We start from the raw sequence: 216,299 nt of genomic DNA, 5'->3' as shown, positions 1-216,299 counted from the left end.
ATCACGAGCGTCATGGGCGCGACGATCACGGCAGGTACGGTAGCGATCTCGGGGGGAACCGTGAGCGTCGGCACGATCGCCAATTTGCTGGATGGCACGCTGACCAGTGTGCTTGGCGCGACAATCACGGCGGGCACGCTGACGAACCTGCTGAACGGTACGATCACCAGCGTGCTTGGCGCGACGATCACGGCGGGCACGTTGACGAACCTGCTGAACGGTACGATCACCAGCGTGCTTGGCGCAACGATTACGGCGGGCACGCTGACGAACCTGTTGAACGGCACGATCACGAGCGTAATGGGCGCCACGATTACAGGAGGTACGCTCAGCAGCCTGACGTCGATCTCGCAGAAAAACTTCGTGGAGCAAGCCAATACCGCGCTCGTGACGGCCAATGCGTTTACGGCGCTCAATCCGGTGACGACGAGCGTGCTCGGCACGTATTCCTTCTTCGTCTACAACCGGGGACCGGGCGTGAACAAAGCGGACGCGCGCGTTGAAATCAGCGCGGACGGCACCAACTGGTACGCGGACGTGGATACGTCGACGGGTATTTCTTCCGGAAGCGTGGATGTCCTCGTACCGCAGCGGTTCCTGAAATACACCCGGTTGGCCTATAGATCGTCGGCCGCGGGAAACTCGACGACCGTCGATGTGTACTTTAACGCGCAAGGCACTTAATTTGGGAGCGTGATTCCATGCTGCTCGGCATACATGTCCTGGCCTGCAACGAGGAGGATGTCCTTGATCGCTGCCTGCAAAGCGTACGGGGGCTTGCGGATGAAGTCATCGTGACGGACACCGGTTCCGGCGACGGGACCGTGGACATTGCAAAAGCGTACGGGGCTCGGATCGTCCGGGCGGCGTGGGAGGATGATTTTGCCGCTGCACGCAATGCGGGATTGGAAGCGGCGCGTACGATATGGGTGCTCGTGCTGGACGCGGACGAATGGCTGGAGGCGGGCTATGACCGGACCAGCCTTCGGCGCATGCTGCGCGAGGCGCAGGAGGACGGTTTCTTCGTCCGGATGGAGAGCCGGTACGGCCATGAAGCGAACGAGACGCTATCGCATGAAGCGATGCGTCTTTTCCGCGCGGATTGCGGACTGCGCTACGCGGGCGTGATCCATGAACAGCTCGTCCGCCCGGGCGCGAGGACGATCGCGGTCGATGGACCGCTGTGCGCGCTGCGGCTGCGGCATGACGGTTATTTGCCGGAGACGATGGCGCGAAAGGCAAAGGCCGAGCGCAACCTTCGCCTGATCGGCAAGGCGCTGCGCCAGGAGCCGGACAATCCGTTTCACCTCTACAATAAGGGCGTTACGCTCTGCCAGTTGAACAAGCCAAAGGATGCCTGCGCGGCGTTTGCTTTGGCTTCTTTGTTGGCGCCGGCGGATGCGCCGTACCGGGCGTCGCTCGTCCGCGACCGGGCAAAGGCGATGCTGGCGATCGGCGATGCGGACGGCGCCGCTGCCATGCTGCACCGCGAAGTCGACCGCTATGCGGACTATCCGGACGTGCAGCTGGCCTACGGCGACAGCTTGCTGGCGCAGCGCCGCGCTTTGGAAGCGCGCGGCGCGTACGAAGCCGCGCTGACGGCAGGCGCGGCCGCCGGCGGCTCCGTGCGCGAAGCGGGCGCAGGCGGATTCCGCGCCCGCTGCGGGATCGCGGCGGCGGAGGCCGCCCTCGGCCGCGCCGAGCACGCGCTGCGCGCCTATGCGGCGGCGGCCGCGGAGGCGCCGCGCTACGGGCCGGCCCTGACCGGCTGGGCGGAGCAGCTGCAGGCCGCAGGAGAGAGCGACGAAGCCATCCGGCGCGCGCTGGCTTCGAGCTTGGGCGAAGCGGAGCCGGGGGATGCGGCGCTGCTCGCCCGGGTGTTGGGCGGCATCGGCGCCTATGCCGCCGCGCTGCCGCTGTGGCGCGAGGCGAAGCCGCTCGCGCCGGCGGACGTCCGCGCCTATGCGGGGGCGTTCGCCGGCGCGGGGGATGCGGGCGCCGCCCGGGCGCTGCTGCTGGCGTCGCTTGAAGCGCCGCGGGCAGCGGCGGCAGCAAACCGGGGGCAAACGGAAGCAGGTTTCGAACTTGCCCGCGAAGGGGCAGCGGCGGACATCGCGCTGCATCCGGCCGCCGAAGCTCTGGAAGGGAAGACTTCGCTAACGCAAATGCTGGCGCCGCCTGCGGCTGCACCCCGGGAACAGCCGCTGTTCGCAGAACGATGCACGGACGCCGTGCTTTGCGGCTGGGAGGCCGGCATGCCGCTCGGCGGAACGCTGCGCGGCATGCTGGCGGACGCGCATGGCGAGTTGGCGGAGCGGTTGTTCGCGGTGGAGCGGCATGCCGCGCCTTACGTGGCGGTTCGTTCGGCGCGGGCGCCCCGCGCGGATGCGGCGCTGCCTGATTGGCTGCCGTTCGTCGGCCTGTTGATGGAACGGGCGTTGGAGCTCGGGCTGCTGCGGCTCGCGGGCAGGCTCGCGCAAGCGGCTCCCGCGCTGAACGAGCGTTACGGGGTAGCGCTGTATCGGCACGGCTACGCGCAGGCCGCTGCCGGACGGCTGCTTGGCGTCATGGAGCAGCGGGCGCCGAGGGCGGAGGAAAGCTTTGCGTTCGGCGAGATTTTGCTGCTGAAAGGGTTGTACGGCGAAGCGCTGGCGATGTTCGAGGCCGCGATCCCGGATGAGGAAGCGGGCGCGCGCGCCAAGCTGGGGGCGGCCTTTTGCTCGCTCGCCCTTGCCCGGGAGGCGCTGCTGCCGTGGGCGGAGCACGCGACGGCCGAATTCGGCGGCGGCTGGCCGTTCGCGGACTTGGAACAACTGCAACTGGCGATCATCCGCACGGAAGCGACGGGCTGGCGGACGCCGTGGACGGCCGTGCAAAGGAGGCGCATGAATGTTGGCGAACGCGAAGCTGATCACGCTCTGCATGATCGTTAAGAACGAAATCCGCGACCTGCCACGATGCCTGGAGAGCGTTAAGGGCGTCGTGGACCAGATCGTCGTCGTGGATACCGGCTCGACCGACGGCACCGTGGAGGCCGCGCGCAGCTTCGGGGCGGCGGTCCTGCGCAGCGAGTGGAGCGGGGATTTTGCGGCCGCCCGGAACAAAGGGCTCGTCCATGCGGAAGGCGAGTGGGTCTTGTTCCTCGATGCCGACGAGGAGCTGGATGCCGGCACGCGGGACCAGCTCCGGACGATGGCGCTCCACCGGGAGATCACGGGCTTTTTCCTGAACGTGTGGAATTACTCCGGGGACGACGGCGAAGGGGCGACGATCAATCCCGTGCTGCGGATGTTCCGCAACGACCGGCGTTACCGGTTCGAGGGGCGGATTCACGAGCAGATCGCGGCGCCGATCATGCGCCATACGCCGGAGGCGCGGTTTCATCTCAGCGACGTCGTTATCCATCATTACGGCTACCGGCGCGAGGTCGTGGCCGCCAAGGACAAGGTGAACCGCAACCGGACGCTGCTCGAGCAAGCCATCCGCGAGGAGCCCGAGAATCGGTTCAACTATTATAACTTGGGGGTCGAGCATTTTCGGGCGGGCGAAGTGGAGGAGGCGCTTGCGGCCTTCCGAAAGGCGCGGGAGGGCATCGACTATGCGGCGGTCAGCTACGCGCATCTGTTGGTGAAGCATGAAACGAGCTGCCTGCAGGCGCTCCGCCGCTGGCCGGAAGCGCTGGAAAGCGCCGAGGGGGGGCTTGCGTGGTATGCGGAATATCCGGATCTGTGGCATGCCAAAGGCGTCAGCATGGCCGCGCTCGGGCGAAGAAGGCAGGCGGCCGAGGCGTTTGCCTCCGCGATCGCGATCGGGCGGGCGCCCGCGCTGTATCATACGGAGGACGGCATGGGGACCTACCAGTCGGCGTATTGGCTCGGCATGATGCACGAAGCGGAGATGGACGCGGACACGGCGGCGCATTGGTACGCGGAAGCGGTGCGATACCGGGGGAGTCTGCTCGCGCCGCTGTACCGGCTTTGCCGCATGATGAACGTCGCCGCGCGGCCGAAAGCCTTGGCCGGCTTCATCGGGTCGCGCTTCGCGCTGGAGTCGCCGGAGGCGGCGGAAAAGCTGGCCGGCATCCTGCTCGACTGCGGCTGTTACGAGGCATTGAGTCTCTGGCTGGAGCAGCGGCTGCGGCAGGCGGGAGACGGGGAACGCGCGAAGCTGCGGCCTTGGCTGGAGCTTGCGGGTGCTTGCGCCCGTCTGGCCGGGTCTGGTGAAAAGACGGAGTTGCCGGAAGCCGGTAGGGGGATCGCAGGCTTGGCGCAGGATGCGGCGTCGTCCGGGATTGCAGGGATGGGCGTTACGGCGGGCGAGGACGCTTTAGAGGCGGCGGATAGCCGCAGGCACATGAAGGACACGGCATCGTCCGGAGAGGATGGAGCGGGCCTCGCCGTGAGCGAAGCCGGTTTCGTCGGTCGACTGGAGACGGCAAATGGGGAAAGCGCGGATCATCCGGGCGCGATGCGGCTTGCGGCATTACGGCAGACCGAGCAATGGCTGGACGGGTACGGGGACGAAGCGCTGCCGCCTGCGTCGCGGGAGTGGCTGCCGCTGATGCTGTCCGGACGTAGTTCGGACGCGGCGGCTGCCGCGCAGCGGGTCAGAGCGGTCGTCGGGACCCTGCTCGACGGCCGCCCGTCGGAGGATGCGGCCGCGCATCGATCGGCCCGCGAGGGAACCCTCGTCGGCGTAAAGGCGCTGTACGCGCTGGCAGATCGCCATTTGGCGAGTGTTCAAAGCGCGACCGGACTTACGCTGGCTGTCCAAGGCATTCGACTGTCGCTGCCTTTCTCCGGCAGGGGGTGAGCGCGGATGGCGGCAACTGGGCGCAGTGAAAGCGAAAGCGGATCTAACGGTCTCGGCGGTTCTCCGCTGCCGGTGTCGCTCTGCATGATCGTGCGGAACGAAAGCCGGTTCCTCGCGGATTGTTTGCGGTCCGCGGCTCCATTTGTCGCGGAGATGGTCGTCGTCGACACGGGATCGACGGACGGTACGGCCGCGATCGGCGGAGCTTGCGGGGCGAAGGTGATCCATGCGGCCTGGGCGGACGATTTTGCCGCGGCCCGGAACCTATCGCTTGCCGCGGCCGTTCAGCCTTGGATCCTGGTGCTCGACGCCGACGAACGGCTGATTGTCGCGAGCATGGAGGCGTGGTCCGATCTGCTCGGAGACGGTGCGAAATGGGGCTATTTCGTCAAAGTGAACAGCCGGGTCGGAAGCGGCGGGGAAACGGTGTCGGACGCGGTATGCCGCCTGTTCCGCAACGACGCGCGGGTGCGGTTTCGCGGACTGGTGCACGAGGAGGCGGCATCGGCCATCTACGAATCTTTCGGGGACGGGGCGGTCGGCTACGCGAAAGGGATGGAAATCGCGCATGAAGGCTATCGGGACGAAATCATCGCCGAACGGGATAAGTTCGCGCGGAACCGGCGTTTGCTGGAGCGGGCGCTGGCGGTCGCCCCGGAGGATCCGTCGCTGCGGTACGCCGCGGGAGCGGAGCTGTTCGCGTCCGGCGAATACGCGGCGGCGTTGACCTGGTTGGAGCCGCTTGCCGCGATGGAACGCGATCCCGGCTACGGTTCGGATGCCGTGCTCAAGATCGTCCATGCCTGCCGGGCGGTAGGGCGGCTGACGGATGCGATTCGTTACGCGGCCGGAGGCATCAAGCGATACGGGGATTTCGCGGATCTGCACGAGGCGCGCGGCGAAGCGCTGCTGGCGCTTGACGAGCCTTTGTCCGCGCTGCGGAGCGCATCCGACGCGCTGACGGCCGGTCCGGCACCGGCCTGTTATTCCACCGCCGATGGAGCGGGAACGTACCGGTCTTTCGGATTGGCCGGTTCCGCATTAGAGCGGATGTACCGATTCGACGAAGCGGCGGCGGCGTACGGTTCGGCGATCGGGCACCGGCCGGATTACGCGCCGGCTTGGCAGCGGCTGCTGCTGCTGGGGCGTCTGGATGCGTCGCTTCGTCCATTGTGGCGGGAAGCGGCGGAGACGCTTGGTCGTTTCTGGCGCGGCGCGGGATTCGCGACCGCTGCGAGGCCGTCGTTTCTGGCGCGCGAGCTGGCGGATTGGCTGAGCGATTTGCGGCTGCCGGCGGAAGCCGAGGCGGTCTGGGCGCTGACGGGCGGCGCTGCGGGCGGAAGCTCGCCGGGGTCGCTGGCGTCGGGGTTATGGCTTGTCCAGCGTGGCGAAACGGAGACGGGTCGGCGGCTCTGGGAAGCCGCTTGCGAAGCCGGCGATGCCGATAAGGAGCGGCTGGCGGTGTATGCTTTTGCCTTGGCGCTGCGGGACGGGGAAACGGATCGCGCGCGCTTCTTGGCTGCGCGGCTGGCGGGCGCCCCGGCGGCGGCCGCCCGGGCGGCGCTTGCGGCAGGCGACGACGCTGAGCCGGCCGTGCCGATGGACGCGGCCGGCAGCGCCCTTGCGGCGGCGCTGCTTCGCCTCGGGGCCGTTCCCGCATGGCTGCGCCTCCATGCGGGAACGGCCCGGGCTTCGGCGCGGCCGATCCTCCGCGCCGTGCCGCCGCTGCGGCTCGCGGCGCTGCTGCTGGGCGCGCCGGCTTCGCAGCGGCCGGCGCTGCGCGCCGCGCTGGCCGCGGGCGGGGCCGGCCTGCCCCCGGCCGCGGCTGCGCCGCATCGCCTCGCGGCCGGCTGGGCCTCGGCCGCCGGCGGCGAATGGGCGGCTGCGGCGGCCGACTTCGCCGCAGCCGCGGCGGAGGGCGCGCGCCCATGGCAGCGGCGCGCCGCCTCCGCCGGGCTTGCCGCCGCGGGCGCGGCTGCGGCGCGCGGCGCGGAAGGTCTTCGCGCGGGCGGGCAGCTGCCCGCGCTTTACAGCGAAGCGGCGCTGCCGCTCATCCTCGGCACGGCGGTGCTGCCGTCCGGATAAGCGCGGCAGCGCCGCACGGATGTTTGCTAGGTCGAGCGGGAGCGAGGGCGCCATGCCCCGCATTTCGCATTGCCTCCAAACTTCACGTCCCGCTCACGCCTGATCACATCCCGTTCATGCCCGATCACGGTCCGATCCGCGCGAACTGGTCCTCCAGCAACGCCGTCCACCGCCGCTGCCAACGCTTCAGGTCGAACGCGATGGCGGTCTTTCGGGCATACCCGCCATACCGCGCGCGAAGCGGAGCATCCTCGAGCAGTTCCTTGACGGCGCCATGCAGCGCTTGCACGGTCGGCGCGACGAGCCTGCCGTTGAACCCGTCCGTCAGGAGATCGTTCAAGCCGCCGACGTTCGTGGCCACGACGGCGCTGCCGCAGCTCATCGCCTCCAGGCAGGACAGCGAGGTGCCTTCCGAGTAAACCGTCGGAATCACGACGACGTCGGCGGCCCGGTAGGCTTCGCGGACCGCTTGGAACGCATAGGTGTTATGCAGGATGCGCGATGACCGGGGATGGGATTGCCGCCAGGCATGAAAGGCGACCGCTACCGGCGTCTGCTCCACGAGCTCGCCCGCGAACTCGACCGTGAGCGTCGGAAATTCCTCCAGCAGCAGATCCGTCACCAGCATCATCGGCACGATGCCGCGCTCATAGCTGAGGCGTCTGGGAAACAGCAGGCGCAGCGGGCTGCCGTCCGGCGGCTCCGCGTCGTCATTCGCTTTCGTAAACCACTCCGTATCCACCGCGTTCGGCAGCAGCACGAGCTTCTCGGAATCGTCGAACTGGCACACCGCGCGGCAGTACGTCTGGAAATGCGAATCCACCGACACCAATCGGTCAAGCCCGTCGACGGCGAGCTGGATCATGTAGGCGACGCCGCTTTTGACCTTATCGCCGAAGTCGGGCCAATCCCAGTTGATGCCGTGGCAGATGCCGATGCTGCCGGGTTTGTAGGCGATCGGATGCCAGATGCAGCTGGCGTAGACGATCAGCCCCTCGGCATCCTCCGCCATGCGGTCGAAAGCGCCCGCGATGTCGCTCAGCTCGTATGGAAAGCCGCGCACGCGGGTGCCCTCGTAGACCGTATCGAAGGCTCTGTAATAGGAGAGCTGATGCACGACCGATTGCCAGCCCATCGCCTGAACGACCGCGCAGAGCTCGTGCATGTACCGCTCCAGGCCGCCGCCGAAGGGCCGCGTGAATTGTTCGCCCTCCGAATAGCCGTTCAAATAGCTGTGCGTCAATATCGTCACGGTTCTCATGTCGTCCCCGCCTCCTCGTCCTCCTGCCAGCGGACGAGCGCGGGGCTCGGATCCAGGATGGACGCATACTGCGCCAAGCTGCCCCATTTGCCGTCCGGATCCAGCTTCATGTAGCGGTCGTATTTGGCCCGCCGCGCGGCTTCGTCGCCTGCCCAGCCGTAATGCTTCACCCGCAGCTCGGACTGAAATCCCTGCAGGGCGGCGCAGGTCAAGGGCAGCCGCGGCACGTGATGATTCCAATCCGGGTAAATGTAGGAATAGAGCGGCAGGTAGCGGACGAGCATCATCGTATGCCGCCTGTGCAGCTGCCATAATTCGTCATCGCGATAATACGCGAGCGAGCCCCAGAAATCGTACATGCGAAAAGAAACCCAATCGTACCGGTCCTGGTCGATGAGCGTCCGAATCCGCGTCTTCGCCTTGCGTTCGAAAAACTCGTCCGCGTCGACGGACAGCAGCCAATCCGGCTCCGTCCGCAGCGCTTCCTGCCAAAGCAGCTGCCGCAGCCGTCCCTCCTGGCCGAACAGCGGCTCCGGCACCTGCACGAGCCGGATCACCTTCGGAAAAGACCGGCAGATGTCCGGCGTCTCGTCCTCGCTGGCATCGTCCACGATGACGATCTCGTCGACGAAGCCGGACAAGTCCGCCAGCGCCGCCTCGAGATACCGGCCGGCTTCGTTGCGGACCTGCATCATGGCGGTCAGCTTGTTGCCGCTTGCCTTGCGCAGCACGCTCAAGAGAAATCCCCCTCTGCCATTCGCTTCGCCTTCGCGTCGAGGGCCGCGATCTCGGCGATGACATGCAGCGGCTCGAGGCCGGTCATGGCTGCTTGAAGCAGCGCCCGGACGGCGTCATGCCGCCGTCCCTCGATGGCCCAAGCGCGCCCCTCCAGCAAGTTTCGCCGCAGCCGTTCCTTCACGGTGCGCGGCGGCCCCAGCAGCGCGAGCGCCGCTCCCGGCCGGCCGCTGCGTTCATGCGACTCGATCAGCAGGGCGGTCGCGCGCTCTTTTACCGCCGGGGAGCCGGCTTGCTCGCCTGCAAGCTCCAGAAGCAGCTTCAGCTTCCCGGCGGCATGGCGGTAATCGTCGTTCATGCGATGGACAAGCGCCGCGGCAAGGCGCTCCTCGCCCGCCTCCAGCAGCGCGCGCATTTCTTCGAACGCGGCCCGTTCTTCCTCGGTCGCGATGCTGATTCCATAGGTCGCGACGGCATGATCCAGCTTTCCTTGCAGCAGCCGAATGGCCGACAAGAAGCGAAAATACGTCTGCACGGCACCTTCCTCGGCCCCTAAAACCGCGATATGGAACGCGTCCAGCGCCCATCGCTCCGCTTCGTCTCCTTTACCGAGCAGGTAGGCGTACACTGCCTGAAAAAAATACTGCATCGCGCTAGGGCGCACCGTCTGCAGCCGTTCCGCGCGAAAATCCATGCGCCGCTGGAGCTGCAGCTTCGCGAGCGCATCCACGGATTTACCCGCGGCCGCGTCGCTGACGGCGGCATCGGCCAGCAGATCGGCCGCCGTGTCGAGTCCGTCCTGCAAGAAGACGTTGCCGCGCCGGAACCATTGCTCGAAGTAAAACGGCTCCGTGCCGGCGACCACGAGCGTGGCTGCCGCGCATAAAGCGTCGCGGCAGCGCAAATACGCCTCGTCCCCGTCCTCGGGCGCGGCGGGGAGAAGCGCGATCAGCGCAGCCGGCGCGTGACCGGCAGCCTCGTATAACCATTGGGGCTGCGTCACGACGGCCGTCGTGCGTTCCCATGGCAGACTGCCGAGCTCCTCCCGCGTCAACGCTTCGAATGGCCGCGGCGCCCCGGCCGTCTCTTCCTTGCCCGCGACGAAATAAACGGTGCGGCCTCGTCCGAGCCGCTCCGTCAAGGCGCCAAAAGGAAAGTCTCCCCACGCGCAGTGAGGGAATACCACGATCGTGTCCGTCATGCCCCGCATCCCGCCGTTCCGCATCCGCCGTGTCGGCCGGTGCCGTTATCCCCTCTATTTTATGGGAGCAGGGCGTCCAACATGCCTGAAACCGCCCCGGTCGGCTCTACGCCCGCCGCAAAGTCAGCACGGTCAATTCCGGCCGGCAAAAGAAACGAACGGGATAGCTGGACATTCCGATGCCGCGGTTGGTATACAGACGGAGTTTGCCATCGCCTAATTCATAGAGGCCTTGGGGGTACTTTCGCGCCATTTCCGGCAAAATGACGGGACCGATCAGGGGGAGGCGGACTTGCCCGCCGTGGCTGTGGCCGGACAATTGCAGATCGACCGGATAGCGGAGCGTCTGATCGGCGAAATCCGGCTCGTGGGCGAGCAGCACCGTGAACGCGTCCAAATCGGCTTGCTCGAATGCGGTCTTGTAATTGGGCGTTCCGAAGAATATATCGTCGATGCCGGCGATTTGCATGGTGTGCCCCTTGCGCGCGACGGCTGCCATCCGGTTGGTGACGGGGGTGAATCCGCCTTGACGGAGCACGGCCTCGACCTCGTCCGCGCCGGCTACGTAATCGTGGTTGCCGAGCACGGCCCATTTGCCAAGCGGAGCCTCGAGTTCCTTCAATAATCGGATGCAGGCGGAAGCCGTCGGCCGAACGTCCTCGTGGTAGAGGTCGCCGGTAAAGCATATCATGTCCGGTTGCTGTCGGCGGATCAGCGCGGAGAGCGCCGCCATGCGTTCGATCCCGTAGTGGAAATCCAAATGGATATCGCTGAAATGGACGATGCGCATGCCATCAAAAGCGGCCGGGAGCCGCCGGAAGGATAGGGTCCTGCGCGTGATCTGGGTTCGGTACGGCTCGATGAAGCGCGAATCGGCGACACCGGCCAAGGTTGCGCCGAGGAGGGCGGCAAGCCACCAGTTGCCTCGTCTGAGAAAGGCTCTTCTCGTCATTTTTTTCATCGTTCATGCCTCTTAACTGGACGTCGTTTTGCTCCAGTATACCATACTGTTTGCTTGACATGTTCTATATAAAGAACTAAAATCAAGTGGAAATGTTCGTTAGAACAAACAAATGCAAAGCGGGGAATGTACGCAATGAAGGAAACGGCAACTGGAAATCCGCAGCTGACCCGTGATCATCCCGTCAGAGAAATTAACTTGAAGGAAGTTTTTGCGGTCGTGCGCAGGCGCTTCTGGCTGATCCCATTGACAACCTTGTGCTTTCTTATCCTAGGATTTCTGTACAGCTTCAGCTCCAGTCCGGAAGCGCCGCTGTATTCGGCTTCGACGCGCATGCTCATCAAGGCGGACAACTCGGATATCCTGAGCTCCCTCCGCGTGTTCGCCAAGGAGCCGATCGTCCTGAACGAGGTCATCGACGAATTGAAGCTGAACCGCTCCGCGCAAGGACTCCGCGGACAGCTGAGCATGAGCAACGTGGACGGGTCCTTGATATTCGTGATGACGGCAATCGATTACAGCCCGGGGAGCGCGGCCGAGCTCGTGAACAAAGTAACGGACGTGTTCGCGAAGCAGGCCGGCAAAACGTTCGATTTCGGCGGTATCGACATTTTGACGAAGGCCGAAGAAGACCCGGGCGCGGCGCCGATCAATCCGCCGAGCCGCCGGGCGATCGCCGTGGGTTTTTTTGCGGGCATCGCCATCGGAATCGGACTTACGTTCTTGCTGGATACGCTGGACGATTCCTTGAAAACCGCGCGCGACGTGGAACGCTCGCTCGGCGTGCCGATGCTGGGCAAGGTATCCAAGGTTCGCAAGCGGGATTTGGCCGATAAACATAAACGGAAACGCAAAACGTACGTGCGGGGTGAGACGATTGGCTCGTAATCCAGGCAAAATGAACGAGTTTTCCATAAACGCGAGCTTGATCGCGGAGCATAATCCGCAGTCCGAAATCGCGGAACAGTATCGGATTATCCGCAACAACCTGACCTACGCCGGCAACGGCAAGAAGCTGCGGACGCTGGCGATTACGTCTCCGCGGGGCGGAGAGGGCAAGTCCACGACCGCCGTCAATTTGGCGATCAGCATCGCTCAAAGGGGAGACCGCGTGCTTCTGGTCGACGCCGACGTGAAGACGCCTGCGCTGCACCACGTATTCAATGCGAGCTTGACGCCGGGATTGACGGACGTGCTCGGCGGCGAGTCGGATCTCGGGAAGGCTACCGTCAAGACCGAGGTGGAGGGATTGACGATGCTGACCTGCGGCTCCGCTTTTCACGACGCATCCGAATTGCTGAATTCCCCTGCGATGTCGGCGCTCCTCGCAACGGCCGGCGAAGAATTCGACGTCATCGTCATCGACTGCCCTTCCGTGACGGGCACGGTGGATGCCGCCGCGCTGGCAAGCAAGTGCGAGGGCACGCTCCTGGTGGTGAACAAAGGGAAGACGATGCAGCAGCAGGCCGTGGAGGCTAAACTAGCACTGGAATTCAGTCGCGCGGCCATTGTCGGCGCGGTGCTCAATCACGCGAAGCTGAAGGGCTAAAACGAGGAAGCGTCATTTTTTTTGTTTATCCGTTCTTTATAAAGCACAAAGACGGCTTTAAAACGAATCGCGGAAAGGGTGAAAGGCATTGGCCTATAGACAAAGGCTGGCATTGCTGATATCGATGGACTCGCTCATTGTGCTTTCGGCCATTTATTTCAGTTACTTCCTGGTGAACGCAACGATGAAACTCAACTCGCCCACGTTGATCTGCACCTCGGTGACGCTGCTGCTTGCCCACCACCTCTTGGCGTTCATGTACGCGCTGTACAAGAAGGCCCTGGAATACGCAAGCGTCGGGGAGCTCGTCATCATTGCGAAGACGGTCAGTTTTTCGATTATCGCGGGCGGCGTCGTGCAGCTCGTCCTGATTCATGACGTGCAATTCCGGCTCCTTCTCGTGACCTGGATGCTGCATTTGCTGCTGATCGGCGGTTCGCGTTTCTGCTGGCGCATTATTCGCGGCATGCTCTTCACGAAGCAGGAAGGCAACCAGAAGCGCACGCTCATCGTCGGGGCCGGCGCGGCGGGCACGATGGTCGTTAGACAGCTGTTGTCGAATGCGGAAAGGGAACTGCTGCCCGTCGCCTTCGTGGACGATAATCCGAGCAAGCATCATCTGGACATCATGGGGATTCCGGTCGTAGGGGGCGCGGGCTCCATCGAATTCACCGTCCGCAGCTTCATGATCGAGCACATCGTGATCGCCATTCCGTCGCTCAGCAAACAACAGCTGAAGACGATTTTCGACGAATGCGCCAAGACGCCCGCCAAAACGCAAATCATTCCCATGCTGGAAGACATCGCGACGGGCAAGCTTTCGGTCAGCCAGTTCAGGGACGTGCAGGTCGAGGATCTGCTGGGCCGCGAGCCGGTCGAGCTGGATCTGGAAAGCATCTCCGAGTACGTGACGGGGAAGGTCGTGCTCGTCACGGGCGCGGGCGGCTCCATCGGCTCGGAGGTTTGCCGGCAAATCTCCAAGTTCAAACCGAAAAAGCTGGTCCTGCTGGGACATGGCGAGAACAGCATTTATACGATCGAGATCGAACTGAAATCGACCTTCGGCGAGATGGGCATTCAATTCTATACCGAGATCGCGGATCTGCAGGACGGGCAGAAAATCATCAGCATCATGAACGAGCACCGGCCGAACGTCGTGTACCACGCCGCGGCGCACAAACACGTGCCGCTGATGCAGCGCAATCCCGAGGAAGCGGTCAAGAACAACGTCATCGGCACGCTCAATGCCGTCAATGCCGCCGATCTGGCCAAGGTGGAAACCTTCGTCATGGTCTCCACGGACAAAGCCGTCAACCCGACCAGCGTCATGGGGGCGTCCAAGCGCATCGCCGAGATGATCGTCCAGCATAAGGATCGGTCCAGCCAGACGAGATTCGTGGCCGTTCGTTTCGGCAACGTGCTCGGCAGCCGGGGCAGCGTCATCCCGCTGTTTCGCAAGCAAATCGAGCGGGGAGGGCCCGTCACGGTCACGCATCCCGATATGGTGCGGTATTTCATGACCATCCCGGAAGCCTCGCGACTGGTTATCCAAGCGGGGGCGCTCGCCCGCGGCGGCGAGGTATTCGTCCTGGACATGGGCGAGCCGGTCAAGATCGTCGACTTGGCCAAGAACGTCATCCGCATGTCCGGCTATACCGTGGAAGAGATCGGCATCGAGTTCACGGGCATGCGTCCCGGCGAGAAGCTGTACGAAGAACTGCTGAAGGACGGAGAAGTCAACGAGAAGCAGGTCTATCCGAAGATCTACATCGGCAAATCGATCGAGGTCGACTTTTCGGCCATCGAGCGGCTGCTTGACATCTACCAGGATTTGAATATTTTCGAGCTCCGGCAGCTGCTGCTGGATATATCCAATAACAACCATTCGGCCGTGCCGCCTCTGGCAACGGTTACCGGATAGGAACGGACGGGGGCATAGCATGATATCGAAAGTGAAAAAGGCGATCATCCCGGCGGCGGGACTCGGAACCCGGTTTTTGCCGGCCACGAAAGCGATGCCCAAAGAGATGCTGCCGGTCGTGGACAAGCCGACCATCCAGTATATCGTCGAAGAAGCGATCGAATCCGGCATCGAGGATATCATCATCGTGACGGGCAAGGGAAAGCGGGCGATCGAGGATCATTTCGACAGCTCGATGGAGCTGGAGACGCTGCTGCAGGAGAAACGCAAATTCGAGCTGCTGAGCGAGGTGCAGAAGTCGTCCAACATGGTCGACATTCACTATATTCGCCAGAAGGAACCGAAAGGTCTCGGCCATGCGATCTGGTGCGCGCGCAAGTTTATCGGCAACGAGCCCTTCGCCGTGCTGCTCGGCGACGACATCATCGCGGCGGAGAAGCCCTGCCTGCGGCAAATGATCGAGAAATACGACCGGTACAATTCTTCCATCATCGGCGTCAAGGGCGTGCCGGACGAGCAAGTATCCCGTTACGGGATTATCGACGGCTTTCGGATGGAGGATGCGCTGTATCGCGTCAATCACCTGGTGGAGAAGCCGAAGCGCGAAGAGTCGCCTTCCAATATGGCGATCATGGGCAGATATATTTTAAGTCCGACGATTTTCGATATTTTGGGCGAACAAGTGCCCGGGGCCGGCGGCGAGATTCAACTGACCGATGCCATCGCCAGACTGAACCTCATGGAGGCCGTTTACGCCTACGAGTTCGAAGGCACGCGCTACGACGTAGGCGAGAAGATGGGCTTTATCCAGACGACGATCGAATTCGCCCTGCAGCGCAAAGAGCTTCGCGACGAGTTGTTGGCGTATTTTTCCCTCGTGCTCGAGCGGGAATCGGTTCATGCCGAATAAGATCCTGTTTTGCGCCACCGTCGATTATCATTTCCGCGCGTTTCACCTGCCCGTCATGGAATGGTTCAAGCAGCGGGGATGGGAAGTTCATGTAGCCGCGAAGGGAGAATTGGACCTTCCTTTCGTCGATCGAAAATTCAATCTGCCGCTTGAACGTTCGCCTATCCGCGGCAATAACTGGAAGGCTTTCCGGCAGCTGCGAAGCTTGGTTAAACAAGAGGGGTACGACATCGTGCACAGCCACACTCCGATGGGCGGCGTTCTCGCGAGGCTGGCGGCCAGCGGATCGAGGAAATCCGGCACGAAGTCGATCTATACGGCGCACGGGTTTCATTTTTGCAAAGGCGCGCCGTTGCCGAACTGGCTGTTATACTATCCCATCGAGAAGATGCTCGCGCGGATGACGGATTGCCTCATTGCCATTAACGACGAGGATTACGCGCTTGCGACGAGCCGCAAATTCAAGGCCGGCCGGATCGCCCGCGTCCATGGCGTCGGCGTCGACATGTCCCGGTTCCGGCCGGTCGCGCCGGAGCGGAAGCTTCGCTTGCGGGAAGCGTTCGGATACGCGAAGGACGAGGTGCTGTTCTTTTATGCCGCGGAATTCAACCGCAATAAGAACCACAAGGTGCTGATCCAAGCGGCCGCCTTGATCAAGGAGCGGCATCCGGAAGCCAGGCTGCTCTTCGCCGGGGAAGGGGCGCTGATCGGGGAAGCGAGGCAGGTCGCCGCGGAACTGGGCATCCGGGACCGCGTGCATTTCCTGGGGTACCGCAAGGACATCGACAGCCTGCTGCCCATGTGCGACGCGGCCGTGTCCGGCAGCTTCCGCGAGGGGCTGCCCGTGAACATCATGGAGGCCATGGCCTGCGGGCTCCCTGTCATCGGGGCGCGCAACCGGGGCCATCTGGAGCTGGTCGCCGACGGACGGAACGGCTTCGTCCCGGAGCCGGACGACGCAAACGGATTCGCGGACGCCATGGGAGCCCTATGCCGGTCCTCCGACGTGCGGGCGAGCATGGGGCAAGAAAGCCTGGCGCGGGTCAAGGCGTACGAATTGAACCGCGTCGTCGGGGAATTGGGGGCGGTATACGCCGCCTATATGATGGGAGAAGGAAATGAAGCCGACAATCAGCATCATCGTGCCCGTTTATAACATGGAGCGCTACGTCGCGCGATGTTTGGACAGTCTATTGGCCCAAACGTTCGCCGATCTGGAGATCATCGCGGTGGACGACGGATCGACCGATTCCACGTGGCGGATCCTTCAGGCGTACGCGCTCGCGGACAAGCGGATCGTTCCGGTTCATCAGGAAAACCGCGGCGTGTCGGCGGCGCGGAATACCGGCCTTCTGGCGGCCGCCGGCGAATACATCGGCTTCGCGGATCCCGATGACTGGGCGGATCCCGAGATGTACGAGATCTTGCACGAGGCCGCGCTGCGGCACCGGTCGGATATCGTCATGTGCACGTACGTCCGCGAATTCGGCACGCATGCGAGCGAGAAGGTATTCGCCTTGCCGGATCGGACGGAATATCGCGGCGGCGAGGTTCGCTCCGTCATGCTGCGGCGGCTTATCGGTCCCGTCGGGCAGGAAGTGGCCCAGCCCGATTATTTGGATGCCTGGGGGACCGTATGGTCCAAGCTGTACCGCGCTTCGCTGATCAAGGAGAACCGGCTGGCGTTCGTCGACCTGAGCGTGATCGGCAGCAACGAGGATTCCTTGTTCAATATTCACGCGTTCTACCATGCGGATTCGTTCCTGTTCGTCAATCGGCCGTTGTACCATTACTGGCGGGCCAATGCCGATTCGATCACGTCATCGTACAATCCCGAGCTGGAACGCAGGTTCGAACAATTGTACGCCCACATGGAAAAGTTTCTTCGCGAGAAGAAGCTTCCCGTGACGTTCCATCGGGCGCTGAACAACCGGATCTGCCTGAACGTCCTCGGCTTAGGGCTTAATATCGTCGGCAACCGCCAGGCTTCGGCATTCGGCCATATGCTTGCTTTGCAAAGGCTCGTCTCCGGCAAAAGGATCGCGCAATCGTTCCGGCAGTTCGAGTTTCGCCATTGTCCGCCCGCATGGAGAGCGTTCTTCTTATGCGCCAAATATCGGTTCGCCGCGGGACTGTATCCGATGCTTCGCACGATCAATTGGATTAGATTCAGGAATACGAGGAGTGTGCGTCTTGGAACCAGTTCGAGTACTGCAGGTCGTCACCGCCATGAACCGCGGAGGCCTGGAAACGATGATCATGAACTACTACCGGCGGATGGATCGGACCAAACTGCAGTTTGACTTCATGGTTCACCGGACGGAACGGGGGCATTACGACGATGAAATCGAACGTCTGGGCGGCACGATCCACCGCATGCCCAACATCCGTCCCGGCCATTACGGACGCTACTTCCGCTTGTTGGATCAATTTTTCGCGGAGCATCCCGAATATGCCGTCGTGCATGCCCATATCAACGAGAACAGCAGCTTCGTCCTGAGAGCCGCCAAACGGGCGGGCGTCGGCTGCCGCATCGCGCACAGCCATCTCAGCGACCTGGGGCTGGATAAGAAGCTGCCTTTCCGCCTGTATGCCCGCATGTTCATGCAGGATAACCCGAACCATTATTTTGCCTGCTCCCGCAAAGCCGGGCAATGGCTGTTCGGGAAGGGCGTCGAGCGCGAAGGCAAGCTGGTCGTGCTCAATAATGCCGTCAACGTGCAGGATTTCGCCTATGACGAAGAGGCGCGGCATGCGGTCAGACGCGAGATCAGGGCGGGAGACAAGCTCGTGATCGGGCATATCGGCCGGTTCAACGAACAGAAGAACCATGAGCAGCTCCTTGAGTTGTTCGATGCCGTTCACCGGCGGAAGCCGAATACATTGCTCGTCATGGCCGGTGAAGGGCATCTGCGTCCCGCGATCGAGCGGAAGGCGGAGCGGCTTGGCTTGACCCCGCATGTGCGGTTCCTGGGCGTGCGTACCGATATTCCGCGGTTGCTGCAAGGCATGGACCTGTTCTTGTTCCCCTCCTTGTTCGAAGGACTGCCGGTGGTGCTCGTCGAAGCGCAGGCCGCCGGACTCCGGTGCGTGGTCTCCGACGCGATCACGAAGGAAACCGACGTGACGGGCAACGTATCGTTCTTGAGCCTGAAGGCGCCGCCGGACGAGTGGGCGAACCGGATTCTTCAGCCCGGGTACGAGCATCGGGATACCTCGCGGCAGCTGCGCGAGAACGGATACGATACGGCGACCATGGCCGATTGGCTGGCGGAGTTTTATTGGCGCCAGATGCCGGGTCGGCAGAAAGCCGGGGGATAACGGATGCGGCCTTTGCTAACGGTATTCACGCCGACCTACAATCGCGCCTATACCCTTCATCTGTGTTACGAGAGCCTAAAACGGCAAACATGCGGAGATTTCGTCTGGCTGATCATCGATGACGGTTCCTCGGACGATACGGAGCGGCTGGTCGCCGGATGGATCGAAGAGGCGCCTTTCGAGATCCGCTATCATTACCAAGCGAACCAAGGCATGCACGGCGCCCATAACGCCGCGTATGAACGGATCGACACGGAGCTGAACGTATGCATCGACTCCGACGACTACTTGGCGGACGACGCGGTGGCGAACATCGTCGGGTTTTGGAAACGGCACGGGGACGACCGGTTTGCCGGCATCGTCGGACTGGATGCGGCGCCGGACGGGACGCTGATCGGCACGCGCATGCCGGAGGGGCTGCCGGCCTCCCCGTTGACCGATCTGTATGCCAAGCACGGCGTATCCGGGGACAAGAAACTGGTCTACCGTTCGGCGCTGACGCGAAGCACGCCGCCGTATCCGATCTATGCCGGCGAGCGCTACGTGCCGCTGTCGTACAAATACATGCTGATCGACCAGGAATGCCCGCTGCTGATCCTGAACGAAGTGTTGTGCATCGTGGAATATCGGCAGGACGGTTCCAGCCTCAACATGATCAAGCAATATAAAACCAATCCGCGGGGCTTCGCCTTCTTCCGCAAAACGGCCATGCAGCTTGCGCCCACGTTCAAGCAACGGCTTCGCGAGGCGGTGCACTACGTATCCAGCAGCCTGATCGCCGGGAATACGCGGTTTCTGCGGGAATCCCCGAGAAAATGGCTTACGCTGCTTGCCGTGCCGCCCGGATCGCTGCTCTATCTCTACATTCGGCGAACGAACCGGTCGACGGTCAAACGATAACAGGATGAATCGAAACGGGTGGAAGCGCGCGGTTACGCGGCCGCCGGCAGAAAGGAACGACGCTACGACCTATGACTATGCTATGGCTTACCTTGGCGGCCGTCTTCATGCTCGGCTTGACGGCCCGTTACTTTTCCGCGGCGTCGCGAAGCATTCCGTCTTCCGTCGCGCCGAACAAACTGATGGCCGTTCTGGCGGCGGGCTGCCTCGTCGCGGTAGCGGGCTTGCGAAACAATATCGGCGATACGTATTTCTACATGCATAGCTACGAAACGACCGATTTCCTGCTTGCGATCTACAAAGACCAGAAGGATATCGGCTTCAACGTGTTCCAGTACCTGCTCAAGCTGATCTCGAACGATCCGCAGCTGCTGATTTTCGTGACGGCGCTGCTGACGAACGCGTTGATCGTGATCGGCTTGTACAAGTATTCGCGCCTATTCGAGCTTAGCTTGTTCGTCTATATCGCATCGGGCGCGTTCGTCGTGTCCATGAACGGGATCCGGCAGTATTTGGCCGCCGCGATCGTGTTCGCCGCGACGACGTACATCTTCAAAGGCAGCTGGAAGAAATACATGGCGCTCGTGCTGTTCGCTTCGTTCTTCCACCAGAGCGCGCTCGTGATGATCCCGATGTATTTTATCGTCCGCCGCAAGGCGTGGACCGCCGTCACCTATGGGTTGCTGCTGCTCGCGATTCTGATCGTGCTCGGTTTCAACCAGTTCTCGAGCGTGTTGTTCTCCGCGCTCAAGGATACCCAGTACGGGGAATACCAGAATTTCTCCGAGGGCGGGGCCAACATCATCCGGGTCATCGTCAGCGCCGCGCCGCTCGTGCTCGCCTACTTGGGACGGGATAAGCTGCGGTCCGAGTTTCCCGCGATCGACGTCCTCGTCAATTTGTCCATCATCGGGGTCGTCATCATGATCATCTCGACGCAAAACTGGATTTTCGCGCGTATCGCGATTTATTTCTCGCTTTATCAGATCGTCTTGATCGCATGGATCATCAAAGTATTCCGTCAGAAGGACCAAAAGCTGGTTTACGGTCTGGTGCTGGTCTTCTATCTGCTGTTCTTCTTCTACGAGAACGTCCTGACTTTAGGCCTCCAATACGGAAGCGACTATTTGAATTGGTTTAGTTAAAGGAGAATTATCATGGCCGCTGGCGCAAAAATTCCCCGCATCGTCCACTACTGCTGGTTCGGGCGGGGGGAGAAGCCCAAGAAAATCCGAACCTGCATGAAGAGCTGGCCGAAACACCTGGACGGCTACGAGATCATGGAATGGAACGAAGACAATTTCGATATCGCGGCCAACCGGTACGTCAAGGAAGCGTACGACGCCAAGAAATACGCCTTCGTGAGCGATTACGTGCGGCTGCACGCGCTCGATCGATTCGGCGGCATTTATTTGGATACGGACGTCGAGGTCGTCCAATCGCTTGACCGGTTTCTGAATCACGAGGCCTTCTCGGGCTTCGAGGACGAGACCTTCCTGCAGTCCGGCACGATGGGGGCGGTGCCGGGGCATCCGTGGATCAAGGAACTCTTGGCCCATTACGCCGATCGGCGTTTCCTGCTTTCGGACGGCAGCCTCGATACGACGACCAATACCGCCGTGATCAGTCAGATCTGCAAGCGGCACGGACTGCGCCTGAACGGCGAATACCAGGAGCTCGGCAACGGCGTGACCTTCTACCCGCGCGTCTTCTTCAGTCCTTACGATTACATCAACGGCGGCATCTACCGCACGGCCGACAGCTATACGATCCATCACTTCGCGCAGTCTTGGCTGCCGGCGAAGGTCCGGTTTCGCGGGCATGTCAAACGGACGGCAAGCCGCTTGATCGGGCCGGCGAATATCGCCAGGCTGCGAAAAATTTTCTCCTAGGGGGGCAAGGGATGAAACGATTATTCGATCTGGCGGTCGCGATTCCCCTGCTGATCGCGGTGTCGCCTATTATGCTGGTCACGGCAATCCTGGTGCGCGCCAAGCTCGGATCGCCCGTCGTATTCACGCAGCGGCGTCCCGGACTGCACGGGAAGCCTTTCCACGTGTATAAATTCAGGTCGATGACGGACGAACGGGACGCGGAGGGCCGCTTGCTGCCGGATCACGTCCGATTGACGGCTTTCGGCTCCGCGCTGCGCAAGTTCAGCCTGGACGAGCTGCCGCAGCTGTGGAACGTGGTCAGAGGCGACATCAGCTTGGTCGGACCGCGGCCGCTGCTGATGGATTACTTGCCGTTGTACAGCCCGGAACAGGCGAGGCGGCATGAAGTCCGTCCGGGCATCACGGGCTGGGCGCAGGTCAACGGGCGGAACGCGATATCGTGGGAAGAGAAATTTCGATTGGATACGTGGTACGTCGATAACAGAAGCTTCGCGCTCGATATGCGCATCTTGGCCATGACGTTCATGCGGGTCGTCAAGCCGCAGGGTATCAGCAACGGAGAACATATGACGATGCCGGTCTTCCGGGGGACGGCCGGCGGCGATCATGAAAGCAGAGGATGATTCCAGTGACAGCAGCTCAAGAACGCATTTATTTATCGGCGCCGCATATGAGCGGACGCGAACAGCAGTACGTGCAGGAGGCTTTCGCGAGCAATTGGATTGCCCCGCTCGGACCGAACGTGGACGCGTTCGAGGCCGAGGTCGCGGCGTATGCGGGCGTCAAGGGCGCGGTCGCGCTCAGCTCCGGCACCGCGGCGATCCACTTGGCGCTGCGTCTGCTCGGAGTCGGCAAGGGCGACCGCGTCTTTTGCTCGAGTTTAACGTTCGTGGCCAGCGCCAATCCGATCCTGTACGAAGGGGCCGAGCCGGTCTTCATCGATTCGGAGCCGGACAGCTGGAATATGTCCCCGTACGCGCTGCGGCGGGCGCTGGAGGAAGCGGAGAAGGCGGGAAAAATGCCGAAAGCGCTGATCGTCGTCCATTTGTACGGGCAAAGCGCCAAAATGGCCGAGATCGCCTCGCTCTGCAGCCAATGCGGCGTGCCGGTAATCGAGGACGCCGCGGAATCGCTGGGCTCCACGTACGGCGGCATTTCCAGCGGTTCGTTCGGAAAATTCGGCATTTACTCGTTCAACGGCAATAAAATCATTACGACTTCCGGCGGCGGCATGTTGATCTCCAACGACGAGGAAGCGTTGAAGCAGGCGAGATTCCTGGCAACGCAGGCGCGCGATGCGGCACCGCATTATCAGCACAGCCACCTGGGATACAATTATCGCATGAGCAATCTGCTGGCGGGCGTCGGGCGGGCGCAGCTTCAGGTGTTGAATGAACGGGTGGCGGCCAGGAGAGCGATCTTCGAGCGCTACAAGCAGGCCTTCAAGGATATCGAGGGGTTTTCCTTTATGCCGGAGCTTGCGAACACGACATCGAATCGGTGGTTGACGGCGCTGACGGTGGATGAACGGAAGGCGGGCATCCGTGCATCGGAGCTGCTCTCCTCCTTGGCGGAAGCGAATATCGAAGCGCGTCCCGTATGGAAGCCGCTGCATCGTCAGCCGTTGTTCGACGGCGCGCTGTATTATCCGCATCAGGAGGACGAAAGCGTGTCGGATGCGCTGTTCGCTTCCGGCCTCTGCCTGCCCTCGGGTTCCGGCATGACGCCCGCGGACCAGGAGCGGGTGGTCGACTGCATGCGGCAGGCGATGGCGATCGCGGCAGGGTAACGAAGCGAAGACGAACAATCGGCGGACGCTATAAATAGCGTTCGCCGATTTCGCGTTTGCGGACGGTTCTCGCGGGGGAGCCGTAGGCGATGCTGCAGTCGGCGATATCCGACAACACGACGGCGCCGGCGCCGACGACGACATGCTCGCCGATCGTCACGGAGTGGATGACGCTGGCGCCTAAGGATACGGTGCTGTAGCTGCCGATCCGGACTTGGCCGCCGGCAGCCGAGTTCGGCGCGAAATTCACGAAATCGCCGACGCGGCTGTCATGATCGACGGAAGCGTTGGTATAGAGGATGACGTGCTCGCCGATATGCGCATCGCTGTTGACGACGGCTCCCGCCATCAGCACGGTACCGGCGCCGATCTCGGCCCCTCGCGCGACGGCGGCTTGCGGATGAACGGCGGTGACGAACGAGAAGGACGGGCGGATAGCCAGAATCGATCGGACGACCTTCGCGCGCGTCCAATTGTCGCCGATGGCCGCGAAGCCTCCGAGGATGTCCGCGCCGTTCGCTGAGAGATAGGATTCGTCGCCGAGCACCTCGTAGCCGTAGAAGCCCGTTCCGGGCGCTTTATGATTATCCAGTATGCCGGCAATGCGGTACCGGCCCTCTTTTTCAATGACGTCGATGACCGTTTTGGCATGTCCGCCGGCACCGAAAATCACGATGTTTTCCATAGTTCGCGGCTCTCCTGTTCATGGGCTGGCGGTTTTGCGGAAACGGGCGATTCGGCCCGCGGCCGTTCCAGCATTCTTAATTGACAATGCTCCGTTCGGGGTGTTACGCTGTACGTAACCGTTCGTTAAATAGAACAATATTTTGAAATTTGTTCGTTGGGCTTGATGAAGGAGAAACCTATGCGCGATCGATCGACTCTCAATACGGCAGCATTCCCGCAGGAGATGCAGCTGCTTCTCGCTTTGCTGAAAACCGAAAACAAGGACGGATTTGCGGCGAACGGCCGTCATCTGCTTCGCGATACGGATTGGCGTTCGTTTATCGCGCTCGCCAGGCATCACCGCGTGGATCCTTACCTGCATGCGATCATTCAAGCCCGTCCGATCGAGGAGATGCCGGCTGGCGTCGTTCGCGCGCTTCAGCGCGATTACCGTCAGAACGCCCTCCGCATGCTGCAATTGAGCGGCGAGATCGATCATCTCGGCCGCCGGTTCGCCGAGGCGGACATCCGCATCCTTAATTTGAAGGGACCGGTCATCGCGAAGGAGCTGTACGGCGACATCTCGCTTCGTACCTGCGGCGACCTGGACTTCCTGATCCCCTTACCGGAATTATATCGGGCCGAATCGCTGCTTGTCACGCTCGGTTATGTCAAGGACGACTATATTCACAGCGTGCTGGGCGATTGGAAATGGCGCCATCATCATATCACCTTCTCGCATCCGCAGAAGGGCATCAAGGTCGAGCTTCATTGGCGGCTGAATCCGGCGCCGTCGAGCGATCCCGATTTCGAAACGCTGTGGACTCGCAGAAGAGTCAGCCTGTTGACAGGGCAGCCCGCTTATTATTTGGGCAGCGAGGATTTATTCCTGTTCTTGGCGTCGCATGGAGCGAGGCACGGCTGGTCGAGGCTGCGCTGGCTGCTCGACATCAAGATGCTGATGAAACAGCATCCCGATGCGATCGGTCTGCTCAACAGGCTGCGGGAGCACCGCCAATCGCATACGGGCGGTCAAGCGCTCGTGCTGGCAGCCGAGCTGCTGGGGGCGGAGACCGCGCGGGAGCTCGAAGCGTTGACGGCCGCGCCGAGGCCGCGGGAACTCGCCGAAGCCGCGCTTTTTTACGTCGGTCGCATGCTTAATCTTCATGATCCGCCGCTTCCCGCGGACGTCGAACGCTACCACAAGCGGCATCTGTACGCGCTGCTGACGCGCAGGCAGCGGCTGCTGTTCCGGCTGAGCTTCCTATTCCCGTACCCCGAGGATGCGGAGACGCTTCCGCTGCCGAAGCCGCTGCATTTTCTATACGTTCCGCTTCGCCCGTTTTTATGGAGCTGGAGAAAGATGGCAGGTGCATGGAAATGAAAACGATCCTGATCGCTTCTTACGATATGGAGATCGGCGGCGTCGAACGCAGCTTGGCCGGCATGCTCGACCAATTCGATTACGGCCGCCACGAGGTCGATCTGATGCTCTACCGGCACCAGGGCGAGTTCATGGGACTGCTGAACCGCCAGGCCAGGCTGCTGCCCGAGCAACCGGCATACGCCACGATGCGCGAATCCATCTCGCGGATTGTGAGGAGCGGGCAGCTCATGATCGGTGCCGGCCGGGTACTGGCGAAGCTGCATGCGGCCTTCATCGGGTACCGCAAGCGCAGCAAGGAGCCGGGCTATTACCAGATGCAATTGATATGGCGCTATGCGCTGCCGTTCCTGCCCCGGATGGAACGCGAGTACGACGCCGCGATCAGCTACCTCTGGCCGCATGATTACGTAGCCGAGAAGGTACGGGCGAAGACGAAGATCGCCTGGATCCATACGGATTATTCCACGGTGGAAACGGACCCGGCGCTCGATGCGGCGATTTGGGACAAGTACGACCGGATCGTTGCCGTGTCGGAGGCCTGCAAGGAATCGTTCCTGGTCAAGTACGGTTCGCTCCGCGGCAAGGTTACGGTGATCGAGAATCTCATTTCGCCGGACTTCATCTCCCGCATGGCGGCCGAGGAAGCCCCGAATCCGATGCTGCGGGACAGTCGTTTCAAGCTGATTACGGTGGCCCGGTTCTCGAGCGCCAAAGGAATCGACAATGCCGTTCGGGCCATGAAGCTGCTGCGGGACGGCGGACATCGGGATATCGCCTGGTACGTAGTCGGCTACGGCGGGGACGAGGCGATGATTCGCGGCTTGATCGCGGAATACGGACTGCAGGACAGTTTTATTTTGCTGGGCAAGCAGACCAACCCCTACCCTTACATGGCGGCCGGCGATCTCTACGTGCAGCCGTCGCGTTACGAGGGCAAAGCCGTCACGGTCGTCGAAGCGCAGATCCTGGGCAAGCCGGTGCTGATCACGAATTATCCGACAGCGGCGAGCCAGGTGCAGGACGGCGTGGACGGGCATATCGCCGAGCTGTCCGCGGCAGGCATCGCGGCGGGCATCGAACGCTTGTACCTCGACGATGCGTACCGGACGCGGCTGGCCGCGAAATGCGCACTGACGGATTATCGGAACGGCGGCGAGCTGGAGAAGCTGTACGCCTGCTTCGAACGGAAGAAGGAAGGAGCCGCCCATGCCAAATAAAGTCAGCATCGTCATCCCGGTCTACAATGCCGAGCGCTTCCTCGTGCCGTGCGTGGAGTCGCTGCTGGCCCAGACGCTGGACGCGTGCGAGTTCATCTTCGTCAACGACGGTTCGGTCGACCGGAGCGAGCTGATCCTCCAAGGATTCGCTGCGCGGGACGACAGAGTCGCGTTGATCAATCAGGCCAATCAAGGCGTGAGCGCGGCCAGAAACGCGGGACTGGCCGCCGCGACGGGCGACTATATCGGATTCGTCGATGCCGACGACACCGTGGCGCCCGACATGTTCGCCACGCTTTACGAAGCGGCCGTGCGCGATCGGTGCGACGTGGTGTTCTCGAATTACGAGAGCGAGATCGGCGTCCATCGCAGGGTGACGCGGTTCCCCTTTCCGGCGGGCAAGCTTCTGGGCGAAGCGTGCATTCGCGACGAACTGCTCCCTTACCTCATCCAGGCGGACGACCTGCATTCCGTTTGGAACAAGCTGTACAAGCGTTCGATGATCGTCTCGCGCGGGATCGCGTTTCCCGAGAAGGTCGCGCTCGGCGAAGACGGGCATTTCAATCTTCTGTTTTTCGGCGCGGCCGAGGCGATCAAGTACGTGGATTATACCGGTTACTACTATAAGGAAACCGCGGGCAGCGCCACGCGGAATATCGTGGATCAGGATTATTTCAAGCGGGCCGTCGAGGTGTTCGAGACGCGGTTGCCGGAGCAATTTGCCGACAGGGTGGCGGGCGAGCGGATCGTCGAATGGAAATCGGTGCGGCTGATCCATACCGTGATGTCGATCGTGCATCTTTATTTTGCGCCGTCCGCGAATGTCGGACTGGGCAAGCGGTACGCCTACCTGAGAGGCGTCGTTCGCAGCAAGCAGGTCCGGGAAGCATTGCAAGTGTACGAGCAGGCTCGTCCCGCGCCGAACCGGTATCAGAAATGGCTTGTCGTCCTGCTGCGGCGGCGGTTCACGGCAGGGTTGTTTCTAGCGACCCTGTACAGCAGATACAGAAATAAGCAAGCGGAGGGATAGGATTATGAAAATCATGATGTTCGCCCACGGAGGAAGCTTGAACCGGGGCTGCGAAGCGATCGTTCGCGCTTCGACCGATCTCATCAAGGGGCAGATCAAAGGCGCGCAGGTGCATCTGGCATCCGACAGGCCGGAGACGGATCAAGTCATTCGGACGCTCGACGGCATTCACGACGGCGCCGCGGTTCCTCTGGCGAAGTATTCCTACGACTGGCTCGTGTCCGCCGTGAAAGTAAAGCTTTTCAAGGACGAATCGTACGCGCTTCGCAGGATTCACCGCAACGTCATCAAGCATATCGACGATATGGACGTGTACCTCTCGATCGGCGGCGACAATTACTGCTACGGCGAACAGCCGGGCTGGTACGAGATCGACCGCAGCGTGAAGAGCAAGGGCAAGAAGCTCGTGCTCTGGGGCTGCTCGATCGGCGAGGAGGACATGTCTGCGCGGAAGCTCGAGGATTTGAAGCTGTTCGACCTCATCTTGGCGCGCGAGACGCTCACCTACGACATGCTGCGCGGCAAGGGACTGACGAACGTGAAGCTATGCGCGGACTCCGCGTTCACCATGGAGAAGGAAGAGCTTCCGCTGCCGGAGGGCTGGCAGGAAGGCAACACGGTCGGACTTAACTTCAGTCCGCTGGTGTGGGAACGCAATAAGGAATCCCAAGCCGCGGTCAAGGATTTGATCGCGCATATCCTGGCGGAGACCGACATGACGATCGCCTTGACCCCGCACGTGATCCAGAACGGGAACAACGACTTCGAGCTGTTGGAGAAGTTCTACGAAGCTTACAAGCATACGGGACGCGTCCTGCTGATTCCGGGCGATCTGACGGCGATTCAATACAAGGGCTATATCGCGCGGATGCGGTTTTTCATCGGGGCGCGGACGCACGCGACCATCGCCGCGTACTCCAATTTCGTGCCGACCATGGTGCTCGGCTACAGCGTGAAATCCAAAGGGATCGCGCTCGATCTGTTCGGCGAGCAGAAGCTCGTGCTCGGCATTCACGAGATCGGCGACGGACCGAAGCTGATCGGCAAGTTCAAAGAGATGCTCGCGGAAGAGCAAGCTTTGGCGGCGGCGCTGCGCCAGGCGGTCCCGAGAATCCAGAAGCTGTCCCGGCAGGCCGCCGAATACTTGCAGGAGTTGGCGTGAGGCGGGCATGAAAAAGAAGCTACTGTTCGTGATTCCGAGTCTGACTTCGGGCGGCGGGGAGCGCAGCCTCGTCAATTTGCTCGCGCAAATCGATTATGCCGCTTATGACGTCGACCTGTTCATGTTTCACCCGGAAGGCCTGTTCAAGGCCTTCGTGCCGCCGCAGGTCCGCATCGTGCCGGTGCCCGCCGCATACCGCGTGTTCACGATGACGATGGTGCGTTCCGTGGCCAAATTGCTAGCGGGCGGCAAGCTGTCGCTGGCCTTCCACCGCGCCATGTACAGCCTGCGCAATCGGTACGCCGACAACGTCTCGGTCCGGGAGCAGCGCAACTGGGTGCATCTCTCCAAAGCCTTCGAGCGATTGCCCGGCCGCTATGACGCGGCGATCGGCTTTCTGGAGAAGTCCTCGACTTACTTTTGCATCGATAAAGTCCAAGCGGACAAGAAGGTCGGCTGGGTCCATGTGGATTACGAGGAGATGGGCATGGATTCGGGTATCGACGACGCCTATTTCCGCCGGTTGGACTCGATCGTGACGGTGTCGGAGGAATGCGGCCATATCCTTCGCAAGGTATTCCCCCAGCACGGGAATAAGCTGCACGTCATCCACAACATCATCTCGCCCGCGGTTATCCGCCGTATGGCCGGGGAAAGCGAGCCGGACGTATTCGCCCGAAGGGGAGAAGAACTTGTCGTGCTGTCCATCGGCCGGCTCCACTACCAGAAAAATTTCGCGCTGGCGATCGATGCGTGCAAGGAGTTGGTGGCGCGCGGCTATCACGTCCAATGGAACATTATCGGCGAAGGCGAGGAACGCGCCGGCCTGGAGGCGGCCATCGCGGAAAGCGGGCTGCAGGCGCATTTCCGGCTGCTCGGCTTGCGTTCCAATCCGTATCCTTACCTGCAGCAGGCGGATATCTACGTGCAGCCATCGCGGTTCGAGGGGAAATCCATCGCGATCGACGAAGCGAAAATCCTGAGCAAGCCCATCGTCGTCACCAATTTCCCGACGGCCAAGGATCAGATCACGGACGGCGTGGACGGCCTGATCGTGCCGATGGAGGCGAGGGCCGTCGCGAACGGCATCGAGAAGCTGATGCTGGACCGGGAGTTGACGGCGAAGCTGTGCGGGCATCTGGCACGGCATATGACCGGCACGGAAGATGAAATCGAGAAGCTGTACAAGCTTCTGGCATAGGGTGGTACGGAAGTGAAGAAAAAATTGCTGTTCGTCATGAACGATCTGTACTGCGGCGGGGCGGAGAAATCGCTGTTGTCGCTGCTGCAAACGATGGACTACGCCCGATACGAGGTAGACGTGCTCCTGTTCAAGCAGGAAGGCGATCTGTTGGATCAACTGCCGCCGCAGGTGCGCCTGCTGGACGGAATACCGGAGTTCGACTGCTTCCGGCAGCCGATCAAGCAGGCGGTCTTCTCGAGCGTAAGAGCCGGGAGGCTGGATCTTGCGCGCGCCCGGATCGGGGCCGGCATCGTGTTCAAGACCGAAAAGAACGGCGCCAGAAGCGAGCAGAAAGCTTGGAAGCACATCGCATCGACCCTGCCTCGTCTGCAAGGGACCTACGATGCGGCGATCGGCTACCTCGAGAAGGCCCCGGTTTATTACGTGATCGACAAGGTGAACGCCAAGAAGAAGCTCGGCTTTATCCATACGGATTACGACAGGATGGACATGGACGCGGCTATCGACCGCCGGTATTTCGGACGGCTCGATTATCTGGTCTCCGTATCCGAGGCGAGCGTCGATACGCTGAAGCGGAGGTTCCCGGAGTACAGGAATAGAACGGTTCTGATGCAAAATATCGTATCCCCGCCGATTATCCGCGACATGGCCGGTCCCCGGCCGGGCGTGCTGACGGACGAAGCGGTGACGATCGTATCCGTAGGCCGGCTGGAGCGGGCGAAAGGCTTCGAACTGTCCGTTCGGGCTTGCGCCTTGCTTGTCCGGGCCGGGTATAACGTGAAATGGCACATCGTCGGCGAAGGGTCGGAAAGGTCGCGTCTGGAGCAGCTGATCGCGCAGCATAACCTGCAGCATCATGTTTTTCTGCCCGGCGTCATGGATAATCCCTATCCGTATATCCGTCACTGCGATATTTACGTGCAGAGCTCCTTATACGAAGGGCGCTGCCTAACGCTTACGGAAGCCAAAATCCTGCATAAGCCCATCGTGTCGACGGATTTCGAGGCTGCGTACGATCAGTTGGTCCAGGAACGGAACGGCTTGATCGTCGCCAAGGATCCGGCCGCGATCTGCGAAGGCGTGAAGCGGCTGATCGACAGTCCCGCCCTGCGCGAGGCGTTCGTACGCCATTTGCAAGACGAAGAGCTCGGAACGGAGCAGGAGATCGAACGGTTGTATCAATGGATCGGTTAGGAGGTAGCGAAATGGTTGCTTACATACTGGGCGGATTGCTCCTGGCGATAATCCTCGTCGTCGCGCTGATCGACGCCGTGCCGAGCCTGGCGGAGTGGCAAAGCCGGATACGCATCGGCCGGTATTCGGATACGAAGACCTGGAGCGAGCGAATCACGCGCGTCGGGATCGGCTGGTTGAACCATGCGCCCAAAACGAAAGTCACGGATAACACAAGGCTGGTCGCGCTCGACATGCTGAAGGGCAATTATACGAAAAGCGCCATCCAGCACTGGCAGGAAGCTTCGCTGCTGCTTGGATTGAACGACTATGCGGCCGCTAGCGGAGATGCTTCGGCGAGGCAGGCGATCGAGACGTACGTGGATGCCCGCATCGACGCCGCGGGCCGTTGGAAGCTTGCCCCGCAATACGTGGAAAGCGTCATGTTGGCTTATGCCGTGTTGAAGTCCGCGGCGGCCGAGGAATCGGAACGGTTCAAGCCGGCCATGGACGATATGTGGGCGCTGATCCAATCGTTGATCGGCGAGGACGGCACCGTCCTGTACCGCCGCGCCGTGAAGGATTACCGGTACGTGGATACCGTCGGGTTCATATGCCCGTTCCTGGTGGCGTACGGCTTGAAGTACGACAAACCGGAATGCGTCTCGCTGGCCGTCCGACAAATTCAAGCCTATGCGAAAGCGGGCATGCTGGAAGGGCATTTTATCCCCAGTCATGCCTATCATGCCGGAAGCGGCGTTCCGCTCGGGCTCTACGGCTGGGGACGCGGCCTGGGCTGGTTCGCGTTAGGGCTGATGGGGGCATGGCAGGAGCTGCCTGCCGGTCACGCGGCCAAGTCCGAACTGACGCCGACGGTGGTCAAGTTCGCGCGGGCGGCGCTTGCCTTTCAGGGCGAGCAAGGCAATTGGAACTGGACGGTCACGCGGAAGGAAGCGCGCGCCGATGCTTCGGCAACGGCTGCGCTCGGCTGGTTCCTATGGGAAGCCTCGGCGATCGGCGAGATCGCGGAAGAATGCCGGCAGGGCGCGGAGAAGGCGATCCGGTATCTCATGAGCGTCACGAGAAGAGACGGCACCGTCGATTTCTCGCAAGGCGATACGAAGGACATCGGGGTGTACGCGATGCTGTTCACGCGGCTGCCCTTCACGCAGGGCCTATGCATCCGATTAATGAACGCCTATAGCAGCGCAAAGGCGATGTAGGTACGGCAGATAGGGGATAACCATGAGGGTCAAGAGCTCGCTCATCAACATTGCGGCAGGAGTCGGCAATCAGCTCGTCATTACGATATTGAGCTTTGTTTCCAGAACCGTATTCATCAACAGCCTCGGCATGGAATATCTCGGGGTCAACGGGTTGTTCACCAATATATTATCGATGCTGACGCTTGCCGAGGCGGGCATCGGCTCGAGCATCGTGTACAGCCTGTACAAGCCGGTAGCGGACAACGATATCGACCGCATCAATAAACTGATGAAGCTTTATCGCCGGGCGTACCAGATCATCGCGCTGATCGTGACGCTGCTCGGCTTGTCGCTCCTGCCGTTTCTGGACGATGTCGTAAAGGGTGCCGACGTGCCGCATCTGACGATCATCTACCTCGTGTTTCTGCTGAATACCGTGACGCCGTACTTGTTTTCGTACAAGAACTCCTTCCTGAACGTCAGCCAGAAAGGGTACATCGTCACGCTGGCTTTCTCGGTCTCGTCGATCGTCTCGACATGCATCAAAATCGCCATCCTGTACATGACCAAAAACTACATCCTGTTCCTGATTATCGACAGCGCGATCACGCTGACGACCTCCTACATCCTTACGGTCGTTGCCAATAAGATGTATCCGTTCTTGAAGCGGAAGGTGAAGGGGCTGCTGGATCCCGAGACCAAGCAGGGGATCATCAAGAACGTCAAAGCGATCGTATTGCAAAATATCGGCGGCTACCTGGTGCTCGGAACGGAAAATATTTTGATTTCGGCGTTCGTCAGCGTCATCGCGGTGGGCTTGTATTCCAACTACAAGATGCTCATCGAGATCGGCAGGACGTTCATCAATCAGGTGTTCAACAATCTCTATCACAGCGTGGGCAATCTGGTGTCGAAAGAAAGCGGGGACAAGATCTATCAGGTCTACAAGGTCATGCTCCTGCTCAGCTTCTGGCTGTACTCGCTCTTCACGATCCTGCTGTATATCCTGATCGAGCCTTTTATCCGGCTCTGGATCGGCGCCCAGTACTTGATGTCCGGCGGCGTGCTCGCGCTGCTGATGCTGCTGTTCATCGAACGGGGCATGCGCAATTCCATCTCCACGGTGAAAACGACCGCCGGGATTTTTCATGAAGACCGCTTCGTTCCGCTGGGACAAGCGGCCGTCAACTTGGCGATCTCGATCATCCTGGTCCGCGAGATCGGCATCGCCGGCGTCTTCGTCGGTTCGCTGGCCAGCGCGCTCGTGCTGCCGTTCTGGACAACGCCGTACCTGGTTTACAAAAAAGTGTTCAAGCTGTCGGTCATCGATCATTATCGCAAATACGCCTATTACGGATTGGTTGCCTTAGGCGCTTTTTTTGCGGCGGATTCCATCAGCGGCTTGCTCCCGGCACCCGACTTCATGCATTTGATCGCAAAAGGGGCGATTGCTTTTGCCGTCGTCAATTTGCTCTACATCATCGTGTTTCACCGTTCCGCGGAGTTTGCTTACCTGCTGGGCATTATGAAGAGCTTCGCGGGAAAGCTTGCCGCCCGCGCGAAAACGAGTCGGAAAGTGGAGGTGTAGGAAACATGGCCATTCTAGTCACCGGGGGAGCCGGGTATATCGGCAGCCATACGTGCATCGAGCTGATCGAGGCGGGATACGAGATCGTCGTCGTCGATAATTTCTCGAACAGCAAGCCGGAGGCGGTGGACCGCGTCGCCCGGATTACGGGAAAATCGTTTCCGTTCTATGAATTGGACCTGTTGAACCGCAAGGGTCTGGACGAGGTGTTCGCCAACCATGCCATCGAGGCGGTCATCCATTTCGCCGGGCTGAAGGCAGTCGGGGAGTCGGTGCAGCTGCCGCTGTGGTATTACTACAGCAATGTGACCAGCACGCTGGTGCTATGCGAGGCGATGCAAAAGCACGGCGTGCGCAAGCTGGTATTCAGTTCCTCGGCCACGGTCTACGGCGCCCCGAAGGAAGTGCCGATCGCCGAAGACGCGGCCATCGGCGCGACGAATCCATACGGTCGCACGAAACAGATGATCGAACAAATCTTGCAGGACTTGGCGGGAGCGGATGCAGCCTGGGGCATTACGATATTGCGCTACTTCAATCCCATCGGCGCGCATAAGAGCGGCATGATCGGAGAGAGCCCGACGGGGACGCCGAACAATCTCATGCCGTATATTTCGCAAGTGGCGGTCGGGAAGCTGAAGCAGCTGCAGGTATACGGCAGCGATTATCCGACGGCGGACGGGACGGGCGTGCGGGATTACATTCACGTCGTCGATTTGGCGTTGGGGCATGTGAAGGCGCTGGACAAGCTGTTGGCGCGGCAGGGCGTCGGCATTTACAATCTGGGTACCGGACGGGGCTACAGCGTACTGGAGATGATCCAGGCATTCGAGCGCATATCCGGCAGGCGGATCGCCTATGCATTCGCCGATCGAAGGCCTGGCGATATAGACATCTGTTACGCGGATACGACCAAGGCGAGCGAGGAACTCGATTGGAGAGCGATCAGAAGCCTGGAGGAAATGTGCGAGGACACCTGGAGATGGCAGTCGAGCAATCCGGACGGCTACAAGAAAGAAAGCGCCGAACCGATAATGAATATACCGAGCGCAGGTTGAGACGGGAGCGAAAGCTTCCGTTTTTCTAGGTCTAATTACCTAGTTACGATGAATGAATATCGAGAAGAGGCAGAAGAAAGCAGAGGAAGAATATCAAAGGCGGCTATTTTGGCGTTTGACGAATGAAAAAATTGGCGAGTACCGGGGGATTTTGCGGATACCTGTAAGGGGAAGAAGGGGAGAATCGAGGGAAATAAGGCGAAAAAGGGATTAATAACGGAATTCGACAAATATATGCAAAAAAAGTCAATTCGCTTCGACAATTTTCGATGGAATGGTACCATAGTCTTATGTATAATGGGTAATAAAGGTAACGATAATCTACAATTGGAGACAATGAAGTGCGTTTTTATCTGGGCACCTTAAACGCATGGAGTCAGTGGTGCAACCGGCCGATGACAATCGGAGGAAACAACGTGAACAAGACAATCGTAGAAAACAAAGAATTGTTGGATGTTGAATGGGTGGCCTTGATTATGTATGCGCGCGAGATGGGACTTAGCATCGAAGACGTGCGCAGCACGTTGGACAAGCTGCAGAATGCCGACGTGCAAAATAAAGCAGAAGCGGGCTAACCGCGATTCTGCTTACGCGGATTAGTCGCGGTTGATCTTCCATTTGTTGAATTCCAGGAACTCTTTAAATTGTTCTTTGCTTACGCCGGACAGCATAGCCTCTTTGACCAGCGCTGCCCATTCCGTATCCAATTGCTCATTCGCGCCTTCTTTGGCCTCGGATTGAAGAAATTCCTCGACGGTAATCCCCAGAACGACTCCGATTTTCTCCAGAAATTGAATGGACGGGTTTTGTTGAATGCCGCGCTCGATCGAGCTAAGATAGGACTTGGCAACGCCCGCTTTCTCCGAAAGCTCAGTAAGGGAAAGATTCTTTTTTTTACGCAACATTTGAATTCGTTCTCCAATCATTGACGAATGCCTCCTTTTCCAGTGTATGATCCATTAACCGTTCTCTCTATAAAGAATAAGGCTTCTGATTAATGGATTGCAACTCTTGCAAGGAAGTTGAAACGTTTTCAGGGAAATATCCTTCGAGATTTCGCTAATTATTTCAATCCAGGACCGATTGATCGAACAGCGCTTCCCGATAATCAGGAAGCGATGACTTCTTGGTTGCGAAGCAGTTGGTTGAACATTCCGTCGTTTGCGGCGGCCAGTTCGTTGTAAGTTCCCCGTTCCACCATCCTGCCGTTATCGATCACGATGATCTGGTCGGCATGCCGAATCGTAGACAAGCGATGCGCGACGACGATGATCGTCATGGTTCCTTTCAATCGCTCGATCGCTTCTTGAATCTTGCGCTCGTTCTCGGTGTCCAGCGAGCTGGTGGCTTCGTCCAGCACCAATATGGACGGCTTCCGGATAACGGCTCTTGCCAGTACGATTCGCTGACGCTCGCCCCCGGACAAACGCACCCCGCGGTCGCCGATCACGGTATCCAAGCCCAAAGGCAGCTTGCTCACGAATTCGGCCGACGACGCGAACTCCAGCGCTGCCCATAGCTCGCTTTCCGTCGCGTCGGGCTTGACCATGCACAAGTTGTCCCTGATGCTGGCGTTGTATAGGAATGGATCCTGCGCGACATACCCGATGGATCTTCGCAGCGCGAGCAGATTATCGGACGTCACGGCTTGACCGTCTACGAGCAGTCGGCCGGACTCGGGTTGAATAAGACCCATCAGCAGGTCGATGAGCGTGCTCTTGCCTGCGCCCGATAGGCCGGCGATGGCCGTCATCCGGTTTGCGGGAATGGTGAAATTGATCTTGTCCAGCGCGTAAGCATGTTCGGACGAATCATATCTGAACGAGACGTCGCGGCATTCCAATCCCTCGCGGATCGGCAATGGCCGGATGGAGCTGCCGTCTTGAAGGATGCCGGCAAGACTGCGTTCTTCGGCTTCCCGGCTGTCCTCGTGGAGCTGGCGCAGCGATTGGAAGGCGGGAATGGTGGAAGCGATATTTTCGAGATTGGATTGCAGGCTCGTGAATCTAGGCCAGAGCCGCGTGAAGATCAGGATAATCAGCAGCAGGCTTTGTCCTTCGGAATGAAAGAACTTGAAAGAAGCGAAGACGAACACGGCGACCAGCATGGCGGATGATAGTTTATATAGAAGCTGGGAGTTCATGCGGAGCCGGATATAGTCCAGCTGCTCCCGTTTCATGCCGGCGGTAAGCGCATGCAGCCACTCCATGCGGGATTGTTCCAAGTTATTGCTCTTGATATCCTTCATTCCGCTCAATTGGTCGCTGATGCCGGCCAGATAATCCTGCGCATAGCGGGAGGTTTGTCCGCCCAGCCGTTTGGCTTTGCGGATGAACCGATGCGAGAACAGCGCCAGGATGCCGCCGCCGAAGAGCACGAACAAGGTCATGAGCGGAGACAGCCAGAATGCCAGCACGATTTGAACGATCGTAAACAAGATCGAAGTAATAAACGTCAAGAAGAGATTGATGCCGTTGATCACGCGGGCGAATTCGATCGTGAGCAGATTCATGAGATCGGACGAGCGGCGGTTCAGGAAAAACGTCCATTTGGCTTTCAGCAGGGATTCGTAAAGATCGTGCCGCAGCCGGCGGCTGTATTCCTGTTGGATCTCGATGTTGCGGATGGTGATGACGCGCTGAATCAGGTTTTGCGCGACAACGATGACGACATAACCGGCAAGAATCAAGCCGATGGCGGCCGTTTGGTTCATCCGCTCGAAGAACGAGAACCAGTGGCTGTTCAAATTCAGGCCTTGCCCGATGGCCAAGATGCCGCTCAGGCTCAGCATCGGGACGAGCAGCAGGAGACCGACGCTCTCGAGCAAGCTGCTGACCACCATGCAGACGATATTGATATACAGCTTGGGGCCCGAGAAGACATGCAGTTGTTTGAAATAATAAAAGATCGGTTTCATTTCTTGCTCCTCTGATCGGCTTCGGCGGTCTGGGCGAACATGTCCACGACGGCGAATTTCTTCATTTCTTCCGCGCCGGTAATATACAACGGGCCGCTGCGCAACCAGGCATGGGCAATCATTTTGCCGTGCTTGTCCTTGCCCGTGCCGAGGTAAAGCGTGCTTGCGATGCCGCGTTTTTGCAGCATTTTCATGCCGGCGATCGCCCGTACGAAGCATTGGCTGTCCCAGAGCGTATAGCGGCTCACGATGTTGATCGCGCTGGACACCTGCTTGATGACCGGGGCTTCGCCTTCCCGGAGAGGGCGAAGCGTCTCGGTTGATCTCAAGCCCAGCGAAGGCGCGACCGTCGAAAATTTTCGGAAAAGCAGCAGCCTCGCCCACCCAAGGTAGAGCAGCGCTTCCGCGAAGTACAGCAGCGTCGTGCGGTTGAAGGTAAAGAGGAGGCGGACTTTTCGCAATCCGTTCATGGTGACGGCAGGATTTGGATGAGCGCCTCGCCATGCAATTGTTCAAGGAAGGACATGACCTGCGCTTCGCAGACCGAAGGCTCCACGCCGTATTCCGCGAGGAGCGCGTCGATGATTTCGGCAACGGTTACGGGCTGCTGCAGCATATCCCAGATCTGCCCGCCCATCTCGCCGAGATTGTAGTACTTGCCGTTATTCACGCTGAGCATGACTTTCTCTTCGCCCATATTGCTGACGATATTGCCTTCGCGGAAGGATACGACCGTTTGTCGCGTCAGTCGGTTAGCCGTAGGCATGGATGGAATCCCCCTTGTGAATGGTATCGATGATTGCGGAAGCTAGATCGGGCGCGCTGAAGCCGGAGGATCGACGGCTGAGCCGATAACAACCCACGGCGCCTAGCAGCTTGGCGAGCGTACCGAAATGCCATTCCATCATGCCGAGCTCTTTGACGAGGAATTGGCGGTACGTGTGCTTCAGAAGCATGTGAAACCGTTCCATGCCTTGGATCGGCTGGAAGGCAGGGTCGGTATCCGACTTCACGAGCTCGAACACGCCGGCAAGCGGCAGCGGTTCGGGCTGGAAATGAGCGCGTACGGGAATGACGAATTTGGTCTCCCGGTTGAAGATGGGCGCATAGCCCGAGGAAGCCATCCCGAGCTCGTTCAGGCTTTCCTGCCAGAGCTTCTGCTGCGGGTACGCGGGGTACGCAAGCGGCACCGTTCCGGCCGTGACGACCGGAATGACGTCGTCGCTGAGCAGCTTGCAGCTAAGTCCCGCCAGCGTGGAAGCCAACGTCGACTTGCCTGCTCCGGAGTGGCCGACGACGGCGTAGGCTTTTCCGTCGATGGCGACAGCGCTGCCATGGAGCGGCAGGATGCCGCGCTGAAGGAGCAGGATGCCGATGGCGGTTCCGAGCAGATACAAGCGCAGCCTGCTGTCCTCCGCGCCGGGGAAAGGCATGAGTTCTATGGTATCGCCGTTGGAAATCCGAAAGAGCCCGACATCGTCGGCTTTGAACATGAGCCGCTGCCGGCCGAGCACCCAGTACTCGTCCGGCTTGGCAAGGGCCGCCCAATCGGCCGACAAGTCGCCGAGCGCGACGCGAATGATGCCCAGCGCCGGTTGACCGTCCGCGGCGGACAATTCAGGAAGCGCAATGGCGCTTTCAATGGCGAATCCAAAGGCGTAATAAGTATAGGGTTCGTTAGTCAACGGGCTTCACTCCAAATCGCAAGGCAAAATAAAAAGGGTCCCTTATACACGGATGTATAAGGGAGTTGTGCTTTAGCTGTGGCCGGGAGGAGTAGTAGGCGTGTAGTGATCGATCTCGTCCGGATCATTTTGAACGGAGTCCGGGACGGCGATACCAGGGCCAGCCATTGTCATGTTGACGTCCAATACTTCCAAAACCGGTTGCTTCCATGTTTTGTTAGACATTTATTTTCACCTCCCTTCAATAAGCGGTTTTCATGAACCGGTAGAAGATCAATCCGCGCATCAGCAAACGGAAGTCGTGATCGAAGACGATCTGCGGCTTCGGGTCTCGCCGGATGGCGGAGAGCGATGCGCATAGCTGGGCCGTATTCAAGTACCGGGCGGCTTGGGGATCCTCGAGCATCGTTCGCAATTCGTCCGTAAAGCGCTCCCAGTGCGGCAGAAGCCGATGCACGTTGTCGGCGCCTTGGACGCCGCGCGATCTGCGGTTCATGCGGATCTTGAATGGCAGGTACCCATCCGTCGCCCGGCGGATCAAGGAGCGGTCCATGCCGTATTGCACGTATTGGTCGTCCGGTACGGACAGGCAGAACCGGATGACGCGCAGGTCGTTCGTCGGGTCGCGGTCCCAAATGCCGTATTCCAGGGAAAATTTCGTGCCGATCGTACCGTTGTTGTTCCAGAAGAACAGCTGCCGGAAGAAATCGTCGCGCACGTCGAAGGTATTGTTCAGGACCGACCCCCAGGACAGCAGTCCCTTTTCCTCGAGCATGTCCAGCACCTTGGTGCGGGCCGCGAATTCCGGATGGATAAGCATGGCCGCGTTGGCGGCGCGCGGCATCATCAGCTTGGCGATGGACGGGAATGCTTTTTTGCCGACGGTCCGGAGCACCTTGCCCCGAAAGGTCCCCTTCGAGTAATGCCAAAACTCGCGCGCAAACCGGATCAAGCGCAATTGACGGATCATGCGCGCTTGGAAATCCACTGCCGGTCCGAACGAGACGGACCAGTTGCCCCGCTGCCCGGTCAGCAGCACGCCGACGCCGAGATCGCGCGCCTGTTCGAAAATGCCGCGAAGCCAGTAGGAATTCTCGTAATATTTGTAAGGCACTTCGAGCGAGCGGAGCATGTCGTCCATTACGCTCAATGGATTGGAATCCGGGAAGTTATGATAGTGGTCCTTGATATTGCCGACGTGGTCGACGGTCGTCCGAATGTAGGGCCGTTCATCGGCGAAACGGCTGTTCCCCGTGAAATCCGTGAAGTCGTCCAGCGGATAAGAGCTGAACGTATGCAGCCGTTTATCCTGCAGGCGAAGCGACCGTGCGGCGAAACCGACGACCGTGCCCGAATCCAAACCGCCGCTGAGATGGGCGCCGACTTGCCGGTGCGTGCGCAAACGGGAGGACACGGACGCTTGGAAAACGTGCCGGAAGGCTTCTTCGTAGTCCCCGTCGGCGCGCAGGCGAAGCTTCTCGCCCGGTTCGAGGGTTAAGTAGCGGGCGAATGCGACCTGTCCGTCCGCGGCCCAGAAGGAATGGGCGGGAGCGAGCTGCTCCACCGACGCGTAAGGCGTTGCGAAAGAATCGACGGCGTCGGCCATGATCGGAAGCGCGAGATACTCGCTGATCCATTGTTCGTTCGGTTCGTTCGCTGCTCCGGTCAAGGACAAGAGCGGCCGGATTGTCGTGCAGAACGCGATCCGCTCGTTCGAGCGGTGGAAATAAAGCGTGCGGCTGCCGGAGAAATCTCTGGCTCCGAAGAGCGCCCGCTTATTGCCATCCCATAGGATGAAGGCGAAATCGCCGACAAGGTGCGCGGGGGAGGCCCGTCCCCATTTTTCATAGGCGAGCAGGATAAGCAAGCTGTCCGGTATATGGGAGCGATCGGCGCGATCGACTTGGAGACGGTCGCACAGCTCCTCCCGGTTATCGATAATCGCGTCAGCCGTGATGGCCAGTCGACGCTCCGGATCGTAGTAGGGCAGCCGTTCGTTGACCGATTGCGGCGTGATCCATTGGGCATGGCAGCCGAGAAACACGCCGCGCTCGGACCAGGTATGTATGCGATCCGCGGGAAATCTCCGGAGTTCGTCCATGATCGAGGGTCCGTTCGCGGGATCAAGAATCCCGTGCTTCAGCTGATAGATTCCGGCGATGGCACTCATCTTGTCCTCCTGTCGAGCCTCTCGATAGCGAAAAGGTCCTTTGTAAAAGATTCGTAATGCCGTTCTTCTTAAAGAACGAAGTGGCGGAATTCTAGGAAGAAACTCCTCTTTTTTTGTTCTTTATAAAGAACTTAAGCCTAGGTTAACATCCCTGTAAACCATTGTCAATGTTGAGTTTCCGGTTCCTGGCACCGCTATGCCGCGAACGAACGGATTTCTTGCCTCTTACTAGTCGCAAAGGACTAATTTTTTCGAAAGGTTCAGCCGATATTTACCTATAAACGGAAGTTATATATGAAATAAGGATAAGAGATTAAATCGATTTCTCCCATTTGAACGAAAACGAAGTTTAGCAATTAATAGAGGTTCTACTATCGTCGTATTAGGGGGAGTCAAGCATGAATCGTAGATCCGTACTATCGGGTGTGGCCAGGAAAGGTTTTTTAAAGCATGCGGCTTTATTTGCTTGTCTTGCCTCTGTCGTGTATCTCGGCTCGAATCGCGATGCGATTCCAGCTGCCTGGGCTGCGGGCGCGGACTTGAAAATGCCTGTGCAGCGCGTTGCCGGCGGCAATGCCGGCGACCCGACTGCCGCCGGCGCGCAGCGGTCGCCGATCGACGCGGCGGGGCAAGAGCAGCCGCTGTTCCAGCGATCTCCTCTATATGACGGCGGGGATTTGCGGACCAGCCTGGACATGTCGACGCCGGACCCCCTGCTCGTTCTCCTCGTGCAATTCAAAGACAAAACGCTCGCCTACGGCGAAACCTCCTGGCAATCCCGCATCTTCGGTTCCGCGGGCAAATCCTTGAACGATTTTTATAAAGAGAATTCAAATAACCGCTTCTATTTTGTGCCTGCCCGCGAATCGGCCAGTACGGCCAACGACGGGGTAATCACGGTCACCTTGGACAAAAACCACCCCAATACGGGCCAAATCATCACGCAGGCCAATGCCGATCTGGTAGCCGACGCGCTTAAGGCCGCGGATGCCAACGTGGACTTCAAATCTTACGATACGAACAACGACGGGATCATTCAGGCGGAAGAACTGCATATCATGACCATCGTTGCCGGTCACGAAGCTTCGTTTACGGGCTCGGTCGCGCCGTCCGTCTGGGGGCATAGAGGCGGTACGGACAAAGCGCACGCGCCGGTGGCCGACGGGGTACGCCTCATCGACACCTCGGTCGGCGGGAGCTACACGCAATTCGGGGAAATCCAGAATGCCAGCCAGGCCTCGATCGGCATCATGGCTCATGAGTTGGGGCATGATTTCGATCTGCCCGATCTATACGATACGAATACGTTTACGACCGATACGAAGGGCGTCGGCGGCTACAGCTTGATGGGCCTCGGCTCATGGGGGAAGGCGTCGAACGAGCAAGCGGGCGCGTCCCCGGTGGATTTGGACGCATGGTCCAAGTACTTTCTCGGATTTGCCACGCCGACGGTCATCCCCTACGGATCGAATGCCTTGATCACCGTCAATGCGTATGACAGCGCGGTGCCGGGCAGTTATACGCTCTACAAGGTCGAGACGGGCAAGCCCAATGAATATTTTCTTATCGAGAATCGGCAAAAGGGCGCAAACAGCGGTTCCGACAAGGGGCTAAGCCGATACGAAACGGCCGGAAGCGGAGGCATCGCGATCTGGCATGTGGATACGGCGATCATGAACAGCAAGTATGCGAATTTGAACGACGCGTTTCCGAAAGGGCTCGACCTCGAGCGCGTCAACCTTTCCGAAACGGCGCCTTTCTACACGAACGGCATGAGATTCGATAAGTCCTCGAGCCCCAGCAGCGCATACAACGATGGCTCCGCATCGGGAGTGTCGATATCCGTGCTCTCGGCCTCGGCGTACAGCATGAAAGTAAGAATCGGCTCGCCGCCGGCGATCGCGCTCGGCAGCGCATCGTTGCACGAAGCCTCGGCCAATGACGGCAGCATCGCGGATACGTTGGCGGTCAATGTGACGAACGGCGCTTTCAATGCCGGCATCGGCAAAGCGGACGTGGCGATTGCGGGACTGCCCGCGGGACTGGACTATACCGTAACGCGGACGAGCGCGACGCAATTGACGTTGGCTTTTAGCGGAAAAGCCGTGGCTAACAGCGTGGTCGACGACGTACGCGGGTTATCCGTGACCATCGCGGCGGCAAAGATTGACGGAGCCTCCGAGGACGCGGTCTCGAGCGGCTTCGCGATCGATTTTCAAGATCCGCCGCCGGCGGTGCCAGTGTTGACGCTGGACAGCGGAGTTGTTCATGAAGCGGCGGCCAATGATGGCAGCGTCGCAGAGACGTTGGCGGTGGATGTGACGGATGGAACGTTCAGCGCATCGATCACGAAGACCGACGTGACAATAGCAAACTTGCCTGTGGGACTGGACTATACCCTGACGCGGACAAGCGCGACGCGATTGACCCTCGCGTTCACGGGCAAGGCGAACAATCATGCGAATGCCGATGATGTAGGCGGCATGAAGGTGACAGTCGCGGCTGCCGGCATCAATGGTGCGAAGGCGGCGTTGACCTCGGACGGATTCGCGATTGATTTTCAGGATCCGCCGCCGGCCGTGCCCGTGCTGACGCTGGATAACGGAGTTGTTCATGAAGCTACGGCAAATGACGGTAGCATTGCAGAGACGTTGGCGGTGGATGTGACGGATGGAACATTCAGCGCATCGATCACGAAGGCCGACGTGTCGATCGCAGGCCTGCCTGCGGGGCTGGATTACAGTATAACGCGGACAAGCGCGACACAATTGATGCTCACATTCACGGGCAAGGCGACCAGCCATGCGAATGCCGATGACGTAAGCGGCTTGAAGGTAACTGTCGCGGCTGCCGGCATCAATGGTGCGACGGCGGCGTTGACCTCGGACGGATTTGCGATCGATTTTCAGGATCCGCCAACGGCCGTGCCAGTGTTGACGCTGGACAGCGGAGTTGTTCATGAAGCCGCGGCCAATGATGGCAGCGTCGCAGAGACGTTGGCGGTGGATGTGACGGATGGAACGTTTAGCGCATCGATCACGAAGGCCGACGTGACAATAGCAAACTTGCCTGTGGGACTGGACTATACCCTGACGCGGACAAGCGCGACGCGATTGACCCTCGCGTTCACGGGCAAGGCGAACAATCATGCGAATGCCGATGATGTAGGCGGCATGAAGGTGACAGTCGCGGCTGCCGGCATCAATGGTGCGAAGGCGGCGTTGACCTCGGACGGATTCGCGATTGATTTTCAGGATCCGCCGCCGGCCGTGCCCGTGCTGACGCTGGATAACGGAGTTGTTCATGAAGCTACGGCAAATGACGGTAGCATTGCAGAGACGTTGGCGGTGGATGTGACGGATGGAACATTCAGCGCATCGATCACGAAGGCCGACGTGTCGATCGCAGGCCTGCCTGCGGGGCTGGATTACAGTATAACGCGGACAAGCGCGACACAATTGATGCTCACATTCACGGGCAAGGCGACCAGCCATGCGAATGCCGATGACGTAAGCGGCTTGAAGGTGACGGTAGCGGCTGCGGGCATCAATGGTGCGACGGAGGCGTTGACCTCGGACGGATTTGCGATTGATTTTCAGGATCCGCGACCGGCCGTGCCGGTGCTCACGCTGAATAGCGAAGTTGTACATGAAGCGGCGGCCAATGACGGTAGCATCGCAGAGAGGTTGGAGGTGGATGTGAGGGATGGAACGTTCAGCGCATTGATCACGAAGGCCCACGTATCGATCACAGGTCTGCCTGCAGGGCTGGATTACACTATAACGCGGACAAGCGCGACGCGATTGACCATCACGTTCACGGGCAAGGCGACTAGCCATACAAATGCCGATGACGTAAGCGGCATGAAGGTGACGGTAGCGGCTGCCGGCATGGACGAAGCGACCCAAGTAGTGGCTGCAAGCGGCTTTGCCATCGATTTTGCCGACCCGGTAGTCGTAACGGATCCTCCGGATCCAACGCCAACCCCCGTCCTGACGCTGGTCAGCGAAATCATTCACGAAGCTGCGGCCAATGACGGCAGCATCTCCGAAATATTAGCGGTCAACGTGACGGACGGCGGATTCAGCACCACCATCGCAAAGGCAGATGTAGCAATAGCAAACCTCCCCAAGGGCTTGGATTACACGGTAACGCGGACAAGCGCGACGCGATTGACCCTCGCGTTCTCGGGCAAGGCGACCAGCCATGCGAATGCCGATGACATAAGCGGCTTGAAGGTAACGGTCGCGGCAGTCGGGATCGACGGAGCGGCGGGGGCATTGACGACGGATGAATTTGCGATCGATTTTCTCGATCCTGCCGCGGAAGCGCCTGACACGGATCCGGGCTTACCGACACTTCCGGTATCCCCGCCATCGGAACCGCAAGCTCCGCCTCAAGACGTGCCAGCGCCGGATACGGCCGCTGTGGAGGACGACGGTGAAACGGGCATCAGGATCGTCGGACTTCAGCCGACGGACGACGCCGGCGGCAAGTGGATCGTAAGCGAGAAGCTGCTGGACGAGGCAGCGAAGGCGTTGGATAGCAAAGGCAGCAAACTGAAAATCGAGCTTCCGGTAAGGATCGCCGCGAACGGCACCGTAACCGTCGATTTCCCGGCGAGCTCGCTTGCGCAGCTATTGAAGGCCGACCCGGATGCGGTCATTGCCGTCGCCTCGGACGACCTTGCGTTCGAGATGCCGGTAAAAGCTTTGAATTTCAACGCGCTTGTCAGCCAAATGGAAACCGGGATTGCCGACCTCCGGATCGAGCTTATCCTCTCGGCGGCAAGCAGCCAAAATGCAAGCAGGGCGGCTCGGGCAGCCGAAGCTTCGGGCATGCAGCAGATCGGAGAGCCCGTCGCGTTCCGGATTGTCGCGATGGGGGACGGCAACGCGATGGAACTGACCGATTTCGGACGCTATTACCTCATGCATACGATCGTCATCGATCGCCGGATCGACGACGGCATCGCGTCCGTCGTGAAAATAAATCCGATAACCGGCCAACAGACCTTTGTTCCGGCGACATTCGCGGCCGAAGGCGACAAAACGATCGCGACCGTTTATAACAACGGCAACGGCATGTACGCGGTCATCGAGGACTCGCGGACATTCGCCGACATTCAATGGCATTGGGCGCAACGCGATATCGAGCTGCTGGCATCGAAGCATTTGATCCGAGGCATGAACGACCGCAGCTTCGCGCCCGACAGCGAGATTACAAGAGCCGAATTTGCCTCGCTTCTGGCGCAGGCGCTCGGACTGGGCGGTTCGGACAACGCCGACGGCGCGTCGTTTACGGATGTTGCGGCAAGCGAATGGTATGCGGCCGATGTCGGCGCCGTTCGTCAAGCGGGACTCATTGCCGGATTCGAGGACGGTACCTTCAAGCCGGAACGGCGAATCACCAGGGGGCAAATGGCCGTCATGATCGCGCATGCGCTCGGTTACGTCGACCGGGATAATGCGGCTTCCGTGAGTCGGTCGATCACGTTCAAGGATGTCGGCTTGGCGGGGAGCGAGGTAGGAAAAGCTGTCTCGCAAGTGGCGGGAGCGAAGATCATGACGGGCGTTCGGGCCGGGGAATTTGATCCGAATGGCTTAGCTACGCGGGCCCAAGCCGCAGCGTCTATCGTTCGAATGCTCTACGCGGTAGGGTTTATGAATTAACCTATTCAGCAAAAATATGATAATATTTACAATTTTGAGATTCTGAGATACGATAGCTCATGCTGGTAGTTCTTTTATCCTAAAGAAAGGAGGGGTTTCATATGCCTAAGTACCTCAAAGTCATTACCCTGGCCATGCTTTTGACCGCCATACTAGCACCTGCCTCAGCGTATGCTTCGACTGGAAAAGAGACAGCCAAGTCTTCGTCATCCACGTCTTTATTTTCGTCATTAACGAACTTTGTCGGTTCGCTGTTCGGCTCGGATAAGGGCAACGACAAAGATAACAGCAAGAACAACGACAAGAACGACGATAAGAACAACGGCAAGAACGACGACAAGAACAATGGCAAGAATGACGACAAGAACAATGGCAAGAACGACGACAAGAACGATGGCAAGAACACGGGCAAGAATGACGACAAGAATAACGGCAAGAACGACGACAAGAACAATGACGGGAAACATGGCAGCAAAGATGACGACAAGGACTACCACGGTTGTTCCAGCAATGGTTGGCTGAGCTGGCTCGGAGGCCATAAGGATTGTTCCGGCGACGGTAAACCATGGGACGAGGACTGTGATTCCATCGATTTATGGAGAAGATTATTCTGCTATTAATTAATCGATGCTTGGAAGCCGCCGGCGATTGCTGACGGCTTTTTAGCATTCGTTCGCGGTGCTCGAAGAGCGGCTATTACGGAAACGTAGGATAGGGACGGTCTTTCCTATCTTTCCGTGAACCTTATAGAACGAGCATTAATATGATGCTAGAGAAATGACAAGAGGAGGAGGGAAACCATTGCTTAAAAAATTATCTTTATTCGCGGCAGGACTGGCTTTGCTATTGCTTTTGCAATCGACGGCTTCGGCGGCTCCCGCAAGCGCGGCGGCGGACGATCAGGCGCAGCAAAGCATTCGCTTCGACATCAATTTGGCCAAATGGAACATATATAAGGACGGGACGCATCCCGTGGAAACGACAAAAGGCATAAACAATGCGTTGAAGTGGGCCTCGGAAAACGACGTTACCGCCGTGTCGCTGCCATCGGGCACGTACCTGATCGATAAAAACAGCAGGATCAACATGGTGTCCAACATGAGGTTCGAACTGCCCCCGGATGCGGTATTGCAGAAGGAGGCAAACGGCAGCGAGAGCTACCAGGTCATGTACATCGGTTACGGGGTTCATGACGTGCAACTCGTGGGGGGCGTTTACCGCGGGGACAAGGACAAGCACGATTATTCGAAAAAGGCCAATGCCTACAGCGCGGGCACGCATGAAAGCGGACACGGAATCCTGATCGAAGGCGCCTCGTCGGTCACGGTGGACGGCGTAAAGTCGGAGATGTTCACGGGCGACGGCCTCGTAATCGGAGGCATCGGTCAAATGATCAAGGATTTGTACGAAAACGATTTCGTCACCGGTTCGATCGACGACCAGGGCAAGCTGATCGCCGACGCGTCGAAGATCCGCACGAAAACGGCGCTGAATTTCAGCAATCCGATATTCAAGACGGAGAACGCGATCGAAATCTCCAACTCCAAAAACTTGCCGGTCGGCTCGGCGTTGTATTTCTATTCGGCCAATGGCGGTTTTCTGAAAAAGGTGTGGGCCAATAAACGGGATCGCATCGAAATTCCCGCCGGCGCCGATCATTACTACATCGTGTTCAGCGTCGCCAAATCGGCCGCGGCCGGCGTTTACACGGAGATCTGGAATCGGGTCGTCACGAAGAACGCCGTCGTCCGGAATTCGGAATTCGATTTTAACCGGCGTCAGGGCATTACCGTGGGCGGAGCCAATCAAGTGTTGATTGCGGACAGCAAGTTCCATGACATGAAAGGGATCGCGCCGCAGTCGGGCATCGATGTCGAAGGCGGCTACGATTACAACGGGTTTCTGAATTCAAACGTTACCATACGGAATAATGAGTTCTACAATAACGCGGCATATGATCTCGTGCTGTTCGACGGCCGCAAGGCAGTGGTAGAGAACAATCGCTTCGGGTCGAAGGGGTTAATCGGCTTGGCCGTATCGGATCCGTTTTCGGATGCGCTCGTAACCGGCAATCATTTCGACGGGAGCCGGATCGTCGCGGAGAACGATGCGACATTCAAGGGCAACGCGATGAACGACTCGTACGCGTATTTCGCGGGACCGAATATTGCGGTGGACGGCATGACGTTCACGGACGCGATGCTGTCCGTCAGCGCCACGGTGGCGTTCGGGGTGGAGCTGTCGAATATCACGATCACGTCGACGGGGAAGATGGACAACGCGCTCTCGCTCTGGGGCAAGCCGATTCGGATCACGAATATGACGATCACGGGGAAAACGAGGCTCGGCGCCATATCGAGCGGCGCGGCGGAAGGCGGCATATTCAACAACGTGCAGATCTTGGGCTTCAATAGCGAAAGCGGACTTAGCCTTCCGCCGGGAACGTATACGGGATGCCGGTTCGAAGCCGCGGACGGCGGACGTTTCGGAGCGATCAATGCGACGCTGCCGGGCAAATACAGCTTTGACGGGTGTGCGTTCAAATCGAATGCGACGATGACGAATACGTTGTACGGAGATAATTCCAAGCTGGACCTGACGATCGTGAATTCGGCGTTCGAGCTGAAAGGAAACTCGCCGGCGATCAGCGTGCAATCCGCCGCTAACGTGCGCGTCGAGAACAACAACATAACGGCGAACAATCTCACGTCCGTCTCGACGGAGCTGATTCGGCTCGGCGATTACTGGACGCGGAATGATCGGTTCGATATCGGAAGCGCCCAGATCCGGGGGAATGCCATCGTCGCCAACGTGGCCGCGATCGGAATTTCCACGCAGTATGCAGGCACGGGGGCGCCGGCGTATACCGTGGAGAACAACACGCTGACCAAAGCGAAACTCGCGCTCAAAGCCAGCGATAACGCGACGAACAATAGGTTGCAATAATGCAAAAAACCAGTACCCGCCGGTACTGGTTTTTTAATGCGATGCTGCTATTCGCGCTTCAGCGGAATCAGTTCGCTTTCACGGCTTCAAGCTCGATCGTGAACTTCACGTCGTCGCCGATAAGTACGCCGCCCGTCTCGAGGACGGCATTGTACGTCAGGCCGTAGCTGCTGCGGCTGATGGCGCCTTTGGCGCTGAAGCCGACCTTCTCGTTACCCCAAGGGTCCTTGCCGCTGCCCTCGTACGCGACATGGAACGTTTCCGGACGCGTCAGGCCGTGTAGATGCAGATCGCCGTTCACGTCGTATTCGCCGTCGCCCGTCCGGCGGATCGAGGTCGATTGGAACGAAAGCGTCGGATAGTGCGCGATATCGAAGAAATCGCCGGTGCGAAGGTGATTGTCCCGGTCCGCGTTGCGCGTGTCGATGCTGTTCAGCACCACGTTGAACTGGATGTTTGCCGTCGTCAGGTCGTTTGGATCCGCTTCGATATCCGCGCTGAATTCATGGAACGCGCCTTTGACTTTCGCAATCATCATGTGTTTGATCGTAAAATCTACGCTGCTGTGCGCGACATCGACTTGCCATTTGGACGTGGACATGGACAAAACCTCCGATAATTAATTACATAAAGTAATGTACTTTACTATTTAAAGTAAGTATAGAGGCAAAAAGTGCCTGCTGTCAATCCTTTTTCTTCCTGCTTGTCCTGCTTGGTTGACAACTTTTCCCTGCGGGGGTATAGTCTTGTCAGGAAATCCACTAGGGGCGCCCGCACGGGCTGAGATAAGGCGAATGCCTTGGTCCCTTTGAACCTGATCTGGGTTATGCCAGCGTAGGAAAGTGGGAATGTACGTGCGACCTCGAGTATCGCGCGTCAGAGCCGTCGGCGCAAACGCCGCGCTCCGACTGCCGCGGACTCCGCCCGCCGCCAGGAACCTCAAGCGTTCCGGAGGCCGCGGGCAGCCGACCGCGACATTTTGCCGCTCCTTCGCCGGAGCGGTTTTTTTGTTTTGCGGAAGAGGACGGAGCCGTCGGTCGGCTGCCGTATCTCCGCGAATTCCAAGCAGGGCACGTGCGCCGCCGTTACTCGGGCGGCAGCCGTCGACAGCTTGGCGCTCCGGCAAGCAGCGGATGGGAAGGGCATAAGCGGCCTCGTCGGCGATGACGGGTCCGTTCGGCTCCCCGCACTTTGCAGGCCTCCTAGTGTTTTTCCGGCTCCGACTTCGTTTCCGTTCGTCTGCCTGACAGCGGGAGGAAGCGGCGAAGGCGCCAACCAGACGAGGAGGTTTTGCGAGATGGCGATTATGACGACCCCGCTGCCGGGGAGCCGCAAAGTGTACGCGGAAGGAAGCCGCCCGGATATTCGGGTGCCGATGAGGGAGATCGGGCTGACGCCCACGACGGGAAGGAACGGCGAGACGGAGAATGCGCCGCTGGCGGTGTACGATGCCAGCGGACCGTATACGGATGCCGGCCATGCGACCGACGTCACGAAAGGACTGCCCGCGCTGCGCGGGCCATGGATTGCGGAACGCGGCGATACGGAAGCGTACGAGGGACGGACGATCGTGCCGCTGGATAACGGATATCGCAGCGAGGCAGCAGTGTCGCAACGGGGCGCTGACGTGTTTCCGGGACTTGCGCGGAGACCGCTGCGGGCGCGAAACGGCCGCAACGTGACGCAGCTGCACTACGCGAGGCAGGGCATCGTCACGCCGGAGATGGAATTCATCGCGATCCGCGAGGGCATGGCGCCGGAGTTCGTGCGCGCGGAGGTGGCCGCCGGACGGGCGATCATTCCCGCGAATATCAACCATCCCGAGAGCGAGCCGATGATCATCGGCAGGCATTTTCACGTGAAGATCAACGCGAACATCGGCAATTCCGCCGTCGCTTCCTCGATCGAGGAGGAGGTCGAGAAGATGACGTGGGCGACGCGCTGGGGCGCGGACACGATCATGGACCTGTCCACCGGCAAAAACATTCATACGACGCGCGAATGGATCGTCCGCAATTCGCCCGTCCCCGTCGGGACGGTGCCGATTTACCAGGCGCTCGAGAAGGTCGACGGCAAGGCGGAGGACCTGACGTGGGAAGTGTACCGCGATACGCTGATCGAGCAGGCGGAGCAGGGGGTGGATTATTTCACGATCCATGCGGGCGTGCTGCTCCGCTATATCCCGCTCACGGCGAAGCGCGTCACGGGCATCGTGTCCCGCGGCGGCTCGATCATGGCGGCATGGTGCCTGGCGCATCACAAGGAGAACTTCCTGTATACGCATTTCGAGGACATCTGCGAGATCATGAAGCGGTATGACGTAGCCTTCTCCTTGGGCGACGGCCTGCGTCCGGGTTCGATCGCCGATGCCAACGACGAGGCGCAGTTCGGGGAGCTGGACACGCTCGGCGAGCTGACTCATATCGCGTGGAAGCATGACGTGCAGGTCATGATCGAGGGGCCGGGCCACGTGCCGATGCATCTGATCAAGGAGAACATGGACCGTCAGCTGGAGGTCTGCAAGGAGGCGCCGTTCTATACGCTGGGTCCGCTGACGACGGATATCGCCCCGGGCTACGACCATATCACGTCGGCGATCGGAGCCGCGATGATCGGCTGGTTCGGGACGGCGATGCTCTGCTACGTGACGCCGAAGGAGCATCTTGGCCTGCCGAACAAGGAGGACGTGAAGGAAGGCGTGATCGCGTACAAAATCGCCGCCCACGCCGCCGACCTGGCCAAGGGGCATCCGCGCGCGAGGCTGCGCGACGACGCGCTGTCGAAGGCGCGGTTCGAGTTCCGTTGGCAGGACCAGTTTCACCTGTCGCTCGATCCCGAGCGTGCGATGGCGTACCACGACGAGACGCTGCCGGCGGAGGCGGCCAAATCGGCGCATTTCTGCTCCATGTGCGGGCCGAAATTCTGCAGCATGCGCATCACGCAGGACATCCGCGACTACGCGGAGGCAAACGGGCTTCAGACGCAGGAAGCGGTCGAAGCCGGTATGAAAGAGCAGGCGAGCGCGTTTCGCTCGGGCGGGAGCTCGATCTACTCGTAAACCGTGCTCCTTGCGCGGGGGAGAGCGGAGACGTAGGGGAGCGCATCGCATCGCATTGGGAAGGGAGAGCGAGCATGGGGAAGAGGAACTGGCGGGATTTCAAGCTTTACGCCATCACGGCGGCGAATTATCATCCCGGGCGCGGCATGTTGGAGGTCATGGAGCAGGCGATCATCGGCGGCGCGGATATCGTGCAGCTGCGGGCGAAGGCTGCGCCGATGGAGGACGTTCTCGCCGATGCCAAGGCGCTTCGCGAGCTGACGGCGAAGTACGGCGTGCCGCTTATCGTCAATGATCATATCGGCGTTGCGCTCGCGGTAGGCGCGGACGGGGCGCATTTCGGCCAGGACGACCTGCCGCTTGCGGAAGCGCGGCGGATTCTCGGTCCGGACGCCATCATCGGCATCTCGACGCATAACCTGGAGCAGGCGCTGGCGGCCGAGCGGGGAGGCGCCGACTATATCGGGGTCGGCCCGGTGTATCCGACGGGCACGAAGCCGGGCAGGGCAGCGGTCACGACGGCGTACGTACGGGAGGCGGCCGCGAACGTATCGATGCCGTGGGTCGCCATCGGCGGCATCACGCTCGCCAATGTCGGCGAGGTGCTGGCGGCCGGCGCGACGCGGATCTGCGCGGTGTCCGCGATCGTGGGCAGCGAACGTCCCGCGGAAGTTTGCCGGGCATTTCGGGCAAAGCTTGAGGGCGCCCGAGCCGTCGGTCAGCCGAGGGCTTTTACCGTCACCGTCAACGGCCGCAGCGAACAAACTGATGCGCGAACGGTCGGAGAGCTCGTGGAGTCGCTTGGCCTGGCCGGCAAAAGCCTGGTCGTCGAGCTGAACGGCGAGATCGTCGCCCGCGAAGCATGGGCAACCGTCGCGATTGCGGACGGCGCGTCGCTGGAGCTGGTTCATTTTGTGGGGGGAGGCTGACAAGATGGCGATTATGGAAGGCCTGGCGTACGGCGGTATCGGGGACGAACTGATCATCGGCGGGAAGAGCTTGCGATCCCGGTTCTTCCTCGGCACGGGGCGGTTTCCGAGCCCTGCGGTGTTCAAGCTGGCGCTTGAAGCGTCGGCGGCGGAGGTCGTGACGTTCGCGGTGCGCCGCGTCAATCTGAATTATGCCGAGGATGACGCCATCCTGCAGCATATGGACGGCATCGGCTATACGTATCTGCCGAACACGTCGGGCGCGGGCAATGCCGACGAAGCCGTGCGGATCGCCAAGCTGGCGCGGGCGGCGGGCTTGAGCGATTGGATCAAAGTCGAGATCAGCGCCCATCCGCGCACGCTGCTGCCGGATCCGATCGAGACGCTGCGGGCGACGGAACGGCTGGTGCGGGAAGGCTTCGTCGTGCTGCCGTATACGTCGGACGATCCGATCCTCTGCCGGAGGCTCGAGGAAGCCGGCGCGGCGGCCGTCATGCCCGGCGGCGCGCCGATCGGCACGGGGCTCGGCCTGCTGAATCCGTACAATCTCGGCCTCATCGCCGAGGCGGCCGGGGTGCCGGTCATCGTGGACGCGGGCATCGGCTCCGCGGCCGATATCGTGCAGGCGATGGAGCTCGGCGCCTCGGGCATTCTGGTCAATACGCCCGTGGCCAAGGCGCTGGATCCGGTCGGCATGGCGCGGGCGATGCGGCTCGCCGTGGAAGCGGGCCGGCTGTCGTACTTATCCGGCCGCATTCCCAAGCGTCGCTACGCGTCGGCCAGCAGCGAGACGGAGGGCATATCGGTGCTGCCGGACGGGCCGGAGGCCGGGTTCTACGCGGCGGCCGGCGGCGGTGGCGGCGCATCGGCCGCAACGGCTTCCGGCCGGCTAGCGGCAGGTCCGACCGGTTCGCCGGCGGAAGCGGGCAGCGGTTTGGCCGGTCCGGAGAGCGGTACGCGGTGAGCCGGTCGATCATCGTGCTTGGCGGCGGCATCATCGGCTTGTCCTGCGCGTTCGAGGCCGCGCTCGCCGGCGATGCCGTCACCGTCGTGGAGCCGGGCCGCGTCGGCGGCCAGGCTTCGGGCGCGGCGGCCGGCATGCTCGCGCCGTTCACGGAGAACGGCGAGCAGCCGGATGCGTTCTTCCGGCTGTGCCTGGAGAGCTTGCACCGCTACGCCGAGTGGGTGGGCCGGATCGAAGAAGTCTCCGGCTTATGCGCGGAGCTGACCGCCGCCGGCAGTTTGACGGTCGCGCTGCACGAAGCGGATCTGCAGCCGCTGCAAGCCCGATTGGCCTGGCAGCGGCGATTCGGAGCGAACGCGGAGCTGGTCGGCCCGGAACGGCTGCGCGAGATGGAGCCGATGCTGCATCCGGATGCGGTGGCCGCGCTCTATTGTCCCGGCGAGTCGCATGTGCATGCGCCGAAGCTGGTGGCCGCGCTGGAAGCGGCCTGCCGCAGGCTCGGCGTGCGCATGCTCGAGCACGCGGGCGGCATTGCGCCGCCTCGCGCCTCGGGCGGCTGCGCGACTCCTGCCGTCGAGACGGTAGCATACGGACGGGTCGGCGGAGACGCGCTGATCGTTTGCGCCGGCGCCTGGGCGGGCGCATACGCGGAGCTGTGCGGTTTTCCGATCCCGGTGCATCCGATACGGGGGCAGATTTGCGCGTTCGACCTGACGGGCGTTTCGGAGACCGGCGCCATCGTCAGTCGGGCGGACGGGGAATCCGTGCGGCATATGGTGTTTTCCAGCCAGGCCTATTGGGTGCAGAAGCGGGACGGCCGCCTCGTCTGCGGCGCCTCCGAGGACGCGGCCGGCTTCGACGCCTCCGTCACGGAGCGAGGGATCGGCCGGCTGACCCGCTGGACGCCGCGGGTATTCCCGTTTCTGGACGGGCGCGCGCCCGCGATGACGTGGGCGGGGCTGCGTCCGGCGACGATCGACGGCCGGCCGCTCATCGGCGCCGTTCCCGGCCGGCCGGAGGTGCTGCTTGCGGCCGGCCACTACCGCAACGGCATCCTGCTCAGCCCGGCGACGGCGGCGATGGTCGGCGGCCTGCTGCGCTGCGAGCCCCTGCAGCCGGAAGCGGCGGCGAGCTTCGCGCCGGACCGGTTCGCGCGGCTCGGGACGGTCGCGGGTCGCTAGCCGCCCGCCAACCGACAGCCGCTGGCCAATAACGCCGACAGGACGCCCCGAAGTTCCCGAACTGCCGCCGGAATGACCGCACGCCAAAGCATACAAAAAAGGGCGTTTCCGCCACCACCCAAACCGAGTGGCCGGAAACGCCCCTTTCGCGTTCACGCACGTCGTTACCCTTTGATTCCCGTCATCGTGATCCCCTCGATGAAATACTTCTGCGCGAAGAAGAACACGATCAGCACCGGCGCGCTGACGAGCGTCGCGGCGGCCATCATGGCCCCCCAGTCGGCGGTGCCGTACTGGGTCTGGAAGGAGCTCAGGCCGATCTGGACGGTGCGCAGCTCCTCGCTGTTCGTCACGACGAGCGGCCAGAAGAAGTTGTTCCACGTGCCCATGAACGTGAAGATGCCAAGCGTCGCGAGCGCCGGGTAGAGCAAGGGCGACACGATGGATTTCAGTATTTTCAGATGCCCGGCCCCGTCGATCAAGCCGGACTCGATGATTTCGCTCGGGATCGTGGCGATGAACTGCCGCAAGAGAAAGCAGCCGAACGCGCCCGTAAGGCCAGGCACGATCAGTCCGGCGTACGTATCGACCCAGTGGAGCTTCGACAAAATGACGAATACCGGTATGATCGTCACCTGCGCGGGGATCATCATCGTGCCGACGTAAGCCATGAAGAGCGAATCGCGCCCTTTGAAATTCAGCTTGGCGAACGCGTAGCCGCTCATGACGGACGTCGCGAGCACGCCGAGCACCGTGCAGACGGTATAAAGCGCCGTATTCAGGAAATAACGGCCCCAGGGCGCCATTTCCCACGCTTTCGAATAATTATCCCACTGCAGCGCGGACGGCAGCAGCTTCGGGGGATAAGCGAACACTTCCGAGGCGGATTTGAGCGACGTCGAGATCATCCAGAACAAGGGCAGCACGGTAATCAGCACCGTGCAGAAGAGCACCAGATAGACGACGGACATACCGACCCGTTTGGCGGTCAAGCTCACAGCCGATTCCTCCCTCCGTGGATCAAACTTCTTTTCTCTGATAGGATCGCCATTGCCAGATCGTCAGGGCGAACAACAGGACGAACAGCACGACGCTGACCGCCGCGCCGCGGCCGATCTTGAAGAACTGGAAGGCGTACTGGTAGATATAGAACGCGATCATGTTGGTCGCGTTCATCGGCCCGCCGTTCGTGAGCGCGTACACTTCGCCGAACGTCTGGAAGGCGCCGCTGACGGACGTGATCAGGATGAAGAACGTCGCCGGCCGGAGCCCGGGCACCGTGATGCTCAGGAATTTCTGCACCGGGCTGGCGCCGTCGATCTCCGCGGCCTCGTAGAGGGAACGGGAAATGCCCTGCAGGGCGGCGAGGTAGATGACCATGTTGTACCCGAAGCCCTTCCAGATCGCGAAGACGATGACGGCGAGCATGGCGGTATCCGGCGACACGAGCCATTTGACCGGATTGTCGGGATGCGTGATGCCGAGATGCTCCAGGGCGAAGTTCAGCAGGCCGTAGCTCGGCTCGTAGATCCAGATCCACACCTGCGCGATCGCGATGATCGGCAGGATCGAGGGCAGGAAGAAGGCGCCGCGCATGATCGTGCGCCCCTTGATGCGGCTGTTGAGCAGCACCGCGACGACGACCGCGATCGCCATGGAGAGCGGCACGGTCACGAGCGTGAACAGCGTCGTATGCCACAGCGAGGAGCCGAATATCGGATCCGCGAACGATTGCTTGTAATTGTCCAGCCCGACGAACCGGTTGTTGCCCGTGAATACGTCGACCTCTTGGAAGCTCAGATAGATGGAGTAATAGAGCGCAAACAGCGTAAATACCAAAGTCCAAAGCATGTTCGGGGCCAGCAGCACCCAAGCGACGGGCGCATCCTTGCCGAACAGCCTGCGAAATGATTTCATCCGGACGCTTCACCTCTTTCCGGGGTCCTGCCTGCTGGCGCGGGCGAATACAGAAAAGGGAGGAGCGGCTCCCCCCCCTACGTTCCGCGCCTAAGGCGTCACCCATGTTTTGACGAGCGGCTTGCTCTCGTCATAGGCTTTCTTCATGGCCGTTTCCGGCGTTTCTTTGTTCTGCAGCGCGGCTTCGACATGCGCGGACACGATGTCCGAGATCTCGGCGTAGGTCGTCAGGTTGTACGGCCGGATTTTGCCGAAGGCGTACGAGTCCTGGTGGACCTTGATTTCCGGCGTCGCGGCGGCGAAATCGGTCCAGACCTTCTGCTCCGAGGCCGATTTGCGAACCGGGATGGAGCCGTAGCCCGCCGCGAACTTCGCGGAAATCTCGGGCGACGCGAGCCAGGTGAGGAACTTCCAAGCCGCTTGCTGCTTCTCCGGCGTCGATTTGAAAATGAAATTGTTCGTGCCGCCGAGGCTCGTCGCTTTGCCGGCAGGTCCCGCGGGCAGCGGAACGACGCCGAAGTCGAGCTTGGCCGCCTTGTAGCCCGGAATCGACCAAGGGCCGGTGAGCGTCATGGCGATGAGTCCGGTTTGGAAGCCGTTTTGCGGCGGCGCGATGCTGGCGGCCTTGTATTTGTTCACGAGATCCACCCACAGCTGGGTCGCTTGCTTGCCGGCCTCGCTGTTGAACAGGATGTCCGTGCCTTCCGGGTTGGCGTACTCGCCGCCGGCTTGCCAGAGGAACGTATCCCACAGGAAGTCGAGCGTGCCGCCTTTGGTCGTCGGCAGTTCGATGCCCCATTGCTTCTTGGACGGATTGGTCAGTTTCTGAGCAGCGGCGATCAATTCGTCCCAAGTGGCCGGAGGCTGGACGTTCGCATCGGCGAACAGCTTCTTGTTGTAGTACAGCGCGAGATTGTTCGTTTCCATCGGGAAGCCGTACGTGACGCCGCCGAAGCGGACGTTGCCGTCGAGCAGGTTATCCAGGTAGTCCGATTCGAGCCATTTGTCCGGCTCGGCCGCGATCATGTCGTCGAGCGGCAGGATGACGTCCTTGAGCGGTCCCGCCCACTGCGGCCACATGAGCATTCCCGCATCCGGGAGCGCCTTGCCCGCGGCGGCGGCGGTCAGCTTCTGCACCATCGTGTTCGGGTCGACGAACACCATCTTCACCTGAACCTCCGATTGGCTGTCGTTGTACTCCTTGACGAGGCCGTCCAGGAACTTGCCGCCCTCGCCGCCGGCGCCGTGCCAGACGGTGATGGTCTGCTTCTTGCCCGGGTCCGCCCCGGTATTTCCGTTTCCGTTCGATGCGTTTCCTGATGAATCGCCACCGCTCGAACAGGCGGAGAGCACGAGCAAGATCGCGAGCATCGACAGCAGAACCGGTAACGTTTTTCGATAGATTTTCAATCCGAACCCCTCCAGCTTCTAATATTCCCATGAGGACCGCCGCCTGCAGAACGGCCGCCCGCCATGCGCTTGATAAAGCGTGCTGCTTGTATTACGATGGTACTGTTTTTGGCGCCCCTACGGTTGTAAGGGTTTTCAAACCGGCTTGATCCTAATCATAATGGCTGGAAACGCGTTCTTAAACCGACGCATCTTAGATGTCGGGTGTAAAAATCTTAGTTCTTGTAAGCGCTATTCCAACGGAAGGTGGTGCCCGCGTCCGTCATGTCCGCGCCGCGAAGAAAACAGCCTTTGTTCAGACACCTGTACAATCGGACGCTGCTCTATATCCTGTGCTCCACGCTCGCCGTCACGGTTCCGATGCTGATCATGCTCTCCAATTATTCCAACCACGAGGCGGAGAAATACAACACCGAGGTCATGACGCTGATGAACAACAAGCTCGATTCCTTCTTCCATTCCGTGGAGACGACCGAGTTCACGTTCGCGACCGACAGTAATTTCATCATCCCGCTTACGCTCTATTACAAGCTGCCTCATTATGACGATGCCAAGTCGAGCTCCGCGTTCCGCGACGCCTCGGAGGCGCTTCTGAACATGACGCTGTTCCAGACGGGGCTGGAATTCATCGTCCTCGGGAAAGACGGGCCGCTGAGCGTCTCTTCCACGCCGGAGGTCGTGAACGGCGGGTTCTTGCCCCGTAACGCCGCATGGTACGATACGGTGACGGCCGATATGGGCCATTCGCATATTCTGTTCGACAACAAGCGCGATTACTACGTGTCCGCCGACAACGCAGTTTCCGTGATCAAGCCGATGGCGGACATGCAGTCGGGCAGTCCGCTCGCCTTTATCGTCATCGACATCGCCTACGCCCGGTTGAACGACATGATCGACGAGACGTCGCCCTCCATTCCGATGACGATCAAGGATCCCGCCGGCAGGGTCATCTTCTCCAACATGAGCGCGAAGGAGGCTTCGACGCCGCAGGGCAAATCCGTGATCAGCCGGAGCTCGGACTACACGGGCATTACCGTGACGAGCTTCGTGGTCAAGCCGCTGTTCATCGCGCAGATCAGCCGCATCGTGACCGTCTGCCTCGTCATTATGGCGCTCTACCTGCTCGCGGTGTTCGTGATCCTCTCGTTCTCGACGAAGCGTTTCGCGAACCCGATCTATTTGTTGATGAAGGACATGAAGCAGGTGGTGAAGGGCAATTTCGAGGTAACGGCGGAATACCGGGGCCGAATCGCGGAGCTGCACGATTTGTATACGTCGTTCAACCTTCTCGTCTCGGGCATGAAGGAGCTGATCCAGAAAAATTATGAAACGAACCTGCTCAAAACGCAAGCCGAGCTGGAGGCGCTGCAGCAAACCATCAACCCGCACTTTCTGTACAACGCGCTGGAAACGATCTCGAGCCAGGCGATCGTCGACGGCTCCCCTTCGGCCAGCGTCATGTGCCAGAAGCTCGGCGCGCTGTTTACCTACAGCCTCCAGGAGAACGATCTCGTGACGCTGGAGCGGGAGCTCGGCCAGCTCAAGGACTATCTGTATATCGCCGAGAACAGCTTCTACTACCGGGACACGGAGGTGCGCTACGAAATCGATCCGAGGACGCACGGCCAGCTCATCCCCAAGATGACGCTGCAGCCGATCGTGGAGAATTGCTTCAAGCACGGGTTCGCCGAACGGGGCGGCGGGCAGGCGCGCATCGTGATCTCGTCCGTGCTCGAAGGCGGGCGCGTCGTGATCGGCATCGCGGACAACGGCCGCGGCCTATCGCCGGAGCAGCTGGCCCGGCTGCGGGAGGGATTGACCAAGCCGAGAAGCCATGCCGGCTCCGGCGTGCGGATCGGACTGCGCCATGTCAGCGAGCGGTACCGGCTGTATTACGGCGACCGGTTGACGCCGCTCTCGATCCATTCCTCGCCCGGGGCGGGAACGACGGTGACGCTGACCCTGCAGGACAACCGAAGAGAGAGGAGCCTGGACCTTGCTTAAAGTCATGATCGCGGACGACAATCCGATTATCTGCAAAGCCTTGGCCAGCCGGATTCCCTGGGAGGCGCTGGAGCTGGAGCTGGCGGGCATCTGCCTGGACGGCAGCGAGCTGCTCGCGCTTGCGCTGCAGGAGGCGCCGGATATTATCCTGACCGATATCCGGATGCCGGTGACCGACGGGCTGTCGCTGATCGAGCAGCTCCGGATGAGGGGCGTGCCCGTGCAGGTCATCATCATCTCCGGCTACGGCGATTTTCAATACATGAAGAAGGCGATCGATTTCGACGTCGTGGCGTACCTGAAGAAGCCGGTTCAGGACGGGGAGCTCGGGGATGCGCTGCGCAAGGCGTCGCGGCTCGTCCGGGAACGGGAGGAGATGTCGCAGATCAGCCGATCCGTTCAGGCGCTGGAAGAACGGGAGCGCCTGCGCCGGATCAACATGGCGCTGCTTGCCTGCCTGCGGGACGCCGGACGCGCCGCGGACGGAGGGGCGGACGTGCCGCGATTGCTCGGCGAAGCGGATTGCGCGCAATGGTTGCTGTTTCACCAGCCCATGGGGGCGGATTACAAATTCCGCGACGCGGACATCGACCGGCTGCTGGCCTACGGGCAGTCGTTGACGCAGGCCGCGGGGGCGGCCGTCCGCGTCTTCCGGCCGGCGGCGGCGCTGCTGGCCGTGCTGGCGCCCCCGGGTTCGCGCGACAGGATGGCGGCGGTTCTCCGCCGCATGGGAGAGCTGCTCGAGCAGGACGGCTTGCCTGACCTGCATGCCGCGGGCAAGCCCTTCGCGGGGCGGGAGCGGGCGGCCGGCGCATTCCTGGAGACGGTGGCGGCGCTGTACGAAGGGCTGTACGGCGCGGCTTTCCGGTACGACGGGGGGAAGGACGAGTTCCCTGCGGCCGATCAGCATACCCTGCGCATGCATCTGTCGATGAACGACTACGTCGGGGCGTACCGGCTGCTGGCCGATTGGCTGGACCGGTACCTCGCCGGCGAGCCGTCCTGCAGCGGGCTCGACGGCTTCGTGAAAGCGGCGATCGGGATCTATGCCGAATACGTGCCGATGTTCCGGGGGCTCCGCGAGGAGTTGGCGGCCGCGGCGCTGCCCGCGCTCGCTTTGCCCGGCAAGGCATCGTTTCTCGGGCTGCTGCGGCAATCGCATGCGTGGCAGGAAAGCGACGGCGGGAAGACCGAGGCCATCATCGCGCATATCGAGCAACACTTCGACCAGCCGATCACGCTGGAGGAAGTGGCGAAGCTCTATCATTACAACGTGATTTACTTGGGCCAGCTGATCAAGCGCGAGACCGGCATGCCGTTCAACCATTTCGTCGGCAAGCTCCGGATCGACCGGGCGGTGGAGATGCTCGGGCGCAACAAGGACATCAAGCTGTCCGACCTGTCCCGGCAGCTGGGCTTCTCGGACAGCAAGTATTTCTCCAAGGTGTTCAAGAAGTTCACCGGGCGGTCGCCGAGCCAGTTCTAGGCGCGGCCGCTCCGAACGTTAAGTCTCATGACGACGCTTTGCGAGCCGGGAGAAATCGTCCTTGCGCGAAACGCTTATAAAATCAAAAAGCCCTCCGATTCCGGAGGGCTTTTTCGACTTTATGCGGATGTAGGAGCACCTTTGCATTAGGCAGACGGTTACCGCGCGCTTTCGCTGCCCGGCGCGCATGCCGCGCCGGACATTGAACAAATGCGGGTCGCCGAAGGCACTCTGCCAACGACAATCCTTGGCGCCTCCGCGGCCGGAAGGCTAGCTCACGTCCTGCGTCCGCTTCTGCGTGCTGAACTGGCTTTCGTACAGGTCGGCGTAAAAGCCGCCCGCGGCGAGCAGGCCTTCGTGCGTGCCCTGCTCGATGACGGTGCCGTGGTTCATGACGAGGATCAGGTCCGCGTCGCGAATGGTGGACAGCCGGTGCGCGATGACGAAGCTCGTGCGGCCTTCCATCAGCTCGCTCATGGCGCGCTGGATATGGATCTCGGTCCGCGTGTCGACGCTGCTCGTCGCCTCGTCGAGGATCAGGATCGCCGGATCCGCCAGGATGGCGCGGGCGATGGTCAGCAGCTGCTTCTGTCCCTGCGAGATGTTGGACGCTTCCTCGTTCAGGATCGTATCGTAGCCGTCCGGCAGCGTGCGGATGAAATGGTCCGCGTAGGCCGCGCGGGCGGCGGCCACGACCTCGTCCTCCGTCGCGCCGTCCCGGCCGTAGGCGATGTTGTCGCGGATCGTGCCGTTGAACAGCCACGTATCCTGCAGCACCATGCCGAACAGGCTGCGCAGGTCGCGGCGCTTCAGGTCCGTCAGCGCCGCGCCGTCGATCGTGATGCTGCCTCCGCTGAGTTCATAGAAGCGCATGAGCAGGTTGATGAGCGTCGTTTTGCCGGCGCCCGTCGGTCCGACGATGGCGATCATCTGGCCGGACTGCACGTGAATGTCCATGTCCTCGATGAGCGGCGCGTCGTCCTTGTAGCGGAACTTCACGTGATTGAAGCTCACGTTGCCGCGTATCTTTGCGATTTTGCCCGGCACGGGTTCCTTCCCGGGGGCGGCAAGCGCGGTCGGATTCGCCGCTTCCGGCACTTCCTCTTCCTCGTCCAGCAATTCGAAGATCCGCTCCGCGGAGGCGATCGTCGACTGAATGATGTTGGCGATTTGCGCCGTCTGCGTGATCGGCATCGCGAATTGGCGGGAGTAGGAGATGAACGCCTGCACGTCGCCGATCGTAATCGATTTGTGCAGCACGAGCAGGCCGCCGGCGACGCTGACGAGCACGTAGCCGATATTGCCGATGAAGCCCATGATCGGCATGATCATCCCGGAGACGAACTGCGCGCGCCAGCCGGATTCGTACAGCCGCTCGTTCGCTTCGTTGAACTTGGCGACGGATTTTTTCTCGTGGCCGAACGCTTTGACGATGTTATGGCCGGTGTACATTTCCTCGACGTGGCCGTTCAGCTCGCCGAGCGCCTTCTGTTGGCCTTTGAAATACAGCTGCGAACGCTTCGCGATCATCTTGATCGCGACGAAGCTGAGCGGCAGCGTCACGACCGTGATGAGCGTCATGAGCGGGCTGATCGTCAGCATCATGACGATGACGCCGATGAGTGTGACGAACGACGTGATGAACTGCGTCAAGCTTTGCTGCAGCGTGCCGCTGATGTTGTCGACGTCGTTGACGGCGCGGCTCAGGATTTCCCCGTGCGTGCGGGAATCGAAGAACTTGAGCGGCAGCCGCTCCAGCTTCTCGTTCACGTCCTTGCGCAGGTCGTAGACGGTCTTTTGCGCCACGCTCGCCATTACGTATTGCTGAATGTAGCTGAACAAGGCGCTGATGATGTAGAGCACGCCGAGCACGGCGAGAATTTGCCAGATGTAGCCGAAATCGATGGCCGCGCCCGGCGTTCCCTGCACCTTCCCGACGATGCCGTTGAACAGCTCCGTCGTCGCCTTGCCCATGATTTTCGGCCCGAGGATCGAGAACACCGTGCTGAGCACGGCCGTCAGCACCACGATCAGGAGCGCGAAGCGGTGCGGGCGCAGGTAGCCGGTCAAGCGGCGGAGCGTGCCTTTGAAATCCTTCGCTTTCTGCACCGGCATGCCCATGGCGCCGGGGCCGCCGCGTCCGGGGCCGAAGCCGAAATTGCCCGGCGCGGGACCGCCCGGACGCTGGCCCGGACCGCCCGGACCGCCGCCTGCGGGAGCTTTCTGTTGTTCGCTCATGCGATCTCCTCCTCTGACAGCTGTGACGTCACGATTTCGCGGTAGACGGTGGACGATTGCAGCAGCTCGCGGTGCGTGCCGATCGCGGATATCCGGCCGTCATCGAGCACGATGATGCGGTCGGCGTCCATGACGGTACTGACCCGCTGCGCGACGATGAGCACGGTCGCTTCCGTCGTCTCGGAACGAAGCGCGGCGCGGAGCTTGGCGTCGGTCTTGAAGTCGAGCGCCGAGAAGCTGTCGTCGAACAGATAGATCGACGGCCTGCGAACGAGCGCCCGGGCGATGGATAGCCGCTGCTTCTGGCCGCCGGACACGTTCGTGCCGCCCTGCGCGATCGGGGAATCGAAGCCGTCCTTCATCTCGGAGACGAAATCGTACGCCTGCGCCACGACGGCCGCATGGCGAACCTCCTCGTCCGTCGCGTCCGATTTGCCGAAGCGGATATTCTCCGCGATCGTGCCCGTGAAGAGCACGGCCTTCTGCGGCACGAGTCCGATACGGGCGCGCAGCTCTTCTTGCGTCATCTCCCGTATGTCCGCGCCGCCGATCGTAATGCTTCCGCCCGAGACGTCGTAGAAGCGCGGAATCAGGTTGATCAGCGTCGATTTGCCGGAGCCCGTGCCGCCGATGATGGCCGTGACTTCGCCGGCGCCCGCCGTGAACGAAATCCCGGAAAGCGCGGGCATCTCGGCGCCCGGGTAATGGAAGGAGACGTCGTTGAAGGCCAGCTCGGCCTTCGCGGACGCGCGCCCGGCGGACGTGCGCGCAGGGTCGTAGATGTCCGGCACCGTGTTCAGCACGTCGTTGATCCGGGTAGCGGACGCCGAGGCGCGCGGGATCATGACGAACATCATGGACGCGAAGATCAGCGCGAACATGATCTGCCACGCGTATTGGATGAAGGCCATCAGGTCGCCGACCTCCATGTTGCCGCCGTCGATGCGCAGCCCGCCGTACCAGACGATGAACAAGCTGGCGAAGTTCAGCACGAGCATCATGATCGGCATCAGCGAAGCCATGATGCGGTTGACCTTGATCGCCGTGTCCGTCAAATCGAGATTGGCGTCGTTGAAGCGGCCCTGTTCATGCTTCGTGCGGTTGAAGGAGCGAATGACGCGGATGCCGGTCAGGTTCTCGCGGAGCACGAGGTTCAGCTTGTCGATCTTGACCTGCATGACCTTGAACAGCGGCACGCCGCGGCTCACGATGAGGAAGATGATCAGCGCGAGCACCGGCACGATCGCGATGATGACGAGCGAGAGATGAGCGTCCTTGTAGAGCGCCATGACGATGCCGCCGAAGCACATCATCGGGGCCATGACCATGACCCGCATCATCATCATGAGCACCTGCTGGACCTGCGTGATGTCGTTGGTCGTACGCGTAATAAGCGAGGCGGTGCCGATTTGGTCGAATTCGTGCAGCGAGTATTTCTCGACATGCGCGAACACGCGGCTGCGCAGGTCGCGACCGAAGCCGCCGGCCGATTTGGCGGAGAGGAAGCTGGCGCCGATGGAGCAGATCCCGCCGGCGAGCGCGATGAGCAGCATCAAGCCGCCGATGCGCCAGATGTAAGGATTGTCGCCCGCGACGACGCCTTTGTCGACGATGTCCGCAAGCAGGGTAGGGAGGTACAGATCCGATAAGGATTGCAGCAGCACGAACAACAGGACGAATGAAACGAGCATCTGGTAGGGCTTCAACATACCCAACAATTTAATCATGACGACTTATTCACCTTCTTTGGTCGTAGTAGAGGGATTTGCCCCCGGCCCGCAGCCGGGGACGCCTCCGGATTCGGAATTCCCGTCCAGGGTTTGGTAAAACGCGTTCACTTCGTCCAGCAGTTTGACCAGCTGATGCGCCCGGTCTCCGCCGAGATGCGCGACGAGCGCGGACATGCGCTCCTGCATCGCCGCATGCGCCTGCCCGGTGAGCCGCTCGCCTTCGTCCGTAAGCGTAATGAGGGAGGCCCGGCGGTCGCTGGGATCCGCGTTCCGCCGGAGCAGCCCTTTGGCGACGAGCATGTTGACGCTCTGGGTGACGGTCGGGGACGCGACGTTCAGCATGCCGCTGAGCTCCGAGGCTTTGACGCCGGCGGGATTCTCGGCCGTCGCCCTGCGGATGCTGAATAGGGTCATCGTCTCGGCGGGCGTGCAGTTCTCGATGGGGCTGCGGCTGTTCCATGGCAGCTGCCGCAGCTGCCGCAGCGAGCGAATGAGCTCGTGCGCGGCCGGAGGGGGGTGATTGTGGTCGTCGTGCATGGGCGTCTTGCTCCTTTATGCGTTTAATTTGATTAGCTAACCTAAGTATATATTGCGAGCGGCGGATGTCAAGACGGCGATTTATTCTAGCGGGCGCAAGATTGCTATTTATAAAGGCGTCCGAAATTGTGTACAATAGTAGGATAAAAGCGGATCGGTTTCCGTTCGAAGCCAGCGCTTCGAACGAGCATTCCGCTAGAGTCGAGAAAGGTTGGTCGTTATGGAGAATAAGGCATCATCCTCTAACTTTATCAAGAACATCGTGAGCGACGACCTGCAGTCGGGCAAGGTCGCCGAGATCGTCACCCGCTTTCCGCCGGAGCCGAACGGCTACCTGCACATCGGCCACGCGAAGTCGATCACGCTTAATTTCGAGCTGGCCGACGAGTTCAAGGGCAAAACCAATTTGCGCTTCGACGACACGAATCCCGTCAAAGAAGATACCGAATACGTGGAAGCGATCCAGGAGGATGTCCGTTGGCTCGGGTTCGAGTGGGACGATCTGCGTTTCGCCTCCGATTATTTCGAAGAAATGTATCAGCGCGCCGTGCTGCTCATCAAGAAAGGCAAGGCTTACGTCGACGACCTGTCCGCCGAGCAAATGCGCGAAATGCGCGGCACCCTGACGCAGCCCGGCCAGAACAGCCCTCACCGCGACCGCGGGATCGAGGAGAACCTGGACCTGTTCGCCCGCATGCGCGCCGGCGAATTCAAGGACGGCGAGCGCGTGCTTCGCGCCAAGATCGACATGGCTTCGCCGAACATCAACCTGCGCGACCCGGCCCTGTACCGCATCGCCCATGCCCATCATCACCGGACCGGAAATGCATGGTGCATCTATCCGATGTACGACTACGCGCACCCGATCGGCGACGCCATCGAAGGCGTGACGCATTCCATCTGCACGCTGGAATTCGAAGACCACCGGCCGCTCTACGATTGGGTCATCGAAGAATGCGAGATGGCGGACAAACCGCATCAATACGAGTTTGCCCGTCTGAACGTGACGAATACGATCATGAGCAAGCGATACCTGAAAATGCTGGTCGATAAGGGTGTAGTCGAGAGCTGGGACGATCCGCGCATGCCGACGATCAGCGGCCTGCGCCGCAAAGGCTTCACGCCCGAATCGCTCCGCGCCTTCTGCCGCGAGATCGGCGTGTCCCGCGCGTACAGCGTGGTGGACGAGCGCATGCTGGAATTCTTCATCCGCGAGGACCTGAAGCTGAAGGCGCCGCGGACGATGGCCGTGCTGCAGCCGCTGAAGGTCGTCATCACCAATTACCCGGAAGGGCAATCGGAGCTGCTGGATGCCGAAAACAATGCCGAGAACGAAGCGATGGGCATCCGCCAAATCCCGTTCTCGCGCGAGATCTACATCGAGCAGGACGACTTCATGGAGAACCCGCCGAGCAAGTATTTCCGCCTGTTCCCGGGCAACGAGGTGCGCTTGAAGAACGCGTACTTCATCAAATGCGAAGAGGTCGTCAAGGACGCGAACGGCAATGTCGTCGAGCTGCGCTGCACCTACGATCCCGAGACGAAGAGCGGTTCCGGCTTCACCGGCCGCAAAGTCAAGGGCACGATCCACTGGGTGGACGCTTCGCAGGCCGTTCCGGCCGAATTCCGCCTGTTCGAGCCGCTGCTGCTGGACGAGGAAGGCGATTCCGACAAGGAGTTCCTCGACCGCATCAACCCGGAATCGCTGACGACGCTGCAAGGCTTCGTCGAGCCGAACATGAAGGAAGCGAAGGGACAGGACAAATTCCAGTTCTTCCGCCACGGCTACTTCAACGTCGATCCGAAGCATACAAGCCCGGAACGCGTCGTGTTCAACCGCGTCGTCTCGCTTAAGAGCTCGTTCGATCCGAAGGCTTGATTTTACGGAGGCCGTCCCTTGCCGGGACGGCCTTTTTCCTTTAAATCGCCGCACATCCGAAGGCTAATGTCTGAGGGTCGGTCAAAAGGCGCCCGGCCGTGCAGCCTTCCTTCACAATCCTTCTACCGCCCTCTATACTGGAAGAAATAGCTTGGACGGGCGAAGCGGACGGAAGGAGGGCAAACGGATGGAAGAGGAACGGACGGTGGCTGCCGGACGGTCCGGTATCATTCTGGCCGGCGGACATAGCACGCGCATGGGGCGTAACAAAGCGCTGCTGCCGGTGCGCGGCAAGCCGCTCCTGCTGCGCTTGGCGGAGCGGATGCTGGCGCTGGGGATGACGCGCGTCATCGTCGCTTGCGGCACGGACGGGCGAGGGGCGGAGTATCGCGCGCTGCTTCGGGAGCTGCCGGGCGACGTCGCGTTTGCGGTCGACCGCTTCCCCGGCAGCGGTCCGCTTGCGGGCCTTCATGCCGCGCTCGGCGCGATGCCGGAGCCCGGCTACGCGTTCGCGATGGCCTGCGATATGCCGGCGATCTCGGCGTCGTTGTACGCGCGGATGCTTCAGGCGGCCGGGGAGGCGGGGAGATTCGGCGAGAACAAGGGACGGGCGGATAATGGCGGCGGCCATGATGGAGATGGCGGCGAATCCGCGCCTGCCTCCCGTGATTCGGCGCTTTTGCCGCAGCTAATCCGCACGGCGGGCCAGCCCTTCCATGCGCTCTACCATACGAGCGCGCTCGGTGAGCTGGAGCGGCGCTTGCGGCAGAACGATCTGCGCGTCATGCCGCTAGTCGGCGCGCTGCGTTCGATCGAGCTTGCCGCGGCCCCGGATGAAGAAGAAGCATTCGTCAACCTGAACACGCCGGAGCTCTATGAACAATATTTGCGTTTGCGCGGGAAGGAATGACGGCTTCCGGCAGGCAGACCGACCTTACCGGTCTCCAAGGCAACCAAACCAAATCAACCAAACCAAGCAAAAAAGCCCCCTGCCGGAAGCGGATCGCTTTCCGGATCAAGGGGCTTTTGACGGTTGTATCGGGGACGAGTCGACCGTCCGGGCGATCTGAACCGTATGGCCGGGAGCCGCTTATAACGCTTATGAAGCGATAGTTCCCTGCACGGGAGCGTCGACGCGGGCCTTGCCGCCGCTGCCGATCCAGGACCGTTTCCACGAGCCTTGGATCAGGAAGATCAGCGCGACGCAGACCGCCGCCACGCCGCTGATGATCAGGAAGCCGGGCATGTACGAGCCGGTCGACTGTTTCAGGTTGCCGAGAACCTTCGGCAGGAAGTAACCGCCGAGTCCGCCCGCGGCGCCGACGATGCCCGTTACGATGCCGATCTCGTTCCGGAAGCGGAGCGGGACGAGCTGGAATACGGAGCCGTTGCCCATGCCGAGCGCCATCATGCCGACGAACAGGAGGACGAGCATGACCGGCAGCGCGGGGAGCGACGAGATGCACGCCATCATGACCGCGACGACGCCGTACAGCAGCATCAGCATGCGGATGCCGCCGATCCGGTCGGCCAGCCAGCCGCCCACGGGACGGAAGAAGCTGCCGGCGATGACGCAAAGGGTGGTGAAGTCGGCCGCCCGTACGGGGCTAAGGCCGTATTGGGTATTGAAGAAGATGGTGAGGTAGTTGGACATGCCGACGAAGCCGCCGAACGTGACGCCGTAGAAGATGCAGAACATCCACGTGTCGCGCTGCTTCAGCACGGAGCCGTAATCGGAGAGCTTGCGCGGCGCGGGTTGGTTCGGGCTGTCCTTCGCGAGGATGGTGAAGGCGACGAATACGAGCGCGATCGGGATGAGTGCCAAGCCGAATACGACATGCCAGGTGCCGAAGTGCTGGGCGATCCGGTTCGCGAACAGCGTCGAGAACACGGTGCCGCTGTTGCCGGCTCCCGCGATGCCCATGGCGAGGCCTTGGTATTTCGGCGGATACCAGCGGCTGGCGAGCGGCAGGGCGGCGGCGAAGGAAGCGCCCGCGATGCCGAGCATCAGCGCGACGACGTACAGCTCGCTTAGCGAGTCGACGAATTTCCAGCCCCAGATGAGGGGCACCATCGTCAGGATCAGCCCGATCTGTCCGGTGCGCTTCGGACCGATGACGTCCGTCAGATAGCCGAGCACGAGCCGCAGCACGGAGCCGCCCAGGACGGGCAGGGCGACCAAATTGGCTTTCTGCGCGGCATCCATCGGGTAATCGGCCATGATGACCACGGCCAGCGGGCCGAGCAGGGACCATACCATGAAGCTCAGATCGAAATACAGGAACGCGCTCAGCAGCGAGGGGCCGTGCCCGCTCTTCAGAAAACTTTTACGGTCCATCATAATGAAAAACTCCTCTCCACGGTTGGGGTCGCTCTTCTCTCTTTTTCTGCTTCTCTCTCTGTTTCTTGCTGGCGGCCGGCCGGGATCCACGGGCGAGCGAATAGGGATAGTGCGAGCCCGCATGCCCGGCCGGCCGCTGCCGCCTAGGCTTGATACGCAATAAAAGGCCGCATCGCAGTCCTCGGACTGCAATACGGCCTCATCGCCATCGGCTGCACGTCGGTGTGCGGGCCGGGTCATCGTTCGATACACGACTTTGTGATCTTAGTTTGCATTATAGGGGGAAGGGAAATCGCATGTCAATATTCCTGACACAAGCAATCGAAGAAAATTTTTTGGCCATTTGAATCGCGTTCAACCGTGAATGAGCTGGTAGACTTTCACGATAGAGGCCGAAACATCCCCGATCCGCTTGCGTTCGTTCATTGCCTGTTTGCGCAGGAATTCATAGGCTTCCGCTTCGGTAATCCCTTTGATCTCGCACAGCACGGCCTTCGCCTGATCGATCCATTTGCGCTCTTCGAGCCGCTGCATCAGCTGCTCGCGCTCTTCCGCCCAGCGTTTGCGCTGTTGGAACGCGCGCTGCCCCCACTTCAGCGCCACGTCCATTTCCAGGCTGTTCATGGAACCGAAGAGGACGCCGTCCGGCATGAAGCCCCATTCGATGTCCTTCGGTACCGCGGCGTCCGAGCAGAGCCACAGCGTAGGAAGCCGACGCATGCGGGCTATAGCGGACTGCCACTCGTGCATCGTTGCGGCCGGCACGTGCAGCACGACCGCGTCGACGGTGCCGATGAGACGCTTGGCTTCTTCCGCGCGTTCGGCCCGGTGCAGCGATTCGCAGCATTGCCGCAGGCTGCGCACGGCATCGGAAGACGTTCCTTGTTCAAGCAAAAGTATGGCTTTCAACGATCATCACCTCGCTTGGCTGGGCTTGGGCGTTCATTTCACGGTTGCAGAGGCAATGATGTAATGGAATGTGACGTGTAACGCCTTCATTATGGCGCGCAATACCGAACCTTCTCGCTGTATTATGGAACAACTCCGCAACTCATGTCAAGATAGTTGACATATATCTTGGAACGATCTATAATCGAGTCATAATATTCGATCCTGCGGCACAACGGCGTGCCCTTTCGATCCGGCAATGGTGCCTATCTCCGCGTCTTCTTCACGTTGACGCGCGGATGGGCTTTTTATGGTTTCCGGGACGCGTCATCACTTTTTCCAAGAGGAGAGATCGCCATGAAAAAGAAGCTCGTCATGATTGGCAACGGCATGGCCGGCGTGTCGTTCGTCGAACAACTGTTGAAGCTTAACCCGAGCCGGTACGACGTGTCCATTATCGGAGCCGAGCCGCATCCGAACTATAACCGCATCATGCTCTCGTCCGTTCTCGCGGGCGACGCCGGCATGAACGATATCATTTTGAACGATTGGGACTGGTACCGCGACAACGGCATTGCGCTGCTGGCCGGGCAAGAAGCGGTGGCGGTGGACGCGGCGGAGCGGACCGTCACGACGAGCGTGGGAGAGACGCTGCCTTACGACGAGCTGGTGTTCGCGACGGGCTCGCTGCCGTTCATGCTGCCGCTGCCCGGCGCCGACAAGGAAGGCGTCATCGCGTTCCGCGATATCAAGGATTGCGAGACGATGATCGAGACGGCCAAACGGTACCGGAAAGCCGTCGTCATCGGCGGCGGCCTGCTCGGCCTCGAAGCCGCCCGCGGCCTGATCAACCTCGGCATGGAGGTCGGCGTCGTCCACAACAGCCCGTATCTGATGAACCGGCAGCTGGACGAGACGGCCTCGCGCATGCTGCAGGCGGAGCTGGAGAGCCAAGGAATGAAGTTTCTGCTGGGCAAACAGTCCGACTTCATTGCGGGCGGAGACCGCGTCACGGGACTGACGTTCAAGGACGGCTCCCACGAGGCGGCGGATCTGATCGTCATGGCGGTCGGCATTCGGCCGAACGCGCAGCTGGCGAAGCAAAGCGGCCTCGTCGTGAACGATGGCATCGCGGTGGACGATTATATGGCCGCAAGCCTCCCGAACATCCATGCCGTCGGGGAATGCGCGGAGCATCGCGGCGTCTCCTACGGCCTCGTGGCGCCGCTTTACGAGCAAGGCGCGGTGCTGGCCAGGAAGCTGGCGGGCGTGGACGGCGACGGCTACCAGGGCTCGGTCGTGTCGACGAAGCTCAAAGTCTCCGGCGTCCATGTCTTCTCGGCCGGACGTTTCGCGGACGAACCCGGCACCAAGGCGCTCCGCGTCCAGGACGATCTGGACGGCATCTATAAGAAGGTCGTGTTCGAGAACGGCAAAGTCGTCGGCGCTGTGCTCTTCGGGGATACGGGCGACAGCTCGAAGCTGTTCTCGGCCATCCGCGGCGGGAAGGATTACGCGGGCATCGAGAAAGAGGTCTTGTTCGGACCGTCCGGCGCGGGGGGCAAGTCGGAGAGCGCGACCGATCTGGTCGCGGCGATGAGCGGCGACGAAATCATCTGCGGCTGCAACGGCGTGACCAAGGATGCGCTGGTCGGAGCCATAACGGAGAAAGGCTGCGTCAGCGTACCCGAGCTGAAGGCCTGCACGAAGGCCTCCGCCGGCTGCGGCGGGTGCAAGCCGCTCGTGGAAGCGGTTCTGTCGGCGACGCTCGGCGCCGATCGGGTGGCGACGGTAAAGGAAGGCATCTGCGGCTGCACGACGCTGTCCCGGGACGAGATCGTGGGCGCCATACGGGAGATGCATCTGACGACGACGAAAGAAGCCATGCACGTGCTGGAATGGCGCAATTCGGAGGGCTGTTCCAAATGCCGCCCGGCGCTCAACTATTACCTCGGCATGGCGTTCCCGGAGGAGCACGAGGACGAACGGGAATCGCGCTTCGTCAACGAGCGCAACCACGCCAACATTCAGAAGGACGGCACGTACTCCGTCGTTCCGCGCATCTATGGCGGCGTGACGACGCCGGAGGATCTGATGAAGATCGCGACGGTCGCGGAGAAGTACAGGGTGCCGCTCGTCAAATTCACCGGCGGTCAGCGGATCGATTTGCTCGGCGTCAAGAAAGAAGATCTGCCGGGTATGTGGAAGGACCTCGACATGCCGTCCGGGTACGCCTACGGCAAGTCGCTGCGGACGGTCAAGACCTGCGTCGGCAACACGTTTTGCCGCTTCGGCACCCAGGATGCCATCAAGATGGGCGTGGATCTGGAGAAGAAATTCGAACGGCTGAACACGCCGCACAAGGTGAAACTCGCCGTATCCGGCTGCCCGCGCAACTGCGCGGAGGCGACGATCAAGGACCTCGGCGTCGTCGCGATCGACGGCGGGTGGGAGCTCTACGCGGCCGGCAACGGCGGCACCCGCGTCCGCGCGGCGGATCTGCTGACGAAGGTCAAGACCGAGGAGGAAGTGCTCGCGTGGACCGGCGCTTATCTGCAATATTACCGCGAGACGGCAAATTATATGGAGCGCACGAGCGAGTGGTCGTTGCGCGTCGGGCTGGATACGATCAAGCGGGCGCTCGAGAAGCCGGAAGACCGCGACGCGCTTAACGCCCGCATCGACAAGGCGCTGGAGCTGACGCAGGATCCGTGGAAGCAGATCATCGAGAACCACGGGTTGCGCAGCGCGTTCGACGTCAAGACGGCGGCGGTCGGCGGCCAGGCTGCCGACGGGAAGTAAACGGAAGCCGCGAAGCAGGCGGAGAACGGTATGGGCAAGCCGCGAAGCGGACGGAAGATGGCATGGGCAAGCGGCGACGCGCGAGGAAGATCGTGCGGCGTCCGATCATAGAAAGCCGTCGCCGGTCGGCGGCTGGGCGAAGGAGCGGAAGCGCGATGAACCAAGTGGTGGTAGGGCATATTTCCGAATTTCCGGCGCGTTCGGGACGGGTGTTCCGGGCAGGGACGCTGGAGCTGGCGATGTTCAGGCTGTCGGACGGCACGGTCAAGGCGGTCGAGAACCGCTGCCCGCACAAACAGGGCAGGCTTTCCGAAGGAATCGTATGCGATCATCATGTCTATTGTCCCCTGCATGATTGGAAGATCGACCTGCACGACGGACGCGTGCAAGCGCCGGACGAAGGCTGCGTGGACGCGTATCCGGTCGAAGTGGACGACGCCGGCAACGTGGTCCTGTTCCTGAAGGACGGTGTCGAAGCGAAGGTATCCTAAGATTAGCGCCGCAATCGGGCTGAGAGGGAATTCGGGTATTGTGCCGGGCAACGGCGATTACGAGGCGGGAGGCGACCGGGATGGCGCGATTGGAAGGGAAAACGATAGCGGTGACGGGAGCGCGCAAGGCGGACGACTTCGATAGAATGGTGGCCAAATTCGGCGGGACGACGCTGCTTCGGCCGGCGCAGGGCGAAGTTTTCCTCGACGAAGGCCGGATCGAGGAGCAGCTGCGCGGCTTGATCGCCGACCCGGCGGATTGGCTCGTCCTGACGACCGGCACGGGGACGGAGGCCTTGCTGGACGCGGCGGATCGGCTGGCGCTGCTGATGCCGTTTCTCGCCGCGCTCGGCCGGATGCGGATCGCGGCCCGCGGCTACAAGACCGTGAACGCGCTGCGCCGGTTCGGACTGGCGCCGGATGCGCGCGACGACGACGGCACGACGGCCGGCCTTCTTCGGGTCATGGGACAGAACGACTTGACCGGCATGCGGGTCGCGCTGCAGCTCTACGGCGATCCCGCGCCGCGGATTACCGCCGAGCTATCCGCCCGCGGAGCCGTCTGCGAGGAGCTGCTGCCGTACCGCCACCTTCCGCCGGAGGGCGATGTCGTCGATCGGTTGATCGACGAGATTATCGGCGGCCGAGTGGATGCCGTGGCTTTCACGAGCACGGCGCAGGTCCGCTGCGTGATGGGCTGCGCGATGGAGCGCGGCAAGCTGGAGGCGCTGCGGGCGGCTTTCGCGGGCGGCGTGCTGGCGGCGGCCGTCGGCAAGGTGTCGGCGGAGGCGCTGCGCGAAGAGGGCGTGGCGCAGGTGTTATTCCCGGAGGAGGAACGGATGGGCAGCATGGTGGTGGCGCTGAGCAAGTTTTTCGGCGCCGCGGACGATAATTACGTGGCTTGAGCGAGTGAGCGGATCGCGTCTGCGCGAGGCGATTCAACTGGATTGGATGTAATCGCGATAGCGGGTCCCTTCGAGCGGAAGGGGCTTTTTTGTTATTGCGTCGGCGAGCGGACAGGGAGCGGGAAGGCCTTGGCGAAGCATCCCGATTTTCGTAGCGTCGCGTTTTGGTTGGAGCCGCGTTATCTTGTATAATCAGGCTAAGAGGGGGCGAACCGGATGACGGCCATACATACGGGGAACGGAATTGCTTACGCGGGCGGACTCGAGGAATTGCTGCGGAGCCATGCGAACGCGGAGCGGGCGGCTTCGATGGAAGCTTACATGCGGAATCAGTTCTTGTTTCTCGGCATTCGCAATCCGGAGCGCACGGCGCTCGCGAAGCAGTACATGAAGGAGCGCGGCGTGCCGGCCGGGGCGGAGCTCGAAACCGCGGTACGGCGATTATGGCTGCTGCCGGAACGCGAGTTTCCGTATACGGCGTTGATGCTGTTGGAGAAACGCAAAAAGGATCTGCGTCCGGAGCAAACGGAGCTGCTGGAATTTCTCATCACGACGCAGGCGTGGTGGGACACCGTCGACATGATCGCGAGCCATCTCGCGGGAACGCTCTTCGCGAAGCATCCGGAGCTCGTGCCCGCGTTCTCGGAGAAATGGATCGCGTCGGACAACCTGTGGCTGCGGCGCAGCGCGATCCTGTTTCAGCTCGGCTACAAGGAACGCACGGATGCGGGGTTATTGTTCGCGCTCATTCGGCGGACGGCGCACGAGGGCGATTTCTTCATGCGCAAGGCGATCGGCTGGGCGCTGCGGGAATACGGCAAAACCGATCCGGAAGCCGTGCGGGCCTTCGTCCGCGAGCACGAGCTTTCGTCCCTTAGCGTGCGCGAGGCGCTGAAGCATATCGGGGATTAGGGCGAAGCATGTCGCCGGGTAACCGGCGTGCGACCGTCGAGATCGCGTTTTGCACGCCGTACCGTTGGCTGATTCCTGGGGGAAAAGGCGATTGACGGGCGGGATTATCCATGGTATTGTTAATCCCAACAAAGTAGGTAGGAATTATAGGAATAAGGTGGTGCCGATTATGAATCATCCCATAACGATTAAGAGCGGCGATATAGAATTGGCCGGCGTGCTGCAGTACCCGGTCGTGCAGGAAGGCGCAAGGTACGGGAGCAAGTACCCGATCGTGATTATTTGCCATGGTTTTATCGGCAACCGGATGGGAACGGATCGCCTGTTCGTGGAAGCGGCCGACCAGCTGACGCGCAGCGGACATCTCGTGCTTCGGTTCGATTACGGCGGCTGCGGCGAAAGCACCGGCGACTACGGCAGCGGCGGTTTGGATGAGCTCATCGCTCAGACCCGGACGGTCATCGACTATGCCTCCGGCCTCGACTTGGTGGATTCGGAGCGGCTCGTGCTCTTGGGGCACAGCCTGGGCGGCGCGGTCGCGGTCCTCACGGCGGCGCGGGATGCGCGCGTCAAATCCCTCGTGCTGTGGGCGCCGGTCGCGCATCCGTTCATGGATATCCGCAACATCGTCGGCATGAAGGCGATCGAGGAGATCGACACCGTGGGCAAGACCGACTATATGCATTATCTGTTCACGAAGCGGTTCACCGATTCGCTGGCGCAGTTCCAGCCGCTCACCGAGCTGGGCGGCTACGCCGGCGACGTGCTGATCGTGCACGGCACGGCCGACACGGTGATCCCGGTCGATTACTGCTTCCTGTACCAGAAAATGTTTTGGCTGCGCAAGGAAGGCAATTGCGATAAAGAAGTCATTTTGCAGGGAGATCATACCTTCTCCAGCAAAGCCTCCCGCGACGAGCTGTTCGATGTCTCGCTGCGCTGGATCGATTCGATCGGCAAGCGCCGCAGCGACTGGAGCCTGTGGACGATCTGATCGGGGCGCGCAATCGGCCGTCATCACCCGGAAACGGGCGGGCGGCTTTTCGGCGTTTCGCCTGCCGCGGAACGTCTTCTAACCGCATACGCATCCTCGTGAAGCCGGTCGACTGCAACAATCGCGGGGTCTTCTTTCGTCGGAAAGGGTAAGACTAAGAAGACATCGACGAAACGAGTGTGGTTGACATGAGGAAATTATGGCTTGCCCTGCTGGTGCTTTCGGTCGGCCTTGCCGGCGGATGCGGCTCTTCCGGAAACGGCGAAAATACGGGCACGACGGCACCGCCGCCGGTCAAGACCCCCGATGCCGGGAATCCTTCCGGGGAGACGCCCAGCCAGCCAAGCAACGGCGGCAATGCGGGCAATAACGGGTCGTCGCCGCCCGCGAAGCCGGGCGATACCGGCAACGAACCGTCATCGCCGCAGGAGCCGGCGGTGCCTCCCGCGCCGACGACGGCGGAACTTGTCGCGCAGAAGCTGCAGAAGATGACGCTGGACGAGAAGCTGGGCGAGATGGTCATCGCCGGCCTCGACGGCACGACCGCGAGCGCGCAGGCGAAGCTGATGATTCAGCAGCAGCATATCGGCGGCTTTATCTTCTATAAAGAGAACGTCACGACCCCGGCCGGCGTCGCCGCTTACGTCAATCAGCTCAAGGCCTGGAACGCGGACAACCACGCGCCGCTGCTGATCTCGGTCGATCAGGAAGGCGGCCGCGTCAGCAGGCTGCCCGGTCTGCTGAAGATTCCCGCGGGCAGGGTCATCGGGGACACGGGCGATGTCTCCTACGCCAGTCAGATCGGGACGGCCCTCGGAGCGGCGAGCAAGCTGATGGGCTTCAACGTGGACTTCGCGCCCGTGCTCGATATCAACAGCAATCCCAAGAACCCGGTCATCGGCGACCGCTCCTACGGCACGACCCCGAAACGGGTGACCGACATGGGTTTGGCCGTGATGGAGAGCATTCGCGATCAGGGCGTGGTCCCGGTCGTGAAGCATTTTCCGGGCCACGGGGATACGTCGGTGGACTCCCATTTGGAGCTGCCGGTCGTGAACAAGAGCTTGGCGCAGCTGAAGGCGTTCGAGTGGGTGCCTTTCAAGGCGGCGGTCAAGGACGGCATCGACATGGTCATGGTTGCGCATATCCTGTTCCCCAAGATCGACAAAAACGTGCCGGCATCATTATCGAAAACGATCATCACGGACGAGCTGCGCGGCGAGCTGGGCTTCAAGGGCGTCGTCATCACCGACGACATGACGATGGGCGCGATCTCCGAGAACTTCGGGTTGGCGCAGGCGGCCATGACCTCGGTCAAAGCCGGCAGCGATATCGTCCTGCTCGCGCACGGGTACGAAGATGCCAAGACCGTGCTCGGGGCGTTGAAGCAAAGCGTGCAGAAGGGCGATATTTCGGAGAAACGGATCGACGAGAGCGTGACGCGGATCCTGACGCTGAAGCTGAACTACAAGCTGAGCGACGCGGCTATTCCGTCCCATCCCGACGTCAGCGGCGTGAACGCGATGATCAAGAAAGCGATGGCGGCGCACTGATCCGCCCGCCGCAAACGGCTGTCCCGAAGGCTATCGCCCGCGAGGCGGCTTATTTTCGGTTTCCGGGGGAAACCTAGCGTAAACGGCACCAAGCTGGAGAAACGGAGAGTCAAGGAGGCGCCATGATGCCAGTCATTGATGAAAACATCGTGTCGATGCTCGATCAGAACATCGACACGATCAAGGGGAAGTCGGGCACGATCATTTTGGTGGGACCGATCAAGCTGCCGGTCAATTTGGACGGCGAGACGATCGAGTTTCAATGGTACTGCTGGCTGCCCTGCAAGGATCTCGTCCATAAGGAAGGCAGCTGCAAGGAGAAAGAACGAACGGAGTTTCTGATCGAGCAGCTGTCGGCTTCCAATCTCGCGGAGAAGCAGCAGTCGAGCGTGCTCGTCCACGGCGATTTCGCGAACGCGGAGGACGCGCTCATCCGGATGCACAGCATCTGCCATACCGGCGACATATTCGGAAGCAAGCGATGCGATTGCGGCTATCAGCTGCATCAGTCGATGAAGATGATCGCGGCGCATGGCGCCGGGGCGCTGTTTTATCTCGCGAATCACGAGGGGCGCGGCATCGGGTTGTTCAGCAAAGCGATGGCTTACCTGCTTCAGGAGAAGGGCTACGACACGGTCGAAGCGAACCTGGAGCTCGGCTTCAAGGACGACGCGCGCAGTTATGACGACACGCTGACCGTGCTCAAACATCTGCGCGGCAAACCGGTCACGCTGATCACGAACAACCCGCGGAAGATGGAGGCGCTTAAGGCATCCGGGATGAACGTCGGCGCGCGCGTGCCGCTGTGGGGCGACGTCTCGGAGTTCAACCGCAAATACTTGCAGACGAAGGTGAATCGATCGGGGCATTTCGACGAGGAACAGACGATTCCTTGAAGAGGAGCGGTTTGAGGAGCGGTTTATTGAAAAGAAGCCGGGGCTGGTGCCCCGGCTTCTTGGTCTAATTCGCGTGCGCGTGCGTGCGTTCGAGCAAAGCAAGCTCTCGGCGACCAGGGAAGTCGATGAATCGATGCCGGTCTGCTGCGCTTTGGAGTAGGCGATCATGGTATCCCGCGGATTGCGCCTGCTCGCAAGCTTCGCGCCGCAAAGGCTATGCCGGACGGGGCGCCCACAGCATGATGGATACGCCGACGATGCAAACGGCGGCGCCGATCCAATCGTACACGTCCGGCGTTTTTCGGTCGACCAGCCAGCCCCAGAGCACCGCGAGCACGACGAACGCCCCGCCGTAGGCGGCATAGACGCGCCCGAACGACGGAAAGCTTTGCAAGGTCGGGATGACGCCGTAAGCGACGAGTATGAGGCTGCCGACAATCCCGAACCAGAGCGGCTTCGCGTCCTTGAGCCACAGCCATACGAGATAGCCGCCGCCGATCTCGGCCAGTCCGGCCAGCAGGAATAGCGCCAATGCGAGAATCATGAATAAATCTCCTTTCGGCCGGTTCGTCGTCCCTCCGAAATCTCGGTCTTCGTTCATTCCCGTTCAACCCGCAATAAAATAATTGCATGTTATTACCGAATTACGTACTTACATAACAACATAATAAGGACTCGATTTCCAGCCGCTGAATAAAATTCAGGCTGCTTTGCGGCGAATTTCGCGAGCCGGACCTGGGTAGCCGCCGCAAACACTTGACGCGCGGAGCGAGAACCGTTACTCTAGTAATGGTTAACTAACGATCGTTAGGTAAATTTGAACGACTTGAAAGGGTGTCACCGCATGACCGCAACCCGTCTTAAACAAACCGCCCTCGCGCTGTTCGCGGAAGCGGGCTACGAAGGCGTCTCCTTGTCGGAGATCGCCAAAGCCGTCGGCATCAAGACGCCGTCGATTTATGCGCATTTCGAGTCCAAGGAGCAGCTCTTTCTCGCGCTGCTGGAGGACGCCGTGCACGAAGAACACGAGAAATTCACGCTGTTGCTCCGAAGCATGGAGGATCAGCCGCCCATAGCGCGTTTTTATGCGGTTTTCCGTTTCTTCACCGATTTGGACGGCCTCACCAAAGGACAGTCGTTCCTGAAGCGGACGATGCTCATGCCGCCGCGGAATTTGGAGGAGCGGCTTCGCCGGGATTTCATCGCGTACGAGGATGTCTTTACCGTGCCCATGATCAAGCTGCTCCATGAATGCCTCGGCACGGATTCGCTCGATAACGAGCAGGCGGAACGGCTGATCGCGCTGTTCTTCGCGCTGACCGACGGACTGCTGGTGGAATATAAGCTGTACGATACGGAACTTTATCGCCGGCGGCAGGCGCTGCTGTGGCGTTGGCTGCAGGACGCGTTGGCGCTCGAGCAGGCCGGAAGGAAAGGATGAGGACGACATGGCATGGCTCTATTTGCTGATCGCTGGCGTACTGGAAGTGGTCTGGGCGTACGGCCTTCAGGAATCGGAGGGATTTACCAAGTGGCTGCCGAGCCTGATCACGGTCGCGATCCTGGCGGCGAGCTTCTTCTGCTTCGCCAAGGCGATGAAGCGCATCGAGATCGGGACGGCGTACGCCGTGTTCACGGGAATCGGCACGGTGGGGACCGTCGTCGTGGGCATTGCGGTGCTGGATGAGCCGGTGAACGTTCTGAAGCTGTTGTTCATCGCGCTGCTCGTCGGCGGCATCGTCGGATTGAAGGTGATTTCCGGCAGGACGGAGGCGGAGAATGCGGCCGAAGCGGCCAAAACGAAAATCACCGCGGACTAAGCTTGCACGGACATGAGAGGGGGTTGCGCCGTGGCCTGGCTGTTTTTGCTGCTTTCCGGACTCGGGGAGGTCGGAGGCGTTACGGGAATGAAGCTGTCGAACGGCTTCAAGAATTGGAAGGGCACGCTGCTCGCCCTGGCATCGGGGTTCGTCAGCTTTTATTGTTTATCGCGCGCGCTGCAGGATATTCCCATCAGCACGGCTTACGCCATCTGGACGGGGATCGGCTCGGTCGGCAGCGTCATTCTCGGGATGCTGCTGTTCGGCGAATCCAGAGACAAGCGCAAGCTGGTGTTCATCGGGATGATCTTCGTCGGCGTGGCAGGGCTCAAATTCATCGGCGGCGCGCACTGAGCGGGCCGTCTTTTTGTTCGTCCAGCCCTTCGTGCGCGTTGCGAGGCAGCGGAAATCGTTACTTTGTTGTTACTTTCTCGTTACTCTTTTGTAACGAAATGCGTCTGCGCGGCGGGTAATATGAACGTGTAAGGCAACGACGTCCCGGGTCGCAAATCCAACGAAGAGGTGAGTTATAGCATGAACGCAAAAATGAATCCAGCAATGAAGACATGGAGCAAACTGGCCTTGGCCGGACTGATTACGGCGGGTTCCGTCGCACTCGCGGCACAACCTCAAGCACACGCGGCGAGCGCGGCCAGCGCGCAAGCTCCGGTACCGGCAAGCCTAAGCGCCCAAACGGGCAGCACCTATATAAAGACCATTTACTCGCTCGCCAAGCAGGGTAAAATCCCCGGCTTGAACGCGATCGCGGGCAAAACGCCGATCTCCGCGGTCCATTACAAATGGGGCCAGCCGGATACGGGCGGCGATTCGAAGGGCAACCATTACGAGGGCTATAATTTCGGCATGGGACAAGGCGCGTTCGCCTTCGGCGTCAACAAATCCGGCATCATCTACGACCTTCGCAATTTCGGCGAATCGGTCGATCAGTCGGTAGGCATCAAATCGCTGACCTTCACGTCCGTCATCAAGACGCTCGGCATGCCGAAGGAAGTCCGCTTCAGCGGAACGGACAAGATCTATGTCTATCCCGTTTCCTCGTACGAACTGAAATTCGTCGGTCCGAGCACGGTCGCCAAAGGCAAAACGGCGCATATCGACCACATCAACGTCTATTCCGCCAAAGCGGCCAAATAATAAACGCGTTATAAAGGGTTCGCGGTCATCTCGCGAACCGCGACAAAAAACCGTCCGAATTCGGCCCATTCGCCGAATCGGACGGTTTTTTGCGCGGCACAGCCGCCGCCAATTGCGCAACGCCGCCGTTGTTTGGGCGTCCCGACGCTTGCAGCATTCGGCGCCATAATGCGCGCCGGGAGAACCGGCCGTCCATGGACCGGTCCGTTCGTTCCTTACACCCGGGCGCCGCCCATCAGACCGAACAGCTCTTCGGCGGGATAGGCGCCGGACAGCGCGTAGCGGTTGTTGAACACGAAGAACGGCACGCCGGTGACGCCGATCTGGCGCGCCCGCTTCAGGTCGGCCTCGACCTCCTCGGCGCCTTCGCCCCGTTCCAGGCGTTCGCGCAGGCCGGGCAGGTTCGCGCCGAGCCCTTCGGCGATCGCGAGGATGGCCTTCAATTCCGTGATGTCGGCACCGTCTTCGAAATACGCCTTGAACAGCGCTTCGATCGCGGATTCCTTCATCTCCTCGGGCAGCAGCGAGACGAAGCGGTGCGCCAGCCGGGTATTCGGCATCTTGGATACGCGGTCGAACCGAAACGTCACGCCGACGGCGGCGCCGGCGCTCGTGACATGATCCGCGACGCGTTTCAGGTGGTCCGTTCCGCCCATTTTGCGCATCATGGCTTCATCGTACACGCGGCCCTCCTCCGGCAGGTTGGGGTCCAATTGGTACGCGTGATAGGCGATGGTTACCGGTTCGCCGCATTGTTCTTCCCACAACTGCAAAGCGCGGGTCAGGTTTTGCTTCCCGATACGGCACCATGGACAAGCGACATCGGAATAGAGGTCAATATGCATTTGATCGCGACAACCTTTCCCTCATGTATTTTGGAACTGCCTCGCAGGGCGGTTAATGGGCGAGCGCAAGAACGGCAAGCTTGAATTCTTATATAACCATGCTAATGCAGAACGGCGAATCAATCAAGCGCGGGAAAACGATCGTTCCCGAATCTCGGATGCGGACGAGCCCGCGGCGGGCGACAACGGAGAGCGATCCCGTCACGTAAAAACACCCCATGGCATGGCCGTCGGCTGCCCGGAGGCTCCGCCGATGACGATACGAAGGGGTGCGTTCTAAGTAGAGGACGACGCTTGCATCCATCGTTTTCAATAAATGGTTTTGTTCACGGCGGCCGCCTTGGGGTTCGAATCGGTCTTGCACCAGTAGCTGAGCCGCTTGTGCACGTCGAACAAGGTCAGGCGATGTCCATGCTTCGCGCCGGTATCGATGCCGATCTTTCCTTCCCCGAACCACAGCTTCCCGGGCGCGCCCAGCTTGAATGTAGGCGTATGCCCAAATACGACTGTGTATTCCGTGTCGGTCGGCTTATTCAGGAAGTCATCCCGGATTTCGGTCAAATCCGCAAGCGTCTGGCCGAGCAGCCCGACGCCCGGGCGGATACCGGCATGGACGAACAGGTAACCGTCCTCCATCCGGTAGCGGGGCAAGCTTCGGATCCAGCCGCTCCATTCCGCCGTCTCTTCTTCGGACAAATGCGAATAGTCGAATTGCCGCAGCAGCTTCAGCTCGTGGTTGCCGAGCAGCGCGCATGCGCCTTGCTGCACGAGCGAACGGATATACCGCAGCGTCCCGTAGGTGCCGGGATGGGCGGCGTCGATATAATCGCCGAGCAGGATGAGCCGATCTAGCGACGGATTGTATTCGGCGGCCGCAAGAAGCCGTTTCAGGCTTTCCTCGCAGCCGTGAATGTCGGAGATGGCAAGCAATCGTGAGGGAGATATCGAATTAGAGGGCACTACCGTCTTCTTCCTTTCTATTCCGCCTCGGCGTACATATGGGCGGAGACTTCCGGCACGGCCAGCCACTTCCGGCTGCCCGGTTCGATTGGGCCTTCATGCAGCAGGTACATCTTCTGCCCGCAATCCGATTGGATTCTGCAGCGCCAGTGCTTGCCTTCGAAAATGCTGTTCGAAACGGTGACGGGCAGACCGTTCGGGCGGGACTTGATTGCGTCCGTCCCATCCAAGTCCATCAGCGAGGCGTCTTCCGGCCGGAACATCAGCTCCGCGCGCGGCTCTTCCGGCAGCCCCGCTCCGCGCGGGAACAAGCCGCGGATCGGCTGATCGCTTTCCGGGAGCAGCAAGCCGGTCGCGCCGTCCGGCAGGACGACCGGTTTGCCTTTCAGGCTGTTGATGCCGCCCAGCAGGGAACAGACCCAGCGGCTGGCGGGCCGGTTATAACATTCCTCCGGCGTTCCGATCTGATCGATCTGCCCGGCGCGCATGATCAGCAGGCGGTCCGCCATCGAGAACGCTTCTTCCGGGTCGTGCGTCACGTGGAAGACGCTTGTGCCGAGCTTGCGGAACAGCTCGGCCATCTCGGTCCGCATCTCGACGCGCAGGCGCATGTCGAGATTGGACAGCGGCTCGTCGAGCAGCAGCAGCTGCGGGCGCGTGGCGAGCGCGCGGGCGATGGCGACGCGCTGCTGCTGTCCGCCGGACAGCTCGGGCGGCAGCCGTTTCTCCAGGCCGCCGAGACGGAGCAGCTCGAGCAGCTCGCCGACCGTGCGGTCGATGTCGCCCCGGGCCATCCGTTGGCGGCGCAGTCCGTAAGCGATATTGTCGTAGACGGACAGATGCGGCCACAAGGCGTAATCCTGGAAGACCATGTTCACGTTGCGCTTCTCCGGCGCCAGCATCGTGCGGGAAGAGCCGATGAGCGTGCCGTTCAGCAGCAGCTCCCCGCCGTCGGGCTGGAGCAAGCCGGCGACGAGCTGCAGCAGCGTCGACTTTCCGCAGCCGGACGGTCCGAGGACGCTGATGATTTCCCCGGGACGCATGTCGAACGAGATGCCTTTCAGGGCTTGGAACGCCCCGTAGCTCCGGCTCAGGAATCGGGCCGAGAGCAGCGGCGTCTCGGACGGCTGCGCGTTCGGGGTTTTCGATAAGGATGGCGCCGCGGCATTGCTTGATGCTTCGGCCCTCGCGGTAGACGGACTCATGCTTTAACCTCCTTGCGGCGGAGCAGGAGCTCCAATCCGAGAATGATCAGGATGACGATAACGGAACCGAATACGGTCGCGGCCGAGGCGTACCCGAATTTCAGGTCCTCGAACGCTTTGTTGATCGATACCGGCAGGGTCAGAAAATTCGGCGGGAACAGGATCGAATTGACCGCCAGGTCGAACACGCCAGAACCGAACGCGGCCAGCGCGGCCGACAGCAGCGCCCCCCGGATGAGCGGCACGAGAATGACGCGGATCCGTTCGAAGAAGGAACCGCCGTACAACTGGGCGGCGGTCAGCAGCTGAGCGGGCACTTTCGCCATCGCGCCGACGAGCATCCGCGTGACGATCGGAATCGCGCCGGCGACGGAGGCGAGCACGAGAATCCACGGCGTGCCGTACAGCAGCAGCCCGACCTTCTCCAGCCAAGGCTGGTTCCAGACGAAGATGTAGCCGATGCCGAGCACGACGCCGGGCACCGCGAGCGTCAGGATGGAGATCGTCTCGACGAACCGTTTGAAACGGAAGGCCGAATACGTCAGGACGTAAGCGACGCCAAGGCCGATGAGCAGCGCGAGCACCGCCGCGGCGGCGGCGATCAGCAGGGAGTGTTCCAATCCCTTCAGCAGCAGCTGGCCGTCTTTGAACAAGGCCGAATAGTTGGCGAATGTCCAGTTGGCGGGCTTCATGCCGCCGCCGGCGGTCTTCGCGAAGGACATCCAGACGTTCGTGCCGATCGGAATGCCGATGATGACGGCGAGCAGAATCAAGTTGCCTGCAGCAAGCGGGAACTTAAGCCGGCCGGATGGCTGCGGCACGAGCCGCTCGGCGCGTCCGTTCAGGAAGTCGTACCGCGAACGGCGCATGGCGTAGAACTGCAGAACCATCGCGGCCCCGATCAGGATAACCAGATAGAACGACAACACGCCGGCCATATCGAATCGGATCGGCGACGTATAGATCGCCGAGTAGATGGAGTAAGGCAATGTCGGAAACCGGTACACCGCGGAGATCGAAGCCGGCAGGCCGAAGTCGCCGATCGTATCCATGAACACGAGCGCGGCCCCCGCCAGAAAAGCCGGCAGCAGCAGCGGCGCTTGAATCGTCCGCCATGCGGTGAAGGGCGAAGCGCCGTTCAGCCTCGCGGCCTGCGACAGCGAATCGACCTTCCATTCCATGGCCGAATGGACGCTGAGATAAGCGAGCGGAAACTTGCTGAGCGTCATGACCGCGATCAAGCCGGCCGGACTGAAGATAAAACTGTTTATCCAATGCACGCCGAGAACGGAAGCGGCCAGGCCGTTCGGCGAAGCGAACATGACCCAGCCCTGCGATAATATAAACGATGGCGTGATGAGCAGCACCCAAACGGCCGCGTCGAGCAGCTTCGCCGTCGGGAAAGCGCGGGAGGCGCGAACCATGGCCAGCACCCCGCCGAGCACCGTTGCGAAGAGCGTCGTGCCCGTTGCGAGAATGAGCGAGTTCTCCAGCGATTTCTGCCAGAGCGGCCGCTGCGCGATCTCGAACAGGATCCGCCAATCGCCGAGTTCCAGGTTACCGAAAAAAATGCCCGGGAGCATCACCTGAACGATGACGGCTCCCAGCGGGCAAAGCACGAGTATGAACAGCAGCAGCGTTATCGGCCATCCGAGACGGCCGTCCGAAGAACGGGCGAACATTACTTCACCGATTGGTCGGAGAACCACTGCTTGATTTCGGCTTCGTTATCGGCTGCCCAATCCGCTTTGGCTACGACCAGCTTCGCGTTCGGCATGCGATCGGCTTTCGGTGTTACTCCGGTGATGGACGGTTCGAAGTAGCTCTCGTCGCCTTTGTCGATCAGCGCTTGCTGCGTCTTCGGATCAAGCAGGAAGTCGACGAATGCTTTGGCGCCGTCCGCGTTCTTCGTATCCTTCTGAATGGCGGCTACGCGGACGGATCCGGGAGCGCCGTCTTCCGGCCAGACGATTTCGATCGGATCGCCGTTCGTTTTCATGACGTACGCGTTGCTCTCTTGCAGCGCGGCAACCGAGATTTCGCCGCCGGTCAACGCTTCGACGACGTTCGGGTTCTTCGGATAGACGTGCAGGCCGTTCTTCATCAGCGAGCTGAAATACGTTTTGGCGGCGTCCATCCCTTGGTCTTGGAAGAACCACGAGACGAACGGATAAGCGGGAGCGGCGACGGCCGGATCAGCCATGCCGATTTGACCTTTGTATTTTGCATTCGTGAAGTCGGCCCAAGTTTTCGGCGCGTCTTCGGCTTTGATTTTGTCCTTATTGTAAACGATGACGCCTGCGGCATGCGTGCCTGTCGGGTAGAACGAACCGTCGGCCGGCACGAACGATTTGGAGAAATCCGTCAAGCCGGAAGCATTCGCCGGCGTCCAGCCGGTAAGCAGCTCGCCCTGCTTGTCCAATCCGTTGATCGAAGGCATGGAGTCCATCCATACGACGTCCCAGTGCGGATTGCCTTTTTCCGCTTCGATGCGGGACATGATCTCGGCGCCGTTGCCGCTGACGACTTCCAGCTTGTAGCCGGTTTGTTCCTCGAACATCGGTTTGACGATATCGTCGAAATCGTTCAGGTAAACGGTTACCGTGCCTTTGTCGGCGGGCGGCGCATCGGTCGTTTCGGTTTGGGTCGCATCCGATGCCGCGGCAGCGTTCGTCGCCGCGTTCGTTGCGCCGGCAGCGTTCGTGCCGTTACCCGCATTGGTTGCATTCGTTGCATTTGCGTTCGCGGCGTTGGCCGCATTGTTTCCGCCGTTCTCGTTGTTGCCCGATCCGCAAGCGGTCGTGACGATCGTAAGCAGAAGCAGCGTTCCTACCATACCTAGTTTGCCGTTAGTCATCGTTTTCATTTAGTTCTTCTCTCCTCCGCCTAATGGTCTATTACCAATTTAGCCGAGAAGTATCAGGCGAACGTTAACGAGACGTCTAGGTTTTGTTAAATATCATCTATACGTATTGATATAAACATAGATCGCATCTATATTCAGAATTAGAGAAGTTCGAAGGAGGATGGTCAGCAGGTGAACGTGCAACAGTTGCGGGTATTCGTGGAGGTATGCAGCGGAGGGACATTGCAGGAGGCGGCGGAGAAGTTGGGATTAAAGCAGCCGACGGTCAGCTTTCATCTCCGAAAGCTCGAGGAGGAGCTCGGCGTGAAGCTGTTCCATAAGCCGGCGCGGAGCTTGTTCCCGACGGAGAACGCCGCGGACCTGATGCCCTATGCCAGGCGGATCGTCGCGCTCATGGAGGAAGTGGAGTCGATGATGGAGGAGCGGCGGGACCGGGGGGAGGGCAAGCTGAAGCTCGGCGCCAGCTATACGCCGGCTACCTACTTCCTGCCGCCGTACATGGCGGAATTCGGGAGCCTTCATCCGCGCGTGCGCATCCAGCTGAGCGTGAAGAAAGCCGACAGTTTGCTGGACATGCTCCGCAAATACGAGATCGACGCGGCCGTCGTATCGCTTCCGTCGGACCGCCTCGAAGGCCTGGTCATGGAGAAGCTAATGGAGGACGAGCTGAAGCTGATGCTGTCGCCGTCCCATCCGCTCGCGCGGCGCGCCGAGCTGACCGCTGCGGATCTGCAGCCGCAGACGTTCCTGCTGCATGAGGCCGGGTCGACGTCGCGCAAGCTGACGGACGAGTGGGCGGCGGGTCTTGGTCTGACTTGGAGCTCTTTCATGGAGCTGGGGGCGATCGAGACGATCAAGGAAGCCGTCAAATGCAACATCGGCGTCGGCGTGCTGCCGAAACGGAGCGTGCTGCGGGAGGCGGAGTCCGGCGAATTGGTCATGCGCGATCTGCCGCAGCATGTGAATCGCCGCCATATCTGTCTCGTGTACCGCCGGGAAGAGCAGATTTCCAGGCAGGTGCGCGCCTTCATCCAATTCCTGCTTCATGAGCGCGGAAAGGAATCCTTCGCTGCGCCGCCCGTCGGCATTCAAGCTGGGCGTTAGGCTTCGCGGACCAAAGCCGTTGATTCGGGAAAATAATGCACGGTAGACTGGATAAGCGTTGAAATAATCCGTATCGAGGCAGAATGGTAATGGAGATGCGAGGCGGGCGGCCGCCGAAGGAGGCGTGAGGCATGATCGATATCGGGTTATGCGGCTGGGGCGACCATTCCGAGCTGTACCGGGAAGCGGGCGCTTCGCGCGGCAAGCTGCCGATTTACGCGCAATGGTTTCGGGTAGTAGAGGTAGACAGCAGTTTCTACGCGATCCAAGCGCCGCATATTATGGAGAAGTGGGCAAGCGAGACGCCGCCGGGGTTCCGGTTCGTGGTTAAGGCGTATCAGGGCATGACCGGCCATGACCGCGGAGGACGCGAGCGCCGGCCGTTCGAGAGCGACGATGCGATGTTCGCGGCGTTCCTGGAAGCCGTCGCGCCGATCCGGGCGGCGGGCAAGCTGCTTGCCGTCTTGTTCCAGTATCCGCCGTGGTTCAATTGCGTTCGCCGCAACGTCGAGACGCTTAAAGCCGCGAAGGCGCGGATGGGCGACGTGCCGTGCGCGCTGGAATTCCGCCACCGGAGCTGGTACTCGGACGACATGCGCGCGAAGACGCTCGCGTTTGCGCGCAGGGAAGGCTGGATTCATACCGTCTGCGACGAACCGCAGGCGGGGGACGGGTCGATTCCCATCGTGGAGGCGGCGACGGACGACGGCTTGACGCTCGTGCGGCTGCACGGCCGCAACGCGGAGGGCTGGGTGTCGGCGGGCCAGCCCAATTGGCGGGACGTGCGGTACTTGTACCGGTACAACGAGACGGAGCTTGCGGATTGGGCGGCGCGCCTGCGGCGGCTGGAGCGGTTATCGGACGAGCTTTGCGTGCTGTTCAACAACAATTCCGGCGGGGACGCGGCCGACAACGCCCTGCAGCTGATGGCCATGCTCGGCCAGCTGCCGCCGCGGGGATCCTTCGCGCTTGCGCCGCCGCCGGACGAACCGGAGCAGCTCAAGCTGTTCGAGCTTGAATAGCCTTTCCGTTTTTTTCGCAAAATAAAAGGGTGACCGCCGTTGACAGTATCAACTGTAACTGATATGATTACAGTACAAAGCGGGGTGCCGTTAACCATGAACAGCGAATTCACGATTGCCGTCCACAGTTTAGTTTACTTGGCTTATTTGCCGGAGCGCATGGCGCCCAGTGAGGCCATCGCCGAGAATGTTTCCACCAATCCGGCCCGTATCCGCAAAGTAATGAGCTGTCTGAGACGCGGCGGTTACGTCGATACGCGCGAAGGCGCAGGCGGCGGATACCGGCTGACGCTCGATCCGGCGGTCGTCAATTTGGCCGATATCTATCGGCTCATGGCGCAGGGCTCCGTTATTCCGAGCTGGTGCTCGGGCGATCCGGACATGGATTGCGTCGTCGGTTCCAACATGCGGGAAGTCATGGATGGGATTTTCTGCAGGGCGGAGAAGCAGTTGGAGGCTTATTTCGGCGGAATCACGATTTCCGACGTTCTGGGCCAGATCAAGGAGTGCAGCGATTGTTAGCTGCCGTCGTCAAGTCCCTTTTTGGTGAGACGGGTGTCCCCCTTCCCATAGCATCGAACTTATTGTAGAGAGGATGATTGACCATGACACAAGTATTGACGAAAGATAACTTTAACCAAAGCATCGAGAGCGGCGTAACGCTCGTGGATTTCTGGGCTCCGTGGTGCGGACCTTGCAAAATGCAGCTTCCGATCGTAGACGAGCTTTCGACCGAACTTTCCGGCACGGCGACGATCGGCAAAATCAACGTCGACGAAGAGCCTGAACTGGCTTCCCAATTCGGCGTGATGTCCATCCCTACGCTGATCGTGTTCAAAGACGGACAGCCCGTCGACAAAATGGTCGGCTTGCAGTCGAAGGACGCTTTGAAAAACAAAATCCAAAACCAAATCTAATGCTCCGGTTTTGCGATGGGCTCTCCCGTGGTGCTCCGCACCAAAGTCGTTCCCATTCGCAAAACCTTCGCGGCAGAATACGTGTGGGGCGTTGCCCCCTCCCCCTCTGGGTAGAGCGGCTTGCCGGCCCGGGATTCGGGGCGAGACGAATGAGCGCTTCCGTGGTGTTTCACACCAAGGTCGCTCTCCTTCGTCTCGCCCCGTTTTTGTTTTGGGCCGTCTTCGCTTGCTTCGCTGAAGTGATTGCGCTTCGCGCATGCGCTCGCGTCGTCTCGGATCCCTCGTCTGCTTCGCGGAAGTGATTGCGCTTCGCGCTTGTGCTCGCGCCGTCTCGGATCCCTCGTCTGCTTCGCGGAGTGATTGCGCTTCGCGCTGGCGCTCGCACCGCCTCGTTTCCCTCGTCTGCTTCGCGGACTGATGCGCTTCGCGCTTGTGCTCGCGCCGTCTCGGATCCCTTGTTTGCTTCGCGAATTGACGCGCTAAGCGGTATACTGAAGATAAATGAGCTGGATATCGAACCGAATAGGTGGTTCCCGACGTTACACTAAGTAGGGAAGTCATGCCGAAAAGCTGGGAAAGTCATGCGGAAGCGAATGCGCGGAAAAGGAGGCCGATCCGGTGGCGGAGTGGCTGCAGAAGGTGAGGAAAGGCTACGGCAAGAAATTGGCGAGCCTGCATGCGTGGAACGGTTGGATTGTCGTCGTGCTGGCGTTTACGGGGCTGATTTTGTTCCAAGGGTTGTGGCGGGGCATTCTTGGCGAGGGCCGCGTGGTTATCCGGTACATACATATCGTCGTCGGCATCGCATCGCTCGTCCCGGTCGTCTATTATTTGCTGCTGGCCGGCAAGCACTGGAAGCAGCTGCGGGGGAAGACGGCGCAGCGGGTCAACGTGATCATCGTGCTGGCGCTGCTCGTCGGCTGGCTGCTCTCGGGCCTGCTGCTATGGCAGTTCAGGGCCGTCGGGCCGCGCTGGTCGAACAACGCGCTGGTCGTGCATGATCTGCTGACTTGGGTCGGTCTGCCGTATATCATCTACCATTCCGTCACGCGGCTCAAATGGCTGAAAGAACCGCATCGCCGTACCGTGAAGACCGGCCGGGAGGGCGAGGGCGCCGGCGTGCATCCCGCGTCGAATCCCGCGGCCGTCATGTCGCGCAGCAGCTTCATCAAGACGGCCATAGGCGCCGGGATCGCCATTACGGTGGGGCCGTCCTTTCTGCAATGGCTCGGCAATCAGCTGAGCGCCGGCACGGACTATGACGCGGCGGTCGCGACGGACGCCAACAAGCTGTTCCCGGCGCCCGCGCCGCTGCCGGCCTCCATGCCGCCGATCGGGGGCGGCAGCAAAGGGTCGTTCCGGATCTACACGGTCACGCCGATTCCGAAGTTCGACAACAGCACGTTCTCGTTCAAAATCGACGGTTTGGTGAATAAGAAGCTGCAGTGGAACTGGGAACAGTTCGTGGCGCTGAAGCGCGAGGTGCAGGTGAGCGATTTTCACTGCGTGACGGGCTGGTCGGTGTACAACAACACCTGGGAAGGCATCAAGCTCAAGGATTTCCTCGCGATGGCGGGCGTGCAGCCGGGCGCGAAGACGGTCAAATTCTACTCCGGCGACGGCGTGTATACGGACGCGCTTACGCTGGAGCAGGCGAACATGGACGACATCCTCGTCGCCGTCATGCACGACGGCAAGCCGATTCCGAGCGACCTCGGCGGACCCGTGCGGCTCGTCGTGCCGAAGATGTACACGTACAAGTCCGTGAAGTGGCTGAACCGCATCGAGCTGATCGACGGCGACCATATCGGGTATTGGGAACAGCGCGGCTACTCGAACGACGCGTGGGTGTAGGAAGTTAGGCGACGGATACGGCCCGGTGCAGGGATGCGCCGGGTTTTTGGCTGTCCTTTACTGCCGCGGATGGCTGGTCGCGAGCAGCCTTAGGCCAGGTTAATTTTCCGCGCAAGATCGATTTGACATTCACGTAACGTAAAGGTGTAGAGTGAAGTTGTCGGGAGGCGAGGAACATGGAATACACCGTGCAAAAGCTGGGCCGCCTCGCGGGAATCAGTACGCGGACGCTGCGGTTCTACGACGAGATCGGCATCCTGAAGCCGGCCAGGACCAATTCGTCCGGTTACCGGATCTACGGTCAGGCGGAGGTCGACAAGCTGCAGCAGATCCTGTTCTACCGGGAGCTGGGCGTCAGCTTGGACAACATCAAAGCGATCGTGACCGATCCGTCCTTCGACGGCGCGGCGGCCTTGCGCCGGCACCGGGAACAGCTTCTCGATAAACGAAAACAGCTCGATGCGCTTATCGCGAACGTGGAGACGACGATCGCATCGGCCGAAGGGAGAACGGAAATGAGCGATCAGGAAAAATTCGAGGGGTTCAAGCAGCGCATGATCGACGAGAACGAGCAGCGGTACGGCAAGGAAGCGCGGGAGAAGTACGGCGACGAAGCCGTGAACAAATCCAATGCGAAGCTGAAAGGCATGACGCAGGAGGAGCACGAGCGGCTGAACCGGTTGACGCAAGAAGTGACGGATACGCTCGCGGAAGCGTTCAAGACCGGCGATCCGGCCGGCGAGCTCGCGCAGAAGACGGCTGACCTGCATCGGCAATGGCTGACTTTCCACTGGGATGCCTACAGCAAGGAAGCGCACGCGAATTTGGCGCAGATGTACATGGACGACGAGCGGTTCAAGGCTTATTACGACGCGAAGCAGCCGGGAACGGCCGAGTTTCTAAGAGATGCGGTGCATATTTACACAGGCGCGGCGGGGACAGGGCAGTAGCGCTGCGATCAAGAGGAGCGAGGCAGCGAGAAAGGGTGTCCCGGGTCGCGAAGACCTGACACCTTTTTTGGCTTGTCGCGCCGGCAGTGGCAGGTTCATGAGACATGATCGGGCCGATCAAGATTGGCGAGCCGATCGAGGCGGAGTCCTTTCACGGACGCAGCGAAAAAGGCGAATCCAATCCCTGTCGCAATAGGGAGCGATTCGCCTTTTTCGCGGATAGCCCGCCGACGCTGGCCTGATTACTTATCCGTCTTCTTCTTCGCGTTGCTGTAATTGGTGACGGACTTGGCATCCTCGAGGACGTCGTTGACGAACGCCATATCCTGGTTTTTAGCCTTCATGCGGGTCGTGCCTTTATAGTTGCCTTCGTGGGTTTGGTTTTCCATGACGACGATCACCTCCGGGAGTAGTATGCGCGCCTTGCGCGGGGCGCATGCGGAGGCGCGGAGAGGCTGGTAATGTCCGCCGGCCGCGGCAGCGATTGTAAAATGTACGTATAGCTCCACGATACGACATACTTCGACATTTCCGATTCGTTATAATGGGTTTCAATGTCTAATCATGGCAATTTTTACTAAGACATAACGACTATGAACGGATCGGGAGGCTTATTAACCATGAATTATTGCATGCAATGCGGCCAGAAAATGATCGAAGGCGAGGTGCACGCCTGCCAAGAGGCGGCCGCATCGGCCGGGTTCGGTTCGGCGCGCGGACGCGGCAATTCGCAATTCGGGACTGCCGGGACTGCCGGGAGCCGCCGCGTTCAAGCAGGTGGATGTCCATCGAATGCTGGCCCTGCTCAAAAATCCGCAGCATGCCGAAAATCTGCAGCCGGGCAAGGATTGGATCTACGGGGCGATCGGACTTGTCGCGTCAATTCTTGGCTTCATGATCTGGGTCTGGATGATCGGCAAGAAGATCGAGTCGATGTTGGGCGGCCTGTTCGGCGGCTTCGGCGGCTTGACGGATTTCGGGAATGCGTCCGGGACGATCGGCTCCATGCTGACCGGCAGGCTGTTCGTGCTCGCGGTGATATCGCTCGCGTCGCTGCTGGGAACGCTGTGGCTGGTCGGCAGCTGGCAGGGCGGCCGGAAGCTATCGGTCCGGGAGCTGGCGACTTACGTCGGCGGCGCGCAATATACGTTCGCGGCCGGCTTCGTCGTCGCCGGCATGCTGGCTTTCGTCAATATGGGCCTTTCCTTCGCGGCGTTATCCATCGTGCTGCTGTCGGCGCTGGCCATGAACCTGATTGCGGGCTTGGAGATCGCCCAAGTGTCCAGGGAGCGCCGGTTCTCTTTCATCGCGAGCAGCATCGCCGTTTACGTGATTATCGTGGCGCTGCTCTCCAAGCTGTTCATGTAAACCGGGCAGGAGAAAAACAGGCCCCGTAGATCCGAAAGTTCCGGCCCGAATCCCCGTTCTCCCAGGCAAACCTTCTTTCCATCCGGCCATGCTTCGGGTATAATGGCGTGAGATTGTTTAATACGGAACAGGGGTGTACGGCATGGCTTTGAAGGCTGGAATCGTAGGTTTGCCGAACGTGGGCAAGTCGACGCTGTTTAACGCAATTACGCAAGCGGGCGCGGAGTCCGCGAACTATCCGTTCTGCACGATCGACCCGAACGTCGGGGTCGTGGAGGTGCCGGATGAGCGTTTGGATAAATTGACGGAGCTGGTGGTGCCGAACAAAACGGTGCCGACGGCGTTCGAATTCATCGATATCGCGGGCATCGTGAAGGGCGCGAGCAAAGGCGAGGGTCTTGGCAACAAGTTCCTGGCGCATATCCGCGAAGTCGACGCGATCGTCCACGTGGTACGCTGCTTCCAGGACGACAACATCACGCATGTCTCGGGCAAAGTGGATCCGATCGGCGACATCAACACGATCAACCTCGAGCTGATCCTGGCGGACATCGATTCCGTCGACCGCAAAATCGAGCGTTCCCGCAAAAACCTCAAGGGCGGCGACAAGAAAGTCGCGCAAGAGGTGGAAACGCTGGAGCGCGTCAAGGAAGCGTTGTACAACGACATGCCGGCGCGCAGCCTGGACCTCTCCGACGAAGAGCAAGCGCTCATCCGCGATCTTCACCTGCTCACGATGAAGCCGGTGCTGTACGCGGCGAACGTCAGCGAAAGCGAAGCGGCCAACTCCGACGGCAACGGCTTCGTGGACCTCGTCCGCGAATTCGCGAAAGCGGAAGGCGCGGAAGTCGTGCCGATCAGCGCGAAGGTGGAATCCGAGATCGCCGAGCTGGAGGGCGAAGACAAGGAAATGTTCCTCGAAGAGCTCGGTCTGACGGAATCCGGCTTGAACCGCCTGATCCGCGCGGCTTACAAGCTCCTCGGACTGTACACGTATTTCACGGCCGGCGTACAGGAAGTGCGCGCTTGGACGATCCGCCAGGGCATGAAGGCGCCGCAGGCGGCCGGCGTCATCCATACGGACTTCGAACGCGGCTTTATCCGCGCGGAAGTGGTGTCTTACGACGATCTCATGGCGGCGGGCTCGATGAACGCGGCCAAGGAGCGCGGCCAGCTCCGCCTCGAAGGCAAGGAATACATCGTGCAGGACGGCGACGTCATGCATTTCCGTTTCAACGTGTAAGGGTTAGCTTGAATAAAACGTTATCTGCGGGACCCGGGCAACCGGGTCTTTTGTTCGTATTCGACCGCGCGTACCGGCGGAGCCGGCCGAGCGTCCGCCCGCTTCCCGCCGTACCGGACTTACTGGAGGAAACTTGCACGCGGTGCATGAAAGCGGGAAATTACCTCTTGCTGGCGGCTCGCGTATCCGGTACAATGCAAGCACGCCAAGCTTGAAGGAGGGATTCAAAATGAACATGGAGAAATGCGCGGGGTCGGGGTCCAATCATCCGAAATGGTTCGGGCTTGCGCTGCAGGCACTTGTCATTTTGTCCCGCGATCAGGTCCAGACCTGCCCGAGCGCGGAGCTCGCGCAGCAGCTGCAGTCCGAGCCGACCTTGCTTCGCCGCATCCTCGCCATCCTCGCGAGAGAAGGCATCCTGGAGACGCGCGAAGGCCGCGACGGCGGTTACCGGCTGCGCAAAGACCCGCACGCGATATCGCTGGCCGATATCTTCGACGCGCTGCAGGTCGCGGATCCGCTTCGCTGCGGCATCAAGGACACCACGGGCTCGAACCCGTTCGGCCTGGAGATGAATGCGATTTTCTCCGAGCTTGCCGCCGAGATGGACAAATCGCTCAAAGCGCTGCTCGGAACCTATACGCTCGGGGACTTGGCCGACCGCGCCAATCGCTGCTAAGGCACGGGGGAAGCCGCCGATTGACAACAAAACGATTCGGCATTATACTGTGCAATAAATACAACAGTTAGCTGTATGGGGTTGAATTGCGAAGAACGAGTTTTTTAGTGCCATATACTGTGCATTTTTTTACACAGACAACATTTCGAGGAGGAACTCATAATGACTAATCCGCAAGTGCAAGAACAAGCTTTTTCCGCGGTGATCCGCGAGCGCCGTTCCGTTCGATCCTACGATCCAAGCTTCAAAATTTCCCGCGAAGACATCAAAGCCTTGCTTGGAGACGCCATCTTGGCTCCGTCGTCTTCGAACCTTCAGCCGTGGCGTTTCCTGGTGATCGATTCCGAGGAGCAGAAGCAGAAGCTGCTGCCGATCGCCTTCAACCAACAGCAAGTGGCGGATGCTTCCGCGGTCATCGCGGTGCTGGGCGACCTGGAGTCTTATACGCTTGCCGAGGACATCTACGGCCGCACGGTCGATGCGGGCTTCATGCCTGCCGACGCGGCGCAAGCGTACGTGGAGCGCATGGTCGGCATGTATTCCGCGCTTCCGTCCGAAGTGAAAACGAGGATCGCCGCGACGGACGGGGGACTCGTCTCCATGCAGCTGATGCTTGCGGCGCGGGCGCGCGGCTGGGACACGGTGCCGATGGGCGGCTACGATGCCGCGAAGTTCAAAGAAGCCTTCGGCGTCGGCGAGCGCTACCTTCCGATCATGCTGATCGCGGTCGGCAAAGCGTTGAATCCGGGCCGTCCTACCGTGCGCCTGGCCGTGGACGAAGTGACGAGCTTTAACGAAATGACCAATTAATTCGGCTTTCATGCGATGCGAATAAGGGTCTTCCGCGGGACGCGAATGCGTCTGCGCGACCGATCGGGACTTTCGTCAGTTCCGTGCCGGTCACGCGCAAGCGGAAGATCTTTTTTTGACGGTTCGCATTCGATGCGTCCGGCTTCCATTTCTCCATAATTGTAACGTTTATGGATTGCCGCGCGTTATGTTATACTAAGAAGACGAAGAATGGATTCATTCTAATAACCAAGAGGTGAATGACAGTGTTGGACCGTTTGCAAGCACTCGCCGACCGCTACGATAAGCTGAGCGAATTATTATGCGACCCGGCCGTGGCCAGCGATCCGAAGCGCCTGCGCGAATTTTCCAAGGAACAATCGGATTTGCATCCCGCTTACGCGGCATATACGGATTACAAGCAAGTGTCCGAGCAGCTTGACGATGCGAAAGTCATGCAGAACGAGAAGCTCGACGACGAAATGCGCGAAATGGTGAAGATGGAAATCGACGAACTGAGCGCGCGCAAAGAGGAGCTGGAGGAAGAGATTCACTTCCTGCTGCTGCCGAAGGACCCGAACGACGACAAGAACGTCATCGTCGAGATTCGCGGCGCCGCGGGCGGCGACGAGGCGGCGCTGTTCGCTTCGGACCTGTACCGCATGTACATGAAATTCGCGGATGCCCAAGGCTGGCGCATCGAGCTCATGGAGTCCAACGAGAGCGATCTCGGCGGCTTCAAAGAGGTAATCTTCATGGTGACGGGCAAGGGCGCGTACAGCAAGCTGAAGTACGAGAGCGGCGCGCACCGCGTGCAGCGCATCCCGGTTACGGAATCCGGCGGGCGGATTCATACGTCGACCTCGACGGTCGCCGTCATGCCGGAAGTCGAGGAAGTCGAAGTCGAGATTCTGGATAAAGACATCCGCGTCGATACGTACTGCTCGAGCGGCGCGGGCGGCCAGTCCGTCAACACGACCAAATCCGCCGTGCGCGTGCTGCACGTGCCGACGGGCATCATGGCGCAATGCCAGGACGGCAAGTCCCAGAACGAGAACAAGGCGAAGGCGCTTCAAGTGCTTCGCGCGCGTATCTCGGATTTGCACCGTCAAGAGGAAGAAGCGAAGTACGCCGGCGAACGCAAGAGCAAAGTCGGCACGGGCGACCGCAGCGAGCGGATCCGCACGTACAACTACCCGCAAAGCCGGGTAACGGATCACCGCATCGGCCTGACGCTGCACAAGCTGGATTCCGTGCTGAACGGCGACATGGAAGAAATCATCAACGCGCTGACGCTGACGGCGCAGACGGAATTGATGGAGCGCGAGAACCTCGCGTAAGCAGGAACGGCATAAGCGAACGCAACGGGAGCAGCCTATGGGAACAATGCTGAACATGAACTTCAGCGTTCTCCCCGGGTATGCTCCCGTTTTTGCCGCATGGCGGCTGGGACTCATGAACATGAGGATGGTGCGAGAATGACGGAGCAATGGAAAGACGGCGCGGCCGGACGGCATGGCCTGCAAGGCCATGACGCGGCGGAGGAAGCCGCGATGCGGCATCGTCTCGGCGGGGAATCAAGCGCGGCATCGTCCGACGGCACCGGGGAGCCGGAGGCGGCGGATGCTTCGCGCGAAGCGGGTGCGGCAAGCGGCGATGCGCAGGCGAGCGTAGCCGGCGAGACGGCGGGTGAGCCGGAGCGGACTCGGCCGGAGTCGATCGGGGAAACCTGCCTGCGGGCGGCATCCATGCTGAAGGAACGGGACATCATGGAGCCGCGGAATAATGCCGAGCTGCTGCTCATGCATGTGCTGGAGCTGGATCGCGCGGCGCTGCTGCGGGATTGGCGGGATCCTTTTCCCGCGGAGCGCCGCGCGATGTGGGAAGCGCTCTTGGCGCGCAAGGCGGCGGGCGAGCCGGTCCAGTACTTGATCGGAGAGCAGTGGTTCTACGGCCTGCCGTTCGCGGTGACGCCGGCGGTGCTGATCCCGCGGCCGGAGACGGAGCTGCTCGTGGAGGCCGTGCTGGAAGCGGCCGATCGGCTGTGGCCGGAGGCCGCGGGTGCCGCGGCGCCTGGCCAAGCTGGCGTCGCTGATGGCGCAGGCGGCATGGCGCTCGGCGAGCGGGCCGTGCCTGGCGGCGGCGCCGCCGATGATCGCGTGCCGACGGTGGTCGACGTCGGCACGGGCAGCGGTGCCATCGGCGTGACGCTGGCGGCGCTGCGTCCGGGATGGCGGGTATGCGCGTCCGACCTGTCGCCGGACGCGCTCGCGGTCGCCCGCGCGAACGCGGCGCGCCACGGGGCGGCGGCGCGCATGACGTTCGTGCAGGGCGACCTGCTCGGGCCGTTCGCGCGGCCGCGGCCCGAGGCGCGCGATGACGCGAACGGGGACGGCGTGGCCGGCCTGCGTATCGACGTGCTGGTCTCCAACCCGCCGTATATCCCGGCGGGCGACATTGCCGGCCTGCAGCCGGAGGTGCGCGATCATGAGCCGCGCCTCGCGCTGGACGGCGGCGACGACGGCCTGACGCCTTATCGGCGCATGGCCGAACAGCTCGCGCGGCTCTCCGCGATGCCGCGCATCGTCGGCTTCGAGCTCGGCATCGGCCAAGCGGAGGCCGTCGCCGATCTGCTCCGCGGCATCGGCGCTTGGCGCGAGGTGCGCATCATCCCCGACTACGCGGGCATCGACCGGCACGTGCTTGCGATCGCATAGAATCGCAAGATTCATAGAGATTCCGATAGGCGCGGCTGCATGCGAATCTCATGCGGGAACCGCGTGTTTACGCCGCTGGAGGCGTCCTGGACGGGACGTCTTTTTCGCGTTTTCCCCTCTCGGCGTTTTCATTTCGTTTTCACGGGATTGCGAGGTTTAGAGAGCCGCATCGCCGGACATAATGGGAGTATTATCGTTCCGGAACGCAAGCCGCCGCACCGACGGGTGCCACAAAGGAGCTTGTGTCAAATGATCCGCACTTATTCCCGCTTTCCTTATCGTCCGGTGTACGGCTACGTGCTACTGATTGCAGCAATCCTTCTGATGAGCTGGGAAAGCCAGCGCGCCGATGCGGCGATCGCCGGCGGCAGCATCCCCTCGGAATCCATCCGCCTGCGCATTCTGGCCAATTCGGACGGCGCGTCCGATCAATTGGTCAAGCGCGAGGTGCGCGACGCCGTCGTCGAAGAAATGAAAACCTGGGTCGCGGGCCCGCAAACGATCGAAGAAGCCCGCGGCACGATCCGCGCGCATATGGGCGACATCGAAGCGATTATTGCCGCGAAGCTGGCAGCGCGCGGTTTCCATTACGGCTACAAGGCGGAGCTCGGCACCGTGCCGTTCCCCACCAAAATATACGGCACGGAAGTGTACCCTGCAGGCGACTATGAAGCACTCCGGATCACCCTTGGCGCAGGGGCGGGTCAGAACTGGTGGTGCGTCCTGTTCCCGCCGCTCTGCTTCGTGGACGCCGTAAGCGGCGAAGCTTCGACGCCGGCGGCGACGGCAACGACGGCCGCGGCGGCGCAAGCCGGCGGCAAGCAGCAAGACGGCGCGGTAAAAGCCGGCAGCGCACAGACTAAGGATTACGCCGTGAAAACGAACGCCGGCCAAAGCCAGCAAGCGCAGCATGCCGACCAGGACGGAACGCCGAAACAACCGGAAGTGAAATTCTTCCTCTGGGAGTTCCTCAAGTCCATTTTCAGTTTCTTCAAGCACCTGTTCTAAAATAAAAAAAGGCTCGCTCGCGCGTCGCGCGAGCGAGCCTTTTTTATTTTGCAGCGTGCTTTTATTGCGTATTTTCACTGCGTTTCCTGCTTTGAACCTGAGCGCGACTTCGTGTCTTGCCGACGGAACCTGTCATGATCGCGGGTTAGCCAGCACAGCAAGCCGAATTTAAGCCGCTTGCTCTACCGTTTCTTCGGTCTTGCGCTTCAGCTTCGGAATGAACAGCGCGACCGGCAGCGCGACGAGCGCGATGATGGAGGCGATGAAGTAGACGTCGCCGACGCTCATCGTGACCGACATGAGCGTGATATGCTTTTGGTCCGTTACGCCGGATTGCACGAAATCCTTCGCGTGGCTCGCGGTCCGCGAGGTCAGCAGGGACGTGAACACGGCGATCGCGAACGAGCCGAGCACGTTGCGGACCCAGTTGGTCAGCGAGGACGCGTGGCCGCTGTACTGCTTCGGCACGGCTTCCATGCCCGCGTTGCTCGCAGGCATCATCGCGAACGAAATGCCGATGTTCCGGACGATCATGCAGAAGATGATGTACTTGTGAGAAATGTCGATGCTCAGCCAACTGAGCGGCACCGTGCCGATGAACATCAGGATGATGCCGATTGCCAGCGGCACGCGCGGGCCGGTCTTGGTGTACAGCTTGCCGACGAACGGCATCATGATCGCCATCGCCAAGGAAGCCGGCAGCAGGATAAGCCCCGTATCGAGCGGCGTGACGTTCTGAATGTTCTGGAGGAACACCGGCGTCAGGAACGTGCCGGAGTACAGGCTGATCGTAATGATGCTCGTGATCAGCAGCGCGACGCTGTACCGGCTGATTTTCAAGACCCGCAGGTTGAGCAGCGGGGTTTCCGCCGCCAGCTCGCGCCAGATGAACAGCCCGAGGAAGACGACTCCGGTGATGAACAGCGAGAGCGTCTGCCAGGAGCCCCAGCCCCATTCGCTGCCATGCGACAGGGCGACGAGCAGCGTGGAGCTGCTGATGATGACCGTCACGAAGCCGATCAGGTCGAATTTCTTCGGCACGTTCAGCCGATAGTAAGGAATGTAGATGCTGATCAGGATGATGCCGACGACGGCGATCGGCACGTTCAGCCAGAACAGCCAGTGCCAGGTTACGTTGTCGAGCAGCCAGCCGCTGTACGTCGGCCCGATAGCCGGCGCGAGCATGGACGAGGCCGCCCAGAAGGAGATGGCCATGGCGACCTTTTCCCGGGGGATGATCTGATACACGATCGCCATCGTGATCGGCGAGATCATGCCGGTGAACGCGCCTTGCAGGATACGGAATGCGATCAGCGATTCCACGTTCCAGGCCAGCGCGCAGCAGATGCTGGCGAGCGTGAAGCCGGTCATGGCGAACAGGAAGAGGCGCTTGTAGCTGAACCGCTCGCCGAAATAGCCGGTGATCGGCGCGAACGTGCCCATCGCGAGCATGAAGCCGGTCAACGTCCACTGCGTGGTGCTGAGCGACGTGTGAAATTGATCCGTAAGCACCGGAATCGCGATATTGATCGTGCTGACGTTAAGCACCGAGACGAAACTGCCGAAGAAGATGGCGATCATGATCGGCACGATGCGGATAGGCTTGGTTGACGTTGCAGCTGGATCTTGCATGAATAATGGCCTCCTCGATCGATATATGTCTCCAATGACATATATAGCTTAAGTAGCATAACGCCGCGAACGCGACAAGTCAAAGACGGCGCAAGGCGATTCCGGGCGAAAGCGGGCAATTGAAACGCATACATGGGTTCGGCAGCACCGTTTTTCTCTCGAATGCTTCCGATGGGAGAAAAGGACAGGGACAACCGAGGAGCTGTACGCGTGTCGCGTGTGCCGCGTTGTTTCGCGCTGGGCCGCGTATGGTATAATAGAAATAAAACGAAGCTATTTTGCAGAAGCCGGGGAATCGAAAGTGAACATACCTTTAAGAAACACAACCTTATGGCGCGTGGAAGGCCGGGCGCCGGATGCCGAGCGGCTGCGGGCGGCCGCGGAACTGCTGAGGACGGGCGGAACCGTCGCGTTTCCGACGGAAACCGTATACGGGCTCGGCGCCGACGCGAGGAGCACGGCCGCGGTCGAGCGTATCTTCGAGGCCAAAGGCCGGCCGTCGGATAATCCGCTCATCGTGCATATCGCGGATCGCGCGGAGCTTGCGTCGTTGACGCTGCCGCTTGCACCGGCGGGCGCCGGCGCGTTGGCGGAGCGGCTGATGGACCGGTTTTGGCCGGGACCGCTCACGTTCGTGCTTCCGGCGAAGACCGGCGCGGTGTCGCCGCGCGTAACCGCCGGCCTCGAGACCGTGGCCGTGCGGATGCCCGCCCATCCCGTCGCGCTCGCGCTCATCGCGCAGTCGGGTTGCCCGCTCGCGGCGCCGAGCGCGAATCGGTCGGGCCGCCCAAGCCCGACGTTGGCGTCGCATGTGCAAGGCGACCTCGGCGGCCGCATCGACGGGATCGTCGACGGCGGCGCGTCGGGCGTCGGGCTGGAGTCCACCGTCATCGAGCTGGTGGACGGCGGCACGGTGCGAATCCTGCGCCCCGGCGGCGTGACTGCCGAGGCTTTGCGCGAAGCCGGGGCTGCGGTCGTCTATGATGCCGTCGCCGCGCCCGAGCGCGCAGCGGACGCGGGCGGCGAGCAGGCGCCGCGCTCGCCCGGCATGAAGTACGCGCATTACGCGCCGCAAGGACAGATGCAGCTGGTCCAAGGCGATCAGGCAGCGGTTACCGCTTGGATCGGCTCTTCCGTTCGCGATGCGCGCGCGGCCGGAGAGCGCACCGGCGTGCTCGCTTTCGCCGAGCATGCCGCCGGGTACGACGCCGACTGCGTGCTCGTCATGGGCAGCCTGGCCCGGCTCGACACGGCCGCCCACGGCTTATACGCCGCGCTGCGCGAATTCGACGCGCGGGGCGTGCAGCGTATCTGGGCGGAGACATGCCCCGAGCAGGGCATCGGGCATGCGCTCATGAACCGCCTGTCCAAGGCCGCCGACCACGCGGTCGTCCGCGTCTAAGGCGGCTCGACACGCACGTCAAGGCGCGGGAGACGTATCCCGAGGACGGATCGGGCACGCTCATGAACGGCAAGGCCAAGGCCGCCAGCCACGCGATCGTCCACGTCAATGGCGGCGGAGATTCGGCCGGCGAGGCGCAGAAATCGCACCAAGCAGCCGATCGGAAGCGACGGCATCATAGCATTAAACAACCATCGACTAGCATCGAGCGGGAGACGTCATCCGCCCGACTCGCTGACAGCGGCGCCGGTTCCTGAAATGCGCAGTCGCCGGCCTTCCTCTCCGGCTCGCCCCCGCGAAGCGTTCCGCGCTTGCTTTGCCGCTTGTCCCGGCGTTCCGTCATCTTTCCTGTCTTGTCCGCATATGCTTGGATGAGATGATGGACAGGGAGTGGATGGCATGGTTGAGGCGGGCCTGCAGGCCGGACAGCTGCTGACGCTGATCGTAATCGCGTTGGCGCTCGGGATGGACGCTTTTTCTTTGGGCGTGGGCATCGGGCTCAAAGGCATTCGGCTGCTTGATGTCCTCAAGCTGAGCGCGATTATCGCGCTATTTCACATCATGATGCCGCTGATGGGCATTTTTACGGGGAAATACGTCGGCACGCTGCTCGGCGGCGTGGCGACTTCGGCCGGCGGGGCGCTGCTGCTGCTGCTCGGCGGCCATATGATCTACAGCTCGCTGCGCGGAGACGCGGTGCCGTCGATCAATCATCGCAGCGCCTGGGGGATGCTGCTGTTCGCGCTCAGCGTCAGCATCGATTCCTTCTCCGTCGGCCTGTCGCTCGGCATGTTTGCCGTGGATATGCTGCTGGCGGTGCTGCTATTCGGCCTCGCAGGCGGCGTCATGTCCATCTCGGGCCTGCTGATCGGCCGCCGGGTCAGCTCGAGCCTGGGCGGTTACGGCGAGGCGGTCGGCGGCGTGATTTTATTGACGTTCGGGCTGCTCATCTTGTTCTGAATTCCGAAGCCCACCTAAAGGAGGTTCTCGCATGAAACGGATCTTGTTCGTATGTACCGGCAACACGTGCCGTTCGCCGATGGCGGAGGCGATGCTTCGGGATTTGGCGCAGAAGCGCGGGATGTCGCTGGAGGTCCGCTCCGCGGGCGTTTCGACCGTGGACGGCCTTCCCGTATCGACGCACGCGCAATCGGTGCTGCGGCGCCGGGACATCCGCCATAACAACGGCTCCACCGCGCTCGAAAGCGGCTCCGTGACGTGGGCCGATCTTATATTGACGATGACCGCCAGCCATAAACGCCACCTGCTGCAGCGATTTCCGAGCGCCGTGGACAAGACGTACACGCTGCTGGAGTTCGTCCATCGCGACGAAGAGGGGCTGGGACGCATCGCGGAGCTGGAGAGCCTCTATACGGATTTCCAAATGAAGCAAGCCCTCGGCGGGCAATTGACGGACGCGGAGCGCCGGCGGCTGCTGGAGCTGGAAGCTTCCATTCCGAGCTTCGACATTGCCGATCCGTTCGGCGGCCCGCTGCACGTCTACGAGGACAGCGCGGCCGAGATCGAAGCGGCGCTGCGCAAGCTGCTGGAACGCCTGCAGCAGCGCAAATAACGGGCGCTGGCGATTGCGGCGAAGGATTGATTTTGCCGGCCCGATCCGGTATGATAAAGCTAATTAAAGACGGTTTCCGATGTAACTGGCGACGAAAGTGGGTCCAACCACGGTGGAGCATCGGATCATACGGCCGGTCGCCTGGGCAAAGAGCAGCGTGCGTGAGCATGCTTGCTCTTTTTTCGTCTTTTCCGGCGAAATCAGGTATACTAGAACCATTGCGAATCGACAATTTCCGCCATTGCGCGGTCTCATTGGGAGGTATATCAAGGATGAAAATCGCCATCGGAGCAGACCATGGGGGCTACCGCCTCAAAGAAATCGTCGTGCCTTATATACAGTCGCTGGGTCATGAAATCGAGGACGTCGGATGTACCTGCGAGCAATCGGTCGATTACCCGGACTACGCGCTGCCGGTTTGCGAGCGCGTCGCGCAGGGCAAGGCCGACCGCGGCATTCTGATCTGCGGCACGGGCATCGGCATGTCCATCGCCGCGAACAAGGTGGCCGGCATTCGCTGCGCCCTCGTGCACGACATGTTCTCGGCGCAGGCGACGCGCGACCATAACGACACGAACGTGCTGGCCATGGGCGAGCGCGTGATCGGACCGGGCGTGGCTCAAGAAATCATCCGCATCTGGCTGGAAACGCCGTTCTCGAACGGCGAGCGCCATGTCGGCCGCTTGAACAAGGTGAAGCGGATCGAAGAACAAAACGCGCAGCCGGCGCACGCGGAATAAGGAGCGGATCCGACATGAACGATACGGCAGCGGGCGGAAGTGCGGCTCGGTTGACCAAAGATGTCGAGACCGTCGTGCGCGAGCTTGCCGAAGCCGCCAACCTTCGCAAGGGGCAATTGCTCGTGATCGGCGTGTCCACGAGCGAGGTGCTCGGCCAGCGAATCGGCACGTCCGGTACGCTGGAGACGGCGCAGGCGATCTACGGCGGCATCGAGGCCGTGCGGGGCGAGTTGGATTTCTATCCGGTGTTCCAATGCTGCGAGCATCTGAACCGGGCGCTCGTCATGGAACGCGAAGCGGCGGAGCGCTACGGGCTTGAGCTGGTCTCGGCGGTGCCGGTGCGCAAGGCGGGCGGCTCCATGGCGGCGTATGCGTTCGGCGCGCTGCGGGACGCGGTGCTGACGGAAACGGTGCAGGCGCATGCGGGCATCGACATCGGCGACACGTTCATCGGCATGCATTTGAAGCGCGTGGCGGTGCCGGTGCGGCCGTCGATCCGGTCCATCGGTTCGGCGCACGTGACGATGGCCTTCACCCGTCCGAAGCTGATCGGCGGGGAACGGGCGGTTTATTCGCGCCCATCGGAGTCGGATGCCGCGAGCGACAATTGCGACTGAGCAATTAAAAACGCGTATGCTTTCGAAGTTGTTTTATTCTCCGAACCGGCCCACGCCGGTTCGTGCTTCGCCATAAAACGAAGCGTATGCTTTCGAAGTTGTTTTATTCTCCGAACCGGCCCACGCCGGTTCGTGCTTCGCCATAAAACTTTAGGAGGAATAATCATGGAAAACCTACGCAAGCAAGATCCCGAAATCATGAAAGCCCTTGGCCTCGAGCTGCAGCGCCAGCGCGACAACATCGAGCTGATCGCCTCCGAGAACATCGTATCCGAAGCCGTATTGGAAGCAATGGGCACGGTGCTGACGAACAAATACGCCGAAGGCTATCCGGGCAAGCGCTACTACGGCGGCTGCGAGCACGTGGACATCGCCGAGGATATCGCGCGCAACCGCGCGAAGGACCTGTTCGGCGCCGAGCACGCGAACGTCCAGCCCCACTCCGGCGCGCAAGCGAACATGGCCGTTTACCTGGCCGCATTGCAGCCCGGCGACACGGTGCTCGGCATGAACTTGGCCCACGGCGGCCATTTGACGCACGGCAGCCCGGTCAACGCATCCGGCATTCTGTACAACTTCGTCGCTTACGGCGTCGACGAGAACACGTTCACGATCAACTATGACGAAGTGCGCAAGCTGGCGTTCAAGCACCGTCCCCGCATGATCGTCGCGGGCGCTTCGGCGTACCCGCGCATCATCGATTTCGAAGCGCTCGGCAAAATCGCCGACGACGTGGGCGCGCTGCTCTTCGTCGACATGGCGCATATCGCGGGTCTGGTCGCCGCCGGTCTGCATCCGAGCCCGGTGCCTTACGCGCATTTCGTGACGACCACGACGCACAAAACGCTCCGCGGACCGCGCGGCGGCATGATCCTATGCCGCAAAGCATGGGCGGCGGCGATCGACAAAGCGGTCTTCCCGGGCTCCCAGGGCGGCCCTTTGATGCACATCATCGCGGCCAAGGCGGTCGCGTTCGGCGAAGCACTGCAGCCGTCGTTCAAGGAATACGGCAAGAACGTCATCGACAACGCGCAAGCGCTGGCTGAGGCGCTGATCGCCCAAGGCATCAACATCGTCTCCGGCGGCACGGACAACCACCTCATGCTGATCGACCTGCGCAACTTGAACATCACGGGCAAGGACGCCGAGCATGTGCTCGATTCCGTTCGAATCACGGTCAACAAGAACGCGATTCCGTTCGACCCGACCAGCCCGTTCGTCACGAGCGGCATTCGCATCGGTACGCCTGCGGCTACTTCCCGCGGCATGGGCGTGGACGCGATGAAGACGATCGCCGAAGTCATCGCGATGACGCTGAAGAACCCGAAAGACGAAGCCGTGCTTGAAAAGGCGCGCGGCATGGTCAGCGACCTCGTGTCGCAATACCCGCTGTATCCGGGCATGACGTATTAAAATCCGGTCAATAGTCGGGTCTGGTTTAGACCGGCCCGATAACGAAAAAGTCGTTGGTCGCTGCTTCCCGCAGCGGACCAACGACTTTTTTCGTTTGGCGAGTTTCCCGGCGTTCATTGCTTGTCCGTTAGGCGGTTAACGGATTCTGCAGGTGTTTCGGCCAAGCAGCTGGTTGATCGCGCAGCGCTGCGTCAAGCCCGTGAACAGCAGCGGCATGGCGACGAGACCGAATAATTTGTAATACCCCGGCAGAACAAAAAACAACGACAACAGCGCGATGCCCAGCACGATCCGGATCGTCCGGTCCGCTCCTCCTACGTTTCTCATGAATCGTTTCCCCCTTTGAATTGGCTTGCTCGTTCTTGAGATGAAGCTTACCATCCCGTACGGGCTCTCTTCCGTGACAAAGTCACACGAAGCGATAAAACGATTCCAAGGCGGAAGCGGCCCACCGGCAACAAGAAAAACAGCCGATTCCTCTACGGGAATCGACTGTTTTCGTCCGTGCTCAATATTCCAAGTAGCGTTCCAATTCGCCGCGCTTAATCTCGGCTATCCGGCCCCGCGCAAGGGCGAGGATGCCTTCTTTCTCGAAGCTCTTCAGCGTGCGGCTGATCACTTCCCGCGCCGTGCCGAGCTCCGTGGCGATCGAATCGTGCGTCATGTCCAGCGTAGCGGTTCCGGACGCGGTTTGCTCGTAGAGAAATTCCGCGACGCGCCCCGGGATGGTTTTGAAGTTGATGTTGTCCAGCAGATTGGACATGAGGATCAGGCGCTTGCCCACCATTTTGAATATATATTGCCGGAAGCCGCGGTAACGGTCCATCCATTCCCTGAACAACCCCACTGGAATCGCCAAGGCCAGGCTGGTCTTCTCGATGCAGGCGGAGGCCTCGTATTCGCTTTCGCCGAGGATGCTGGTCATCATGAGCGGACAGCACTCCCCGCCTTGGATGCGGTACAGCGTGATCTCCCTTCCGCCGGGACTGATCTTGAACATGCGAATGGTACCGTCAAGCAGCAGGACCGCATAATCGAGAAGCTGTCCTTCATGAACGAGGTAATTGGGCTGCAGCTCGACTATGCCGATGTCTTCTTTCTCCCAATCCTCGGGAGCGACCTCGGCCAAGCTCGGGAACAAAGCAAGGATGCGCGGAAGCTCCGCCTGTACGGATAGGGTCATGGCTGTTTCCTTCTTTCCGGGTGGTCTGGGCAAGCTGGTCATCTATTGATGCCAGTATACAAGAAAAAGGGGATGGATTGCCATTCGCCGCGCCGCGTCCAAGGCAGCCGGAAGCGCGCGGAACGATATCGCGGCGGGCGAAGCGGCGCTCCGTTCCTGCGGATTGACGCTGCTGGCAGGATGGGGCGCGCGTTCGTCGAAATGAATAGAGGCCGGCTGCACGAGCGGCCGGCGCGCAGAGGCGCGAGATTGGAAATCGAATGGAGGAGAAACGAACATGAAATTAGGCATCATCGCCGATCCGAAGGCGGAAAGCTTTGACTACGCCGCGGGCCTCGGCTTGTCGTTCTTGGAATTTTGCATCAACGTCGGCTCGCCGGCGGGCGAATTCGCCGCGGCCGTTCCCGAGCTGAAAGCGGCCGGCGCGCGGACGGGCGTCGGAGTGGGATCGGTCGGCCGCTGGGGATCGGACAGAATCGCGAAGGACGGCAGCATCATCGAGGAAGAGCTTCAAGCGGCGTATACGCTGATCGATGCCTGCCAAGAGCTTGGCTGCCCCGTGTTCGTCTGCGGCGCCAACTACGTCGAGGAGTTGTCTTACTACGAGAACGTGCGCGCCTCGATCGCTTTCTTCACGTTGCTGCTCGATTACGGCCGCGCGCGCGGCGTCCGGATCGCCACGTATAACTGCCATTGGAACAGTTATATCGTCGACGAAACGGCCTGGAAGCTCATTCACGGCCATTTGCCGGAGCTCGGCATCAAATTCGACCCGTCCCATGCCCGGTACGCGGGACAAAATTATTTGAAGGAAATGGCGGACTGGGGCCATCGGTTCCTCCACGTCCACATCAAAGGCTCGGTTATTATCGACGGCAAGCGCTTCGACGATCCGCCGGCGGGGCTCGATCAGACCGATTGGGGCACGTTCATGGCGATTCTGTACGGCGTCGGCTATACGGGCGGCCTGAGCATCGAGCCGCATTCGCGTACGTGGACGGGCGAGCTGGGCGACCAAGGCGTCCGTTTTACGGTGGATTACATGAACCGGCTGCTGATGCGCGGGTAAACAAATATTCACCGCGCGTTCTCGGGAGCGCGCATTGCCATCGGAACCCTTTCGGGAAGCGGCGCGAACAGCGTCGCACGCCCGAAGGGGTTTTTATATTAAGCACTCGCTTGCCGCTGGACGGCGCAAATCAGGCATGCCCGGCCAAGGTTAATTTTTCCTCAAAACCGCTTGGAAGCGTTGTCCGGCATGCTATGATGAAGGTACATATTCCAAAAGGGGTGCCATCCGAATGCTGCTGCTATTCGCGATCATCATCTTCGTTACCGTCGCGGTCCTGTTCAATCTGGGGAAGTCCAAAGGCGGCTCGGGCGCCGTTCGGGGAAACGGCGGGCGCACGAACGTTCGTCGTCCGTCCGCGCCGCTGCGCATGCCTCCCGAGTGCCTCGGCGTACCTGCCGGCCACCCGGCCAGGCCCGCCGCGGAACGCTTGGAAGCGGCGCTGACGCCGGATTTCGAGGCGCGCGTCAAAGACCGGGTCCTTCGCCATGCGCCCAACCTGCGGGACGTCGAATGGCAGTGGCGCTGGTTCGAGCTGAAGCGTTACTTTCTCTTGTGCGGCGTCCTGCGCGGGGTGCCTATGTACAGCGGGCGGGTCGACGAGGTCTGGCACGAAATGCTGATGTTTACGAGGGAGTACGAGGAGTTTTGCACGAAATTTTGCGGGCAGCTCATCCATCATGCGCCGCATGCGCCGGATGCGAAGCCGAGTCCGGGCGAACGGGCGTTGTTCGATTGGGTGTACGGCGAGCTGTTCCTGCCGGCTTCGGGAAGCGCCGGGCTGTGGGGAGCGTTCTACCGGACGCCGATGCCGCGAGAGCTCATGCTCGAGCTGGAGACGCACGGGGCGGAAGAGCTGCGCAAAGCGCGGTTCAATGCGCGCTCCGCGAGACTCTTCCCGGACTTGAACGCGACGGTCGATTATCTGATCGAACGGGGCAGAAGGCTGGCGGCCTCGCGGAACGAACCGCTGACGAACAACGGCAGCGGCGACGACTGGACGTCGACCGCGATGCTGACGGGAATGATGTCGGCCGGGCTTTTCTACTACTCCTGGGGCTCGGAAGACCAATTCCGATCGCAGATGGACGGGTTGCAAACGGAAGAGGAGCGCCGGAATAACGACAGCGTCTGCGGCAGTTCTTACAGCTGCACCGGCGACGGCGGGACGGACGGCGGCGGGGGCGGAGACGGTTCGCCGGACGGCGGCGGCTCGTCCTGCGGCGGCAACGACGGCGGTTCCTCCTGCGGCAGCGGCGGAAGCGACGGCGGATCTTCTTGCGGGGGCGGCTCGTCCTGCGGCAGCAACTAGCGCCAATGGCGACCCCGCAGGAACCCGTCTCTCGCGGAAGCTGGCGCCATCCGGTTCAATTGCAAGAATTCGGCCCGTTCGGGCATACTTTGCAGGAGGATTTTGGCCTGGCGAACGCCGTGTGCACAATCAGGCTCCGGATGTTATAATTGTCAGTTGAAGAAGATCTCCAGGAGGATTGAATAATGGGCACTCTTACGATTTGCGACCATCCGCTCATTCAGCACAAGCTGACGTATATTCGCGACAAAGATACCAAAACGAAAGATTTCCGCGAACTCGTGGACGAGATCGCGACGATGATGGCCTACGAGATCACGCGCGACCTGCCGCTGGAAACGATCAGCGTCACGACGCCGATCGTCGAGGCGCCGAGCAACGTCATATCCGGCCGCATGCTGGGCGTCATTCCGATCCTTCGCGCCGGCCTCGGCATGGTGGAAGGCATGCTCAAGCTTATACCGGCCGCGAAGGTGGGCCATATCGGACTCTTCCGCAACCCGGAAACGCTTCAGCCCGTAGAGTACTACGTGAATCTGCCGGCCGACGCGACGGAACGGCTGCTGATCGTCGTCGACCCGATGCTGGCGACCGGGGGATCCGCCAATGCGGCGATCGCGTCGCTCAAATCGCGCGGCTGCACCCAAATCAAGCTGATGTGCCTCATCGCGGCGCCGGAAGGCGTGGCGGCCGTCCAACAGGCGCATCCCGACGTCGACATTTACCTGGCTTCGCTGGACAGCCATCTCAACGATCACGGTTATATCGTGCCGGGCCTCGGCGATGCCGGCGACCGCATGTTCGGAACCAAATAATTAGGAGTGACTTCCATTGTCCAAATTGAAAGTAATGACCATTTTCGGCACGCGTCCGGAAGCGGTGAAGATGGCTCCGCTCGTGCTGGAGCTGCAAAAGCATCCCGAAGAGATCGATTCGGTCGTCTGCGTCACGGCGCAGCACCGCCAAATGCTCGACCAAGTGCTGGATTTCTTCAAAATCACCCCCGATTACGACCTGAACGTCATGAAAGACCGTCAAACGCTGACGGAAACGACCGTGCGCGTGCTGGAAGGGCTGGAGCCGGTGCTTCGCGAATCGAAGCCGGACATCGTGCTCGTTCACGGCGACACGCTGACCTGCTTCCTGGGCAGCTATGCGGCTTTCCTGCAGCAAATTCCCGTCGGTCACGTGGAGGCGGGGCTCCGGACATGGAATAAACTTTCCCCGTATCCCGAAGAGATGAACCGGCAGCTGGTCGGCGTTCTCGCGGACGTGCACTTCGCGCCGACCGAATGGTCCGCGAACAACCTGCGCAAGGAGAACAAGCCGGAGTCCGCCATCTACGTGACGGGCAATACGGCGACCGACGTGGTCCAATACACGGTGGACAAGTCCTTCACCCATCCGGTGCTCGATTGGGCAGCCGGCAAACGGATGATCTTCATGACGGCTCACCGGCGGGAATCGCTGGGCGAACCGCATCGCAACATTTTCCGGGCTGTCAAACGGATTGCCGACGAATTCGAGGACGTCGTGGTCGTCTACGCCGTTCACATGAATCCGGCGGTACGCGAACCGGCGAACGAAATTCTCGGCGGCCACCCGCGCATTAAACTGATTGAACCGCTAGACGTGTTCGAGACACATAATTTCTTCCCTCATACGTATATGATCATGACCGATTCCGGCGGCATCCAGGAAGAAGCGCCGTCCTTCGGCGTGCCGACGCTCGTGCTCCGCGATACGACGGAGCGTCCGGAAGGCATCGAAGCGGGAACGCTGGAGCTTGTCGGTACCGACGAGGCCATGGTTTACGACCGCGCGCGCGCGCTGTTGTCGGATGCGCAGCTCTACGGACGGATGAGCCGGGCGGCCAATCCGTACGGCGACGGACAAGCTTCCGTTAGGATTGTACAGGCGATTTTGCATCATTTTGGAAGGGGCGGCGAACGTCCTGATCCGTTCACACAACGTTCATAGTTTGCGATAGTAGGCATGCATGCCCGCCAACACTACAGCATACAGTGCTACTGTACGGTTTAAGAAACCGGAAACCCTAGGTAAATCAAGGGTTTTCGGCTTGCCGTTCACTAAATGTTTGAATTTATATCAATTGACAAACGGGAACCCGCTTGGCTAAAATAAATAAGAGTTTTGGAGTGATTCATGGTGAATTCATCCCATAACGACAAGAATCGCGATGCAGGAAACGGCAATTTCGGCGATAATCCGTGGCGAGCCATGGGGCTGATCGGTTCCGTCGGCGGCACCATTGCCGCATGCTTGGGACTGGGCTACTGGATCGGCTCCAAAATGAACGACGGTTTTGGCGCCATTGTCGGCATGGCTGCGGGGTTTGTCGTCGCCGTCATCATGACCATACTCTTGATCCGAACGTTTATAGGGGGCAAAGCGAAGTAATGGATGACTTGTCCGGCCACCTTCGAACGGTAATGCGTATCACCTTCTTTTTTTTGTCTCTATGTTTTATTGGATGGGCCCTTTATCCGGAGCAAAAGCCGCTGTTCGGCGGACTTGTTCTCGGCGCTGCGGCTAGTCTTGTAAACGCCTTCCATCTTTCATGGAAAGTACAGCGGATCGGCGCGAACGCGGCCGCGAAAGGCGCCAAGAGGAATAACCTCGGTTTTCTCACGCGCGCGTGCATCGGCCTGCTTGCGGTGGTCGTCGCCACCCGGTACTTTTCTTTTAGCGTCTACGGAACGGTCGCGGGATTATTTGTTGCTCAATTGGCAACACTCATACTGGGATTTCGATCCAAGGGCAGATCGGCCGCAAGGCATTCTTCCGATGAAAGGGGTGAAAACAACTAATGGAACATATTTTTCCTGAAGTGCATTGGCTCGGAATCCGTTGGGATTTGGCTGCAATCCTCACAATTGTTGTCACCAGCATTATCGTATTCGCGCTTGCGAAGGCGGCGGTGCGCGGCGCGTCCGTGACCAACCCGACGAAAATGCAGAACTTCCTGGAATGGGTGATCGAGTTCGTCATTAACCTGATCGGAACCTCCATGGATGTGAAAAAAGGCCGTCCGTATCTGATTCTTGGAATCTCGTTGATCATGTATCTTTTCGTAGCGAACATGCTGGGCCTGCCGCTCGGTATCGTCACGGAAGCGCATCACGGGTCGACCTTCCTGGGCATGCATCTCGTGCTCCCGGACGGAGAGGAAGAGGCGCATATTTCGTGGTGGAAATCACCGACCGCGGACGTGGCCGTAGCAGGGGCTTTGATGGCGATCGTTATCGTCCTCACGCATATCGAGGGCTTGAGACGTAACCGCAAACATTACCTGAAACACTACTTCGAGCCGTACATTCCATTCTTCCCGCTGAACGTCATCAAAGAAATCTCCAAGCCGCTTTCCCTGTCGCTTCGTCTATACGGGAATATTTTTGCCGGCGAGGTCATGATCTCCGTTATCATGCAGCTGAGTTGGGTCGGTATTCCTGCACTCATCGTATGGCAAGGCTTCAGCATGTTTATCGGCGCGATCCAATCGTTCGTATTCGTCATGCTGACGATGGTATACATGTCGCAGGCGATCGTGCACGAAGAGCATTAACGCAGCAACAACCCCGTTCAACGCGGGACAACATAAAACTACTATATCCAAACATTTAAGGAGGATTTTATTAATGGGAGCAACAGCTTTAATTGCAGCAGCAATTGTATTTGGTCTTGGAGCACTTGGCGCAGGTATCGGTAACGGTTTGATCGTAGGTCGCACGGTTGAGGGTATCTCCCGTCAGCCGGAACTTCGCGGTACGCTGCAAACGACCATGTTCATCGGGGTCGCGCTCGTCGAAGCATTGCCGATCATCTCCCTCGTTCTTGCGTTCATTTTCTACGGCGAAGCTTAATACTAAACTTGCAAATGGCGGGGAGAGCCAATGCCTCCGCGCCTTCCTTTTGCTAGCTGCCATAGAACAGCTGGCTAATTTACGGAAAGGAGTGACGTACGTTGGATATCGTATGGTCCAATTTTTTCATCCAACTGATTGCTTTCGGAATTCTTTACTGGCTGCTTAGCCGTTATGCGTTCGGTCCTCTGCTTTCCATCATGGAACAGCGCAAGCAGTTCGTGAAAGAACAGCTCGATAACGCGGAGAACAGCCGCAAGCAGGCGGAACAGCAGTTCGAAGAGCAAAAACAAACGCTGCAACAAGCGCGCAAAGACGCGTATGACATTATCGAGCAAGCGAAACAAACGAGCTCCAAGCAAGCGGACGAAATCGTGCAGACTGCCAAATCCGAGGCTACCCGCCTGAAGGACGACGCCGTCAAGGATATCGAAACCGAGAAAAACAAAGCGATCGCGGCCCTGCGCGGGCAAGTCAGCGGCATGTCCGTCATGATCGCGTCCAAAATCATCGAGAAGCAAATCGATGACAAGTCGCAAGAACAACTCGTTAACCAATACTTGAACGAGGTTGGAAGCAAATGAGCCGCGAGAGCGTCGTAGCTAAACGCTACGCTAAAGCGCTGTTCGAGCTGGCCCAAGGCAACAACGCGGTTGCCGATGTCGAGAAACAGCTGAAGATCGTCGTGGACGCCTTGTCCGGAGATGCGCAAATCCGCAAATTCTTGGCGCTGCCGAACGTCGAAGTCAGCCAAAAGATCGCCATCATCAAGGGTGCCTTGTCCGACAAAGTATCGGTTATGGTATTGAACACGGTAGAGCTTCTCATCGTCCGCGGCCGTCAAGGCGCGCTCGGCGACGTGTATGAAGCTTATACGAAAGTAGCGGGCGAGGCGCTTGGTCAGGCACACGCTACGATATATACGGCTAAATCGTTGACCGCCGAAGAATTGACCAAAGTAGCGGCGCAATTCGGCGAAATGGTCGGCAAACGCATCATCGCGAAACAAATCGTTGAACCGGCTCTGCTCGGGGGCGTACAAGTGCGCATCGGCGACCGTCTCTACGACGGCAGCCTCTCCGGCAAGCTTGCTCGACTTGAACAAGCGTTGAAAACTCAAGCACTGTAGATAGGGGTGAACGGAATTGAGTATCAGACCTGATGAAATCAGCACGCTGATTAAACAACAGATCGAACAATTTAAATCCGAAATTCAAGTCGTTGACGTCGGTACGGTCATCCAAGTCGGTGACGGTATCGCGCGCGTGCACGGCCTTGAAAACGCAATGGCGGGCGAGCTGCTCGAATTCTCGAACGGCGTTATGGGCATGGCCCTTAACCTTGAAGAGAGCAACGTCGGCGTCGTCATCATGGGACCGTACACCGGTATCCGCGAAGGCGACCAAGTAAAACGCACGGGCCGCATCATGGAAGTTCCGGTAGGCGAAGCTCTTCTGGGCCGCGTCGTGAATGCACTGGGTCAGCCGGTCGACGGCAACGGACCGATCGCAACGACGGCTACGCGTCCGATCGAATCTCCGGCACCGGGCGTTATGGCTCGTAAATCGGTATTCGAGCCGATGCAAACCGGCATCAAAGCGATCGACGCGATGATTCCGATCGGCCGCGGCCAACGCGAGCTCATCATCGGCGACCGTCAAACGGGTAAAACGCAAATCGCGATCGATACGATCGTGAACCAAAAAGGCAACGGCGTGGTTTGTATCTACGTTGCCATCGGACAAAAGCAATCCACGGTTCGTACGGTCGTCGAATCCCTTCGCCAACAAGGCGCTTTGGAATACACGATCGTCGTAACGGCGAGCGCTTCCGAGCCGTCCCCGCTCCTCTACATCGCGCCTTACACGGGCTGCTCGATGGGCGAGTACTTCATGTACAACGGCAAACACGTACTTGTTATCTATGATGATCTTTCCAAACAAGCGGCAGCATACCGCGAGCTTTCCTTGCTGCTCCGCCGTCCTCCGGGTCGGGAAGCTTATCCGGGCGACGTATTCTACCTGCATTCCCGTTTGCTCGAGCGCGCGGCGAAGCTGAACGACGAGCTCGGCGGCGGTTCTTTGACTGCCTTGCCTTTCATCGAGACGCAAGCCGGCGATATCTCGGCTTACATCCCGACGAACGTAATCTCCATCACGGACGGTCAAATCTTCCTCGAATCCGATCTGTTCTATTCCGGTCAGCGCCCAGCCGTTAACGTTGGTAACTCCGTATCCCGGGTAGGCTCCTCGGCTCAAATCAAAGCCATGAAGAAAGTAGCGGGCACGCTCAAAACCGACCTTGCCCAATACCGCGAACTGGCGGCATTTGCGGCATTCGGATCCGATCTTGATAAAGTAACGCAATCCCGTCTGAACCGCGGCGAGCGCACCCTGGAAATCTTGAAGCAAGGCGTTAACCAGCCGTTGCCTGTCGAGCGCCAGGTCGTATCGCTGTACACGGTTACGCGCGGCCATACGGACGACATCCCGGTACAGGATGTACGCCGTTTCGAAGCAGGACTCCTTGCTTTCGTGGATGCCAACAAGCCTGAGATTTACGCTTCCATCCGCGATACGAAAGATCTGACTTCCGACAACGAGAAAGCGCTGGTTGAAGCGATCAAATCGTTCAAAAACAGCTTTGCGACGTCGGTATAAACCATATCTTTACCTTCGGGCCGCACGCGCGCGTGCGGTTCGAATACTAGCGCGGAATAGAACCGGCCATGGGCGAAGCGAAGCTTCGCCTGGTAAGCCGGCAATAAGGTGGTGACAACGAATGGCTAAAGGTATGCGCGAAATCAAACGCTCGATCAAGAGCACGCAGAATACGAAGCAGATTACGAAGGCAATGGAGATGGTCGCGTCCGCGAAGCTGAAGAGAGCTCAGGATGCAGCCGTGGCATCACGTCCCTATACCGACAAAATCCGCGAAGTCGTAGCGAGCATCGCATCGGGCGGAGGCGCAATCAAGCATCCGATGCTGCAAAGCCGCGAAATCAAACGTACGGCCTATCTGGTCGTCTCGTCGGACCGCGGTTTGGCGGGCGGATACAATGCGAACGTGCTTCGTAAAGTATGGCTTACGATTCAGGAGAAGCATAAGTCTCCTGCTGAATACGACGTATTCGTCATCGGGCGCAAAGGCCGCGATTACTTCAAGCGCCGGGGCATTACCCCTGCGGACGAAGTAACAGGGCTTTCCGATTCGCCGAAGTTTGCCGATATCAAATCGTTGGCGGCAGCTGCTGTCAAAGGCTTCGAAAGCGGCAAATACGACGAACTGAACCTGGTGTACAACCAATTCTACAATGCAATTACCCAAGTGCCTGTCATCAAGCAGCTGCTACCATTGGATCAGTCGCAGTTCACGGGTGCGAAGGCGAGCTACGAATATGAGCCGTCGCCTGAAAAGGTACTCGACGTGCTGCTGCCTAAATACGCGGAGACGGTGATTTACAGTGCGGTATTGGAAGGCAAAGCGAGCGAGTTCGGCGCACGTATGACCGCAATGGGCAATGCGACGAAGAACGCGACGAAGATGATCGCGGGCTTGACGTTGACGTACAACCGTGCGCGTCAAGCAGCGATCACGCAGGAAATCGCGGAAATCGTCGGTGGAGCGAACGCGCAGCAGTAAATTCACACGATCGTTCCGGAGGTTCTTCGGAACAGCAATATAGAGTGCTTTAAAAGTTTATGCTTCCGGAGCGAGCTTTCCTCCGGAAAGCTTACAGGAGGTACAAGAATGAGCAAGGGGCATGTAGTCCAGGTCACGGGTCCGGTTGTCGACATCGCGTTCGAGAACGGCCATCTGCCTGAGATTCTTAATGCAATCAAAATTGAGAGACAAGCGCAAAACCCAGGCGAAGTCAACATCAACCTGACGGTTGAAGTCGCGACTCATCTCGGCGACAACTTGGTCCGCTGCGTTGCAATGTCGTCCACCGACGGTCTTGTCAGAGGCACGGAAGCCGTAGATACGGGCAATCCGATCACGGTTCCCGTAGGTCCGGCTACGCTGGGTCGCGTATTCAACGTACTCGGCGATCCGATCGACAACAACGGCGACGTTGACCGTTCGATCGCGAACCCGATCCACCGTCAAGCTCCTCCATTCGAAGAGCTGTCGACTTCCCAAGAAATCCTGGAAACGGGCATCAAGGTTATCGACCTTATGGCTCCTTACTCCAAAGGCGGTAAAATCGGTCTCTTCGGCGGCGCGGGCGTAGGTAAAACCGTAACGATGCAAGAGCTGATCCACAACATCGCGCAAGAGCACGGCGGTATCTCCGTATTCGCCGGCGTCGGCGAACGTACTCGTGAAGGTAACGACCTTTACCACGAGATGAGCGATTCCGGCGTTATCGCCAAAACCGCGATGGTATTCGGTCAAATGAACGAGCCTCCGGGCGCGCGTCTTCGCGTAGCGCTGACGGGTCTGACAATGGCCGAGTATTTCCGTGACGTAGAAGGAAGAGACGTTCTGCTGTTCGTCGATAACATCTTCCGCTTTACGCAAGCCGGTTCCGAAGTATCCGCATTGCTCGGCCGTATGCCATCCGCAGTAGGTTACCAGCCAACGCTGGCAACTGAAATGGGTCAACTGCAAGAGCGTATCACGTCGACCAAGAAAGGTTCCGTTACTTCCATTCAAGCGATCTACGTTCCTGCCGATGACTATACGGATCCGGCTCCTGCAACGGCGTTTGCCCACTTGGACGCAACGACTAACCTTGAGCGTAACATCGCTGCCATGGGTATCTTCCCGGCCGTAGATCCGCTCGCTTCGTCTTCCCGTATCCTGACGCCCGAGATCCTTGGCGAAGAGCACTACCAAGTCGCTCAAAGCGTTAAGAAATTGCTGCAACGCTACAAAGAGCTTTTGGATATCATCGCGATCCTCGGTATGGACGAGTTGTCCGAAGAAGACAAACTCATCGTTATCCGCGCTCGTCGTATCCAATTGTTCCTGTCGCAGCCGCTTCACGTTGCCGAAGCGTTCAATGGTATGCCAGGCCTGTACGTACCGGTTAAAGAAACGGTACGCAGCTTCAAGGAAATTCTCGAAGGCAAGCATGACGACCTTCCGGAACCGGCATTCCACAACGTCGGAACGATCGAAGATGCAGTTGCGAAGGCGCAAAAACTGGCACAAGAGGTTTAATTCGCCAGGGAGTTTGTTCGATTATCGCCGTCGATGGCTGCCCCATCACTCAATGGGCAAGCACCAAAGCGACTCCGTCGGACATACGCCTAAGCTAACGAAGTTGCGTCTTACGTCGTAGGGCGCATGGGAGGGTAAGATCATGAGCTCCTTTTTACTGGAAATCGTAACGCCTGAGCGTAAGGTTTACGCTGAGGATGTCAATATGGTGATCGTCAAAGGCTCCGAGGGCGAGATGGGCATCATGCCGAATCATATCCCGATGGTCACGCCTTTGAAGATCGCGCCCATCACGATCAAGAAGAAGAACGCCGAAGAGAAAATCGCCGTTGGCGGCGGTTTTCTCGAGATCCGCAAGGATAAAGTCGTCATTCTGGCCGAAAGCGCGGAATTGCCGGGCGATATCGATCTCGCTCGTGCGGAAGCGGCCAAACTGCGTGCCGAACAGCACCTGAGCGGCAAAAAGGACAATTACGATCAGCTGCGTGCCGAGCTTGCGCTGCAGCGCGCGATGAACCGGATCGCCGTCAAACAAGGCTAATGGATACGCAGCACGAAAGCCGATTCTTTTGCAGATGCACGCATCTGCGGGAATCGGCTTTTTTGCATGCGAGGATTCTCAAATCTTCGGAAAAGGTTTGACGGAGTAGATACCGGCCACTATACTTGTTGATAACAGTTCTCATTTATTGAGAAGGACGGCTGATACGACAGGACGGCATGAAGTTGCGAAAAATAGGAATCCCATTAGGCGGGCTTACCTTGGCTGCCTTGTTTGTCTGGTTTACGCTGCGCTGGTTCCAAGGGAAGGCATTGGGCGAAGCGGCGATCCGCCTGCTGCACGCCCCGGACATGCTCCTGCTGATGACGGCGGGTTATGGCTTGTCCTTCTGGCTGAAGGCGTTGTCTTGGCGCCTCTATGCCGGCCGAGAGAAGCTGGACCCGCTGCGGCACTATATGCACCCCTTGTTCGTGAGCTTGCTGATTAATCATATCCTGCCCGTAAAAGCAGGCGACTTGGCGCGTACCGGGTTGTTCGTTCGGAGCACGTCGGTACGCTGGGACGATGCGTTGCATTCCGTTGCCGCCATGCGCGTGCTCGATATGGCTTCGCTGCTGCTGATCGGAACCGCCGGCGCGCTCATGCTCGGCTTGGAGGCATCTCCCTGGTATTGGGTTATGCTTGGGATTGGCATGCTGGCTGCAGCCGCGGCATGGTTAAGTTTGGAACGGCTGCGAAGAGAGGATCGCGGTAAAGCCGGACGCATGGAGGCGCTGTCCGGCTTGGTGCTGAGGCAATACGAACATTTGCGGACGACGCTGGCCTCCGGGAGAGGCGCATTGGCGGCGCTGCTCACGTTTGCCTGCTGGCTGCTGGAAGGCGCGGTCGTATATGGTGTTGCACGAGCGCTCGGGCTGTCCGTTAATCCGCTGCAGGCGGTCTGGGTGACCGGCATGACGATTGCCGGGCAGGTCTTTCACATTACGCCGGGCGGGATCGGCACTTACGAGACGACCTTGACAGCATCGCTCGGCGTACTAGGCGTCGCTGGAAGCGCAGCCTATACGGCGGCGCTGTTGTCGCATGGGTACAAATTCATTTTTGCTTACGTGACGGGAGCGGTATCGCTGGTCATGACGGCCGTCACGTGGACGGAATTGCGAGGGTGGCTGAGGCTGCGCCGAAGAGAGGGGCATGGGGAATGAAGAAAGCGTCCGGATTCGAGATCGTTGCGGCGCGCTGTTGGAACTTGTTGAACGAAGGGAAGCCGTTCACGCCGATCTTCACGGTCGCGGTCTATGCGCTTTATCATATGGGATCCTGGGGAGACGGCGCGTTCTGGGCGCAATTCGGCTTGGGTCTGCTCGCGGGGCTTCCGCTGTTCGCGTTGTATTTTCACTACGATTTCCCGCTGTTCCTGCGGAATTATCTATGGCTGCCCGTCGTTGCGGCGCTGGTCCTCTGGCGGGACGCGCCGCTTGAGCTGGGCTTATACGCACTTGGAGTCGGATTGTTTTTGTTCTTCACGATCTATTTCTGGGGGACGTTCTATTATCATTTGCGAATCGGCACGTCGTGGTGGAATTTCAAGCGCTTCTGGAAGCTCGTGCTGAAAAACAGCGATTCGACGAGCGGCAATGCGCAGGAGCAGTTGCCCAAGTTCCTGCTGCTGCTCTTCGTAGTCGATACGGCGGGAGCGAAATGGACGGACGCGTCGGCGGCAGGCGGCGATTTCGGCTGGGGAACGTATCTGCTCTTTCTCGTCGGGACGGCGCTGTTCGCATGGGTGATGCACCGCAATCTGTTCGATTGGAAGCCGAAAGAGATTCCGGGCTATACGACGCCGATCGAGCCGCCTGCGAACCGCCGGGAAGGGAAGGTATTCGTCCTCGTCATCGACGGCATGCGCAAGGACCGCTTCGAGGAAGCGGATGCGCCGTTCTTGAAGAAATGGCGGGCGGCAGGCACGGAGTACACGCAGATGGAGACGGTATATCCGGCACGGACGGTCGTCTGCTTCTCCTCGATGTTCACCGGTACATACCCGCGCGAGCATGGCATTACGTCGAATATGGTATGGAAGCTCGGGATCAAGGTGGAATCGATCTTCGACAGCCTGCGCAAAGTCGGCAAGAAGGGAAGACTGCTCGGAATCGCGCATCTCATCGATTCCATGGGCGACGACGTGGAGAGCGTGACGGCGGTGATGCATAACGATAAGGCAGACCGCAACATCATGGAACGCGCGAAGCTCATCATGGCGGAGCAGGATCCGGACCTGTTGGTCGTGCAGTTCATCGCGACGGACCAGACGGGACACAGCATGGGCGCATTGTATGGCGAGTATCGGCAAAAGATTGAAGAGGCGGATGCGCTGATCGCCGAATTCGTCGCATGGCTCACGGAACGAGGGGACGCGGACGATGCGACGTTCATCGTATGCGCCGACCATGGACAAGCCGACGGCATAGGCGGGCACGGGCATTTGGACGAGGGAGAGCGGTATGTTCCGTTCTTCCTGCATGGGCCGCAGGTGCGCCAAGGCGTGAAGGTCGACGCGAAGCAGTCGCTCGTCTCGGTCGCGCCCACGCTCAGTTATTTGCTGGGCGCGCCCCTGCCGAGCCATAGCCGCGGTCCGGTGTTGACGGACGCCTTCGAATAGCAAGACATTGACGATTCCGTCGGAAAGAAGTTGAACCGCATGAAGAAGAGGAAGCTGGTCGTTTTTCTGCCCGCCCATAACGAGGAGGGCAATATCGGGCCTGTCATTGCGCGTATTCCCCGGGAAATGGGGAGCGATTGGATCGTCGAGGTGCTGGTCATCGACGACGGCTCCACGGACGGCACGGTTGCGGAAGCGCGGCGGGCGGGCGCCGACCACGTCGTATCGTTTGCCGCGAATCGCGGATTGGGCGCCGCGGTCCGCGAAGGGCTTGCGGGCTGCCTCCGGCTGGGCGCCGATATCGGGCTGATGATCGATGCCGACAATGAATACCCGCCCGAGGAAATTCCGAACGTCATCGCGCCGATCTGCGAGGGCAGGGCGGCGTATACGATGGGGTCCCGTTTCAAGGGGACCATTCGCGGCATGAGGCTGCACCGCCGCGTAGGGAACATTTGCTTTACGATGCTTCAAGCCGTGCTGCTGCGGCGCGTGATCTGGGACGGGCAGTCGGGCATGCGGGGCTTCTCGCGCGAGGCGATGGAGCACGCGGACATCATTCATGATTACAATTACGCGCAGGTGCTGACGCTCAATCTGGTCCGCCAGGGCTTCGCGATGGAAGAAGTGCCGATCACGTACCAGGTTCGGGTGCACGGCCAATCTTTTATCAAATTCCGTAAATACCTCGGTCACGTGCTGCCGGCGATCTGGAGGGAGATGCGTCGACCGGCGGTCAAGCGCGGAAGGGCTGCTCGCGAACCGATGCCTCTTGCAGGCGCGAAGACGGCGGGACGCGGACTGGCGGCGAAGGCCGAACGCGAGCAGCGGTACGGGTGACGATTGGACGCTATATTGGACGCAGGCGCTCAAACCGGTTTGAGCGTCGATCGCTCTGCGCCGTGAGAAATCATGCTTGGCTACTGCTAGGCGTACGCGAGGAAGGGGGCGGTGACGCTGCGCGGTTATGACAAGAGGGATCAGACGATCGTCGCAGAGATACCCGCTGCGCCTCTACACAATCCCGGCAAGCAATCGGGAAGCGGCGAATCCCGGAGAGGGAAAGGGACGTCGCGACTGAACTTGGCTGCGCCGATCATCGCCGTGGTTGCCGCGTTGCTTTGGGCGGCGTACAGCTGGACGCAGCGCAGCCCGTTCGTCGCGAGCTGGGACGAGGCGGATTTCGTGCTGGCCTTGGACCGGTTCGATCTGCTCGCGATGCAGCCGCATTTCCCGGGGTATCCGTATTTCGTGATGGGGGCCATGGGATTGCGGGGACTCGCCGGCGATCCCGTCCGCGCCTACGAAGCGTTGAACATCTTGCTTGGCGCCGCTTCCGTCTATCCGGCATGGCGGCTTGCGCGGCGGCGTCTGACGCCGGCATGGTCGCTGCTCGTCGCGCTGCTGATCCTGACGTCGCCCTATCTCTGGCTGCAGACCGTCCGACCGATGTCGGAGGCGGCGGGCATCGCCGTGCTGTGGTGGTACCTGTGGTGCTGGCAGCGGGCGATGGAGCGCAGGACATGGAGGCGGATGACGGCGGCGTTGTTCGTATTCGGTCTTTTGATGGGCGTGCGCCTGTCGTTCGCTCCCTTCGGACTCGGCGTCTGTTGGCTGCTCGGCGCGGCTTGGGCGGATTGGCGGCGGGAGCGGAGGCGGCTATGGCCGAGACTGATCGTGTTCGCGGCGATCGCGTCCGGGTGTCAGTTGTTATGGCTGGCCGGACTGGCGCTTAGCGAAGGCGGCGTGCGGGGGTTCCTCCAGCTGGCCGCGGCCTTCACGGAAGGCCACTTCAGCGAGTGGGGCGGCGGCGTGGCTTCCGCCGCGGACGACCTTTCCTTCGCGTCGCGGTTGCTGCGCTTCGCGGGCGACAACATGCTGTGGACCGGGATGTTCGCCCGGTCCACGGCGCTGTTCGCGGCGGCGGCGGCGCTGCTGCTCGCCGCCGTGCTCTCCGCGGGGGCGAGGCCGCGCCCGCCCCGCGGCAGCGCGAGCGCCGGCGCCCGCTTGGCGCCCCGGGCGGCGGCGTGGCTTTGCCGCCCGGGGCTGCCCGGCGCGCTCGCCGCGCTCGCGGGCGCCTACGGCGCTTGGGCGCTGCTGGCGCAGAACATCGACAAGCCGCGCCACATCACGCCCCTCATCGGCGTGATATGGCTGCTGCTTGCGCTGCTCTGCGCGGCAGCGCCATCGGCGCGGCCCGCCGCGCCCGCATCGCCGGCGGCGACGCCCGGCGATGATGCCGCTGCGCCGCAGCGGCCGCCCGCGCCGGCAGACCCCGGCGCCGGCGCAAACCCGCCGCGCGGCGAGCGCATCCGCCGCGCGCTGCGAACCGCCGGCGCGCTCATCGCCGCCGGCGTGGTCGCGCTCCAAGCCGCGCGGGGCGGCGCGCTCGTCGCGCTGCAGGCGGACGAGATGCCGGCCGTCTACCGACTCGGGCAAGGGCTGCGCGAGCTGGCGGCGGCGCACCCGGACGACCGCTTCGTCGTCTACACCTACGAGGAGACGCGCGTTCTCGACTACCTGCATGTGCCGGTGACGAACCGTCGAATCGAGACCTACGATTATTTCATCGCGGACGTGCAGGCGGATCCGGGCGCGACGATCTTGCTGACCGACCATGTCCTGAAGGGCTTCGAAGCGCAGGTCGGATCGTTGGCGGGAAAAGTGAAGCCGATAGCGGATTACGCCAGCAACTCGCTGTTCGATCCGGTCTACGGCCATATCACGTTGTACGAATGGGTCGGCGGGCAGTGAGCGGCCGCTCGTTCACTGGAAATTACACAGGTTGTTCACACTTTTCGGCAGGCTGGAAGCGTATAATAAACCTATTGACACGCTAATTGAAAATGATTATCGTTATTGTCGGGCGAACCGTTTATTTGCGCCTGCCAGAAGAGCAAAGACGACCAGAAAAAGGTGAATTGCAGCCATGCGCATGATGGTGAAGACCGCAATGCTGTTCATTGCGCTTTTCCTCGCTTTGGCGCCCGCGGGCGTCTGGGCTTATTCCTACGGCGATGCCAATACCGAGGATGTGGCCGAAACGTTCAAGCTCGTCGTCTCCGACCTGGGCAAGACGCCGGCCGATTGGACGGGCGCGGAAGCCGCCCACAAGGAAAGACGGGAAGAGATTGCCGCGCACTTCGGCGAAGAAGTCGCCGCGACCTTGGACGCGAATATGAAATCCCGCGATGCGGATGACACGATTGCCAACTATAAAGCGTTGCTTGTCATGAATTTGGACCGGCGGTTCGACAATGCCATGCAAACCATAACCGATTATACGCAGGCGAAGCTGCTGCTGGCGAAAGCCCGCGCGACGTACGAGACGCTGGCGCCTTATGCGGAAGCGAAGCTGTCCAAGACGGAGCTGGACGGCTTGTCCGCCGATTTTGACGCCGCGCTGGAGGCGATCGGCAACCCCGGTTTGTTCGGCGTAGGCAAGAAGGAGGCCGACGAGCAGGCGCTCCAAACCGCCGTGAACAAAGTTTACGGCGCGTTGAAACCGCTCTTTCCGTACACGCCCGACCAAGCGGCCGGAGGCGCGAAGGATCCGGACGCGGCCGTCCAAGCGGCCGAGCCCGACACCATCGACGGCACGAAGCAGCATGCGGCGATGGAGCGGGAAGACAAAACGAACCCCGCGATCACCGTCGGCGTGATCGCGGGCATCGTCGTCATCGGCGGCGGAGCCGTCTTCTGGGCGCGCCGCAAAGGGCTGCTGTAGCCGCTGTTCCGGCAGCTGCGGCGTACATACGAGGTTAAAGTAAGGAGTGAGCGTTCACCATGAACCTGCAGGCGTTTCTCATCACGTTTCGCGAGGCGTTCGAAGCGATATTGATCGTCGGCATCATCATTTCGTATTTGAACCGGATCGGGCAGTCCCGCTGGAACAAATACGTTTGGCTCGGCGTCGCGCTCGCGGTCGCCGCGAGCCTCGGCGTCGCGATGCTGTTTCAGAACGTGCTCGACGGCTATGCGACCATGGGCAGCAAGGATTATTTGCGGATCGGCATATTGCTCGTCTCGGCGGGATTGCTGACGCATATGATTCTGTTCATGAGCAAGCAAAACCGCGAGATGCGAAGCAAGCTGCAGAGCAAGGTGGCGCTTATTCTCACGGCCGGAGGCGCGATCAACATGATCGTGCATTCGTTCCTCGTCACGCTGCGCGAAGGCGTGGAGACGGTATTCTTCTTCGCCGCCATTTCTTCCGGCGACATCTCCAAGGTGCTGCAAAGCTGGGGAGCGCTCGCGGGTCTGCTCGCGGCGGCGACGCTCGGAGTGGTCGTTTTCAAGGGCAGCAAGAAAATCCAGATCGGTACGTTCTTCAAGGTGACGAGCGTGTTCCTGATCATGATCGCCGCGGGCCTCTTGGTGCAAGCGGTCGGCGTCATGCAGGATCTGCGCGTCATCGGCAGCGTCTACAAGACGCCGGGCGGGCAGGTCGCGGCCATGTACGATTTGACCTGGCTGCTGCCCGAGCATCCGATCGATGAAGCGAACTATATCCGGGATACCGGACATCATCCGGTTTTCCACGGACAAGTCGGCGTGTTCTTCAAAGCGTTCCTCGGCTACTCGGAAGATCCGTCGCTCGAGGAATTCGCGTGCTACTGGCTCTATTACGTGTTCGTCTTCGTCCTGATCGCGAGGCAGAAGAAGGTTGCCGGCCTGGCCGCCGCGAAAGCGAGGGAGGACGAAGAGCGCGCCGATCCGGGCATGCCGCCGGCATCCGCCGTTCCCGCGGAGCCTGCGGCGAATCCCGCGAACGCCGACGACGAACAGGTTCGTAAAGTCGCTCCGACAGCCGTATAAACCGCTTATTGCATACAGAGAAGCTCTTCCTTCGTATCGTCGAAGGGGGAGCTTTTTTGCGTAGCGGCAGAGAGTTGCCTAAATCGTCACAACTTTTTCGGGGCGAACGAGCATATAGATTTCAAACGGCGGCGGTTTTTAAGAAGGACGGGAGTGGGCATAACTGAGGATTGGACCAAGGAAGCGCATCCAACTCCGTCATAGACGCAAGTGGCAGGTTTTGTTATAATTGTGAGGGAATTTTGTCCAAGTTCGCTGCACGTATTTGCGCCCTGTAGATCCCTAACCATGGAGGCGAAAGTTGTGGAGAAGTACATCAACAATTACGTTATTGTGGCGATCTTCATTCTTATCGGCATTCTGCTTCCCGTGGTCGCGCTGACCGTCGGCCGGCTTCTTCGGCCCAACAAGCCGAACGACGAGAAGAAAACCACGTACGAAAGCGGGAACGAGCCCGTAGGGGAAGGGCAGGTTCGCTTCAACGTGCGCTACTATTTGTTCGCGCTTATGTTTGTCATCTTTGATGTCGAAACCGTTTTCCTATATCCGTGGGCCGTTGCGTATAAGCAGCTCGGCCTTTTTGTGCTTGTCGAGATGGCGATCTTTACGGGACTTCTGCTGATCGGATTACTCTACGCCTGGAAGAAGAAGGTGCTGAAATGGAATTCAATTTAGAGTCGATTACGCCGGAAGAGCGGCAAGAGCTGGAACGCAACGTATTCATGGGCACGCTGGAGCAGCTGAAGGCATGGGCGCGCAGCAACTCGCTGTGGCCGCTGACGTTCGGACTGGCCTGCTGCGCCATCGAGATGATGGGCACGGGCGCGTCGCATTATGACCTTGACCGGTTCGGGGTCATGTTCCGCACGTCGCCCCGGCAATCCGACGTGATGATCGTCGCCGGGACCGTCACGAAGAAGATGGGACCGTTGCTTCGCCGGCTGTACGACCAGATGCCGGAACCCAAATGGGTGATCGCGATGGGCTCCTGCGCCACGGCGGGCGGGCCGTACGTCAAATCGTACTCCGTCATGAAAGGCGTCGACCAAATCGTGCCCGTCGACGTGTATATTCCGGGTTGTCCGCCGAATCCTGCCGCGCTGATCTACGGCATCAACAAGCTTCAGGAGAAGATTCGCTATGAAGCGAAGACCGGGAAGCGGGTGACGAGCCGATGAGCGACGAGAAGGAAAAGGATCCGGAGAAAAGCAGTCAGCCGGAATCGGAAGCATCCGCGACTAACGGACCGGATACGGACGCGGCAACGGAAGCCGCGCAATCCGAAGGCGATGTCGTTCCGGCGCAGGAGCCGGCTATGCCGTCCGAAACGGCAGAAAGCGACGCGAAGTCGGCTGATGCGGCCTTTTCTCCGGCAAGCGCGGCTTCAGCCGAAGAACCGAAGGTTCCGGCTGCGGCCGGCGATTCCGCATCGCCGGCTGCGCCTGCAGCGGCTGACGATAACGCTTTAAGCGCCGCCCCTGCAGCGGAAGACAAGTCCGCCGCTCAAGGAACGCCTGCGGCATCGACTGATGCCCCGGCCGCAGCCGGCCCCGGGGAGACGGCGTCTCCAACCGACGCGGAAGCGCAGCAGAGGGACGTTGTTCCCGCGCAGCCGGCGAACGCCGCTCAGACGCAGCAGAGCGGCGAAGCGCCCGCGGTCGACCCCGAGCGCGAAGCGAAGCTGAAAGCCGCCGCGGAAGCCCGCGCGGCCCGCGCCGCGGCGAAAGCGGCGGCCGAGGGCGGTGTTCCCGCATCGGCGGACGCCGCCCAAGCGCAGCAGAGCGACGCTGTTCCCGCGCAGCCGGCGAACGCCGCTCAGACGCAGCAGAGCGGCGAAGCGCCCGCGGTCGACCCCGAGCGCGAAGCGAAATTGAAAGCGGCCGCGGAAGCCCGAGCGGCCCGCGCCGCGGCGAAAGCGGCGGCCGAGGGCGGTGCTCCCGCATCGGCGGACGCCGCCCAAGCGCAGGCAAGCGGCGAAGCACCCGCGGCCGACCCCGAGAAGGAAGCAAAGCTGAAGGCAGCCGCGGAAGCCCGAGCGGCCCGCGCCGCGGCGAAGGCGGCCGCGGACGGCGAAGCCGCTGCCCCTGCCGAGCCGAAGCCGCCTTCCCCGATGCAGCCGCAGCTCGATCTGGCGGTGGAATTGATCCGCGCGCAGGCGGCTGAGGACGCGATCGAGGACTCATACATAAACGAACTGGACGGCCACCGGCCGACCTTGATCATACGCGGCGAACGGCTGATTGCCGCAGCCGAGCTGCTGAAGTCGCACCAGGCGCTTCAGATGAATTACCTCCGCAACGTATCCGGCGTCGATTACGAGACGCATCTGGAAGTGGTGTACCATTTGGTATCCCTGCAGTCCGGGCAGGAAATCGCGGTGAAGGTGAAGACGGACCGCGAAGCGCCGTCGGTGCCCTCCGTCGCGCCGGTCTGGGAGACGGCCAACTGGAACGAGCGCGAGATTTACGATTTGCTCGGCGTCGATTTTCCAGGCCATCCCGATCTGCGGCGCATCATGATGCCGGACGGTTGGGTCGGACATCCGCTTCGCAAAGATTACGAACCGCTGGACCCGGAGGTGTGATGAGCCGTGATTCGAACCGAAGAACTGCTGCTTAACGTCGGCCCGCAGCATCCCAGCACGCATGGCGTGTTCCGCATCATCGTCAAGCTCGACGGCGAAGTGATCACGGAAGCGACGCCGGTCATGGGTTACCTGCACCGGGGGACGGAGAAGCTCGCGGAAGACCTGAATTATACGCAGATCATTCCTTATACCGACCGGATGGATTACGTATCCGCCATGACGACGAACTACGTGCTCTGCCACGCCGTCGAGAAAATGATGGGGCTCGAGGTGCCGGAGCGGGCGGAATTCATGCGGCTGATCGTCATGGAGCTGCAGCGCGTCGCGAGCCATCTCGTCTGGTGGGGGACGTACCTGCTGGACATCGGGGCGATGAGCCCGTTCCTGTTCGCCTTTCGCGACCGGGAAATCATCATTAATCTGTTCAACGAGCTGTGCGGCGCCAGGCTGACGTACAATTACATGCGCGTCGGCGGCGTCAAATGGGATGCGCCTCCGGGCTGGATCGAGCAGGTGCGCGATTTCATTCCGTACATGGAAGGCAAGCTAGACGAATACCACAACCTTGTCAGCGGCAACGAAATCTTCCTTGCCCGGATCCGGGGCGTCGGCCGCTACGATGCGGAAACGGCGATCAATTTCGGTCTGTCGGGCGCCAACCTGCGGTCGACGGGCGTGGATTGGGACTTGCGCAAAAGCAAGCCATACAGCCTGTACGACCGGTTCGAGTTCGATGTGCCGCTCGGCCGGAACGGCGACTGCTACGACCGGTACAACATCCGGCTGGAGGAAGTCCGCCAATCGCTGCGCATCCTGAAGCAGGCGGTCGAGCAATTCCCCGGCCCCGGCGACGTGATGGGCAAGGTGCCGCGCGTCATCCGGCCGCCGGCGGGCGAGCTGTACGTCGGCATCGAATCGCCGCGCGGCGAGATCGGGTGCCATATCGTATCCAAAGGCAAAGCGGAGCCGTACCGCCTGAAATTCCGCCGTCCGTCGTTCGTTAATCTGCAGATACTGCCGAAGCTGCTCGTCGGCGAGACGATGACGAATCTCATTACGATTCTGGGCGGCATCGATATTGTCGTCGGGGAGGTCGACTGCTGATGGGAGCTTGGCTGGACGAAACCTTGACCTGGGGCCATGCGCTCCTGTTTTTCCTATGGGGCGTCATTCTCCTCATGGTCGTGCTCGGCTTCGTGACGTACGCCATCTTCTTCGAACGGAAGGTCATCGGCTGGATGCAATTCCGGATCGGCCCGAACCGGGTCGGACCGTGGGGGCTGCTGCAGTCGGTCGCCGATATCACGAAGCTGTTGATCAAGGAAGACACCATCCCGCGCAAGGCGGACCGGGCGCTGTTCATTCTGGCCCCGGCGCTGGCGTACGTGCCGGCGTTCGCGGTGCTGGCGGTCATTCCGTATACGCAGAAGCTGTATTTCGCCGATATCAACGTCGGGCTGCTCTATTACGTGGCGTTGTCCGGCATCTCGACGATCGCGATCATTCTCGGCGGCTGGTCGTCCAATAACAAGTACGCGCTTCTCGGGGGCATGCGCTCTGCCGCGCAAATGATCAGCTACGAGGTCCCGCTCGTCATCTCCGTCGTCGGCGTCGTCATGCTATCGGGCTCGCTGAACCTGCGCTCCATCGCGGACCAGCAGGGCGATTGGTTCTGGCAGTGGAATTTTCTGCCGCAGATCATCGGGTTCGTCGTCTTCATCATCGCGGCGGTGTCGGAGCTTAACCGGACGCCGTTCGACCTTCCGGAAGCGGAATCGGAGCTGGTCGCCGGTTATCACGTCGAATACAGCGGCTTCCGGTTCGCGTTCTTCATGCTGACGGAGTACGTGTACGTCTACGCCATCGCGGCGCTGACGACGGTGCTCTTCCTGGGCGGCTGGCATGCACCGTTCCCGTTCCTCGATTGGGTGCCGGGCATCATCTGGTTCCTGCTTAAATTCTCGTCGATCGTCTTCTTCCTGTTCTGGATCAGGGCGACCCTGCCGCGGATCCGCATCGACCAGCTCATGGGGCTCGGTTGGAAGGTCCTGCTGCCGGTGGCGATCCTGAACGTGTTTCTGACCGCGGTTTACATGGAGCTGTTCGTGAAGTGAAGCGACGGATCCCAGTAAGTTTGCATTGCGCAGGAATGAAAACGAGCAGCGCCGCTATAAGAACGGCGTCAGCCTTCTCGCCTTGCTTGCCGGGAGCCCCGGCAAAGGCTTCGCACAAAACTCGAAGGAGGGGGAAGCAATGAAAGGACTCTTGAAAGGGCTTGGCGTCACGCTGCAATCCATGACCAAGAAGAAAGTCACGACCTCCTATCCCGACGTGCCCATCGTCATGCCGGACCGATTTCGCGGCATCCAGCATTTCGAGCCGGACAAATGCATCGTCTGCAACCAATGCGTGCGGATTTGCCCGACGGAATGCATCACGCTCACGGGCAAGGCGAACCCGGACCCCGAGAAGAAGGGGAAGGTCATCGATACGTACGACATCAATTTCGAACTTTGCATCCTGTGCGATCTCTGCACGGAGGTGTGTCCGACGGAAGCCATCGTCATGACGGGCAACTTCGAGCTGGCGTCCTACAGCCGCGACGACTTGTTCAAAGACATGCAGTGGCTGGACGACAATAACCGCAACGTCCGTCAGGACAACAACAACATCGGCGCTCCCGCCGCAGCCAAGGGAGGAGCGAAGTAACGCATGTTCAATTTCAATTTCAGCGGAGAGTTCGTCGCTTTCTTCGTCTTCTCGGTCATGATCATCAGCGGCGCGGTACTGATGGTCAGCTTCACGAAAGTCGTGCATATGGTCGTGTCGTTGGCCGCCGTGTTCATCGGCGTCGCGGGCATGTTCATCTTGCTCGATGCGGAGTTTCTGGCTTTCGTGCAGGTGCTCATCTATGCCGGCGCCGTCTCGATCCTGATGATCTTCGGCATCATGATGACGAAGCACCAGGACGCCGAGACGGAACGGCCCCGCACGCTGCATGACACGCTGACGGCCATCGGCGCGCTTGCGCTGTTCGGCATTTTGTTCTACGCGATCCGCCAATCCGATTTTCCGGCGCCTCCGCAGGCGGCGGATCAAACGGTCGACAATACGATGGCTATCGGCCAAGCGCTGTTTACCGGCTACGTGGTTCCGTTCGAGCTCGTATCGGTGCTGCTTACGGTCGCGTTCATCGGCGCGATCGTGCTCGCCAAGAAGGAGGCGGATTAGATGTTGTCTTCCTATTTAACCATGGCGGCGATTCTGTTCTGTCTGGGGCTGTACGGTGCCCTTACGAAACGGAATGCCGTCATCGTCCTATTATCCATCGAATTGATGCTGAACGCCGTCAACCTGAACCTGGTCGCGTTCTCCAAATACGGCGTCGTGCCTTCGCTGTCGGGCCAAATGTTCACGCTCTTCAGCATCGCCGTCGCGGCGGCCGAAGCGGCCGTGGGCATCGCCGTGCTGATGGCGCTGTACCGGGCGCGCGGAACCGTCAACGTGGACGATTACGACGAGATGAGGAGGTAGCGCGCATGGACACGACTTTTTCGCAGATCGCCTGGCTGATCCCCGTCTTTCCGTTCGTCGCGTTCCTGCTGCTGCTGGCTTTCGGCCGCTCCTCGCGAACGATCGGCGTCGCGCTCGGTTCGATCAGCTCGCTCGCGGGTCTCGTGCTCTCCCTGCTCGTGCTGATCGAGCATATGACGGACGGCACCAAGTATTATCAATACGCCTTCAAATGGATCGATACGGGCACCGTCGTATTCAAGGCCGGCTTCGAAGTGACGAACTTGACGGCGCTGATGCTCGTCGTGGTTACCACGGTCAGCTTTCTGGTCAATGTGTACTCGGCCGGCTACATGAAGGGCGACGAACGGATTTCCGTCTTCTACGGCTACGTCGCGCTGTTCACGTTCTCCATGCTGGGACTCGTGCTGTCCGACAACATGCTGACGCTGTATATTTTCTGGGAGCTCGTCGGCGTCTGTTCGTTCCTGCTCGTCGGCTTCTGGTTCAGCAAGCCGGAAGCGAAGGCGGCCGCCAAGAAGGCGTTCATCGTGACGCGGATCGGCGACGCGGGCCTGCTGCTGGGCATTCTGCTGCTCTATTGGTACATGCCGGACCATGCGCTCGATTTCGTGCGGATCGGCAATGCGTTCGACGGCGGCTCCGGCGTCATCGCGGCAGGCGTGACGACTTGGATCGCCATTCTCATCTTCGTCGGCGCGGTCGGCAAATCCGGTCAATTCCCGCTGCACGTGTGGCTGCCGGACGCGATGGAAGGCCCGACGCCGATCAGCGCGCTCATCCATGCCGCGACGATGGTCGCCGCGGGCGTGTTCCTGGTCGCGCGGACGTTCGATATCTTTCAGGCCTCGCAGACGGCAATGGACATCGTGGCCTACATCGGCGGTTTCACCGCGATCTTCGCGGCCACCATCGGCGTGGCGCAGAACGACATCAAGCGCATCCTCGCTTTCTCGACGGTCAGCCAACTGGGGTACATGATGATGGCGCTCGGGCTGAACTCGATGACGGGCGGGATCTTCCATCTCTTCACGCATGCATTCTTCAAGGCGCTGCTCTTCCTTGGGGCGGGAAGCGTCATCCACGCCGTACATACGCAGAACATTCAAGAGATGGGCGGACTCGGCTCCAAGATGAAGATCACCGCCTGGACGTTCGGCATCGGCGCGCTGGCGTTGTCCGGCATTCCGCCGTTCTCGGGGTTCTGGTCCAAGGACATGATCTTGAATATCGCCTACCACGAGAAGCCCGGACTATTCGTTGTAGGCGTCGTCGCGGCGTTCTTCACCGCATTCTACATGTCGCGGCTGTTCTTCCTCGTCTTCATGGGCAAGCCCAAGGGAGAGCAGCATGTCCATGCGCACGAGTCGCCTTCGTCCATGACGATTCCGTTGATCGTGCTGGCCGTGCTTGCCGTTATCGCGGGTTTCGTACAGACGCCGTGGAACGACACGCTCGGCAACTGGCTGACGGACGGCGCGGAGCGGGAGAACGGCGGCGGCGGGCTCGTCATGGTCATTTCCGCGGCGATCGGCCTGCTCGGGTTGTACTTGGGATGGCTCGTCTTCGTCAAGGGCATGATCCCGCGCGACATCGTCTCGGCCCGGGCGCCTTGGCTGGTTAGACTGCTGGAGCGCAAATATTACGTCGACGAGCTGTACGAATGGCTGATCGTCCGGCCGCTTCGGGCGCTCGGCGGGCTGCTCAATGCCATTGACGATTACGTCGTGGACGGCCTGGTGCGCGCGGCGGGCGGCGCGGCGGTCCTGCTTGGCAGGGGCGGCACGCGGATGCAGAACGGCCAGCTTCAAACGTATGGACTGATCACCGCGTTCGGGCTCGTCATTCTTATCGCGGCCGTCGCCTTAAGGAGGTTCTGGTAATGCCTGCGGATCTTCCGATACTTTCCCTGATTACGTTCTCGCCGCTGCTCGGTCTGCTCGTGCTGCTCTTTCTGCCGAAGCACCGCAGCCGATGGCTGAAAGTGACGGCCATCACGGCGACGATCCTGCCGTTGTTGCTTTCGTTCTGGCTGTACGCCGATTACGACGGGGTCAAGGGCGGCAAGCAGTACGAAGAACAAGCGACCTGGATTTCGACCTCGCTCAACAAAGAAGCGGTCGGCGAAGTCAGTTCCTATACGCTCGAGATGCAATACCATCTGGGCGTGGACGGCTTGTCGATGCCGCTGCTCCTGCTGACGACCATCGTCGGCGTCATGGCCGCGCTGGCGTCCGTGCACATCAAGAAACGGTGGAAGGCCTTCTATATCTGGTTCCTGCTGCTGGAGGTCGGCATGATCGGCGTCTTCCTGGCGCGCGACGTGTTCCTCTTCTTCGTCTTCTTCGAAATGACGCTGATCCCGATGTTCTTCCTGATCGGCATCTGGGGCTATATGAACCGGGAGCAGGCGGCGAACAAATTCTTGATCTACAACGGCATCGGGTCGGCGATCATGCTGTTGGCCTTCGTGTTTCTCGTCGCGACCGCCGGTTTTCGGGCCGAACAGCTGCCGGAACAGCAGCAGACCCACCTCTCCTACAGCGGCAGCTACGACGTCATCGGCGCGAATCTGGCCGACCCGAACGCGTACGTGAACCTGTCGCCGGAGCAAACGCAGGGGACGGATAACCCCCTGTACTTGTCCGAACGCATGCATTGGGTCATCTTCCTGCTGCTGCTGATCGCGTTCGGCATCAAGCTGCCGATCTTTCCGTTCCATACCTGGATGCTGAAGGTTCACGCGGAGGCCCCGCCTTCCGTCGTCATGATCCACTCGGGCGTGCTGCTCAAGATGGGCGCCTACGGCCTGCTTCGTTTCGGGGTCTTCATGTTCCCGGCGCAGACCAAGGATTGGGCGACGGTGCTCGCGATACTCGGGGTCGTCAATATCCTGTACGGGGCGGTGCTCGCGCTCGTGCAGAAGGAATTCAAGCTCGTGCTCGCCTATTCGTCCATCAGCCATATGGGCATCGTGCTGCTCGGGATCGCGTCGCTGAACGAAATCGGATTGCACGGCGCCGTCATCCAGCTCGTCTCGCACGGTCTCATCTCCGCGCTGTTATTCCTGCTCGTCGGAAGCATCTACGAGCGTACCGGCTCCACGGAGCTGAAGGACCTGGGCGGGCTGGCCAGAAGCATGCCGTTCCTGAGCGGCATCCTGCTCGCGGCCGGCATGGCGTCGCTCGGGCTGCCGGGATTGTCCGGCTTCGTCGGCGAATTCCTGTCGCTGCTGGGCTTGTTCGACTCCATGCGGGTCATTACGGCGATCGCCGTCCTTGGCGTCATCCTGACTGCGGTGTACGTGCTGCGGAGCGTGCTCGGCATCACCTTCGGCGCGCTGCCGGAACGGTTCGCCGCGATTCGCGACGTTCGCCTCGTGGAGGCGGTGCCGATGATCGCGCTGCTCGCGTTCATCGTGCTGATCGGCATTTACCCGGCCGTATTGACGCAGCCGATGCAGCATGGCTTCGACTCGCTGCTCCGGCAGCTATCTGACAAGGCGGGGAGGTAGGGGAAATGGACGCAACACAGCAGCTGCAATCCCTCTCTTGGAGCGATGCGGCCTATCTCGCCCCGGAATGGATACTGATCGCGTTCATGATCGGCCTGGCCGTGCTCGACCTGTTCCTGCCGCGGCGCGCCTTGACGGGTTGGCTGACGCTTACCGGGCTGCTTACGTCGCTCGGGTTTGTCATCTGGCGGTTGACGGAGCTCGCGAACTCGGCGGGACAGACGGACGCGGCCGGGCAGCCGGTTAACGGCATTATCCGGATCATGGCGGACAGCTACCGGATCGATTATTTCTCGAGCCTGCTCAAGATCGTCTTCCTCGTTGCCGCGGCGCTCATCGTCTTGATGAGTCTGGGCACGGTGAAGCGATCCGATATATCGGACCGGGGCGAATATTATTATTTGCTGCTGCCTGCCGTTTGCGGCGCGATGATCATGGCGTCTTCCGGCGATATGATCACGTTGTATATCGGACTGGAGCTGCTCAGCATCACGACTTACGTGCTCGTCGGCATCCGCAAGCATGCCGTGCAATCGACCGAGGCGGCATTCAAATACGTGGTGACGGGCGGCATCTCGTCGGCGCTCATCCTGTTCGGCATGTCCTACCTGTACGGAATCACGGGCGCGACGAACCTGGGCGCGATCGCACAAGGCATCAAGGAGCACGGCATCGATTTTCCCGCCATTCTGTACGTGGCCTTCTTCTTTCTCATCGCGGGTCTCGGCATCAAAATCGCGGCGGCGCCGTTCCATTATTGGGCGGCCGACGTATACCAAGGGGCGCCGACGCCGATTACCGCGTTCCTGGCGGTCGTGTCCAAAGGCGCCGCGTTCGCGGTTATTTTGCGGATTGTCTACAATACCGCCTTCTTCGCTTCCTCGCCGGGCAAGCCGGTGACGAGCGACGTGTTCCTCGTCCTGCTGATCCTCGCCGCCGCGGCGATGCTCATCGGCTCGACGATGGCTTTGAGGCAGTTCAACGTCAAACGTCTCATGGCGTTGTCGGGCGTGGCGAATGCCGGGTACATGCTCGTACCCGTGGGCTTGTCCATCAAGGGCATGCACGCATCGGGGTTCGGCGAGTTCGTCTTCTACCTGGCCGCGTACCTGCTGATGACGATCGGCGCGCTGGCCGTCGTCGGCGTGATCGGCAAGTCGGAGGGCGCCGACGACGTCGGGAGCTTCGCGGGCTTGTACCACCGGGCGCCATGGACGGCGGTCGCGATGGTCGTGTTCCTGCTTTCCCTTGCCGGCCTGCCGGTTACGGGCGGATTCTTCGGAAAGCTGTTCATCCTGCTGGGCGCGATGCAATCCAAAGACTATTGGATCGCCGCCGTCATGGTCGCGAGCAGCGTCATCTCGTATTATTTCTACTTCGGACTGATCCGCCAAATGTTCATGCGTTCGACGAACGACGCGGATGTCCGGGTTCCGGCGACGAGCGGCATCGTCATCTGGCTGTGCGCGATCGCGACGGTCGCGCTCGGCATCGTGCCGGGTCCGGTGCTCGATTGGGTCAACAGCCATTTCACGATCATGAACGATTTGTTCGTGCAGCTCGTTCCGTAATGCCCGAAGCGGCGTAGGTTGGACTCTCGCCATGCGCTTCCCGAACCTCCGGCATCCCGATTGCGCAATCGGGGCCGGGGGTTTTTTGATCGGCGTCGGAAATGTTCATACAAAATTCAAACGTAAGCATGCACAAAGACGCATACATATCGATGAACGCGATGGAAAGCCGGGACGATAGACCTGAATCATCGGATTTCTATAATTTGTCAAAAGGATATCGGGGGGCGGGAAGCGAACAGTTTCAGATACCAAATTGCAGGTTAAAGGCTGAGTATGATGATCAACCGTAATGGGAAAGCGCGATCCAGTTCCATATCGTCAAAGCCGGGCTCCGTGCTTCGCGGGGACTATTCCGTCGTGCCCGTCGCCGGCAAGATCGGCGCCGGGACGGCGGTCGAGCGCCGGCATCGCCAGGCGTTCGCGGCGCGCTTCGCGCGCCTGGCGCTGCGCGCTGCGCTCGCGGCGCTGCTGCTCGCGGGCGCTCCTGCGGAGGCGGCTTCGCTCGCCGCAGGGGCCGCTCCCGCGGCCCTGCCGCCTGCGGCGGCGGTCGGCGGCCCCGATGGGTCTGCCGCCCCAGCCGCCGACGGCGGCCCGGATGAGCCGCAGCCGCGGGACTGGCTCATTAAATGGCGCGATCCCGCGCAGGCGAAGCCGCTGCCCGGCACGCGCGTGCTGCGCCGCCTCGCCCTGCCGGAGGCGGCGGTGGACGTCGTCCGCCCCGCGGACCCCGGGGCGGACACGGCCCAGTGGCTCCTCCGGCTGCAACGCACGCCGGAGCTCGCCTACGCCGAGCCGGTCGGCCGCGTGCACATGCTGGCGGCCGAACCGGCGGCGAACGACCCGGAATTGCCGAAGCAGCAATTCTTAACGCAGATCGGCGCCGCGGAGGCATGGACCACGGCGCACGATCAAACGGATTTGACGATCGCGCTCATCGATACCGGCGTCGACTTGGATCACCCGGACCTCAAGGATAATTTGGTCCCGGGCACGAACCTCGTCTCGCCGGGCAAGCCGCCGGAAGACGACAACGGCCACGGCACGGCGGTGGCGGGCGTCATCGCGGGAGAAGGCAACAACAAGCAGGGCATCGCGGGCATCCTATGGCATGCCAAGATCATGCCCGTCAAGGCGCTGGACGCCGACGGCTACGGCGACGAGGAACGCCTCGGCGAAGCCATCACGTACGCCGTCGATCACGGCGCGCGCATCCTGGTGCTTTCGGTCGGCCTCTACCGCTATTCGCCTTACCTGAAGGACATCGCCGCCTATGCGGAATCCAAGGGGGCGCTGCTGGTGGCGGCCAGCGGCAACGACGGCGAGCTGCTCGGCGCCAAAGCCAAGGTCAAATACCCCGCCGCCTACCCGACGGTAATGGCGGTAGCCGGGGCGACAGCGGACGGCGCGCCGGAGACGAGGTCCAACGCGGGGCCCGAGATTGACCTCGCCGCGCCTTGGAGCGTATATACGACGGCGCTTGGCGGAGGCTATAAGCAGGAAGAGGGCACATCGATGGCCGCGCCGCAGGCAGCCGCGGCGGCGGCGCTCGTCTGGGCCGTGCATCCCGGCTATAAGCCGTATCAAGTACGCGCCTTGCTGCGCCAATCGGCAAAGGACATCGGCAACCCGGGATTCGATAACGCCAGCGGTTACGGGCTTCTGCGGATCGATAAGGCCGTCACCGCCGCGCTGCAGGCGGACGGCTACGAGCCGAATAACGACCGGCAGCGGGCGAAGCTGTTTCCGCTCGGCACGAAGATCGCCGCGGAGCTGGCGGGGGCAGCGGATTCGGATTGGTATCGTATCGAAGCGCCGTACGACGGCACGGTCGCGATCCAGGTCCAGAGCCTGCCCGCCGCCGGCGAGAGCGTCCCGACGCTGCAGCTGACGCACGGCGGCGATGCGTCCGCAAGCGCGACGCGGGATATCAAACTCGGCAACCAAACGGTGGAATGGCACGTAAAAAAAGGGCGGAACGATTTCGAGATGCGTTTCTTCGGCAGAACGGGCAAGCAGCAGCTGGCTTACCTATTGACCTCGTCCTTCGAGAACGAGCCGGATGCCTACGAAACGAACGACAAGCAATACCAGGCGTTTACGCTGCAGCCCGTATCCCAGCAGATCGTCGGCAATTTCCATCAGACGGGGGATCAGGATTGGTTCGCGATCCACTTCGACACGGGCGGCATGCTGAAGCTGTCCGTGACGGCGGACTCCGCGCGCATGGACCCCGGGCTCGCATATCAGCGGCAGGGCGGCGCGCTGATGGAAGAGGACGAGAACGGCGAAGGCGAAGGGGAATCGTCCCCGCCGATCGACGTTGCGCCGGGCACGTATTACATCCGGGTGCATAACGCGGCGTCTGCGCAGGCCAGTCCGACGGCATCGCAATATAAGCTGAATATGCTGTTCATTACGCGACATACGGATCCCAACGAACCGAATGACAGGACTTACGAAGCGACCGGCATATCGCCCGGCGCGGGTTACTCCGGCGTCATCGGCGGGCCGGGCGACGTGGATTGGTACCAGCTGCGGTTGACCGCCGCCCAGATGGTGACGCTGCAGGTCAGCGGCATCCCGGCCGGCATCGCGATGAGGGCGGAGCTGTTCGACAAACGCCAAAAGTCGCTGTACGTGCTCAAGTCGGCGCCGGGCGCCGCGTCCATGACCAAAGAGGCGCGGCTGGAAGCGGGACTGTATTACGTCAAGCTTTCGGCAAGCGCCGCGTTCGATAAACAGTATTACGGACTCCGCGTGAAGACCGAGACGCTCGTCGCCGGATTCCGGGATATCGACGGCCATTGGGCCGAATCGTCGATCGTCGCCTTGAACAAGAAGGGCATCGTCGGCGGCAGCGGGAATTACCGGTTCGGCCCGGACCAAAGCATTACGCGCGCGGAAGCGGTGTCCATGCTCGTGCGGGCGTTCAAACCAGCGGGGGGCGGCGGGAACGGCGCGAGCTTCCGAGATGTCGGCGGCAGCCACTGGGCGTATTCGCCGATCGTCGGCGCGGCGCGCGCCGGCTGGATCGGAGGCTACCCCGGCGGCATATTCGGACCCGGACGGCCGATTTCCCGCGAGGAAATGGCCGTGATCCTGCTGCGCGCGCTGAATGCCGAGAGCGGGCGCGCAAGCGCATCGGCGTTCGACGACGTGCCGGCAGCGCGCTGGTCTGCGCCGGCCATCCGGACCGTTAAGCAAATGGGACTCATGGGCGGTTACCCGGGCAACCGGTTCGAGCCGGAGCGTTCCGCGACGCGGGCCGAGTTCTCGTCCGTGCTGCTGCGCGCCTTGAGCGCCGGAATTTAGAATAGGGAGTCAGTGGAATGATGGATCAAGTCGCTTCAACGGCCGGCATGCACGCGTTATTGTCGATCGTCATTGAATTGTTGAGCATCGCGCTGGCCTGGATCGTGATCCAGGAGCTGAAATGGGACACGATCGTCAAGCGTCCCCGGGGACCTCAGACCCGCGCGCTGCAAATTGTCCTGTCGATCGTCCTGGGACACGGTTTCGCTTCCTTCGTCCTTGCTTACTGGAACTGGTCGAGCCTGCTCAGAGGAATTGTCGAATAACAAGCTCGAAACATGTTAACAATGGGTAATAGATGACGGTACGAAAGACGAAATCGCTTGCGAATGGTATAAAATACCGCTTTTCGACAGGGAGAAAATAACGCTTGTCGATTCCTGTAAGCGGATGTTAAGATGTACTTTGAGTGCGTATCGTAGTACCAGATATTTCCTCAAATAGGTAAAAGAATCTACTGCACGCGGAGGGAAACCTTAAGATGAGCAAAATAATCGTCCGCGGCGGCAAGCGACTATCCGGAACTGTCCGCGTGAGCGGCGCCAAGAACGCCGTATTACCGATACTCGCTGCCACGTTACTCGCAAAGGATGGCGAAAGCGTCATCCACGACGTACCTAATCTCGATGATGTGATGACGATTCAACAAGTGCTGACCGCCTTGGGCGGAAAGCTGACATATGATAATGAGACCATGCGCATATCCGCCGAGCATCTCGTATCGTTCGAAGCGCCGTACGAATGGGTGCGCAAGATGCGCGCTTCTTTTCTCGTCATGGGTCCTTTGCTTGCCCGTCTCGGGTGCGCGAGAATTTCGCTTCCGGGCGGCTGCGCCATCGGAACGCGTCCGATCGACCAGCACTTGAAAGGCTTCGAAGCCATGGGCGCCGAGATCGTGCTTGGCCAAGGCTTCATCGAGGCCCGTACGGACGGCAAGCTGAAGGGCGCGAAGATCTATCTGGATGTCGCCAGCGTCGGCGCAACGGAGAACATTATGATGGCGGCCGCGCTGGCGGACGGAACGACGACGATCGAGAACGCGGCGAAAGAGCCGGAGATCGTGGATTTGGCCAATTACCTGAACGCCATGGGCGCAATCGTCCGCGGCGCGGGCACGGGCATTATCCGCATCGAAGGCGTGGAATCGCTTAGCGGCGTTGCACATACCGTTATTCCTGACCGCGTAGAAGCGGGTACTTATATGATTGCGGCTGCCATGACCGGCGGCGACGTCCACATCGAGGGCGCAATTAGCGATCACTTGGCGCCGGTGATTTCCAAGCTGCAAGAAATGGGCGTCGGCGTGACGGAGACGGACGGCGGCATTCGCGTGACGGCGTCGAAAAGGCTGAAATCGGTCGACGTCAAGACGCTTCCTTATCCGGGCTTCCCCACGGACATGCAATCTCAAATGATGGCGCTGCTGATGGTGTCCGAAGGCACAAGCATCGTCACGGAAACGGTATTCGAGAATCGTTTCATGCACGTCGAGGAGTTCCAGAAGATGAACGCGCACATTAAAGTGGACGGACGTACGGCGATCGTATCCGGCGGCACGCAGCTGACGGGCGCCAAAGTAACGGCAACCGACCTGCGCGCGGGCGCGGCGCTCGTATGCGCGGCGCTCTGCGCCGACGGCGAGAGCGAGATTGCCGGCATTCACCACGTGGACCGCGGCTATGTCAACATTACGGGCAAATTGGCGGCGCTTGGCGCGGATATCTTCCGCGACGAAGAGATGCCGGCTGAATCGAGAGCATACGCCAAAGTGCTCGAAGGCGTTGCCCCGGCTCTCGAAGAGACGGAACCGGCCATCGTTGCGGCCAGGACGCAGGAACCTGCCAAACGGGAAAAGGAACTGCCTCGCATCAAAGCTCAGCCGACCTGGGCCTAATAGTCATTCTCCTTCAAAAAACCCTATTTTCGTCCCTTTCTCGGGAAAAGGCGGAAATAGGGTTTTTTGCGTTTGCTTCCGACGCTTTGCGGCCGGTTCGGGTACTATCCTATCTTTTCGGTTCATAGAATGAACTAGGCGGAGAACGAGAGACAGAGAGTCGCAGAACCGAAAGGAGCAGAGCATGAAGCAAGCGAAATGGAAGGCAGGGCGCTCTTATCGCCGTCGTTTTTGGACAAGGAGGTGGTGGCTTGGGTTTCTATGGGGGCTGCTGCTCGTGATTCTCGTGAAAGCGATCGTTCATTATATGGCGCCGAGGACGACGTCATCCGAGGGCCGGGATTCGATCGGCACGGTTGCGGAATCGGCTCCGGCCGAGCTTGAGCCGGAAGGCCGGCCGCCGGCCGCTGCATCCGCCTCGAAGCCTAAGACGCCCAAGACCGAGATACCGGCCTCTTCGGGCATTGACAGCGCGGACAAGCAGTACAAAGTGCTCAGCGCTTACGACCGGCTTTGGGTATCCGTTTATTTAACCCGGGAGCGGCAGATCGAGAAAATGCCGATCGAGCTTTACGTGCGGGGCGTTCTGGCCGGCGAAATGCCGGTCGATTTCGAGCTGGAGGCGCTGAAGGCGCAGGCAATCGCCGCGCGGACCTACATTTACAGGCGGCTGCTGACGGGCGACAGGAGCGGTCTGACCGATAAGGAGCAGAAGGCCGACGTGGACGATACGGTCATGAACCAGGCGTACGTGTCGATCGGCGAGTTGTTGAACCGCTGGAGCGGGAGCGTGAAGGAAACGAACCTGCGGAAGCTGAACGAGGCGGTCGAGGAAACGAAGGGCTTGATCGTCACGTACGGCGGCGAGCCGATTCAAGCGTCGTTTTTTTCCACGAGCAACGGCCATACGGAGAATGCTTCGGATTATTGGAATCTTGACCTGCCTTATTTGCGCAGCGTGGCAAGCCCGTGGGACAAGGCGATTTCGCCCAAATATGAACAGACGGTCGAGATCGGACTGAAGGAGGCTGCGGCTAAGCTCGGCGTGAAGACGAGCGAGATCCGCGGCATGCGCATCCTGGGCATGACCTCCGGCGACCGCGTGAAGGAGGTCAAGCTTGGCGGGAAGACTTTCACCGGAAGAGAGATTCGCGAGAAATTGGCTCTCGCATCCTCGGATTTCACGTGGTCTATCTCTGGCAATACGATGACGATCACGACGAAAGGGTATGGTCATGGAGTAGGCATGAGCCAATGGGGCGCGAACGGAATGGCGAAGGAAGGCGCAACGGCGCGGCAAATCCTGGCGCACTTTTATTCGGGAACCTCGGTCGTGCCGGCATCCGGCGTGCTAGACTAGCGGCGATCGCTATATCTAACAATCTCAAAAAATGTAAATCCCTCACGTATAAACTGCTAGGTTCTGGCAACAATGGCTAGTGAGGTGATCGAACAATGAGTGATAACAAATCAAAGTTCAATGAAGAGGCTCCCAAAAACACAATGGGAGGCAAAGCCGTCAAACCGTCTGCGTGGAGAAAGCTGATGGCAAAGAAATGGGCAGCACCATCAGCATTTTTGGCCGCCGCAGCAATCATCGTAACCTTAATGTGGCTCTATGGGGGAGCTGGGGAAACAACGGACAAACCGGCCAGCACCACCGTAGATAACGCACAAGGGGTAACGGATGAGCAAACTTTGGATGAGCCGACGCCTTCGGACGACGAGGCCATGATCCAAAAGTCGGAAGACGAAACGATGAAATGGCCGGCCGACAAGAGCCAGCTCGACGTATTGGCACCGTTCTACAGCAGCAAGTCCAGCAATGAAGACCGTCAGGCTGCCTTGATCGAAGCCCCGAACAACGAGATCGTCGCCAACATGGGGATCGACCTCGGCAAAGAAGATAAAGCTTTCGACGTTACGGCGGCGCTCAGCGGGGTTGTAACGGTAGCCGAGAAAAATCCGGTTAACGGCAACGTGGTTCAAATCAAACACGCCGGCGGCCTCGTGACGATCTACAACAGCCTCAGCGACGTGCAAGTCACGGTCGGTCAAGACGTGAAGCAAGGCGACGTCATCGCCAAAGCGGGCCGCGACGAGCTGGAGAAAGACCTCGGCGTCCATCTGCACTTCGAAGTGCGCCAGGACGGCAAAGCGATCGACCCTTCGACGCTGATCGAAACCGCGAGCGCAAACGCGCAGCAATAACGGCAAGGCGGCAATGGGCCGCAAAACCTTTCGAAGGCAGGGATTTCCTGCCTTCTTTTTTGCGTTTCGGGGCCGCTTTTGAAAATATTTGCAGTTCTTGGGCTTGTCACGCTTGGACACAAAGAATATATACCCGTACCCCTCATATAATGTACCAAACTATCTCGAGTAGGGAGGCGGGAGCGTGCACGATTATATCAAAGAACGGACCATAAAAATCGGCCGTTGCATCGTCGAGACGAAGCATACGGTTCGTACGATCGCGAAAGAATTTGGGGTCTCCAAAAGCACGGTGCACAAGGATTTGACCGAGCGATTGCCGGAGATAAATCCCGATTTGGCGGATCAGGTCAAGCACATTCTGGAATATCACAAATCGATCCGGCACCTGAGGGGAGGAGAAGCAACCAAAATCAAGTACAAGAAGAGCTCCGGACGCAAGCGCGAAGTCCTTGCCGCGGCAAAATCGTAAGCGATTTTTTCTACAAAAATAGAGGATTTTCGTTCAATTCAGCGAATACTATACTGGATGAGGATTGTACTCGACTATTAATTGCGCTGGAGGACTTCAGACTTATGTTTAGCAAGGATATCGGGATTGATTTGGGAACCGCAAATGTGTCCATTCACGTTAGGGGGAGAGGCGTCGTTTTGGATGAGCCTTCGGTCGTAGCGATCGAAAGCGAGACCAAACGCGTGCTTGCCGTCGGCGAGGAAGCGCATCGGATGGTAGGACGGACCCCTGGAAACATCATTGCCATCCGACCGCTTCGCGACGGCGTCATCGCCGATTTCGAAATAACGGAAATCATGCTTAAAGCTTTCATTGATCGCGTGGGCGGCCGGTCTTGGTACAGCCGCCCGCGCATTCTTATTTGCGCCCCGACCAACATTACGTCGGTCGAACAGAAGGCGATCCGGGAAGCCGCGGAGCGCAGCGGCGCGAAGGACGTCTTTCTGGAAGAAGAGCCGAAAGCGGCGGCCATCGGCGCCGGCATGGACATCTACCAGCCAAGCGGCAATATGGTCGTCGACATCGGCGGCGGCACGACGGACGTGGCCGTGCTGTCCATGGGCGACGTCGTTACGGCCTCCTCGATCAAAGTCGCGGGAGACAAGTTCGACGAAGCAATCATGAAGTATATCAAAAACAAGTACAAGCTCTTGATCGGCGAACGGACGAGCGAGGATATCAAAATCAAGATCGGCACCGTCTATGACAACGGCTTCAGGGACGAGATCGACATTCGCGGACGCGACATGGTAACCGGATTGCCGCTGACCGTGACGATTTACTCGGAAGAAGTGCGCGAAGCGCTCTGGGAGCCGGTATCATGGATCGTCTCGGCCGCCAAATCCGTGCTTGAACGGACGCCTCCGGAGTTGTCCGCGGACATCATCGACCGCGGCGTCATCCTGACGGGCGGCGGCGCGCTGCTCGGCGGACTCGATGCCTTGCTCGCGGAAGAGCTGAAGGTCCCCGTTTTGATTGCCGAAGACCCGATGCACTGCGTCGTCAAAGGGACAGGCCTGCTGCTGGACCATCTTGACCGCGCGCCTCGCCGGGATATCTCGAAGCGCTAGAAACGATGGAATAGGCGGCAAGCCGGTGTTCGGGTAGGGTGCCGTAGGGGGGCGCGCCGAAGTGCATGGCTGCAGAATAGGTCTTTAGACGCAATGCCTGTCTATTCATGACGGAGCGGATATATCCGATATATACGGTAAGGTTTCAGCGTTCGGATAATCAGACAAGCGCCCGGGAGGATCTCCATGCTAAGAGGACTTTATACGGCTGCCGCGGGAATGATTTCGCAGCAGAACAGACATGATACCATCACCAACAATATCGCCAACATGAATACGCCGGGCTATAAGCAGAAATACGCGGTTACCCATTCTTTCCCGGACATGCTCCTGCGGTTGACGGGAAGCGCCGACGTCGACAACGGCAAATCGCTCGGCAAGCTGAGCACGGGCGTCTTCGCGGAGGAGAGCTTGCAGATCAACCTGCAAGGCGATCTGATGCAGACCAATCAATTCAGCGATTTTGCGATTTCTTCGGATATTAGCGTGCCCGGCATTAATTTCGATTCGTCCGGCAAATCGGTAACGGCGGACGGGGAGCTGGTGTTCCAGCCGCAAGCGTTCTTCACGGTGCAGAACAAGGACGGCGAGACCCGCTATACCCGCGACGGCCAGTTTAAACTGGACGAGCAGGGTTTCCTGACGCTTCCGGACGGATCCCGCGTTCTCGCGGCGGACGGCAATCCGTTTCGGCTTCCGGCGGGCATGACCATCAACGACCTGGCAATCACGGCCGATAACCGGCTGGTGAATCCGCTGACGGGCGCGAGCGCGGGGCAGCTGCTCATCTCGCGGGTGGAGAACCCGAACCAGCTGATCCGCGAAGGCGACGGCAAGTTCAAGCTTGCGGACGGCGAGACGGGCGTGCGCGCCGTCAACGCGACCGATCGCGTCGAGGTGCGCCAAGGCTACATCGAACGGTCCAATGTCGATGCCGCGCAGTCGATGGTCGATCTCATGTCGGCGGCAAGAGCGTACGAAGCGAACCAGAAAATCATTCAATTTTACGATAAAAGCATGGATAAAGCGGTCAATGAAATCGGACGCATCTAACTTCGGCGTATAGGAACGCAAGGCAGGGGAGGCTACAGGAATGAACGGCTCAATGATCAGTGCGATGGCGTCCATGAGCGGACTGCAGCAGAAGCTCGACATGTTGGCCGACAATATCGCGAACGTGGATACGGTCGGTTACAAACGGAAGGTCGGTACGTTCGAAGACCTTCTGACGACGCTGAAGCAGCAGCCCGATGCGTTCAAACAGCCCGGCCGGCTTACGCCGATGGGGTTCAATCAAGGCTGGGGTTCCCGTCTTACGATGGTGCAGCCGGATATGGCCCAAGGGCCGCTGAAAGAGACGGACCAGCCATACGACGTGGCCATCGAAGGCAATGCCTTGTTCCAGGTCACCGTGGACGACGCGGGGCATACGGGCTATACGCGGGGCGGATCGTTCCAGACCACCTTTACCAATATGGGCATTAATATTCTTACCACCAAAGAGGGCTACCCGGTAGCCTCCGTCAACGGCGGCCCGATCGAAATTCCGGCGGAAGTGCAATCGAATGTTCGCATCGATGCTTCCGGCAATGTGATCGGCACGACGCCCGCGGGAGACATATTGCAGCTTGGTCAGCTCAAGCTGGTTCAGGTAGACAAGCCGGGGCTGCTGACGCAGGTGTCGGACAATTTGTTTACGGTAGCCGACAGCGTTCAAGTCGGTGACGTGATGCATGACGTGACGGCCAGCGCGGAGTCCAAAATCGCCATTAAACAAGGTTATCTCGAGCAATCCAACGTCGTCTTGGCCGACGAGATGACGGATTTGATTAGCGTGCAGCGGGCTTACCAGCTTAGCGGAAGAGCATTGACATCGAGCGATACGATGATGGGGCTCGCGAACAATTTGCGCGCATAGGAAATGAGTGAATGCCTATGGATTCAAAGAAAGAAACAGCCGCAGGTCTCGAGGGCGTAACGTCCGCGGAACGCAGCAACCTGCTCGGCGCTTCGACTGCCGGGGATGCGGCCCGCGGAACCGGGAAACGCCCGACGCGGGAGTCGAGTGCGGCGAATGAAAAGACTAACGTGCGCAAGAAACGCCATCCGGCTGTCCGCGTGCTGAGATGGACGCTGCTCAAAAGCATCGTGCCCATTCTGTGCGTCCTGGCCATCCTGGGCGGCATGTACATCGGCTACGCGGTGGTCGGCAAACAGCCGGGCGGCGACATCCTCAAAATCGAGACATGGAAGCATATGTATGATCTCATCTTTGCTGATTAAATCGGATTGGTTTGCGTTCAAAGCGGGAGCTTTGCATGCAGCATTCCGATAAAGGATTGGTTTGCGTTCAAAGCGGGAGCTTTGCATGCAGCATTCCGATAAAAGCCTGCTTAGCCCAGCTAAGCAGGCTTTTTTGTGCTCTGGGTGCTGTTGGGCTGGGCTGGTCACAAGCGCTCCGGGAGCGCGAAAAGGCCCGCATTGTCGTCTAGCGACGAGATGCGGGCCTGAATAAGGACAAGCGGTTTATTTTACGGATACGTGAATGCTGATCGTCTTGCCTTCTACCTTCGCGCGCACATAAGTCGAGCCCTTCGCGACGGCGGTAATGACGCCGTCTTCGACGGTTGCCACTTTGTTATTGCCGGTTGTCCATATAGCTGCCTTCGTGACGTCTCCGACACGGCCGCCTTCGTATTCGCCGGTCACTTTGACGGTTTCCTTCGCTGCGGGCGCCATCGTCAATGATTTGCTGGATGGCGTCATTTTCTTCAGCTTGCCGATGACCGAGACGGAGATGACGACGGACTTGCCTTGGTACGTGCCGGTCAGCTTGAAGGTACCTTCTTTAATTGTCTTGACGGAGCTGCCTTTGATCGTTGCGAGTTCTTCCGAATCCATCGTCCAGTTCATTTTGGAGGCGAGGGAGACGGTTTTGCCGCTCTTGTAGACGCCGGTTACCTTGAGCGTATAGGTGCGCGCCGGGCTGAAGACGGGAGCGAGATTATCGACGAGCAGCTTCGTGATTTCCTCTTCGATCGTGACGCGGATCGACGTGGATTTGCCGAGGTACGTAGCGGTCAGCGTGACGGCCGAAGCTTTGATGCCTTTGACGTTCGGCGCCTTCACGATCAGGTTGGTCGAAGAGCTCTTCCATGTCACCAACGACGTGACGTCTTCCTCGTTGCCGCTGTCGTACGTCATCGTAATGGTCGGGAGCTTCGTGTCCTTGCCGATGACGACGGACAAGTTCTCTTGGTCGGAGCTCAGCATCAGCGGTTGTTCGTGCACGTTTACGGTAACCGTGACAGACTTGGACTGGATGGCACCCGTCAAGGTGACTTTGCCGACCTTCTTCGCTTTCCACTTGCCGTCTACTTTATCGAAAAGTTCTTTGTCGCTGCTGGTCCAGCTGACGACGCTCGATACATCCACCGTTTCGTCGGCGATCGTCGTAGCGGAAACTTTCGGCAGCGTTACGTTATCGTCGTCCACGTACGCGTCCATCGTGTCTTTAGCCGCCGTCAAACTGGCGACGGTCGGATACACCGTTACGTTTACTTGCTGGGTGACGCCCATGTACGACGCTTTAATAACGGTGGCCCCGATTCCTTTGGGACTCACGAGCCCTTCTTTGCTGACGGTGGCCGCGAACACGTTACTGGATGTCCATGTCGCTTTGGCCGTGACGTCAAGCGGCGCGTCATTGCCGTTCAGTACGACGGCGGTAAATGGCACCGGGCTTTCTTTCAGCATGATGTGCTGATCTTCCTTCGGGGTGAGACGCATCGCTTCGAAGGCCGGTCGTACGACGACGGTCACGCTGCTGCTCACGCCGAGGTACTCGGCGGTAATCGTGGCCGTGCCTACGCCGACGGGCGTTACGACGCCTTTGTCGACCGTGGCGACGGTCGCGCTGCTCGTCGTCCATGTCGCTTTGCCCGTGACGTCGCTGCTGACGCTTTCGGTGGAGAGCGACGTGGCCGTCAATGCCTTCGTCGGATCGCCATAGACGAACTCCATCAAATCGTTGTTCGAGAGCGAGAGCGATTTGTAAGGCGAGGCAACGGTCAATTTCACGGTGTCCGTCCTGCCTTTGAATTTGGCGGTGATGGTCGTGACGCCGGCTGCCAGCAGTTTGATCTCGCCGTCTTCGACGGTCGCGACGTCGGCATTGGAGCTTGTCCAGGTTGCGTCATCGGTGACGTTCTGGTCGGCTGCGCCGCTTTTGACGGCCACGAGGTCGTAGTCGAGCTCGTCGCCGAGTTTGACGTTAATCGCGGAATCTACGGCGGCGCCGTCATTCTTGATCGTCACGCTGTCATATAAATAATCAACGGTGACAGGCAGGGAGATCTTGAAGCCTTTATAGGTGGCGCTAATCGTCGCGCTTCCTTTGGCTATGGCGGTCAATTGTCCGCTCGTGACTTTAACGATCGAAGAATTCGAGGTGGCCCAAGCCGCGTCCAACGTGACGTTTTTCTGAGAGGATGATCCGGATATCGACGCGACTACGTCGACCTGCAGCGTATCGTCATCGATATAGATCCGGGCCGGGGAAGGAGCGTTGTCGAAGGAAATGCCGGTGACGACATCGTCCGCGTAAGCCAGTCCTGCAAAGGAAGAAAACGTCAAGACGATGGCTAACAGGAAAGTGAGCCATGGGCGGAATTTGGCAGGGGCGGCGGGTTTGTTCATGCGCATGCTGATTCATAACCTCCAGAGACAGAAATTTTCCTTTATTAATAGAGGGAAAGCGATTCGTTCGCCGAGCTTCTATTTAATGAAGGGATGAGCAAACCGCGCGGCAAGGTTGGCGGCGTTTCATCGTGTCTCTATATTTAACGGTTCGTCGGGACGGAAATTGAAGTCATTATGTAGATTCTGCCAGATTTAGTTCGCGTAAAGAGGGAAATAGTCCCCCGTTTATGCGGTGCCGGACGCGGGAGTTGGGGCTTGGGCGAGGTTTTATTTTTTCCAGCGTAGCGGTATAATGGTTTAGAATGTCTGCAGGACGGTTGACTGCCGTCCGCGCAAACCAATCGCCCGTGGGCGAATGCTGCGCGTCCTGCCGTCTGCGCAAACCAATCGCCCGTCACCTAATCGGTAAGGAGGCGTAAGCATTATGAATGTACCGAATATGCTCACCATGCTTCGGTTTGCGTTGATTCCCGTCTATATAGCCATATATGCCTCGGATTCCACGAATCATATGAAATGGGCGTTCCTGGTCGTCGTGGTTGCCGGATTGACCGATGTATTGGACGGTTATTTGGCACGTAAGTATGGACAGGTCACCATGGTTGGCTCCATGCTGGATCCGCTGGCCGACAAAACGATGATGATTGCCGTCATCCTGTCCTTGCTCATCACGGGGCATATTCCATGGAGCGCGGGCGCGGCGATTTTCATTCGCGACGCAGGCATGATCGTCGGATCGGCGTATTTTCACTTTCGGGGGAAGAAAACGGTACCCGCCAACTGGATGGGCAAGCTGACGACGATGCTCTATTACTTGGCGATCTTCTTTATTTTCTTCGAAATGCCTTGGGCACGCACGTATTTGTGGGGCGTCATCGCGTTTTCGTTCATCACGTCGTTTATTTACATCGGTTTGTTCCTGGCGTTGAACAGGGAGGGCAAGAAAGCGAAGATCAAGGGAGCGCCGACCGATGCGGACAACAAAGAGAATCACGCTCGGGAAGCCTGACGAACGGTAAAAAGGAGATTGAACGCGCGGACTTCTTCAAGAAGCACGCGTTCAATCTCCCTTATCTTAACCCCACGACTGCAGTTTCGTGTAGGATGGCCTTATTGTGGCACAATAATAAGCAATTTATAACACGCGCGACGAAAGGAAGTTTATGCTATGCTCGATATTCGGCAAATCCAGGAAATTATTCCGCATCGGCCGCCGTTTCTGCTGGTGGACCGCATCCTAGAAGTGGAAGAAGGCAAGCGGGCGGTCGGACTGAAGAACGTCACGATGAACGAGCCGTTTTTCACCGGACACTTTCCGGCGTATCCGGTCATGCCCGGCGTTCTGATCGTCGAGGCGCTGGCGCAGGTGGGAACCGTGGCCATTCTGATGGTGGAAGCGAACCGCGGCAAAATCGGGTTTTTCGCCGGCATCGATAATTTTCGCTTCCGCGGACAGGTCACCCCGGGCGATACGTTGATCCTGGAAGTGGAGATCACGCGCCTCAAAGGCCCTATCGGCAAAGGACAAGCTACGGCCAAGGTCGGAGACAAGGTCGTGGCCGAAGGCGAAATCATGTTCGCGCTGAAGGATCCGGAATAGTTTGCCGGAAAGTGGGCCCTGCGGGCTTAAACCGGCTAAAAAACGCGATCCTTCGCGCTTGAACTATATATAAAAAAATGGAGAGGATGCTGGAGATGAACCAAACTGCTGTTGAACGTTACGAGGCTTGGCTTGCGGACCCTTCTATTGACGCTGCGACGAAAGAGGAACTGGCGGCTCTTCGGGGCAACGACAAGGAAATCGAGGATCGCTTTTACCGCGAGCTGGAATTCGGCACGGGCGGCTTGCGCGGCGTGATGGGCGCAGGGACGAACCGGTTGAACGTGTACACCGTCGGCAAAGCCACGCAAGGACTGGCGAATTGGACCCTCGGCAAATCGTCGAAACCATCCGTCGTCATCGCCCACGATTCGCGCAACAACTCTCCCGAGTTCGCGCTGGACGCGGCGCTCGTGCTGGCTGCGAACGGCGTAACGGCATATTTGTTCAAATCTTTGCGCCCGACGCCGCAATTATCCTTCGCGGTACGCGCGCTCGGCGCGACCAGCGGCGTGGTGATAACGGCCAGCCACAATCCGCCCGAATATAACGGGTACAAAGCCTACGGTTCCGACGGCTGCCAGCTCGTGCCGGCGGACGCGGAGCAAGTGATCGGCGCGATTCAGGCCGTTACGGGCTTTGATCAAGTGAAACGCATGAGCCGCGAAGACGCGGAAGCCCAAGGCTTGCTGCAATGGCTGGGCGAAGCGGAGGACCAAGATTTCATCCGCACGGTCGCCGCGCAAAGCTTGAACAGCGAGCTGTTGAAGAACGGGCTGGGCGAAGCGCTGACAGTGGTATACACGCCGCTTCACGGGGCGGGCAACATCCCTGTGCGCGAAGTGCTTGCGGCGTCAGGTCTCTCCAATGTACATATCGTAGCGGAACAAGAACAGCCGGACGGGTATTTCAGCACGGTCAAATCCCCGAATCCGGAAGAACGCGAAGCGTTCACGCTGGCTATCAAGCTGGGACAAGAGGTCGGCGCCGACATTATGATCGGAACGGATCCGGATTGCGACCGGATGGGCGCGGTCGTCCGAAATAACGACGGCGAGTATGTCGTGCTCTCCGGCAATCAGTCCGGCGCGATCATGGTGCACTATCTGCTCGGCACGCTCAAGGAACGCGGCCAGTTGCCGGCAAACGGCGTCGTCGTCAAGACGATAGTCACGAGCGAGATGGGCGGCGATATCGCGGCATCTTACGGCGCCGAGGTCGTGAACACGCTGACCGGCTTCAAATACATCGGCGAGAAAATAACCCAGTACGAGAAGAGCGGAGAGCATTCGTTCTTGTTCGGCTACGAGGAAAGTTACGGTTATTTGGCCGGCACGTATGCCCGCGATAAAGACGCGGTCGTCGCTTCGCTGCTCATCTGCGAGGCTGCCGCTTATTACAAGAGCCAAGGCAAAACCTTGTACGACGTGCTTCTGGAGCTGTATGCGCAGTACGGTTACTTCATGGAGCACCTGGAATCCCGCACGCTGAAGGGCGTGGACGGCGTTCAACAAATCGCCGGCATCATGCAGGACTGGCGCAGCAATCCGCCTGTCGAAGTAGGCGGCGTGCGCGTGACCCAAGTATTGGATTACTTGCCGGGCTTGGACGGCCTGCCGCCGGAGAACGTGCTCAAATACATGCTGGAGGACGGCTCCTGGTTCTGCCTGCGTCCTTCGGGAACGGAACCGAAGATCAAAGTGTATGTTGCCGTACGCGGTCAATCGTTAAGCCAGGCGCAGGACGCCATCAAGGCGCTGACGGAAACCGTGATGCAGCGCGTCGACGGCAAGGCTTAAGCAGAAAGCTTCCGGGCGGGGCGCCGTCCCCGCCGGAATACGTTAAGGAGTGGAAGTTGTGCGTCAGAATTGGCAGCATTGGAATCGCAAAGCCATCGCGGTATTGTGCATCTTGATCATCATCGGCATTATCGCGGCATTGCCCGTAAGCGCGACGCGGTGGAAGACGGAGCGCAGCTCCAAGCAAGTGGACATTGTCTTCGACTACCGCGATCTGCTTCAAATATCGGCCTACAAAACCCACCCGCAGCAGTTCATCCAAGATGAGCTCGGCAAAATGAAAGCGGCGGGCATCGGCTCGATGGCCGTCTACGAAACATCGCTCCAGGAGTTGAAGTGGGCGGGAAGAATTTCGCTGTACAGCTCCGACACCCTCAGCGATCTGCAGGGTAAGCCGTTAAGCACGGACGAGAACTTCACGTACTTGCTCTTCAATTCGAAGCAGGACGAGGAATCGCTGAGTCCGATTATTTCGGATACCTTCAAAAGCTGGGATATCGCGACCTCGCCGTTCAGCTTCAAAGGCAGCAACGGGCTCGTGCTGGAAACGCCGGTCGAGGATGCGATGCTCAAAACGATGCAGCCGGACCCGGTTACCGTGCAAATGCTTCACGATGCCGGATTCCGGATCGTTCCGCGTTTGTCGGACCGCATTCCATATGATGCCGCCAGCGTGGACAAGCTGTTGGCATCATATCAAGCGCTCGGCGTTAAGCGAATCTTGTTCGACGGAAATGCCGTCAAAGGGTATGGAGACAATGCCGAGAAAAAGAGCTTGACCTCATTCGGCGATTCGCTCGACAAGCACGGAATCGGAATCGCGACCATTGAGAATTCTAAACCGCAACAGGGCATGAACTCGCTCGCTTACATAACGCATTATAATGTAGCGAGACTGTATTCCTTGTCCGAAAGAGATGCAGCGGCCTTGAAGCCGATCGACATCGCGGACCGTTTCCAACTGGCCGTCAAAGACCGGAGCATTCGCATGTTCTACATCAATGCCGCGCCAGCCAGCAATTCCGCCAAGTCGTCCATTACGGACCCGCTGGAGAACATCTACAACTCCCTGCAGGGCGAAGACGGATTCCTTGCGAAATTGGACAAGCTCGGGTACGCAGCTGGCCCTGCCGAGAAGTTCGATTATTCGTCCCCTTCTTGGCAAAAGCCGCTTAAAGCGCTTGTCGCATTAGGCGCGATCGCGTTCATCGCGCTGTTGATCCAAGCTTTCCTGCCCGGAGTCGGGGCAGCTATTCCGGTTTTCATCATCGGACTGATCGGAAGCGCGGGCCTATACGTGCTTTCCAAATCCGTCTTCGAACAGGGGCTCGCGCTCGGCGCGGCCATCAGTGCGCCGACGCTCGCCATGGTATGGGCGATTCGTCGCGTCAGAACCCATACGATCGGCAATCGCCGTCCGGTGGGCGGCGGGGACCACGGCGTTGCTTCGCGAACGGAAGGCGGCCAATTCCGCTGGATCTTCCCCGGCATCACCGCGGGGCGCCGATTCACGATGGCAATCGCGATATTCGCGACGGCGTCCGTCATCTCCCTCTGCGGCATTCCGTTCGTCGTCGGCCTGCTCAACAATATTACGTACAAGCTCGTGCTGGAACAGTTTAGGGGCGTCAGCATGCTTCACTTGGTTCCGATCGCCTTGACCGCGCTGTATGTGTTCCTCTACACGGGCGACTCCGTCATCGGCAATATCCGCAAGCTGCTGAAGATGCAAATTACAGTCTTGTGGGTCGTCGTCGTCGCGTTCGTGGGCGTTGCGGCGATGTACTACCTGTCGCGCACCGGCAACGAAGGGTCGGCGTCGTCGATCGAGCTTACGTTCCGGAACTTCTTGGAAACGACGTTCGGCGTGCGGCCGAGAACGAAGGAATTCCTGTTGTCGCATCCGCTATTCTTTGCCGGATTATTCCTGGCGCTTCGTTATCGCGCGGCGTGGGTATTATTTATCGTAGGATCCATCGGCCAATTGTCGATGGTGGATACCTTTGCTCATATTCATACGCCGCTTCCGATCTCCATTATTCGCGTCCTGCTCGGGCTCGTGCTTGGCGCCTTGATCGGCATCGTTCTGATCGGCGTGTGGCAGGTCTTGGAAGGAGTTTGGAAGCGATGGTCACCGCGGTTCGTCAAGACAAAGCAAAGCCTCAAATCCGGCGCGTAGTCGTCTCGGGCTATTACGGTTTCCGTAACAGCGGCGACGAAGCGGTGCTCAAATCGATTCTGTTCGCGCTCGCGGAAGAAGGTGCCGAGCAAGGCGTGCAGATCGTTCCCGTCGTCTTGTCGGTGGATCCGGCCTGGACGACCGAAATGTACGGCGTGGAATCCGTGCACCGGATGAAGCTTGGGGAAATCGTGCGCGCGATCCGCGGCAGCGACGGCCTCATCAGCGGCGGAGGCAGCCTCTTGCAGGATGCGACAGGCGCGGCGACGATCCCGTACTACACGGGCGTCATCAAGCTGGCGCAGCTGCTGGGCAAGCCGACGTTCATCTACGCGCAAGGCATAGGCCCCGTGAATCGCCGGTGGATGGACCGGCTGATTCGCGGCGTGATGCGCAAGAGCGCGTACATGTCAGTCCGCGACGCGGAATCCGCCGAGCTGCTCGGGCGGATGGGCGTGCCGCGCGACCGGATCGACGTTGTGCCCGATCCGGTCATGGGGCTGCCGCTTGCGCGCGAAGCTGCAAGCGGCGGCGGGGCCGCCGATGCGGAGCCGGCGGCCGGGGCTGGCGCGTCACCGGCACCGGCAGCGGCGGGGAATTCGCCGCTGCCGGTGGTCGGCGTGTCCTTGCGGCATTGGCGCAAGGACGGCGCCGATCTGGAGCGCGCGGCCGCCGCGCTTGGCGCGCTGGCCCGCAGCCGGGCGGTGCGGCTGCGGTTTCTCCCGTTCCACACCCCCTCGGACGTAGAAGCGTCGCAGTGGGTGATCGGTCAGCTCGGCGACCTTGGCGAGAGCGTCGCCGAGATCGCCCAGCCGGGAGACGACCCGCAGGCGATGCTGCTCGAAGTCAGCCGGTGCGACGCGCTGTTCGGGATGCGCCTGCACGCGCTGATCTATGCGGCGAATCAATCGGTTCCGCTTATCGGCCTTTCATACGATCCGAAGATCGATCAGTTCCTGAATCGATTGGGATTGAAGCCGATCGGGACGACCGAATCGCTGGATCCGGACGCTTTTGCGGCGGCCGTAAGCCGACTGCTCGACGAGTCCGCGGAATGGCGAACGGTGCATGGCGACGTTATAGCGCGGTTGAAGCAAGAAGCCCGCACGCCCGCGAAACAAATCGTGGCAAAAATTCGTTAAACTATATATAGAAGCTGTTACCTCATCCAACCATAGGTTCCTGCGGACATCTAGTTATACGGCCGTAAATCGAAGCGAAAGCGCTGTGCGTGAAAGAAAATGTCGCAAAACCAGGCCCAAGCACGCGAAATCATCGGGTATTTCGTGGAAATCGCTTGAAAATGAGAGTGGAGTTTCTTTTGCAAACAGCGTATAATTCTATCCGGCAATAGCTAGGAAAGGGAGATGGAAATGAGTCATGTCGTTCTCTATACAGCCGCATTCATAATTTCGTTATGCCTTGCGCTGGCGCTTACCCCGCTTGTTATCAAACTCGCATTCAAGGTCGGGGCGATCGACAAGCCGAATCATCGAAAAGTTCATACGAAGATCATGCCGCGTCTCGGCGGTTTGGGTATATATGCTGCATTCATCGGTGCTTATTTCGCGGTGCAGCCTTTTATTCCGGAAGGTCTTTTCCGCAACTACGATAAAAATTTAATCAACGCGATGCTCGCGGGCGGTTCCATTATCGTCCTCATCGGCGCGTTGGATGACCGTTTTGAATTGTCGGCCAAGGTGAAGTTGCTTGGTCAAATCATTGCCGCATGCGTCGTCGTATTCGGCTTCGGGGTCAAAATCGACCTGCTGAACATCCCGTTCGGCGAGGCTATGCAGCCTGTCGCGTCGTGGATCAGCATACCGATCACGATTCTCTGGATCGTCGGCGTTACCAATGCCATCAACCTGATTGACGGACTGGACGGATTGGCGGCAGGCGTGTCGGCGATTGCGATCGGGACGATCCTCGTTATGGCGGCGGTTATGGGCTTTGCGCCGGTCATTCTGCTGAGCACGCTGCTTTTGGGCGGCGTCATCGGGTTTCTGGTGTATAATTTCCATCCGGCGAAGATTTTCATGGGCGATACCGGTTCGTTGTTTTTAGGTTTCGGTCTTGCGACGCTCTCCATGCTGGGCTTCAAACAAGTCACGATGGTCTCTTTCGTAACGCCTTTGCTGATTATCGGCGTACCGTTGTCGGATACGTTCTTCGCAATCATTCGCAGATGGATCAATAAGAAACCGATTTTCGCTCCGGACAAAGGCCATTTGCATCATTGCCTGCGCGAACTCGGCTTCAGTCATCGCCGTACGGTTTTGATTATTTATGCTATCGCGTCGTTCTTCGGGCTATGCGCGATCTTGCAATCCACGATCGTGCAGTCGGACGCCGCCAACTGGATTACGTTCGGCGTTATCCTCGTGCTCGTATTCTTCCTCCAGATCGGAGCCGAGCTGATCGGCATCGTCGACAAGTCCCGCAGGCCGCTTATCAGCTTCCTGCAGCGCTTGCTGCTGAGGACGGAGCAGTCGCGATCGAAATAATTCTGGCTGGTAAAATAAAACTCTGTTTCCAATTGGAAACAGAGTTTTTTGCTTTCTGGCGTGACAACGGTCCCGGGTTTTTCTGGGACTTGTCTAAACTTTTAGCCCCTCAAGGCCGATAATAATGGTACATCAAACTATGTGAATGGAATGAAGTGGAGGAGGCTTACCGTGATTAGGAAATTAGGTACATGGTTCATCTTGCTGGCCTTGATTATTCAACTGGTGCCGGCAAGCAAGATCGAAACCGCCCAAGCCGCAACTGGCAACTTCGCGTTCCCGAGCGAAAGCGACCAAATCGGCTCGCCCCGCGTCACGACGGACGAACGCGTTACCTTGTCAGGAACGATCAACAATGTCGACCCATCCTCGATCTCGTACAGCGTGTACCAGATCATTGACCCAACCAATCCCGACAAATTGGGAAGCACACGCGAGAACCTTACCAGCAACGTATCGGTGAGCGGATTCAACGTGCAGATCTTCAATATTCAGCTCTTCCCTGGTCTTAACAAGATTACGTTCAAAGGCACCCAAGGTGGCGGTGAAGTAACCAACTCCATCTACGTGGAATACCGAAACGGTCCAATGCTCTACGATTTGACGGCGAATTTGGACGGCAATAACTTCCCTATCGTGGAAAGCGGTACAACAGTCGTTCAATCCACGACGTCGCGGGGCCGCGATACGGCCGACATCAGCATTACCGGTAAAGCACCGAATGCGCAGCAAGTAACGATCGTCGTTAATGGCAGCAGTAAAACCTACTCGGTCAACAGCACCAACGACAACTCTTTCGCGGCAGCACCGATTACCTTGCAAAAGGGAAAAAATTTGGTAACGATTCGCATCAAAAACGGAACGCAGGTTATTGAAACCTCACGCGATATCGCGTTTTATAACGGAAGCGTTACGTTCTATGATGTTAATATCAATGAAGTAGACAGTGGCGGGACAACGTTGCAGTCTGCGGCATTGGAATACAGTCCGAATTTTGTGATTACGCCGGCGAACACGCTGAAAATTACCGGGAAAGTCATCGTCCCGAACAGTCAGTACGCCGATCCCGCGGATCCAACGAAAACCGTGAAGCCTCATCCGGATCCAACTCAAGTGCTGAATACCATTAAAGCAGGGTACAAGAAAGCTGCGGATGCGGCTTACACGAATTTGACGGTCAGCAACGTTACGATCGTTGGACCGGCAACCGCTACCGATAAATTCTTCGTATACGCATACCAGATTAATCTCGGGACTCAAACTTCAAGCGGATTGTTGCTCGATACGATGTACAATATTAACCTAACGGGTCGTAACGAGGAAAATGTTCACCTCAACTTAACGCCGACCGAACAAGGAACCAATGCTTTATACTTCTCGTTGCGAGATAAGACGAAACCGTTTGTAAGCCAAATCAATTATCTGCCTGGTTATAAGCCGGATAATTACCAGGGTATTGAGGGCGTGCCGCTCGACGGTAAAAATGTTTACGGTTTGCCGGTCGGGATTGAAGTATTGGTTGGCAATCCTGCACTTAATGCAGCCGATGTCGTGACTGTGACTGGCATTTCGGATTTGTACGGTCACAGCAAGAATGAAACTGAGCTATCAGGAAAGTACACGGTGCGTGATAAGTCGACCGTAACCAGGACTGTAAACGGTACGCCGCAGACGTTCACGCGTGTTATTTTGGAATTCACGAAGCTTCCGTTTGAAGGAACACAATCGATTACTGTTCGTGTGAACGGTACTGGAGGCAACACGGGTACCGCTAAATTCACGATGCTGTACGGCCCTTACATGAACTTCAATACAATCTTTGATGGCATGACGGTTTACGATGACTCGACACTGTCGCCAGAAGCACGCGTATTGGATATTATTCATACGAAGTTAGGGAACTTCAAAGGTGTTTTGCAAAACATCAATGATACGTCCGAAATTAACTACAATGACACGACAGCCAATAAACCGAGAACTGTATTTTTTTACATTAATAACGCTCCATTTGCATTAAAACCGGTAGGGACGGATGAGACTCAATTCGAGCTCTACAATCCTAATACAGCAACAGAGGACATCTACGCTGCTGCCCTTAATGCATTGTTCAACGGTGAAAATACGCTCAAATTCGTTTTCCAAAGTTCCAAAAGCTATTACGAAAAGGTCGTAAAGGTCAATAAAGTTCCAACGAATCTCCCTGTCATTCCGGCGGATTCCACGGGAGTCTACCCGTTCACGTTCGAAGATGCTATCAGTAATCCGAAACCGATTCTGAATGATCCTAACTTCACGAAGAACGGCGGATTATACACTACGACGGAACCGTTTATGAACGTTTACGGGACATTCGATTTTATTGATCTAGGCAAAACGCCTGAAACCGTAAAGAGCAAAGTCGATTCGTTAATGACGGTTACTGCGAACCATCGCACTGCGGACGACTACATCTTGAAGATTACGGGGGCAACGCTAACAACTCCGCTAACTTGGAAGTTATCCGACCCGTTCCAAATCGTTAATGGCGACACGCCGATGGGTATGTACCCCGAAAATGCGAGCATCAATGGCAATCTTATCGTTCGGTACGATTTGTCGAAGCAATCCTTTGAATTCTTGCTCAAGAAACAAGAGTTGAACGCGGATGGAAGCTCCAGCGTGTACCTGTTTAATGTATTCAACAGTGGGGAGACAGGTCCAAAGGCAACGTACCGCCTGGAAGTTGACCCGACGGTATTGCCATACAAAATTCTTCGCCCGTACTTACCGGCCGAAGGCATCGTGAACAAGAACTTCGTTGATGTCATTATCAATGCAAAAGGTGCGGACAAAGTCACGATCAACAAACAAGCAGCGGATAAGTACGCTTATGATGCCGACAACAACCCAGCTAATGGTGTTGAATATCCGAACGCGTACAAAGCTACGATTAACGGGCTGAAGCCTGGCGTGAACAAAATCAGCTTTACTATCGAGAGCGCTTCGGATAAAGTCAGCAATTTCTTTGAAGTCACGTACACGCCGACCAATATTCCAGGCGCCGAGTTTTTGGATGAGATGAAGACGTCCAACAAAGTGTTTGACGGTGCGGTTACATTGAACTTCCCGAAAGGGACTGCACTTATTCGTCGCGACTTTAACGTCCCGGCCAATTTGAAAAACCAAGTCTTTACGGGACACAAATTGCTGTTCGCAATTGCCAACCCCGAGGATGGCGTTGTTGATCGGCGCGAATATGATAGCCCGCCGCCCGATTTTGATTTGATCATGCAAAACTTCGGCACGCGGTTCAGAGTGTCGTTCCCGACACGCTTCTCGAAATCCAGTCCCGTATATTGGATCGATGCCGGGCTTGCGGATGACACCACAACGCCAAGCTACGATCCATTGAAGATGGGCGTCGATCCTTATCAATATCCGGGTGCGACAGGACCAGGGGGAACGAAGATTCCGACTTATGACGAGCGCCCGGATGATCGCGAGCTGATCGCATCCAAGCGCGGTACGCTGACGCTGTCGTTCGATCCGAATATCCGCAACACCGCGGGCACGATCGTAACCGTATTCCGTTACGACGTGGAAAATAAATTCTGGGTCAACCTGGGTGGAACCGTCGATACGAAGAAGAACACGATTACTGTTCCCTTCGATCAGTTCGGGTATTACGTTGCCGCGAAAATGACGTATTCGTTCTCGGATGTCACCAACCATCCTTACGCTCGCAATTATATGGAGGCCATTTTTTCCAAAGGCATAATGAACGCGGCCAACTTTGATGATTTCGGTGCAGATATGTACACGACCCGCGGCGAGTTTACTCGAATGGTCGTTAAAGCACTCGATATTCCGCTCAACTATGAGTTAAGCAAACCTCATTTTGACGATGTGCCGCCAATCATTAACCAAGATGCGTTATGGGATTACAGTTATATCGAAACAGCGGCACGAGAAGGCATCATTCGAGGTACGCAGCCGCGTGCATTCCAACCGTCCGCCAACCTTTCGAGACAAGATGCCGCCGTATTCCTTGCGCGTGCATTGAACCTGAAGCTGGAGACGGATCCGAAGAAGATCGATGCAGCATTGCAGAAATCCTTCAAAGATTATTCGGACATCGATTACTATGCGAAGGCTTCAGTGCTTGCAATCGCCAAGAAACTTTACATTCAAGGTTCCCCAATCGATTCGAAGGATCCGAAGAAAGGTTTTACCTTCGAGCCGAATTCCAGCTTGCTCCGCTCGGATGCAGCGATCATCACCGGCAAAATGCTTGCCGATCTGAAGCGACTGCCTAAACTGAACTAAATTGGTTAACAAAGGACTGCCTGGGCGATGCCCGGGCAGTCTTCTTGTTCTTGCATGGATTTCTAGCGTTTAGTAGAGCTCGCTATACATGGGAAATGTTATCTATCGACGGAAATAGGCCATTCGTTCTATAATTAGAGCCGTGGTAGACAAACTGTCATGGTTCATACGGCACATTGGCGAAATATGCGGGAAATGAAGAGGGAAAAAAGATTTTAAAAGTTTTTTTCTCGACATCGCAACTTTTTCGAAACCACTGCGTTTAATTACATGAAGATGGCGGTAAGAAAGCTTATCTGACGTTGGAAGGGCCTGGTACTATTTGTGAAATAGCCCTTTACGCTAGTAAGTGCCCATTGTATAATGTTAAAGTGGTGTTCGGACCCTACCATTTTTTTCATGCCTACTTTTATTTACAAGATTCTGCGACAAGTTCCTACAAGGAATTACTTCTTGCAGACATTATTTATACGAACTATGCTCAACTCGTGAAAGGGGGTGAATCGGCTAATGAGACAAACGAGCAAACAATATTCTAAACAAAACTCTCAAGACCCGAAGCAATTTAGAGGAGGAGAAAAAAAGGTTATGAAAAAAAGTTTATCTCTATTAGTGGCAGCAGCTATGACACTGACTACAGCGTCGGTAGCATTCGCTGACGATGCAGCACCAACTACTCCAACAGCACCAACAGCTCCAGCAACACCGGATCTTACAGCACAACAAAAGTTCGACGCTCTGAAAGAACTGGGTATCTTCAACGGCTATCCGGACGGTTCCGCTGGTCTTGACAAACAAATGACTCGCGCTGAGTTCGCGAAAGTACTTACGAAGCTTACGCAACTTGAAGAAAACGCAGCAGCAGCTAAAGTCTACACGGACGTTCCTGCTACTCACTGGGCAGCTGGATTCATCGGCGCTTCCACGGAAGCTAAACTGATGAACGGTCTGGGCGCTAACAAATTTGGTCCATCCGGTCAAGTAACGGTTGAGCAAATCGCGAAAGTTGCTGACCTGGTTGCAGGTATCGAGCCTTCTACCGATGCTGTAACTGGTAAAGTATCCGAGTGGGCGAAAGGTTATGTAGCAGCTGCAGTTAAAGCTGGTCTTCTTCCTGAGCTTCCTTCCTACCAAACAAACGCAACTCGTCAACTGTTGGTAGAAGTTACTTACGATCTGGCTGGTGCTACGAACGTTAAGGTTGCTTCCACAAAAATTCTTGACGAAAAAACCGTTGAAGTTACTTTCTCCGATGGTGGCGTAGTTAAGAAAACGCTTGACACTGCACTGGTTAACGGCGTTGCTACTAAATTCACGGTTGAATATCAAGGCAAATCTTACGAAGTTTCGGTAACTCTTGCAGCAGCTAAAATCGCTAAAGCAGAGCAAACAAACGCTCGTGAGATCACAGTTAGCTTCGACCGCGCTTTGACTGCAACTGAGAAAGCAGCATTGACTTTCGAAGTTAAGAACCTGGTACCTTACGGCGTTACGCCAACTTGGTCCACTGACAACTCGTCCGTAGCTCTGGTATCTGCTTACCTGCCAGCTGGCGAATATGATGTAACAGTTAAAGGCTTCGATGCTGTTAAAGTAAAAGTGGCTGACGAAGTTGCAACTAAGATTGAAATTGGTGTTCCATCCGTTCAAAAAGCGGATAATCAAGACCTCGGCATCAAATTGGTGAACCAATTCGGTAAGGAGATTGCTAACGCTCCTTTGAACATTACGGTTTACAATGCTACGCAAGGCAAAACAATCGCAGCTGATGAGAACAACAAATACGACTTGGCAGCCGATGACAAAGCGAAAATCGATGACAACGTCGTTGTTACGGTATCGCACTCTTCCGGACTTAATACTTCCAAAACGTTCAAAGTCGTTGCAGGTAGCGCAGCTACTTCCATTAAATTGGGCACTGTGGCACCTTTGAAAGACAAAACGCGTATCACTGCTGGTGATGCAGGTCTGGTATTGCCTATCGAATTGACGGACCAATACGGACAAAAAATCAAACTTAATCAACAAACGGTAACGGTTGCTAACAACCAAACGGTTGCTGTTATCGACGGTATCAACTTCATTCTGGGCGAAGCTGGCGTAATTAAATCGTTCGCGGTTGATAAAGACGGCGTACTGACGTTTGATACTGTGAAAGCATCGACTCTGGTTATCAATGCTATCAACCCAACTACTGGTGCGACAGCAACGACTTCCGTTAAAATTGAAGGTTCTGCAACAGTAGCGAAATTCAACCTCAACAACCCAGGTAAACTGGTTGCTGCTGATGAAGAAGTTGTTCTTCCTTTCGTAGCAGTTGATAACTTTAACGGTCCAATTGCCGGCAAAGATATCAAACTGGGCGATGGTACTAACAATACTGTGAAAATCACTTCTACTAATGTTGATTTCGCAGACGGTTATCCGAGAATCAACGGTAAAGGTGAACTTGTTGTTAAGTTTGCTGCCAATGCTTCCGGTACTGCTTACATTTATGCATACACCGCTGGCTATGGTCAAGTAGGTAGCCTGCAACTCCCAGTTAACGCGAAAGCAACTGCTAAAGTTGTTAACGGTATTGTTAATGTAGCGAAAAACTTTGCTGTAGGTGCAACTTCTGATCTCGACAAAGACAACATCACTTATCTTGACAGCTACAGCCGTACTTTCAATGTAGCTGAAGGTGATTATGATGTACAAATCACTGGCGATGCTGTAACTTATGCAAATGGTAAACTGACAGCAGCAAAAGTCGGTACAGCTAAAGTTGCGGTTTCTCTGAAGAACGTGAACAACGACACGGCTTATACATTCGACGTTAACGTTGTGAGCGCAGATAAGATCACTTCCTATGCATTCGATACTGTAGGTACTGTCTATGGTAACGACAAGAACACTGTAGCCGAAGCTCACACGAAGACCATAAATCTGGTCGGTAAACTCTCGAATAATGACACGGTTGCATTGGTTCAAGATGATGCATTTGACAACGTAACGACATCCGATAGCTCGATTGTTGAAGTAAGCGGCAAAAAGATCTATGGTCTTGCTGCTGGAAAAGCAACAATTTATGCCTACAAAAACGGTGTCAAAATCGCTGAACAAGAAGTAACAGTAGCGACTGCTAAGCCTGTTGCGACTACGGTAGCTTTCGGGGAATCCGAATACAGCATCACTAAGGGCGCAGCTGATCTGGCTGTTACAGTTACGGTTAAGGACCAATACGGCACACCAATCGATGGTAATGGTTTCTTGACTTCCAGCGATCCGAAAGTAGCTACAATCGTTGGTGGTAAAGTTCACGCTGTTGAAGTAGGTCAATCCACTTTGACTTACATCACTTCTAACAATGTCTCTGCAACTGCAGTAGTCACTGTTAACTAATCATAATAAGTTTCAACAAAGGCAGGCGAGATTATTCTCGCCTGCCTTTTCCATTTCTATGGGATATACCGCATATGGCATTCGTCGACTAGACTTATACTTAGGAAGGATTTAGTTTTGTTCTGGTTGAAACAAATGATATGCATAAAGCGTCTATTAGTGTATAGATTCCAGGAGGGATGAACGTGGCTCATAAGTGGGTAAAGATCGGCGTAGTGGCTTTAGCAGGCTCCGGTTTGTTATTGCAAAATGCCGACTTCTCGGTATCGCCTGTTGCTGCAGCAACAAGCACCAGCACAAGCTCCATTTCCAGCAAGATCGTCAAGCTCAATGCATCGGCTACTTTGAATATTAGAGATGTGCATTTCCTCATGCAAGGTCAGGGCAAGGTGTTGGTATATTCGGTGAGCATTACGAATAACGGCAACTCGTCCCTGGATCTACTCGATTATTGGCTTCGCGTGAAGACAAAATCCGGCAAGACATTTAAAACTACGGTAACAGACGCGGATAAAGACAAGAAGGATGTTCCGGCGAAATCGACGCAGTATCTGACCTACTACACCGTAGTAGATAGCCAGACCAAGCTAACAGACCTTTCATTCCAAGTATTGAAGTGGGATTTTTCCACGGCCAATTATGAGAGAACGTTAGGGACGATTCAATATCCAGCGAATGGCACCGATAAGGTTGCCCCATTCAAGGATGCGACGATGCTCTATGCTAATAATAAAATCCGCAGCGCGATTAAACAGTCTTACATAACGACAGATGCCAATAATGCATACTTGGTCGTAAACTTGCTCCTCGAAGATGTCGGCTTTCAATCAAGCGACCTTTCCAAAATGAATTTCTTCATTCAAACCGATAGTCTTTCCGTCTATAATGTTACCGCATCCGGTTTGGATCAAACTTCGATTCAGCCGAAGGAGCGCAAAATTGTTACCTTGCACGCCACGATTCCGCTCGCTGTAGCAAGTAAAGCATTATCGCTTGTTGTTGCGCAAAACGATGATGTCAGCAAAATACAGCTTCCGGTAGGCGTATTCTCATTACCGACCACGAAGCCGCTCGCAGCCGCAGCGGTAGGTAAAACCCGATTGGTGTATATGTCGGGTTCACCGACCAATACGGTAGCTGGTCAGGCTTTCGTATCTCAAGGTACGAGCAGTAAAGATCTATCGTTGGACTATAAAATGACGAATATCGGGACGGCTTCGATTGCAAGTCCGGCGCTGGATTACTTTATTGTCACGGCTTCCGGAACAAGCTACCCATTATCTTATGAAAAAGAAGAGAATGCGACGATATTGCCTAATATTGAGAAGACCGTCTCTTTAAGCGGGCAGATTCCCACCAATGTGAATTTGACCAATGCTCAGCTTGTCGTGAAATCTCAGGCAACGGATAAAGAAAAGCCGTATATTATCGGAACGTATGCCCTGCAAACCGCAACCCAGCAAGGTTCGCTCGGCGGTTCCTTTATCTATAAAGACTTTGCGGTGAAACTCAATACGATTCAACGGGCGCCTTCGAGCGATAATGATATGCTTGTTGCGAATTTTTCAGTGACAAACAGGAGTACCGCAACCGAGCAATTACCGACACTTGGCGGTTACTTCATGGTGAATGGCGTAAAAATCGGTACGGAGAAGAAAGCTGTTGCTATGGATGATTCAGTCACGATTGCTCCAGGAGCCTCAGCGGATTTTGTCGTCTATTCCGATATTCCGTATACGACGTCGATCGATAAAATCACGTTTGTCAGTACGGAACCTGTACAAGACAAAGCCGGCAAACAATTGTATCAATTCAGTGCGCAACAAATAAGTGATATTCCAACCAAACAATTGGATGATACGTATGCGATTAAAGGTATTGGCAAGCGCTCCACGGTCAAGGTACTACGGACAAACATCTTCGGTGGAACTACGAAGAACATCTTCTATTCAGAGTTTGAAGCCGTAAACAATGAAGTACGCTCTTCCCAAATTGCTCAATTGGGTGGTTATATCGTAGATAAAAACGGAATTGTAGTGCCCGTTCAGTTTGCGACCGTCAAAGATAAGCTTTCGCCAAACGGTAAAGCTTTACTTAGCGCATGGGCAACCATTCCGAAGAGTTTCGACACGGCATCCTATAAATTGATCCTCGGGCAGGCATTAGCTACTGCTACTGGCGGCAGCGCAACTGGCTCTTCCAATTCATCCACCACAGGGTCTGGAGACGGGTCTGGAACCGATGAACCAGCTGCGAATCCTGTATTGGTCAACATGGTTTCCTATGGATTTAATGCATCTCCGGCTGTAATTAGTTCCGATTTTAACAAGATAAGCTTTGCAGGATACACGCTTGGCCTTCATAGCATTAATGCCTATATGAGCGTTCAAGGACTCTATGAAGTGAACGGCCTGAAATTAGGTCTGAACTATGACCTTGCAAAGAACAGTGACTATGAAATCATCACGGGAGATCACAAGCTTCTAATTGAATTCGTAAACCAAGATTCCAATCAAGTCACATACGAGAAGCAATTTGCCTTAACGACAGCGGGTGAAAATGAAGAACTTCTAAAAGAAGCGACAAATAATCCGCTTACGATTCTATACAATGATCCGGAGATTCAATCAAAAATTCAACGGTACGATACTTATAAAGTTAACGTCTACGATGTCTTCCAAAATAGCAAGCTCCTGCTCGCCAGCAAAGAAATGACCTGGTTTACGACGACACCTTAGATCTTCACACAATTAAACCCTAGCAGAGCCGGTGAATAAATACCCGGCTCTTCTTTATGAATTGGAGCACTAATGCCGATATAACCTAGTAATCGGTTATTGAAAATAAAGAAAGGCAAGGAGGACCAAATCGTGAGATTTAATAGCAAAAAGTTGGCGCTTTCGATTGCGGTCGTTGGTGCGGCTCTATGGATAGGCTTGAAAATACCTACCCTTGCGGAAGGAGACAGCGCTGCTGTCACTCCAGGCTCGATCAATGACCCGGTCGTAACCAAGAGCTATATCGATACGCAAGTCGCTGACTTGGTGAAGGCCGAGCTTGCTAAGCAAGGCGGAGGTCAGACGGATCCGAGCCAAGGCACTGGCGCGCAAAAAGTTGAAGTCGTAACGGTGCCGGTCGGGAAACGCCTGATTGCGAAGGATGGCACGGAGTTCATCGTTCGCGCTGGAAAGGCTGTAGCCTATAGCGCGGACAGCAATGGGATATCAGATCTAACCGACGGCATAGATATCACCAACAGCAAGCCGGTTCCGAATAACCATTTGATCTTGTTCCCGCGGGGCGGACGAGGCGTGACTCCGGCTCCGGGGCAAAAAACGGGATTGACCGTAATGGTGCGCGGTACATATGAGATGCAGGTGCAACAATAGTTATTTTTACCCGAACTGACAACAACTTATCCGCTTCGAATGCCGGACAACCGCACACACTACAAGCATCCCATTAGGAGGTGCTTACAATGTCGAGAAGCAATCGTAAAGTCGTGCCTGAATGTGCGCAAGCCTTGAACCAAATGAAGTACGAAATCGCAGCCGAGCTTGGTCTGATGACCGGCGGTACGGCTGGTGGGGCAGATACGGAGTTTGGTTCAGAGCTGGGCGGTACGGCCGGTGCCGGCGGCGCTCACGTGAATTGGTCGCAGCTCGCTACGCGAGACGCGGGTTTCGTTGGAGGCAGCATGACTAAAAGACTCGTCCAACACGCCGAACAAGTGCTTAAAGGTCTGTAAACAGGCGCGGGAAAGTACCCATTACCATTGACACAAAGCGACAGTTTCGGTATCATACTGTTTTAGAGAGTTCTTAATGAGACCTTTTCCACATTGGAAAAGGTTCATTTTTTGGAATCGAAACGTTCAGCGTTAGATCCCTTATGGGACGACGATTTCTTCATAGAGTCCCAGCAACCGTTGCAGGTTATGCATCATACTTAAATTTTATTGAGGTACTGGAGGTTGAGGTTAAATGTCACTTAAAGGACGCCATCTATTCACGTCCGAGTCCGTTACGGAAGGCCATCCCGACAAAATATGCGATCAGATCTCTGACGCGGTTTTGGATGCTTTTCTGGAAGTAGACCCTTATGCGCGCGTCGCATGCGAAGTATCCGTCGCTACTGGCTTGGTGCTCGTAATCGGCGAGATCAGCACGAGCGCGGATTACGTCGATATCCCGTCGATCGTTCGCCGCACCATCAAAGATATCGGTTATACGCGTGCCAAATACGGCTTTGACTCCAGCACTTGTGCGGTGTTGACGTCGCTTAACGAGCAATCCGCGGATATCGCGCAAGGCGTCAACGCAGCGCTGGAATCCCGCGATGGCGTGGACGTTCGCCAAGAAAACGAAGACATCGGCGCCGGCGACCAAGGTTTGATGTTCGGTTTCGCATCGAACGAAACGCCTGAGCTGATGCCGCTTCCGATCGCGCTCGCTCACCGCATCTCGCGTCAATTGTCGGAAGTGCGCAAAAACGGTACGCTTGAATATCTGCGTCCGGACGGCAAAACGCAAGTCACGATCGAATATGTCGACGGAAAACCGAAACGCGTTGACGCGATCGTCGTCTCCACGCAACATGCCGAGGAAATCACATTGGAGCAAATCCAATCGGATATCCGCAAACATGTTATCGCACCGGTCGTTCCGGCTGAATGGCTGGACGAGGAAACGAAATACTTCATCAACCCAACCGGCCGTTTCGTTATCGGCGGCCCGCAAGGGGATGCCGGCTTGACTGGCCGCAAGATTATCGTCGATACGTACGGCGGTTACGCCCGTCACGGCGGCGGTGCATTCTCCGGTAAAGATCCGACAAAAGTCGACCGTTCCGCGGCGTATGCAGCCCGTTATGTGGCAAAGAACATCGTGGCAGCCGGTCTTGCGGATAAATGCGAAATTCAGCTTGCCTACGCGATCGGCGTTGCTAACCCGGTATCCATCAACGTGGATACGTACGGCACCAGCAATGTTGATGAAGAAGTACTAGTAGAAGTCATTAAGAACAACTTTGATCTGCGTCCGGCAGGCATTATTAAGATGCTTGACCTTCGTCGTCCGATCTACAGCAAGACGGCCGCTTACGGTCACTTTGGACGTACGGACATCGATTTCCCGTGGGAACGCGTGGACAAAGCCGATAAATTAAAAGCCGACGCACTGCGTTAATTTCATATCAGTTTAAATTATCCGTTCCTGGGAAGGAACGGATTTTTTTGTGCGAGGCATCGGATAGTTGGTGGGCAATTTACATAAACATCTTCATTTCATAGGCATCCCAGCCGAAAACTATAATACGAGTGTCTTTATTGGGGAGTGGGGAATCTTGGTGCGAAATCGCAGAGGGGTATCAATTATAGTTGCAGCATTATTGGTCTTGCAGTTTGTCGTTGGCGGACTGACTACAGGACCAGTGCGGGTTAAGGCCGCTTCGAGCGGTCCGGTTATTATCAACAAGTTACCGATGGCCAGCACGTCGAACGTTCCGACGAATACCAACCTTAGCCTTACGTTCGACGAGAACGTCAAGAAAGGAACGGGCAGCGCGACGATTCAGCTCCACAGGCAGTTGGATAACGTCGTCGTCGAATCTTTCGTCGTTGCTTCCGACAGCAGAGTTGCTATCGGTTCAGGCGACAACCGCAATGTCGTGACGATTTCACCGAGCTCGAATTTCGCCTTGAATACGAGCTATTACGTCACGATCGATGCGGGAGCATTTTTGAATGAAAGCAACAACGCCAGTTTTGTCGGATTGACGAGCGCGGTCGGTTGGAGCTTTACGACGGTCGCTTCGGCGGATACGACGGCTCCGGTGCTGAGTGCCGTTACGCCGTTCATTCCCGCGAACGGGGGAACGGCAGGCATAGGTACGACGCTTACGATGAGATTTAGCGAGCCGGTCTATGCGGCGATCGGAAGCATCACGGTAAAGAACATGGCGCAGACATCCGATGAACAGCCCATCAACGTTAATTCGACCGAGGTGAGCGGAAGTTCTACAAACACCATCAGCATCACGATTCCAAACGTTTTGAATGGAAGCAGCACCTATGAAGTCTTAGTGCCGAGCGGCGCCTTCCAGGATGCGGCCGGTAATTCTTTTGCCGGTGTAGGCGCCTCGCAATGGCGTTTCACGACCACGGCTCCGCCGCTGGGCAATCCAACGTTGCGACCGGTCGACGATTCCTATGCGGTAAGCATATCTACAAATCTTGTTCTAAGCTTCAACAGGACGGTTGTTGCCAATACGGGATCGATCACAATTAATAAAATCGTCGACAATTCGACGGTGCAAACGATTAACGTCAACTCGGGCAGCGTATCGTATGTCCCGAACGGCTCGACCGGTGGAACGGACGTCATTATCAACCCCTCTGATTTGGCACCGAATACGGGCTTCTATGTCTTGATTGACTCAAATGCATTTAAGGACGCATCGGATTCATCGAAGCTGTATCAGGGCATCTCGGATGCGAGAACGTGGAGCTTCGTGACGGATCCGGGCAACGATACGACGCCGCCGTCATTGCTTGCGGACCGTAAACCTTCAGGTGCGCAAGCGACGAAAACGGTCAGCCTAGAAATGAATTTCTCCGAGGCGGTATATCCTGGAACTGGGAACATTACGATACGTTCGCAGCCTTCAGGCGCTGTATTTACAAGCATACCCGTCACGTCCTCCAAAGTTAGCGGCGGGGGTACGACGAAGATCACGGTAACGGATAGCGACAAGAATTACGCCAGCAACACAAGTTACTATGTAGAAATCGGCGGGCAGGCTTTCTCGGATGCAAAAGGGAACTATTTCGCCGGTATCTCCGGATCAAGCTCTTGGACGTTTGCGGTTACGCAGGATAATGACAAGCCTGAGCTGGTATTGACCTCACCGTCAAATAATGCGCAGAACATTCCTCTGCAAGGCACGATTCTAGAGGTAACGTTCAGCGAGCCGATCTTGCTGGGTTCCAATGCATCGGCAATCAATGTCAAGCAGGTTGCTGGCAACGGCAATTCGACGTTAACTACCACCTTATCCATCGACTCGTCGAATAATCGCAAGTTGCGTATTAGCGTTAATGGAGCCATGGTCGCGAATACGGATTATTACGTGGAAATCGCCCCAGGCGCGGTTACCGATTTGGTCGGTAATGAATATGAGGGGATTCTCAATCAATACGCTTGGAGATTTAGGACGTCTAGCAGTACTTATGGCCCTCCGACGGTGACGACGGCCGCCTTGGTGGGTACGAATAAAATCGCCATTACGTTCAATGAGAATTTGAACGCTAGCGATGCGGCGACTCCCCTTGCCGGTAATTTTTACGTGACGGTAAACGGTGCCAGCCGCACGGTGTCGAACGTAAGCATCAGCGGCAATGTCGTAACGCTCACGCTCCAGAGCGCCGTTTCTTATGGACAAGTCATTCAGGTGTCATACTCCGCCGGCTCGAAACCGATTAAGGATTTGGATGGCACGGCGGCGGCCAACTTCTCCAACGTCAACGTGACCAATGTTCCGGATACGACGCCGCCGTTCCAAGCGAGCGGCTCAGTCAGCGGCAACATGATTCTCTTGACTTTCAGCGAAGAATTGGCGCCAGTCAGCTCCTATGCGAGTTCGCAGTTCACGGTATACGTCGATAATGCTTATCGATCGGTTACGAGCATCTCGAGTTCGGATAATATCGTTTTCCTAACATTTAACGGTGCTGCTCCATCGACGGGACAAACCGTGTCGGTATCCTACACACGTTCATCATCGTATCCGCTCAAGGATCTGGCAGGCAACCAGCTGTCCTCCTTCAGCAACTTCTACGTTCAGAACGGCCAAGACCAGCTTGCTCCGTCGCTGCAGAGCGTCACGTCCTCCGGGTCCACCGTGACGCTGACGTATAATGAAGCCATGAATGCAACGTTGATACCGCCGACATCGGCATTCATCGTCACGGTCAATGGTTCGGCGCGTTCGGTCTATAATGTCAGAATCAGCGGGGCACAGGTCATATTGACGCTCTCGACAGCAACATTAACGGGAGATTCCGTGCTTGTCTCTTATCTTGGCGGGTCCCCTGCGTTAACGGATTTCGGCGGCAATGCCGCTCCTGCTTTCAGCAGCATGCCGACGAACGGCAGCAGCGGTTCTTCATCTCTTGCTTTGAACGGAGTCATCGCCAAGGGAAGCACGATTACCGTCAGCTTCTCCGAACCGTTGAACACGAGCTATACGCCAACGACATCGCAATTCTCGGTGAAAGTTAACAATGTCACGCGTTCGATTTCCAATGCGACGATTAGCAGCACTGCTGTCGTGCTCACGTTGTATCCTGCGGTAAGCATCGGCGATACGGTGAAAGTCAGCTACAGCAATGCGGGTATCGGGCCTCGTTCGACTACGGGCGTCATGCCGGCTTCCTTCACGGATATAGTCGCGGCGAATCAGACGACGTGGGCCGATAACGCCGGAGGAGACTTCGACGCTGCGACCGGCGGAGGAATAGCGATCAAAACATCGGTTGCGACAACCTCGTCCGCGGTATCTCCGGCCGGTATTCCGACGAATCAGTACGCCATTACGGCGGAGAAAATGACGAATGCGTTTAATGCGGTACGTTCGGTCAGCGGTACGATGCCTCGCGTCGTCTTTACCGTACCGAACACGGAAAACGCGGCGATCGTCGCCTTTCCGCTGGGTGCGCTGGAGGACGCAAAGAAACAGACTTCCAATGCTTCGATTGTCGTCGCCTACAAAGCGGTCACGTACGAAATTCCGCTCAGCGCGCTGAACTTCGTGCAGCTGGCACAGATGATGAACGCGGCCGGGGCCGTCGGGCAATTGATCGTCTCCATCGATACGAGCGCAGGTTCGCTGGCCGGCTCTTTGAATACGCAGCTCGGCAGCCTAGGGGCGCAATCGCTCGTAAGTCCGGTCAGCTTCCAGCTGGCGATATCGAATAACGGGCAGATGAAATCGGTAGATAACCTGAGCGGCTACGTGACCCGCACGATTACCACTTCCGCGAACGTGGACGGCAAACAAACGGCGGTCGTCTGGCTGGATCCGCAGACGAATAAGGTTTCGTACGTGCCGACGCAGGTAACGCAGGTCAACGGTCAATCCGTGATTTCGTTCAAACGAAAAGGGAACAGCGTATATGCCGTCGTGAAAGGCACGACGAAGTATACCGATTTGACGAAGCACTGGGCACAAAACGACATCTTGCTTATGGCCAATAAGTATATCGTCGAAGGCAGCACGCTCACGACCTTCGCGCCGAATAAACCCGTTACGCGCGGCGAATTCGCGATGTTCATCGCGAAAGGACTCGGGCTGACCGGCGATAAGGCGGCAGCGGGGAAATTCAAGGACGTGAATACGAGCACGGTCCTCGCGGCTTACATCGGGGCGGCCGCCACGTCCGGCATCGTTCAAGGCTTGACGGACGGCACGTTCAAGCCGAACAACGCGGTCACGCGCGAAGAGATGGCTACGATGATGATTCGCGCGGCCGGCGCCGCCGGCGTGCAAATCACGCTTTCGGATACCGCCGCTAATATTCTGAAAAGATTCGCCGATCGCGGCAAGATCGGCACATGGGCGCAGAACGATGTCGCGAAAGCAGTCCAAGCGAGCATCATCAGCGGCCAAGCGGCCAACAAGTTCGGCGGCAAGAACAAAGCGACGCGCGCGGAAGCGGCCGTGATGGTGAAGCGTCTGCTGGACTATGTGAATTTCCTCGATATTTAGTAGAAATAGGGCTATCCGGTCGAATCGACTCGGATAGCTTTTTTTTGTCGCTCGATAGAGGGTGATAGGACTATTCTATCAGACGTAACTTTTCCATTGGTTTCTTAGTCTAAACTACTAGACTTTGAGACGGGAGAGTTGTTAGAGAAATGCGGAACGAACAGAAGACGACCCGGATGCCGGGCAAAAACGGCAGACGCTTGCTAATATGGACGCTTGGGGCTTCGCTGCTTGCGCAGCCATTGATGATCGCCGTACCGGCCTTTGCGTCGGCAGCTACTAACGGAACGACAACGAATGCCATCCAGGCGGCAGTCAAGCAGCTTGTGCAGATCAATACGGAAATGATTACGTCGGGCGCCAAGCGCGTCGATTATTCGTGGACCGGCAAGGCCGGAGCAACGCCTTCGAAGGTACATGTCATCGAGGTCGACCTGATGAACCCGTATGTGAAGCTCGATGTCATGAACGGCAAGGCAGGCTCCGTATCGAGCGTCGGCTCCGTCGGTAACATGGTGGGCCAAACCGGCGCTGTAGCCGGCGTGAACGGGGATTATTTCAATACGGCCAGCGGCAAAGGCAATCCGATCGGCGCCGAAGTGACGGGCGGCCAGCTTGTCTCGAGTCCTTCGCAGCTGACGGGCATGTATGCTTTTGCGCTGACGAACGAGCATAAGCCGACGATTGATACATATGGTTTTGAAGGGGCGGTAACGGCGGCCGACGGTTCCGTCTTTCCGCTGTCCGGCATCAACAAGGCGGCTTACAAGACGGAGCCGGGCAACGCGTTCAGCCATGCCAACGCCATGTACATCTATACGGGCGCGTGGACGCAGTCGAGACCGGACGCAACCGACAGCTCCACGACGCCGACGGAAATTCTGGTGCAGAACGGCATCGTCACGCAATTCGCCGACAATAAGATGATCACGGGCAGCGTGCCGGCCGACGGATATATTCTCCGTACGCACGGCAAGGCGGCCGAATACGCGCGCGCGCATTTGCAGGTGGGAACCCAAGTCTCGGCCAGCTATAATCTGATCGCGCAATCGACCGGCGAGAAGATCGACCCGGGTTCGCTGCAGATGCTGATCGGCGGACACACGATCCTCGTCAACGGCGGCGCCGCGGCAACCTTCTCCCGCAGTACGAGCAGCATCAGTCCGAACAGCGACCGCGCGCGCACGGCGCTGGGGTACTCCAAGGACGGCAAGAAGGCGTTCATCATCACGGTGGAGGACAGCGACAGCAGCCTGGGCGTCACGCTCGCGGAGCTGCAGCAAATCATGGTGCAGCTGGGCGTGTGGAAAGGGATGAACCTGGACGGAGGCGGATCCACGACGATGATCTCGCGTCCGCTCGGGGAGACGGCGGCGCAACTCTCCTTTCCGACGGAATACGGCGTGACGCAGCGCCTGGTCGCAAACGGCCTCGGCGTCTTCTCGACGGCGCCCGCGGGCGCGTTGATGGGCATCAAAGCGAGCGGCGGCAGCGTGCTGTTCGTGGGACAGCAGGCGACGTACGCGATGAAAGCCTACGATACGTTTTACAATCCGATCGATCCCGGAACGCTGCAGCCGCAATGGCTGGTCGGCACGCCGCTGGGCAGCTTCTCGGGCAACACGTTCACGGCGACTAAATCGGGCACGACGACGATCACCGTGAAATCCGGCAGCGCGAGCGACAAGCTGCCGATCGAGATCGTGGGCGGCGATTCCATCGCCGCCATGACGGTGGATGCGGGCTCGCTCGTGCTCGAGCAGGGCAAATCCATGGCGCTTCCCGTGCATGCCACGCTGAAGGACGGCCGCAAAATGACGGTTCCGGCATCCGCGATCAAATGGGAGCTGCGCGGCTTCACGGGCTCCGTGAAGGACGGCACGCTTACGATCGATGCCGTGAACCCGTCCGCGCAAGCCGGCTACGTCATTGCCCATTATGACAATTTCTCGACGATGGCCGTGCTTACCGCGGGCGCCGACAAAAAATTCGACGATTTCGAGAGCCAGACCTATCCAATTTCGTTCCAAGGTACGAATGGTGTAGTAGGCACGTCCTCCATCGTCGCGGGTTTGCCCGGGACGAATAGTTCGAGCGTCGTGCAGCTGCAGTATGACTTCACGGGCGGAAGCGGGACGAAGGCCGCTTATGCCGTCCTGAACGGTACGGGCCGCAAAGTGGACGGCAGCCCGTCCGGAATGACCATCGACGTGATGGGCGACGGCAGCCTGAACTGGGCACGGGCCGAGTTTATCGACAGCAAGGGCGCCGCGCACCTGATCACGCTGGCCAAGCAAGTGGATTGGACCGGATGGAAGACGATAAAAGTAAATTTGGCGGCCGAAGGAATGGCCTATCCCGTCACGTTGAAGCGGCTTTACGTCGCCTCGCTGGAGGACGGGCAGGACGAACGCGCGCTGACGGGCGCGCTTGCGTTCGACAACCTTGCGTTCCAATACCCGGCGGTCGTACCTGAACCGCCGCGCGCGAAGATCGGCCTGAAGCTGGGCTCGAAGAACGCCACCGTCGGCGGCCAGGCCTATAAGCTCGACGTGGCGCCGCTGCTCTTGAACGGCACGACTTATCTCCCGCTGCGCTTCGTGACCGAAGCCATGGGAGCCCAGATCGATTGGGATGCGGCGCTGAAGCGCGTCACCGTGCTGCGAGGCGGACAATTGCTGGAGATGTGGGTCGGACGTAACGATTTCGTGCTGACGGGCGTGCGAAAGCAATCCGAAGTCGCGCCGATCACCCGCAGCGGACGCACGCTTGTCCCGATTCGACTCGTATCCGAGCAATTAGGCCTACGCGTAAATTGGGATGGAAAATTGGGCACGATTACCGTCGAATGAAATGGATGCCTGCAACTGATTATGTGATATGATAGAATTAGTAGAACATGCAGAAAGTGGGCCGGGAAAGCATGGATTATCGCGTGGACGATATCGATAAAGTCATCAAGAACGCCGTTCTTGTCATGGAGGACAGCAAATATCAGATTTTCGAGATTTGCGAATCTGCGCGCAAAGAAATGTTTTCGCTGGGCCAAGAATTGAGTCAAGTACTGGAAGAAGCCGGGAATATTATCGACAAGGTGGACCAGCTCGAGCTGGATTACCGCCGGGCCAGGATCCGGTTGACTGAAGTCAGCCGGGACTTCGTCCGATATAAAGAAGAGGACATCAAAACAGCCTACGAGAAAGCGACGCAGCTTCAGCTGGAACTGATGATGTTCCGGGAAAAGGAAACGTATCTGAAGGCCCGCCGCGACGAGTTGCAGAAGCGGGTGCGCAATGTCGAGAAGTCCATCGAACGGGCGGAATCGATCGCTTCCAAGATCAACGTGGTGCTGGAGTACTTGTCCGGGGATTTGAATCAGGTGACGCGTATCCTGGAGTCCGCCAAGAACCGACAGCAGATCGGGCTGAAGATCATATTGGCCCAGGAGGAAGAGCGCAAACGGATCGCGCGGGAGATTCATGACGGCCCGGCGCAATCGCTTGCGAATATAGTGCTTAGGACGGAAATTGCGGAACGCATGCTGATTAAGCAGGAATTTCAAATCGTGCAGGAAGAATTAATAGATTTGAAGAGTCAGGTACGTTCGGGCATCGAGGAGATCCGCAAGATCATTTTTAATTTGCGTCCGATGGCATTGGATGATCTGGGACTCGTGCCTACCCTTCGCAAGTATATTCAAGATTATGAAGAAAAAAGCAAGATTCGCACGATGTTTGAAACGATCGGCAAGGAGGTTCGACTGCCCTCGGCCATGGAAGCTGCGATTTACCGCGTGGTTCAGGAAGCGTTCAGCAATGCGTTCAAGCATGCGAATCCGTCCTATGTCTCGCTCGAAATGACCTATCAAGCGCAAATGGTGAAAATTGTCGTCAAAGACAACGGCGTCGGATTCCAACCGAGCCTGATTGAATCCAAAGCCAAAAACAGCGTCCATTTCGGTTTGATCGGCATGCGCGAGCGGGCGGAGCTGCTTGAAGGGAGGATGGAGATCGAATCCGCAATCAACGAAGGCACCAAAATCACGATTCATATCCCCATCAACGCGGAAACTAGAAAGGAGTAAATGACGAATGACGATGGAAATGAAAGCTTCTAGCGGCAAACGCAAAATCAAAGTATTGATTGCTGACGATCATCAGCTATTCCGCGAAGGGCTTAAGCGGATTCTCAATATGGAAGATGATTTGGAAGTCATCGGAGAATGCAACGACGGAATTCAGGTATTGGAATTCTGCAACCAGAACAAGCCGGAAGTCGTGCTCATGGACATCAACATGCCCATCGAGAACGGCGTCGTGGCGACGGAACGGCTCCGTGATATTTTCCCGGAAGTAAAAGTCATTATACTCTCCATTCATGACGACGAGAGCTATGTTTTCGAGACGCTTCGCAAGGGCGCGAGCGGGTACCTGTTAAAGGATATGGAGGCGGAAGCGTTAGCAAACGCGATTCGTTCCGTCGTGAACGGTTATGCGTACATCCACCCGAAGGTGACGGGCAAGCTGATCAACCAGCTTCGCCGCATGACGTATCTCGACGAGATCGGCGCGACCTCCGGAGCGGCGGCGGCAAGGGAAACCGGCGTCAAGTTCATTCCGAGCGAGGATAATCCGCTGACGCGACGCGAGGCGGAAGTGCTTCGATTGATGGCAGAGGGCAAGAGCAACAAGATGATCGGCGAATTCTTGTTCATCAGCGAGAAGACGGTCAAAAACCACGTGAGCAGCATTTTGCAGAAAATGGAAGTCGACGACCGCACGCAGGCCGTCATTCACTCCATCAAGTTTGGCTGGGTTACGCTGTAAACGGGCTATACATACGAACGAAAGAGGCTTCCGCATCGATGCGGGGGCCTTTTTTGCGGTTGAGTGGGGCGTTACGGGGACGGGCTAGCCACAGGATTTGCCGGAGCACCATGCGGATGGAAGGACGCGGTAACTGCGCGCATGAGGGTGACTGCCGTCACGCGTCGTCGCACCCCGCGCACCTTGTTGCGCCAGTCGCCGAAAGCCCCTTTCTTGTCCCGAAACGGCCGTAACCTCTGGGCGCGCGGCGGCATATGATGTCACATAAAGGAGGTGGACGCCTTTGATTACGGTGTTGTTGTGGATCCTGGGCTGCTACGTTGCGGCTGCCGCCGTCGTCTACGTCTTCTCGGCTATGCGCCTAGGGCGCGAACGCCGCGCCAAGCATTACGTGCTGATCGCCGGCAATGAGGGGGCGAGGATAGAATGGTATATGCGCTCGCTTCGCCGCTTCTCGCATATGACGGGCACGGACGTGAAGGTGACGATTGTCGACAACGGCTCGGAGGACGATACGCTGAGCATCGCGCGGGTATTTGCCAAACACGGGATGAATGTGCAGGTGCATGCGCACGAGGGTGGAGATATGGCTGCGAACCGGATGGGTGCCGCGTCGGGGGATGGTGAACGGAGTCTTGGGACCTTCAGCGAGACGGGTTCGGCTGCAGGGCTTCCACCGTTTACGCCGGATTCCCATGCGGATACGGCCGACGGAGCGAAGAAACATGACGGCCACCCTGGAAAATGGCAACGGTTACGCGCGATTTGGCGGTGGAGAGTCGGCAGTCACGGGACTGCAGCCACGGGCATGGACGAGGCAAGGAAATCGGGGAAAAGCAGCGGAAAGCCGCTGGAACCGACGCATTTGCTGTGGATGCTGCAGGCGGAGGGCATCGTGTCCGAAAGGGAGCATGCCGTCCTGATCGACCTGAGGGATCCGGCGGATTTGTCGAAGCTGCCGTTCTGATCAGTTGACGGGTAGGAAACCGCATAGCGTAGAAGGATTGCGTACCTCGGGAGGGCGATGTATAATTACGACAACTGAATATTGCGACGAGTGAAGCACACCCGTAGGACTGCCGGAAGGCGGTTCGTGGGTGTGCTTTTTTGGTTTTTCGGGCGCATGGCAAGCGGAGGGGAAGCGAATGAAGGTTGTTGTGTACGCGGTTGCCGCTGGGAAGCGCTCTTGGGCGGGTTGGTCGCTGGCGCCTGAAATCGATATGGCGTATTGGCTTGTTCCGGGATATCGCGCGGAGGCGGAGCGGGCCATTCATGCCGGAACGAGGAGCGAGGAACGGGAAGAGATGTATGGCCGAGCGGAGACAGGGCGTGCCGCGGGTAACGGGGTCGGAACAAGGAAAGGGAACGCGGCGGGAAGAGAAAGAGGGAAAGGGCATGAAGCGAATAGCCGGGCGCAATATCGACAAAGCGCAGCTGGAGACGGAGAGGGTGGCGAGGCGGAACGGCTTGTCGTCTGGACGGAGCCGCTGCCGCTCGGCCATGCGCTGGCCGTTGCGGAGCAGTGGCCCGGCGGGAGCCTGCCGGGCCCGCGCTTGGATCAAACGTTGACGCGTTTGATCGCGGACGCGTGGGCGGGCGACGCCCGCCTGGGGCTGCCGGTTCCGCGGCAGCCTGCGGCACATGCGGCGCATGTGCCGCGCGCGGCCGAGCCGGGCGCCGGCCGCGCGGACGCGCATGCGCTCGCGGCGCGCGCGTGCCGCGCCGCTGCGCTGCTGCAGGGACGAGCGCTGCTCGGCAGCGAAGCGCTCGCCCTGCTCGAGGCCGCGGGCGCGGCCGGGCCGGCCGGCGCCGCGCCGGCGTCTTGGAGCGCGTGGGCGCCCGCGCTCCAGCTGGCCGCGCTGCTCGGCCGGCTGCGCCTCGGCGGCGCGGTCGCCCCGCAGCCGCAGCCCCGGCTGCTGCGGTGGCGGCAAGCGCTGGGCGCCCGGCCGCGCCCGCGGCTCCGCTGCCAGCGCTGCGGCAGCGACACGGCGCGCATGCGCCGAACCCCATGCGCCGCGTGCGGCCGCGCATGCGCGTACTGCGAGGCGTGCCTCAACATGGGCCGCAGCCGCGAGTGCGGCCTGCTCATTCTCGGCTCGCCGGGTATTCCCGACGCCCGCGTCGATTCGCCCGCCTTGCGCACACGGCACGAGCCGATCATGCAGGCGGCTCAAACCGCACCGAGCCAAGCTGCGGCGCCCGATCTCGCCGTCTGGAACCTCAGCCCCGCCCAGACGGCCGCCGCCTCCGCGGCACTGGCTTACATCAACGGCCCGAGCGACCCCCGGCAGCCCCGCCGCAGATTCCTGCTCTGGGCCGTGACCGGAGCGGGCAAGACCGAGATGATCTTTCCGCTCATTGCATCGGCGTTGGAGCGAGGCGGCCGGACGCTCATTGCCACGCCCAGGCGGGATGTCGTGCTGGAGCTGGATCCGCGCATTCGCAAAGCGTTCCCGGGCGCGGCCGTCGTCACCTTATACGGCGGAAGCCAGCAGCGCTGGGAGCAGGGAGAGATCACGCTCGCCACGACGCATCAGCTCTTTAGATTTCGCGAAGGGTTCGATCTCGTCATCGTTGACGAAATTGACGCGTTTCCCTATCACGGCGATCCGATGCTGCACTTTGCCGCCGAGAACGCGCGCACGCCAGAAGGCACGCATGTACTCTTGTCCGCAACGCCTCCGGCGGCGCTTCGCGCAGAAGCCAGAATCGGCCGATTGGCGCATGTGCGCGTCCCGGTCCGGTTCCACAGGCATCCGCTTCCCGTGCCGGGCTTGCTTTCGATTCCGCCCGTGCGCAAGCTGCTTCAGCAGCGCGGCCTTCCGCGGGGGTTGACGTCCGCGCTCCGCCGTTCGATCGACCGCGGCGCGCAGCTATTCGTCTTCGTGCAGCAGATCCGCGACGTTGAGCCGCTTGCCGCCAAGCTGCGGCGTTTTTTTCCGACGATCGTCATCGGGGGCACTTCGTCGCAGGATCCCGATCGAACAGACAAGGTTCAGCAGTTTCGCGCGCGTGCCATCCGGCTGCTCGTCACGACGACCATACTCGAACGGGGCGTCACGGTACCGAAGAGCGATGTCTTCATCCTCGATGCGGATGGCAGGCTGTTCGACGATGCGTCGCTGATCCAGATGGCCGGCAGGGCCGGGAGATCCAAGGATGATCCCGCGGGAAACGTCTACTTCTGCGCGCCGGCGCGAACGCGTGCCCAGAAATCCGCGATTGCCCAGATTCGAAGCATGAACCGCATTGCCAGGCGCCATGGCTATCTGATCGACAAAGAAAGGCGGTGATCGGACGAATGTCAGTCCCATCGATTTTGCGCTCGTTCCGGCGGGCGTTTCCCAAGTTCACGGCGCTGCTCGCTGCGAGCGCGAATGCCTGCCTGGTCTGCGGCGGCCGCTGCGAACCGCGGCAGCAGGGACATTTCGGTTCCCTGTGCAGGGCTTGTTATCGCGGCATTCCATGGATTACTCGCGTCTATTGTCCGATATGCGGCCGGCCCGAGCATTGTCCCGACTGCGTTCGCCGGACGCGGACCGCATTCGTGCTGAGCCGCTCGGCCGTCCGTTATGACGCCGCGATCCGCGAGTGGATCGCGCAGTACAAATACGGCGGCAACGAGGCGCTCGAACCCTTGCTGGGCGAATTGCTGACGATGGCCTATCGCGGCCTTTGCGCCGAACTCCGGCTCCCGCCTACCATGCCGGGACGCTTCGATGCCGTCATTCCCGTGCCGCTAAGCGAAGTCCGGCTCCTTGAACGCGGCTTCAACCAAGCGGAGCGGCTGGGCGCGCGCCTGGCGGAACCCGAAGGCATCCCGCTCGTCGGTGCGCTGCGGCGGACGCGGCATAGCGTCAAGCAAAGCGCCAAGACACGGGGCGCGAGGCTGCGCGACACGCATAATCTGTTCCGGGCCGACAGTGCCGTACTGGCAGAATTGCTGCATTCGCGCAGCCGGCCGGACAGCTGCCGCCTTCTGCTAATCGACGATATTTACACGACCGGCAGCACGGTCAACGCTTGCGCCGAGGCTTTGGCGGACGCCTTGAGGCAAGCGGCGCCGACCATGCGTTATGAAATCTACTGCCTCACGCTGGCCCGATCGTAGGAATCAGGCCGGTGAAAGAGCTACAGCCGCTTGCCTCGCAATCTCGCGATTTAACTGCCGGTCTATCCGTTTACCTGACGCGAACGATCAATCCGGATTTTTTCTGCACCTCGCGCGGCTCCTCGGGCAAGGCGTGACGGCGCATGATGGCTGTCACGCTTCGTTGATTGGAGCATGCAGTGCCACGGTGAACGGCACCGTTTCCGGATAAGCGGAGCACTCGGCTCAACGGTAACCGCCACGCGTTTCTTTCCCGGCAGCCCGTCCAAAAAAAAGGGTGAATTTTGTCAACGTATGAGTTAATATGAAGTCACGATTCGCGACCTGGAAGGGAGCATGAAGAGATGGATCTCGACAACTGCCCGCGCTGCGGCAAACTGTTCGCGAAGAATTTCCGCGATGTTTGCCCCGCCTGCATTAAAGCCATTGATAACGAATACACGCTGTGCTCGGACTATCTCCGCAAACATAAAGGCGCCAATATTACCGAGCTGACGGAAGCCACGGACGTAAGCATTAAACAAATCACGAAGTTTATCAAAGAGGGCCGGATTTCCCTGATCGGCGCGCCGAACCTGATGTATCCGTGCGAGATGTGCGGGACTCTGATCCGGGAGCATAACAAATGCGACAGCTGCCGGGCTAAACTGCTGCAAGAGGTGAACAAGGCGAGACCGGATCAACCGGCAAAGGAGCAGGCCGACCCTGCAAAGGCGCCGTCATCGGTCGCATCCGTTTACCGCATCATGGATCGAACCACGCGAAACAAATAATCGCATCAAGCCCGGCGAAGCGAATCTCGTAGATTCTCCTCCGCCGGGCTTTTTTATAGGCTAAATATTGGCTATAAATAATTAAATGGAATTGCCGATAATACTTGTATTAGCGAATCGGCTTTTTGAAATGTTGGAGGGATGAACGTGAAGATCAACCAAACGCAGCGGATTAATGCGGTGAATCCGTACCAGAAACAAAACGATCAACAGGCGGGCAGCCTGAGCCGCAAGCGGAAAACGGACGAGGTTCAAATTTCGGCGGAAGCGCAGGAGATGCTGTCCTACAGCCGGGTCAACGATCCGGAACGGGCGAAGCGGATCGACGAGCTCAAGGAATCCGTTCGCTCGGGTACCTATCAAGTGGAGTCCGGCAAGATCGCCGAAAAGCTCCTCCCGTATCTGAAAAATCATAAACAAGAATAGGTGGATTTCCGTGAACGTCGAGACGATTATCGCTACGCTGGAGATGCAAGCGGAGGTTTACGATCAATTGCTGGCCTTGGCGAAAGAGAAGACGCCTTATCTCGTTCATAACAAAGTCGATCTGCTGAACGCCACGATTCAGAAGGAACGGAAGCTGCTGAAGACCGCGGAGGAACTGGAACAGCGGCGCATGAGACTGTCGGGTCAGTATTTTTCCGCGCTCGGGATGCTGCGTTACAAAGGCGGTAAAATAACGGAGATGATACGGACGGTCACATCGCCGCAAGATAAATTGCGGTTGACGGAGCTGCATGCCGGGCTTCGACATTCGCTGGACGATCTGCAGAAGGTCAATCAATTGAATCAGCAGTTAATCGAACAATCGCTGAAGTTCATCGACTACTCGATCGATTTGATGGTCGACGACCCCGGCAACGATGTTACCTATCAGCATCCGCAGAGTGTCGGTTACAACCTGTCCACGCGCAGCGCATTCGATACAAAAGGTTAGGGAGGCAGTTCAATGACATCGACGTTCCATTCAATCGAAACGGCAAAACGAAGCTTGTTCGCTCAGCAAACCTCTATCAATACGGTAGGGCACAATATTGCAAACGCCAACACGGAAGGATATTCGCGGCAGCGCGTGACGATGACGGCGGCAAGGCCGATGGAGGCCTTCGGTTGGAATCGCTCGACCTCGGCCGGCCAACTGGGAACGGGCGTCGAGGCCACGGCGATCAATCGCGTGCGCACGTCTTTTCTGGACGACCAATTCCGCAATCAAAGCAAATACGTCGGCGCATGGTCCGTTCAATCCGATACGCTTCAGAAGCTGGAAGCGATCGTGAACGAGCCTTCGGATTCCGGCATCCGTACCGTTATGGATAAATTTTATCAAGCCTGGTCGGATCTCAGCAAGGACCCCGAGAACGTCACAGGTCGCAAAATCGTCCGCGAAACCGCGCTGGCGCTAACGGATTCCTTTAATCAGACCAGCAAGCAAATGCAGGATTTGAGCACGGATTTGACGAGCAGCATAGATGTGAAGGCGACGGAAGCCAATTCGTATCTGGACAACATCGCGTCGTTGAATACGCAAATCCGCCGCATTGAATCGCTTGGAGACGATGCCAACGATCTGCGCGACCAACGCGATCTGCTCACGGACAAGCTTTCTCAGATCGTCAACATTACCGTAACGCAAGCTCCGGAAGGATACAACATTTCCATGGGCGGCACCGAGCTGGTTAATGGCGATACGGCGACTCCGCTTACGCCGGCGGTGCTGGAGGCGGCCGTTCAAACTGGAGATCTAAACAGCGGCGAAGTGTTCGGCATGATAACCTCGCGGGATGTCTATGTCGCGGACTATGTCAAACAGCTGGACACGCTCGCAAACACGTTGGCGACGGGAGCCTTTCAAGTGACGGTTCCTGCAGGCTCCGTTCTCCCGGGCACGACGACCCCGCTCGCGACGGCGACCACGATGACGGTTCAAGGGATCAACGGGCTTCATAAGCTTGGCTATACGATGGGCAATCCGGCAAAGGGCGCCGATGATTTCTTTACGATCAAAGCCGGGGCGACGGGCTTTACCGCAGCGAGCATTCAGTTGAATCCCAGCATAGCCGACGACACGAACAATATTGCGACATCGATGCGGACCGTTACCGCCGGCGGGACAAGCACGGTCGTCGTGGGCAACAACAGTTTGGCGCTGCTGATGTCCGGTTTGAGCGAAGTGAAGTTTACCTTCGATCAGACCGCGAGCGGAAACGGCATTTCCGAAGCGACCATCAACAATTTTTACAGCTCCATGGTCGGCGCATTGGGCGTCCAATCGCAAGAGGCGTTGCGCCAATACCAAAATTCCGCCGCGCAGACCGAGCAGGTCGACAGCAACCGTCAGTCGGTCAGCGGCGTTTCGCTTGACGAGGAAATGTCCGACTTGATTAAATACCAGCATGCCTATGGCGCGGCAGCACGTTTCATGACCACGTTTGATCAAATGCTCGAAAAATTGATTAACGGTACCGGCGTTGTCGGCCGCTAAGAATAGGAGCGAACCTAGATGTCCTTGCGCGTAACACCTGGAATGATGCATATGCAGCTGTCCCGCAACCTGAACCGAAACCTGGCTCAGATGGATAATATACAGAATCAAATTGCAACCGGCCGTAAAATCAACAAACCATCCGATGACCCGGTGGGCATTACGTATGCGCTCCGTTATCGGACGGAACTGGCATCGAACGAACAGTATCAGAATAATGCCGATGCCGCCCACTCGTGGCTGGATTTCAACGATACGGTACTGGGACAAGCGGGCGATATCATGAAGCGCATCAAAGAATTGACGGTGAACGGTTCGAACGGAACGAATCCGCAAGATGCGCTGGACAGCATCAACAGCGAGCTTGTGCAGTTGAAGAGCCAACTCGTCGACATTGCCAACAGCAAGCTGAATGGCAAATACGTATTTAACGGCCAGCAATTCGATAAAATCCCATACGACGAGAATGCGCCGGGATTCGATGCGAAACAGGTCGTTACGGATACGGGTGACGTCTCTTATGCAGTAGGCGTCGGCGTAACGCTGCCGGTCAACGTATCGGGCAATGAAATTTTTGGCACGGGCAATCCGGTAGAAGCGGATAACGTATTTTCGGTTATCGACAATATTATCAGTAATTTCGCGGCGGGCAACCAAGCCGGAGCCGCCGCGCAGCTGGGTAATCTCGAAAGCCGGGATGCCAAAATCACCAATGCCAGATCCGAGGTTGGCGCCAAAGTGAACCGGATCGAGCTGATGCAGAATCGTTTGGATGATCTCGAGATCAATTTGACGGACATGCAGTCGAAGACCGAGGATGCCGATTATGATCAACTCCTCATCGATTCAAAGATTAACGAGAACATCTATCAGGCTTCGCTCTCGGTAGGCGCGAAAGTTATCTCTCCGTCCTTGGTTGACTTTCTTCGTTAGCGGGTGAGCATCGATGAAGCTTCCTTATATTCAAGCTGAATCCCAGCGTGCCCAGATTGGGATCGAGTCGCAAGCCGGAAACTATGCGATCCAATCAAGACCTGCGGATATTCAAATACAGACGACGCCTACCAGAATCAGTGCGCCGACCGTAATGCCTGAACTGAACCTGAATCAGGATCGGATGTGGGCGGCGTTCAATGGCGGCAAGCCGGATGCGTTTCGGCAGCGAATATATTCTCAATTACCGGAGATTGCCTTGAAAGCCATTGCTCATATCGTCGAGAAAGGCAATCGTATGGGGGACTTGCGTATCAAACAAAATCCATTCCCCGATATCGCGCTCGAGGATATGAACGCAGGAGGTCCGGACTTGGAAGTGTTCGGGCCGGCGTCGTTTGATAACGTGGATATCGAGTTTAACATTCAAAAGCCGGATGTGCGAATCGATGTCGGCAAAGTAGATATTCAAGTGCAGACGCATAAGCCCGAAATTAATTATCAACGCGGCGGCGTGAAGATTTATATGCAGCAATATCCGTCTGTTTCGTTTCATGTCGCCGAATTGGACTTGCGCGCATAGCACACGAACGGGATCATCTATGCTATAGGGAAGCCGGGAATCGGTTTCATTCTATGGCATTTTTCTTTATGATGAAGGTAGTTACGATTAGGAGTGTGAAACGACTATGGAATTGCAAACGAACCGGTTCGGCAGGCTGACGATCGCCGAAACGGGATTGTACCACTTTGCTCAAGGGCTTCCCGGTTTTGAAGATCAGAAATCCTTCGTGATTATCGCGCCGGAGGAAGATCATCCATTTGCATTTCTTCAGTCGACGCAGGACGAGAAGCTGAGTTTTATCATCTCGAGCCCGTTTCTTTTCTATCCGGATTATGATTTCGAAATCCCGGAGTCCGCTGTCGCGGAATTGCAAGTGACAGGCACCGAGCAAGTACTGGTCAGGTCGATTATTAACGTAAGCGGAAGTTTGGAATCAGCCACGATCAACCTCGTCGCCCCGGTAGTGATCAATCAGGATAACCGCAAAGGCAAGCAAGTTGTTCTTGGCCGGTCGGCCTATATGACAAGACACCCGTTATTTACCGGGGAGAAGCGATAAGGGAGGATGTTTTCAGATGCTCGTGCTTGCGCGTAAGAAGGGTGAATCCGTCGTCATTCAAGACAACATCGAGATTACCGTGCTTGAGGTCATCGGCGATACGATAAAACTCGGTTTCAAGGCTCCCCGCGAAGTGGAGATTTTGCGAAAGGAAATATGCGTCCAGGTCAAGCAAAGCAATTTGGAATCGATCGCGCAAATGCCGAGCCTGCAGTTATTAAAGGATCAATTGCAAAAACTGCAGAAAAGCGACGAATTGCTATAATGAAGCCTTGACGACGAGCCGATATAGGAATAAGGGCCGGATAAGGGCAATCGACTTATGGGGCTAACCACACGGATGTGGGCATCCATCAACCATTCAGGGAGGAAATTCAAATGCGTATTAACCACAATCTTCAAGCCGTAAACACGCACCGCAACATGACGCTGAACAACAATGCAGCAAGCAAAAGCATGGAAAAGCTGTCTTCCGGTCTTCGCATCAACCGTGCGGCTGACGATGCCGCTGGCTTGGCGGTATCCGAGAAAATGCGCGGACAAATCCGCGGTCTCGAGCAAGCGCAACGCAACGTGCAAGACGGAATCTCGTACGTTCAAACGGCAGAGGGCGCAATGAACGAAGTAAGCTCCATGCTGACGCGCATGAAAGAGCTGAACGTTCAAAAAGCGAATGGCACGTACTCTTCTTCCGACAAGTCGAACATCAACCTTGAGTTGAACCAACTCGGTTCGCAAATCGATCAAATCTTCACGAACACGAAGTTCAACGGGATCAGCATTACGGCCGGCGCAACGATCCAAGCAGACGATGCTTCCGCGACAATCGCAATTTCCGGTATCGACACTACGGGTATCACGGGCCTTAATGATACTTCGGACTTGAGTGCAATCGAGACGGCGATCAAGAATACGTCGACGCAGCGCGCAACGCTCGGCGCAAAGCAAAACCGTCTGGAGTACACGTCGAATAACCTAGGAACGACCGTCGAGAACTTGACGGCTTCCGAATCCCGTATCCGCGACACGGACATGGCAAAAGAAATGGTCGACCTTACGAAGAACAACATTTTGCTGCAAGCTTCGCAAGCGATGCTCGCGCAAGCGAACTCCGCGCCGCAAGGCGTACTCTCCCTGCTTCGTTAATCGCGGCATGAACGTCAACAGAGACCTTAGCTCGGCTAAGGTCTCTGTTTTTTTTGCACCGTTGTTCGCAGCGAGTGCCGCGAAAATTGCAGAAAAGCGACGAATTGCTATAACGAAGCCTTGACGACGAGCCGATATAGGAATAAGGGCCGGATAAGGGCAATCGGCTTTTTACGGCCTACCACATGGACGTGGGCAATTATCAACCAATTCAAGGAGGAAAATCAAATGCGTATTAATCACAATCTTCAAGCCGTAAACACGCACCGCAACATGACGCTGAACAACAATGCAGCAAGCAAAAGCATGGAAAAGCTGTCTTCCGGTCTTCGTATCAACCGTGCGGCTGACGATGCCGCTGGCTTGGCGGTATCCGAGAAAATGCGCGGACAAATCCGCGGTCTCGAGCAAGCGCAACGCAACGTGCAAGACGGAATCTCGTACGTTCAAACGGCAGAGGGCGCAATGAACGAAGTAAGCTCCATGCTGACGCGCATGAAAGAGCTGAACGTTCAAAAAGCGAACGGCACGTACTCTTCTTCCGACAAGTCGAACATCAACCTTGAGTTGGATCAACTCGGTTCGCAAATCGACCAAATCTTCACGAACACGAAGTTCAACGGCATCAGCATTACGACCGGAGCAACAATTCAAGCCGACGATGCTTCCGCGACGATCGCCATTTCCGGCATCGACACTACGGGCATCACGGGGCTTGACAGCGGCACTACATTGGCGGATATCGAGACAGCGATCAAGAATACGTCGACGCAACGCGCAACGCTCGGCGCAAAGCAAAACCGTCTGGAGTACACGTCGAACAATCTGGGCACGACCGTCGAGAACTTGACGGCTTCCGAATCCCGTATCCGCGATACGGACATGGCGAAGGAAATGGTCGACCTCACGAAGAACAACATCTTGCTGCAAGCTTCGCAAGCGATGCTCGCTCAGGCGAACTCCGCGCCGCAAGGCGTGCTTTCCCTGCTTCGTTAATCACGGCATGAACGTCAACAGAGACCTTAGTTCGACTGAGGTCTCTGTTTTTTTTTTGAACATTAATAATTACAAGGCGAAACGTCGATATAAGAAGTAGTAAAAAGAAAGAGCGGAGTGAGAATATGAGCATTCAATCGGTTAGCGGCAGTTCTCCAGTGGAAATTCCATTGTCTTCTGCAAGTCAATCAAGCTCGCAAAGCAGCAACCCGGCCTCGCAGCATGCTGCTGCGGTGAAGTCGGTCCAAACCGGCAAAGAATTGCGAACCGCCGAATTGGAAGGCGTGAATTTGTCGATTGGCGAGGCGCAACTTATTAAAGCGATCGATAGAGCAGTGAAGGCAATCGAGGGTCCCGACACCACATGCGAGATCAAGATGCATGAAGCGACAAAGACGATTACCATTAAAGTGCTGAATAAGGAAACCGGCGAATTGATTCGAGAGATCCCTCCTGAAAAGACCTTGGATTTGGTAGCCAAGATGATGGAATTCGCAGGCATCCTGATTGACAAAAAGATATAAAGGGGGAGGACATAATCATGAGAATTACGGGTTTGGGCTCAGGGATGGACATCGATTCCATCGTTAAGCAATTAGTTACGGCAAAGAAAGGACCTCTGGACCGCCTAAATCAGCAGAAGACCACAATGGAATGGCAACGGGAGCAATATCGCGACATCACTTCGAAATTGGTCGATTTTCGCAATAATAAGCTTTTTAACTATGGTCTGCAAAGCGGCATTGCAGCCAAACAGGTCAATCTCAGCGGGAATACGGGGGCAGTCAGCGCAAAGGCGAACTCCGGTGCATCTTCGGGCACGATGACCATCCAAGTGAATAATCTTGCAACGGCGGCGCAAGTGACAAGTACGGCTAGTATCCCTGGCGGAATCGATGCAAGCAAGACGTTAAGCGATCTACAGGCGGAAGGAAAAATAGCGTATACGGCAGTTGGGGGCAAAGTGTCCTTTGATATCACGAACGGAAGCGGTTCGCCCGTAACGATCTCGATGAACGAAACAGATAAACTATCGGATGTCGTGACCACTATTAACAATAGTTCCGCGAAAGTGAACGCGTTTGTCGATGGTGTTACGGGTCGCTTGTCGATTTCGTCAAAAGCAACGGGTGCAGGAAGCATTGCATTAAACGATACCTCGGGCTTGCTTGCCAGCTTCAACATGCCTGCTTCATCCTCCACGGCGGAGCAAGGGAAGGATGCCAGCCTTGTTATCAACGGCATCGCAACCACTCGTAGCAGTAATGTTTTCACTGAGAACGGCGTTGAAATTACACTGAACGCGCCAAGTGCGGGAACCCCTACGACGTTGAATATCGTCACGAATACGGATACGGTTCTTAACACGATCAAGTCGTTTATCACTGATTTTAACGACGTGCTCGATACGTTAACAAGCAAGTTAAGCGAAGAGCGTTTTAGAAAGTACGCTCCGCTCACTGCCGAACAAAAAGAAGGCATGAAGGATAGCGAAATTACCCTTTGGGAACAAAAGGCAAAGAGCGGTCTCCTAAATGGCGATGCCACGCTTACGAAATTGACGAGCGATATTAGACTTTCCTCCATTTCTCCGGTCACGATCGATGGCGAACAACTCGTTTTAGGCGAGCTGGGCATCGATTCGTCGTCCTGGGAAAATCACGGCAAGCTGGTGATCAAGGACGAGGCGAAGCTTCGGGCGGCAATCGAGGCGGATCCGGATAAAGTAATGAAATTGTTTACGCAACAGACGAAAGAAACTGATCCGGTGAAGAAAGGTTCGGCTTCCAACCCCGACAACGGTCTATTTAATCGACTTTCCAACGTGGTTATGTCGGCGCTCGACGAGTTGGCCAGCCGAGTCGGGACCTCGAAGTACAGCGCGGACAAGAACAGCTCGTTCTTGTTGGCGAGTACGTTCGGTGAACAATTACGTACCTTCGACGATCGGATTAACGAAGAAACCGATCACTTGAACAGGTTGGAAGATAGTTATTACCAAAAGTTCACCGCGATGGAAACCGCTATGAATCGGTATAATTCGCAAGCAAGCAGTTTATTCGGAGCATCGCAATAAAGGAGTGAACGGCATGGTATCCAACCCTTACGAGAAATATCAACAACAATCCGTCCAGACCGCTTCTCCTGCGCAGCTTATTATCATGCTTTACGACGGGGCCATTCGCTTTATCAAGCAAGGTATCGAAGGGATTGAAAACCGAAACATAGAGAAGTCCAATACCAACCTGATTAAAGCACAGAATATCGTGCATGAGTTGATCGCTTCGCTAAATTTTCAATATCCCATCTCCTCCGAATTGGCGCAAATTTACGAATACATGCTTCATCGGCTGATCGCGGCGAACATGAAGAAGGACAAGGAGCCGGCACTTGAAGTGCTTGCTCATTTGGTCGACTTGAAGGCATCGTGGACGCAAGCTTCGAAGCCGGCACTGGCAGCCAGAGAAATCATTCATGGATAATCTGCTGAGGCAAGTGTTAATAGAGGCTAAGTATTTGAGCGAGGCTGGCCAGTCCGAGGAATACGAGCGGTTCGAACGTTTAGTCGACCTACGGCAAACGCTAACCGATAGGATCGCCGAAGCCGGTGAACTGCCCCCTGCGCAAAAGAAGGTGGTACGGGAAATATTGCAGTATGACGCTTCCGTCATGGAACATATGGATCGATTGAAGAATGAAGCTGCATCCGCAGTTGTTCGGCTACAGGCTTTTAGGAAACAAAAGAATGCTTATAAGCATAAGGATTATGCAGACGCCTATATGGTGGATAAGCGGAACTAACGGGATGAAGACGGGTATGAGTCCTTCCCCGTACAGCACGGGCAGTCATTGATGGATAAAAGGCGCGACGGACTCCCGGCAGGGACAACAGTCGCGCCGACTTCATTTCAGCAAAAGAATGGTGGAAGACACATGGGAAGCGATACGACAGAGCTCGAATCTATACTTGAGGAAGTCAAGATTTTTTTGCCTCGATTGCTGCAGGCATGCAGTTCGGTCTCGGCGTTGTTTTATGTTTCGGTTAACGAACAGGCGTGGACGGAACTCGGAGAATTGCTTGAGGGCGTAGATGATCTCTATAAAACCGTTAATTGGCTTAGAAGCGAAATGGAGGCAGAAGGAGATGCGCTGCACTCCGTCATGGCGGCGTTCTCGGAACAACTTGCGTCTAGATTCGCGGAATTAAATCAATTGATGGATGAGGAACAGTTCGTTCACGCCGCCGATTGCATGAACTATGAACTCGCCGGCATCATACAGGCATTTTCCATAAAGCTAGGAGAAGAGAAGGACGTCGTCGAGAGCAGGTTTGCAGCCAATCTTGCGTACCTCGAGAAGGAGCATCCTCAGGCGTATCAATCACTGAGAAACCTGCGCGCGGACAAGTCGTACTGCCAAGTAACGTATGCAAGCAACGGTTCTCCGAATCTCTATCTGCGAACACAAGAGAATCAGAGCATTTATTTATACAGTCAGTATGATCCCGAACGCGAAGCGGGAATCTGGGCGGATTCTATGGACGAAACGATGGCCGGCAAAACCAACGTGGTCGTGTACGGCATCGGGTTCGGCTATCATTTGAAGCAATTGTCGTTGAGATATCCGGATCATAAGTGGGTTATCTACGAGCCGGATGAACAAGTCATGCTGGCCGCGATGCATGCCGTCGATTTCCAGAAGTTGTTCGCCCGCACCAAGATCGAGTTGCTCGTCGTCGGCTGGAATGAAACCTTAAGACATAAATCGTTTTTCAAATTCGTTAAGTTCGCGAAGGGGGATACCGCCGTCACGTCTCTGCCCTCTTATGACCGGGTAGATAAGCAGAGAAAATTGGAGTTTTTCGAAGACGCGAAGAAAGCCATCATGCACTTTGAAATGTCCGCCAAAACGGCAGCTTATTACGGGATCCAACTGTACCAGAACAAATTGTATAATTTGTCCCATCTCATCCAATCGCCTTCGATACGAGGGATGAAGGACCGATTAAAAGGGCAGACGGCGGTTATCGTAGGCGCGGGTCCTTCGTTGGAACGGGATATTGAGACGTTGCGTCAGCTTAAAAACCATGCGCTGATTATTGCGGCCGGAACGGCCGTTCAATCTTTGATGCATTTCGGGATTACTCCCCATTTAGTCGTTTCGCTGGATTACTCGGAAGCGAACGATGCCGCTTTTAGGCATCTTGATTTGGACGACGTCCCTCTACTGTACGGACCGCAGCTCAAATTCACGATTCTTAAAGATAAAAAGAGGTTGATGTATTTCTTGCCGGAAAATGATTTCACGACCAACTATTATCTCGGCACGGAAATCGGCGAACCGTTGTTTAGCTCGACGCCTTCCGTTACAGGGCCGGCCATCCAGGCGGCTATTTACATGGGGTGTACGGAGATCGTGTTTACGGGGCAGGATTTTTCTTACCCGACTGAGGAGATGTACGCCACGGGAGCCAAACACGTCACGTCGGAAAAGAGTAAAGCGATGGTCAATGCGGCCATCCTTCAGGTTGAGAACGTTCAAGGCGGCATGAACCGTTCGAATGATATGATGAAAGTAACGCTCGGCGAAATCGAGAAGTTATTGAGCAGATACCCTCATATCGTATTCACGAACACGTCCCGGATCGGGGCTAAAATCAAGCATACGGAATGGCAAGACATGGCGAGCGTGCTCGAGCGTATTGCGGATGTTCTTGTCCCCCCAAATATGGTGGCGCAGGTAATGGAGAGCGATCTGCGACCGGTCGACGAGAAACATCGGCAGGAGATCTTGACCCGTTTAACGAATACGCCGGAACAAATCGAGCGGATGGAAGCGACGTTGAAACGAATCGTGCAAAAGCTTGGCGGACTACAAGCGTTAAGCCGAGTGAAACCGCAAAAATGCCATAAGACGATGATCGAAATCGAGGAACTGTGGGAAACCGTGATGCACAACAAGGCGTTCGAATTCTCGTTGGCGTTTATTATCCCGAACGATCTTCGCACCTACGATCGGGATCTGCAGGAACTCGTAGAAGAGAGAAACGTGATCCGGAAGGCGGACCTGTTTTGTAACGTAGTAGGGTCGCTCGCCAAAGCGATCTTGGAGTCGCTGCCTACGGTCGGCGGAATCGTCAAGGAAGCCGTAAATAGGGTTGAGCTCGATCGAGAAACGATTGTCGCAGGCTAATTTCTGCGGAATCAAGCTTAGGAGGCCGATGAATGGAGCAGCAGGAGTTTCAAACGGAAGAGGTACTAGAAGAAGTGAAGCTCTTCTTGCCTAAGCTTATTTCGGCATCTAGATCGATCGCGACGCGGCTTTGCCTGCCGATGGACGAAGATGCCTGGCAGCAGTTCGGCGACGTGGTCGAAGGCATAGACGACTTGTATCGTACGCTTCAAGCCATGGGCTCCGATCTTGTTGAATCCGGACGCTTTCGCGCATGGCTGCCGGTCATCCAGAGAACCGTCTCCGAGTTGAGCGACCGTTTCCAAGCTATGAATCGATGCGTGGACGAAGAGGATTTTGTCGGGGCAAGCGACTATCTACAATTTGAACTGATTACGGTCGTAGAACGCTTGGCTGCGGAGTTGGGCGAAACTCGGCAAGCGCGGAACGAACGATTTGTTCGAAACATGGCATTCGTGAAAGTTCGCTATCCGCAGGTTTATGGATTATTAAGCACGATTGCAAGGGACGAGGAGCGTTACCAGCTCGTCTATACCAGGAATAATCGGCCGAACTTATATTTGGCGGACGAGAATTTCTACTTGTACAGCCAATACGACCCTATACATGAATCCAGGCGCTGGGCGGATTCAGCTGCCGGGAGCGGCGATCGCAAAGAGAATGTGATCTTTTTCGGTTTCGGTTTCGGGTTCCATGCGCTGGCGTATGCGGACTTGTATCCGGACCATCGGCTTTATGTGTATGAGCCGGATGAGCAGGTGATGCTGGCAGCCATGGAGGCCATCGAGCTTCAGGAGATCATAGGGAAATCCAATGTGAAGGAAATCGTTATCGGACGGACGAAATCGGATCGGGATAACTTCATTTACGGCTTTTTGAGATATTTGAAGGCCGGAGCGGACACGCTTTCCCTGCCTGCCTACGATCGAATCAAAGAGCAAGAAAAAAACGATTTTTTTACGGATGCGGGCACGGCCATTATCAATTACGACAGCTCGTTTATCATGTACAAGAAATATGGTATGCAGTGGGTCACGAATTATATGAATAACCTTGCCAAGACGTTGAATTCGCCTTCCATCGAGGGACTGAAAGGCAAATTCGAAGGCATGACCGCCGTTGTCGCGGGGGCGGGGCCCTCTCTGGAAGCAGATATCGCATGCCTAAAGAAGCTTAAACCGCATGCGATTATTATAGCGGCAGGATCGACGACCCAGTCGTTGCTGCATTATGGCATAGAACCTCATCTGATCGTCTCGATCGACGGGGATCCGATCAATAACAACGTTTTTAAAAACCTGAATATCTCTGGTATACCGTTCTTGTTCAGCCCTATGCTATATCATGAAATATTGGATGGCCCGATAGATCCGCTTATTCATTTGTTTTATACGAGCGATATCACGAACAAATACATATTCGATCTTGAGGAATCGTATCCGTTCTTTAAACCGACGGATTCGGTGACGGGGACTGCGATTCAAGCGGCCATTTTTATGGGCTGCAAGGAAATCGTGTTTACGGGACAAGATTTTTCATATCCGGGTACCAGCATGTATGCGCCCGGGGCTGCTCATTTCACGAAGGAATACAGCGATTCCGTCCTCGAAAAAGCGACGTATTTTGTCGAAAACGTGCGCGGAGCCGTGAATCGAACCAATAACGCCATGAAAGTAACGCTGGCTGGCATAGAGAATTTAATCGAGCAGTTCCCTCACATTCAATTTACGAATGCTACCCGAATGGGAGCGAAGATAAAGCATACGCAATGGGAACCGCTGGACAATGTTTATGAACGTTTGAGAAGCGCGTGTCCGGAGGCGGATTTCTTCGTTAAGGCGGTCTCGCAGCTGCGCCCGTACGACGACCGGAGCGTGACGCGAGTGCATAACCGCGTAGTCGATTTGCGCGAGACGCTGCAGCTGAACGAACGGAAATTGCGATACCTGGATGCAAGCCTAAAAAAGCTTGCGGATTTAAGCCGAACCAATCCAAATAAATGCCTGAAGCTGATGGGTGAATTCGATGCGGAGTGGCGCTCCGTCGTGCACAGCGGACCGTTTAAGGCGCTGTACCTCAAAGTCTTCCGAAACGAGATATTCGAGATGGAACGCGACTTGCCGGACATCGCGAAAGAGAATAATCTGATTAAGCGAGCAGAACGGACTCGCCATATCGTAGGTCCGCTCATAAAGGCGATTCTCGACGGAAGCCCCGCGCTCGTCGAGCTCGTAGAGGAATCGCTTCGCCGCATTCATCATGAAGAACAGTCGCTTTCATTGTCATTAAGCGACATGTAAGGAGCAGATATGACGACATTTCGCAAACTATTGGTTACGGGGGCCGACGGGTTTATCGGATCCCACTTGACGGAAGGGCTCGTTCGCCGCGGATATGACGTAAGAGCTTTCACGATGTACAATTCCTTTAACTCCTGGGGCTGGCTGGATCATGCCGCGGAGGATGTCCAGGGCAGCTTTGAAGTGTTTACCGGCGATTTGAGAGACCCGCATGGCGTGAAGGAAGCGATGAAGGGCTGCGATGCCGTTCTTCATTTGGGCGCGTTGATTGCCATCCCGTTCTCGTACCATTCGCCCGATACCTACGTGGATACGAACATTAAAGGTACGCTCAATGTATTGCAGGCTGCCCGGGAACTCGGGATCGGCAAAGTCGTACACACCTCGACGAGCGAGGTATACGGGACGGCGCAGTACGTGCCGATCGACGAGAACCATCCCTTGCAAGGGCAATCGCCGTATTCGGCCTCGAAGATCGGAGCGGACCAGATGGCGATCTCCTTCTACCGTTCGTTCGAATTGCCAGTAGGCATTATCCGGCCGTTTAACACGTACGGCCCGCGACAATCCGCCCGAGCCGTCATTCCTACGATAATTACGCAGCTTGCCGCGGGCAAAAGCAGCATTAAACTAGGCGCCGTTCATCCTACGCGGGATTTCAACTTCGTGGCGGATACGGTTCGAGGCTTTGTACACATGCTCGAATCGGTTTCGAGCATCGGCGAGGTTATCAATATCGGCAGCAATTTCGAGATTTCGATCGGACGCACCGCTAAATTGATCGGCGAGTTAATGGAAAGGGAAGTCGAGTGGGTGACGGACGAAGTACGCATTAGACCGGACAAAAGCGAAGTCGAACGTCTGTGGGCCGACAACGCGAAAGCGTTCGAATTGCTCGCATGGCAACCGGAATATGCCGGGGAAGAAGGATTCCGAAGAGGGTTACGGGAAACAATCGAATGGTTCAGCGACCCGCGCAATTTAGCGCAGTACAAGGCTTCGATTTATAACATTTAAGGGGAACTGCGATATGAGCCAGGAGCGCTTGCCGGAAGAAATCGTCGCTTTGCTGGAAAATGCGTTTAGTCGGCGGAACGGAGCGGTCGCGCTGCATGAACCGGAGTTCGTTGGGAATGAATGGAACTATGTTAAGGAATGCATCGACACGAAATGGGTTTCATCCGCGGGGCCGTTCGTGGACCGATTCGAAAAAGATATGGCAGCCTGGACTGGAGCGTCCTACGCGGTGGCCGTCGTGAACGGTACTGCCGCGCTGCACGTCGGCTTGCTGCTTGCCGGAGTCAAGGAAGGGGATGAAGTGCTCATCCCTTCCTTGACTTTTGTCGCAACGGCGAACGCGGTCAGTTATTGCGGAGCCATTCCGCATTTTGTCGATATTGCCGAATCTACGCTTGGCATGGATGCCGATGCGATGGAGAGCTACTTAATAGATATCGTGCGTTTCGATTCGGAGGGTCAACCGATAAACCGAATGACGGGCAACCGCATCAAGGCCGTTGTACCGATGCACACGTTTGGCCATCCCGTCGATTTGGACCCCCTGATGGAGTTGTGCGCGCGGTATAAGCTTGAGCTGGTAGAGGATGCGGCCGAATCGTTGGGTTCCACTTATAAAGGCCGACATACCGGGACATTCGGCCGATTGGGCGCGTTCAGCTTTAACGGCAATAAAATCGTGACGACCGGGGGCGGCGGCGCGATCGTAACCAACGATGCGGGGCTTGCCAGGGCGGCGAAACATCTCACGACGACAGCGAAGCTTCCTCATCGTTGGACCTATGTTCACGATCAGACAGGCTTCAACTATCGAATGCCGAATTTAAATGCGGCCTTAGGCTGCGCGCAGCTGGAAAGTTTGGAGCAAACCCTTGCCGACAAGCGCGCGGTTGCCGAGCGGTACAAGGCCCGCATCGGTTCCGTCCAGGGCGTCCGTTTGATGACGGAGCCCGACAACTGCGTCAGCAATTATTGGCTGAACGCGCTTATTCTTGATCAGCCCGATCCGGTACTCCGCGATATGGTCTTGCAGCGGACGAACGACGCCGGTTTCCAGACGCGTCCGATTTGGGTACCCATGCACCGGCTTCCGATGTTTGAACGTGTGCCTCGCATGCCATTACCCGTCACGGAACGAATGGAAGATGCCGTCGTGAACGTGCCGAGCAGTCAGGGGCTGATTTACTGTTGACGAGAACTAGCAGAAGGAAAATATGCGTCGTTACCGGAACGAGAGCAGAATACGGCTTGCTTACGCCGCTGCTGCATGAGCTGCAAGAGGACGACGAAATCGAGCTTCAACTCATTGTAACCGGCATGCACCTTTCCCCTGAATTCGGACTTACGCTGCGGCAAATCGAACACGACGGATTCAACATAGATGCCAAAGTGGAAATGCTTTTATCGAGCGACACGGCAGTGGGAATCACGAAGTCGATGGGTCTTGCGCTTATTGGGTTCGCGGACGCTATCGACCGCTTAAAGCCCGATATTATCGTCCTGCTCGGAGACCGCTACGAAATGATGACGGCAGCGCAAGCCGCGATGATCGCCAATGTTCCGATCGCGCATCTCCATGGGGGCGAAAGCACGGAAGGGGCAATCGACGAGGCGATCCGCCATAGCATTACAAAAATGGCGCACGTTCATTTTCCTGCGACCGAGCCATACAGGGCGCGGGTCATTCAACTCGGTGAGCGCCCGGACAGCGTGTATAACGTAGGCGCGATCGGATTGGATAATATCCTCGGGCTTCGGTTGCTCGGCAAGCAGGAGCTTGAACAATCGCTGGATTTCGAGCTTGGCTCGATCAATTTCCTAGTGACCTATCATCCGCTAACGTTGGCGAAGCAGTCTTCGAGCGAATTGATCGATCAGTTGTTGGACGCCTTGGACCGATTTCCTGCCGCCAAGATCATCTTGACGAAACCGAACTCCGATATGGATGGACGCATTATAGCGGCGAAGATGGATGCGTACGCTGAACGCCAGCCGGAGCGCGTCAAGTGCTTTGATTCGCTGGGACAGCTTAGGTACTTAAGCGCGTTAAACCATGTGGATGCCGTAATCGGCAACTCCTCTAGCGGGATTATAGAAGCGCCTATGTTTCGTATCCCGACGGTCAACATCGGAAACCGTCAGAGCGGTCGCATGAAAGGTTCCTCGATTGTTGATTGCGGTTCGTCCAGCGAAGAAATCGTTGACGCGGTCCGTCATGCGTTGACGACTGCCTTTCGGGAATCGCTGCAATCCATGACGTCGATATACGGAGAGGGAAATACGGCACCGAAAATCAAAGCGGTATTGAAAAGCATTTCGCTCGATGGCATTTTGTTGAAGTCCTTTTACGATATGCAGGCGTAAGTTCGTTGCAAGCCGGATTGAGAAACCGACAAATAAGCATAAGAAGCGTTCGTTTCTTCCAAAGGGGTTTTAGAATGAGAGCTGCCACTTATATCATCGCGGAAGCGGGCGTCAATCATAACGGTTCGATCGAGCTAGCAAAGAGAATGGTCGAGGAGGCCGCGAAGGCCGGAGCGAATGCAGTCAAATTCCAAACATTCAAAGCAGGTAATTTAGTCAGTAGCCGCGCCGAAAAAGCCGACTATCAAAAAAAAACGACAGGCACGGAAGAAACGCAGTTGGATATGATCAAGAGGTTGGAGTTGTCCTTAGAGGATCACGAGGAATTACTTGAATGCTGCTTACGTAATCGTATCGATTTTTTGTCGACGCCATTCGATGACGAAAGTCTCATTCTGTTGACGGAGAAGCTAAAGCTGCGGCGCTTAAAGTTCTCTTCTGGAGATTTAACCAACTTGCCGTTATTGCTGAAAGCCGCCCGTACCGGTTGCGACCTGATCGTCTCCACGGGAATGGCGACGCTTGGCGAGGTTGAGGAAGCCTTGTCCGTTATTGCTTTCGGCCTTACGGCCGGCCGGGATATTAACCCTTCTTCGGCGACGTTTCGCAGCGCTTACGCTTCGGAAGAAGGACAAGAGGCGCTTCGAAGTAAAGTGACGCTGCTGCATTGCACGACGGAATACCCTACGCCATATGAAGACGTGCATTTAAATCGCATGATTACGCTCGAACAGGCGTTTCGGTTGCCTGCCGGTTACTCGGATCATACGCCCGGTACGGAAGTTTCAGTAGCTGCCGCGGCGCTTGGCGCGAAGATAATCGAGAAGCATTTTACGCTCGATAAATCGATGGATGGACCGGATCATCAGGCTTCGCTGGAGCCGCAAGAAATCCGCGAGCTCATTACACAGATCAGAAATACGGAAGCGGCATTGGGGAGCCAAGTGAAATATCCGGCCGCATCGGAGCTGAAGAATATGACGCCTGCCCGTAAGAGTATCGTTGCCTCGAGGAAGATTCAGCAGGGCGAAGTATTCGATGAGACGAATCTGGCTATGAAGCGGCCGGGGAACGGACTCAGCCCATCTCTTTATTGGGAGATGCTGGGCCGCAGGGCGAATCGGGGCTATGAGCAGGATGAGTTAATCGAATGGTGATCTACGGACGCACCCGCAAAGGAGAAATCATAGCATGAAACCGATACAGGAGTTGTTCGTTTCACCGAATCAGTCGATTATCGACGTCCTTCAAATCATCGACCGGGGATCCATGCAGATAGCGCTTGTCGTGGATGAGAAAGAGCGATTATTAGGAACGGTTACGGATGGCGACGTAAGAAGGGGGATTTTACGCGGCATCGGTCTGGATTCCCCGGTATCGACGGTCATGAATCGCGAACCGAGAACGGCCAGGCTCGAGATGGACCGCGACGTGATTTTGAGCGTCATGCAGTACTTGAATTTGCGCCAATTTCCTGTATTGGATAATGAAGGGAGAGTCGTCAGACTGGATCTGCTCGATGATTTGCTTCAGCGCAACAGTCGGGATAATTGGGTCGTACTGATGGCGGGCGGGCTCGGGTCGCGACTCGGGGAAATGACGAAGGATTGTCCCAAGCCGTTATTGAAAATCGGTATGAAGCCCATTTTGGAAGTGATCCTCGAAAGTTTTATTTCCAACGGTTTTCATCGATTCTACATATCCGTGAATTATAAAGCGGACATGATAAAAGACTATTTTGGCGATGGGTCGCGGTGGGGTATCGAGATCCGTTACATCCACGAAGGGAAACGGCTCGGTACGGCCGGAGCGCTTAGCTTGATTCCGGAAACGTTGAAACAGCCGATTATCGTCATGAACGGAGACTTGCTTACGAAGGTGAATTTTCGTCAACTGGTGGATTTTCATGTCGAAGCCAAAGCGAAAGCGACCATGTGCGTAAGGGAATACGAGTTCCAGATTCCATACGGCGTCGTACAGGTGGAGAATCATAAGCTGCGCAAAATCGAAGAAAAACCGCTGCAAAAGTTTTTCGTCAACGGGGGGATTTACGTCATCGATCCGGAAATTTTACAGATTATCTCCAAAGATACGTTTTTCGACATGCCCACGCTTTTTGACGAGGCGATAAGGCGTGAGTTCAATACGGCTGTCTTCCCGATCAGGGAATATTGGATCGATATTGGGCGTAAAGACGATTTCGAGCGGGCTAATGGGGAGTTTTTGGAAAACTTCGGTTGAATTCTGCAATCATGGTCAATGGCGATTCATAATAGTTAGGAGATGCAGGCGTGATCAACGGACAAAAAGTGCTCGCTATTATCCCGGCCAGAGGAGGTTCCAAAGGGCTACCAAAAAAAAATATCCGAATTCTCGGCGGCAAACCTCTTCTGGCATGGGCGATAAATGAGGCATTGGCTTCGAGCTATATTGATTATGTCCTCGTATCAACGGATTGCCCGGAGATTGCCGGCGTCGCCGAGGAATGGGGCGGACAAGTTCCTTTCATGCGCCCCGCGGAATTGGCGCAGGACGATACGCCGGGCATATTGCCGGTTATCCATGCGATAGAGAAATTAAAGGAATACGAGATTGTAGTTCTGCTGCAACCTACAAGTCCGTTCCGGACAGCAGCGGATATTGACGCCTGCTTGGAACAGCTCGTTACTTCGGACACGGCCAGCGTTGTGTCGGTAACGGATTCGGATAAACCATTATCCTGGATGTTTACGGTCAGCGACGAATGCAATGTACTTTCCCCTGCCGTGAGCGAAGCGGAGATGGTTTTTCAACGTCAGGCTGCTTCAAAGATTTACGCGTTGAACGGAGCCGTATATGCCTCCTACAGTTTGTTTGTCATCTCGAACCGTACCTTTTTCTACGCGGGTACGCAAGGGTACCGAATGCCGAAGGAGCGCTCCTTGGATATCGATACCCTGCTGGATTTCATCGTTGCCGAGAGCATGGTTAAGATGGGGGAGAGCAAGGCGGAAGCATCGATAAAAGGTTAACGTTACTGAATTGTATTCGCTTACAAAAACTTATTGACAACTTTGTGAAGCCTCTGGTATATTCGATTTGTGGGCCACGCTTAGTGATCTCGCAGCTATTTGAAGATGAAGGGAATGTTCTGAATGCAAGGTAAAGTAAAATGGTTCAACGCTGAAAAAGGTTATGGCTTCATCGAGACAGAACAAGGCGGCGACGTATTTGTTCACTTTTCCGCGATCCAATCCGAAGGTTTCAAGACGCTTGAAGAAGGCCAATCCGTAGAATTCGATATCGTCGAAGGCGCACGCGGTCCTCAAGCGGCTAACGTTCAAAAACTGTAATTATCCCGCTGTTAAGCGGCCACATCATACATGGTATGCGCGCTTAACCGAATGTGATAAGCAACAGCCCCGGGCAACCGGGGCTTTTTGTTGCGTTCTCGGGGGAGGGCAAGACTTGCCGTTTCTACCAGGTCAATACTGGGTTAAATATTTTAGACAATTCAAAAAATACTGAAAATATCTTGGAGAACGCCCGAATAAGATGTTATAATAAGATCATGTAAAAGGGAGGAATGCCGCATGAAATACAACATTCGAGGTCAACACATCTTAGTGACAGACGCCTTGCGCGATTATGTCGAGAAGAAATTGAGCCGCCTGGAAAAGTATTTTGAAGAGCCTTCTATCTCCGAAACAAACGTAACCCTGTCAGTAACCAAAGGAAGACATGCGATTGAGGTGACGATCCCGTTAACGAACGTAATGCTGAGAGCAGAAGAAAAAAGCGAGGATATGTATGCTTCGACCGATCTGGTTGTGGACAAACTGGAAAGGCAAATTCGAAAACATAAAACGAAAATAAACAGTAAATTCCGTAAAGAAAGCGGGATTCGCACGTTGTTTAAAGAAGAAAGCTCGGCAATCCGAATCGCTGAAGAGGAGGAAGAATATGAACTTGTACGTACAAAACAGTTCATTTTAAAGCCTATGGATGTTGAAGAAGCGATATTACACATGAATATGGTCGGTCATTCCTTCTTCATGTTCGCCAATTCGGTGACGAGTGAAGTCAATGTCGTATATAGAAGAAACGATGGTAAATACGGCCTGATTGAACAAACATAACGGACGGCAGCGTTCGTGCTCAATGCGATACCGGACACAGCTTCTTAGGAGGCTGTGTTTTTTTGTTCCGGCGAGTTAATGGAGGCAATGGATATCTAGGATGGAATCCGCTTTTCGTGTTACATGGTCGTAAGTAGCGCGATGGAAAATGGAAAAATGTGAAAATATACCTAAACAACGATATAACTCTTTCCGATAGTAATAGTAGAATACGACTACTACTACTGTGGAGGCAAATTCAAATGAAATTAAAGCCCAAATCCAAAGTGCAGCCTAGTTACAAAACGAAGTCTGCAAGACTGGCAACAGGTCTATTAGGCGCAACGCTATTATTTTCCACAGTGAGTCCGGCAATTGGATTTGCAGCTGGAACGGCTGCTCCTTCGGCAACGGCGATTATTGTCGCGAACAATAAGTCTGGGGTGCAAGACACGGTAAAAGTATCCGGACTTGCTGCGGGCGATGTGGTGAAAGTGTACAATGCCGCAACGGCAGGAACGCTTATGGGTACGGCAACCGTATCTTCGGGCGAAACGGAAGCACTGGTGAGCATCAATCAACTTGGCAGTGCTGCCGGCAGCATCTATGTCACGGTAACGAGCGGCAATGGCACGGATACGGAGAGCACGCGCGTAGTTAAAGCATATGATTCGGAGACATCCGTAGCGCCTTTGGCGGCAAATATTACGATTAGCAACGAAAAAACGGGCAGCCCCGATACGGTGAAAGTAACTGGCCTCGCGGAAGGCGACGTCGTTACAGTATACGGAAGCGTTCTTGAAAGTGCAACAGTAGCGAGCGGAGCGACTGAAGTGACGGTTTCCAAAGCGGATTTGCTGGCGGCGACCGGCGGAACCGCTCAGGTTTCAGTAACGAAAGTGAATAAATTAGAGAGCTCCCGTACATCCAAAACGTACCTGTCCGAGCCAGTGTCGACAGCGCCGGTAGCGGCGAACATCACGGCGACGAACAACAAATCAGGCGTAGACGATAAAGTCGTCGTAACCGGTCTGGCCGAAGGCGACATCGTGAACGTGTACAGCGCAGCAACGGGCGGCACGGCAATCGGTACGGCGACAGTGGCCTCCGGCGCAACGTCCGCTACGGTAACGATCGCACAAATCAGCGCGGCGGCAGGCAGCGTATACGTGAGCGTGAAGAACGTAGACAAACTGGAGAGCACGCGAATCGTTAAAACGTTCGACAGCGAAGTCAGCGCAGCGCCGGCAGCAACGGTAATTACGACCACGAATAACCCGACGGGCAGCGCGGATACGGTAAAAGTAACGGGCCTTGCCGAAGGCGACGTCGTGAACGTATATGGCGTGGCAACTGGCGGTACAGTGCTGGAGACGGCAACCGTGGCGACAGGTGCGACGGAAGCAACAATTTCGAAAGCCGATTTGTTTACGGCAACAGGCGGTACCGTATATGTTACCGTGGTGAAGGCGAACAAACTGGAGAGCACGCGCGTAGCGAAAACGTATGTCACGGAGCCGGTTTCGACAGCACCGGTAGCGGCGAATATCACGGCAACAAACAACAAAGCAGGCGTAGACGATAAAGTCGTCGTAACGGGACTTACCGAAGGCGACATCGTGAACGTGTACAGCAAAGCCACAGGCGGCACGGCAATCGGCACGGCAACGGTAGCTTCCGGCGCAACCTCCGCTACGGTCACGATCACGCAAATTAGCACGGCAGCCGGCAGCGTCTATGTGAGCGTGAAAAGTGCCGACAAGCTGGAGAGCGCAAGAATTACGAAAACATATGACGGTGAAATTAGCGCTGCGCTTGTAGCAACAGCTATCATAGTCACGAACAATTCGACAGGCAGCGCGGATACGGTAAAAGTAACGGGACTTGCCGAAGGCGACATCGTGAACGTGTACAGCGCAGCAACGGGCGGCACGGCCATCGGCACGGCAACGGTAGCAGCCGATGCAACGGAAGTGACGATCTCCGAAGAGGACCTGCTGATCGCCAAGGGCGGTTCGGTCTACGTCACGGTGACGAAAACGAACAAGCTGGAAAGCACGCGCGTAGCGAAAACGTACGTGACCGAGCCTGTGTCCGTAGCACCGGCAGTAGCGAACATCACGGCAACGAACAACAAAGCAGGCGTAGACGATAAAGTCGTGGTCACCGGTTTGGTAGAAGGCGACATCGTGAACGTGTACAGCGTAGCAACGGGCGGCACGGCCATCGGCACGGCAACGGTAGCTGCCGATGCCACTTCCGCAACGGTCACGATTGAACAAATCAGCGCGGCAGCGGGCAGCGTGTACGTGAGCGTGAAGAGCGAAGACAAGCTGGAAAGCGCAAGAACGACGAAAACGTACGACAGCGAAATCAGCGCAGCACCAGCGGCAACGGCGATTACGGTCGCGAACAACCCAACGGGCACTGAAGATACGGTAAAAGTAACGGGTCTGGCCGAAGGCGACGTCGTG

At 58.3% G+C, this 216,299-nt stretch carries 183 protein-coding genes, 1 pseudogene and 3 riboswitches; of the genes and pseudogenes, 152 read left to right on the top strand and 32 right to left on the bottom strand.

Going from position 1 to position 216,299, the window contains the following annotated elements; genetic code table 11:
* The 4 genes from AC50YL_RS32980 to AC50YL_RS32965 form a co-directional block, all read left to right on the top strand.
* The coding region (locus tag AC50YL_RS32980) for a DUF6385 domain-containing protein (RefSeq protein ID WP_494837626.1) at nt 1-684 on the top strand (684 nt) is incomplete at its 5' end.
* Nucleotides 685-701: 17 nt separating this feature from the next.
* Nucleotides 702-2,933, top strand: coding sequence for a glycosyltransferase family 2 protein (locus AC50YL_RS32975; protein ID WP_494837625.1), 2,232 nt, complete (start codon nt 702-704; stop codon nt 2,931-2,933).
* Nucleotides 2,890-4,812: a glycosyltransferase gene (locus tag AC50YL_RS32970; protein WP_494837624.1), complete on the top strand. Its 1,923-nt coding sequence runs from the start codon at nt 2,890-2,892 to the stop codon at nt 4,810-4,812. Before AC50YL_RS32975 ends, AC50YL_RS32970 begins: the two co-directional genes overlap by 44 nt.
* Before the next feature lie 6 nt (nt 4,813-4,818).
* Nucleotides 4,819-6,897, top strand: a complete 2,079-nt coding sequence (locus AC50YL_RS32965) for a glycosyltransferase (protein WP_494837623.1) — start codon at nt 4,819-4,821, stop codon at nt 6,895-6,897.
* Between the two features lie 124 nt (nt 6,898-7,021).
* Here the strand turns inward: AC50YL_RS32965 and AC50YL_RS32960 are convergent, their stop codons facing one another.
* The 4 genes from AC50YL_RS32960 to AC50YL_RS32945 all read right to left on the bottom strand — a co-directional run bounded on the left by AC50YL_RS32960 (nt 7,022) and on the right by AC50YL_RS32945 (nt 11,055).
* Entirely contained in the window at nt 7,022-8,158 is a 1,137-nt protein-coding gene (locus AC50YL_RS32960; protein WP_494837622.1) for a glycosyltransferase family 4 protein, read from the bottom strand.
* Nucleotides 8,155-8,889, bottom strand: coding sequence for a glycosyltransferase (locus AC50YL_RS32955; protein ID WP_494837636.1), 735 nt, complete (start codon nt 8,887-8,889; stop codon nt 8,155-8,157). Before AC50YL_RS32955 ends, AC50YL_RS32960 begins: the two co-directional genes overlap by 4 nt.
* A gap of 2 nt (nt 8,890-8,891) precedes the next feature.
* The gene (locus tag AC50YL_RS32950) at nt 8,892-10,094 is read right to left on the bottom strand and encodes a hypothetical protein (RefSeq protein ID WP_494837621.1); all 1,203 of its coding nucleotides are present in this window, start codon (nt 10,092-10,094) and stop codon (nt 8,892-8,894) included.
* Nucleotides 10,095-10,200: 106 nt separating this feature from the next.
* Nucleotides 10,201-11,055 carry a metallophosphoesterase gene (locus AC50YL_RS32945; RefSeq protein ID WP_494837620.1) on the bottom strand — a complete coding sequence of 285 codons (855 nt, stop codon included), beginning with the start codon at nt 11,053-11,055 and terminating at the stop codon, nt 10,201-10,203.
* A 135-nt stretch (nt 11,056-11,190) separates the two neighbouring features.
* Here AC50YL_RS32945 and AC50YL_RS32940 point away from each other — a divergent pair, with 135 nt between their 5' ends.
* From AC50YL_RS32940 to AC50YL_RS32885, 12 genes are all read left to right on the top strand, one after another.
* Complete coding sequence (locus AC50YL_RS32940) at nt 11,191-11,943, top strand: YveK family protein (protein WP_494837619.1); 753 nt, start codon at nt 11,191-11,193, stop codon at nt 11,941-11,943.
* Entirely contained in the window at nt 11,933-12,604 is a 672-nt protein-coding gene (locus AC50YL_RS32935) for a CpsD/CapB family tyrosine-protein kinase (RefSeq protein WP_494837618.1), read from the top strand. The genes AC50YL_RS32940 and AC50YL_RS32935 overlap by 11 nt, the downstream gene beginning before the upstream one ends.
* Nucleotides 12,605-12,692: 88 nt before the next feature.
* A complete protein-coding gene (locus tag AC50YL_RS32930; RefSeq protein ID WP_494837617.1) occupies nt 12,693-14,525 on the top strand; it encodes a polysaccharide biosynthesis protein in 1,833 nt (610 codons plus the stop codon).
* A 19-nt stretch (nt 14,526-14,544) separates the two neighbouring features.
* Nucleotides 14,545-15,435 (top strand): UTP--glucose-1-phosphate uridylyltransferase GalU, encoded by an 891-nt coding sequence (gene galU / locus AC50YL_RS32925; protein ID WP_494837616.1) that lies wholly within the window; start codon nt 14,545-14,547, stop codon nt 15,433-15,435.
* Nucleotides 15,425-16,591 (top strand): glycosyltransferase family 4 protein, encoded by a 1,167-nt coding sequence (locus tag AC50YL_RS32920; protein WP_494837615.1) that lies wholly within the window; start codon nt 15,425-15,427, stop codon nt 16,589-16,591. The genes galU and AC50YL_RS32920 overlap by 11 nt, the downstream gene beginning before the upstream one ends.
* Nucleotides 16,554-17,738, top strand: coding sequence for a glycosyltransferase family 2 protein (locus AC50YL_RS32915; protein ID WP_494837614.1), 1,185 nt, complete (start codon nt 16,554-16,556; stop codon nt 17,736-17,738). Before AC50YL_RS32920 ends, AC50YL_RS32915 begins: the two co-directional genes overlap by 38 nt.
* Complete coding sequence (locus AC50YL_RS32910) at nt 17,689-18,756, top strand: glycosyltransferase family 1 protein (protein WP_494837613.1); 1,068 nt, start codon at nt 17,689-17,691, stop codon at nt 18,754-18,756. The genes AC50YL_RS32915 and AC50YL_RS32910 overlap by 50 nt, the downstream gene beginning before the upstream one ends.
* Nucleotides 18,757-18,759: 3 nt before the next feature.
* The gene (locus AC50YL_RS32905) at nt 18,760-19,656 is read left to right on the top strand and encodes a glycosyltransferase family 2 protein (RefSeq protein WP_494837612.1); all 897 of its coding nucleotides are present in this window, start codon (nt 18,760-18,762) and stop codon (nt 19,654-19,656) included.
* 71 nt (nt 19,657-19,727) lie between these two features.
* Complete coding sequence (locus AC50YL_RS32900; RefSeq protein WP_494837611.1) at nt 19,728-20,801, top strand: EpsG family protein; 1,074 nt, start codon at nt 19,728-19,730, stop codon at nt 20,799-20,801.
* A 12-nt stretch (nt 20,802-20,813) separates the two neighbouring features.
* Complete coding sequence (locus AC50YL_RS32895) at nt 20,814-21,548, top strand: glycosyltransferase family 32 protein (RefSeq protein ID WP_494837610.1); 735 nt, start codon at nt 20,814-20,816, stop codon at nt 21,546-21,548.
* Nucleotides 21,549-21,559: 11 nt separating this feature from the next.
* A complete protein-coding gene (locus AC50YL_RS32890; RefSeq protein ID WP_494837609.1) occupies nt 21,560-22,174 on the top strand; it encodes a sugar transferase in 615 nt (204 codons plus the stop codon).
* Between the two features lie 5 nt (nt 22,175-22,179).
* Entirely contained in the window at nt 22,180-23,340 is a 1,161-nt protein-coding gene (locus AC50YL_RS32885) for an aminotransferase class I/II-fold pyridoxal phosphate-dependent enzyme (protein ID WP_494837608.1), read from the top strand.
* A gap of 28 nt (nt 23,341-23,368) precedes the next feature.
* On the opposite strand, the gene AC50YL_RS32880 is transcribed toward AC50YL_RS32885, so the two are convergent.
* On the bottom strand, nt 23,369-24,025 hold the full coding sequence (locus AC50YL_RS32880) for an acetyltransferase (protein ID WP_494837607.1): 657 nt from the start codon (nt 24,023-24,025) through the stop codon (nt 23,369-23,371).
* Nucleotides 24,026-24,205: 180 nt separating this feature from the next.
* Here AC50YL_RS32880 and AC50YL_RS32875 point away from each other — a divergent pair, with 180 nt between their 5' ends.
* The 10 genes from AC50YL_RS32875 to AC50YL_RS32830 all read left to right on the top strand — a co-directional run bounded on the left by AC50YL_RS32875 (nt 24,206) and on the right by AC50YL_RS32830 (nt 35,605).
* The gene (locus AC50YL_RS32875) at nt 24,206-25,390 is read left to right on the top strand and encodes a nucleotidyltransferase domain-containing protein (RefSeq protein ID WP_494837606.1); all 1,185 of its coding nucleotides are present in this window, start codon (nt 24,206-24,208) and stop codon (nt 25,388-25,390) included.
* A complete protein-coding gene (locus AC50YL_RS32870; protein ID WP_494837635.1) occupies nt 25,387-26,610 on the top strand; it encodes a glycosyltransferase in 1,224 nt (407 codons plus the stop codon). Before AC50YL_RS32875 ends, AC50YL_RS32870 begins: the two co-directional genes overlap by 4 nt.
* A complete protein-coding gene (locus tag AC50YL_RS32865; protein ID WP_494837605.1) occupies nt 26,600-27,640 on the top strand; it encodes a glycosyltransferase in 1,041 nt (346 codons plus the stop codon). Before AC50YL_RS32870 ends, AC50YL_RS32865 begins: the two co-directional genes overlap by 11 nt.
* A 4-nt stretch (nt 27,641-27,644) precedes the next feature.
* Nucleotides 27,645-28,802 (top strand): polysaccharide pyruvyl transferase family protein, encoded by a 1,158-nt coding sequence (locus tag AC50YL_RS32860; RefSeq protein WP_494837604.1) that lies wholly within the window; start codon nt 27,645-27,647, stop codon nt 28,800-28,802.
* A 7-nt stretch (nt 28,803-28,809) separates the two neighbouring features.
* Nucleotides 28,810-30,003, top strand: a complete 1,194-nt coding sequence (locus tag AC50YL_RS32855; protein ID WP_494837603.1) for a glycosyltransferase — start codon at nt 28,810-28,812, stop codon at nt 30,001-30,003.
* A 12-nt stretch (nt 30,004-30,015) separates the two neighbouring features.
* Nucleotides 30,016-31,200 (top strand): glycosyltransferase, encoded by a 1,185-nt coding sequence (locus AC50YL_RS32850; protein WP_494837602.1) that lies wholly within the window; start codon nt 30,016-30,018, stop codon nt 31,198-31,200.
* An 11-nt stretch (nt 31,201-31,211) separates the two neighbouring features.
* Nucleotides 31,212-32,402: a glycoside hydrolase family 88 protein gene (locus AC50YL_RS32845; RefSeq protein ID WP_494837601.1), complete on the top strand. Its 1,191-nt coding sequence runs from the start codon at nt 31,212-31,214 to the stop codon at nt 32,400-32,402.
* Nucleotides 32,403-32,424: 22 nt separating this feature from the next.
* Nucleotides 32,425-33,972 (top strand): lipopolysaccharide biosynthesis protein, encoded by a 1,548-nt coding sequence (locus AC50YL_RS32840; RefSeq protein WP_494837600.1) that lies wholly within the window; start codon nt 32,425-32,427, stop codon nt 33,970-33,972.
* A 5-nt stretch (nt 33,973-33,977) separates the two neighbouring features.
* Entirely contained in the window at nt 33,978-35,030 is a 1,053-nt protein-coding gene (gene galE, locus AC50YL_RS32835) for a UDP-glucose 4-epimerase GalE (protein ID WP_494837599.1), read from the top strand.
* Nucleotides 35,031-35,350: 320 nt separating this feature from the next.
* Nucleotides 35,351-35,433: riboswitch (cyclic di-GMP riboswitch) on the top strand.
* Between the two features lie 13 nt (nt 35,434-35,446).
* Nucleotides 35,447-35,605, top strand: a complete 159-nt coding sequence (locus AC50YL_RS32830; protein WP_494837598.1) for an anti-repressor SinI family protein — start codon at nt 35,447-35,449, stop codon at nt 35,603-35,605.
* A 21-nt stretch (nt 35,606-35,626) separates the two neighbouring features.
* Here AC50YL_RS32830 and AC50YL_RS32825 read toward each other — a convergent pair whose 3' ends face one another.
* The 7 genes from AC50YL_RS32825 to AC50YL_RS32795 all read right to left on the bottom strand — a co-directional run bounded on the left by AC50YL_RS32825 (nt 35,627) and on the right by AC50YL_RS32795 (nt 41,802).
* Nucleotides 35,627-35,956: a helix-turn-helix domain-containing protein gene (locus AC50YL_RS32825; protein WP_494837597.1), complete on the bottom strand. Its 330-nt coding sequence runs from the start codon at nt 35,954-35,956 to the stop codon at nt 35,627-35,629.
* A gap of 182 nt (nt 35,957-36,138) precedes the next feature.
* A complete protein-coding gene (locus AC50YL_RS32820; protein ID WP_494837596.1) occupies nt 36,139-37,947 on the bottom strand; it encodes an ABC transporter ATP-binding protein in 1,809 nt (602 codons plus the stop codon).
* Nucleotides 37,944-38,417: a lasso peptide biosynthesis B2 protein gene (locus AC50YL_RS32815; RefSeq protein ID WP_494837595.1), complete on the bottom strand. Its 474-nt coding sequence runs from the start codon at nt 38,415-38,417 to the stop codon at nt 37,944-37,946. Before AC50YL_RS32815 ends, AC50YL_RS32820 begins: the two co-directional genes overlap by 4 nt.
* A complete protein-coding gene (locus AC50YL_RS32810; protein ID WP_494837594.1) occupies nt 38,414-38,713 on the bottom strand; it encodes a lasso peptide biosynthesis PqqD family chaperone in 300 nt (99 codons plus the stop codon). The genes AC50YL_RS32815 and AC50YL_RS32810 overlap by 4 nt, the downstream gene beginning before the upstream one ends.
* The gene (locus AC50YL_RS32805) at nt 38,700-39,632 is read right to left on the bottom strand and encodes an aldolase (RefSeq protein WP_494837593.1); all 933 of its coding nucleotides are present in this window, start codon (nt 39,630-39,632) and stop codon (nt 38,700-38,702) included. Before AC50YL_RS32805 ends, AC50YL_RS32810 begins: the two co-directional genes overlap by 14 nt.
* Nucleotides 39,633-39,704: 72 nt before the next feature.
* Nucleotides 39,705-39,857 (bottom strand): paeninodin family lasso peptide, encoded by a 153-nt coding sequence (locus tag AC50YL_RS32800; protein WP_494837592.1) that lies wholly within the window; start codon nt 39,855-39,857, stop codon nt 39,705-39,707.
* 16 nt (nt 39,858-39,873) lie between these two features.
* A complete protein-coding gene (locus AC50YL_RS32795) occupies nt 39,874-41,802 on the bottom strand; it encodes an asparagine synthase-related protein (RefSeq protein ID WP_494837591.1) in 1,929 nt (642 codons plus the stop codon).
* 545 nt (nt 41,803-42,347) lie between these two features.
* On the opposite strand from AC50YL_RS32795, the gene AC50YL_RS32790 reads away from it, so the two are divergent.
* The 3 genes from AC50YL_RS32790 (at nt 42,348) to AC50YL_RS32780 (ending at nt 50,420) form a co-directional block, all read left to right on the top strand.
* Nucleotides 42,348-47,474, top strand: a complete 5,127-nt coding sequence (locus AC50YL_RS32790; protein WP_494837590.1) for a M6 family metalloprotease domain-containing protein — start codon at nt 42,348-42,350, stop codon at nt 47,472-47,474.
* 101 nt (nt 47,475-47,575) lie between these two features.
* Nucleotides 47,576-48,094, top strand: a complete 519-nt coding sequence (locus AC50YL_RS32785) for a hypothetical protein (protein WP_494837589.1) — start codon at nt 47,576-47,578, stop codon at nt 48,092-48,094.
* A 181-nt stretch (nt 48,095-48,275) separates the two neighbouring features.
* The gene (locus AC50YL_RS32780; protein WP_494837588.1) at nt 48,276-50,420 is read left to right on the top strand and encodes a right-handed parallel beta-helix repeat-containing protein; all 2,145 of its coding nucleotides are present in this window, start codon (nt 48,276-48,278) and stop codon (nt 50,418-50,420) included.
* A 67-nt stretch (nt 50,421-50,487) separates the two neighbouring features.
* Here AC50YL_RS32780 and AC50YL_RS32775 read toward each other — a convergent pair whose 3' ends face one another.
* Nucleotides 50,488-51,021, bottom strand: coding sequence for a YceI family protein (locus tag AC50YL_RS32775; protein ID WP_494837587.1), 534 nt, complete (start codon nt 51,019-51,021; stop codon nt 50,488-50,490).
* A gap of 152 nt (nt 51,022-51,173) precedes the next feature.
* A riboswitch (TPP riboswitch) is annotated at nt 51,174-51,278 on the top strand.
* A gap of 439 nt (nt 51,279-51,717) precedes the next feature.
* Between AC50YL_RS32775 and thiC the strand changes: the two genes are divergently transcribed.
* The 4 genes and pseudogenes from thiC (at nt 51,718) to thiO (ending at nt 56,552) form a co-directional block, all read left to right on the top strand.
* Nucleotides 51,718-53,478, top strand: coding sequence for a phosphomethylpyrimidine synthase ThiC (gene thiC, locus AC50YL_RS32770; protein ID WP_494837586.1), 1,761 nt, complete (start codon nt 51,718-51,720; stop codon nt 53,476-53,478).
* A 74-nt stretch (nt 53,479-53,552) separates the two neighbouring features.
* Nucleotides 53,553-54,407 (top strand): thiamine phosphate synthase, encoded by an 855-nt coding sequence (thiE, locus tag AC50YL_RS32765; protein WP_494837585.1) that lies wholly within the window; start codon nt 53,553-53,555, stop codon nt 54,405-54,407.
* Nucleotides 54,408-54,420: 13 nt separating this feature from the next.
* Nucleotides 54,421-55,203: pseudogene (locus AC50YL_RS32760) on the top strand (thiazole synthase); the annotation flags it as partial.
* 164 nt (nt 55,204-55,367) lie between these two features.
* The gene (gene thiO / locus AC50YL_RS32755) at nt 55,368-56,552 is read left to right on the top strand and encodes a glycine oxidase ThiO (protein ID WP_494837584.1); all 1,185 of its coding nucleotides are present in this window, start codon (nt 55,368-55,370) and stop codon (nt 56,550-56,552) included.
* Nucleotides 56,553-56,716: 164 nt separating this feature from the next.
* On the opposite strand, the gene AC50YL_RS32750 is transcribed toward thiO, so the two are convergent.
* The 3 genes from AC50YL_RS32750 to AC50YL_RS32740 form a co-directional block, all read right to left on the bottom strand.
* On the bottom strand, nt 56,717-57,550 hold the full coding sequence (locus AC50YL_RS32750) for a carbohydrate ABC transporter permease (RefSeq protein ID WP_494837583.1): 834 nt from the start codon (nt 57,548-57,550) through the stop codon (nt 56,717-56,719).
* 22 nt (nt 57,551-57,572) lie between these two features.
* Complete coding sequence (locus AC50YL_RS32745; RefSeq protein ID WP_494837582.1) at nt 57,573-58,469, bottom strand: carbohydrate ABC transporter permease; 897 nt, start codon at nt 58,467-58,469, stop codon at nt 57,573-57,575.
* Nucleotides 58,470-58,559: 90 nt separating this feature from the next.
* Nucleotides 58,560-59,879 carry an ABC transporter substrate-binding protein gene (locus AC50YL_RS32740; RefSeq protein ID WP_494837581.1) on the bottom strand — a complete coding sequence of 440 codons (1,320 nt, stop codon included), beginning with the start codon at nt 59,877-59,879 and terminating at the stop codon, nt 58,560-58,562.
* A gap of 291 nt (nt 59,880-60,170) precedes the next feature.
* Here AC50YL_RS32740 and AC50YL_RS32735 point away from each other — a divergent pair, with 291 nt between their 5' ends.
* Both AC50YL_RS32735 and AC50YL_RS32730 read left to right on the top strand, forming a co-directional pair.
* On the top strand, nt 60,171-61,883 hold the full coding sequence (locus AC50YL_RS32735) for a cache domain-containing sensor histidine kinase (RefSeq protein WP_494837580.1): 1,713 nt from the start codon (nt 60,171-60,173) through the stop codon (nt 61,881-61,883).
* Nucleotides 61,876-63,369 (top strand): response regulator transcription factor, encoded by a 1,494-nt coding sequence (locus AC50YL_RS32730; protein WP_494837579.1) that lies wholly within the window; start codon nt 61,876-61,878, stop codon nt 63,367-63,369. Before AC50YL_RS32735 ends, AC50YL_RS32730 begins: the two co-directional genes overlap by 8 nt.
* A 270-nt stretch (nt 63,370-63,639) precedes the next feature.
* Here the strand turns inward: AC50YL_RS32730 and AC50YL_RS32725 are convergent, their stop codons facing one another.
* Genes AC50YL_RS32725 through AC50YL_RS32715 form a run of 3 tightly spaced genes read right to left on the bottom strand, consistent with a single transcriptional unit; the run spans nt 63,640 to nt 67,874 of the window.
* Complete coding sequence (locus AC50YL_RS32725; protein ID WP_494837578.1) at nt 63,640-65,607, bottom strand: ABC transporter ATP-binding protein; 1,968 nt, start codon at nt 65,605-65,607, stop codon at nt 63,640-63,642.
* Nucleotides 65,604-67,334, bottom strand: a complete 1,731-nt coding sequence (locus AC50YL_RS32720; protein WP_494837577.1) for an ABC transporter ATP-binding protein — start codon at nt 67,332-67,334, stop codon at nt 65,604-65,606. The genes AC50YL_RS32725 and AC50YL_RS32720 overlap by 4 nt, the downstream gene beginning before the upstream one ends.
* A 6-nt stretch (nt 67,335-67,340) precedes the next feature.
* Nucleotides 67,341-67,874 carry a MarR family winged helix-turn-helix transcriptional regulator gene (locus AC50YL_RS32715; RefSeq protein ID WP_494837576.1) on the bottom strand — a complete coding sequence of 178 codons (534 nt, stop codon included), beginning with the start codon at nt 67,872-67,874 and terminating at the stop codon, nt 67,341-67,343.
* A 220-nt stretch (nt 67,875-68,094) separates the two neighbouring features.
* Between AC50YL_RS32715 and AC50YL_RS32710 the strand changes: the two genes are divergently transcribed.
* Nucleotides 68,095-69,753: a glutamine--tRNA ligase/YqeY domain fusion protein gene (locus AC50YL_RS32710; RefSeq protein WP_494837575.1), complete on the top strand. Its 1,659-nt coding sequence runs from the start codon at nt 68,095-68,097 to the stop codon at nt 69,751-69,753.
* 187 nt (nt 69,754-69,940) lie between these two features.
* Nucleotides 69,941-70,663, top strand: coding sequence for a molybdenum cofactor guanylyltransferase (locus tag AC50YL_RS32705; protein ID WP_494837574.1), 723 nt, complete (start codon nt 69,941-69,943; stop codon nt 70,661-70,663).
* A gap of 189 nt (nt 70,664-70,852) precedes the next feature.
* Here AC50YL_RS32705 and AC50YL_RS32700 read toward each other — a convergent pair whose 3' ends face one another.
* Both AC50YL_RS32700 and AC50YL_RS32695 read right to left on the bottom strand, forming a co-directional pair.
* Nucleotides 70,853-72,091 carry a nitrate/nitrite transporter gene (locus tag AC50YL_RS32700; RefSeq protein ID WP_494837634.1) on the bottom strand — a complete coding sequence of 413 codons (1,239 nt, stop codon included), beginning with the start codon at nt 72,089-72,091 and terminating at the stop codon, nt 70,853-70,855.
* 357 nt (nt 72,092-72,448) lie between these two features.
* The gene (locus tag AC50YL_RS32695; RefSeq protein ID WP_494837573.1) at nt 72,449-73,003 is read right to left on the bottom strand and encodes an ANTAR domain-containing response regulator; all 555 of its coding nucleotides are present in this window, start codon (nt 73,001-73,003) and stop codon (nt 72,449-72,451) included.
* 336 nt (nt 73,004-73,339) lie between these two features.
* Here AC50YL_RS32695 and nirB point away from each other — a divergent pair, with 336 nt between their 5' ends.
* The 7 genes from nirB to AC50YL_RS32660 all read left to right on the top strand — a co-directional run bounded on the left by nirB (nt 73,340) and on the right by AC50YL_RS32660 (nt 81,535).
* On the top strand, nt 73,340-75,784 hold the full coding sequence (gene nirB / locus AC50YL_RS32690) for a nitrite reductase large subunit NirB (protein WP_494837572.1): 2,445 nt from the start codon (nt 73,340-73,342) through the stop codon (nt 75,782-75,784).
* Nucleotides 75,785-75,939: 155 nt separating this feature from the next.
* Entirely contained in the window at nt 75,940-76,275 is a 336-nt protein-coding gene (gene nirD, locus AC50YL_RS32685; RefSeq protein WP_494837571.1) for a nitrite reductase small subunit NirD, read from the top strand.
* Nucleotides 76,276-76,355: 80 nt separating this feature from the next.
* The gene (locus AC50YL_RS32680; protein WP_494837570.1) at nt 76,356-77,180 is read left to right on the top strand and encodes a uroporphyrinogen-III synthase; all 825 of its coding nucleotides are present in this window, start codon (nt 76,356-76,358) and stop codon (nt 77,178-77,180) included.
* A 216-nt stretch (nt 77,181-77,396) separates the two neighbouring features.
* Entirely contained in the window at nt 77,397-78,092 is a 696-nt protein-coding gene (locus tag AC50YL_RS32675; RefSeq protein WP_494837569.1) for a DNA alkylation repair protein, read from the top strand.
* 169 nt (nt 78,093-78,261) lie between these two features.
* Nucleotides 78,262-79,086 (top strand): alpha/beta hydrolase family protein, encoded by an 825-nt coding sequence (locus AC50YL_RS32670; RefSeq protein ID WP_494837568.1) that lies wholly within the window; start codon nt 78,262-78,264, stop codon nt 79,084-79,086.
* Nucleotides 79,087-79,274: 188 nt separating this feature from the next.
* Nucleotides 79,275-80,639: a beta-N-acetylhexosaminidase gene (nagZ, locus tag AC50YL_RS32665; protein ID WP_494837567.1), complete on the top strand. Its 1,365-nt coding sequence runs from the start codon at nt 79,275-79,277 to the stop codon at nt 80,637-80,639.
* Nucleotides 80,640-80,794: 155 nt separating this feature from the next.
* Nucleotides 80,795-81,535, top strand: coding sequence for a GTP cyclohydrolase II (locus AC50YL_RS32660; RefSeq protein WP_494837633.1), 741 nt, complete (start codon nt 80,795-80,797; stop codon nt 81,533-81,535).
* A 214-nt stretch (nt 81,536-81,749) separates the two neighbouring features.
* Here AC50YL_RS32660 and AC50YL_RS32655 read toward each other — a convergent pair whose 3' ends face one another.
* Nucleotides 81,750-82,079, bottom strand: coding sequence for a YnfA family protein (locus AC50YL_RS32655; RefSeq protein WP_494837566.1), 330 nt, complete (start codon nt 82,077-82,079; stop codon nt 81,750-81,752).
* Nucleotides 82,080-82,379: 300 nt separating this feature from the next.
* Here AC50YL_RS32655 and AC50YL_RS32650 point away from each other — a divergent pair, with 300 nt between their 5' ends.
* The 4 genes from AC50YL_RS32650 to AC50YL_RS32635 all read left to right on the top strand — a co-directional run bounded on the left by AC50YL_RS32650 (nt 82,380) and on the right by AC50YL_RS32635 (nt 84,510).
* The gene (locus AC50YL_RS32650) at nt 82,380-82,976 is read left to right on the top strand and encodes a TetR/AcrR family transcriptional regulator (RefSeq protein WP_494837565.1); all 597 of its coding nucleotides are present in this window, start codon (nt 82,380-82,382) and stop codon (nt 82,974-82,976) included.
* Nucleotides 82,977-82,983: 7 nt separating this feature from the next.
* Nucleotides 82,984-83,355: a DMT family transporter gene (locus AC50YL_RS32645; protein WP_494837564.1), complete on the top strand. Its 372-nt coding sequence runs from the start codon at nt 82,984-82,986 to the stop codon at nt 83,353-83,355.
* Nucleotides 83,356-83,385: 30 nt separating this feature from the next.
* Nucleotides 83,386-83,709, top strand: coding sequence for a DMT family transporter (locus AC50YL_RS32640; protein WP_494837563.1), 324 nt, complete (start codon nt 83,386-83,388; stop codon nt 83,707-83,709).
* Nucleotides 83,710-83,889: 180 nt separating this feature from the next.
* Nucleotides 83,890-84,510, top strand: a complete 621-nt coding sequence (locus AC50YL_RS32635; RefSeq protein ID WP_494837562.1) for a YjgB family protein — start codon at nt 83,890-83,892, stop codon at nt 84,508-84,510.
* A gap of 215 nt (nt 84,511-84,725) precedes the next feature.
* Here the strand turns inward: AC50YL_RS32635 and AC50YL_RS32630 are convergent, their stop codons facing one another.
* The 5 genes from AC50YL_RS32630 to AC50YL_RS32610 all read right to left on the bottom strand — a co-directional run bounded on the left by AC50YL_RS32630 (nt 84,726) and on the right by AC50YL_RS32610 (nt 90,386).
* Nucleotides 84,726-85,355 (bottom strand): DsbA family oxidoreductase, encoded by a 630-nt coding sequence (locus AC50YL_RS32630; RefSeq protein ID WP_494837561.1) that lies wholly within the window; start codon nt 85,353-85,355, stop codon nt 84,726-84,728.
* Nucleotides 85,356-85,664: 309 nt separating this feature from the next.
* On the bottom strand, nt 85,665-86,315 hold the full coding sequence (locus AC50YL_RS32625) for a metallophosphoesterase (RefSeq protein WP_494837560.1): 651 nt from the start codon (nt 86,313-86,315) through the stop codon (nt 85,665-85,667).
* A 17-nt stretch (nt 86,316-86,332) separates the two neighbouring features.
* Complete coding sequence (locus tag AC50YL_RS32620) at nt 86,333-87,520, bottom strand: ABC transporter ATP-binding protein (protein WP_494837559.1); 1,188 nt, start codon at nt 87,518-87,520, stop codon at nt 86,333-86,335.
* Complete coding sequence (locus AC50YL_RS32615) at nt 87,517-89,202, bottom strand: ABC transporter permease (RefSeq protein ID WP_494837558.1); 1,686 nt, start codon at nt 89,200-89,202, stop codon at nt 87,517-87,519. Before AC50YL_RS32615 ends, AC50YL_RS32620 begins: the two co-directional genes overlap by 4 nt.
* Nucleotides 89,202-90,386, bottom strand: coding sequence for an ABC transporter substrate-binding protein (locus tag AC50YL_RS32610; RefSeq protein ID WP_494837557.1), 1,185 nt, complete (start codon nt 90,384-90,386; stop codon nt 89,202-89,204). Before AC50YL_RS32610 ends, AC50YL_RS32615 begins: the two co-directional genes overlap by 1 nt.
* Before the next feature lie 171 nt (nt 90,387-90,557).
* Here AC50YL_RS32610 and AC50YL_RS32605 point away from each other — a divergent pair, with 171 nt between their 5' ends.
* The 6 genes from AC50YL_RS32605 (at nt 90,558) to AC50YL_RS32580 (ending at nt 96,233) form a co-directional block, all read left to right on the top strand.
* Nucleotides 90,558-91,490, top strand: coding sequence for a LysR family transcriptional regulator (locus AC50YL_RS32605; RefSeq protein WP_494837556.1), 933 nt, complete (start codon nt 90,558-90,560; stop codon nt 91,488-91,490).
* A gap of 131 nt (nt 91,491-91,621) precedes the next feature.
* Nucleotides 91,622-92,512 (top strand): DUF72 domain-containing protein, encoded by an 891-nt coding sequence (locus tag AC50YL_RS32600; protein ID WP_494837555.1) that lies wholly within the window; start codon nt 91,622-91,624, stop codon nt 92,510-92,512.
* Between the two features lie 96 nt (nt 92,513-92,608).
* Nucleotides 92,609-93,034: an RrF2 family transcriptional regulator gene (locus tag AC50YL_RS32595; protein WP_161745822.1), complete on the top strand. Its 426-nt coding sequence runs from the start codon at nt 92,609-92,611 to the stop codon at nt 93,032-93,034.
* Nucleotides 93,035-93,117: 83 nt separating this feature from the next.
* On the top strand, nt 93,118-93,429 hold the full coding sequence (gene trxA, locus AC50YL_RS32590) for a thioredoxin (protein WP_161745821.1): 312 nt from the start codon (nt 93,118-93,120) through the stop codon (nt 93,427-93,429).
* Between the two features lie 618 nt (nt 93,430-94,047).
* Nucleotides 94,048-95,283, top strand: a complete 1,236-nt coding sequence (locus AC50YL_RS32585; RefSeq protein ID WP_494837554.1) for a molybdopterin-dependent oxidoreductase — start codon at nt 94,048-94,050, stop codon at nt 95,281-95,283.
* Between the two features lie 176 nt (nt 95,284-95,459).
* Nucleotides 95,460-96,233 (top strand): MerR family transcriptional regulator, encoded by a 774-nt coding sequence (locus AC50YL_RS32580; RefSeq protein ID WP_494837553.1) that lies wholly within the window; start codon nt 95,460-95,462, stop codon nt 96,231-96,233.
* Between the two features lie 242 nt (nt 96,234-96,475).
* Here AC50YL_RS32580 and AC50YL_RS32575 read toward each other — a convergent pair whose 3' ends face one another.
* On the bottom strand, nt 96,476-96,622 hold the full coding sequence (locus AC50YL_RS32575) for a hypothetical protein (protein WP_494837552.1): 147 nt from the start codon (nt 96,620-96,622) through the stop codon (nt 96,476-96,478).
* Between the two features lie 403 nt (nt 96,623-97,025).
* Between AC50YL_RS32575 and AC50YL_RS32570 the strand changes: the two genes are divergently transcribed.
* From AC50YL_RS32570 to spoIIR, 7 genes are all read left to right on the top strand, one after another.
* Nucleotides 97,026-97,601 carry a hypothetical protein gene (locus tag AC50YL_RS32570; RefSeq protein ID WP_494837551.1) on the top strand — a complete coding sequence of 192 codons (576 nt, stop codon included), beginning with the start codon at nt 97,026-97,028 and terminating at the stop codon, nt 97,599-97,601.
* Nucleotides 97,602-97,743: 142 nt separating this feature from the next.
* The gene (gene ychF / locus AC50YL_RS32565; protein ID WP_494837550.1) at nt 97,744-98,844 is read left to right on the top strand and encodes a redox-regulated ATPase YchF; all 1,101 of its coding nucleotides are present in this window, start codon (nt 97,744-97,746) and stop codon (nt 98,842-98,844) included.
* 229 nt (nt 98,845-99,073) lie between these two features.
* On the top strand, nt 99,074-99,523 hold the full coding sequence (locus AC50YL_RS32560) for an RrF2 family transcriptional regulator (RefSeq protein WP_494837549.1): 450 nt from the start codon (nt 99,074-99,076) through the stop codon (nt 99,521-99,523).
* Nucleotides 99,524-99,685: 162 nt separating this feature from the next.
* On the top strand, nt 99,686-100,333 hold the full coding sequence (locus AC50YL_RS32555) for a nitroreductase family protein (RefSeq protein WP_494837548.1): 648 nt from the start codon (nt 99,686-99,688) through the stop codon (nt 100,331-100,333).
* Between the two features lie 245 nt (nt 100,334-100,578).
* A complete protein-coding gene (gene prfA, locus AC50YL_RS32550; protein WP_494837547.1) occupies nt 100,579-101,652 on the top strand; it encodes a peptide chain release factor 1 in 1,074 nt (357 codons plus the stop codon).
* Between the two features lie 138 nt (nt 101,653-101,790).
* Nucleotides 101,791-103,029, top strand: coding sequence for a peptide chain release factor N(5)-glutamine methyltransferase (prmC, locus tag AC50YL_RS32545; protein WP_494837546.1), 1,239 nt, complete (start codon nt 101,791-101,793; stop codon nt 103,027-103,029).
* 249 nt (nt 103,030-103,278) lie between these two features.
* Nucleotides 103,279-104,037, top strand: a complete 759-nt coding sequence (gene spoIIR / locus AC50YL_RS32540) for a stage II sporulation protein R (RefSeq protein ID WP_494837545.1) — start codon at nt 103,279-103,281, stop codon at nt 104,035-104,037.
* Between the two features lie 168 nt (nt 104,038-104,205).
* Here the strand turns inward: spoIIR and AC50YL_RS32535 are convergent, their stop codons facing one another.
* A complete protein-coding gene (locus tag AC50YL_RS32535; protein ID WP_494837544.1) occupies nt 104,206-105,669 on the bottom strand; it encodes an MDR family MFS transporter in 1,464 nt (487 codons plus the stop codon).
* 307 nt (nt 105,670-105,976) lie between these two features.
* Here AC50YL_RS32535 and AC50YL_RS32530 point away from each other — a divergent pair, with 307 nt between their 5' ends.
* The 6 genes from AC50YL_RS32530 (at nt 105,977) to glyA (ending at nt 111,414) form a co-directional block, all read left to right on the top strand.
* Entirely contained in the window at nt 105,977-107,071 is a 1,095-nt protein-coding gene (locus tag AC50YL_RS32530) for an L-threonylcarbamoyladenylate synthase (RefSeq protein WP_494837632.1), read from the top strand.
* Nucleotides 107,072-107,470: 399 nt separating this feature from the next.
* On the top strand, nt 107,471-108,031 hold the full coding sequence (locus AC50YL_RS32525) for a manganese efflux pump MntP (RefSeq protein WP_494837543.1): 561 nt from the start codon (nt 107,471-107,473) through the stop codon (nt 108,029-108,031).
* Between the two features lie 31 nt (nt 108,032-108,062).
* Nucleotides 108,063-108,644, top strand: coding sequence for a low molecular weight protein arginine phosphatase (locus tag AC50YL_RS32520; protein ID WP_494837542.1), 582 nt, complete (start codon nt 108,063-108,065; stop codon nt 108,642-108,644).
* A gap of 71 nt (nt 108,645-108,715) precedes the next feature.
* Nucleotides 108,716-108,798: riboswitch (ZMP/ZTP riboswitch) on the top strand.
* Nucleotides 108,799-108,916: 118 nt separating this feature from the next.
* Entirely contained in the window at nt 108,917-109,384 is a 468-nt protein-coding gene (gene rpiB / locus AC50YL_RS32515) for a ribose 5-phosphate isomerase B (protein ID WP_494837541.1), read from the top strand.
* 14 nt (nt 109,385-109,398) lie between these two features.
* Complete coding sequence (locus tag AC50YL_RS32510) at nt 109,399-110,001, top strand: TIGR01440 family protein (RefSeq protein WP_494837540.1); 603 nt, start codon at nt 109,399-109,401, stop codon at nt 109,999-110,001.
* A 165-nt stretch (nt 110,002-110,166) separates the two neighbouring features.
* Nucleotides 110,167-111,414 carry a serine hydroxymethyltransferase gene (gene glyA, locus AC50YL_RS32505; RefSeq protein ID WP_494837539.1) on the top strand — a complete coding sequence of 416 codons (1,248 nt, stop codon included), beginning with the start codon at nt 110,167-110,169 and terminating at the stop codon, nt 111,412-111,414.
* Nucleotides 111,415-111,549: 135 nt separating this feature from the next.
* Here glyA and AC50YL_RS32500 read toward each other — a convergent pair whose 3' ends face one another.
* Together AC50YL_RS32500 and AC50YL_RS32495 are read right to left on the bottom strand one after the other, a co-directional pair.
* Nucleotides 111,550-111,741: a YgaP family membrane protein gene (locus AC50YL_RS32500; protein WP_494837538.1), complete on the bottom strand. Its 192-nt coding sequence runs from the start codon at nt 111,739-111,741 to the stop codon at nt 111,550-111,552.
* Nucleotides 111,742-111,922: 181 nt separating this feature from the next.
* The gene (locus tag AC50YL_RS32495; RefSeq protein ID WP_494837537.1) at nt 111,923-112,597 is read right to left on the bottom strand and encodes a Crp/Fnr family transcriptional regulator; all 675 of its coding nucleotides are present in this window, start codon (nt 112,595-112,597) and stop codon (nt 111,923-111,925) included.
* A 277-nt stretch (nt 112,598-112,874) separates the two neighbouring features.
* Between AC50YL_RS32495 and AC50YL_RS32490 the strand changes: the two genes are divergently transcribed.
* The 41 genes from AC50YL_RS32490 (at nt 112,875) to AC50YL_RS32290 (ending at nt 154,506) form a co-directional block, all read left to right on the top strand.
* Entirely contained in the window at nt 112,875-113,666 is a 792-nt protein-coding gene (locus AC50YL_RS32490; protein ID WP_494837536.1) for a sugar phosphate isomerase/epimerase family protein, read from the top strand.
* 232 nt (nt 113,667-113,898) lie between these two features.
* Complete coding sequence (locus AC50YL_RS32485) at nt 113,899-114,978, top strand: UCP032817 domain-containing protein (RefSeq protein WP_494837535.1); 1,080 nt, start codon at nt 113,899-113,901, stop codon at nt 114,976-114,978.
* A gap of 185 nt (nt 114,979-115,163) precedes the next feature.
* The gene (gene upp, locus AC50YL_RS32480; protein WP_161745797.1) at nt 115,164-115,793 is read left to right on the top strand and encodes a uracil phosphoribosyltransferase; all 630 of its coding nucleotides are present in this window, start codon (nt 115,164-115,166) and stop codon (nt 115,791-115,793) included.
* A 16-nt stretch (nt 115,794-115,809) separates the two neighbouring features.
* A complete protein-coding gene (gene wecB / locus AC50YL_RS32475) occupies nt 115,810-116,958 on the top strand; it encodes a non-hydrolyzing UDP-N-acetylglucosamine 2-epimerase (protein ID WP_494837534.1) in 1,149 nt (382 codons plus the stop codon).
* A 186-nt stretch (nt 116,959-117,144) separates the two neighbouring features.
* On the top strand, nt 117,145-117,399 hold the full coding sequence (locus tag AC50YL_RS32470) for an AtpZ/AtpI family protein (protein WP_494837533.1): 255 nt from the start codon (nt 117,145-117,147) through the stop codon (nt 117,397-117,399).
* Entirely contained in the window at nt 117,399-117,809 is a 411-nt protein-coding gene (locus AC50YL_RS32465) for an ATP synthase subunit I (RefSeq protein WP_161745794.1), read from the top strand. The genes AC50YL_RS32470 and AC50YL_RS32465 overlap by 1 nt, the downstream gene beginning before the upstream one ends.
* A complete protein-coding gene (gene atpB, locus AC50YL_RS32460; protein ID WP_494837532.1) occupies nt 117,809-118,564 on the top strand; it encodes a F0F1 ATP synthase subunit A in 756 nt (251 codons plus the stop codon). The genes AC50YL_RS32465 and atpB overlap by 1 nt, the downstream gene beginning before the upstream one ends.
* Before the next feature lie 73 nt (nt 118,565-118,637).
* A complete protein-coding gene (atpE, locus tag AC50YL_RS32455; RefSeq protein ID WP_110041963.1) occupies nt 118,638-118,862 on the top strand; it encodes a F0F1 ATP synthase subunit C in 225 nt (74 codons plus the stop codon).
* Between the two features lie 101 nt (nt 118,863-118,963).
* Nucleotides 118,964-119,446, top strand: a complete 483-nt coding sequence (gene atpF / locus AC50YL_RS32450; RefSeq protein WP_494837531.1) for a F0F1 ATP synthase subunit B — start codon at nt 118,964-118,966, stop codon at nt 119,444-119,446.
* Nucleotides 119,443-119,991, top strand: coding sequence for a F0F1 ATP synthase subunit delta (locus tag AC50YL_RS32445; protein ID WP_494837530.1), 549 nt, complete (start codon nt 119,443-119,445; stop codon nt 119,989-119,991). The genes atpF and AC50YL_RS32445 overlap by 4 nt, the downstream gene beginning before the upstream one ends.
* Nucleotides 119,992-120,007: 16 nt before the next feature.
* On the top strand, nt 120,008-121,522 hold the full coding sequence (atpA, locus tag AC50YL_RS32440; protein WP_494837529.1) for a F0F1 ATP synthase subunit alpha: 1,515 nt from the start codon (nt 120,008-120,010) through the stop codon (nt 121,520-121,522).
* A 121-nt stretch (nt 121,523-121,643) separates the two neighbouring features.
* A complete protein-coding gene (atpG, locus tag AC50YL_RS32435; RefSeq protein ID WP_494837528.1) occupies nt 121,644-122,504 on the top strand; it encodes an ATP synthase F1 subunit gamma in 861 nt (286 codons plus the stop codon).
* 108 nt (nt 122,505-122,612) lie between these two features.
* A complete protein-coding gene (gene atpD, locus AC50YL_RS32430) occupies nt 122,613-124,031 on the top strand; it encodes a F0F1 ATP synthase subunit beta (protein WP_494837527.1) in 1,419 nt (472 codons plus the stop codon).
* A gap of 142 nt (nt 124,032-124,173) precedes the next feature.
* The gene (locus AC50YL_RS32425; protein WP_494837526.1) at nt 124,174-124,572 is read left to right on the top strand and encodes a F0F1 ATP synthase subunit epsilon; all 399 of its coding nucleotides are present in this window, start codon (nt 124,174-124,176) and stop codon (nt 124,570-124,572) included.
* A 221-nt stretch (nt 124,573-124,793) separates the two neighbouring features.
* Nucleotides 124,794-125,738: a lysylphosphatidylglycerol synthase transmembrane domain-containing protein gene (locus AC50YL_RS32420; RefSeq protein ID WP_494837525.1), complete on the top strand. Its 945-nt coding sequence runs from the start codon at nt 124,794-124,796 to the stop codon at nt 125,736-125,738.
* Nucleotides 125,735-127,195, top strand: a complete 1,461-nt coding sequence (locus AC50YL_RS32415; RefSeq protein WP_494837524.1) for an alkaline phosphatase family protein — start codon at nt 125,735-125,737, stop codon at nt 127,193-127,195. The genes AC50YL_RS32420 and AC50YL_RS32415 overlap by 4 nt, the downstream gene beginning before the upstream one ends.
* A gap of 39 nt (nt 127,196-127,234) precedes the next feature.
* Complete coding sequence (locus tag AC50YL_RS32410; protein WP_494837523.1) at nt 127,235-128,035, top strand: glycosyltransferase family 2 protein; 801 nt, start codon at nt 127,235-127,237, stop codon at nt 128,033-128,035.
* Nucleotides 128,036-128,146: 111 nt separating this feature from the next.
* Nucleotides 128,147-129,949, top strand: a complete 1,803-nt coding sequence (locus AC50YL_RS32405; RefSeq protein ID WP_494837522.1) for an ArnT family glycosyltransferase — start codon at nt 128,147-128,149, stop codon at nt 129,947-129,949.
* A gap of 175 nt (nt 129,950-130,124) precedes the next feature.
* Entirely contained in the window at nt 130,125-130,922 is a 798-nt protein-coding gene (locus AC50YL_RS32400; protein WP_494837521.1) for a hypothetical protein, read from the top strand.
* Nucleotides 130,923-130,981: 59 nt separating this feature from the next.
* Nucleotides 130,982-132,013: an FTR1 family iron permease gene (locus tag AC50YL_RS32395; protein ID WP_494837520.1), complete on the top strand. Its 1,032-nt coding sequence runs from the start codon at nt 130,982-130,984 to the stop codon at nt 132,011-132,013.
* Between the two features lie 288 nt (nt 132,014-132,301).
* Nucleotides 132,302-132,688: an NADH-quinone oxidoreductase subunit A gene (locus tag AC50YL_RS32390; RefSeq protein WP_494837518.1), complete on the top strand. Its 387-nt coding sequence runs from the start codon at nt 132,302-132,304 to the stop codon at nt 132,686-132,688.
* Nucleotides 132,673-133,191 carry a NuoB/complex I 20 kDa subunit family protein gene (locus AC50YL_RS32385; protein ID WP_494837516.1) on the top strand — a complete coding sequence of 173 codons (519 nt, stop codon included), beginning with the start codon at nt 132,673-132,675 and terminating at the stop codon, nt 133,189-133,191. Before AC50YL_RS32390 ends, AC50YL_RS32385 begins: the two co-directional genes overlap by 16 nt.
* Complete coding sequence (locus tag AC50YL_RS32380; RefSeq protein ID WP_494837514.1) at nt 133,188-134,597, top strand: NADH-quinone oxidoreductase subunit C; 1,410 nt, start codon at nt 133,188-133,190, stop codon at nt 134,595-134,597. The genes AC50YL_RS32385 and AC50YL_RS32380 overlap by 4 nt, the downstream gene beginning before the upstream one ends.
* 6 nt (nt 134,598-134,603) lie before the next feature.
* On the top strand, nt 134,604-135,704 hold the full coding sequence (locus AC50YL_RS32375; RefSeq protein ID WP_161745778.1) for an NADH-quinone oxidoreductase subunit D: 1,101 nt from the start codon (nt 134,604-134,606) through the stop codon (nt 135,702-135,704).
* Complete coding sequence (gene nuoH, locus AC50YL_RS32370) at nt 135,704-136,714, top strand: NADH-quinone oxidoreductase subunit NuoH (protein ID WP_494837512.1); 1,011 nt, start codon at nt 135,704-135,706, stop codon at nt 136,712-136,714. Before AC50YL_RS32375 ends, nuoH begins: the two co-directional genes overlap by 1 nt.
* 139 nt (nt 136,715-136,853) lie before the next feature.
* Nucleotides 136,854-137,309 carry an NADH-quinone oxidoreductase subunit NuoI gene (gene nuoI, locus AC50YL_RS32365; protein WP_494837511.1) on the top strand — a complete coding sequence of 152 codons (456 nt, stop codon included), beginning with the start codon at nt 136,854-136,856 and terminating at the stop codon, nt 137,307-137,309.
* Between the two features lie 3 nt (nt 137,310-137,312).
* Entirely contained in the window at nt 137,313-137,831 is a 519-nt protein-coding gene (locus tag AC50YL_RS32360) for an NADH-quinone oxidoreductase subunit J (RefSeq protein ID WP_494837509.1), read from the top strand.
* Nucleotides 137,832-138,134, top strand: coding sequence for an NADH-quinone oxidoreductase subunit NuoK (gene nuoK, locus AC50YL_RS32355; RefSeq protein WP_494837507.1), 303 nt, complete (start codon nt 137,832-137,834; stop codon nt 138,132-138,134).
* Between the two features lie 5 nt (nt 138,135-138,139).
* Entirely contained in the window at nt 138,140-140,017 is a 1,878-nt protein-coding gene (gene nuoL / locus AC50YL_RS32350) for an NADH-quinone oxidoreductase subunit L (protein ID WP_494837506.1), read from the top strand.
* A complete protein-coding gene (locus tag AC50YL_RS32345) occupies nt 140,017-141,648 on the top strand; it encodes a complex I subunit 4 family protein (protein WP_494837505.1) in 1,632 nt (543 codons plus the stop codon). The genes nuoL and AC50YL_RS32345 overlap by 1 nt, the downstream gene beginning before the upstream one ends.
* Nucleotides 141,649-141,653: 5 nt before the next feature.
* Complete coding sequence (locus tag AC50YL_RS32340) at nt 141,654-143,219, top strand: NADH-quinone oxidoreductase subunit N (RefSeq protein ID WP_494837504.1); 1,566 nt, start codon at nt 141,654-141,656, stop codon at nt 143,217-143,219.
* 276 nt (nt 143,220-143,495) lie between these two features.
* Nucleotides 143,496-146,534: a S8 family peptidase gene (locus tag AC50YL_RS32335; RefSeq protein WP_494837503.1), complete on the top strand. Its 3,039-nt coding sequence runs from the start codon at nt 143,496-143,498 to the stop codon at nt 146,532-146,534.
* Nucleotides 146,535-146,551: 17 nt separating this feature from the next.
* On the top strand, nt 146,552-146,800 hold the full coding sequence (locus tag AC50YL_RS32330; RefSeq protein ID WP_494837502.1) for a DUF1146 domain-containing protein: 249 nt from the start codon (nt 146,552-146,554) through the stop codon (nt 146,798-146,800).
* 215 nt (nt 146,801-147,015) lie between these two features.
* Nucleotides 147,016-148,428 (top strand): UDP-N-acetylglucosamine 1-carboxyvinyltransferase, encoded by a 1,413-nt coding sequence (murA, locus tag AC50YL_RS32325; protein WP_494837501.1) that lies wholly within the window; start codon nt 147,016-147,018, stop codon nt 148,426-148,428.
* 184 nt (nt 148,429-148,612) lie between these two features.
* Entirely contained in the window at nt 148,613-149,788 is a 1,176-nt protein-coding gene (gene spoIID / locus AC50YL_RS32320; protein ID WP_494837500.1) for a stage II sporulation protein D, read from the top strand.
* Between the two features lie 338 nt (nt 149,789-150,126).
* On the top strand, nt 150,127-150,639 hold the full coding sequence (locus tag AC50YL_RS32315) for a peptidoglycan DD-metalloendopeptidase family protein (protein ID WP_494837499.1): 513 nt from the start codon (nt 150,127-150,129) through the stop codon (nt 150,637-150,639).
* A 184-nt stretch (nt 150,640-150,823) separates the two neighbouring features.
* Nucleotides 150,824-151,111 (top strand): sporulation transcriptional regulator SpoIIID, encoded by a 288-nt coding sequence (gene spoIIID / locus AC50YL_RS32310; protein ID WP_090575384.1) that lies wholly within the window; start codon nt 150,824-150,826, stop codon nt 151,109-151,111.
* A 104-nt stretch (nt 151,112-151,215) separates the two neighbouring features.
* The gene (gene mreB, locus AC50YL_RS32305) at nt 151,216-152,223 is read left to right on the top strand and encodes a rod shape-determining protein MreB (protein WP_494837498.1); all 1,008 of its coding nucleotides are present in this window, start codon (nt 151,216-151,218) and stop codon (nt 152,221-152,223) included.
* 186 nt (nt 152,224-152,409) lie between these two features.
* Nucleotides 152,410-153,276 carry a flagellar hook-basal body protein gene (locus AC50YL_RS32300; protein ID WP_494837497.1) on the top strand — a complete coding sequence of 289 codons (867 nt, stop codon included), beginning with the start codon at nt 152,410-152,412 and terminating at the stop codon, nt 153,274-153,276.
* 40 nt (nt 153,277-153,316) lie between these two features.
* Nucleotides 153,317-154,141: a flagellar hook-basal body protein gene (locus tag AC50YL_RS32295; protein WP_494837496.1), complete on the top strand. Its 825-nt coding sequence runs from the start codon at nt 153,317-153,319 to the stop codon at nt 154,139-154,141.
* An 11-nt stretch (nt 154,142-154,152) separates the two neighbouring features.
* Nucleotides 154,153-154,506 (top strand): DNA-directed RNA polymerase subunit beta, encoded by a 354-nt coding sequence (locus tag AC50YL_RS32290; RefSeq protein ID WP_494837494.1) that lies wholly within the window; start codon nt 154,153-154,155, stop codon nt 154,504-154,506.
* 243 nt (nt 154,507-154,749) lie between these two features.
* Here the strand turns inward: AC50YL_RS32290 and AC50YL_RS32285 are convergent, their stop codons facing one another.
* A complete protein-coding gene (locus AC50YL_RS32285) occupies nt 154,750-156,927 on the bottom strand; it encodes a hypothetical protein (RefSeq protein WP_494837492.1) in 2,178 nt (725 codons plus the stop codon).
* A 421-nt stretch (nt 156,928-157,348) separates the two neighbouring features.
* Between AC50YL_RS32285 and AC50YL_RS32280 the strand changes: the two genes are divergently transcribed.
* The 44 genes from AC50YL_RS32280 to AC50YL_RS32065 all read left to right on the top strand — a co-directional run.
* Nucleotides 157,349-157,933, top strand: a complete 585-nt coding sequence (locus AC50YL_RS32280) for a CDP-alcohol phosphatidyltransferase family protein (protein ID WP_494837490.1) — start codon at nt 157,349-157,351, stop codon at nt 157,931-157,933.
* Nucleotides 157,934-158,092: 159 nt separating this feature from the next.
* The gene (gene fabZ, locus AC50YL_RS32275) at nt 158,093-158,524 is read left to right on the top strand and encodes a 3-hydroxyacyl-ACP dehydratase FabZ (protein ID WP_161745759.1); all 432 of its coding nucleotides are present in this window, start codon (nt 158,093-158,095) and stop codon (nt 158,522-158,524) included.
* 86 nt (nt 158,525-158,610) lie between these two features.
* Nucleotides 158,611-160,323, top strand: a complete 1,713-nt coding sequence (locus AC50YL_RS32270; RefSeq protein WP_494837489.1) for a phospho-sugar mutase — start codon at nt 158,611-158,613, stop codon at nt 160,321-160,323.
* 58 nt (nt 160,324-160,381) lie between these two features.
* Complete coding sequence (locus AC50YL_RS32265; RefSeq protein WP_494837487.1) at nt 160,382-162,502, top strand: DUF5693 family protein; 2,121 nt, start codon at nt 160,382-160,384, stop codon at nt 162,500-162,502.
* Nucleotides 162,451-163,644, top strand: coding sequence for a polysaccharide pyruvyl transferase CsaB (csaB, locus tag AC50YL_RS32260; protein ID WP_494837485.1), 1,194 nt, complete (start codon nt 162,451-162,453; stop codon nt 163,642-163,644). The genes AC50YL_RS32265 and csaB overlap by 52 nt, the downstream gene beginning before the upstream one ends.
* Before the next feature lie 231 nt (nt 163,645-163,875).
* Nucleotides 163,876-165,009, top strand: coding sequence for a glycosyltransferase family 4 protein (locus AC50YL_RS32255; RefSeq protein WP_494837484.1), 1,134 nt, complete (start codon nt 163,876-163,878; stop codon nt 165,007-165,009).
* A gap of 171 nt (nt 165,010-165,180) precedes the next feature.
* On the top strand, nt 165,181-169,314 hold the full coding sequence (locus tag AC50YL_RS32250) for an S-layer homology domain-containing protein (protein ID WP_494837483.1): 4,134 nt from the start codon (nt 165,181-165,183) through the stop codon (nt 169,312-169,314).
* Between the two features lie 510 nt (nt 169,315-169,824).
* On the top strand, nt 169,825-172,698 hold the full coding sequence (locus AC50YL_RS32245) for an S-layer homology domain-containing protein (RefSeq protein WP_494837482.1): 2,874 nt from the start codon (nt 169,825-169,827) through the stop codon (nt 172,696-172,698).
* A 185-nt stretch (nt 172,699-172,883) separates the two neighbouring features.
* The gene (locus AC50YL_RS32240; protein ID WP_494837481.1) at nt 172,884-175,436 is read left to right on the top strand and encodes a hypothetical protein; all 2,553 of its coding nucleotides are present in this window, start codon (nt 172,884-172,886) and stop codon (nt 175,434-175,436) included.
* 132 nt (nt 175,437-175,568) lie between these two features.
* On the top strand, nt 175,569-176,087 hold the full coding sequence (locus AC50YL_RS32235; RefSeq protein ID WP_494837480.1) for a hypothetical protein: 519 nt from the start codon (nt 175,569-175,571) through the stop codon (nt 176,085-176,087).
* Between the two features lie 89 nt (nt 176,088-176,176).
* Entirely contained in the window at nt 176,177-176,446 is a 270-nt protein-coding gene (locus AC50YL_RS32230; RefSeq protein ID WP_494837479.1) for an alpha/beta-type small acid-soluble spore protein, read from the top strand.
* Between the two features lie 235 nt (nt 176,447-176,681).
* On the top strand, nt 176,682-177,884 hold the full coding sequence (metK, locus tag AC50YL_RS32225; protein WP_494837478.1) for a methionine adenosyltransferase: 1,203 nt from the start codon (nt 176,682-176,684) through the stop codon (nt 177,882-177,884).
* Nucleotides 177,885-177,954: 70 nt separating this feature from the next.
* Nucleotides 177,955-182,463, top strand: coding sequence for an Ig-like domain-containing protein (locus AC50YL_RS32220; protein ID WP_494837631.1), 4,509 nt, complete (start codon nt 177,955-177,957; stop codon nt 182,461-182,463).
* A gap of 149 nt (nt 182,464-182,612) precedes the next feature.
* Nucleotides 182,613-185,315 carry a stalk domain-containing protein gene (locus AC50YL_RS32215; RefSeq protein ID WP_494837477.1) on the top strand — a complete coding sequence of 901 codons (2,703 nt, stop codon included), beginning with the start codon at nt 182,613-182,615 and terminating at the stop codon, nt 185,313-185,315.
* A gap of 71 nt (nt 185,316-185,386) precedes the next feature.
* Nucleotides 185,387-186,547: a sensor histidine kinase gene (locus AC50YL_RS32210; RefSeq protein WP_494837630.1), complete on the top strand. Its 1,161-nt coding sequence runs from the start codon at nt 185,387-185,389 to the stop codon at nt 186,545-186,547.
* Nucleotides 186,548-186,560: 13 nt separating this feature from the next.
* Nucleotides 186,561-187,289 carry a response regulator gene (locus tag AC50YL_RS32205; protein ID WP_494837629.1) on the top strand — a complete coding sequence of 243 codons (729 nt, stop codon included), beginning with the start codon at nt 186,561-186,563 and terminating at the stop codon, nt 187,287-187,289.
* Nucleotides 187,290-187,581: 292 nt separating this feature from the next.
* Nucleotides 187,582-188,256 carry a glycosyltransferase family A protein gene (locus AC50YL_RS32200; protein WP_494837628.1) on the top strand — a complete coding sequence of 225 codons (675 nt, stop codon included), beginning with the start codon at nt 187,582-187,584 and terminating at the stop codon, nt 188,254-188,256.
* A 178-nt stretch (nt 188,257-188,434) separates the two neighbouring features.
* Nucleotides 188,435-190,582, top strand: coding sequence for an ATP-dependent helicase ComFA (locus AC50YL_RS32195; RefSeq protein WP_494837476.1), 2,148 nt, complete (start codon nt 188,435-188,437; stop codon nt 190,580-190,582).
* Nucleotides 190,583-190,590: 8 nt separating this feature from the next.
* Entirely contained in the window at nt 190,591-191,400 is an 810-nt protein-coding gene (locus AC50YL_RS32190; RefSeq protein WP_494837475.1) for a ComFC family protein, read from the top strand.
* A 344-nt stretch (nt 191,401-191,744) separates the two neighbouring features.
* Entirely contained in the window at nt 191,745-192,173 is a 429-nt protein-coding gene (locus AC50YL_RS32185; RefSeq protein ID WP_494837474.1) for a TIGR03826 family flagellar region protein, read from the top strand.
* A 147-nt stretch (nt 192,174-192,320) separates the two neighbouring features.
* Nucleotides 192,321-192,599, top strand: coding sequence for a flagellar biosynthesis anti-sigma factor FlgM (gene flgM / locus AC50YL_RS32180; RefSeq protein WP_494837473.1), 279 nt, complete (start codon nt 192,321-192,323; stop codon nt 192,597-192,599).
* Between the two features lie 10 nt (nt 192,600-192,609).
* Complete coding sequence (locus AC50YL_RS32175) at nt 192,610-193,110, top strand: flagellar protein FlgN (protein ID WP_494837472.1); 501 nt, start codon at nt 192,610-192,612, stop codon at nt 193,108-193,110.
* A gap of 12 nt (nt 193,111-193,122) precedes the next feature.
* On the top strand, nt 193,123-194,655 hold the full coding sequence (gene flgK, locus AC50YL_RS32170; protein WP_494837471.1) for a flagellar hook-associated protein FlgK: 1,533 nt from the start codon (nt 193,123-193,125) through the stop codon (nt 194,653-194,655).
* An 18-nt stretch (nt 194,656-194,673) separates the two neighbouring features.
* On the top strand, nt 194,674-195,588 hold the full coding sequence (flgL, locus tag AC50YL_RS32165) for a flagellar hook-associated protein FlgL (protein WP_494837469.1): 915 nt from the start codon (nt 194,674-194,676) through the stop codon (nt 195,586-195,588).
* A 13-nt stretch (nt 195,589-195,601) separates the two neighbouring features.
* Nucleotides 195,602-196,171 (top strand): DUF6470 family protein, encoded by a 570-nt coding sequence (locus AC50YL_RS32160; RefSeq protein WP_494837468.1) that lies wholly within the window; start codon nt 195,602-195,604, stop codon nt 196,169-196,171.
* A 106-nt stretch (nt 196,172-196,277) separates the two neighbouring features.
* Nucleotides 196,278-196,712, top strand: a complete 435-nt coding sequence (fliW, locus tag AC50YL_RS32155; RefSeq protein WP_494837466.1) for a flagellar assembly protein FliW — start codon at nt 196,278-196,280, stop codon at nt 196,710-196,712.
* A gap of 16 nt (nt 196,713-196,728) precedes the next feature.
* Entirely contained in the window at nt 196,729-196,977 is a 249-nt protein-coding gene (gene csrA / locus AC50YL_RS32150; RefSeq protein ID WP_494837464.1) for a carbon storage regulator CsrA, read from the top strand.
* 113 nt (nt 196,978-197,090) lie between these two features.
* Nucleotides 197,091-197,858, top strand: coding sequence for a flagellin N-terminal helical domain-containing protein (locus tag AC50YL_RS32145; RefSeq protein WP_494837462.1), 768 nt, complete (start codon nt 197,091-197,093; stop codon nt 197,856-197,858).
* 228 nt (nt 197,859-198,086) lie between these two features.
* Entirely contained in the window at nt 198,087-198,854 is a 768-nt protein-coding gene (locus tag AC50YL_RS32140; protein ID WP_494837461.1) for a flagellin N-terminal helical domain-containing protein, read from the top strand.
* Between the two features lie 125 nt (nt 198,855-198,979).
* On the top strand, nt 198,980-199,378 hold the full coding sequence (locus AC50YL_RS32135; protein WP_494837460.1) for a flagellar protein FlaG: 399 nt from the start codon (nt 198,980-198,982) through the stop codon (nt 199,376-199,378).
* 17 nt (nt 199,379-199,395) lie between these two features.
* Nucleotides 199,396-200,931 (top strand): flagellar filament capping protein FliD, encoded by a 1,536-nt coding sequence (gene fliD, locus AC50YL_RS32130; protein ID WP_494837458.1) that lies wholly within the window; start codon nt 199,396-199,398, stop codon nt 200,929-200,931.
* A 13-nt stretch (nt 200,932-200,944) separates the two neighbouring features.
* Nucleotides 200,945-201,337, top strand: coding sequence for a flagellar export chaperone FliS (gene fliS / locus AC50YL_RS32125; RefSeq protein ID WP_494837627.1), 393 nt, complete (start codon nt 200,945-200,947; stop codon nt 201,335-201,337).
* Nucleotides 201,330-201,656, top strand: coding sequence for a flagellar protein FliT (locus AC50YL_RS32120; RefSeq protein ID WP_494837457.1), 327 nt, complete (start codon nt 201,330-201,332; stop codon nt 201,654-201,656). The genes fliS and AC50YL_RS32120 overlap by 8 nt, the downstream gene beginning before the upstream one ends.
* Before the next feature lie 51 nt (nt 201,657-201,707).
* The gene (locus AC50YL_RS32115; protein WP_494837455.1) at nt 201,708-204,047 is read left to right on the top strand and encodes a motility associated factor glycosyltransferase family protein; all 2,340 of its coding nucleotides are present in this window, start codon (nt 201,708-201,710) and stop codon (nt 204,045-204,047) included.
* A 32-nt stretch (nt 204,048-204,079) separates the two neighbouring features.
* Nucleotides 204,080-206,347 carry a motility associated factor glycosyltransferase family protein gene (locus AC50YL_RS32110; RefSeq protein ID WP_494837453.1) on the top strand — a complete coding sequence of 756 codons (2,268 nt, stop codon included), beginning with the start codon at nt 204,080-204,082 and terminating at the stop codon, nt 206,345-206,347.
* 9 nt (nt 206,348-206,356) lie between these two features.
* Entirely contained in the window at nt 206,357-207,364 is a 1,008-nt protein-coding gene (locus tag AC50YL_RS32105; RefSeq protein ID WP_494837452.1) for an NAD-dependent 4,6-dehydratase LegB, read from the top strand.
* A 13-nt stretch (nt 207,365-207,377) separates the two neighbouring features.
* Nucleotides 207,378-208,556, top strand: coding sequence for a LegC family aminotransferase (locus tag AC50YL_RS32100; RefSeq protein ID WP_494837450.1), 1,179 nt, complete (start codon nt 207,378-207,380; stop codon nt 208,554-208,556).
* Nucleotides 208,553-209,728: a UDP-N-acetylglucosamine 2-epimerase gene (gene neuC / locus AC50YL_RS32095; protein WP_494837448.1), complete on the top strand. Its 1,176-nt coding sequence runs from the start codon at nt 208,553-208,555 to the stop codon at nt 209,726-209,728. Before AC50YL_RS32100 ends, neuC begins: the two co-directional genes overlap by 4 nt.
* Before the next feature lie 5 nt (nt 209,729-209,733).
* Nucleotides 209,734-210,885, top strand: a complete 1,152-nt coding sequence (gene neuB, locus AC50YL_RS32090) for an N-acetylneuraminate synthase (RefSeq protein ID WP_494837447.1) — start codon at nt 209,734-209,736, stop codon at nt 210,883-210,885.
* A gap of 34 nt (nt 210,886-210,919) precedes the next feature.
* Nucleotides 210,920-211,969, top strand: coding sequence for a nucleotidyltransferase family protein (locus tag AC50YL_RS32085; protein ID WP_494837446.1), 1,050 nt, complete (start codon nt 210,920-210,922; stop codon nt 211,967-211,969).
* Between the two features lie 50 nt (nt 211,970-212,019).
* A complete protein-coding gene (locus tag AC50YL_RS32080; RefSeq protein WP_494837444.1) occupies nt 212,020-212,739 on the top strand; it encodes an acylneuraminate cytidylyltransferase family protein in 720 nt (239 codons plus the stop codon).
* Between the two features lie 123 nt (nt 212,740-212,862).
* Nucleotides 212,863-213,060, top strand: a complete 198-nt coding sequence (locus AC50YL_RS32075; RefSeq protein ID WP_161745713.1) for a cold-shock protein — start codon at nt 212,863-212,865, stop codon at nt 213,058-213,060.
* A gap of 240 nt (nt 213,061-213,300) precedes the next feature.
* Nucleotides 213,301-213,846, top strand: coding sequence for a ribosome hibernation-promoting factor, HPF/YfiA family (hpf, locus tag AC50YL_RS32070; RefSeq protein WP_494837443.1), 546 nt, complete (start codon nt 213,301-213,303; stop codon nt 213,844-213,846).
* A gap of 503 nt (nt 213,847-214,349) precedes the next feature.
* Nucleotides 214,350-216,299 (top strand): hypothetical protein (locus AC50YL_RS32065; protein WP_494837442.1); only part of this gene is annotated, 1,950 nt, incomplete at its 3' end.

This window comes from Paenibacillus sp. J22P277 (assembly GCF_059383675.1).
This window is presented reverse-complemented; position numbering and strand designations above follow the sequence as displayed.

What these genes read in the sequence shown, in the direction of transcription:
- AC50YL_RS32285 (WP_494837492.1), bottom strand. Translation starts at nt 156,927, where the DNA reads ATGCGCATGAACAAACCCGCCGCCCCTGCCAAATTCCGCCCATGGCTC.
- AC50YL_RS32535 (WP_494837544.1), bottom strand. Translation starts at nt 105,669, where the DNA reads ATGCAAGATCCAGCTGCAACGTCAACCAAGCCTATCCGCATCGTGCCG.
- AC50YL_RS32135 (WP_494837460.1), top strand. Translation starts at nt 198,980, where the DNA reads ATGAGCATTCAATCGGTTAGCGGCAGTTCTCCAGTGGAAATTCCATTG.
- AC50YL_RS32085 (WP_494837446.1), top strand. Translation starts at nt 210,920, where the DNA reads ATGAAACCGATACAGGAGTTGTTCGTTTCACCGAATCAGTCGATTATC.
- AC50YL_RS32610 (WP_494837557.1), bottom strand. Translation starts at nt 90,386, where the DNA reads ATGAAAACGATGACTAACGGCAAACTAGGTATGGTAGGAACGCTGCTT.
- AC50YL_RS32415 (WP_494837524.1), top strand. Translation starts at nt 125,735, where the DNA reads ATGAAGAAAGCGTCCGGATTCGAGATCGTTGCGGCGCGCTGTTGGAAC.
- fliD (WP_494837458.1), top strand. Translation starts at nt 199,396, where the DNA reads ATGAGAATTACGGGTTTGGGCTCAGGGATGGACATCGATTCCATCGTT.
- AC50YL_RS32960 (WP_494837622.1), bottom strand. Translation starts at nt 8,158, where the DNA reads ATGAGAACCGTGACGATATTGACGCACAGCTATTTGAACGGCTATTCG.
- AC50YL_RS32215 (WP_494837477.1), top strand. Translation starts at nt 182,613, where the DNA reads ATGCGGAACGAACAGAAGACGACCCGGATGCCGGGCAAAAACGGCAGA.
- AC50YL_RS32120 (WP_494837457.1), top strand. Translation starts at nt 201,330, where the DNA reads ATGGATAATCTGCTGAGGCAAGTGTTAATAGAGGCTAAGTATTTGAGC.
- AC50YL_RS32115 (WP_494837455.1), top strand. Translation starts at nt 201,708, where the DNA reads ATGGATAAAAGGCGCGACGGACTCCCGGCAGGGACAACAGTCGCGCCG.
- nagZ (WP_494837567.1), top strand. Translation starts at nt 79,275, where the DNA reads ATGAGGAAATTATGGCTTGCCCTGCTGGTGCTTTCGGTCGGCCTTGCC.
- fliW (WP_494837466.1), top strand. Translation starts at nt 196,278, where the DNA reads ATGGAATTGCAAACGAACCGGTTCGGCAGGCTGACGATCGCCGAAACG.
- AC50YL_RS32620 (WP_494837559.1), bottom strand. Translation starts at nt 87,520, where the DNA reads ATGAGTCCGTCTACCGCGAGGGCCGAAGCATCAAGCAATGCCGCGGCG.
- atpB (WP_494837532.1), top strand. Translation starts at nt 117,809, where the DNA reads ATGGAACATATTTTTCCTGAAGTGCATTGGCTCGGAATCCGTTGGGAT.
- AC50YL_RS32160 (WP_494837468.1), top strand. Translation starts at nt 195,602, where the DNA reads ATGAAGCTTCCTTATATTCAAGCTGAATCCCAGCGTGCCCAGATTGGG.
- flgK (WP_494837471.1), top strand. Translation starts at nt 193,123, where the DNA reads ATGACATCGACGTTCCATTCAATCGAAACGGCAAAACGAAGCTTGTTC.
- AC50YL_RS32105 (WP_494837452.1), top strand. Translation starts at nt 206,357, where the DNA reads ATGACGACATTTCGCAAACTATTGGTTACGGGGGCCGACGGGTTTATC.
- nirB (WP_494837572.1), top strand. Translation starts at nt 73,340, where the DNA reads ATGAAAAAGAAGCTCGTCATGATTGGCAACGGCATGGCCGGCGTGTCG.
- AC50YL_RS32075 (WP_161745713.1), top strand. Translation starts at nt 212,863, where the DNA reads ATGCAAGGTAAAGTAAAATGGTTCAACGCTGAAAAAGGTTATGGCTTC.
- AC50YL_RS32975 (WP_494837625.1), top strand. Translation starts at nt 702, where the DNA reads ATGCTGCTCGGCATACATGTCCTGGCCTGCAACGAGGAGGATGTCCTT.
- AC50YL_RS32570 (WP_494837551.1), top strand. Translation starts at nt 97,026, where the DNA reads ATGCTGGCCCTGCTCAAAAATCCGCAGCATGCCGAAAATCTGCAGCCG.
- AC50YL_RS32700 (WP_494837634.1), bottom strand. Translation starts at nt 72,091, where the DNA reads ATGGACCGTAAAAGTTTTCTGAAGAGCGGGCACGGCCCCTCGCTGCTG.
- AC50YL_RS32525 (WP_494837543.1), top strand. Translation starts at nt 107,471, where the DNA reads ATGGTTGAGGCGGGCCTGCAGGCCGGACAGCTGCTGACGCTGATCGTA.
- AC50YL_RS32655 (WP_494837566.1), bottom strand. Translation starts at nt 82,079, where the DNA reads ATGATTCTCGCATTGGCGCTATTCCTGCTGGCCGGACTGGCCGAGATC.
- AC50YL_RS32330 (WP_494837502.1), top strand. Translation starts at nt 146,552, where the DNA reads ATGATGGATCAAGTCGCTTCAACGGCCGGCATGCACGCGTTATTGTCG.
- AC50YL_RS32630 (WP_494837561.1), bottom strand. Translation starts at nt 85,355, where the DNA reads ATGCATATTGACCTCTATTCCGATGTCGCTTGTCCATGGTGCCGTATC.
- AC50YL_RS32670 (WP_494837568.1), top strand. Translation starts at nt 78,262, where the DNA reads ATGAATCATCCCATAACGATTAAGAGCGGCGATATAGAATTGGCCGGC.
- mreB (WP_494837498.1), top strand. Translation starts at nt 151,216, where the DNA reads ATGTTTAGCAAGGATATCGGGATTGATTTGGGAACCGCAAATGTGTCC.
- AC50YL_RS32575 (WP_494837552.1), bottom strand. Translation starts at nt 96,622, where the DNA reads ATGGAAAACCAAACCCACGAAGGCAACTATAAAGGCACGACCCGCATG.
- AC50YL_RS32635 (WP_494837562.1), top strand. Translation starts at nt 83,890, where the DNA reads ATGAACGCAAAAATGAATCCAGCAATGAAGACATGGAGCAAACTGGCC.
- murA (WP_494837501.1), top strand. Translation starts at nt 147,016, where the DNA reads ATGAGCAAAATAATCGTCCGCGGCGGCAAGCGACTATCCGGAACTGTC.
- AC50YL_RS32580 (WP_494837553.1), top strand. Translation starts at nt 95,460, where the DNA reads ATGGAATACACCGTGCAAAAGCTGGGCCGCCTCGCGGGAATCAGTACG.
- AC50YL_RS32560 (WP_494837549.1), top strand. Translation starts at nt 99,074, where the DNA reads ATGAACATGGAGAAATGCGCGGGGTCGGGGTCCAATCATCCGAAATGG.
- upp (WP_161745797.1), top strand. Translation starts at nt 115,164, where the DNA reads ATGGGCACTCTTACGATTTGCGACCATCCGCTCATTCAGCACAAGCTG.
- AC50YL_RS32510 (WP_494837540.1), top strand. Translation starts at nt 109,399, where the DNA reads ATGAACGATACGGCAGCGGGCGGAAGTGCGGCTCGGTTGACCAAAGAT.
- AC50YL_RS32650 (WP_494837565.1), top strand. Translation starts at nt 82,380, where the DNA reads ATGACCGCAACCCGTCTTAAACAAACCGCCCTCGCGCTGTTCGCGGAA.
- AC50YL_RS32965 (WP_494837623.1), top strand. Translation starts at nt 4,819, where the DNA reads ATGGCGGCAACTGGGCGCAGTGAAAGCGAAAGCGGATCTAACGGTCTC.
- AC50YL_RS32675 (WP_494837569.1), top strand. Translation starts at nt 77,397, where the DNA reads ATGACGGCCATACATACGGGGAACGGAATTGCTTACGCGGGCGGACTC.
- ychF (WP_494837550.1), top strand. Translation starts at nt 97,744, where the DNA reads ATGGCTTTGAAGGCTGGAATCGTAGGTTTGCCGAACGTGGGCAAGTCG.
- AC50YL_RS32100 (WP_494837450.1), top strand. Translation starts at nt 207,378, where the DNA reads ATGAGCCAGGAGCGCTTGCCGGAAGAAATCGTCGCTTTGCTGGAAAAT.
- AC50YL_RS32410 (WP_494837523.1), top strand. Translation starts at nt 127,235, where the DNA reads ATGAAGAAGAGGAAGCTGGTCGTTTTTCTGCCCGCCCATAACGAGGAG.
- nuoI (WP_494837511.1), top strand. Translation starts at nt 136,854, where the DNA reads ATGAAAGGACTCTTGAAAGGGCTTGGCGTCACGCTGCAATCCATGACC.
- atpD (WP_494837527.1), top strand. Translation starts at nt 122,613, where the DNA reads ATGAGCAAGGGGCATGTAGTCCAGGTCACGGGTCCGGTTGTCGACATC.
- AC50YL_RS32185 (WP_494837474.1), top strand. Translation starts at nt 191,745, where the DNA reads ATGGATCTCGACAACTGCCCGCGCTGCGGCAAACTGTTCGCGAAGAAT.
- AC50YL_RS32230 (WP_494837479.1), top strand. Translation starts at nt 176,177, where the DNA reads ATGTCGAGAAGCAATCGTAAAGTCGTGCCTGAATGTGCGCAAGCCTTG.
- AC50YL_RS32300 (WP_494837497.1), top strand. Translation starts at nt 152,410, where the DNA reads ATGCTAAGAGGACTTTATACGGCTGCCGCGGGAATGATTTCGCAGCAG.
- AC50YL_RS32390 (WP_494837518.1), top strand. Translation starts at nt 132,302, where the DNA reads ATGGAGGCGAAAGTTGTGGAGAAGTACATCAACAATTACGTTATTGTG.
- AC50YL_RS32725 (WP_494837578.1), bottom strand. Translation starts at nt 65,607, where the DNA reads ATGAGCGAACAACAGAAAGCTCCCGCAGGCGGCGGTCCGGGCGGTCCG.
- AC50YL_RS32495 (WP_494837537.1), bottom strand. Translation starts at nt 112,597, where the DNA reads ATGACCCTATCCGTACAGGCGGAGCTTCCGCGCATCCTTGCTTTGTTC.
- AC50YL_RS32840 (WP_494837600.1), top strand. Translation starts at nt 32,425, where the DNA reads ATGAGGGTCAAGAGCTCGCTCATCAACATTGCGGCAGGAGTCGGCAAT.
- AC50YL_RS32820 (WP_494837596.1), bottom strand. Translation starts at nt 37,947, where the DNA reads ATGAAACCGATCTTTTATTATTTCAAACAACTGCATGTCTTCTCGGGC.
- nuoL (WP_494837506.1), top strand. Translation starts at nt 138,140, where the DNA reads ATGGACACGACTTTTTCGCAGATCGCCTGGCTGATCCCCGTCTTTCCG.
- AC50YL_RS32245 (WP_494837482.1), top strand. Translation starts at nt 169,825, where the DNA reads ATGAGACAAACGAGCAAACAATATTCTAAACAAAACTCTCAAGACCCG.
- nirD (WP_494837571.1), top strand. Translation starts at nt 75,940, where the DNA reads ATGAACCAAGTGGTGGTAGGGCATATTTCCGAATTTCCGGCGCGTTCG.
- metK (WP_494837478.1), top strand. Translation starts at nt 176,682, where the DNA reads ATGTCACTTAAAGGACGCCATCTATTCACGTCCGAGTCCGTTACGGAA.
- AC50YL_RS32810 (WP_494837594.1), bottom strand. Translation starts at nt 38,713, where the DNA reads ATGCCTACGGCTAACCGACTGACGCGACAAACGGTCGTATCCTTCCGC.
- AC50YL_RS32520 (WP_494837542.1), top strand. Translation starts at nt 108,063, where the DNA reads ATGAAACGGATCTTGTTCGTATGTACCGGCAACACGTGCCGTTCGCCG.
- AC50YL_RS32205 (WP_494837629.1), top strand. Translation starts at nt 186,561, where the DNA reads ATGGAAATGAAAGCTTCTAGCGGCAAACGCAAAATCAAAGTATTGATT.
- AC50YL_RS32950 (WP_494837621.1), bottom strand. Translation starts at nt 10,094, where the DNA reads ATGACGGACACGATCGTGGTATTCCCTCACTGCGCGTGGGGAGACTTT.
- galU (WP_494837616.1), top strand. Translation starts at nt 14,545, where the DNA reads ATGATATCGAAAGTGAAAAAGGCGATCATCCCGGCGGCGGGACTCGGA.
- prmC (WP_494837546.1), top strand. Translation starts at nt 101,791, where the DNA reads ATGACGGAGCAATGGAAAGACGGCGCGGCCGGACGGCATGGCCTGCAA.
- AC50YL_RS32555 (WP_494837548.1), top strand. Translation starts at nt 99,686, where the DNA reads ATGACTAATCCGCAAGTGCAAGAACAAGCTTTTTCCGCGGTGATCCGC.
- AC50YL_RS32825 (WP_494837597.1), bottom strand. Translation starts at nt 35,956, where the DNA reads ATGATTGGAGAACGAATTCAAATGTTGCGTAAAAAAAAGAATCTTTCC.
- AC50YL_RS32680 (WP_494837570.1), top strand. Translation starts at nt 76,356, where the DNA reads ATGGCGCGATTGGAAGGGAAAACGATAGCGGTGACGGGAGCGCGCAAG.
- hpf (WP_494837443.1), top strand. Translation starts at nt 213,301, where the DNA reads ATGAAATACAACATTCGAGGTCAACACATCTTAGTGACAGACGCCTTG.
- AC50YL_RS32445 (WP_494837530.1), top strand. Translation starts at nt 119,443, where the DNA reads ATGAGCCGCGAGAGCGTCGTAGCTAAACGCTACGCTAAAGCGCTGTTC.
- AC50YL_RS32870 (WP_494837635.1), top strand. Translation starts at nt 25,387, where the DNA reads ATGAAAACGATCCTGATCGCTTCTTACGATATGGAGATCGGCGGCGTC.
- AC50YL_RS32290 (WP_494837494.1), top strand. Translation starts at nt 154,153, where the DNA reads ATGCCTATGGATTCAAAGAAAGAAACAGCCGCAGGTCTCGAGGGCGTA.
- flgL (WP_494837469.1), top strand. Translation starts at nt 194,674, where the DNA reads ATGTCCTTGCGCGTAACACCTGGAATGATGCATATGCAGCTGTCCCGC.
- AC50YL_RS32865 (WP_494837605.1), top strand. Translation starts at nt 26,600, where the DNA reads ATGCCAAATAAAGTCAGCATCGTCATCCCGGTCTACAATGCCGAGCGC.
- AC50YL_RS32500 (WP_494837538.1), bottom strand. Translation starts at nt 111,741, where the DNA reads ATGAGAAACGTAGGAGGAGCGGACCGGACGATCCGGATCGTGCTGGGC.
- atpG (WP_494837528.1), top strand. Translation starts at nt 121,644, where the DNA reads ATGGCTAAAGGTATGCGCGAAATCAAACGCTCGATCAAGAGCACGCAG.
- AC50YL_RS32915 (WP_494837614.1), top strand. Translation starts at nt 16,554, where the DNA reads ATGAAGCCGACAATCAGCATCATCGTGCCCGTTTATAACATGGAGCGC.
- AC50YL_RS32295 (WP_494837496.1), top strand. Translation starts at nt 153,317, where the DNA reads ATGAACGGCTCAATGATCAGTGCGATGGCGTCCATGAGCGGACTGCAG.
- AC50YL_RS32465 (WP_161745794.1), top strand. Translation starts at nt 117,399, where the DNA reads ATGGATGACTTGTCCGGCCACCTTCGAACGGTAATGCGTATCACCTTC.
- AC50YL_RS32270 (WP_494837489.1), top strand. Translation starts at nt 158,611, where the DNA reads ATGCTGGAGATGAACCAAACTGCTGTTGAACGTTACGAGGCTTGGCTT.
- AC50YL_RS32875 (WP_494837606.1), top strand. Translation starts at nt 24,206, where the DNA reads ATGCGCGATCGATCGACTCTCAATACGGCAGCATTCCCGCAGGAGATG.
- csaB (WP_494837485.1), top strand. Translation starts at nt 162,451, where the DNA reads ATGGTCACCGCGGTTCGTCAAGACAAAGCAAAGCCTCAAATCCGGCGC.
- AC50YL_RS32775 (WP_494837587.1), bottom strand. Translation starts at nt 51,021, where the DNA reads ATGTCCACGTCCAAATGGCAAGTCGATGTCGCGCACAGCAGCGTAGAT.
- AC50YL_RS32940 (WP_494837619.1), top strand. Translation starts at nt 11,191, where the DNA reads ATGAAGGAAACGGCAACTGGAAATCCGCAGCTGACCCGTGATCATCCC.
- atpE (WP_110041963.1), top strand. Translation starts at nt 118,638, where the DNA reads ATGGGAGCAACAGCTTTAATTGCAGCAGCAATTGTATTTGGTCTTGGA.
- spoIIR (WP_494837545.1), top strand. Translation starts at nt 103,279, where the DNA reads ATGATCCGCACTTATTCCCGCTTTCCTTATCGTCCGGTGTACGGCTAC.
- csrA (WP_494837464.1), top strand. Translation starts at nt 196,729, where the DNA reads ATGCTCGTGCTTGCGCGTAAGAAGGGTGAATCCGTCGTCATTCAAGAC.
- AC50YL_RS32345 (WP_494837505.1), top strand. Translation starts at nt 140,017, where the DNA reads ATGCCTGCGGATCTTCCGATACTTTCCCTGATTACGTTCTCGCCGCTG.
- AC50YL_RS32900 (WP_494837611.1), top strand. Translation starts at nt 19,728, where the DNA reads ATGACTATGCTATGGCTTACCTTGGCGGCCGTCTTCATGCTCGGCTTG.
- thiE (WP_494837585.1), top strand. Translation starts at nt 53,553, where the DNA reads ATGGGGAAGAGGAACTGGCGGGATTTCAAGCTTTACGCCATCACGGCG.
- thiC (WP_494837586.1), top strand. Translation starts at nt 51,718, where the DNA reads ATGGCGATTATGACGACCCCGCTGCCGGGGAGCCGCAAAGTGTACGCG.
- AC50YL_RS32800 (WP_494837592.1), bottom strand. Translation starts at nt 39,857, where the DNA reads ATGTCTAACAAAACATGGAAGCAACCGGTTTTGGAAGTATTGGACGTC.
- nuoK (WP_494837507.1), top strand. Translation starts at nt 137,832, where the DNA reads ATGTTGTCTTCCTATTTAACCATGGCGGCGATTCTGTTCTGTCTGGGG.
- AC50YL_RS32910 (WP_494837613.1), top strand. Translation starts at nt 17,689, where the DNA reads ATGATCATGAACTACTACCGGCGGATGGATCGGACCAAACTGCAGTTT.
- AC50YL_RS32210 (WP_494837630.1), top strand. Translation starts at nt 185,387, where the DNA reads ATGGATTATCGCGTGGACGATATCGATAAAGTCATCAAGAACGCCGTT.
- AC50YL_RS32945 (WP_494837620.1), bottom strand. Translation starts at nt 11,055, where the DNA reads ATGAAAAAAATGACGAGAAGAGCCTTTCTCAGACGAGGCAACTGGTGG.
- AC50YL_RS32970 (WP_494837624.1), top strand. Translation starts at nt 2,890, where the DNA reads ATGTTGGCGAACGCGAAGCTGATCACGCTCTGCATGATCGTTAAGAAC.
- AC50YL_RS32425 (WP_494837526.1), top strand. Translation starts at nt 124,174, where the DNA reads ATGAGCTCCTTTTTACTGGAAATCGTAACGCCTGAGCGTAAGGTTTAC.
- AC50YL_RS32140 (WP_494837461.1), top strand. Translation starts at nt 198,087, where the DNA reads ATGCGTATTAATCACAATCTTCAAGCCGTAAACACGCACCGCAACATG.
- AC50YL_RS32795 (WP_494837591.1), bottom strand. Translation starts at nt 41,802, where the DNA reads ATGAGTGCCATCGCCGGAATCTATCAGCTGAAGCACGGGATTCTTGAT.
- AC50YL_RS32860 (WP_494837604.1), top strand. Translation starts at nt 27,645, where the DNA reads ATGAAAATCATGATGTTCGCCCACGGAGGAAGCTTGAACCGGGGCTGC.
- AC50YL_RS32710 (WP_494837575.1), top strand. Translation starts at nt 68,095, where the DNA reads ATGGAGAATAAGGCATCATCCTCTAACTTTATCAAGAACATCGTGAGC.
- galE (WP_494837599.1), top strand. Translation starts at nt 33,978, where the DNA reads ATGGCCATTCTAGTCACCGGGGGAGCCGGGTATATCGGCAGCCATACG.
- AC50YL_RS32815 (WP_494837595.1), bottom strand. Translation starts at nt 38,417, where the DNA reads ATGAACGGATTGCGAAAAGTCCGCCTCCTCTTTACCTTCAACCGCACG.
- AC50YL_RS32660 (WP_494837633.1), top strand. Translation starts at nt 80,795, where the DNA reads ATGCTCGATCAGAACATCGACACGATCAAGGGGAAGTCGGGCACGATC.
- AC50YL_RS32785 (WP_494837589.1), top strand. Translation starts at nt 47,576, where the DNA reads ATGCCTAAGTACCTCAAAGTCATTACCCTGGCCATGCTTTTGACCGCC.
- nuoH (WP_494837512.1), top strand. Translation starts at nt 135,704, where the DNA reads ATGGGAGCTTGGCTGGACGAAACCTTGACCTGGGGCCATGCGCTCCTG.
- AC50YL_RS32920 (WP_494837615.1), top strand. Translation starts at nt 15,425, where the DNA reads ATGCCGAATAAGATCCTGTTTTGCGCCACCGTCGATTATCATTTCCGC.
- AC50YL_RS32855 (WP_494837603.1), top strand. Translation starts at nt 28,810, where the DNA reads ATGAAAAAGAAGCTACTGTTCGTGATTCCGAGTCTGACTTCGGGCGGC.
- AC50YL_RS32890 (WP_494837609.1), top strand. Translation starts at nt 21,560, where the DNA reads ATGAAACGATTATTCGATCTGGCGGTCGCGATTCCCCTGCTGATCGCG.
- AC50YL_RS32615 (WP_494837558.1), bottom strand. Translation starts at nt 89,202, where the DNA reads ATGTTCGCCCGTTCTTCGGACGGCCGTCTCGGATGGCCGATAACGCTG.
- AC50YL_RS32110 (WP_494837453.1), top strand. Translation starts at nt 204,080, where the DNA reads ATGGAGCAGCAGGAGTTTCAAACGGAAGAGGTACTAGAAGAAGTGAAG.
- AC50YL_RS32645 (WP_494837564.1), top strand. Translation starts at nt 82,984, where the DNA reads ATGGCATGGCTCTATTTGCTGATCGCTGGCGTACTGGAAGTGGTCTGG.
- AC50YL_RS32790 (WP_494837590.1), top strand. Translation starts at nt 42,348, where the DNA reads ATGCCTGTGCAGCGCGTTGCCGGCGGCAATGCCGGCGACCCGACTGCC.
- AC50YL_RS32195 (WP_494837476.1), top strand. Translation starts at nt 188,435, where the DNA reads ATGAAGGTTGTTGTGTACGCGGTTGCCGCTGGGAAGCGCTCTTGGGCG.
- AC50YL_RS32880 (WP_494837607.1), bottom strand. Translation starts at nt 24,025, where the DNA reads ATGGAAAACATCGTGATTTTCGGTGCCGGCGGACATGCCAAAACGGTC.
- trxA (WP_161745821.1), top strand. Translation starts at nt 93,118, where the DNA reads ATGACACAAGTATTGACGAAAGATAACTTTAACCAAAGCATCGAGAGC.
- AC50YL_RS32895 (WP_494837610.1), top strand. Translation starts at nt 20,814, where the DNA reads ATGGCCGCTGGCGCAAAAATTCCCCGCATCGTCCACTACTGCTGGTTC.
- AC50YL_RS32400 (WP_494837521.1), top strand. Translation starts at nt 130,125, where the DNA reads ATGCGCATGATGGTGAAGACCGCAATGCTGTTCATTGCGCTTTTCCTC.
- AC50YL_RS32595 (WP_161745822.1), top strand. Translation starts at nt 92,609, where the DNA reads ATGAACAGCGAATTCACGATTGCCGTCCACAGTTTAGTTTACTTGGCT.
- AC50YL_RS32715 (WP_494837576.1), bottom strand. Translation starts at nt 67,874, where the DNA reads ATGCACGACGACCACAATCACCCCCCTCCGGCCGCGCACGAGCTCATT.
- rpiB (WP_494837541.1), top strand. Translation starts at nt 108,917, where the DNA reads ATGAAAATCGCCATCGGAGCAGACCATGGGGGCTACCGCCTCAAAGAA.
- fabZ (WP_161745759.1), top strand. Translation starts at nt 158,093, where the DNA reads ATGCTCGATATTCGGCAAATCCAGGAAATTATTCCGCATCGGCCGCCG.
- glyA (WP_494837539.1), top strand. Translation starts at nt 110,167, where the DNA reads ATGGAAAACCTACGCAAGCAAGATCCCGAAATCATGAAAGCCCTTGGC.
- AC50YL_RS32280 (WP_494837490.1), top strand. Translation starts at nt 157,349, where the DNA reads ATGAATGTACCGAATATGCTCACCATGCTTCGGTTTGCGTTGATTCCC.
- AC50YL_RS32360 (WP_494837509.1), top strand. Translation starts at nt 137,313, where the DNA reads ATGTTCAATTTCAATTTCAGCGGAGAGTTCGTCGCTTTCTTCGTCTTC.
- AC50YL_RS32845 (WP_494837601.1), top strand. Translation starts at nt 31,212, where the DNA reads ATGGTTGCTTACATACTGGGCGGATTGCTCCTGGCGATAATCCTCGTC.
- AC50YL_RS32490 (WP_494837536.1), top strand. Translation starts at nt 112,875, where the DNA reads ATGAAATTAGGCATCATCGCCGATCCGAAGGCGGAAAGCTTTGACTAC.
- AC50YL_RS32395 (WP_494837520.1), top strand. Translation starts at nt 130,982, where the DNA reads ATGAACCTGCAGGCGTTTCTCATCACGTTTCGCGAGGCGTTCGAAGCG.
- AC50YL_RS32485 (WP_494837535.1), top strand. Translation starts at nt 113,899, where the DNA reads ATGCTGCTGCTATTCGCGATCATCATCTTCGTTACCGTCGCGGTCCTG.
- AC50YL_RS32335 (WP_494837503.1), top strand. Translation starts at nt 143,496, where the DNA reads ATGATGATCAACCGTAATGGGAAAGCGCGATCCAGTTCCATATCGTCA.
- AC50YL_RS32380 (WP_494837514.1), top strand. Translation starts at nt 133,188, where the DNA reads ATGAGCGACGAGAAGGAAAAGGATCCGGAGAAAAGCAGTCAGCCGGAA.
- AC50YL_RS32720 (WP_494837577.1), bottom strand. Translation starts at nt 67,334, where the DNA reads ATGATTAAATTGTTGGGTATGTTGAAGCCCTACCAGATGCTCGTTTCA.
- AC50YL_RS32340 (WP_494837504.1), top strand. Translation starts at nt 141,654, where the DNA reads ATGGACGCAACACAGCAGCTGCAATCCCTCTCTTGGAGCGATGCGGCC.
- AC50YL_RS32905 (WP_494837612.1), top strand. Translation starts at nt 18,760, where the DNA reads ATGCGGCCTTTGCTAACGGTATTCACGCCGACCTACAATCGCGCCTAT.
- AC50YL_RS32470 (WP_494837533.1), top strand. Translation starts at nt 117,145, where the DNA reads ATGGTGAATTCATCCCATAACGACAAGAATCGCGATGCAGGAAACGGC.
- AC50YL_RS32190 (WP_494837475.1), top strand. Translation starts at nt 190,591, where the DNA reads ATGTCAGTCCCATCGATTTTGCGCTCGTTCCGGCGGGCGTTTCCCAAG.
- AC50YL_RS32255 (WP_494837484.1), top strand. Translation starts at nt 163,876, where the DNA reads ATGAGTCATGTCGTTCTCTATACAGCCGCATTCATAATTTCGTTATGC.
- AC50YL_RS32385 (WP_494837516.1), top strand. Translation starts at nt 132,673, where the DNA reads ATGGAATTCAATTTAGAGTCGATTACGCCGGAAGAGCGGCAAGAGCTG.
- AC50YL_RS32745 (WP_494837582.1), bottom strand. Translation starts at nt 58,469, where the DNA reads ATGAAATCATTTCGCAGGCTGTTCGGCAAGGATGCGCCCGTCGCTTGG.
- fliS (WP_494837627.1), top strand. Translation starts at nt 200,945, where the DNA reads ATGGTATCCAACCCTTACGAGAAATATCAACAACAATCCGTCCAGACC.
- AC50YL_RS32600 (WP_494837555.1), top strand. Translation starts at nt 91,622, where the DNA reads ATGATCGATATCGGGTTATGCGGCTGGGGCGACCATTCCGAGCTGTAC.
- AC50YL_RS32705 (WP_494837574.1), top strand. Translation starts at nt 69,941, where the DNA reads ATGGAAGAGGAACGGACGGTGGCTGCCGGACGGTCCGGTATCATTCTG.
- spoIID (WP_494837500.1), top strand. Translation starts at nt 148,613, where the DNA reads ATGAAGCAAGCGAAATGGAAGGCAGGGCGCTCTTATCGCCGTCGTTTT.
- AC50YL_RS32145 (WP_494837462.1), top strand. Translation starts at nt 197,091, where the DNA reads ATGCGTATTAACCACAATCTTCAAGCCGTAAACACGCACCGCAACATG.